This is a genomic window from Bifidobacterium choerinum, assembly GCF_000741135.1.
Lineage (GTDB): Bacteria > Actinomycetota > Actinomycetes > Actinomycetales > Bifidobacteriaceae > Bifidobacterium > Bifidobacterium choerinum.
Map to the genome: position 1 here is coordinate 173,014 of NZ_JGYU01000002.1, position 230,686 is coordinate 403,699.

Below are 230,686 nucleotides of genomic sequence, written 5' to 3' on the forward strand. Positions count from 1 at the left end.
ACGAGCATACGCTCACTGCCACCTGAAGACAGCGCGTCTACCATTCCGCCACGCTCGCAGACAAACATCGAATTTACACCATGCGTCGCATGTGTGCAACTCGGCGTGTTGCGAGTGCGGTGTAGCGTCGCGCGCCGTTCTAATCCTTGCGGGTCAGCGTATCGAGACGGTCATTGAGCTGGGCGAGCGTCGTCTGTCCCAGCTGTGCTTCGAGCGCGTGCTGTGCGGCGTCGAGTTCGCCGTCGAGCAATGTGTGGATGTTGCGTCCCACCGGGCATTGCGGGTTGGGATTGTCATGGAAGCCGAACAGCTTCCGATCCGATCCCTCAATTGCGCGGTAGACGTCCAGCAATGTGATCGACGTCAGCGGCCGTGCGATGTGTGCGCCGCCGACGCCGGCGTCGACGGTGGCAAGGCCGGCGTCCTTGAGCTTGCCGATGATCTGACGGATGATCACCGGGTTGACGTTGACGCTGTCGGCGATGAACGACGACGTCACCTTGTTCGTGGCGCCGAAATGCGCGATGCACAGCATGACGTGCACGGCGATCGGGAATCGTGACGATATGCGCATACCGTTTCCCTTTCCCTTCATGGCGGCTTCCTTTCTTTGTGTCCTTCGTGTCCTGAACCACGGCTGCCGGTGGGCGAGGGCGGGCGCATGCGCCACGGTTGCGTCCACCGTACGCGACGTCAACCGCTCTCCGGCAACCGTTGCGGCGCTTGGCGACGCGCCGACGGTTGTTGTAACAGTTGACATTACATCACAACGGTGCTTTACTGTCAATCAACAGGTTGTAACAAACAAAATTACAACCAGAAACGCAGACGCAGCAATGCAGGAAGGACATCATCATGGCACAGAAGATTGCGGTCATCGCGGCGAACGGCAGGGAAGGACGTCTGATCGTCGAGGAGGCCGTCAACCGCGGTCTCGACGTGACGGCCATCGTGCGCGGCGAGAACAAGACGGTTGCGCCGCACGCCATCATCAAGGACGCCTTTGATCTGACGAAGGACGATCCCAAGGGATTCGACGTCGTCGTCAACGCCTTCGGCACATGGACGCCGGAGACCTTCGACGAACTGCCGCGTGAGGTCGCGCATGTCGCCGATCTGCTCGCCGGCACCGATACGCGCTTCATCGTCGTCGGCGGCGCAGGCAGCCTGCTCGTCGAATCCGACGGCAAGAAGATCGCGCTCGAGGACACGCCGGACTTCCCGGATGCGTTCAAGGGCGTCTCCGCCGCGCATGGCAAGGCGCTCGCCGATTTGCGTACACGCGACGACGTCGAGTGGACCTATGTGAGCCCGGCCGCCAACTTCGTCGCCGACGGTCCGCGCACCGGTGAATACCAGCTCGCCGGCGACGACCTCACGCTGAACTCCAACGGTGAGAGCGAGATCAGCTACGCCGACTATGCGATCGGCATCGTCGACGAAATCGTCACCGACCATCCGCACATCCGCGAGCGCATCTCCCTCGTGAGCAAGTAACGAACAATGGGCGGCGGGATTATTGCCGCCAGCAATGCGCTGCCGCGCGTCCCGTTCCATCGACGATGTCGATGAGTCGGGACGCGCGGCAGCGCTTTTGCATCCCGTTTCGTCGGTCGGGTCGATGACTTGTCTCGCAAGGGGGCCGGTTTGCGTCCCGTTTCGTCGGTCGGTTCGATGACTTGTCTCGCAAGGGGGCCGGTTTGCGTCCCGTTTCGTCGGTCGGGTCGATGACTTGTCTCGCAAGGGGGCCGGTTTGCGTCCCGTTTCGTCGGTCGGGTCGATGACTTGTCCCGCAAAGGGGCGGGGCGTGCGTTCCCGTCTGTCGCTCGGTCGCTTATGGGCGTGCCGCTCCCGTTATCCGCGCGATCCGTTCGCGTAGAAGCGGGCGAGCGTCTCGTCGCGGAACTCGTCGAAGTATCCGCCGTCGATCGACGCGCGGATGTCGTCGAGCAGATGCACGAAGAAGTATTCGTTGTGGATCGTCGCGAGCGTGAAGCCGTTCATCTCGTGCGCGCGCAGCAGGTGGTCGACGTAGGCGCGCGAGTAGTGGGTGCATGTGTAGCAGCCGCAGCCCTCCTCGAGCGGGCCGAAGTCGTGCTTGTACTGTGCGCGCTTGATGTTGTAGCGGCCGTCGCGCGTGAAGATCGCGCCGTTGCGGCCGCAGCGCGCCGGCGCGACGCAGTCGAAGGTGTCGCCGCCGTTCTCGACGCATGCGAAGATGTCGTCCACCGCGGCGATGCCGAGCACGTGGCGCGGACGGCTTTCCGGCATCTCATCGCAGATCCACGCGCAGATGTTGCCGATGATGCGCTTCTCCATCGCGCCGCCGATGCCGACGCCGTCGAAGTCGAGCGACGCGATCTGCTGCGCCGCGTGACGCCGCAGATCCTCGTAGTTTGCGCCCTGCACGACGCCGTAGAGCGCCTGATACGGCTTGCCGACGCGCTCCGCCGTGAGCCGTTCGTGCTCGGCGACGCAGCGCTGCGCCCAACGGTAGGTACGTTCGACCGAATTCTCCTGATAGCGGCGTGTGTTCATCAGCGTCGTCAGCTCGTCGAACGCGAACATGATGTCGGCGCCGATCTTGTGCTGGATGTTCATCGATATCTCCGCCGAGAAGCGGTGCAGTGAACCGTTGAGCGGCGATTTGAAGGTCACGCCGTCCTCGTCGACGAAGGCCATGCGTTCCTTGCCTTCGGCGATGACGTCGTCCGATTTCATGCCTTTCACGTCCATCGCGAGCGTCTTCTTGAATCCGGCGCCGAGCGAGAGCACCTGGAAGCCGCCGGAATCGGTGAAGGTGGGGCCGTTCCAGTTCATGAACTTCGCAAGTCCCCCCGCCTCGTCGAGCACGTCCTCGCCGGGGCGCTCATACAGATGGAACGCGTTCGACAGCAGGCACTGCGCGCCGAGCTGCACCATCGATTCGGGAAGCACGGCCTTCATCGCGCCCTGCGTGGCGACCGGCACGAAGGCCGGCGTCCTGATGTCGCCGTGCGGTGTGTGCAGGATGCCAGTGCGTCCGTAGCGTGCGCCGCCCTTGCCTTTGCCGTCCGAGCTGTCCGGCAGCCGTGTGATCTGCTCGAAGTGGAAGGCGCTGCGGTCGCCCGGCTTGCCCGCCTCGGCGCCGCGCGGATGCTCGACGAGCTGCGGTGCCGGCGCGCTTGTGATGGTCGTGTCTGATGGAATGCTCGTGCTGGTCATGTGTGCAATTCTAGGGCCTGCGGTTGTCCATCGGCATGGGTCGTGCGCTTGCCGCTGTCTCGGTTCGTCATCCGCCATGCCGTCGCTCCGCCTTGGGGATTGTGTGATGAACCGCATTGCTGTCATTGGCGGAGGCTCATGGCCGGCGGCCATCTGCTTGGTCTGGCCTCGCCCCAATGTCGCCGATGACGTCGCGTATCGCCCCACATCGTCGATTTCGTCTGCATCATCGCTGCTGCCGTTCGATGGTGATGTGCCGTACGGAACCCTGACGGTGTTGGGCTGCGGCATGGACGCTTCTCGGATTTTCGTGAGTCTGAGTTGAGCAAGGGCGGGACGAGCGCATTCATTGATTACCGATGATTACCGATTGTCATCGCTCATCACTCGCCCTTCCTGAACTCCGTTGGTGATTTCCCGGTCCACATCGTGAATGCGCGGATGAAACTGTTCACTTCCGCATATCCGAGCATGAACGCGATGGAGTCCAGCGTCATCGAGCTCGACGAGAGATACTGCTCAGACAGCAGCAGTCGCACATGGTTGAGCTGTTTGCGGAACGTCATGCCCTCATCGGCGAGCTGCCGCTGCAGTGTGCGCGGGCTTGTGTGCAGTTCGGCGGCGACGTCATCCACGCCGCTGCGTCCCGACGGTAGCAGCGTCACCAACGCCGCGCGTACTTTCGCGGATGCGGATTCGTCGATTTCCAGCTGTTCCATGCGGCGTTTGAGCTCAGGTTCGAAATACCGCCACATCGCATCGTTCGCGTTCTTGAACGGCAACTGCAGATCCGCGGTCCGCAGACCGAGCGCGTTCGCGCCGGACTCGGTCACCGGTCCGCGTGCGAACTCCGCGAATGTCGCGCTGAGCGGGACGGTGGTCTCCACCATCGTTGGAGTGATGTCCTCCCCGGTGGCTTTGCGTAGGATATTCAGGATGAATGCGAACTCACCGCTCGCAGCGGATGCTCGATACGATCGCGTCGATGAGCGCGTGAGCGCGGCGGCGGGGCGCCGTGCGCGGGCGTCCCGTCGGCATCCGCCTCCCAAGGAACTTGCCATCAAACATGGTTTCGACTCTCAACAAACATTCAGGAAACGTCAAGTAGCCGCGCCTTAACTATGGGGATAGAGATTCCTCTACCGGTGACGAACAGTGCCGCGCGCGCCGCGCCGACGCACTACGATGACCGGTGACGAACACAGACAGACAGTGCATCGAGTGACGAATGGAGAGAACAGATGAGTGACGAGAACCGTTACCCGTGGGAGACCGACGACTCCCATCCGGCGCAACCCCAGCTGCAGGAACCGCAGACCATGTCCGCACAGCAGACGCCGTCCGACGAATCGGACGCGAATGCGCAGCAGCCGGCCGCCGACCAGACGCCGACGCAGCCGCAGCAGCCGGTGGCGCAGGGATACCGTCCGGCGCCGATGTACGGCGCGTATGCGCCGACGACGCCGAACCAGCCGCAGCAGCCGGCCCATTCGCAGGCGCAGCCGACGTCGCCGTTCGCGCTGCCGTTCCAGAACCAGAACATGCCCGGTGCGAACCATGACGGCCCGCAGCAGCCGCACGCCGGCCGCTCCCCGTATGTCCCCTTCGGCGCCGTGAACAACGACGGCAACAACGGCGGCAACGGCAATCCCGGTGCGCCGACGATGCCGGGCGCACCGCTCGGCGGCAACGACCCGCACAACCCCTACGCCGACATCGGCCGTGAGGAGACGAAGTCGCACGGCGTGCTCATCGGCGTCGTCTCCGCCGTCGTGACGGCGATCCTGTGCCTCGGCATCGGCTGGACGGCGCTCACCTACGGCTGGGTGAAGGTGCCGACGACGACGTCGATGTCGTCGGTCTCCTCGTCGAACCAGAGCGGCTCCGAAGGCAGCGCCGTTGTCGAAGGCGGCGCGGCGCCGGATTGGACGGCCGTCTCGTCGAAGGTCTCGAACGCCGTCGTCTCGATCTCGACGACCGTCGCCGAGGGCGAAGCGAAGGGCTCCGGCGCGATCATCGACAAGGAGGGCCACATCGTCACGAACAACCACGTCGTCTCCGGCGCGAAGAGCATCGTCGTGACGCTGAGCAACGGCGACCTGTACGAGGCCGACGTCGTCGGCACCGATTCGACGACCGATCTGGCCGTCATCCAGCTCAAGAACCCGCCGTCCAACCTGACGGCCGTCGAATTCGCCGATTCCGCGAAGGTGGCCGTCGGCGAGCCGATCATGGCGATCGGCAACCCGCTCGGCTACGACGACACGGCGACGACCGGCATCGTCTCTGCGCTCAACCGCCCGGTCTCGGTGATGGACGAGGACAACCAGACGATCGTGACGAACGCGATCCAGATCGACGCGGCCGTCAACCCGGGCAACTCGGGCGGTCCGACCTTCAACGCGGCCGGCCAGGTCATCGGCATCAACTCGTCGATCGCGTCGACGGCGAGCAGCGAGGAGAACGTCGGGTCGATCGGCATCGGCTTCGCGATCCCGTCGAACCTCGTCAAGCGCGTCGCGAACGAGATCATCAAGAACGGCAAGGTCGAGCATGTCGCGCTCGGCGTCACGATCAAGAACACGACGGTGACGGCGGACGGCGTGACGCGCGCCGGCACCGAAGTGCAGTCGCTCGTCACCGGCGGACCTGCCGAGAAGGCCGGCATCGTCAAGGGCGACGTCATCGTCGCCTACGACGGCCTCGCCGTGACGAACAACTATTCGCTGCTCGGCTTCGTGCGCGCGGCGGCGATGGGGTCGACGGCGAAGCTGACCATCGTGCGCGACGGCAAGGTCATGGACGTCAATGTCACGCTCGACAAGGCCGAGGCGGACGTCAACGGCTCGTCGCGCAGCGAGAACGACCAGCAGGAGCAGCGCCGCCAGCAGCAGGAGCAGCAGGACAACCGCGACCGTAACGACGGAGGGCTCTTCGACCCCTTCGGCCTGTGGTAAACACGCCCCGCCGTGAGGCCTCCGGCTGAAGCGATTCAGCCGGAGGCCTCACGGCGCCCCGGCGATGTCGCGGTGAGGACGCCGAATAGCGTAATTCGCGCTATTCGGCGTTTTTTGTTACAGTGAAACACGTTCGCATCACGGACATCCATGTTCGTGGGCCGATAACTGAAGATGAATCTAGCAATCTTTTTACGCCGTGTGTCGTAAGCGCGCCAAGCCGGGCGCCGTGTTCGATGGGCTAACAAGGCGTGAAGCTGACATTTCCGGACCCGCCGGATCGCGCACCCGTTGCGCGGCCGTGCGCGGGATGGGAAGACGATACCGACCGTAAGGAGATGCGATGAGGAAAATCATCGATCTTTGCAAGGAAGTCCCGCTGCTTCCGCTCACATTGCTCGCGGCGATCCCGCTGGCGCTGATACCGCAGTGGCGCCCATGGGGCCACATCCACCCCGCATTCGATCCCGGCGTCGGCGAATGGATCATCATCCTGTTCGTCGTCTGGACGATCTACACGAGCGTCCGCGAGATGATCGAAAGCATCAAGCACGGCCATGCGGGCGTCGACCTGCTCGCAATCGTCGCGCTCGTCTCCACGGTCTGCGTGCAGCAGTACTGGGCGTCATGGGCCGTCGTGCTGATGGTCGCCTCCGGCGAGGCGATCGAATCGTATGCGCAGAACAAGGCGAAGGGCAACCTCACCGCGCTGATCAAGGCCGCGCCGCAGCAGGCGCATGTCGTCACGCTGCCGGGCACCGAGGCCGGCGCCGAGCCGGACATGACCGACGAGGGCTTCCGCAAGGTGCAGCAGGCCGTCGAGGACGCCCAGCGCGAAGGCAGGCAGCTCAACGCCGGCAACGGCCACTTCGAGACGGTGCCGGTCAACGACGTCAAGCTCGGTTCGGTGCTGCTCGTGCTTCCCGGCGAGATCGTGCCGGTCGACGGCATGCTGCTGAGCGGCACCGCGAGCGTCGACCTGAGCAACATCAACGGCGAGCCGGTGCCGCGCACGATCTTCGCCGGTGCGAAGGTGCTTTCCGGCTCGATCAACGGCTCGACGACGATGATGATCCGCACGACCTCGCTCGCCGCCGACTCCCAGTACCAGCAGATCCTCAAGCTCGTCGCCTCCGCCGAGGAGTCGCGCGCGGCCGTCGTGCGCACGGCGGACATGCTCGCCGTGCCGTTCACGATCGTCTCCTTCGCGATCGCGATTGTCGCATGGGTCATCTCCGGCACCGGTCTGCGCTTCGCGCAGGTGCTCGTGCTCGCGACGCCGTGCCCGCTGCTGATCGCCGCGCCGGTCGCCTACGTCGCCGGCACCGCGCGCCTCGCCAAGCAGAAGATCCTCGTCAAATCGCAGGACGTGCTCGAGAACCTCGGCCGCGTCACGCACGTCTTCTTCGACAAGACCGGCACGCTCACCGTCAAGCAGCCGCAGGTCGTGCGCGTCGAGAAGGCCAACGGCATGCCCGCGGACGTCTCCGAGGACGAGATCCTGATGATGGCCGGCGTCGTCGAAAGCTTCTCCGTGCATGTGCTCGCCAAGGGCATCGTCGAAGCCGGGCGTAAGGCGATGGAGCGGCTCGGCCGCCTGCCGAGCTCGAGCGGCAAGACGGCTGCCGAGGGCCATGTGGACGCCTCCCACCGCGCATTGCCGAACCCGAACGAGAACTACCCGGTCGTCGGCAACGTCTGTGAGACCCCCGGCAAAGGCGTGCGCGGCACCGTCGACGGCCACAAGGTGGAGGTCGGCCGCTACGCCTTTGTGACCGAGCAGGACATCGCCAGCCAGGAGGTGCACAATGCCGCCGAGGAGGAGCGCAACGAGAAGGCGATGGAGGCCGCCGACCGCGCGGCCGTCAAACTGTGGCCGGATACGTTGGAGCCCGACGAGATGGCCACCTACATCGCCATCGACGGCCATCTCGCGGCGCGCATCGTGCTGCGTGACATCCCGCGCCACAACGCGAAGCAGTCGATCCAGGAGCTGCGTGAACTCGGTGTCAAGGAGGAGACGATGCTCACCGGCGACAAGAAGTCGTCGGCGATGATCATCGCGAACGAGGTCGGCATCACCGACGTGCGCTACGAACTGCTGCCGCAGGACAAGGTGGAAGCCGTGCGCCAGGCCTCGCAGCAGGAGAAGGGCGGTACCGAGATATGGTGGGAGCGCGCCGCCGCGAAGCTGCTCGGCGAGCCGATCCACCGCGACGTGACGATGATGGTCGGCGACGGCGTCAACGATTCGCCGGTGCTCGCCGTCGCCGACATCGGCATGGCGATGACCGACGGCACGTCGACGGCGGCCTCCGAGTCGGCCGAGGTCGTCATCATGAACGACGACATCGGCGCCGTGCCGAAGGGCGTCAGGATCGCACGGCAGACGAAGCAGCGCATGCTGCAGGCCGTGCTCGTCGGCATCGCGCTCGCGATCGTCGGCATGGTGTGCGCGGCGTTCAACCTCATCCCGGTCGTCGCCGGCGCGTTCCTGCAGGAGGCGATCGACGTCGTCTCGATCCTGTGGGCGCTGACGGCGCTGCTCGACCGCAAGTAGCGCGCGGGTCGGGTCGCGCGTGTGCTGCGCGGCCCGACGCGAATCGTTCCGGGGCCGTTTTCGGCGGACGTCATCGTCCGCCGAAAACGGCCCCGTTCGTGTATGTCGTATATGTCGCTATGCGCTGCAATCGTCTGCGCGTCGCATCCGCACGGATCTCACGATGCGCGGTGCAGGTCGGCGATGACGTCGTCGACGACGGTCGCCAGTTCGCTCAGCAGATCGTTGCGTCCGCACGCGTCGGACAGGATCGCGAGCACATAGCCCTGCGGATGCGCCTGCAGGTCGTGCGCGCCGGCCGGCAATACGATGCCGGCGTCGTTGAGCGCGTAGAAGTCGCCTTCGCCGTAGATCCATCCGGCCTTCGTATACACTTCCTCGGATTCGGCATGTGCCATCTGGATCGACGAGTTGAGCGAGCCGCGCATCTGCTGCGCGAGCCACGCGCGCGCCTCCTTCGACGCGGCCGGCGTGCCGTCCGCCTTCGCCGGCGCCGCGTCCGAGAACAGATACTGGTATCCGAGCACCCACAGCCGTGCCAGGTCGCTCGCCGTCAGGAACTCGTAGTAGCCGGTGAGTGGCGCGTCGAAGGTGTAGCCGGCCGTCCATGCCGCGAACGGCGGCGTGCCGTAGCGCCGGTACAGCGATTCGTAGGCGTCGTTGTCGGAGACGGTGAGCGTCGCCGTGATCAGGCGGTTGAGATAGGCCGCGTCGGCGTCGACGCTCGTCGAGACCGAATCGAGGTCGAGCGCGCCCGTCTGCGCGAGCGACATGATGTACGGGGCCTTGATCGACGACGCCGAATACCGAGGCACGTTCGCGAAGGACGTGATGACGGCGCCGGTGCGCATGTCGACGACGGCGAAGGAGACCTCGAATCCCTGCTCGTGGTAGGCGCTGACCGCGTGCTGCAGCTGCGCGGATTCGGCGTCGGTCAATGTGACGCCGGCGGCCGACACGGCGGCGGCGCCGTCGGTCGCGCGCAGGTTCGCGAACGCGTCCGCCGCGACTTCGCTGAGGTTCGGCGTGACGACCGTCTTCTCGATGCCGCCCGACTGCGGCGTCGAGAAGACGGTCGGCGACTGCGGCGGCATCGGCATCGTCTGCGTGGCGGCGGCGGTGGGGTGGGCGGCGTTCGCGAGTCCGTCGCCGAAGACGCCGACGGCGCCGACGCTGAGCATGCCGGCGGCTGCGACGATCGTCGACGCGACGGCGATGCCCTTCCATTTGGCGATCGATTTGCGATGGCGGGCGATGGAGACGTCGAGCTGGGCGTCGGTCAGCGGCACGTCACGCCATTTGGGAATCGTGCCGCGTTTCGTCTTCTTCTGCATCCCTGCGCACCCGTTTCTCACGTATGCCCACGCTCTTCCACAGCAAAACTATAGGGGCACCCTTCGGCATCGACGGGGCGTGGCGGCCACGGCGGACGCTGCGACGACGAGGGCGGGCGGCTCGTCGCCGCCCGCCCTCGTCGTCGCGGATTTCGTCGGATTGCGTCCGCGTCACTCGCCGTGGGCGAGACGACGGAACTCGTCGGGGTCGATGACCTTCTTGTGCTCGCGGCCTTCCTTCGCGCCTTCGGCGCGTTCGAAGGCGTCGACGCGCTTCCAGCCGGCGAAGTCGATCGGGTTGACGCCGCGCTCGGCGAGCAGACGGTCGATCGATTCGGGGTCGCGGTCCGGCGCCAGACGCGCGTTCTCCTTGTTCTTCGCGAGATCCTCGAGCATCGCCGTGACGATCATCAGCGCGTCCGACTTCGTCGAACCGATCAGGCCGACCGGCCCGCGTTTCGCCCAGCCGGTCGCATACAGACGGTCGCGCACCTCGCCGTTGACGGCGTCGACGGTGATGCGGCCGTCGCCGTTCGCGTTCGCCAGATGCGCGCCCTGCTCGTCATAGGCGATGCCCGGCACGGACTCCGGCTTGTAGCCGATCGCATGGTAGACGGCCTGCACCGGATAGTCGGTGAACTCGCCGGTGCGCGTCATCCTGCCGTCCGCCGAGGTCTCGGTGCGCTCGACGCGGATGCCGCAGACCTTGCCGTCCTCGCCGAGGATCTCGGTCGGCGCGGAGTTGAAGTGGATGTAGTACTTGCGGTCCGCCGGATTGCCTTCGAAGTCGACGTCGCCGTCGTCCTCCATGTCCTCGGCCATCTCGCGGATCGCGAACAGCTCCTCGACCATCTGGCGGGTCAGCTTGTCCTTACCGGCCTCCTCGATCGTGTCGTCGTCGAGCTCGAAGTCGTCCTCGTCGATGATCAGCTGGACGCCGGGCAGCTTCTCCATCTCGCGCAGCTCCTGAACGGAGAACTTCGCCTGCGCGACGCCGCGGCGGATGAACAGATGCAGCGTCTTCGCCTTGTTGCGCAGGATGCCCTCGTACACGTTGTCCGGAATGTCGGTGCGCGCGCGCAGGTCGTCGGCGTTGCGCATCAGCTCGCGGGCGACGTCCATCGCCACGTTGCCGCCGCCGATGACGGCGACCTCCTCGGCCTGCAGCGGCCACTCGCGCACGCCGGTCGGATAGCCGTCGTACCATTCGACGAACTTCGCCGCGCCGTAGACGCCGTCGTAGTCGGCGCCCGGCAGATTGAGCGGCTTGTCCTTGATCGCGCCGGTCGCGAAGAGCACGGCGTCGTAGCGCTCGAGCAGGTCGTCGAGCGTCACGTCCTTGCCGAACTCCACGTCGCAGTACAGATGGATGTTCGGATTGTCGAGCGTCTTCTCGAGCGCGGACGCGATGAACTTGATCGACGGATGGTCGGGCGCGACGCCGTAGCGCACGAGGCCGAAGGGCACCGGCAGCTTCTCGAACAGGTCGATGCGCGCATCCGTGCCCAGACCCAGCTCGTCGCCGAGCTTGGCGAGCTGACGCAGGAAGATGTCGGAGGAATACACGCCGGCCGGGCCGGCGCCGATGACGGCAATACGAAGTTCAGAATCATTAGTCACGGCATACTAGCGTAGCCGATAAGCGCGAACGGGGGAAGGGGGTCAGATGGGACGGAACGGGGAGGCGAGCGCGGCCATCGGTACACTGGTGCCTATGAACGGCAGACTACGGATGCACAACCACTACAACGGGTTGAAAACGGCGATACTGTTCGCGATCATGTGGGCGATCATCATGGTCATCTGGTGGGCGACGGGCGCGTATGTGGACACGCTCGTCTACTACGTCGCGGTCGGCCTGGGCATGTCCTTCGTCTCGTACTGGTTCTCCGACAGGCTCGCGCTCGCGTCGATGCATGCGCAGCCGGTCAGCGAGCAGGAGGCGCCGCAGCTGTATGCGATCGTGCGCGAACTGTCGCAGACGGCCGGCAAGCCGATGCCGCGCATCTACATCGCGCCGACCGAGACGCCGAACGCCTTCGCGACCGGACGCAACGAACGCCACGCGGCCGTGTGCTGCACGCAGGGCATCATGCGCATCCTCGACTACCGCGAGATGCGCGGCGTGCTCGGCCACGAGCTGATGCACGTGTACAACCGCGACATCCGCACGTCGGCGATCGCCGGTGCAATGGCCACCGTCATCACCTACCTCGGCTATTCGCTGATGTACTTCGGCAACTCCACGCGCAACGACCGCGACTCCGACAACGGCGCCGGCGCGCTCGGCGCACTCGGCGCACTGCTCAGTATGATCCTCGCGCCGATCGCCGCGTCGCTGATTCAGATGGCGATCTCGCGCACACGCGAATACGACGCCGACGAGGACGGCAGCGTCCTGACCGGCGACCCGGACGCGCTCGCAAGCGCGCTGTACAAGATCCAGTACGGTATCGTGCAAAACCCGATGCCGGCGACGGCGACCGACCAGTCGACGGCGGCGATGATGATCGAGTCGCCGTTTTCGGCGAAGGGCTTCTCGCGGCTGTTCTCGACGCATCCGCCGACCGAGGACCGCATCGCCCGTCTGCAGCAGATGGCGGCCGACATGGGTGCGCCGGGCATCGACATGGGAGCAGCGCCCGGCGCGGTCGGCTCGCATCGGTACTGAAACCAACGCCGAACCTGTTCGTTCGGCAGTGCGTATCATCTGAAGATCCATATCGGCGCGCTCCGCGAGGGGCGCGCCGATGTTCGTCTGCGCCGGTCGGCGCACGGATGAGGTTCCGCCGCGGGAATAGTCGCATGTCCTCGCTGTTGTAGTAGTGTTGTTGTAATAACGATTGTTACAACAGTGGAAGCGGATTGGGAAAGGCGGCGGCGATGACACGTCTGGAGACGATCGATCGGCTGATCGACATGCTCGTCGAGGAGATGCCCGAGTATGCGCAGGAGGCGGCCGCGGTGCCGCGGTCCGAGGACGAACGGCGCGCGCTGCTGCGTGCGCTGATGAACGTGCGGCCGCCGATGCCGGCGTCGGAGCGTTTCCTCGCGTTGCAGGACGGGCTGCTGTGCGACGAGGTGGAACGGCGCGGCATCGTCGACGTGTCCTCGATCAAGCCGAGCGCGCTCGATCCGCGGTTGGCGGTGTGGCGCGGCGATATCACGCGGCTCAGGGTCGGCGCGATCGTCAACGCGGCCAATGCGGCGATGCTCGGCTGTTTCGTGCCGCTGCACCGCTGCATCGACAACGCGATTCATTCCGCTGCGGGCGTGCAGCTGCGTCTGGCGTGCGCGGAGCTCATGCAGGGCCGCGAGGAGCCGACCGGCGAGGCGCGGATCACGCCCGCCTTCGACCTTCCCGCCGATTATGTGGCGCACACGGTCGGTCCGATCGTCGCCGGCGCGCTCACCGCGCGCGACTGCGAGCTGCTCGCCTCATGCTACCGCTCGTGCCTCGACGCCGCCGCGGCGGCGGGATGCGCGTCCATCGCGTCCTGCTGCATCTCGACCGGCGAATTCGGCTTCCCGCACGAACCTGCGGCGGCCATCGCCGTGTGGACCGTGCGCGCGTGGCTCGACGCGCACGAGGGAAGCGGACGGCCGATCGACCATGTGATCTTCGATGTGTTTTCCGAACAGGACGAGCGACTCTACCGGAATCTGCTCGACGGATATGACGACAAGGAGGAATGATGACGATGGAACGGCGGCAGCATGAGGAGGTCGAACGCGCACGTGACGTGCTCGCCGGCGCGCGGCGTGTGCTCATCGGCGCGGGCAGCGGCCTGTCGACGGCCGCCGGCCTGTGTTACGGCGGCGAACGCTTCCGGCGGCACATGGCGTCGTTCATCGAGCGCTACGGCATCACCGACATGTATTCGGCGGCATTCTACCCGTTCAAGGACGAGGCCGACAAGTGGGCATACTGGGCGCATCATGCGTCGGTGAACAATCTGGAGCAGCCGGCGCTGCCGCTGTACGAAGAACTGTATGACTGGGCGAAGGAACGCGACTATTTCGTGATGACGACGAACGCCGACAGCCAGTTCGCCAAGGCCGGCTTCGACCCCGCGCGCATCTTCACGCCGCAGGGCGATTATGCGCACATCCAGTGCGCGCGCGGCTGCGACGGCACCGTGTACGACGCGCGTGAGATCTTCGCTGTGATCGAACGTGACACGAACCCCGGCGAACGCACGCGCATCAGCGATCCGTCGCTGATTCCGCACTGCCCGACCTGCGGCGGCCCGATGGCGATGCATCTGCGCATGGACGAATCGTTCGTGCAGGACGCGCAGTGGTATGCGCAGCAACGGCGGTACGTCGACTTCGTGCAGTGCGGCGCCGAACAGCCGACGGTGCTGCTGGAGCTCGGCGTCGGCTGGAACACGCCGACGTGGATCCGCCTGCCGTTCGAACGGCTCGCCCAGACGACCGGCATGCCGCTGGTCCGCATGAACCGTGACGATACCGCCATCGACCCGTCGGTGACTAACGGCATCGCGCTGGAGGGCGACATCGCGCAGCTGCTGCCTGCAGTGCTCGCATAGCGTGCACGCCCGCCCCTGTGGGCGACGGCTGTGGTAAGGTGGCTGATGCGGTCGAACGCCACGACCGCATGCGGATGTAGTTCATCGGTAGAACGAAAGCTTCCCAAGCTTTAAAGGCGGGTTCGACTCCCGTCATCCGCTCTCTGAAATCGTTGGAAAATGGCCGTTTCTGGACCTCGAGACCCTATCGATCTGTACTATTTGCACGCTCTTCGCGCATCGATGTGCGCCAATGACGAGCCGGCGGCGGGCGACCTCGTTTGCGAACATCGGAGGGGAGTCGCGCGCCGGCCATGTTCGCAGACGGTGTCCGTTGCAAACACAACGGGGGCGAACCGCACCCATCGTGCTCGCGGAGGGCATCCATTGCGATCATCAGGTGTGTGCTACGTGTCGGACACGTTCGCATCGGCATATGCGCGGGCGGCGACGCTGTCGGGGGACAGCGGCGTCGCGCACGCTCGTTGTGATGTACGGTGAAGGCATGTGCGCGCATTATCTGGGATTGTCGGATGAGGAAGTCGATCGGCTCGTCGAACGGCTGAGCGGAGAACGACCCGAACGGCCGCCGGAGGAGCCCGAGTCGCGCCCCGCGGAGACCGCCGCGCCGCAGTATGAGCAGCGTGAGCTCGACTATCCGCAGTCGTCGCAGTCGTCGGAACGACCGCGCGGGGAGCGCCAACTGATCGACGTGTATCCGAAGGCGGTGTCGCCGGTCATCGTGCCGACCTTCGACACGGCGGTCGGCGTCACGGCGCTGGCGCCCGGCGCGTTGGAACGCGCGGATCTGGCGTGGGGATACGGTACGCAGTGGAATCCGCAGCCGATCTTCAACACGCGCATCGAAAGCGCGGACAAGCCGATCTGGCGCGCGTCGATGGAACATGACCGCTGCGTCATCGCCTGCCGTCGTTTCTACGAGTCGAGCGGTACCGAGACGCGTGTCAGCGAACGCACCGGCCGTGTCATCAAACAGCAGTATCTGTTCGCGATTCCGGACATGCCGATCATGTTCATCGGCGGCATCCGGCGCGGCGATGAGTATTCGATGGTCACGACGCGCGCGAACGCCGCGATGGCTCCGGTGCATCCACGGATGCCGCTCATCCTGCATCCGACCGAGCTGACGACGTGGCTCGGGCCGGCGTACATGCGTCTCGCCGACCGTTCCGCCGTGCCGCTCGTCGCATGCAAGGCGGGGTAGCAGCCGACGGGTGCCGCGGCGTCTGCGGCGCGCGGTCAGGGACTCCGTTATGCTGTTAGGCGTTTCATGTGAAACATTCGCAATCGATAACGATATAAGCAACGATATAAGCGCGGTGCACAGGCGAGGTGGGAAGATGGCGAACGCGATAGTCAATTCATCGAACGGATCGAAGGCGGACGGCGGCGGCCACGGTCTCGGCCTGTTCGCGCTCGCCGCCGGCGCCTTCGTGTTCGGCGCGGCTGAGTTCGTCATGATGGGCATCCTGCCGCAGGTCGCACAGGCGCTGCAGGTGAGCATCCCCTTCGCCGGCAACTTCATCTCGGCGTACGCGATCGGCGTGTGCGTGGGCACATTGCTGCTGATCTTCGGGCGCAGGATCCCGCCGCGCTCGCTCATCATCCTGTTCATGGCGATCGCCTTCATCGGCAACGCGCTGAGCGCGGTCGCCGTCAACGCGCCGATGATGATCGTCGCGCGTTTCATCGCCGGCTTCCCGCACGGCGCGTTCTTCGGCACGGCGACGCTCATCGCGAAGCTGCTCGCGCGGCGGGGCAGGGAGGCGCAGGCTGTGGCGTCGATGGTCACCGGGCAGACGGTGGCGAACATGCTCGGCGTGCCGGCCGGAACGTTGCTCGCCGAACATCTGTCCTGGCATCTCGCGTTCGCCTCGCTCGCCGTCTGCGCCGTCGTCACCGGCGTGCTCGTGCGCGTGTGGGTGCCGTTCATCGCGCCCGCCGACGACGCCGGTCTCGGCGGCCAGTTCGCGTTCCTGCGCAAACCCGGGCCGTGGATGGTGCTCGTCGCCGTCTTCGTCGGCAACGTGGGCATCTTCTGCTGGTGGAGCTACGTCAGCCCGTGGCTGCAGCATGTGGGCGGATGGCCGGATACGACGGTCTCCGCACTGATGATGCTCGCCGGCTTCGGCATGGTCGTCGGCGGCCTGATCGGCGGCCGCGTCTGCGACCGCTGGAATCCGGGCGCCACGTCGGCGCTCGGCCAGCTCGTCGCCTGCGTGGGGCTGCTCGCCGTCTTCCTGATCCCCGGCTCGCGCGTGAGCACGGCGATCCTCACCTTTGTGATCTCCTTCGGCCTGTTCTTCGTCTCCGCGCCGCAGCAGCTCATCATGGCCGAATGCGGGGGGCTTATCGGCGGCGCCGCCGTGCAGATCGCGTTCAACTTCGGCAACGCCGTCGGCTCGATGGTGGGCGGCTCCGTGCTCGACGCATCGCATATGAACTACCACTATCCGGCGCTGAGCGGCGTGCCCTTCGCCGCGCTCGCCGTCGTGCTGCTCGCGCTGTACAGCCGCATGGAGCGCGCGAAGATCGAGGTGGGTGAATGAGCGCCGCCGTCCTCGACAAGCCGAACATCTACGGCAAGATCATCATGATGTCCAACGGCGCCCCCATCGCCGAAGCCGTGGCCTCGATCTGATCTTCATCGTCGTCAGAGCAGGTTTTTCATCAGATCTTCGGAACTGGTGAAAGACCGTCCTTCATATGCATCCACCTGACGGTGTGCCTCGATGCTTTCCGCGGGCTCGCGGGTGATCTTGAACGGCATGCCGTTGTCGCGGATGGATTGGCGAAGGAACAGGTCGCATGTGGGCGATGTGCGCTGACCTTGTGCCTTATCTGTTACGATGCCGGCATGGGCTTGGGACGTATGAGCCTTGGTGGTCCATGCAATCGACATGACGAACACAAGGAAGTGATGTGCAATGCCGGATCGGTCTTGGTTGAACCGATACGAGGCCATTCGGCGTCAACTGGATGCCGTCACTGATTTCGCGCGGTATTTCACCGAACCCACCATCGGTGCGGTGTCGGTGGATGTGTTGTCGTTGGGGGACTTGCATCTTCCCACCGGCCGAATCATCGCCTGTGATCCGATGACGGAGTTGGAGGATGCGCAGCCCTATATGCGGACGGTGCCGCCCGGTGTCTATCCGGTGCAGGCATGATCGTCAGTCGGCTTCTACCGCGCGCATCTCCATCAGCAGCAGCGCGCGCTTCATCTCCACGCCGTAGGCGTAGCCGACGAGGTTGCCGTTGGCGCCGACGACGCGGTGGCACGGCACGATGAACGGCAGCGGATTGCGGTTGTTCGCGGAGCCCACCGCGCGCACAGCCTTCGGACGTCCCACGGCCTGCGCGATCTGCGCGTAGGTGCGCGTCTGGCCGTACGGGATCTGCCGCAGCGCATGCCATACGGCGCGCTGGAACGGCGTGCCGAAGGTGAACGCGATCGGCACGGTGAACTCACGCAGCTCGCCGGCGAAGTATCGTTCGAGTTCGTCGAAGGTCCTGTCGGTGAGCGTCGTGGGCTCGCCGTCGCCGTCGTGTTCGTGGTCTTCATGGGTGACGATGTGCAGTCCGGTGACCGCATCATCCTGCCAATCGATCCTCACGGGGCCGTAGGTGCCCATATACGTCGCAAATCCCTGCATGACGTCCTCCTCGTTGACGGTGCGTATGTTGCCCTGATTATAGAAGGCGGTCTGCTGATGCTCGCCGTCGCGACGCGAACGCTCACTGATTCTGCGTAATCGGGGACGCCGATTCAGGCGGAACGCAGCGTCTTGTCGGCCTCGTCGACGATACGCAGCGTGTTGAGGGTACGCGGATAGCCGATGTACGGCAGGCACTGTAGCGTGACCTTGCGCAGGAAGTCGGCGTCGTTTCCCAGGCCGATGTTCGCCTTCGCGTGGGCGAATAGCTGCGGCTCGACGCCGCCTTGGGCGGACAGATAGCAGAACGTGACCATCTCGCGCTGGGCGTTCGTCAGGCCGGTGCGCGTATAGTAGTCGCCGAAGCAGTTGTCGGCGAGCCAATAGTTGACCTTGCTGCGTTCGTAGCTCTTGTCCATGCCGGTGCCGAAGAGCTCCACCTGCTTCGCGTTGCCGGCCTCGAGGCGGTCGTCCATCGTCGTCGTGGTCTGGTCGGGCAGCGGCAGGCTCACGCCGCGCGCCTCGAGCACATCGTTCGTGATGCCGAGGAACGGGCGCACGCGTCCCAGGCCAAGGTAGTCGACGGCTTGATAGACGACCTCCTTCGCCTCGACCGGCGAGAGGCCGGCGTCGAGCGCGCGCGTCAGCTGGATGCGGAACTCGTCGGTGCCCTGGCAGCCGAGCAGTGTCGCGAGGATCGCGAGATACCGCGTCTCGGGATCGAGCCTCGTGTCCGGATCTTGCGCGACCTCCTCGTCGGCGAAATGCAGCAGGCGGTCGACGAAGTGCGGGTCGGTGCGGATGAGTTCGTCGTTCGGATTGTGGTCGGGATCGGTGGTGTGCTGCGTCATGATGACCTGGTTTCTTGAAGAATCGGATGGCAACGAAAATAGGTAAACGTAGGGGAAAGGCGGCTCGCGTTGGAGGTCGCGAGCCGCCGGATGGGGGAATTATTCAGGGGTAGGTCTTATTGCGCCGGCTTAGGCGAGCTTGTTGTACTCGTCCTCGTCGACCGGCTCGAGCCACTCGTTGCTCTTGCCCTCACCGGGCACGTCGATGGCGATGTGCGAGAACCAGCTGCCCGGTGCGGCGCCGTGCCAGTGCTTCGTGTTCGCCGGGATGTGCACGACGGTGCCCGGCGTCATCGCGATCGGCTCCTGGCCTTCGATCTGCGCGTAGCCGCGTCCGCCGACGCAGATGAGCATCTGGCCGCCGCCCTTCGTGGCGTGGTGGATGTGCCAATGGTTGATGCAGCCGGGGTCGAAGGTGACGTTGGCCATGCGCACCTGTTCACCGGAGATCGGTGCGAGCCAGCTCCTGCCGGTGAAGTACTGCGCATAGGCGTCGTTCGGTGCGCCCACCGGGAGCATCAGCGACTGTGCGTATGCGGTCGGCACGCCGACCGGAACCGGATAGTTGTTCATGATTGTGCCTCCATGGTTGCCATTGCGCGGCGGCCGGCGCTGTTTTGCGTCGTCGCGTCCGTGCGTTGCTAGGGCATAGTATGGGACTGATTTTCATATGCAGCAAATCGTAAAACTGCATACGATGCATGATTGTTGTGCATATGTTCGGCTGTGCGGATGCAGATGCATGCCATCACGTCCGAGGGCGTCCGATCACAGGTTGCGGTCGAAGAACTGCCCGATCGCGTTGAACGGAATTGCGTTGAGATTGTCATACAGATCGGTGTGGTTCGCGCCCGGAATGATCAGCAGCTTCTTGTTCGCCGGGTTCACGCCATGCTCGAGCTTGTCATAGGCGGTTTTTGAGAAGTACGGCGAATGGGCCTTCTCGCCGTGGGCGAGCAGCACCGGGTTCTCGATCTCGTCGATGTAGCTCAGCGGCGGCATGTTCATGAACGACAGCGCGGAGGTCATGTCCCAGCCGGCGTTCGAGTTCACCGAACGAGCGTGGTAGCCGCGCGGCGTCTTGTAGTAGGCGTGGTAGTCCCTGACGAACTGCGGTGCGTCGTCGGGCAGCGGGTCGACGACGCCGCCGGCGCGCGCATAGTCGCCGTTCGCGTAGTCCTCGGTGCGCTGCTTGGCCAGCTGCGCGCGCGTCGCGTTGCGCTTGGGCGGCGAATCGTCGGCGTCGAAGTAACCGTTCGCGGTGACGCGGCTCATGTCGTACATCGTGCTTGCCACGGTCGCCTTGATGCGCGGATCGTTCGCGCCCGCGTTGAGCGCCATGCCGCCGAAGCCGCAGATGCCGAGGATGCCGATGCCCTCTGGGTCGACGTCGCGACGGTTCGCGAGATAGTCAACGGCGGCCGAGAAGTCCTCGGTGTTGATGCCCGGCGAGGCGACGGCGCGCGGCGAGCCGTCCGATTCGCCGGTGAACGACGGGTCGAACGCGATCGTGAGGAAGCCGCGTTCGGCGAGCGTCTGCGCGTACAGGCCGCTGGCTTGCTCCTTGACGGCGCCGAAGGGGCCGCAGACGGCGATCGTCTTGAACTTGCCGTTCGCCGGTGTGCGCTCCGGCTCGTAGACATCGGCGGCCAGTTCGATGCCGTAGCGGTTGTGGAACGTGATCTTGCTGTGCTCGACCTTGTCGCTCTGCGGGAATACCTTGTCCCAGACCGGCGTCAGCTCCAGTGTCGTCATCGGTGATCTCCTTCGTGAAGGGCCGCGCGTCATGTGCGATGGCGTGTGGCTTGCGCGTCATGGTGATGTCTTGTGATTGTCAGTATCGGCAGCATCGCGTTATAACGCAAATGGTTATTTGCTATAATCATTATTTAATTAAAGAATAACGTTGCGAAGGGAAGCCGATGGAGATTCGAGCATTGCGCGCATTCCTCGAGGTTTCGCGCGAAGAGAACATGACGCGCGCCGCGGCCAACCTGCACATGTCGCAGCCGTCGCTGTCGAAGCTCATCCGGTCGCTCGAGCATGAGCTCGGCACGAAGCTGTTCGTGCGCCGCAGCTTCGGGCTGACGTTGACGAAGGAAGGGCAGGTGCTGCGCGAACGCGCGCGCGACCTCGTCGGCATGGCGGACCGCATCGAGGACGAGTTCGCGTCGCTCGGCAACGTCACCGGCGGCACACTGTATTTCGGACTCGCGGAGTCGTATCAGATCCGGTATCTCGCACAGCAGATCAAACGGCTGCGCGAACGGTGCATCAATCTGCGCTACCACGTCGAAAGCGGCGTCTCCGCGCAAGTGCTCGAGCACCTCGACCAGGGTACGCTCGATTTCGCGGTGCTCGCGCAGGACCCCGACCGCACGAAGTGCGACGCATTGGCGTTCCCGGACGTCGATCGCTGGGGCGTCATCGTCCCGGACGGCCATCGATTGGCGGCACGCGAGAGCATCGGCATCGACGATCTCGTCGGTGAGCCGCTGTTCTGCTCGCAGCAGGGATGGAAGCACGATATCGCGCGCTGGGCCGGGTCGCGCATGCCCGATCTGCGGCTCGAGGCGACCTTCGGCCTTGCCTACAACGCGGCCGTCTTCGCGCGCGAAGGCCTTGGCGTGCTGCTCACCTTCGACCGGATCGTCGATACCAGCGAGGGGTCGGGACTCGTGTTCCGCCCGTTGCGGCCGGAGCTCGACACGAAACTGTATCTGACCTGGCGGCGCAACCGGCCGCTCAGCCCGATCGCCGAGCGTTTCCTGCGGCAGTTGCGCGAGACCTCGCCCGCGCCGCCGTCCGAGGCATATACGGCTCAGCCGCGCGCGTTGTAGTCCTCGCACATCATGTTCGTGGCCTTGAGCAGCTTGTACAGATAGATGAACGGGCCGACGATGATCAGCGAGCCAAGGATGCACCACAGCCAGAAATCGGCCATGCTCACTTCACGAGGCATGCCGCGGCGCTGCAGCTCGTTGCCGATGCGATCCGACAGGTTGCTGTACCAGACGAGCCACGCGATGCCGAGCGACAACCATCCGAACAGGAAGAACATCAATAGGTAGTTCATCGATTTGCGGCCGTCATGTGGTGTGGCGACCATGTTCGTCGCTTCGGTCACGTCGTACATGACGACGATGTCGTAGATGCCGAACGTGATGAGGCCGAGCAGGATGTACTTGAGCAGGCTGCGGTTCGTCTTGAGCTTGTATGCCGGCACCTGTTGGACGACGGTCACCGGAATCGGCTGCTGCGGTCCGTATCCGTTCGGCATCGGCGCGCCGCCGGCCGGCGTCGATGGCGGGATGTTTGCATCGGCATAGTGCGTCGCCGGCGTCGCATTGTTCGCCGGTTCCGCATAAGGCTGTGATGACGGCGACGGCTGCGATGGATAGGTCGGATAGGTCTGCTGCGGCTGCGGCGCCCCGCTGGACATGCCCGGGTAGGTCGGCGCAGGCGTCGCGCCGGACGTGCCCGGACGCGGCGGCAGCGCCGGGGTCGGGATCTGCGGATGCATGTTGCTGTCGGTCATGACGGGTCCTCTTCCTCAATACTGCCCATGCGGCAGTACATGGGTCCGCTTTGAGTGTAGGCGCCGATGCCGCCTGTACGCAAACGGGGCGCAGACGGCGGATGTCATCCCAGATGCAGCAGGCACAGCATCGGCAGCGAGAAACAGACGCAGAAACCACATAACCCGGTCACGACCGTCACGACCGGTCGGATGAGCGATCTCCATCCGGCCATCCGACCTTGTGGACGGTATCGCTTTTCGAGGGCGGCGGCGCCGATCCAGCAGCCGAGACCAATGATCGTGACCGCGACGAGCAGCCACACGTTCATCGTCGATCGGTCGAGCCATGCGCCGATCATGTCGTTCGGCGCGCCGTCGAAGGACGACAGCAGCACCGGCATGACAAGGATGTAGCCGATGACGACGAGCGCGGCGATGGCGGCCAATGCCGCCTTCGGGCGCATGTTCCTGATCCGTCCTTCGTCGTCGTGCCGATCCGTCCCCGTCATCCGTCGTCTCCGTTCTGCGTCATGGTCGTCTGGTCATCGTCGTGTCCGTCCCATACTACGCGCCGCGATCGCATGCGGAGTCTGATGTGCTGCCGCTGGAACGCGACGATGTCGGGATTGCGCAGTGCTGCGAGATGCAGACGATGTCCGCGACGCTCACATGCCGAGCGACTGCGCCCAGACGCGCAGTTCGTCCTCGCTTGCGTCCACGTCGAATCGGCGGCCGTCGATCCACTGCGCGTCGGGCGCCGAATCGTGCAGCTGTTCGCCGAGCGCGCCGCGTGTGCTCGACGACGACGTCGCGAAGGTCGTGAGCTTCTTGCCGGCGAAGTCATGCGCCTCGAGCCATGTGCGCACCTCGCGCGGCGCCGTGTCCCACCACAGCGGGTAGCCGAGGAAGATCTCGTCGTAGCCGTCGATCGACGGATCTTCGGCGAGGGCGGGGCGCATTGAACGGTCCGCATGCTGCTTCGAGCTGCGGCTGTTCGGGTTCGTCCAGTCCAGGTCGGCGTCGGTGAACGGCTGATCGGGGACGATCTCGCGCAGGTCCGCGCCGATCGCGTCGGCGAGATGCTCGGCGACGCGGCGCGTGTTGCCGGTTCCGGTGATGTAGACAACCAGTTTGTTCGTCATGTCAATTCCTTTCTGAAGATGTCTTGATGATGCGATGATGATGTTCGTCCGCGTTCAGTGCCGTGCGTGCGCCGTCGTTTCGGCTGCATGCGCCATCGCCTCGACGTGTTCGAGCTCCTCGCGGACGCGTTTCGGCTGCGCGTGCAGCGGGAAGTTGTCCGGATCGTCGTAGCCGTCGAGCGAACCGTCCTGCGGATCGGCTTCGAGCGCCGCGAACATCGGGACGAGTTCGGCGTCGCTTTGCGGCTGGCCGAGTTCGTCGACGAGGTTGAAGGTCTTCCGGTTCGCTTCCTCGCATCCGAGCGCGGCGACGAGCGTCTGCGCGATCTGACGGCGCGCGATCGCGCTGTCGTCCGGCCCCGTGCAGACATGCCGCTGGTCCTGCTGGAAGCGGATATGGTGCTCGTCGTCGCCCTCCATGTCGAACCAGCCGGGGCGCACGATCGTGTATTCGTTGCCGGAGGCGCGCACGAGGCGCTCGCTGCGGCGCTTCCAGTCGTGGGCCTGCGTCGTGCGGTTGTATTCGGTGTCCATGTCCGCCGCGAGTCCGATCGCCGTCATCAGCGCGATGCGCGCCCTGCATCCGTCGAGCGCGTCGAGCGCGTTCTTCACGGCGCCGTGGTCGACGTCCTCGTTCAGTGTCGGGCCGCCGTTCGCGCCCATCGTGAACACGATGCCGTCGATGCCGTCGAGCGCGCGACGCATATCGCCGGCGTTTTTGAGATCGCCTTCGCAGATCTCGACGTTCGGTCCGAAGCACTCGTGCGACTTGTCGCGCACGAGTGCGCGCACCCGATATCCCTGCGTGACGCCTTCGCGCACCGCGTAGCGCCCGACGCTGCCGCTCGCGCCGACGAACAGCACATGGGTCGGTCTCATATGATCGCCAATCCTTTCGTCCCTTGTCGTCCTGCCGCCGCCGTGAACACGGTCGTCCGCGCTCACGCCTCGGCGATGTCGATCATCGACTTGATCGCGCGGCGTTCGTCCATCGCCTTGTAGGCATCCTGCACATGGTCGAGGTCGAAGCGCGCCGTGAAGACCTTGCCCGGGTCGATGCGGCCGTCGAGCACGGCCTTGAGCAGCGTCGACTTGTCATGCGTCGCGACCGACGCGATGCCGCCGGTGAGCGTGACGTTGCGCCAGAACGGCGCATTGACGTCGATGTTGCTCGTATGCGGCATGCCGACGCGGCTCACATAGGCGCCCGGGCGTCCGCTGCGCAGCGCCGATTCGATGCTCTGCTCGGAGCCGACGCATTCGAGGACGCGGTCGGCGCCGGCGCCGTTCGTCATCTCCATGATACGTGCGACCGCCTCGTCGCCGCGCTCGGGCACGATGTCGGTCGCGCCGAACTCGCGGGCGAGCTTCGCGCGGTCCTCGTGGCGGCTCATCGCGATGATGCGTCCTGCGCTGAGCAGCTTCGCGCCGATGACGGCGCACAGGCCGACCGCGCCGGCGCCGTAGACGACGACGGTGTCGCCGGGCTCGATGCGCGCGCTCCATGCGGCGTGGTAGCCGGTCGCCATCACGTCGGAAAGCGCCAGCAGCGACGCGATCCGCTCGTCGCTGTAATCGGCGGGCGATCCTGGGATTTTGACGAGCGCCGTGTCCGCCCACGTCGCGCGCAGATACTCGGCCTGATAGCCGGCGTTGCCGCCGGGCTCCATGTTGGAGCAGTTGCCGTCGTAGCCCTTCTCACAGGCGACGCAGTGGCTGCAGGCGTGTGTGAAGGGGACGATGACGAAGTCGCCGGGCTTCATGTCGTGCACGCCGGAGCCGACCTCGTCGACGATGCCGATCGCCTCATGGCCGACGAGCGAGCCGTGCTCGCGTTCGTTGATGCCGCGGAACCACCACAGGTCGGATCCGCACACACAGGCCTTGAGGACGCGCACGATCGCGTCGGTCGGCTTTTCGATCTTCGGCCGTGGCACATCGCGCACCTCCATATGCTCGGGCTCCACGAACACGGCCGCTTTCATCGTCGCCGTCGTATCGCTGTTCGTATCGGTCGTAGTGGTCATCTGCGCCTCCATCGTCGTCGCTTCGGTCGGCCCGGCGCCCGCAATCGGCATCGAACCGGTTTGTTGCCATCCACGGTAGAGGAACATGAAATCTATTACAAATACAGAACTCAGATATAATTATATGCAGGAAAAGAATATAAGACGATTGGAGGCACGACCATGGATATTCGTCTGCTGCGGCATTTCGTCGCCGTCGTACAGGAGGAGGGCATCTCCGCGGCCGCCGACGCGCTGCGCATGAGCCAGCCGGCGCTGTCGCGGCAAATGAAGGAGCTCGAAGGCGATCTCGGCGTGCGCCTGTTCGAACGCGGCAACCGCGGCCGCACGATCACGCTGACGAAGGAAGGACGGGTGTTCTACCGGCGCGCGCGGCAGATCATCGAACTCGCCGACCGTGCCCGCGCCGAAGTGCATATGCACGACGAGGTCGACGGCATCGTGCACATCACGGCCGCGCAGACTTCGGCGATGGACTACGTCGGGCGCGCCGCCGCGCAGACGCGGCTGCTGTATCCGCATGTGAGCTTCGATCTGCACGACGACAACGGACCGAACAACGTCGAACGGCTCAACAACGGCCTCGCCGACTTCGCCGTCGTCGTCCAGCCGACCGACATGACGCGCTTCGACCATCTCGCGCTGCCCGGGCAGGATCGGCTCGGCGTCGGCATGCGCGCCGACGATCCGCTTGCCGATTGCGACGGCGTCACGAACGAACTGCTCAAGGATATGCCGCTCATCGTCTCCTCCGGCACGTTCGAACGGCGCGACCTGTCCGGATGGTACGCGTCGCCGACGCCGCTCAACATCGTCGGTACGATGAACCTGCCGTTCAACGCGTCCTGCTTCGTGCGTGAGGGCTTCGGCTACATCCTGACGCTCGATCATCTCATCGGGGAGGGCGACGACTCGCGGCTCGTCTGGAAACCGCTTGAGCCGGAGCTGCGCATCCATGTGAGCATCGTCTGGCGCAAGGACCGCGAACTGTCGCGCGCCTCGCAGGCCTTCCTGCGTCAGCTGCGCGCGATCGTGCTGTGAGATCTACTCCTTGCCCTGCGCCGGCTTCGGCACGCCGCCCATCTCGCACAGCTCGTCGATCGTGACGAAGGAGTAGCCCTGCTTCTTGAGGTCGTCGATGATGCCGGGGAGCGCCTCGATGTCCTGCGTGCGGTCGCCACCGCCATCGTGCATCAGCGCGATCGCGCCGTTGTACGCGTTCTTGAGCACCTCGTCGTGGATCGCCTTCTTGCCGGGGCGCTTCCAGTCGAGCGTGTCGATGCTCCACAGCACGTTCATGTCGACGATGTCCGCCGTGTCCTTCCACTGCTGCACGCCGAAGGCGCCGTAGGGCGCGCGCAGCACGCGCGTCTTCGTGCCGCTCGCCTGCTCGAGATCGGCGAAACTCGTGAGGATCTCCTTGCGCAGGTCGTCGCGCGACATGTCCGGCATGTACGGATGGCTGACGCTGTGCGACGCCACCTGATGGCCTTCGTTGACCATCCGCTGTTCGAGTTTCGGATAGGTGAGCGCGTCCTCGCCGAGGTCGAAGAACGTGGCCTTCACCTTCTTCTGCTTGAGGATGTCGAGGATCGGCCCGGTGTACTGGCTCGGACCGTCGTCGAAGGTGAGCGCGATGACCTTTTTGCCGGCCGGCTGCGGCGCGAAGGACTGCACGGTGAGCTTCTTCGCCGGCTTGATCTCCTTGTGGACGACCTCCTCCTTCGAGCGCTTGCCGATCCAGACCTCCTCCCGGCCGTCCTCGCCCTGCTGCGTGACGACCTGGATCGGGCCGTTGTTGAGATTGATGTCGGTGCCGTATCGCTTTGTGCGCGTCTCGCTCGTATGCGCCTCGGTGACGTCCTTGCCGGGCGTGACCGTCATCGTCTCGGCGTCGGCGATCGTCGCCGTGCCGTAGTCGGCGACCGGCACGGGAGCGCCGTTGATGCTGACGGCGACCGGCTCGCCGCCGTCCTTGTCGAGCACCTTGCCCTTGAGCGACAGCAGTCGGCCGCGCGTGCGTCCGAAGTCGTCATGGTCGGCGAGCAGATGCGCGATCGTCGTATCGGCGCGCGCCGACACCGTCTCGCCGTCGACGCTCACGTCGACGGTGCGCCAATGATGCCGCCACATCCACCAGCCGCCGACACCGAGCGCGACGACGACGAGCGCGACGAGCACGGTGACGACGGCGGCCGCCGCCGCGCCCATCGTCCCGCGCGCCCGCCTCGGCGGCTTCGCGCTGCCATGGAAATCGATTTCCTCGACGTCGTCGTCGATGTCCAACGACTGCAGATCCTCGTCGTATCCGTCTCCGCCGATGTTCCCGTTCGTGTCTTGCGCCACCGTATACCACCTTCCCCGTGCACCGCCGATCGCGGCCGCTCGGGCCGCCCTGTGCTGCAGCCCAGCTTAGCATCGGACGTTTCGCGGACGGCTGTGGCATCGCGCGCGCCCGCACGCCATAAGATGGAGGACATGACTATCGCAACTCCGGAACGTTACGCGCAGATGCTCGACGCCGCGCGGCAGGGTGGCTACGCGTACCCTGCGATCAATGTCACCAGCTCGCAGACGCTCAACGCCGCGCTGCAGGGGCTCGCCGAAGCGGAATCGGACGGCATCATCCAGGTGTCGGTGGGCGGCGCCGCCTATTTCTCCGGCCAGCGCGTGCTCGACCGCGTCACCGGTTCGCTCGCCTTCGCCGCCTTCGCGCACGAGGTCGCGAGGAAGTACCCGAACATCACCGTCGCGCTGCACACCGACCACTGCGCCAAACAGTATCTCGACGAATGGGTGCGTCCGCTGCTCGACATCGAGATCGACGAGGTCGCGCACGGCCGTGAACCGATGTTCCAATCGCATATGTGGGACGGGTCGACGGTGCCGCTCGCCGAGAACCTCGAGATCGCGCGCGAGCTGCTTGACAAGTCGGTGCGTGCGCACACGGTGCTCGAGATCGAGATCGGCGCCGTCGGCGGTGAGGAGGACGGCCACCGCGCCGAGATCAACGAGAAGCTGTATTCGAGCGTCGAGGACGGCGTCGCCGTCGCGCGTGCGCTCGGCTTGGGTGACCGCGGCCGCTACATGGCCGCCTTCACCTTCGGCAACGTGCACGGCGCATACAAACCGGGCGTCGTCAAGCTGCGCCCGGAACTGCTGCAGCAGATCCAGCACGGCGTGTGGGAGCGCGCGACGAACGGCGAGCTCGGCGTGCCGCTCGACGCGAACGTCGCCGACGGCAAGCCCTTCGCGCTCGTGTTCCACGGCGGCTCCGGCTCGACGCCGCAGGAGATCGCCGAAGCCGTTTCGTACGGCGTCGTCAAGATGAACATCGACACCGATACGCAATACGCGTTCACGCGCGCAATCGCCGACCACATGTTCCGGCATTACGACGAAGTGCTCAAAGTGGACGGCGAGGTCGGCAACAAGAAGATGTACGACCCGCGGTCGTGGGGCAAGGAGGCCGAGGCGTCGATGGCGGCGCGCGTCGTCGAGGCGTGCCGGCAGCTCGGCTCGGCCGGGCGCGCGCTCAAGTAGCGCGGCGCCGGCGCGACCGCCGGGGAACCCGTGTTGAGGGAGTTCCTCTACGTGGGCTGCGAGGCCCGCGTAGAGGGGCTACTGTAATCTGTCCTCGGCGGATCCGGAGAACCAGCGGAGGTGGAGCATGCCAGGAATCGTCTTGATCGGAGCCCAGTGGGGCGACGAAGGAAAAGGCAAGGCGACCGATCTGATCGGAACGAAGGTCGATTACGTAGCGCGTTTCAACGGCGGCAACAACGCGGGCCACACCGTCGTCGTTGGGGATGAATCGTATGCGCTGCACCTGCTGCCGTCCGGCATCATCAGCCCGAAGACGACGCCGGTCATCGGCAATGGCGTCGTCGTCGATCCGGAGGTGCTGTTCGAGGAGATCGACGGCCTCAAGAGCCGCGGCATCGACTGCTCGCGCCTGCTCGTGAGCGAATCGGCGAACGTCATCGCCCCGTACCACCGCATGATCGACAAGGTCACCGAACGTTTCGCCGGCAAGAAGAAGATCGGCACGACCGGCCGCGGCATCGGCCCGGCGTATGCGGACAAGATCAATCGCATCGGCATCCGCGTGGCCGACCTCTTCAGCGAGGAGCATCTGCGCGACAAGGTCGAGAACGCGCTGCGCCAGAAGAACCAGATGCTCGTCAAACTGTACAACCGCCGCCCGGTGGATGTCGACGCGACCGTCGAGGAGCTGCTCAAGCTCGGCGAACGACTCAAGCCGTACGTGGCGAACACGTCGCTCGTGCTCAACCAGGCGCTCGATGACGGCAAGACCGTATTGTTCGAAGGCGGACAGGCGACGATGCTCGACATCGACCACGGCACCTATCCCTTCGTCACATCATCGAATCCGACGGCGGGCGGCGCGTGCACCGGCACCGGCGTCGGCCCGACGAAGATCGATCGCGTCATCGGCGTTTCGAAGGCGTATGTGACGCGCGTCGGCGAAGGTCCGTTCCCGACCGAACTGTTCGACGAATGGGGCGATTGGCTGCGCGCCCAGGGCCATGAGTACGGCGTGACGACCGGACGTCCGCGCCGCTGCGGCTGGTTCGACGCCGTCGTCAACCGCTATGCGACGCAGGTGAACGGCCTGACCGACATCGTGCTGACGAAGCTCGATGTGCTCACCGGTCTCAAGGAGATCCCGATCTGCGTCGCCTACGACGTGGACGGTGTGCGCTATGACGACATGCCGGCCGATCAGGTCGCGTTCGCCGCCGCGAAGCCGATCTACGAGACGATGCCGGGCTGGACCGAGGACATTGCGCAGGTGCACCGCTTCGAGGACCTGCCCGCGAACTGCCAGGCCTATGTGAAGCGGCTCGAAGAGCTGTCCAACTGCCGCATCTCGGTGATCGGCACCGGGCCGCAGCGCGACCACATCATCCAGATCCATTCGCTCATCGACTGAAGCGGCCGGGTGCATCGATTCCGAACATCGATGCCATCGGCCGACGGGCGCCGGGTCGTCCATCACGAGGACCGACCCGGCGCCTTTCCATGTTTCACGGGTTATCATGTCAGCACACGCCGAAACCCAAAGCCGTATTGAGGCGGTGATTTTCGTATGAACACGCTACACGACACACGACACGACCAATCAGGACGGCGGCCGGCGTCGGATGGCGCAGAGCCGGGCGCCGTGTCCGACGACACCGGCGACCTTCGCAAGGAGCTGATGCAACCGCATCCGACCGGGGCCGCCGCCGCACGCAAGCCACCGAGCGTCCCGTTGGCGCCGATGAAGCGCATGCAGGCGCGATTCAACCCGCTTGCCGACGGCATGATCTATCTCGTCGTGTTCCTCGGCGGCTGCGTCGGCACGGCGCTGCGGTACGGGCTGTGGCTCGCGCTGCCGTATCCGGGTTCCGATTCCCCGCTATGGATGGCCTTCCATCCGGCCACCTTCATCGCGAACATGATCGCCTGCTTCCTTTTCGCGCTGCTCACGTCCTATATGTCGCAGGCGATCTGGTTGCGCAAACGTGTGCGGCAGCTCGCAAGCCGTGGCGTCGGCATGGGCATGTGCGGCGGTTTCTCGACGTTGTCGGCGATGATGGTCGAGGACATCACGGCGTTGCACAACAGCGGCTATCTGAGCTTCATCCTGTACACGGTGATCACATTCCTCGCCGGCATCGTCGTCGCCTGGTTCGGCTCGTGGCTCGGTCTCAGGCTCACTTCGGTGCGGGCGGCGAGCCTCGCCGTGGCCGATGCGCTGCGCCGTCAGGAACAGCCGAAGCCGGCGATCGGCGTGCGCGTGCCCACCGAGGACGTGCCGGTCGATGCGATGCCGTATGACGATCCCAATCCGAAGACCGACGAGATTCCGGTCGTCCATGCCGATCCGCTGACCGGGGAGGTGAAGTGATGGGGGAGTTCCTGCTCGTCTGCGTCTGCGGCGGCCTTGGCGCCGTCGCCCGTTTCGTGCTCAATACGTCGATCCAGCGCTGGTGGAACCGCATCTTCCCGCTGTCCACGTTCATCATCAATATCGCGGCGGCCTTCTTCGCCGGCATCGCCGCGGCTGCCTACCACTACCAGACCGTCAACTACTTCACGTATCTGCTGTTCGTCGCCGGTTTCCTCGGCGGTTTCTCGACATTCTCGACCGCGATCAACGAGATGGTCTCGCTTGCGAAGACGCGGCGCATCGCGATGGCGCTCGGCTACTTCGTCATCACCGTCGTCGTTCCGTTCCTGATGGTCGTCCTCGGCTGGTGGGTCGGCGTGATGGGGCGTTGACCGTTACCTGTTCCGCCGATTGTTCCGGACGTGATACCCTCCGTCCGCATATGGTCCTTGCGCGCGTGATACCACGGCTTGTTTTCTTCATGTGAACCACCTCGCTCCTATGGTTACCGACCAGAAATGCGTCGGTAATGTCCGTATGTCGTCAGCGGCGCTACGTTCATGGGCATCACGAGAGAGGGGGTGCGCATGGCATCCATATATCGATTCATTCCTGAGCGGAGGCGCCGATGGACGAGATGGCGGCATGTCCTGTGTGTCGTGGCAGTCGTCGCCGTCGCCTGTCTCTGGTGTTGCATGTGCGCGCCGCGGGCCGTGGCGGCCGGAGCGGTCGGCAGCTGTGTTCCGACCGCCGAATTCGGCTGTGTCAACGGCATCCTGCAGAGCGCGGATAAAGAGCCGATCGCCGGCGTCAAGGTGATGCTCAGCGGCGCCGAGACCGGGGAGACGACGACGGCGGATGACGGTACATGGGCGTTCAAGGTCGCCGATGACGGCAAATACGTCGTCACGATTCCGCAGGACGTCGCGAAACGGTACGGATTCGCGGCTGACCACGCAAGCGTCGAGATCGTCAAGAAATCATTTTCGCAGCAGCGCGGCGTCGTTCGTTTCGACAAGGCGCCGGCGTCGGGCAACGCGTCCAAACCGAGCGGCACGGCGTCGGATGCGAAGAGGACGATGCCCGCAGGCGCCAACGCCGCGGCCTACGAACCCTCGAGGTCATCGGTCACCTGGACGCGATTCTGCCAGCAGCTGTACTCGGGCATCATCTTCGGACTGCTGCTCGGCCTCATGTCGGTCGGCATGAACCTCGTCTACGGCACGACTGGCCTGAGCTCCTTCTCCCACGGTGAGCAGGTGACGCTCGGAGGCCTGATGGCGTACGTCGGCACGCAGATGCTGCATATGGCGATTGTGCCCTCGGCCATCTTCGCCGTCCTCATCGGCGCGCTCACCGGACTGGTGCAGGACCGGCTCATCTGGGGGCCGCTCAGGCATAAACGAGTCGGCACGATGCAGCAGATGATCGTCACCATCGGCCTGTCGATGGCGCTGCAGTACCTGTTCCAGTTCTTCTTCGGCGGTGACATCAAGAGCATCGTCAAATCGGTGCCGGAAGGCATCCAGCTCGGTCCGGTCTCGACAAGCGCGCCGGCGCTCATCTGCGCGGGCATCGCATTGGTGACGATCGTCGGCGTGACCGTTTTCCTCTACTGCACGCGGCTGGGCCGCGCGACGCGCGCCGTCTCCGACAACGCGGCGCTCGCGGCGGCATCCGGCATCAACGTCGATTCCGTCGTGCGCATCGTCTGGACGCTTTCCTGCGCGCTCGCGGCGCTTTCCGGCGTGTTGCTTGGCATCTACCTCAACGGCATCGCGTGGAACACCGGCGTCACATTGCTGATGCTGATGTTCGCCGCGGTGACGCTCGGCGGCCTCGGCACGGCGAACGGCGCGCTCGTCGGCGCGCTCGTCATCGGCATCGTAGCGGATCTGAGCACGCTCGTCATCCCGAGCGATATGCGCTACGCGAGCGCGCTCGCGATCCTCATCCTCGTCCTGCTCGTGCGACCGCAGGGCATCTTCGGCAAGCGCAATAGGATTGGGTGATTATTCATGGATACGATGACTATCATTGCGAACATTCTTGGCGAATTATTTGCCCCCACTACAGCGGCCTATGCGCTTGCCGCGATCGGCCTGAACATCCATTTCGGCATGACCGGTCTGATGAACATGGGACAGGCGGGATTCATGCTGCTCGGCGCCTACGGTTTCGCGATCACGCAGATGCATGGCGCGAATCTGTTCTCGTCGGTGCTGTTCGCGTTGCTGCTCGCGACGGTCTATGCGCTGCTGCTTGGCATCCCGACGCTCAAGCTCGGCCCCGATTATCTGGCGATGGTCACGCTCGCCGCGGCGGAGATCGTGCGTATTGTCGGCAGATCGACGTCGATGACGAGTGTCACCGGCGGATCGGCCGGCATCGCTCCGCAGGACTTCACGACGCAGTTCGAGAATCTCTCCCCGCTGCCCGACGGCACGTCGACATTCCTCATCTGGACCTACAACAATAACATCGCGAACTCGTGGTGGCTGCGCATCGTAGCCTGGGTGCTCGTCGCCTTGTGCGCGTTCCTATGCTGGCGTTGGTTCCGTTCTCCCTGGGGCCGTGTGCTCAAGGGCATCCGCGAGGACGAGAACGCAATCCGCTCGTTGGGCAAGTCGGTCACGAAGTACAAGATGCAGGCGCTCATCGTCGGCGGTCTCTTCGGTGCGCTCGCCGGCATCGTCTTCATCCTGCCGCGTTCGCTCAACCCTGATTCGCTCGGCCGCACCGTCACGTTCTATACGTGGACGATCCTGTTGCTCGGTGGCGCCGCGACGATCATGGGGCCGATTCTCGGCTCGTGTGTGTTGTGGGTGCTGCTGACGGCCGTCAAGGAGACGATGCGCGTTTCGATTCCCCCGACTGTCATCTCGTCGAACCAGATCGAGGCGCTTGGCTGGGTCATCGTGGGCGTCGCGCTCATGCTGCTCGTGATCTTCCGGCCGCAAGGCGTCCTCGGCAACAGGAAGGAGTTGGCGTTCAATGGCTGACAACAACAAGCCGCCGGTCGATGCGGCGCAGAAGCAGAAGCAGGATCAACAGAAGAGGGCAGTGCCGACCGCGACCGTCAGGGAGCCGTTCTACGACATCGCCCGGTGGGGTACGAAGCCGCCGCCGGGCGAGGATCTCATATCGACGGCGTACGGTGACCGGGTTGCGCGCGACCTCGCGTTCGTCGAGAACGAGCCGGGCGTACACAAGCCCGATCCAATCCTCGTCGCGGATAACGTCGTGCGTCGTTTCGGCGGCATGACCGCCGTGGACGTCGGCCATTTCGAAATCGAACGGCATGGCATCACGGCGCTCATCGGTCCCAACGGTGCGGGCAAGACGACGTTCTTCAATCTGATGACCGGTTTCGATGTGCCGAATTCCGGCAGCTGGCGTTTCGACGGCCGGGACATGCAGCACGTCAATCCCGAGCAGGTGGCCCGTGACGGCATGGTGCGCACGTTCCAGCTGACGAAGGTCATGAGCCGTCTGTCGGTGCTCGACAACATGCTGCTCGGCGCGCCCGACCGACCAGGGGAGAGCATGGTGCGCTCGCTGTTCCCCGGTACGTGGCGGAAAAAGGAACAGGAGAACCGGCAGAAGGCGGAGGCGTTGCTCGAACGCTTCCTGCTCATCAAGAAGAAGGACGACTTCGCGGGTTCTCTTTCCGGCGGTCAGCGCAAACTCCTCGAGATGGCGCGCGCGTTGATGTGCGACCCGAAGCTCATCATGCTTGATGAGCCGATGGCCGGCGTCAATCCGGCGCTCAAGCAGTCGCTGCTCGACCACATTGTCAGTCTGCGCGAGGACGGCACGACGGTGCTGTTCGTCGAACATGACATCAACATGGTGCGTCATATCGCCGATTGGGTGACCGTCATGGCGGAAGGCAGGATCGTCGCCGAGGGGCAGCCGAGGACCGTCATGGATGATCCGGCCGTCGTCGACGCCTATCTCGGCGCGCATGCCGACGTCGATCTCGGCGACGATTCGGTGCTCGAAGGTTTGGAGGGACGCGTATGAACATCACAACATCGGCGGCCGCAAGGACGGTCGGGAGCCGCCGTGGAAACGCGGCGCATGACACGGCGGGCGGCGTCGACGGTACGGCGGACGTCTCCCGCACGATGAGCCGCGCCGAGATCCATGTCGGCGAGCCTGAAGGCGAGCCGTTGCTCGACGCGGCCAACCTCGTCGCCGGCTACCTGCCGGGCGTCAACATCCTCAACGGCGCCTCGCTCACGCTGCATGACGGAGAGATCGTCGGCATCATCGGACCGAACGGCGCCGGCAAGTCGACGCTCCTCAAGTCATTGTTCGGACTCGTGCGCATCCATTCGGGCACGCTTTCGCTGCGCGGACGTGATATCACGAATCTGCGCGCCGACAAGCTTGTGTCGTTGGGGGTCGGTTTCGTACCGCAGACCGAGAATGTGTTCCCGAGCCTGACGATCGCTGAGAACATGCATATGGGCGCATATCAGGCGTCGCAGAAGTTCGACGAACGCTTCGAGTACGTCTGTTCGATCTTCCCGAAGCTCGGCGAACGGCGCAATCAGCTCGCGGGCCAGCTCTCCGGTGGTGAACGGCAGATGGTCGCGATGGGTCGCGCGTTGATGATGCAGCCGTCGGTGCTGCTGCTCGACGAGCCGAGCGCCGGCCTGTCGCCGATGATGCAGGACGAGACCTTCATCCGCGTGCGTCAGGTCAACCGGGCCGGCGTCTCCGTCGTCATCGTCGAGCAGAATGCGCGCCGCTGCCTGCAGATCTGCGACCGCGGCTACGTGCTCGATCAGGGGCGCAATGCCTATTCCGGGCGTGGTCGCGACCTGATGAACGACCCGAAGGTCGTCAGTCTGTATCTCGGCAATCTCGAGGAGGAGGTCGAGAAGGCCGGCCAGTGACTGCGGCCTGGCGGAATGGGTGAAATAATGATTGATTCGTTGACAATCGATTCGTGACAGAAGGGATGAAATATTTAAGTAACATGATCGTCAACAAATACTAATAATTAACGATAATATAATATAGAATAATTGAATACTTGATGATAAGAACAACGATGCAACAAATGCAACAACAATGACGGTCGACGCGCGATGGCGGTCGTTCGTCTGATAACGAGGAAGAGAAGTGATTCGTATGCGACTGCACAACATACGCAAGCAGGCAATGGTGATGACGGCGTTCGTCGCGGCGGCGACGCTCGCATTGTCCGGATGCGGCGGCTCGTCGGGCGCCTCCGACGCGAGCGCGGCGGCCGCCGGGAACGGCATGGTCGTCGGCGCGCTGCTGCCGCTCACCGGAACGATCGCCTATCTGGCGCCCCCGGAGGTGGCCGCGATCAAACTCGCCGTGAACGACATCAACGCGGCCGGCGGCGTCCTCGGCAAGGATGTGACCGAGGTCGAGGCCGACACCTCGGACGGGGAGCACGCCGACCAGAACACGTCGGCCGCGCAATCGGTGCTCGCGAAGCATCCGTCGGTCGTCATCGGACCGGCCGCGTCGGGCGTCGTCAAGAACGTCTACAAGAGCATCGTCTCCGAGAAGATCCCGGTCATCTCGATGGCGTCCACGTCGATGACGCTCTCCGGCATGGATCCGTACTTCTTCCGCACCGTCGCGCCGGACGCGGTGCAGGGCGCCGTCATGGGCGACCTCATCGCAGGCGATGGCGTCAAGAAGCTCGCGATCGCATGCTTCAACGACGAATATGGCACCGGCATGCGCGACATCATCCTTGAAAGGCTCAACGGTGCCGGCGTCGACGTCGTCTACGGCGAACAGGACGCTTTCGATCCCGCGGAGACGAACTACTCATCCATCGCGTCGGCGATCAAGGACTCCGACGCCGACGCGACGCTCATCATCTCGTACGACCAGGCGACGCCGCTCATCAAGTCGTTGGCGTCGGCCGGCGTGGACACGCACAGGCTCTACCTCGTCGACGGCAACACCGTCGACTATTCGAAGACCTACGACGCCGGGCTGCTCAAGGGGTCGAAGGGCACCATCCCCGGCGCCCATGTCGACGACGCGTTCCTCGCGGCGCTCAAGGGCACCGGCACCGAGGTCTCCGACACGACGTACGCGGCGGAGACGTACGACGCGGTGATCCTCTCGGCGCTCGCCGCGGAACAGGGCGGCAGCGCAAGCGGGGAGACGATCCAGAAGAACCTCGCGTCGGTCTCCGGCGCGGACGGCGGCGAGAAGTGCGACAGCTTCAAGGCGTGCAAGGCGCTCATCAAGGACAAGAAGAAGATCCAGTACTCGGGCAAGACCGGCATCGGCGCGTTCAACAAGAACAACGATCCGAGCTCCGCGAACATCGGCGTCTACGAATACGACGACAAGAACGTCAATGTATTCCAGGCGATGCAGAGCGGCGACGTACCGAGCGAATGACACCATACGTGGATTCGGCGCACGTCGAATCCGCCGCTTGTCAGAGCGACTCTCGGCAGCGGGCCATCCATTGCGGGTGGCCCGCTGTTTTTTCCCGTGGCGTCCGATGGCGGTCAGCGCGTCGTGGAACGTCGTGCAAGCGTGACCGGGACGATGGTCGTGCGCGCCTTCGGCGATCCCCCGGATTGTGTGCTGTGTGTGGCGTCGTCGATCTGCTCTTCGACGTCGTCGGCGATCGTACGCGCGATCGCGGCGAAATCCTGCCGGATCACGGTCAACGGCAGTCCTGCGCAGTCGGCGATCGTCGTCCCGTCGTACGCGACGACCTGCAGGCGCTCGGGGACGGCGATGCCGCGCATCCGCGCCTCCTGCACGGCGAAGGCGGCGGCGACGTCGGCGGCGACGAGGGCGTCCATCCGCGGATATGCGTCGAAGGCCTCGCGTACAGCGCGCCGCATGCCGTCGATGTCGAAGACCTCGCCCGATTCGATGTAGCGATGCCGGACGCCGGCGTCGTCAAGCCGTTCCTCGAGCGTCTGCATGTAGCGTACCGTCGGAAACGTCGACTGCGCGGCGCCGAGGTCGGTGAACTGCGCGCGCGGGCCGCCGACGATGACGACGTCTCGCGCATCGGTGCGCGTCAGCAGGTCGGCGATGAGCACGCCGCCGTGCACATGGTCGGAGCTCACCTGGGCGATGCCGTCGCCGAGGTTGCGGTCGAAGGCGACGACGGGGCGGCCGATCGTGCGCCAGTAGTCGGGGGCGTGCGTCGTATGCGCGGCGACGACGAGCGCGTCGAGCGAACGGCGGCGCAGCATGTCGACGTACTGCGCCTCGCCGTCGGCGGAGTCGACGGTCGAGCACAGCATCGTCTGCAGGCCGCGTGCCGAGAACTCGTGCTGCAGCTGCGACGTGAGCGTCGCGAAGAACGGATGGCGGATCGTCGGGACGATGACGCCGACGATGCCGGTCCTGCCGTGGTAGAAGTGGCGGGCGAGCTCGTTGGGGACGTAGTTGAGTTCGCGCATCGCCTGCTCGACCTTCGCGCGCATGTCCTGCGACACGTATCCGGTGCCGTTGATGACGAGCGAGACGCTGCTCACTGAGACTCCCGCGCGTTTTGCGACGTCGCGCATGCCGACCATCTGTGCCTCCTGCCGTTGTATGCCATGGCGCCGTTGATGCATGTCCATGTATCGATTGACCGCCGGTGTCGAACCGGTTGGACAACTCCATTGTAGATACGGTGCGCGTGTGTGTCGATCATGGCGCGACCGATGGGCTTCGGTGGGGCCTCGGCGAGGGCGTCATCAGTTGTCGAAACGGTTTGACACGCCGAAGGCGCAGTCGTGTTGCGCAGAGGTTCCGTCAGTGTCATAATCGTCGGTATCGAACCGGTTCGATGCAACACCAGCGATTCGGTTCCGGGGCTTCGGCTCAACTGATTGATCCCAACGGTGTGATTGACCGACGGCAACTGACTCGACGAGGAGGAACTCGTGAAGAACAAAGTACAGCTCATCACCTACGCGGATCGTCTCGGCGACGGCAACCTCGCCTCGCTGACCGACATCCTGCGCACCCGTTTCGACGGTGTCTACGAAGGCGTGCACATCCTGCCGTTCTTCACGCCCTTCGACGGCGCCGACGCCGGCTTCGACCCGATCGACCACACGAAGGTCGATCCGCGGCTCGGCGACTGGGACGACGTCGCCGAACTCGCCAAGACGCATGACATCATGGTCGACGCGATCGTCAACCACATGAGCTGGCAGTCGCGCCAGTTCCAGGACGTGCTCAAGCGCGGCGAGGGATCCGAGTACTATCCGATGTTCCTGACGATGAGCTCGGTGTTCCCGGACGGTGCGACCGAGGAGGAGCTCGCCGGCATCTACCGCCCGCGTCCGGGCCTGCCGTTCACGCACTACAGCTTCGCCGGCAAGACGCGCCTCGTCTGGGTCACGTTCACGCCGCAGCAGGTGGACATCGACACCGACTCCGCCAAGGGCTGGGAATACCTGATGTCGATCTTCGACCAGATGAGCAAGTCGCATGTCAAGTACATCCGCCTCGACGCCGTCGGCTACGGCGCGAAGGAGTCCGGCACGAGCTGCTTCATGACGCCGAAGACCTTCCGGCTGATCTCCCGCCTGCGCGAAGAGGCGTCCAAGCGCGGCCTCGAGATCCTCATCGAAGTCCACTCGTACTACAAGAAGCAGGTGGAGATCGCGTCGAAGGTGGACCGCGTCTACGACTTCGCGCTGCCGCCGCTGCTGCTCCACTCGCTGTTCACCGGCGACGTGGACGCGCTCGCGCACTGGACCGAGATCCGCCCGAACAACGCCGTCACCGTCCTCGACACGCACGACGGCATCGGCGTCATCGACATCGGCTCCGACCAGCTCGACCGTTCGCTCAAGGGACTCGTCCCCGACGAGGACGTCGACGCGATGGTCGAGACGATCGCGAGGAACACGCACGGCGAATCGAAGGAGGCGACCGGCGCCGCCGCGTCGAACCTCGACCTCTACCAGGTGAACTCCACCTACTATTCGGCGCTCGGCTGCAACGACCAGCACTACATCGCCGCGCGCGCCGTGCAGTTCTTCCTGCCCGGCGTGCCGCAGGTCTACTACGTCGGCGCGCTCGCCGGAGCCAACGACATGGCGCTGCTCAAGCGCACGAACGTCGGACGCGACATCAACCGCCACTACTACACGACCGCCGAAATCGATGAGAACCTCGAACGCCCGGTCGTGCGGGCGCTCAACGCGCTCGCGCGCTTCCGCAACGAACTGTCGGCCTTCGACGGCGACTTCAGCTACGCGACGAGCGACGACGGCAAGACGATCAGTTTCACGTGGAACGATGACGACACGTCGGCGACGCTGACCTTCACGCCGTCGAAGGGCATCGGCGTCGACAACACGCAGTCGGTGGCGACGCTCGCATGGCAGGACGCCGACGGCGACCACGTCAGCGACGACCTGATCGCGAACCCGCCGGTCGCGCGCAAGCACTGAGCGCAGCCGGACGCAACGGACGACGAAACGGAAAAGAGGAGATCATGGTGGACGAACAGGGAGCCGGCGGCAAGCCGGCCGGCAACGGCTACATCCGACCGGGCATCGACGACCGACCCGACTTGGACAAGGCACTGAGCGCCGAAGACAAGGAGAACATCGCGCGTCTGGCCGCGCCGATGCCGAAGAAACGCGCCGCCGAAAGCAGCGTCGACGACGAGCAGACGCAGAGCGTCAAGCTCGCCACCGATTCGCAGGTCCCCGGCTCCGGCATGGCCGCGCTCGCCGCCGTCGACACGGCGGTGCCGGACGAGGACTCGGCGTTCATGGACATGCGCGACCCGATGGTGTCGGCCGACGGCCACCGCCCGACGAAGACGGAGATCGTGCGGCTCGGCGTCGGTTTCACGGTGTCCGCAATCGCCTGCGCAATCCCGTGGGTCGCGCTGAGCACCGTCATCCTGCCGCGCGTGTTCGAGCAGATCGACGCCGGCAGCAAGGTGTTCATGCTCGGCCTCGTCAACTCGATCGGCGCGTTCGTCGCCCTCGTCGCGAACATCGTCTTCGGCACGCTCTCCGACCAGACGCGTTCGCGCTTCGGCAAGCGTACGCCGTGGATCGTGATCGGAGGCCTCATCACCGGCCTGAGCATCGGCGCGGTCGCATTCACGCGCTCCGAAGCGCTCATCGTGACGCTGTGGTGCGTCGCGCAGATGGGTTACAACATGATGCTCGCGCCGTACGTCGCCGTCATGTCCGACCGCGTCCCCGACAAGGTGCGCGGCACGATCTCCGGATTCTACGGCGCCGGCATCGCCGTCGGACAGACGCTCGGCTCGGTCGTCGGCGCCGCGTTCCTCACGCGCGGCGATGCAGGCATTTTCCAGGCATGGATGATGGGTCTCGGCGTCTTCTCGCTCGTCGGCATCTTCGTCGTTGTCGTATGGCCGCGCGAGAAGTCGAGCAAATTCGAAGCCGACGGCGAGAAGCTGAGTGCGAAGGCGATTCTGCGCAACTTCCGCCCGCCGCGCCACGCGCCCGACTTCTACTACGCGCTCGTCGGCCGCACATTGATGATGGGCGGCTACTGGATGATCACGACCTACCAGCTGTACATCGCACAGGACTACATCTACGCCGGCGACCCGCACGCCACCGACAAGGCCGCCGCGATCATCGCGACGATGGGCGTCATCACGCTCGTCGTGTCGCTGATCGCCGCTGTCACGGCCGGTCCGATCACCGACCGCATCGGCCGCCGCAAGCTGCCGGTCGCGCTCGCGAGCTGCCTGTTCGCCGTTGGCGCCGCGATGCCGCTGCTGTTCCGCTCGCCGATGGGCATGTATCTGTTCGCCGCGATCGCCGGCCTCGGCTACGGCGTCTACAACGCGATCGACCAGGCGCTCAACGTGGCTGTGCTGCCGAATCCGAAGGAGGCGGGCAAGGATCTGGGCATCCTCAACCTCGCGAACACGCTTTCGACGGTCATCGGCACGATGATGACGTCGATCGTCGTCTCGATTGCGAAGTCGGCGATGCACGCGTCCGATACGCCGGCGGCCGCCTATGCGTGGTGTTCGTCGTCGCGATCGTCATCGTGCTCATCGCGGCCGCGCTCGTCATGCGCATCCGCAACGTCAAGTGACGCTTTCCCTTCATCGTCACATTGCCAAGCCGGCGACGTTCATGTCGCCGGCCTTTTCTCGTATGCCGATCGCGAGATGCCGCCGCCGTCGCATGGTGTCGCGTCGGCGATGCGTACGCATGACGTCGCCTATGATGGACGTGGGTATCCGGCGGAACGATATGTGGTCTGGCGTTCCGTCTCACGCATGGTGAGGGAGACGTGATGGGCGGCGATGCGATCAACGTGGAGGTCTGCAGCATTCGCGAACTACTGCGCTGCCCGTTGCAGGTGCCTCCCTATCAGCGCCCCTACGTCTGGCAGGCGTCCAACGTGCTCCAGCTGATCGAGGATATCGAGCACTCGGCGCAGGCCGATCCCGCGACGGATGAATCCCGATATCGCATCGGCACCGTCATCGTCTATCGGAACGAAGACGGGACGTCGCTCGACATCGTCGACGGGCAGCAGCGGGTGATCACGTTGCATCTGATTCTGGCCGTGCTGGGGGAGCGTAAGGATGGTATGCGGCTGGATATGCGCGATGACGAGCAGACTCGCCGGCATCTGTACGAGAACGATCATGCGATACGGCAATTAATGGATTCGTGGGAGGGCGATCGGCGCTCGCAATTTGCGGGTCGCCTGCTCGATGGCTGCGAGGTACTGAAGGTTAGGTCAGACCATCTGTCCGAAGCATTCCAGATGTTCGATTCGCAGAATGCGCGCGGCAAGGAACTCGACCCCACCGATCTGCTCAAGGCGTTCCATCTTCGCCGCATGGATGCCGACGGCGTGGATGAAAGCCGCAAACAACAGCTGGTGCGGCGGTGGGAGCTGCATCAGGATGAGATCCAGCCGCTCTTCGGTGCATATCTCTATCGCATCGCATGCTGGGGTCGAAGAGAGAAGGCGAAGCCCGGAGGTCTGGATTCGGATTCCATCGCCATGTTCAAAGGCATCGATCTGCCGGGCCGCGGCAACGAGCGGCAATGCGCGCCGTGGCAGCGCAATTATGTCACGGCCTGGTATGCGAGCAAGGAGCGCGCCGATGACGGGGCGGAGACGTCATATGCGTTCCAGATCGATCAGCCGGTGATCAACGGCGAGGCGTTTTTCTGCTTCGCGGAGCATTATCGGACGCTGCTCCGGCAGCAGCTCATGCATGATGAGGATCCGTGGAAGGAAGCCTGCGCCGATGTCGTGCCCTTTGTGGACGAGTGGCGGTACCGTTACATGACCGAACTCTTCCATACCATCCTGCTGTATTACCGGGATCGATTCGGCGATGGCGACGCCGTCGAAGCCGCCAGAATGGCGTTCCTGCATGCCGCGTATATGAGACTCGCCATGCGCTCGTTGCGGTTTGCCACCGTCAACAACTATGCGCTGGGCGCCGATCGATGGTGGCGGAACGCCCGCATATTCGAGATGATCCGCGATGCTGACCGCGGGCGTGATGTGTTGTCCCATATGGCGCGCATTGCTCGGGAGCCTCTTGATGAAGATTCAGACAACGTGAAGCGGCGCTATCAGGAACTGTGGAGCCGCTATATGCGACGCGATTCCAAGTCTCGGGCCGGTGATGGAGGCATGGAAGAAGAGGGGAACATGAAGCGTGGGGAGGAGACCCGATGACGGGCAAGCCGGCGGTACTGAACATCGCTGAACTCTTCGACGAGGGATGCATATATCGGGTTCCGATCTATCAGCGCGCATATGCGTGGGGCGCTGATGAAATCAAGACGCTGCTCGACGACGTCAGGCGTGCCGACGGCCAGTACTATCTGGGCTCGTTGGTCGTTGCGAGGTGCGGCAGTGAGCGGAACAGGACCGTGTACGAGGTCATCGACGGGCAGCAACGTCTGACCACGCTGTATCTGCTGATGGCGGCGCTCTGCCATGACGATGACGATCAAGCCGCCGCTGCGTTGGACGCATGGCATATGCGATTGGAATATGAATGCCGTGCCGAATCATATGGGGCGTTGCTGCAACAGCTGCGTAAGAGCGGCGCGCCCGATCAGCCGGAGGACGTCGGCGCGCAGGACGGACCTTCCGATCAGGAGACGATGTGCCGCCCATTGCTCGACGGATATCAGATCATCCGTCAGGACTTCGAAGATCCGGAGCGCCGGATAGACCTCGAAAAACTGCGTACCAATGTGAGCATCGTGCGTGACGAATTGCCTTCGGGAACCGACCTCAACCGCTATTTCGAAGTCATGAATACGCGCGGCGTGCAGCTCAGGCCGCAGGATGTCGTCAAGGCGCGCCTCATGAGCGCCGTATCCTCCCCGACCGATCGCGAAACCATCGGCCGCATCTGGGATGTCTGCTCGGATATGGATCACTACATGCAATGCCTCGCGACTCCCGATGAGCGGACGCGATGGTTCGGCGAGGGGTGGACGTCGGCGCCGCCTGCCGATTGGAACCGACTCGTCGGCGAGGCGGCTCCGGACAATGATGGCGGCGACGACGGCAGTGCCAAATTATCCAAGTCATTCGAGGATGTGCTGCAGGAAGCACTCAGCGAGGAACCGCTGCAAGTGGGACAGCAGACGCAATCGGGCGCCCATTCGGACGACGAAGCCGAACGATATCGCTCCGTCATCAGCTTCTCGGCATTCCTCATGCATGTGCTGCACATCTACAGTGGCGACGAGAACGATGCTTCTGGCGACGTCAAGCAAACCTCTCTTGATGATGCGGAATTGCTCAGAGTATTTGACGACAAGGTGGCCAAGATATTTCCGAAAACTTCAGAGAACTCGGAAGACTCAGGGGACTCAGACGACAGTGCATCCGCGGAGGACAACGCGAAACGATTCGCTGCGGCGCTGCTGCGATGCCGTTTCCTGTTCGACAACTACATCGTCAAAACGCATATGGATTCGGCCGTTTCATCCGATGCCACCGAATGGACGCTCAAATGCTGCAGAAAAAACAAGAGCAAGAAGGAGCGGTCATACTACCTTGCCAATGCGTTCTCGGATGAGGTCCAGCAGGAACTGATCATGATCCAGTCCATGTTCCAGGTGACCGAAACGGGCAACAACCACAAGAACGCATTGTATGCAATGCTGCAATGGTTGTGGGCAAAGGAAGCCGTCGATGGATCTGCGTTCCTGCAACACATTCGGGAGTATGCGCGCGGGAGCCTTGAGGAGAAGCTGAAGCTGAAGGGTACGCTGACGGAAAAGCGCCGGTCGCAGATTCGTGAAGCCGTCAATCAAGGCGTCGGCACCGAGCATTTCATCTTCAACTATCTGGATTATGCGCTGTGGGAGCTGCTCAATCATGCCGATGATTCGCCGCAGGGACAGGACATGTCTGCAGCCGGCATCTTCGGAACCGATGAGCTGCCGGCGGTAGCGTCGGAAGTGCGTACGCGGTGGAATGAATACGCCGAGCAGGCCGAACATTCCGGCGAAGGCGCGCAGACTCTTGATTGCAGGCGGTTCCGTTTCCGCTACCGCAATTCCGTGGAACATTTCTCGCCGCAGCATCCTTTAAGCGGTGGCGATGCGCCGCCCAATGTAAACGATTTCGGCAATCTATGTCTGCTGACGGTTCGGGAGAACTCCCGCCGCAACAACCTCGACGCAATGGAGAAGATCAGGCATTTCAATGTGGCCCAGCAAAGCCTGAAATTCCAGTTCATGGTCGGACAGGCGCAGAAGGAGACCACATGGGGCGAGCAGCAGATAAAGGACCAGACCGAGCTGTGGATCCGATTGTTGGACGCGCTGAGCGACGCATCTCATGTCCGGTGAACGATGATCCGTTCTACGCCCCCGAGAACATGCGTCATCTGGAGCGGTCGATTCGCCAGTTGGAGCATGGTGACGTGTCCGAGCGCGAACTTCGGGAGTCGTGACGAATGCGCCGTCGCATATGCGCTCCCGGTGTGTGAATTCGTCTGCGCGCACGGCGGTAACGGGGCCACCGCCGTGCGGCTGCGGTTATCGTTGTGCGTATGAACGATCAGTCACAGTCACATGATGCGAACGACGCCGAGCGCCCCGCGCCGCGTCCGTTCCCGAATTCCGATTACATCCGCCCGGGCATCGACGACCGCCCGGACCTCGACAAGGCGCTATCCGACGAGGACAAGGCGGCCGTCGCGCGCCTCGCCGTGCGCCAGAAGCCGAAGACGCCGCCGGCCGCGGCCGACCAGCCGGAGGTGCAGGCCGCCGCGATGGGCGCGAACGCTCCCGTCGGGGGTGCCGACGAACCGGTACCCGACCTGGAATCCGCATTCCTCGACATGCGCGACCCGATGGTGGACGCGAACGGCTACCGTCCGACGAAGGGGGAGGTGCTGCGCATGAAGGTCGGTTTCATGGGCACGGCGTTCTTCCTCGCGTTCGCGCTCGCCGCGCTCAACATCACGCTCGTGCCGCAGGAACTCGATGCGTTGAGCGGTCCGATAGGTGGTGCCGTCGCGTTGTCGCGAGTGCTCGGCGTCGGCATCCTGTGTTCGCTTGTCGCGACCGTTTTCTTCCTGCCGCTGTCCGATCACACGCGCACACCCTTCGGACGCCGCGCGCCGTGGTTCGCCGCAGGCACGATCGTCGCCGTAGTCTTCGCGTTCTCGCTGAGCGCGTGCCATACGCCGGCCGCCGTCGGCGTCGTCTGGGCGCTGCTGCAGATCGGTCTGGCGGCGATGCTGTGCGCGTTACACGCGTCGATCGGCGAACGTGTACCGGACAAGTTCCGCGACGCCGTCGGCACATGGCGCACTGTCGGTCTGCTCGTCGGCCTGGTATTCGGCATCTGGTTCGGTGTACTGATGGCCTCCGCCCCCGCCGTCGGCATGGACCTGTGCGCCATCGCTCTGCTCGCCGCCGGCATCGTCGGTTTGCTCGTCATCCCGCGCGAGTCGTCGACCGTCTATTCGCGCGCGAAGCCGATGAAGACCGCCGACCTGCTGGTCACATTGCGCGTCACCCATCCGACGGCCGCATGGCGCACGATCTGCCTGACGCGGCTGTTCGCATCCGCCGGTGTCATGCTCACGATCGCCTACATCTGGTTTGTCGTGCGCTATCGGCGTGGCGCCGATGCGGGGCTCGACGTGCGCGCGACGATGACGATGGCCGCCCTCATGGGACTGCTGGCGTGCGCGATGGCGCTGCTGAGTGAAGGCGTCACCGATCTGCTGCGCGCGTCGCTCGACAACGATCGGCTTGTGCTGATGGTCGGCGTCGCGTTGGCGATCGTGGCAGCCATCGTGCCGCTCGTCAGCTATACGCCGGTCGGATTGTATGTGTTCGCCGGCATCGGCGGATTCGCGATCCATATGATCGACGACGCGCTGCAGTCGCTCGCCGTGGCTTCGGTGCCGCAGATCGACCGCGCCGCCGAATATCTCGCCGTGTTCAACACGAGCGCGACGGTGGGCCGTCTGCTCGGCGTCATCGTCGGCGGATTCGTCTTCGCCTACGCGGCCGTCTTCTCGTCCGTCTTCCTGTGGGCGGCGATCATGTTCGCGTTCGCCGGCGCGAGCGGCGCCGCGGCGATTGCATATGCCGCCAAACGCTGATGCTCGTTCCGGAGCGACGCATGTCCTCATCCGTCATGATGAGACGGCTATGCGTCGCTTTGTTGTATCTACGACGCTGTGCCTGCGCGCTGGCGAAACGTCTGTGCTGATCGCATTGTGGTGCAATGACATTGACTGCGGTGTCCGGCGTCGATATGCGCAACGTATTGTCTCACAATGTGGACATATGTCCGGAGTGTCTGCGTTCCCGGGGTACCTTCAATGTCAACGCGGCGCTGCTTCGCAGATGCGCCGTACAAGACGATGACGGATACACGGAAAGGAGGCTCGCGATGGATGAGGCCATGGTCGCACGACTGCAGATTGTACGAATTATTATCTCGCCATCGGCGAGCTGATTCGTATATCTGGAATCCAGCCCCGCCGATGGTGGCGGGGACGGGTCGTGAACTACCTCGGACCCCGCCATATGTGCGGGGTTTTTGCGTTCGTACCCCAAGCCATGAACGCAGGCAAACTATCAGGAGGTTTTCATGACCGCAGCCGAAACAGAGGCGGAATCCGCCGCAGTCACTCTCGCCCGACCGGCGTCGCGCACAGCGCGCTCGTCGGTCGGCACGATCATCGCCGCATCCATGGTGGGTACGACGATTGAATTCTACGATTTCTACGCGTATGGCACGGCCGCCGCGAACTACTTTCCGCGCGTGTTCTTCTCCGACCGGACGAACCCGACCGTCGCGCTGCTGCTCTCGCTGGTCACCTTCGCCGTCGCGTTCCTCGCACGCCCGGTCGGTTCGTTGATCTTCGGGCATTTCGGCGACTCGATCGGGCGCAAGGCGACGCTCGTCGTCTCGCTGATGACGATGGGCGTGGCCACGTTCCTCATCGGCTGCCTGCCCGGATATGACGTGTGGGGTGTGTGGGCCGTGATCATGCTGTGCGTGTGCCGTTTTGTGCAGGGCATCGGCCTCGGCGGTGAATGGTCCGGCGCCGCGCTCGTGGCCACCGAGAACGCGCCTGCCGACAAGCGCGCACTCTATGGTTCGTTCCCCGAACTCGGCGCGCCGATCGGCTTCTTCCTGTGCAACGGCACCTACGTGGTGCTTGAGATGTTCAACGATGACGCGGCGATGCTCGCGTGGGGATGGCGCGTGCCGTTCCTGCTGTCGTCGCTGTTGGTGGTCGTGGGGCTGCTCGTGCGCGTCCATATGGAGGAGACGCCGGCATTCCGCGCCGCACAGCGGAGCCAGCGCGTTGTCAAGGCCCCGGCGGTCGAGGTGTTCCGTACGAGCTGGAGGCAGGTGCTGCAGGCGACGTTCCTCGTCGCCGTCACCTATACGCTGTTCTATACGCTCGCCACATGGTCGCTCGCGTGGGCTACGAAGACGGATGCGCAGGGAGGCGGCGGCCTTGGCTTCTCGACGAAGGAATATATGACGATGCTGATGATCTCAGTATGCGTGTTCGCCGTGTTCATCGTCCTCTCGTGCGTGTTTGCGGATCGGCTCGGTCGTCGTCACGTGATCATCGGGTCGTCGGTCGCACTGCTCGTGTTCGCGGCGGTGTTCCCGTTGCTGATGAACCGTGCCGTCGTCGGTGTGCACAACACGGCCGCGGCGATGCTGTTCCTGTGCCTCGGCTTCGCGCTGATGGGTGTCGCGTTCGGACCGATTGGCGCATTGCTGCCCGAACTGTTCAGCGTCAACGTGCGCTACACCGGATCCGGCATCGGCTACAATCTCGCGGCGATCGTCGGTGCGGCATTCGTGCCGTCGGTGGCTACATGGCTTTCGTCGCATTGGGGCGTGGGCTCGGTTGGTCTGTATCTGGGCGTCATGGCGCTGGGTTGCCTTGTGGCGATACTGACCTGCCATGAGACCAAGGATGTGGATTACATGCGGTGACCCGCGGATGGTTCATGCATGATCGACGCGTCAGGTAAGGAGGCTGCACGGCGGCGGCGCGGGTCGCGCACAGCATAGCAAGAAGTCCACAATGTGGACAAAACATCATGCCGATGCAAGACGGAAGCTGGTGATGATGCGCTGTTTTCCAAAAGAAATCACGCATATCCCAAAACGGGGCGTCGATGGTATCCAAAAGATGGACTCGGCGTCGAGGCGCTTGCGGATTTCGGTAAGATGAGGACTCAGTTTTGGAGACAAAATCTCCGACACGGCGGGAAGCCTGCATACACGGATCGGTCGTCCCATACCATGGGGCGTGCGGTGCATGGGGCAGGTGCAAGAACAAACACAGGCATCGCGAACGGCACAATGTTCGGTGATGCAAACAATGAAGGAGTATGCCAATATGGCAGCACAGATCTGGTACGAAGACGACGGCGATCTCTCGGTTCTCGACGGCAAGAAGGTCGCGATCATCGGTTACGGCTCGCAGGGCCACGCTCACGCGCTCAACCTGCGTGATTCCGGTGTGGACGTCGTCGTCGGCCTGCGCCCGAACTCGAAGTCGGTCCAGTTTGCGAAGGATCAGGGCCTTGAGGTCAAGAGCGTTCCGGAAGCTGCTGCAGAAGCCGACGTCATCATGATCCTGGCTCCTGATCAGTATCAGAAGGGCATCTGGGACAACGACATCGAGCCGAACATCAAGCCGGGCGCCGCTCTGGCCTTCGCGCACGGCTTCAACATCCACTATGGCTACATCAAGCCGTCCGAGGACCATCCGGTCTTCATGGTCGCCCCGAAGGGGCCAGGCCACATCGTGCGTCGTGAGTACGCCGCCGGCCGTGGCGTCCCGGTCGTGACCGCCGTCGAGCAGGATCCGCGCGGCGACGGCTGGGATCTCGCCCTCGCCTACGCCAAGGCCCTCGGCGCGCTGCGCGCCGGCGCCATCAAGACGACCTTCAAGGAAGAGACCGAGACCGATCTCTTCGGTGAGCAGAACGTGCTCCTCGGCGGCGTCAACAAGCTCGTCGAGATGGGCTTCGAGGTCCTCACCGACGCCGGCTACCAGCCGGAGATCGCCTACTTCGAGGTCTGCCACGAGCTCAAGATGATCGTCGACCTGATGAACGAAGGCGGCCTGAACAAGGATCGTTGGTCCTGCTCCGACACCGCCCAGTACGGCGACTACGTCAACACCGTGATCGACGAGCACGTTCGTGAGCGCATGCAGTACCACCTCAAGCGCATCCAGGACGGCTCCTTCGCCCAGGAGTTCATGGACGACCAGGCCGCTGGCGCCCCGAAGTTCAAGCAGCTCCAGGAGGAGTACTCGAACGTCCGCATCGAGGAGGTTGGCCCGAAGCTCCGCGCGATGTTCTCCTGGAACAACGAGGCCGCGAAGGACGCCGACGAGGCCAACTCCTTCACCGGCAAGATCGCACGCGCCCAGGTTCAGGACGCCGAGTGATCGCAGCCCGGCCCCAGCAGGCCGGATAGTCTAACCTAGGTTTCAAGGTGGGGTGCACAACAACCGTTGTGCACCCCACCTTTGCATTGAGGGGACGCGCCATCCGTACGATTTTGATTGTACGGTAAATTACCGTACAATAGTGGCATGGCAACGATTACACGAACAGCTCGCATTGACATGCGGCTTACCGAACAGGAAAAACAGCTCATCGAACGGGCGAGCGCCGCGACTGGATCGCGCCTCACCACATGGTGCATCAACAACCTTCTCGCCGATGCCAAGCGCGATCTGCATGCCAACAACATCATCCAACTGTCGGATGAGGCTTTCGAAGAGTTTGTTGAGCATCTGGATGAGCCGCTGACCGACGCACAGAAACAGTTCCTTGCCTACCAACCGGAATGGGCGTGATGCCGATGCCGTTCACCCGCCCTGAGCGTGCTCGCCAAACCGTGGATTTCGGCGTATTCGATTGTGGGGCGCCGCAGATCGACGATTGGCTGAGGTGCCATGCCAATGTGTCCAATAGGAATGGGAGTGCTGCGCTGTATCTGTCCCACTGTGCGCAGAATGGCGAACTTGCGGGGGTGTATACGTTGAGCTCCACAACGGTCGTACGCAGTGAGACGCATGCGCCATGGATGCGGCGCAATGCGCCCATACTGATCCCTACTGTGCTCCTTGGGCAGCTTGCGGTTGCACGGCAGTTCCAGCATCAGGGATTGGCCAAGGCGCTTGTGCGCGATGCGGTGGACCGGACGCTCCGGCTCGCGTTGTCGGTCGGCGTGCGCGCGCTGGTCGTGGACCCGCTGAACGATGCTCTCACATCGTTCTATGAGTCGCTTGGATTCGAAGGGTTCGTGGCTGATTCACACATGTACTTCCGCATGCCCAAGTACCCACGGCCTGATTGAGCACTGGAATGTGAAGTCGCTTATCTATATCGAGATCCGCAGCGTTGCGGCACAAAAGTTATAACAAATATAACAAGTATAAAAAAGTATAACAGCTCCACTTGTTTGACGGATTCCGCAAGGCACTGCTACATTGGTGCTTTATGTGTGGAAGAGCCATGATGGCGAAGGTTGCGCGGGCGTCCCCTGCGCGCATTGATGCGCATCCTCTGCCTTCCGTGATCCGGTGATCCGGATGCATCCAACCAAATGAATCATATGCGGCGCAGCCGGTCGGCTGGCGTCTGCCGCAGCATGCCACCAATCGATGTTCAGGAAACGCCCGTGATCACGGGCCTTGCCTCGCATGCGCGCAGACCGCCGCTTCATCGAGGAAATGAACCATCATGACCACAACACATCTGCAATCATGGCGCACCCGGGTCGCGTTGTTGCTTGCCGGGCAGACGCTTTCGCTCATCGGGTCGAGCGTCGTGCAATACGCGATTGTCTGGCATCTCGCCATGCGCACCGATTCCGGCGCCGTCATGACCGTGACGACACTGTGCGCCGCCCTGCCGCAGGCGATTGTCTCCCTGTTCGGCGGCGTGTGGGCCGACCGTTGGAACCGCAAGGCGCTCATCATGCTGCCCGACGCGCTCATCGCCCTGGCGACCGTCGCGTTGGCGCTGTCCATCGCCAACGGCGGCGAGGCGCTTGCTCTGTTCTTCGTCATCCTCTTGATCCGCTCGGCCGGCGGGGGCGTGCAGACGCCCGCCGTGCAGTCGCTCATCCCCGACATCACGCCCGAGGAGAAACTGCTGCGTGTCAACTCGATCAACGGCACGATCCAGTCGGTCAACATGATCGCCGCGCCCGCGATCGCGGCCGTGCTCATCAACATCATGCCGCTGTGGGCGATCCTGTACGTCGACGTGACGACCGCCGTCATCGGCATTGCGTTCGTCGCGCTGATCCGTGTGCAGAGCGCGGCGCGCACGCGGTCGAATGAAGCACCATCGGTCCTCACCGAGATGCGCGCGGGGCTGCGCTACGCGTGGCGCTACCCGCGGATCCGCAGCGTGCTCATCTCGTACGCGCTCGTGTGCTTCGTCAACATCGCGCCGATGAACCTCACCCTGCTGCTCATGAACCGCGGTTTCCAGGGGCAAACCCTCGACCTAAGATTCACCGTGCTCGAAACCGCCGCCGACAAGCTCGCCGCGAACGAGATGGCATGGAGCGTGGGCATGGTGGTCGGCGGCGCGCTGCTGGCGACGGTCGGCGCGAAACTATTCCATGACAACATGGCGCTGCTCGCCGCCGCGTTCTTCGGCATGGGCATAGGCACGGTCGCACTCGGACTGGCACCGACGCTGCTCCTCTATCTTTTCGTCGATTTCCTCATCGGCGTAAGCACGGCGATCGGCACATCGCCCACATACACGCTGCTGCAGCAGGAGACCGAATCCGACATGCAGGGACGCGTCTTCGGGCTGCTCACCACGTTCTCCGGATTCGGCACACCGCTCGGCATGCTCGTGTTCGGTCCGCTCGCCGATGTGGTGGACGTGCGTGTGATCTTCGTCGTGGGTGGTGTGCTGACAATCCCGTTCGGTGTGTGGCTGCTGCGGGTGGATAAACGGTGGGCGCGCAAAGTGAGATAGCCGTCTTGGCGCGCCCTTTCGTTTTCCGCTATGGGTAGTGTTTCTTCCGCTACGGGTAGTGCGTATTTATCGGAAAACAATATGATATGACCCGTTTTGCACTACCCGTAGCAGCAAGAGCCACTACCCATAACGAAGAGGGGTTGGCGTGGCGTGACCACCACGGCCACCGCGCCGAGCACTACCCCGCATACGGCAGCGCCGGCAGGTTGGCGCCATTGAACAGCGGCGCCGGGCCCCAGCTCTTCCACGCATACCGCGCGGCAGTGGGGGAGTCGATCTGCGATGCCTCGACGCGCACGGTCACGCGTTCGCCGTCGCCGGGCAGGATCCGCGCGCCCGCGTCCACATATGCACCATCCGCGCCGGCGATTTCGAACCCCGATTCACCGGCCGCGCGCGCCGCTCTCATGGGCCGCCGTGCGCATCGTGTCAGGCGTCGTGCCGCGCCAATGCAGTCCGCGCGCGTGGTGAAGGTCACGTCGAGCGCGCCGCCTTCCGCCGGCGCCACGCTCGTCACGCGCGGGCTTTCCGCCTCAATGTCCGCGCGCCCGTACACCCCACGCAACGCCATGTCCGCGATGCGCGTGCCGACGGTCGCCTTGTCGAGCGGGTGGATGTTGTCGAACTCGCCGCAGTCCATCGTGCACACGAGCAGCACGTCGTCGAGCGTCTCGCTCGCATCGAGCTGCGCCGCGCGGATGACGGGCCAGTGCCGCGGGTCTTCGCCGCGTGCGGCCACCTGCCCGTCGATCCACTGCGGCAGCTGCACCACGATGAACGGCAGTGCGCGTGCGTCCGCATCGGCCTGGTATCCGACCTCCGGTTCCTCATACCCGGCGAGATTCCACAAGGTGCGCCATTCCTCGATGAGCAGGCCGAGCAGCTCGCGGTACGACTCGCACTGCGCCTCGTCCTCCTCGCCCTGGTACCAGAGGAATCCGCGCAGCGTGTACGGCGCCACACGCCGCACCATCGCCTCATACGGCGCGCTCACGCGGCGTTCGGAGAACGGCGTGACCGGCGGCGGCCACGGGCAGGGGCCGATCTCCGCGTCGATCTGCGGCTGGGTGATGCCGGGGTGGGCCTCTTTCATCGCCGCGACGTCGTTGTTCCACTGGTCGAACACCGTCTGCCAGTGGTCGGCCTCCGCGCGCATCTGTTCCTCGGTTTTGCCTGCGATCGCCGCTTCGTACCGCTCCACGTAGGGGCGGCCAGCGTCGGAGCCGACGAGCGTGGCGCGGCTCATCCAGCTGGTGATCGACGTGCCGCCGATGTAGCAGTCGATGATACCAACGGCCACATCCGCGCCGAACTGCGCGCGCAGGCGGGCGCCGAAATGGTAGGCGACCGCCGACATGCCGGCGACTTGCGGCGCCACCGCCGGCTTCCAGCCGGAAGCGGACTCCGCGGCCTCGTCGATGCGGCCGGCCTTGGGCGTGTTATAGAAGCGCAGCAGTGGATCGGATGCCGCGGTGATCGCCTCGGCGCCATGTTCGCTCGTGTGCAGTTCGAGCTCCATGTTGCTTTGCCCGCCGGCGAGCCAGACTTCGCCGATCATCACATCGGTGAAATCCAAACGGTCTGTTTCATGTGAAACACGCATGGTATACGGTCCGCTTGCCGGCAGGGATGGCAGGATCGCGAGCCACGGAGCCTCGGTCTCATGCTCACCGCCTGTCTGGGCCGTGGCCATCGTCTGCGCGACGGTCACACCCTGCGCGTCCGTCAGGTCGATCACGACGCGCTCGCCGGCCGGCGCCGTGCCGAACACGGCGATTGGCGTCTCGCGCTGCAGCACCATATGGTCACTGAACACAGCGGCCACGTGCAGCAAGCCATTGTGCGTGCGGTCCGCCGCCCCGGCGAGCGGGCCGCCGCCCGTGACCCCGCTCGCTCCCGGCGCGCTCACTGCTCCCACAGTTCTTCGCCGAACGACTCGAGATACGCGCACAGCTCACGCGCCATCTCCTCGTCCTCGGCGATGCGCGGGTGGCCGGGCGTGCCGGTGCCCGCGCGCGAATACGCGAAATGTGTGACCTGCGGGTCGTTGCACTCCGCCACCACTGCGTCGATCGCGCGGTCCCAGTTCGCGTCATGCTCAAGCACCGTCGTCGTGCACACGATGTGCGCGTCGGGGTATTGCGCACGCAGCGCGCGGATGAAGTCGGCGTACCGCGCGCGCCAATGCGCCGCGGTCTCGCCGGTGTAGTCGCGCGCCATGAAATCGCTGGGGTGTGAATCGTTCTGCCCGAGCGCGATGACGACGACGTGCGGCTCATACTCGCGGAAATCCCACATGACCGGCTCGCCGAGCGCGGGATTGTACGCCGCGCGGTTCCAGATGCTCTCCATACCGATGTAGTTGGGCGCATTGAACCAGCCGATGCCGTCGAGCAGCGGCACGCCGCCCTGCGCGATGATGCGCAGGTCCGCGCCGAGCTTGCGGGCGGCGATCGCGCCGTACGAATACCACGAGTTGCTGTAGCTCGACAGATCCACGTCCGGGTCGGCCTTGCCCGTGTACAGCACCGCCTCGTTGCGTTCGCCGCAGCTCACCGAATCGCCGTAGATCTCGATGCGGCGCTCGCTCGGTGGCTGTGCGGGCCCGGCGACGCGCGTGTCGTCGTCGACGAGCACGCCGGCGAACTCAAGATAATGCATGCCGCCGTCCTGACGTTTGAACACGACCGCCTCATGCTCGACCGGGGGCAGGTGGTCGGCGATCGTGAGCGTGAGCATATCGGTCTCCGCGTCTTCGGCGCAGCCCGCGGGCATGCCCGGCTCGGCGGGGCTGGGGATGCGCACGCTGTACTGCGTGTTGTCAATGATCGCGCCGAGGCGGATGTCGCCGTAATTCCAATGGTTGCGCAGGCGTACGGCGAGCGTGCGGCCGGTGAAGCGGAAGCGCACCTGCGTGTACGGGTAGACCCACAGCTGGCCGCCGTCCGCGGTGGCGGTGATGCGGCCTTCGGTGCGCAATGACTCGTCTGAGGCGGAGATGAACTGCTGGCACTCCTTTGTGTGTGGCTGTGTGCGCGGGTTTTACGTGCGCCGGGCACTGTCGATTATCGGCGATAACCCTATGTGTGTCCACCGGTATCGATGATAGCGAAGCCGTCCGGCGCGACATGCTGAAGCGCTACAGTATTTGGAATAGTTATGGTTTGTTGATAATCTATTCAACAAGGCAAGCGCAGGCAATGGTTGCCGGGCTATCGCACACTCACCCCAGCTGCACGGGCATAACAGCATGCGGCGCCAACTAGAAAGGAATCACCGATGACGATGATCTTCCCCAAGGGATTCATGTTCGGCACGGCCACCGCGGCGTATCAGATCGAAGGCGCGGTTGCCGAAGGCGGCCGTACGCCGTCGATCTGGGACACGTTCTCGCACACAGGCCACACGCTCAACGGCGACACCGGCGATGTGGCCGATGATTTCTACCACCGTTGGGAAGACGACCTCAAGCTGCTGCGCGACCTGGGGGTGAACGCCTACCGCTTCTCGATCGGCATCCCGCGCGTCATCCCCACGCCGGATGGCAAGCCGAACCAGGAAGGCCTTGATTTCTACAGCAGGATCGTCGACCGCCTGCTCGAATACGGCATCGCGCCTATCGTGACGCTCTACCACTGGGACCTGCCGCAGTACATGGCGTCTGGAGACGGCCGTGAGGGCGGCTGGCTCGAGCGCGAGACGGCGTACAGGATCGCCGATTACGCCGGCATCGTGGCCAAGTGCCTGGGGGACCGCGTGCACACGTACACGACGCTCAACGAACCCTGGTGCTCGGCCCATCTGAGCTATGGCGGCACCGAGCATGCGCCGGGCCTCGGCGCGGGGCCGCTTGCGTTCCGCGCGGCGCACCACCTCAACCTCGCCCATGGCCTCATGTGCGAAGCCGTGCGCGCCGAAGCCGGGGCGAAGCCGGGGCTGTCCGTGACGCTCAACCTGCAGATTTGCCGCGGAGACGCCGACGCGGTGCACCGCGTGGACCTCATCGGCAACCGCGTGTTCCTTGATCCGATGCTGCGCGGGCGCTACCCTGACGAGCTGTTCTCGATCACGAAGGGCATCTGCGACTGGGGGTTCGTGTGCGACGGCGACCTCGACCTCATCCGCCAGCCGATCGACGTGCTCGGCCTCAACTATTACTCCACGAATCTGGTGAAGATGAGCGACCGCCCGCAGTTCCCGCAGAGCACGGAAGCGTCCACGGCGCCCGGTGCGAGCGATGTCGACTGGCTGCCGACAGCCGGTCCGCACACCGAGATGGGGTGGAACATCGACCCGGATGCGCTGTACGAGACGCTTGTGCGGCTCAACGACAACTATCCGGGCATGCCGCTTGTGGTGACCGAAAACGGCATGGCGTGCCCCGACAAGGTGGAAGTGGGCACCGACGGTGTGAAGATGGTGCACGACAACGACCGCATCGACTACCTGCGCCGACACCTTGAAGCGGTGTACCGCGCGATCGAGGAGGGCACCGATGTGCGCGGATACTTCGCGTGGTCACTGATGGACAACTTCGAGTGGGCCTTCGGCTATAGCAAGCGCTTCGGCCTGACCTACGTGGACTACGAGTCGCAGGAGCGCATCAAGAAAGACAGCTTCGACTGGTACCGCCGCTTCATCGCCGACCATAGCGCGCGCTGATGGCATCCGCAGCTCCCTACAACGGCTGCTTCCGGCTTTTTCGCCGGAAGCAGCCGTTGTTGTGTCTGGGGCATCTTCGAGCATAGAGGAGCTAAAACGTGTTGTTCATCCTGTCGGCAACACGTTGTGGCGGTGGGCGACGAGCCTCTGAGCACCCCTGACGAAAGTCATATCCGAGGCCGCTGAGGATGACAACCGTCTGTACCTGTCCGAAAAAACGGAACGGCACCGATTTTTGAGACAGATACGCCTCATAACTGTCTGAAAAAACGGAAGGGTACCGATATTTCAGACAGATATGCCTCGCCAAGGAAAAGCGCGCATATCAATGGGCGCCCCCAATGCAGACAGGCCGGTGCGCTTGCTGTCACAACATGGTGCCGACAGGATAGACAACACGCTCGGTTCCTATACGCTCATCTTCGTGGTCCTATATATGAAGTGAGCAGGTGCGCTGTACATCGGCGGCACATTGAGACTCGCCGAATTCGTGAAGCGCTTAATGCTTTTTTGACTACAACGTGAAAATGGAGTTGACGGCAAGGGAAGGCAGTCGATGCGGTGTTTGCAGGCGATAATTGTTGAAAACATTGGGAAAATGGTTGTATTAATGATAACGATTGCATGGCATTTGAGCTGTGCTGAGCACGCGTAGGTATGACGGAACTACTTAAGCGCTTGACAAGCTGTAAGAAGTCGGATATATTGATTCCATCGTTCGCCTCAGGCAGAGAAGCCCAGAGGTGATCACAGCTCACAGTTGAGCGGGGATTCGGCGACGAAGCCCGGAAGATAAGGAAGGAAAACAGAATGAACGTCAAGAAGATTGCGGCGGCAGGCATTGCGGCGGCGTGTCTGATCAGCGTGGCGGCATGCGGAGGCAATGGCTCCGCGGACTCCAACAACAAGTCCGGCGTCACCTACCCGGAGATCAAGCTCGGCGAGACCGGCAAGGACCTCAAGGCCGAGATCACGTTCTTCAACGGCCGCACCGACATGGGTCTGGCCTCGTACCCGGGCAAGAACTGGGAGTCCTACATGAAGGACTTCAACGAGATGTACCCGGGCATCAAGGTCAAGGTGCAGACCGATTCGAACTACGCCGATTCCGCGCTCACCCGCCTGCAGGCGAACAATGATTCGTGGGATGTCATGATGATTCCGGCGGTCGACCGTTCCGAGTTCTCAAACTACTTCGTCTCCTATGGCGCCACCGAAGACATGGACAAGGAGATCAAGCTCGCCAACGAGAAGGCCTATGACGGCCAGACTTACGGCATCGCCACTGATGGCCAGACCTCCGGCGTCGTCTACAACGCCAAGGTGTTCAAGGACGCGGGCGTCACCGAGCTGCCGAAGACCCCCGAGGAGTTCCAGGCCGCGCTCAAGAAGATCAAGGAGAACACCAAGGCGATCCCGCTGTACACCAACTTCGCTGAGGCTTGGGCCATGGCGCCTGGGACGCCTACATCGGCGGCAACGCGACCGGCGACCCGAAGTTCATGAACCAGTCATGCCGCACGACAAGACCCCGTTCAAGAAGGACGACAAGGCTCGGACACCCACCCGTACGCCGTCTACAAGACGCTGTACGACGCGGTTGCGAATGGCTACACCGAAGAGGATTACTCCACGACCGATTGGGAGTCGTCGAAGGGCCGCATCAACAACGGCGAGATCGCGACGATGGTGCTCGGCGCCTGGGCTGTGCCGCAGATGAAGCAGGCCGGTGACCACCCGGACGACGTGCAGTACATGCCGTTCCCGATCACCGTTGACGGCAAGCAGTACGCCACGCTCGCCGGCAACTACTCGATGGGCATCAACAAGAACTCCGACAAGGACCGTCAGGAAGCCGCGATGATCTTCGTCAAGTGGATGACCGAGAAGTCGGGTTATGCGCAGAACGAAGGCGGCATCCCGATTGTCAAGAGCGACGACAGCCTGCCGGAGACCTACGAGCACTTCAAGGACGTTGAGCTGATCGTCGACGACCCGGCGAAGGAAGGCGAAGAGGACCTCTTCGCCGACATCAACTCCGATTCCGAGCTCGGCATCAACAACGGCAACGGCAAGAAGATTCAGGACATCGTGACCGACGCCGCCAACAAGACCAAGACCATCGACCAAATCATGGGCGAATGGGACGAGAAGTGGGGTGCGGCTGTCGAGTCCGAGAGCTGACTCACCCCGCGCGGCCGTAGGCCGGCGCGCATATAGACCAACTCCTCTTTTCCCTTCCCTCCAGAACGGTGGCGGCCCCTCATCATGAGGGGCCGCCACCGTTCTGGCATGCGTGCGAGCGGGCGCCAGGCTGTGGAGCGACGGGATGAGGCGGCTATATATTATGCGCTTAAGTATTGTGACATACGATTGAGAAGGGCTTGAGCGCGCGAAAAACGAGAGAAATCAGCCATTTTTCAAGTATTCTTGAGGCGGTGAGGGGAATGTGTGTGAAGTGCGTGTACAGAACGCCGCGCACCAAGTCGCCGCAATTAAGTTGACTACAGCGTGTTGGGTTGGATCGAGGAAGTGCAAGAATTGTTGGAATGACGTGCTTTTCGAGCGTGACACGGCGTAACTTAAGCGCTTGACAAACTGAAATCACAGCGATATATTATGTGGCATCGCTTATCACAGGCAGGCAGAGAAGCCTGAGGTGGATACCCGGGCGGGATTCATGGCTGAATCCCCAACGGGGCCGCGAACCTACAGCATTCGTGGTTGGATAAGGAAGGAACAGAGACCATCATGACTACCTCACAACCGGCTGTGGCACCGCCGAGGCGGTTCCGTTCAACAAGCAGCCCCGCGACTGGAAGAAGATCGGCATCATCGTCCTCTTCTGCGCGCTCCCCATTGCATTGCTCGTTGTGTTCACCTATCTGCCGTTCTTCCAGATGTGCGGATACAGCTTCTACAAGATGAAGTACATCGGCACCCCCAAGTTCATCGGCCTGAAGAACTACACCGACATCTTCACCCGCCCGGACCTGCTCGCCACGCTCAAGCTTTCGCTGTACTAATGGTCGGCGCGCTGATCCAGGTCGCCCTCGCCCTCTACCTGGCCACCGTGCTCGCCTTCAAGGTCAAGGGCGGCAGCTTCTTCAAGGGCGCCATGTTCTTCCCCTACCTGATCAACGGCATCGCCATCGGCTTCATCTTCAAGTTCTTCTACACCCGCGGCTACGTGCTCGACTCGGTGCTCCAGTGGTGCGGGTTCAGCCTCGACAACCTGCCGTACTGGCTGCGTGACCAGAAGGTGAACAACTGGTCGCTCGTGGCCTCCTCAGTGTGGAGGTACCTGGGCCAGACGATGATTCTCTTCATCGGCGCGATCATGTCGATCGACGGCTCGCTTTACGAGGCCGCGGAGATCGATGGCGCCAACAAGTGGCAGCAGTTCAAGCACATCATCCTGCCGGGCATCCAGACGATCCTCGTGCTCAACATCATCCTCTCGATCACCGGCTCGCTTTCCGCATTCGAGGCGCCGTACGTCATCACCTCGGGCGCCAACGGCACCGGCACCTTCTTTGTGCAGATGGACAAGATCGCGCACTCCGACCAGAAGGTCGGCCTCGCCTCCGCGATGGCCGTGGTGCTGCTCATCATCATCATGATCTGCGCGCTGCTGCAGAAGATCGTCATGGGCTGGCTGTTCCGTGACGCCGACGACGGCACCGCCAAGGCCCGCAAGCATGCGCAGAAGGTCGAGAAGCAGCGCAAGAAGGCGCTGCACCAGGCCAACAAGGTCAAGGCCGGCAACGCCCCGCTCTTCAGGAACGGAGCCAAGAAGGAAGCCGAGGCGTGAGCACGATGTCAAGCGAAACGATCACCCCGGACATGCAAACGAACTCGCAGAAAGGAAAGGCCATGGAAGCCTCCGTCGAAAAGGTGAGCGTCTGGTATCACGTGCGCCGTTGGATACTCTCCTTCCTCAAGTACTTCAGCCTCGTCTTCATCACGTTCTGCGTCCTGCTGCCGCTCGCCTCCTGCGTGTGGACGGCCGCGAAGACCGATGCGGAATACAAGACCGGCAACGTCATGGCGATGCCCCACAACTGGTTCAACTTCCAGAACTACGCGGACGCGTTCAAGCTGTCGAACATGGCCGTCGCCTTCCGCAACTCCTTCATCGTCCTCGTGTGCGTCTGCTTCATGACGACGATCATCGGCACCCAGCTCGCCTACGTCCTGAGCCGCTTCCAGTTCCCGGGCAACGCGTTCATCCGCGGCGCCTTCACGATCGCGGCGCTGCTGCCGGGCATCGCGATGCAAGTCGCGGTCTACAAGATCATGGGCAGCCTCGGCATGATCAACTCCCTGTGGGGCTACATCATCATGTCGATGGGCACCGATGTCATCTCGATCTACATCTTCATCCAATACTTCGAGAACCTGCCGATCTCGCTTGACGAGGCGGCGATGATCGACGGCGCGAGCTACTTCACAATCTACGGCCGCATCCTGCTGCCGCTGCTCAAGCCGGCCATCGTCACGGCCCTCATCCTCAAGGGCGTCGGCATCTACAACGAGTACTACGCAGCCAACCTCTACCTGCAGGACAAGCAGAAGCTCGGCACCGTGGCCATCTCGCTGTACGCCTTCACCGGCCCGCAGGGCTCGAAGTACAACCTGATCTGCGCAGGCGTCATCGTGACGCTGCTGCCCGCCCTGATCCTGTTCCTGATCTTCCAGAAGCAGATCTACAACGGCGTCGCAGCCGGCGCAGTCAAGGAGTGATCTAAGACTTACCCTTCCCCCTTTCCTCACCATCATGGAGCCGTGCCGAGCGAGTTGCGTGCGGCGCGGCTCCCTTCTCTTCTTCCTCTTCTTCAGCGGCTGATTCCGGTCGCCCCCGACATCCTCAGTTCCCTTCCGTGCGCGGCACAAGCCGGCGCCAACCACCAGGAGCACATATCATGACCAACACCCCATCCACCTTCGCACCGCTGTCGAGCGGCTGGACCGTCACCGCGATGAACCCGGAGGTCGTGCCCGCCGACCTGCGCGAGACGCTGACCGCCGGCATCCCGGCGGCCGTCCCCGGCGAGGCGACGCTCGACCTGCTCAACGCCGGTCTCATCCCCGACCCCTTCGACGGCGACAACGAGAACAAGCTGCCGTGGACCGGCGACGTCGACTGGCGCTTCACCTGCACCTTCGAATGGCATGACGACGGCAACACGCGCCACGACCTCGTCGCCTACGGCCTCGACACCGTCGCGACGATCGAGCTCAACGGCGACCCGGTCGCGCAGACCGAGAACTGCCACCGCTCCTACCGCTGGGACATCCGTGAGCTGCTGCAGGACGGCGAGAACGTGCTGACCGTCACCTTCATGTCCCCGGTGCGCTACTCCGACGCCGAGGAGCAGCGCCGCGGCTACTATCCGCACACCGAGCACCACGCCTTCAACCAGATCCGCAAGCCGAGCTACTCCTTCGGCTGGGACTGGGGCATCGACGTGGCCAACGCCGGCATCTGGCGCGAGATCGGCATCGACTCGTGGAGCGGCGTGCGCCTCGCCGAGGTCCGCCCGCTCGTCGACGTCGCCTCCGACGGCACCGGCATCCTCAACGTGCACGTCAAGGTCGAGCGCGAAGGCCACGGCCGCATCATGAACCCGATGGACGCACACAGGTTCCAGACGCCGGTGCCGGTCCATGTGACACTCGAAGGCTATGGCACGATGCTCGAGGCCGATGGATCGGTCGATCAGGGTCGCGACGAGACGACGATCACGATCGCCGTGCCGGACGCGAAGCTGTGGTGGCCGCTCGGCTACGGCGACCAGCCGCTCTACGCCGTCGACGTCAAGGCCGGTGCCGACCTGCAGGCCGAATGGAAGGGCCGCATCGGCTTCCGCACGACATATGTGGACACGCGCGCCGACGACCTCGGCCGCCCGTTCCAGATCTACGTCAACGACGTGCCGGTGCACGCGCACGGCTACAACTGGATCCCCGACGACGCGTTCATCGCGCGCGTGACGAAGAAGGACTACGAGCGCGGCATCCGCGACCTCGTCGAATCGAACTCGAACATGGTCCGCGTCTGGGGCGGCGGCATCTACGAGGCCGACGAATTCTACGATCTGTGCGACGAATACGGCGTCATGGTCTGGCAGGACTTCATGCTCGCCTGCGCCGCCTACCCGGAGGACGCCGAGACGAAGGAGGAGGTCGAGGCCGAGGCGCGCGAGGCGATCATCCGCCTGTCGAGCCATCCGAGCCTCATCGTCTGGAACGGCTCGAACGAGAACTACGTGGCCTACGCCGAATGGGGCGGCTACAAGCAGGCCGTGCGCGACGACGACCTGCCGGCGAACGAATACGGCTACGGCGAGAAGGGCTGGGGCGACTACTACTACTCGGAGCTCTTCCCGCAGCTGCTCGCCGAGCTCGACCCGACGCATGTGTACCTGCCGAGCTCGCCGATGAGCTTCACGAAGTTCACGAACGCGAACTGGGACACCGACGGCACGATGCACATCTGGGACGCGTGGAACCGCAAGGACTACCGCATCTACGCCGAATACACGCCGCGCTTCGCCGACGAGTTCGGCTATCAGGCGCCGCCGGCATGGAGCACGCTCGTCGGCGCCGTGCACGACGAGAAGCTAGAGCCCTTCGGCAAGCAGATGCTCGTGCACCAGAAGGCGATGGGCGGCAACTACAAGCTCGCCCGCGGCATGCGCTCGCATCTGACGCCCGGCCATCTCGACGACGTGAGCTTCGGCGGCGTCGTCAACGGCAAGCCGAGCGACGGCGCGCACAGCTGGCTCATCCCGACCGATAACTGGGACGACATCCAGGACTGGCACTGGGCGTGCCAGCTGCAGCAGGCGCATGCGATGAAGTTCGGCGTCGAGCATATGCGTTCGCTCGCGCCGGTCAACGCGGGCGCGCTCATCTGGCAGCTCAACGACGACTGGCCGGTCGTCTCGTGGGCGGCCGTCGACTTCAACGGCCACCGCAAGCCGGTGTGGTACGCGTCGCGCGACTTCTTCGCGCCGCGCCTGGCGACGATCCAGCCGCGCACGTCGGAGGAGTACCGCGAGACGCACAGCTGGGAAGGCGTCAAGGTCGGCACCGACCACTTCGAACTCATCGTCCTCAACGACACCCGCGAACCGGTCAAGGACACATGGACGGTGCAGCGCGTGACGCTCGGCGGCGACGTGCTCGCGACGCAGACGATCGACGTCGACCTCGACGCGACGTCGCACAAGGGATACACGCTCGACGACGCCATCGTCGACTACGACGACCCGAACGCCGAACTCATCGTCGCGACGCCGTCCGACGACTCCTTCGCGCGCGTCGTCTACAATCCGGCGGAAGTCGTCGACCAGTCGCTCGCCGCGCCGGGCGAGGCCTTCAGCGCGGACGCGAAGCAGGTCGACGGCGGTGTCGAGCTGACGGTGACGGCGAAGGACTACGTGCGCGACCTGTTCGTCATGGTCGACAAGGTCGATCCGAAGGCCACCGTCGACGAAGGCCTCGTCTCGCTGCTGCCGGGCGAGTCGGTCACGTTCCACATCACGACGGGCGCGGACGATCCGCAGGCCTTCGCGGCCGCGAACGTGCTGCGCAGCGCGAACGACCTCAAGCGCGAAGCGAAGTGAGCGGATTAAGCGACCATCAGTGCCATGGCAACTGATGGTCGCTTAACCGTTGTCGGAGCCCTTCGGACGGTTCGGACGACGGCAGAGGCATAATAGGCAGAAACACAAGGGAAAAATCGACCGGAGGAATGCGCCGGCCGACGTTTCCCTATACAATGGTTCTGAAGCGATTCAGCGCCGACGGCCCCATCACGGGGCGCCGCACAGATCGCGGGGTACCAACGACACAACGCACGCCGTCCGCGCCAACGGACGGCAACCACGGAGCGCAGCGGCACAGCGGCGCGCATGCGGCGTGACGGGACGGGAGAACACGACATGGCGGCACAGAAGACGAAGGTCACGATCTTCGACGTGGCGAAGGCATCGGGGGTGTCGAGCAGCGCCGTGTCCTACGCCCTGAACGGAAAGCCGGGCGTCTCCGACACGACGCGCGCGAAGGTGCTGCAGGTCGCCAGGGAGCTCGGCTGGAAGCCGAACGGCGCCGCGCAGTCGCTCGCGCAGGCGAAGACGAGGCGCATCGGCCTGATCCTCAGCTACGACCCGCAGCTGCTCGCCGTCGAACCGTACATGATGAGCCTGATTTCCGGCCTCGGCGCCGAACTCGAGGAGAAGGACTACTCGCTGCTCGTGCGGATGTCGATGGACAGCGACGACGAGGACTCAATCATCGAGGACTGGGTCGCGACGAGCAACGTCGACGCGATGCTGCTGCTCAATCTGGAGATCGGCGACCCGCGCATCGAACTGATGAAGCAGAACCCGCAGATGCCGGTGCTCGCCGTCGCCGACGCGTCGCTCACCGCCGGTCTGCCGACGCTCGCGAGCGACGACGCCGCCGCCGTCGGCCTCGCCGTGCGCCACCTGTACGATCTGGGACACCGCAACATCGCGCGCGTCGCCGGCCCCGAGGAACTCGGACACTCGTACATCCGCGACGCCGCGTTCTCCGAAGTGACGGCCGAACTCGGCGTACGCTACCGCTGCCTGCACACCGACTACACGCCGACGGCCGGCGCCGACGCGACGAAGCGGCTGCTCAGCGTCAACCCGGCGCCGACGGCGATCATCTACGACAACGACGTGATGGCGCTCGCCGCGGAAGGCGTCGCGGCGACGCTCGGCGTCAAGGTGCCGGAAGATCTGTCGATCATGAGCTGGGACGATTCGTTCATGTGCGAGGCGGCGCACCCCGGCATCACGGCGCTCAACCGCGACATCGTCGAAGCCGGGCGCATCGCCGCGTCGCTGATGCTCAAGCTCATCGACGGCGACGACGTGGACGTCGTCGAGGAGCCGCCGTACGAGCTGCGTGTGCGTGACTCGACGGGTCCGGCTCCGGAACGCTGAGATGTGCGGCGCGCAGACGCCGCATGGGAGAAGAAAGACGGCAGCGGCCCCGCCTGATCGCACAGGCGGGGCCGCTGCCGTCTGTACAGGGTCCATACGCGAACGGAATGGCCGCGATGCGCACCGGTGACGGTCGCGAAGGGAGCCGTCAGCGAATGCTTCGGGCGCGCAATGCATCGGTGACAATCGCGGGAGGGGTTGTCAGCGAACACTTCGGGTGCAACGTGCGGCGATCGCGTTCATGTGGAGGGGGGAGTTGCGAACGTCTTGGGTGCAGGATGCGGCGGTCGCGTTCGCCTATCGGGAAGAGAGCGGCCGCCGAGCGCGGTCCATCAGGCGTCGTGGTCGGCGGGCGTGTCGCGCGGCTTGAGCTGGAAGGCCCTGCAGGTCCAGGTCATGATCGCCCACATCGAGACACCGGCGCCGAGGACGCACCACAGAATCGGCACCCAGACGACGGCGCCGGGCACGAACCACATCAGCACGAAGGGCAGCGCGATGAGCGCGACGTTGCCGAGCGCCAGCAGCGGCTTCATCAGCGACAGTCGTACCGACTGGCGGATCTGCTCCCACCAGGACAGCTTGCTGCGACCGGACAACGGCAGCACGAAGGACAGCATCATCGCGACGATGACGAGCGCGCCGAGCGTCACGCCGTAGAAGACCGACGCGGAATCGCCGGTCTGCCGGGAGATGTACCACAGGTCGACGGCGCCGATCGCGAACAGGACGATGAACAGCAGCGAGAACAGCATGTTCACACCGAAACGGCGCTTGATCGCGCGCCAGAACGTGCGGAAGACGCCCTCGTCGGTGTCCTCGACGATCTCGCGCGCGACCTCGCACGCGGCGGAGGTGGCCGGACCGATCGTCACGATCGGGATCGAACAGACGAACCATGCGACGGACAGCATCGCGAGGTCGCCGATGCGTCCCATGACGACGTTGAACGGATTGTCCTGACGGAACAGGCTGGAACTCATGGCGGTGTCTCCTCTTGTTGTCGTTGCCTCGTTGGAATGCGGATTGTGCGGTGTCACGGATTGTGCGGCGCGCCGCCGTCGGAATCAACGGTACAGGTACTCGATGAAGCGCTGCGCGTTGTCGGTCTGTTTCGTGTTCGCGACGACGCCGATGAGCGCGGCGTCGTCGGTCGCGAAGTCGTGCAAGCGTTTCGCGTCGTCGAGTCTGAGGCCGTACGGCTCCGCCTTGCCTTTGCCGGTGCCGGAATCGTAGACATCGTCGCTGAGCGCGGAGTCGTCGAATCCGTGGAAGTCCTCGACGTAGGCGTGCAGGTCGCCGTATTCGTCGGCGGGCAGCGTCGATTTGAGATTCGTGAAGTAGCCGTAGCCGGCGAGTTCGCGGAAGACCTGCGGCGGCGCGATGACGACGTCGATCTGCTCGCTCGAGATCATCGTCTGCAGTTTGGAAAGGCCGTCCTTCTTCGTATCGAAGTAGTCGTCGATGACGACGTCCTTCCCGAGCGTCTTCGTGTACTGCTCTTGCAGTTTCGTCGATTCGCCGAGCGGCAGCGTGCTGTCGACGACGGCCGCATACAGCGCCGGGCGCTCGCGCGGCGAGACGAAACGGACGATGACGAAGGTGCACAGCGCGATGACGATGACGGCGGCGATGCAGGGGATCAGGAAATGCTCGCGGAAATAGGTGGCCTTCTGGCGCATCGGCAGTTTCGCGAACACATACAGCTTCGATCTGCCGGCGTACTGCGGCGCCTGCGTGAGCGAATCCACGGCCGCGCGCTGGGATTCGGTGAGACGGTCGTCCGGCGAATGCTTGTCCGCTGCCATGGCATCCTTCCTCTCGTCGTACGTTCCGGCGGCGTCGCCGGCGGCTGCGGCACTGCGATGACAAGCGCGGCGGCCGTCTCTGCGGCGGCGCCCGGGCGGCACGTCGGCGTGTCGAAGTGAACCTCAGCCATGTTCTGTTTGCGTTACTTAACCGCTTAATTTATACTGATTGAACGAAAAAGTCAACCCCTTGTCATGCGCCGACGGCGGAGCTTACGGGGGAACTGAATACGCGGTGGCGACGGCCGCGGATGCGCGAAGGAGACAACGATGTTCGACAACGGAAACCATGTGGTGCTGCGACGCGACGACGTGTGCGTCGTGCTCAAGACGCCGGACGGCGAGATGCCGCAGGTCGAGTACTGGGGACGTGATTTCGGCATGCCGACCGCCGAGGACATGCTGGCGATGCTCGACGTGATGACGCTCAAGGTGACGCCGCCGGACGAGAAGCCGGACGCGGCGCTGCGCCCGTCGCTGCTGCCGCAGGGCGCCGAGGCCTTCTCGGGACGTCCGGGACTCGAGGCGTACCGCGGCGAGGCGCCGGTGTTCGTACGCTGGACGTCGGTGACGACGGCGGTCGGCGCGCACGACGGCGCGCAGGAAGGCGCATCCGACGTCCTCGACGTGCACGCCGAGGACGCCGTCAACGCCGTCGCGCTCGACATGCGTCTCGAACTGGCCGAAGGCGGCCTGCTGCTCGCGAAGGCCACCGTGAAGAACATCAGCGACGACGCCGAGCCGCTCGCCGTCAACTGGCTCGACCTGACGATGCCGATCCCGCGCCGCGCCGACCATCTGACGCAGTTCACCGGACGCTGGCCGCTCGAGAAGCAGCCGGCGACGACGGCGCTGCCGGTCGGTTCGGTGACGCGCAACTGCCGCCACGGCAAGACGAGCCACGAAAGCCCGTGGATGTTCATCGCCTCCGACGGCGAGCCGAAGTTCGCCGCCGGCGAGGTGTGGACGTGCCATCTCGCCTGGAGCGGCAACCAGACCTACCGGATTGACAGCCTGCCGCAGCACGAGGCGCTGCTCGGCGCCGGCGAACTGCTCGGCCCTGGAGAGATGCGCCTCGCCGCCGGCGCGACCTATACGACGCCGCTCGTGTGCTTCTCCTACTCCGATCAGGGCCTCGACGGCGCCGCAAGCCGCTTCCACCGCTGGCTGCGCGCGCTGCCGCAGCATGTGCGCACCGACCGTCCGGTGACGCTCAACACCTGGGAGGCCGTCTACTTCGACCATGACGAGGCGACATTGATCCGGCTCGCCGACCTCGCCGCGAGGGTGGGCGTCGAACGCTTCGTGCTCGACGACGGCTGGTTCCATCTGCGCCGCGACGACACGAAGGGCCTCGGCGACTGGATCGTCGACCCGGCGGTATGGCCGAACGGTCTCGACGCGCTCGCGAAGCATGTGCACGACCTCGGGATGCAGTTCGGCCTGTGGTTCGAGCCGGAGATGATCAACCTCGACTCCGACTGCGCGCGCGAGCACCCCGATTGGATCCTTGCGGCGCCCGAGGCGGTGCCGTGCCGCGCCGACGTCTCGTACCGCACGCAGTACGTGCTCGATCTGGCCAATCCGGACGCCTACCGACATGTGCACGACCAGATGGCCGACCTCATCCGCAAGCTCGGCATCGACTACATCAAGTGGGACCACAACCGCGACGTGGCCGAGCCGGTGCACGCCGGCCACTACGGGCTGCACGCGCAGACCGAGGCCTGCTACCGCCTGTTCGACGAACTCAAGCATGAGTTCCCCGGCCTGGAGATCGAAAGCTGCGCGTCGGGCGGCGGCCGCACCGACGCGGGCATGCTGCAGCACGCCGACCGCATCTGGGCCTCCGATTCGAACGATCCGCGCGACCGCGTGGACATCCAGCGCTACACCGAACTCATCGTGCCTCCGGAGATGATCGGCGCGCACATCGGACCGAGCCCGGCGCACTCCACATGGCGTGCGACCGACCTGTCCTACCGCGCGGCGATGTCGCTCGAAGGCTGCTCCGGATTCGAATGGAACATCCTCGAATGCACGCCCGAGGAGCTCAAGCAGATCACCGGATTCGTCGCGCTCGTCAAGGAACTGCGCGGCATCCTGCACTCCGGATCGGTGCACCACGCCGACTTCCATGACCCGGCGCTGCGTGCGCGCGGCGTCGTCAGCGACGACGCGACGCGTGCGATCTGGGTCGTCGCGACCGTCACGAATCTGCGCGACGTCGTCACCGAGCGGCTGCGTCTGCACGAGGTGCGCGACGACCGCGTCTACTGCGTGCGCATGCGTCAGGAGATCGGCGAATCGCGTTGGGGATGGAACACACCCGAATGGATGCGCGACGCGCGCACCGAGGACGGCTTCGTCGTCGGCGGCGCGCTGCTGAGGAACGTCGGTCTGCAGATCCCTCCGCTGTGGCCGATGCAGGCGATTGTGCTCGACATTCGGGAAGTGCGGTGAAACTTGCCACTTAAGCGCTTCAGTGATACGCTCGGTATCGAACGCATCACTGAAGCGCGCATGGCCGCCACGGTCAGGCAACGTCAACGAAGACAACGGATGACAATCGGAAGGAAGACGATGACCACCACCAATGCGAAGTATCAGATCGGGACGCCGGAGAACAAGAAGTTCCTCGACATCTCCCGCGACAACCTCATCGCGTTCGGACGCCACTTCCCGGCCGTCGACGGCAGCTCGTACTGGCTCGGCGACGACGGCACGCCGTGGAAGGACCGCAACCGCGCGACCTGGATCACATGCCGCATGACGCACGTCTACTCGCTCGCGACGCTGCTCGGCGTCGACGGTGCCGCCGAACTCGTCGACGACGGCATCCGCGGCCTGCGCGGTGTGCTGCACGACGAGGAGAACGACGGCTGGTACGCCGAGATCACGCCGGGCATCTGCCATATGCCGACGAAGCAGGCCTACGCGCACGCCTTCGTGCTGCTGGCGGCGTCGTCGGCGCTGCTCGTCGGCCGTCCCGGCGCGAAGGAACTGCTCGAGCAGGCCGAGCACGTCTATCTGACGAAGTTCTGGGACGACGAGATCGGACTGAGCGTCGACACATGGAACACCGAGTTCACCGAACTCGACAGCTACCGCGGTCTCAACGCGAACATGCATTCGGTCGAGGCATGCCTCGCCGTCGCCGACGTCACCGGCGACGAAAGCTGGCGTGAGCGTGCCGGCCGCATCATCGGCCACGTGCTCGTCTGGGCCGAGGAGAACGACTGGCGCATCCCGGAGCACTTCGACTCCGACTGGAAGCCGCAGCTCGAGTTCAACGCGGATAAGCCGGACGACCAGTTCAAGCCCTACGGCGCGACGCCGGGCCACGGCATCGAATGGGCGCGCCTGATCGCGCAGTACGCGCTGTCCGTCTACGGCAAGGACGGCGTGCTGGACGGCGAGGGACGCAAGTATCTCGACGCGGCCGAGCATCTGTTCAACCGCGCCGTCGAGGACGCCTGGGGCGCCGACGGCGCGCCGGGCATCGTCTACACGACCGACTGGGAAGGCAAGCCGGTCGTGCATGACCGCATGCACTGGACGCTCGCCGAAGGCGTGAACACGGCCGCGACGCTCTACCACGTCACCGGCAAGCAGGAATACGCCGACTGGTACGCGACGTTCCTCGAGTACATCGACACCTATCTGATGGACCACAAGCACGGCTCGTGGTTCCATCAGCTCAACCGCAGGAACGAGGTCATCGACACGGTCTGGCCGGGCAAGTCCGACCTGTACCATGCGACGCAGGCGATGATGATTCCGCTGCGCGACCCGGCGCTCTCGATCGCCCCGGCGACGAAGAAGGGCGTCGAGGCGGGGCTCGACTGAAGGTCTGACGGGGGACGGTCCTGAATATGCGTTCGGCCGCCGTGGCAGCCACGGCGGCCGGGTCTGCAGAGTCTCGTAGGCTACCGCGCCTTGACGTAGCTGCGCTCGTCTTTCGGCTCGGACTGGATGTGTGTGGTGTGTGCTCCGCGCGCCTCGTGTCCATGCCGATTGTGTCCTTGCACGGCGCACCGTAACAACGCGTCCGTAGAATGGAATCAGCCGTCCACGCATTGCGCGTGGCGCGGCCTTCTTCCATGCCGTGGACGCCCGTCCCCGGCATCGCGATACAAAGGACGATCATGGCCTCCACATCCGAAGTGAGTGAGCAGCCGCAACAGCTGCGCAAATCATTGAAGAACAGGCACATCCAGCTCATCGCGCTCGGCGGCGCGATCGGCACCGGCCTGTTCTACGGCTCGAGCGAATCAATTGCGCTCGCCGGCCCATCCATTCTGCTCGCCTACATCATCGGCGGCGCCGCGATCTTCATGATCGTGCGCGCGTTGAGCGAGATGAGCGTCGAGGATCCGAAGGCGGGCGCGTTCAGCTACTACGCGTCGCGCTACTGGTCGAAGCGCGCGGGGTTCGTCTCCGGATGGAACTACTGGTTCAACTATGTGCTCGTCTCGATGGTCGAGCTCGCCGTCGTCGGCTCCTTCGTCAACTACTGGTTCCCGAACATTCCGCAGTGGGCGTCGGCTGCGTTCTTCCTTGTGCTCATCACGATCCTCAATCTCTTCGGCGTCAGCGAATTCGGCGAGTTCGAGTTCTGGTTCGCGTTGATCAAAATCATCGCCGTCATCGCGATGATCGCCGGCGGTCTCGCCGTCATCGTCATGAATCTGCCGACCGACTCCGGTGTGCGCGCATCGTTCGCGAACTGGTTCACGGTCGGCGGTGGATTCTTCCCGAACGGCGTGATGTCGCACACCGCCGACGGCCACTGGACGGGTCTGCTGATGGCGCTCGTCGTCGTCATGTTCAGCTTCGGCGGCACCGAGCTCATCGGTGTCACGGCGGGTGAGGTCGAAGATCCGCGCAAGACGATCCCGAAGGCGACGAACGGCATCATCTGGCGCATCCTCGTCTTCTATGTGGCTGCGCTCGGCGTCATCATGGCGGTCGTGCCGTGGAATCGCATTGATGGCAGCATGAGCCCCTTCGTGCAGATCTTCGACTCGGTCGGCGTGCCGGTGGCCGCCGGCATCCTCAACTTCGTGTGCCTGACGGCCGTCATGAGCGTCTACAATTCCGCGCTGTACTCGAACTCGCGCATGCTGTATTCGCTCGCACGCCAAGGCAACGCGCCGGCATATCTCGGTCGCGTGAACAAGCGCGGCGTGCCGGTGGCGGCCGTGCTCACGAGCGCCGCCGTCACCATCGTCGCCGTCGTCGTCGTGTTCCTATGGCCGCAGTTCGCGTTCAATTATCTGATGTCGATCGCGACGATCGCCGCGATCATCAACTGGACGATGATCATGATCACCGAGATGCTGTTCCGCCGCCACGTGGCCGCCGGCGACGGTCCGGGCCGGCTGCATGGATTGCATGGTGAGGAGGCGCTCGGCAAGATCCAGTTCAAGCTGCCGGGATGGCGGTGGACGCCGTATCTGATTATCGCGTTCCTGGCGATGGTGGCGGTGCTGATGTGCTTCTCGCCGAGCTACCGCATCGCGTTGGTCGCCGGTGTGATCTGGCTCGCCGTGCTGTTCGCCGCCTACGCGCTCACGTCGAAGGCCGGTGAGCGGCATCGGGAGACGAAGGGGCGCTGAGCGTGTCTGTCATCTGCCCATCCGCGCGGCGGCCACCATCGCACGGATGGGCAGATGGCGGCGTGTAATCGGGAAGGCTGGTCGATTGAAGCTTAAGGCGACCGCTATTGCATAACTCGCGTTTTCGGCGATGTCGTCGAGTGATGCGTCGCGTGCGGCGGCAGGATGGTTAGTGTGTTCGGGGAAACGCACAAATGCGCACATGGTGGTTGACCATACGCACATATCCGTTTGAAATCAATCGGAATCGCTCGGTTGGATCGCCCATGACGAGGAGAACATCGGGGCGTCCGCCGCATATCTCGTGATAGTCGAGGAAATATCGAGATATGCGGCGGACGTTCCGGTGATATGCGCGCAAGTCGGGTGGTTGGCGATGCGTATGGCGATTCACGCACCATGCCGGAGCTGGCCGCGTGCGGCGTAGTCAGCGCGTCGGCTCGTCGTTCTTCTTGCCGCGCAGGCGCGGCTTCGCCTTCGCGATCTGCTGCATGCTGCCGGAGGCGTACAGCGCGCCAAGCGCCAGCATGCCGGCGACGAAACCGAGGCACGCCTCCGCCACATGGGACCACGGCGCCGTGTCGGCCAAGCCGTTCGCCTCGATGATGCAGTACGTCGCGAACATCACGAATGCGAGCGAGAACAGCACCGTCATGCGATGGTTCCGCCTTTCGTTGATCTGCGCGTTGTAGTCCGCCACTTTGCCCATCGTCGTGTTGTCGATCATTTCGTCACCTTTCCCTTCGCCGTCGAGGATTTCGTCGACGCTGATTCCATAGATCTCTGAAAGCAGCACGAGCAGCGAAAGGTCGGGCATCGTCGATCTGGTCTCCCAACGGGACACGCTCCGGTTGGAGACGCCGATCTGATCCGCGAGCTGCTGCTGCGTCCGGCTGTGCTCAAGCCGAAGCTCCCTGAGGAACGTACCGATATGCTTCTGGTTCATCGTGCCTTTCCTTCCGTCGGTCGTGGAGTGCTTTCGAGCATCAGCATGGCACTGCGTTGGCGGCGACACGTACATCTTCGCCGGACATAGGCCGAGAACTCGGGCGCTGACCGGTAGATGGACATAGGACACCATTGCCCAATGGCGGAATTCCAACGAAAATCGCTGATAACGGCGGCTAGTGCGCCGATGTGTCCGACGCGGTCTCGTGAGGCATGCCCATGCTGATGATGGTCTGGGCGATCTCCTCCGGGGTGGCCTGCAGATCGGTCTCCAGCCAGTACTGGATGAGGCCGAGGCTGCCGTGGATGGCGAACTGCGTGCGCATGACGTCCTCGAGGGCGCTTTGCGAGTCGGGGAGCGTCACGGCGATGCGGTCGTAGCGCTCGTAGATCAGGCCGATGAGGCGTCGCTGGAAGTCGACGTCGGCGCGGGGGCTCAGCAGGACCTGCAGATGGCGTTTGTTCTGCGCGATGTACCGGCAGACCTGCACGATCGCGTTGTCGAGTTCGGCGCCGATGGCGTGCTGCCGCTCGGCCTGCTCGAGCATGTCGTCGAAGGTGGCGGACAGCCAGGAGAAGGTCTCGTTCTCGATTGTGCCCAGCAGATCCGGCAGATCGTCGTAGTGGGCGTAGAACGTAGAGCGGTTGACGTCCGCCTTGGCGCACACTTCGCTCACGGTGATGGCGCTCAGGGGTTTCTCGCGCAGCAGTTCGATGAGCGAATCCTCGATGACCGTGCGCGTGTATCGTGTGCGACGGCTTTCCGTCAGCGCCTTTGCCATGATGCCCTCGTCCTCCTTCGCGTCCGCCGTCACGGCGACACACTATCCAACTGGTAGTTGCGAAAACAACACTGTGTTGATTTACTAGTGTACAACACGATGTCACGGAAGGCGTGCGGCGGTTCGGCGCCGGATGCCGGAGCGATGGAACTCGGCGCGAGGCCGCACCGGAGCGGAAGGAGCAAGCGATGGCGTACATCGAATTCGATGATGTGGTCAAGGAGTACCCGGCGGGGGACACCACGATCCGCGCGCTCGACGATGCGAGCTTCACGGCCGACCGCGGCGAACTGAGCGTCATCCTCGGGCAGTCCGGAGCCGGCAAGACTACGGCGCTCAACATCCTCGGTGGCATGGACACGGCCACGTCGGGCAGAGTCGTCGTCGGCGGCCGCGACGTCACCGACCTCAACCACCACGACCTGATCACCTACCGACGCAACGACATCGGCTTCGTCTTCCAGTTCTACAACCTGATCCCCAACCTCACGGCGCTGGAGAACGTGGAACTGGCCTCGCAGATCTGCACCGACCATTTCGATCCGGCGCAGACGCTGGAGAAGGTCGGTCTGGGCGACCGACTCGACAACTTCCCGGCGCAGCTGTCCGGAGGCGAGCAGCAGCGCGTCTCGATCGCGCGCGCCGTCGCGAAGAAGCCGAAGCTGCTGCTGTGCGACGAACCGACCGGCGCGCTCGACTACGAGACCGGCAAGGAGGTGCTGCAGCTGCTGCAGGACATCTGCCACGACGAGCACATGACGGTGCTCATCGTCACGCACAACTCGGCGCTCGCGCCGATGGCGCACAAGGTCATCCGTTTCCGTTCCGGCAAGGTCGTCAGCCAGGAGACCAACGACCATTCGACGCCGATCAGCGAGATCGAATGGTGAGGTGACGATGATGGCTGGACGTGACGCACGCGAGCGCGGCGGCGCGAAACCGCTCGGCTCGGCCTTCCTGTTGGATACATGGCGTTCATGGCTGCATGCATGGAAGCCGTTCCTCTCGATTCTGATCATTTCGATGCTCGGCGTGGCCGTGCTCACCGGCATCTACGCGGGCTGCCGCGACACCTTCATCGCGGCGAACCGCTTCTACGAGCAGCAGGGGCTGCACGACGTCCAGGTCGTCTCGACGATGGGGCTGACCGATGAGGACATGGATGCGTTGCGGCAGGTCGACGGCGTCGGCGATGCCGTCGGCGTGCGCATGGAACGAGTGACCGTCGACGGCGACGCGGGCCGCCGGTTCAACGCGACGATGCGCGAACCATCGGACGGCGCGGCGACGGTCGATGCGCCGTATGTGCGCGAGGGACGGCTGCCGAAGTCCGCCGATGAAGTGGCCGTCACCGGGCAGTTCACGCACGATACGCACCATAAGCTCGGCGACGTCATCGACGTGACTGCCTCCGACGCGACTGATGCAGCAGGCGAAGACGGCAAAGCCGATGAAGATAACACAGCCGACAAAGCCGACGCCGTGCACAAATTGAAGATTGTCGGTGTCGTCACCGACCCGTCGGACCTGTCGGACCCGGACGGGTATTCAGGATCCGCGTTCCGCACGGCGGTCGCGAACGACTACACCTTCTACGTGGCGCCGGGGTCGCTTGAGCGGATCTTCGACGCCGATCCGCAGGTCTATGGCGCCGTCGTCATGCGGCTGACCGACGCCGAGAACAAGGATGCGTTCACCGACGACTACGATGCGCTCGTGTCCTCGACGATGTCGACGATCGAGCGCACCGTGCAGCCCAGGCGCGAGGAGGTGAGGCGCGAGGCGCTGCAGCGCAGCGCGCAGGACGAGCTCGACAAGGCGAAGGCGCAGGCGTACGCGCAGATCGACAAGGCGCAGGCGCAGCTCGATGCGCAGCGCACGCAGCTCGACGACCAACTCAAACTGCTCGATGCGCAGGCCGCGCAGGTGCCGGTGGGCATGCCGATGCCGGCGCAGCTCGCCGACGCGCAGCGGCAGTGGGCGCAGGGGGATGCGCAGCTCAAGGAGGCGCAGCAGAAGATCAATACGCAGCGCAACGACGCCGGCGATCGCTTCACCGCGGAGCAGCAGCAGATCGACGACATCGCGCCGCGCTGGTATGTGCAGTCGCGAACCGCGCTGAGCGGCTTCAGCTCGCTCAAATCGGACATCAGCTCGATCCGGTCGCTCGGCAACGCGTTCCCGATCGTGTTCCTCATCGTGGCCGTCATGATGAGCCTGACGACGATGAGCCGACTCGTCGAGGAGGACCGCGGTCTCATCGGCACCTATCTGGGACTCGGCTATGGACGCGTGACGATCACGCTGCGCTATGCGCTGTTCGCGTTGCTGGCCTGCCTGCTCGGCGGCGGGCTGGGGCTGCTCATCGGCTTCCTTGGCATTCCGGCCTTCCTGCTCGTCGTCATCCACGGGCTGTATGCGATTCCCGATCTGCGGCTCGAATACGACTGGCTGTACGGCTCGATGGGCATCCTGCTCTTCGTCGTCGGCGTGCTCGGCGCGGCGCTGTTCGCGTCGATCCGTGACATGCGGCAGATGCCGGCCACGTTGATGCGTCCGAAGGCGCCTAAGGCTGGCTCGCGCATCCTGCTCGAGCATATCCGTCCGCTATGGAGGCATATGAGCTTCCTCAACAAGGTGACGGCGCGCAACATCTTCCGCTTCAAGTCGCGTCTCGTCATGACGGTCGGCGGCGTGGCCGGATGCGCCGCATTGATCCTGTGTGGCCTGGCGATCAACGACACGGTCGCAGCGCTCGGCCCCAACCAGTACCGGGGCATCGACCAGTACGACATGTTCGTGATGGCCAACGACGGCGACGAGAAGACGCTGCACGACAAGCTCGTCCAGGACGGCAAGACGACGGCCATCATGCAAACGCGCGTTGAAAACGGCGAGATCACGAACGGCGACGGCAGTAGCACGTCGGTGCAGCTGACGATCGTCCCGCAGAAGCAGATCGGCGAACTCAACACGATGTTCAGGCTCGAACCGGCGCGCAGCGAATCGATCTTCGGCTGGATGCGCGGCGGCGGCCAGTCGGCCAAGCTCGGCGATGACGGCGTCATCGTCGCGCAGTCGGCCGCACAGTCGCTCGGCGTGAAGGCCGGCGACGAGATCATGCTGCGCGCGGACGGCGGCTCGCAGCCGCACCGCGTCAAGGTGAGCGCCGTCACGCGCAGCCTCATCGGCGCCGAGACCTTCGTTTCGGAGGATCTGTACCACAGGATGTTCCCGGCGTCCACAGCCGGGGACGGCTCGGACGAGCAGCCGGCGATCACCTGGAACAGCGTCTACGCCAAGCTCAAAGGCGACGACGACGCGCAGATCAAGTACGCGCAGCAGCTCGAGAACGAAGCCATCGTGCTGAGTGCAAGCTCGACGGCACTGCAGGCGAAGGACTTCAAGTTCGATCTGATGGGCGCGGTCGTCGGACTGATTGTCGCGCTCGCGGGCAGCCTCGCGCTCGTCGTGCTGTTCACGCTCGCGCATACGAACGTGTCGGAACGCATGCGCGAGATGGCCACGCTCAAGGTGCTCGGCTTCTACGACAAGGAAGTGCACCACTACGTCAACCGCGAGATGATGGTGCTGACGGTCATGGGCATCATCATCGGCCTGCCGCTCGGACGGTGGGTCGCCGGCCTGCTCACCGGCGCGCTCAACATGCCGGGGCTGTATTTCGAAGTGCACATCTTCTGGTGGAGCTACGTCATCACCGTTGTGGCGACGCTCGCCTTCGCGTTGCTCGTGCAGTTGTTCGTCGACCCCGTCCTCGACCGCATCGATCCGGTCAGTTCGCTGAAGTCGGTCGAATAGGCTGCGTGGCCGTGCGAGTCATGTGGGCTGTGCGGACTGCGCGACCGCATGCTCGCAGTATCCGCGCGCCTGCGCCTGCCGTTGACCGAGCCGGTCGTGGTCGACGTCGATGGCAGTGTTCGCGCTGCCCGCATGCTATACGCCCGCCGCGAGTATGCGCAGTGCGAACGGCATGCAACAGACGGCGGCTACAGTCGAACGTATTATGTCGAATATCCAACAACCTGCGGCATCCTCCGGCCTCGACCGCGAGGAGGCCGTGAACGATTCGCTCGGGACCGTCGACCGAGACAACGAGATGGAGCGCGGACTGACGAACCGTCATGTGCAGTTCATCGCGATCGGCGGCGCGATCGGCACCGGCCTGTTCCTCGGATCGGGAAAGTCGATCGCGCTCGACGGGCCGAGCATCGTGCTTGTCTACATTCTCGTCGGCGGCGTCATGTTCCTGATGATGCGTGCAATCGGCGAACTGATGTACCGTGACCCGAGCCAGCACACCTTCATCAACTTCATCCGCATGTATCTGGGCAACGGCACCGGCAAATTCGCGTTGTGGACGTACTGGCTCGTATTGATCCTGACCGGCATGACCGAGCTTTCGGCGGTGGGGCAGTACTGTGTGACGTTCTTCCATACGATTGGCTTCGAACTCAAATCATGGCAGTGGCTCATCGAACTGCTGTTCCTCGCTGCGTTGGTGGGCGTGAATCTGATCGCCGTCAAGCTGTTCGGCGAGACCGAGTTCTGGTTCTCGATGATCAAGATCTTCCTGATCCTCGCGCTCATCGTCACGTCGATCATCATGGTCATCGCCGGCTACCGGTACGGCACGACGACGCTGCCCGGCTCCAATCAGACGTATCCGGCCGGTCAGGCATCGCTCACGAATATCGTTGACGGCTTCTCGCTTACGCCGAATGGTTGGACGCAGATGCTGATGAGCTTCCAGATGGTCTTCTTCTCCTACACGATGATCGAATTCGTCGGCGTGACCGTCTCCGAGACGAAGAACCCGCGCAAGGTGCTGCCGAAGGCGATCAACGGCATCATCCTGCGTGTGCTCGTGTTCTACGTCGGCGCGTTGCTTGCGATCATGGCGATTGTGCCGTGGCGTAACTTCATGACAAACGACAACGGCAACCAGTTCTCGTCCCCGTTCATCATGGTGTTCGAATTCGCCGGCCTGCACTGGGCCGCGGCCGCCGTGTTCTTCGTCGTATTGACCGCCGCCGCGTCGTCGCTCAACTCATTGCTGTATTCGGCGGGACGCCACCTGTTCCAGATCGGCGAGGAATCCAATTCGCCGACGCTGGGCAAGCTCGGCACCGTCTCGAAGACGAAGGTGCCGGCGCGCGCGATCATCGTCTCCGGCGCGCTGATCCTGCTGTCTCCGGCGCTGTCGGCGATGCCCGGCGTCTCCGGCGCCTTCGTGCTGTTCTCGTCGGCCGCCTCCGCCGTGTTCATCTTCATCTACATCCTGACGATGGTCGCGCATTACCGCTATCGCAATTCGCCGCAGTTCATGGCCGACGGATTCCTGATGCCCGCCTACCGTGTGTTCGATCCGTTGACGATCTGCTTCTTCGTGTTCATCTATGCGACGCTGTTCATCGGCGCCGACACGCGTGGCCCTGCGATCGCCGCCCTCGTGTGGCTCGTCGTCTTCGGCGGCTACTGCCTGCTGCATGACCGCTACTCCAGTCGCGGCCTGCGCGAAGCGTTGAAGCACTGAAGTACTGAGACGCTGGTCTCCAACGGCAGTTTGTGAGTGTATCTACTCACAGACTGCCGTTTTTCCTACCGTCGGCGGCCGTTTATGGGTGAGTTCACCTGCAAACGACCGTTTGCGGCACTGTCGACGGCATTCTGCGGGTGTGCTTACGTATGGACGACCGTTGTTGGTGCTGCTGGCGGCATTCTGTTGGTGAGCTCACCCGTAGGCGACCGCTGTTGGCGGAGACAATGGCAATCTGTAGGCGAGCGCACCCAGAGACGGCCACCGTTGATGCTGCCGCTGGCATTCTGTTGGTGCGCTCACGCATGGACGACCGTTGCTGGTGCTGTTGGCGGCCTTTTGTAGGTGGGCGCACCTGCAAAACATCTGCCTATCCACCCATCCCTCACTTACTCTCACTTATCCACCCGCCTCCGTTGTCTTACAGTGTAAGTAACTTACAGTGCAAGATAAATTGACCGCCAGCGATTACGGAGGTGATGATGGACTACACGTTGGAAGCCGTGCATGAGGTGATGTTCACGATGTGGGCGTCGCGCTCGCGGGCGACGCGTGCCTTCGAGCGTGGCGCGCAAGGCGAGATGTTCGTGCTGCGCGAGCTGCTGTTCCGGGGAGCGCGCACGCCGACGCAGCTCGCGGAGGCGATGGGGGCGACGTCGGGACGCATCTCGTCGATTCTGTCCAGCCTGGGCAAAAAAGGATGGATCGTGCGCACCGGGGATCCGGAGGACCGGCGCAGCGTCGTCGTCGAACTGTCCGACGAGGGCCGCCATATGGTCAAAGCCCATGGCGACGCACTCGTCAAAAGGCTTGAATGGGTGTTCTCGCAGATGGGCGAGCGGCGTACACGCGATTTCGTCGGTCTGCTCGGCGAATTCATGACCTATCTGTCGATCTGCGACCCGCAGGAGGAGCGGCCGACGGCCGAGCAGGTGCAGGTGGCCTTCGAGCGCAATCGGCGTCTGCATGATCGGATGGTCGAGATGGCGCGCGCCGGCGGTCATGACTGCATGCCGGGTGGTCCGCCCCATTGCTGGTTCGCGCAGGGAGCGACCGCTGAAACCGAACAGGACGGCTCCTCCGCGCGCTGACGCAACACATCCATCCCGTCCATCCGCATCCCGCGCCGCGACCCCGCCGTCATATGCGCAGGAACACGGCGCCACTATCGGCGCGAAAACCTTACAGTATAAGGAAAACCAATGCTACGAATCATGAAATACCTCTCCAAGACGGAGATCGGCCAGCTGCTGTTGTCGTTCGTCACGATCGTCGGTCAGGTGTACTTCGACCTCGAGCTACCGAGCTACATGGCGGAGATCACCCGACTCGTCGAGACGCCGGGCAGCCAGATGCATGACATCTGGGTCGCCGGCGGCAAGATGCTGCTCGTCTCCTTCGGCTCGCTCGTCTGCGCCGTCATCACCGGATACTTCGCCGCGCGCGTCGCCGCGTCCTTCGGGCAGCGGCTGCGTTCGCTCGAGTTCCGCAAGGTCGAGTCCTTCGGCCCCTCCGAGATGCACCGTTTCTCGACGGCGAGCCTCATCACGCGCTCGACGAACGACGTCACGCAGATCCAGATGTTCATCACGATGGGCCTGCAGATGCTCATCAAAGCGCCGATCATGGCCGTCTGGGCCGTCTGCAAGATCGCCGGCGACGGCTTCGAATGGACGCTCGCGACCGGCATCGCCGTCGCCGTGCTGCTCGCCGCCGTGGCGCTGCTCATGGCCTTCGTCATGTCGAAGTTCAAGGCGATGCAGCGGCTGACCGACGACATCAACCTCGTCGCGCGCGAGAACCTCACCGGCATGCGCGTCGTGCGCGCCTACAACGCCGAGGATTACCAGGAGGAGAAGTTCGAGGATGCGAACGCGGCGCTGACGAACACGCAGCTATTCACGAACCGTGCGATGAGCGTCATGATGCCGCTGATGAGCACGATCATGAACGGCCTGTCGCTCGCGATCTACTGGATCGGCGCCTATCTGATCCAGGACGCCGGCGCCACCGAGAAGCTCACGCTGTTCTCGAACATGATCGTCTTCTCGAGCTACGCGATCCAGGTCATCATGAGCTTCCTGCTGATGAGCATGGTCTTCGTGCTGTGGCCGCGCGCCGACGTCTCCGCGCACCGCGTCATGGAGGTCATCGACACCGAGCCGCTCGTCACGTCCGGCACGCGCGACCGTGGCCTGACCGTGGCCGAGGCGAGGGAGGCCGGCGTCATCGATGATTCCGACGACGCCGACTACCGCGACGATCTCGAGGTCGCCGGCATGGTCGAGTTCCGCGACGTGAGCTTCGCCTATCCCGATTCGCGCGAGGCGATGCTCGAAGGCATCAGTTTCACGGCGAATCAGGGCGACACCATCGCGATCATCGGTGCGACCGGCTCCGGCAAATCGTCGTTGATCAATCTTGTGCCGCGATTCTACGACGCGACCGACGGTGCAGTGCTCGTCGACGGCGTCGACGTGCGCGACTACGACCTGCGAACGTTGCGTGACAAGATCGGCTATGTGCCGCAGCAGTCGTTCCTGTTCAAGGGCACCGTCGCGTCGAACGTCAGCTACGGCGACCGTCCCGGCGAATCCGAGGATGTGCCGATGCTCGACGCGTCGCGCGCGAGCGGCCGCAAGGCGGAACGTGCGATGCTCAAGGCCGACGAGGAGCGTGCGCTCAGCGCGCAGGAGGAGAACCGCGTCGAGCAGGCGTGCGACGTCGCGCAGGCGACCGAATTCGTCGAGAAGATGCAGGGCGCTTTCGACGCGGCGATCGCGCAGGGCGGCACGAACGTGTCCGGCGGTCAACGTCAGCGTCTGTCGATCGCGCGCGCCGTCTACCGCAATCCGGAGATCATGATCTTCGACGATTCGTTCTCGGCGCTCGATTTCAAGACCGATCGCGTTGTGCGCGACGCGCTCAAGGCGTATGCGAAGGACGCGACGAAGATCATCGTCGCGCAGCGCGTCGGCACGATCATGGATGCCGACTGCATCCTTGTGCTCGACGACGGCAAGCTCGTCGGCAAGGGCACGCACCGCGAACTGCTCGAGACCTGCGAGGTCTACCAGCAGATCGCGCATTCGCAGCTGAGCGACGAGGAGCTCGGCGCCTGAACCTGCCACAACCGCAGGTTTCATGTGAAACAGTCGTTTGAACGGAAGGAACACACAACCATGCCCATGGGTCCTCACGGTCCGCGCGGTGGCGCCCCCACCGAGAAAGCGGACGACTTCGGCGGCGCGCTCAAGGAGCTGATGCGCTTCAGTCGCCGGTACATCCCGGCGATCATCGTCGCATTGATCCTCGGCATCGCCGGCACCATCTGCCAGATCATCGGCCCGGATTATCTGGGTGACATGACCGACGAGATCACGAAGGGGCTGCCGGCGCTCATCAACGGCAAGCCGGTGCTCGGATCAATCGACATGAACGCCGTCACGCGCATCGCATGGACGCTCGTCGCGCTGTATGTCGCATACGCGCTGTGCTCGTACGTGCAGAGCTGGATGATGGCGACGGTCACGCAGCGCACGGCGCAGCGTCTGCGTGCGGCGATCGACGTCAAGATGAACAAGCTGCCGCTCAAGTATTTCGACGAGCACAGCAACGGCGACGTGATGAGCCGCATCACGAACGACGTCGACGCCGTCGGGCAGACGCTCGGACAGTCGCTCGGCTCGCTGATCACGTCGGTCACGTTGTTCTTCGGCGCGCTCGTCATGATGTTCGCGAACAACTGGCTGCTCGCGCTGTGCGCGATCGCGGCGAGCATCGTCGGCATGGCGCTCATGCTTGCCGTCATGCGGTGTTCCCAGCGGTACTTCGCCCGGCAGCAGGCTGCGCTCGGCGACGTCAACGGCCACGTCGAGGAGATGTACAGCGGCCACGTCGTCGTCAAGGCGTTCGGCGGCGAGGCCGACGCGATCCGCCGCTTCGAACGCTACAACAACGACCTCTACGAGTCGGGATGGAAGAGCCAGTTCCTGTCCGGCCTGATGATGCCGATGATGAACCTCGTCGGCAACCTCGGCTACGTCGTCGTCTGCGTCGTCGGCGCATGGCTCGCGATGAGCGGACGCATTGAATTCGGCGTCATCGTCGCGTTCATGATGTACATCCGATTCTTCACGCAGCCGCTGTCGCAGTTCGCGCAGGCCTTCCAGAACCTGCAGCGCTGCGCCGCCGGCGCCGAACGGGTGTTCACGTTCCTCGACGAGCCCGAACTCGCCGACGAAAGCGGCAAGCAGCCGCTGCTCGGCATGGGCTCCGACGGCGAGATCACGCCGGTCGAGGGCCGTGTGCGCTTCGAGCACGTCAGGTTCGGCTATGACCCCGACCGACTGATCATCCACGACTTCTCCGCCGACGTCGAACCGGGGCACAAGGTGGCGATCGTCGGGCCGACCGGCGCCGGCAAGACGACGATGGTCAACCTGCTGATGCGTTTCTACGAGATCAGCGGCGGCAGGATCACGATCGACGGCATCGACACGAAGGACGTGCCGCGCTGGAACGTGCACGACCAGTTCTCGATGGTGCTGCAGGACACGTGGGTGTTCCGCGGCACCGTGCGCGAGAACATCGTGTACGCGAAGGAGGGCGTCAGCGACGAGCAGGTCGTCGCCGCCTGCAAGGCCGTCGGTCTGCATCGGTACATCATGTCGCTGCCGGACGGCTACGACACCGTGCTCGACGAGTCGGCGACGTTGTCGCAGGGGCAGAAGCAGCTGCTGACGATCGCGCGCGCGATGGTGCAGGATTCGCCGATCCTGATCCTCGACGAGGCGACGAGCTCGGTCGACACGCGCACCGAGGAGCTCATTCAGACGGCGATGGACAAGCTCACCGAAGGGCGCACGAGCTTCGTCATCGCGCACCGCCTGTCCACGATCCGCGACGCCGACATGATCCTCGTCATGAAGGACGGCGACATCGTCGAACGCGGCACGCACGACGAGCTGCTCGCGCGCAGCGGCTTCTACGCCGACATCTACAACGCGCAGTTCTCGCTCGCGCAGTAGCGCAGTGCGCCGCGGCCGCCTGGATTCGGCGGCCGCGGCGCACTATATTGAGGAAGTGTGCTGAGCAGGCAGGCCGTCAGCGGGTGGGCTTGTTGCCGTTCTGCGGCAGGCTGTCCTGCGCCGTGTCGCCGCGCGCATAGAACACGGTGCCCGGGTCGAGCTCGTCGGTGAGCAGCTGGGAGACGGTGACCAGATGGAAGCCGCGCTCGCGCAGGCCGCTGACGATCTGCGGGATCGACTCGACGGTGCGTTCGTTGCCGTCATGCAATGCGATGATCGCGCCGGCGGACGCACTGTTGAGCACATTGTTCGCGATGTCGTCGGCGCTCGTCTTCGCGTCCCAGTCGCGCGCGTCGACGTTCCACAGGATTACCGACTGGCCGTCGGCGCGGGCGGTGTCGACGACGTCCTCGCTCCATGCGCCGTCCGGCGGCCGGAACAACGTCGGCTTGGCGACGCCGGCGTCCTCGATGACCTCGTCGGTGTCGTGGAACCATCTGCCGAGTTCGTCGGCGGACAACGTGTGCAGCTGCCTATGCCTCCAGCTCATCGAACCGATCTCATGGCCCTGTGCGGCCATCGTCGCGAGCAGCTGCTTGTTGCTGCCCGAAACGAACTGTCCCTGCACGAAGAACGTGGCCGGGGCGTCCGCTGCGTGCAGCGCGTCGAGCAGCCGTGGCGTCACCTGCTTGTTCGGGCCGTCGTCGAAGGTGAGCGCGACGCATGCGGTCAGTTCGCAGTCGAGCGGCATCGCGGCGACGACGGCGTCGGTGGCCTTCGTCAACGCGGCGAGCGCATCGTTGATCTGTGCGTTCGTCGCCGTGGCGGTCGGTTCGAGCATTGCCTTCGCCTGCTCGATCTGCGCCTGCAGCGCCGTGCGCAGATCGACGGGCGCGTGGTTCTCGGAGCGCGCATAGACGGTGTTTGCGAATGTGAGCTCCTTCTGCAGCTCGCCGCGGCGGTCGGCGTTGCGCGCGCCTTCGACGAGCTGCTTCAATGTGTCGGCGTCGGTCTGCACGTCGCGCATGCGGTTCACCATGCTCGTGTTCGCGATCGTGAACCTGCCGGCGAGGTCGGTGAGCGCGGCGGTGCTCATATCCGCTGCGCAGTTCGCCGTGGTCAGCGAGGAGACGGTGTGGGTGTCGTCGATGTGGTCGATCTTGCTCGTGAGCGCCGTGGCATGCTCCTCGCTGACCGTCTTCGCCTCGTCGCCGCGCGCGAGCTTGCCCGCGGACGAGATCGTCGTCGTGTAGGTGGTGTTGAGTGTGGCGAACTCGCGTTGCGCGGCTGTGCAGTCGGTGAGGGCGGTCGCGTGCGCCTGCTGCTGACGGCGGTGGGAGGCGCCGATGATCGGGATGATGATCGCCGCGAGCACGCCGGCGACGACGACGAACGCCGCGTCGAAGAAATCGGCGTCTGCAACGGGTCGGTCGAGTTGGTCGAGTTGGTCGTTGCGGTGGTCGGAAGAATCGTCGCTCATAGTGCCCCCTCAGTACCCCATTGTTGCGATTGCATTGTTGGGTGCCAGTATAAACCCATCGTGCGCGAAATCGATGCAAGGTTTCGGATGATATAAACAGCAGATATGGATAGTTGGTGCGGCGGTATTGTGGCTAGTCGCTCCTGTGCATAACTCGGTTGTTCGGGCGAATTGTCGCGTGATGCGCGCGCTGTGTTGGCCGGGTGGGATGACGCCGGGGGTATGGGGTGGAGATGGTACAAAAGCACACAGAGAATCAGGAATTGGGCACATAATCAATCATGGATGATCGCAATTGCACATGAGAGGAGTGCGTGGCTATGGTCGCCGCCGCATTACCCGATAGTTCGCAGCGACTATCGAGTAATGCGACGGCTGCGGCGGTTGCGGCGGCGAGGGGCATATGTGTGGCGCAGACCGTCGGCTGCCGATTTGCATGGATGTGCCGCCCCCGGCCGATGCACGTCATGCACGTTAGGCCGGCTCCGGCGGCAGGGACCTGAAATACTGGTGGCGTACGGCGAGGTAGGCGGGGAAACAGGCGAGCGCGAGCGCGGCGGCGACGTAGGTGGTGATGAAGTCGTTGTGCTGCACCCAGGGGCCGAGGGTGCGGTACGTAATCGTCAAGATTGCCGCCATGCCCGCGACGCACAGTGCGGCCGCTATCAGACGTTCGTTGCATGTGCAGCGCGCGTCAAGGCACGCGAGCAGCAGTCGGTAGATCAGATAGACGGCCGCGAGCCAGAACACGACCGACCAGCACATGATCGCCAGATCGCGGCTGTTCTGCTCGGGCGTCGCCGGGCAATGGTCGGGGTCGCAATCGGGCGGCCGGTCGGAGACATGGTTCTCGGCGGCGATGACCACGAAAAACGCGGTGACGAGCAGCGGAAGGATGTCGAGCATCGCGACGAGGCCGAGCGCCCACGAAATCCATGCGGGCGGCCTGTGGAAACGCCTGTCCATCAGCGATCCCCGGAATCCGCGGGCAGCAATGTGAGCTCCATGATCGGGATCGACAGCAGCGTCAGATAGGCGATCGAATACAGGCAGCCGGCGAGCACATCGCTCGCGTAGTGCACGCCCAGATAGACGCGCGTGGCCATGACGATCGGCGGGATGAGCGCGAGCAGCACGATCGCGACCCATTTGACCGCGCGCCGCCAATAGCGGTAGACGAGGTAGATGAGGAAACCGTAGAACGCCGTCGACGCCATCGCGTGGCCGGAGGGGAAGCTGAAGCCCTGCTCGGCGATCAGTCGATGATCGAGCGGCGGACGCGGGCGCGCGACGATACGTTTGAAGATCTCGTTGAGCGTCGCCTCGACGGCGAGATTGACGGCCACGGCGACGCCGATGCGCCAACGCCGCAGCGCGCAGGCGGCACCGAGGATGACGACGGTGAGCCCGATGAGCGTCGCGACGCCGGACATCTGCGTGAACACGATGACGGCGGGCGTCAATGACGGCGAGATGACATGCGCGGACAGCCATGCGTAGACCGCCGTGTCCATCGGCAGCGGCCCGTCATGCGCGAGCAGCACGGCGACGCCCAAGGCCGTCGCGCCGCAGACGGCGAGCACGCCGACGATCTGCCAGCCGTAGCGGCGCGGGGAGGAGACATGGGTCTCCGGCTTCTGGGATTCGAGGATTGCGGAATCGGAACTGTGCATGGCACAAGGGTACGGCGCAGGCACGGACGGGGATTTGCGCTTGGATGACACGGTGGGCATAATGAGGAGGACGTCGAACAGATGTTCGGGCGAAGGAAAGCGAGGAACGGGCGTGAGTGCGTGGCGCAGCGTGCGGAGATTCTACCGGCGGCATCGAACGGCGGTCACGTCGGCGGCCGTGTTCGCGGCGTCGATGGCGCTCGTCGGGCGCGTTCCGCTGATGCCCGACGCGGACGCGCTGTACACGCCGTTGAGCGGCGTGAGCTCGTTCATCCTCTCGCCGGCGGCGGGCGGCGCACTGCTGTACCGGCAGCGTTCGCGGCGTGCGATGTGGTGGTACGCGCTCGCGATGGTAGCGGGGACGACGGCGCCGATGCTGTACGGATACTTCCACAACATCGTCAATGACGGGACGCTCGATGGCATCGTCGGCAACGTGACCGGACAGATTTCGAGCGGCGCCAGCGGCGTGCTCGCGACGTTCGCGTCGATGGCGCCGGTGCTGCTGTTCATCGGCGGCGCATTGGGCGGCTATTGGCTCGCGCGGCGATTCGGCAGGCGTCGGCGTCGATAGACGATACTGCGCGGTGCGTCACGGGCAAAGAAAAGAGGCCCGGCCGAAGGGAAGAAGCCGGGCCTCCGAGAGAGGGGAAAGGGAAGGAAGAAAGTTTTTCGATTATGTCAACCTTGCGGCTGATGTCTTCAATATAACCACCGGTATCTTGAAGCAAGTCTGGAACATGCTGTGAAGTTGCTGAAAATCAGGCGACGTCAGGTCGGTCAGGCGCGGACCGTCGGCCACAGCAGCGCGGCCATATGCGAGGCCCAGGCGTCGTGCGAGCCGTCGCCGGGTGCGCCGAGCGCCTTGCAGGCGAGCATCGAGCCGAGCGTCATGCGGAACAGGAACGGCGCATCCAGTCCCTTGCGGTAGACGCCGCGTTCGGCGCCGCGCGCGAGGAACGCGGCGAAATGCCTGCAGACCGGGCGGATGACGTTGTCGGCGACCTCGCGCAGCCGGTCGTTGCTCGACGACAATACGATGCCGACTGCCGTGAGCCCGATGTTCTCGTCGAAACGGTCGACGAGGCGCCGCAGCGCCGCTTCGAGCCCGTCGCGGTCCGGTTCGATGCCGTCGAAGTCGATCGGAAGCTCGAGCGTGTGCGTCAGATGCCGGATGAGGTCGTCGCTGTTCGCGAAGCGCCGGTAGATCGTCGTCTTCGCGACGCCGGACTTGCGCGCGACCGACTCGATCGTGACGGCGCCGATGCCCTGCGCGATGAGGATCTCCAACGTCGCGCGCATGATCTTGTCGTCGGTCTGCTCGCGGCGCTGCTCGTGCCGTTCCGTATGCCGCGCCGCGGCGGCCGTATGGCCGCCGTTAGACGGCTGTGCTGATGCGTTCATGACCTTCTTCTTGCTTCTTGATCTTCTCTGGCCCGGGAAAACGGATGTGGCCGGGCGCAGGTCAACTGATGAGCTTCGTGCTTTCGACCTTGCGCTCATACCACAGATTGAAGCGGATCAGGCCACGGCGCAGGCCGAAGCCGATGATGAGCAGCGGCACGAGGAACAGCGCGAGCTTGCCCATCGCGATCCAGTAGTCGTTCTGGTAGATGCCGGCGATCGCGCTGCGCAGCGCGGCCGTCGAATAGGTGACCGGCAGCCACGGGCTGACGTCGCTGAGGAAGTGCGGCAGGATCGCCAACGGATACGCGGCGTCCGAGCCGGAGATCTGCATGACGAGGAACAGCACGGCGATCGCCTTGCCGACGTTGCCGAAGCTCGCGATGAGCGTATATGTGAAGAACGAGTAGACGATCGCGCTGAACCAGCCGTCGAGCATGAACAGCCACGGATGCACGGCCTGCACGCGCAGGAACAGCAATGTGCCGGCGAGCGAGAACGTCGCCTGCAGCAGCACGATGATGCCGAACACGAAGTAGTGGCCGAGGAACTGCTGCCACGGCTTCGGATCGCCGAGTTCGAGCTGCCGCTTCTTCGACAGGTTCACCTTGAGCGTCACCGCCGTCAGGATCGCGCCGACCCACAGCGGCAAGAACGTGTAGAACGGCGTCAGCGACGTGCCGAAGTTCTCGACCGGGAACAATGCCTTCGTCTTGAGCTCGACCGGCGCCGACAACGTACTCGACAGCTTCGACGAGTTGCCGGCGAGCACCTGCTTGACGACGCCCATGTCGCCGGTGTTGAGCGCCTTCGTCAGCTGCCCGCTGAAGTCGGCGAGCTTCGTGCTCGCCGTGTCGAGGTCGCCGGCGGCATCGTCGAGCGTCTTGCGCACCTTCGTGATCTGCTCGTCGGCCGCCGCCGTCGAGGAGTCGAGGTCGCCGAGCGCGCCTTTGAGCGTCGTCACGCTCGTCGTCAGCTGTCCGGAGGCGTCCGCGAAGGACGCGCTCATCTTGTCGAGGTCCGGTTTGATCGATGCGTCAAAATCGGAGGAGATGCCGGAGACCGACGATTTCGCCTGCGCGACGAGGTCCTTGATCGACTCGCGCGTCTCGCCGTTGACCTGCACATGGTTCGTGATGTCGGCGGCGGCCGCGTCGAGGCGCGACGACAGCTGCGACAGCGTCGTCGAGGCCGCGTCGAGACGGTCGATGAGCGATTGGATGCGCGCGCGCACGGCACCGTGCTGCGGCAGCGACGACTTGTCGAGCAGGTCCTGCAGCCGGTCACGCGTCGTCGCATAGTCCTTCGCCTCGCCGGCGACGTTCTTCGAGATATTCGTGATCGCGGCCGCCGCCGCATTCGCTTGGCCGTCGACGCTGCCGAACAATGTGTCGATGCTGCCGGCGAGCGATTCCATGCTCGCCGAGCTCGCGTCGAGCGCCTGCTGCAGCGCGTTCGTCGACGTGCCGAGCGCGCCGGTCAGGTCGGTGACCGACTGCTTCGCGCCGGACAGGTCGCCGACGGCGTCGTCGACGCCCGACTTCGTCTGCGCGACGAGGCTCTTCGAACTCGACATCAGCGTCTGCGCGGAGCCGGTGAGCTGGCTGTACGAGCGCAGCGTCGTCGCGCTGTCGGAGAGCGTCGTGGACAGGTCGCCGATCCTGGAGTTGAAATCGTTCAGACGGTTCTTCGCCTCGGGCTTGTCGAGCATGTCGACCATCGCCGAAGCGACGTTGAGCGCCGTGTCGGTGATCGTCTTCGCGAACATCTCATTGATCGATGCGGCGATCGTGTCCGCGCCCTGCCCGGTGACCTTCGGCGCGAGCGCGTTGAGTTTCTCGTTGTTGTAGTAGCCGAGGACAGCGTGGTCGGCGTCGGTCGAGAAGAACGTCAGCATCGTCTTGCTGAAGTCCTTCGGGATGATGACGGCGGCGTAGTACTTGCCGGATTTCGTGCCGTCGATCGCCTCCTGCTTCGTCTTCGTGAAGTTCCAGTCGAGCTGCGTGTTCGCACGCAGCGTGTTGACGACCTCGTCGCCGATGTTGATGCGCATCGGCAGCAGATCGCCCTTGTATCCCTCGTCCTCGTTCGCGATCGCGAACTGCAGGTTCTTCGTGTTCGCGAAGGGGTCCCAGCAGGCGGCCACGTTGAACCATGTGAACAGGCCGGGGATGACGGTCAGTCCGATGACGATGATGATCGACGCGATGTTGCTCGTCAGCCGCCTGACGTCATCGACGAAGATCCTGCCTACCATCTTCATGCCGAATGCCTCCCCTCATGCTGTCCGTGGTGCGGCCGCAGGCCGTGCACGCTCCTCTCGAGCCGTTCGCGCAGCTCGTGCAGATCGAGGTCGAGCGTGTCCTCGAGGTCGCTCATGTCGTCCTCTTCCTCTTCCTCTTCTTCCTCGTCATCGTCGTCGGCGATCGTCTTGGCGGCCTTCGCGTAGCTCTTCGCGAATCTCGGCTTCGACGGCAACGTGATGATGCCGTGGTTGAGCACGAGCTCGCGCAGCGCGTCCTTGTCGAGCGTGCCGAGTTCGGCCGCCCGGCGCAGGCTGTTGCGGATCGATTCGACGACCATCAGGAAGATGATGATGCACAGGATCCATACGATCCACGTCGCCAATGCGATGAGCTTCGTGCCGTTCGTGAACGAGAACGTGATGAACAATACGACCGGCACGATGAAGCCGGCGACGAGCGCGCCGCGCATCAGCTTCGGATAGAGTCGCGCGAACCTCGTGGCGCGCGCCTGCACCTGCTTGCGGTAGTCCTCCTGGTTCGACAGCACGGCGACGGCCTGCCTGATGCTGAACTTGTGCGTCGGCGTGTAGACGTGTTCGCTGTAGACCATGTCCGCCTCGTTGAGCTCGCGCGAGAACAGGTGGTTGAGGTTCGACATGAGCGGGCGCAGCCCCAGGCCGATCGCGAAGGCGATCGCCATGAACAGCACGAGCATCAGCATGTCCTTCGCCCAGTGGCCGTCGTAGAAGCCGCCGATCGTCTCGCGGAACGCGCCGATCGAATAGGTGAAGGGGAACATCGGGTAGAGCGCACGGTAGAAGCCCGGCATCATCTCGATCGGGTACAGGCCGGAGGCGCCGGGGATCTGCACCATGATGAGCGCGACGACGAGCGCCTTGCCGACGTGCATGAAGGTCGCCGACAATGCGTACGCGATCGAGACGTAGACGATCGACGTGAACCATGCGGTGAAGATGAACAGCGCCGCGTTCTTCATCTGCACATGGACGACGATGTCGCCGATCGCGCAGACGATGCCCTGCATGCCGGCGATCAGTGCGAGCAGCAGGAAGCGTGCGAGGTAGGTCTGCCACATCTTCGGGTCGCGTCCTTCGAGGCCCTCGTGGTCGACCTCGAGGCGGATGAGCACCATCAGCATGAACGCGCCGACCCACAGCGCGAGGCTCGTGAACAGCGGCGCCATCGCCGAGCCGTAGGTGTCCACCGGGTAGAGCGTGTGCGTCTTGAGCACCGTCGGCGACAGCATGAAGTTCGCGATGCGCGAGACGTCGACGTCGCCGTCGGTGCCGGTGAACTGCGCGAGCAGGTCGGTGTTCGCAAGCGAGCGCAGATCGGTCGACGTCGTGTCGAGACGGTCGGTGAAGGTCTTGAGCAGGCTGTCGGTGCTCTTGAGCGACGCGTCGGCGTCGTCGCTGATCGAGTCGATCTGGTCGAGCACGAGCTTCGCCTGCGCCGACAGCGACGCCTGCCCGTTGAGCGAGCCGGCGAGCGCGCCGCTCGTGCCGGCGAGCGAGCTCAGGCCGGCGTTGAGCTGCGGCAGCGCCGACGTGTTGATCGTCGTGCGCGCGCCGGCGAGCGAGTCGATCGTCGACGTCGACGTCGTCGAGAACTGGTTGATCGTGGCGAGCGAGTCCGTCGCGGCTTGCTGCGTCGATTTGTTCAGTTCGGTGAGCGAGGCGAGCGTCTGCGCGGATTTGCGGTTCTCCTGCTCGAGCAGCGTCACGATCTCGTTGATCTGCTCGGACAATGGGTTGTCCGGCAGGTTTTTCAGGTCGTCGAGGATCCGCGCCGTGTCCTCGTTCACCGTCGTCATGTTGCCAAGGGCGGCGCTGGTCGCGCCGCTCGCCGCGAGGACGCCGTTCGCGACGCGCGTCGCGTCGGTCGACGCGCGGCCGGTTGCCTGCAGCATCAGGTTGCCGCCCTTGTCCAGCTGGTTCGACGCGTCCGCGGCGAAGGTGTTGATCGAGCCCTGCGACTTTGTCAGCAGGTCGCCCGCCGTCGTCAGGCCGTCGCTTGCGCTCGTCGATGCCGCCGTGACGGCGTCGAGCGCCTCGCGCGCCGCCGCCGTCTTCGATTTCGTCTTGCCGAGCGTCTCGCGCAGCTGCGCGATCATCGCGCGCGCGTCGTCGAGGTTGGATTTCGTCTTGTCCAGCTGTGCCGTCATCTTCGCGACCGTCGCATTGGAGTCGTCCTTGATCTTCGTGTTCGTCTTGTTGACGATGTCGCCGAGGACGCCGCTGACGGTGGAGACGAAGGTGCTGTTGATCTGGCGGTCGACGGTCGTCGCGCCGACGCCGGTGATTTTCGGTGCGACCGGGTTCGCCTTTTCGTTGACGTAGTAGTCGATCTGCGGGCGGTTCGCGGTGTCGGTGAGCACGTCGGCGATGCGCTCGCTGAAATCGGACGGGATGACGATCGCCGCGTAGCATCGTGCGGATTCGACGCATTCCATCGCCTCGGCGCGGCTCATGAAGTCCCAGCCGAGCTGATGGTTCTTTTTGAGCGTGTCCTCAATCTGGTCGCCAAGCTTGAGCTTGCCCATAAGGTCGCTGTTCGCGCCGCGGTCGTCGTTCGCGACGGCGACGCGGATGCCGCTTGTGCTGCCGTAGGGGTTCCAGAAGCCGACAATGTTGAACCACGCGTACAGCGGGGGGATGAAGGTCAGGCCGAAGATGATGACCCAGGCGGTGGGGACGCGCAGCAGACGCTTGAGGTCTCTGCCGAGAATGAACCATATGTTGCGCATGGTGCCTCTGCTCCTCGTGTTCCTCGGTGCTCTGATGGTGCGGGTCGCGACGGCAGCGCGTCGGCGGCCGTCATACGGACAGCAACCTTATACGCTACGGTGTACGTAGCGCTACGGATGCTGTAGCGTTTGCGTGTCGATGCCGTGGCTGCGGCTGCTTCCTACCATTGTGCGACGCCGCTTCGGCGGACGCTTTTGCTGAAGAAGAACACGGGGAGGGGAGGCTGAACGGTGGGGTGTGTGGCGGCCGCGGCAGTCAGTGGTTGAGCTCAATCGCGTACTGCCGCCGGAGGGTTGATCGGTGGCAGTCTGTAGTTGACTTCAATCACGGACTGCCGTATTGGGCGAACTGGGGGCGGTGGGGGTGGGGATGGGAACGCCGCGCGGGCGGGGCGCGGCGTTGGGGCGGTTTGCAGTGTGGTGAGTTTTTGCAGTGCGGTGCGATTTACAGGTTGAGGAGGTCACCGTACCACACGTAGCTGCTCTCCTTTTCGGAGTTGGAATCGGAATCGCTGGAGTCGTCCGAGCCGTTGCGGTCGGACTTGTCGGAATCGCGCGAATCCGATCCGTCACGGCCCTCGAGACGTTGACGGTTGCCGCGCATGCCGCGGCCGCCTTCAAAGCCCCGCATATCCATGCCGCCCATGTCGCCGCCTTCGCCGTCTTCGGGCATCAGTTGCTCGAGCTGCTCGTCGGTGCTGTGCGCGAACGGTGCCATATGGCGCCCGGACTGGCCGGAATCGTGCAGCGCGTTCGTGATCGCGCTGCCAGCGACGCCGGCGCCGAGACCGCAGGCGAGGCTGATGCCGACGATGAACGCCGTCATCTTGCCACTCAGCTTGTCATGGATGCGCGTGGTCGCGCCGTTCTGCGGCGGCGTCGGACTCGCCGTGTACATCGGTGTGGCCGGACGCTGCGTGAAATCGTAGTTGTATGCCTTCGTCGAATCGACCGGCTGCTGCGCGACCGTCGGCGTCTCGTCCGCGTTCGTCGCGGTGTTCTGGATGTCGTGATCGTGATTCGTCATGATGGTCCTTCATGTGATTCGATGCGCGTGCACATGCAACGCGCGTTTGCTGACGGAACCATCTCAGTCGATAATTATTGGACATCGCTTGACGCCGGATTGCAAACGGCTTCGGAATCGCTGAAAGCCCACTGAAAACACGGATTCTTCACATTGTTCCACGCTGCGCATGCGCGCGGACGCCCACCTTAGGCGGCGAGAAAATCGGCGATTGTCGCACCGTCCGCAAGTCCCATCCGGTAGAGACGCCCGATCGCGTCGGCGTCGCGGGTGAGCGTGCTCATGCCGTCGATCGACTGCGGCGCGACGATGCAGGCTTTGCCGGCGCGCGCGAGCCGCTCGACGAGGTCGAGCTCCTCGTTGTAGGACGGCGCGCGGTGGGCGAGTGCGCGCGCCGCCTTCGGGTAGCGCAGCCGCAGCAGCGTCGAGCTGCCGGCGTCGTGCGAGGCCTTGCGCCGGAAGTCGCGTGGCCGCGTGAGGATGACGACGACTTTGTCGCAGCCGTCGGCGAAGGCCTGCCGCACCGGAATCGGATCGCTGATTGTGCCGTCGAAATACGGGACGCCGTCGATGACGTACGGGCGGTCGATGACGGGCAGGCACGCGGTGGCCTTGAGCGCGTCGTAATCATCCTGCCGCATATGCTCCGGGCCGAAATACTCGGGGGTGCCGCTGAGCGCGTTCGTCACGGTGATGCGATACGGCACCCCGCCGCACGTCAACGCGTCGTAATCGAGCGGATCCTCGCCGCTGGCGTTCATCAACGTGCCGTAGATGTAGTCGAGGCCGAGAAACGAGCCGGTGCGCAGCAGATTGCCGACGCCCATGTATGCGGGGCGCGACGAGTAGTCCGCGTAGAAACGGAAGGCGCGCCCGCGCTGCCCGGCGAGATACGACGTGACGTTGGCGGCGCCGGCGGAGACGCCGAGCCCGTAGTCGAAACGCACATCGTGGTCGAGGCACCAGTCGAGCACGCCGGCGCCGTACGCGCTGCGCAGGCCGCCGCCGACGTCGATGACGCCGATTTTCGGACGCGCGGCGGTGATGGCGGCGGACGACGAACTCGACATGGGCACCCTTTCGACGAACTGCGGGCCGCATACGACCCAAGTGACTACCCATTCAAATGCGTCGACGGCGCGTTCAGACGAGGGGAGGGCTGCAAAAACGACGAAAGTGTCCACCGTCGTCGTCTATGCTGACGGCGATGACGGAAACGAATCCGTATGCGGATGTGCTCGAGCTGACCCATCCGCCGACGCAGACGCCGGCGCGGCGGCAGATCGAACGCGCGCTCGTCGACTGGATGCACGACACCGGCAAAGGTGCCGCCGAAATCACCGTCTGCGCGCTCGCGAAACGCGCGTTCGTCGCGCGCAGCACGTTCTACAAGAACTACGCGCACGCCGATGCCGTGCTCGACGTCATCGAACAGCGCATCCTCGCCGAGCTGTGCGACGCCGGCGACGCGATGCGGGCGCTCGCGCGCGGCGGCGCGTCGGCGACCGAATCCTATGACGCCTTCGTGCGTGTGCTGCACCGGCATGAGGATGAATTTCGACTGCTGCTCGTCGAGTTGCCGTCGGCGCGTTTTGTCGATCGATGGAAGCGCATGCTCGGCTACCACTTCTGGGAGCGGCTGTTCACCGACGGCGCCCGCGAGCAGCGGCTGCGGCCGTCGACCGTCAACCGCGCGCTTGTGCTTGAGATGATCGCGAGTGCGTTCATCTCGGGCGTGCGTTTCTGGCTGATGACGCCGGAACGCGTGGAGATCCCCGAAATCAAGGCGTTGATTCTGCGGCTGATTCGCGACATTGACGAGGTGTGGTGAGTGCACGGGTGTGCGCGTGCGGTCGCCTGCTGTGCGCATATCTCAATAGTTTCCGGGAAGTGTCGAGATATGCGCGGACGTCCGGCTTCGAATGGGGCATGATGTGCGTTGGTGTGCGGTTCGTGTGCAAAAGCGTGCTGTTGGACTGGGGTCATGGTTGATGTTGTGCAGTTGCGCCGATAGGCGTCATGGGGCTGCCGGCGTCGGATTGCAGCTTGGGCGCATAACTCGATAGTTTGAGGGAAACCTCGAGCTATGCGGCGCCGGGGCTGGGACAGGTGGCGAGATGATGATGGGTGAGCATGAGCGGGGCCGATGGGGCGCTGGCGCCGTCGATGGGTGAGACGCGATGGATGTTTGGGGCGGGTTGGCTGGGCTGTAGGGGTTTTATCGCTGAATGTGCACCCAAAGTGCACTCAAACAAGGGTGCGGACTGCCGGCGCACGGATATGGTGAAGGCTCTGAATCGTTGGGATTCCAATGGTTCAGAGCCTTGCTCGGTACCCCCCGTGGGATTCGAACCCACAACCCACGACTTAAATTAGGGCGGTTAGAGGCGGTTAGCGGGCTTTATCTCTAGTGTGCTTAACCCCTTGAAATTGCTGGAATCTTTTAGCGGTAGTGGGAAAGCTTTTATCGCTGAATCAGTCCCTATACAGTCCCTTTTCTGCATGGGAGCACGCCATGTCCTTGCCGGTGTGCGTCGGCGTATGGTTCCGTCTCCGCTTGTTACCGTCCTGAAAACGCGTTACCCGCGTTACCCGCGTTACTGCAACGTTTTCGGCCGTTACTGTGCTGTTACTTTCTGTTACGTTCGGAAATGTTCGCTTTGTGGATAGGTGGTGCGACACGCCGAAACAACTGTGAAATTTGCAGATATCACGTTAGCGTCGTATATCTGTAGATGTGATAAATGCAAGATTCGCACTAAGGAGGTTGGGATGCAGTACATCAGCATCGACGAGCTTGGGAGCCTGATGGGCCTTTCTCGCCATTCGATCTACCGCCGGCGGACGTATATGCCGGAAACTGTGCCGCCGGCAATAAAGATCGGTGGGCGGCTTCGGTGGAATGCCGACACTGTCGATGAATGGCTGAAAGCCCACGAAGAAAAGGAGGAGACGAGATGACTAGGAAGAAGCCACTCGAGGCGGAGATGACGCTGATCGACGAGCTGGTCGTCGTCCTCGCCACGCTCGCCGCGCAGATGTCGGCCGCCGTGGCGGAAATCAACGACGCGAACGTCGGCGCCGTCGTATCCATCCGCCACATTGCAAGGCTGATTACCTACATATCGAACTCTGTCGCGGTGGCGAAAGCATCGAACGACACGCCGCCCGAACGGGCGCGAATCGTGTCGTCTCTGCTCTCGACACTTCGGCAGTTGGAATCGGACGAGCGGATGCAACTGGACACCCGCCGCGCCGTGTCTGCGCAGCATGAGCTTTCCATTACGACGGCGACGATCGCGCAGGTCTTGGCAGTCGTCGGCGACGAGGAGGTGGCCGCATGAGCATGATGGCCCCGTCCTTGGCTGAATCGCCGCTGGTGCGGTTCACGATTCCGGAGCGCGAATACGTCGGCGACGGCATCCCACGTGCATTCAACGGTAAACCGTTGCCGTGGGTGGCGGAACTCGAAAAAGATGCAGCTGAGGGGAGAGACGACTATGGGCGCGAAGATCGCAGCTGATAAGAAGACGGCGGCGACGGCGGAGATGCTGTTGGAGCACGTCAACCGTGTCGCGGCGGCAACAGAGGAGGCAATTACGGCGCAGAAAAACGAAACATTCGTGGAACCCGAGGAAGCCACGATGCCGGTGCCTGACGGGGCCCGACTGCTCAACGACGTCGCAGATTGGATCGCCGGATACGTCGCGTTCCCGAGCCCGGTGTGGGCGCGTATCTGTGCGTTGTGGGTGGGGCACGCCTGGCTCATTGAAGGCTTTTACACGACACCGCGATTGCTGTTCGTCAGCCCGGAGAAGCGTTCTGGGAAGACGCGCGCCCAAGAAGTCGTGTCGGCGCTGTGCCCGAACCCGGTCAACGCTATCAACGTATCCGCAGCATACCTGTTCAGGAAACTCGAAGCGGAGGAGGGCGAACGCATTCCGACGATCTTCATCGATGAAACGGATGCGCTGTTCATAGGCAAGACAGAGAACGCCGAAGCTGTCCGAGCCATCGTGAACGGAGGTTATCGGCGCGGCGCGGTCGTTGGGCGCGTGGAAATCAAGAACAAAGACGTGCAGCCGCGCGACTTTCCGGTGTTCTCGGCAACGTGTCTCGCCGGTATCGGGAACCTGCCTGACACCATCGAAGACCGGGCGATTATTTGCCATATGAAGCGTCGGCTGGCGACGGAGCAGATCCGCCCGTACCGCGAACGTCTGGTGGACAAGGAAAGCGCAAAGCTTCGCGACCAGCTGGAAGCCTGGAGCGCCGACAAGATCGGCATACTCGAAGAATATGGCGAAGACGACTACCCGACGCTGCCGCCGGCAGTCCATGATCGCGTGGCCGATGTGTGGGAACCGCTCTTCGTTGTCGCGCAGCTTGCGGGCGGGAATTGGCCCGAATGGTTGGCCTCTGTGGCTCCGGGAATCATCGAGGAACAGCAGAGCGAACCGCAGTCGTTGGGCGAGATGCTGCTCGCAGACATTCGCGTCGTGTTCGATACGATGCAGGTTGAGCGCGTGCAGGCGAAGGAGCTCGCCACAGAGCTCAACAAGATGGACGAGCGGCCGTGGGCGACGATGGGCCCTGATGGCGGAGGCGTCACGCCGGCGTTCATCGCGAAGACACTCAAGAACTTCGGTGTCCGATCGTCGCATACCGTCAATTTCGGCGGCGTCAGGGCTCGAGGGTTCATGCGTGACGACTTCGTTGACGCCTGGACGAGATACGTACCTGAACAAGATCCAAAGGAAGGAAAAACCGATGACTGAGATCTATCGACGCCGTACTGTGCGGCCCTTGCAGAAGGTTATCCATCTGAAACTAACCGACACCGGTCAGCGTCTCTGCGGCCTCGAGTATGAGGCGGCGAAGCCGATGGCGACGGTGTTCCATGCGGGCGATCCCAAGGTGGATGCGGTGAAGGTGTCGTGCCCGGTGTGCGAAGCCCTTGCCGTTCTTCTCACCGAGGCGCACGCCCTTGCTGCCGAGGAACAGTTCGGCATAGCCAACAATGACCGCAAACAAACCGCATGAATTGAAAGGAAAATAAAATGAGCTATTTTGAAGAGTTGCGACAGCTCTGGCTTGCGCACGGTGGTGCTCCGGACGAGACCCGCGACCCCGAGGCCCATGGGCGTTACATGGCCGCGCGTATGGCGGAGGCACGCCGACCGGATTCCCGCCTTTCGGAGTTCGATGAATGGGCGCGCAGGGAACGCCAGGAACAGGAGGCGGCAGACGATCTGCACGGCGTTCGCGTCGCACTCGAACGTATCGCCACGTCTCTCGAAGCAGGGCATAATGAGCCACAAGCGGCGACGCTGATGCGTGGTGTCGGCCTCGACCCCGACGAGGCTGTAGACGGCGCATATGTGCGTAAACCCTCAATTGAGCTGCATCGAGGCCTCTACGGCTTCGGCGGCGTGTGGCGTGACGAACGCGGCGCGAGCTGGTTCGCCATGGAGCTCGACCCAGAGTTTCGCGCGGATTCACCCGACGACTTGCGAGACGTCGCGGCCTTGTTCAGGGACGACTACGCGGACGCGCTGGAGTGGATCGCGGACGAGTGGCAGGAACAGCTTGACGCGGGCGAAGTGAGCCTACTGCAACCGGAGATCGTGAACGACGATATTGCAGACGACGACCCGGAGGTCGCCTGATGTGGGATCACGTGCCCGGTATGGAAGTCAGGCGATACCACGAGGGCGGCCATAATCGCATCGCCTACTTCGCCGACGGTGAGCGCGTGAGCGAAGGCAATTGGAAACGAAAATACGTGACAGCGCTCGAGACCGAACTCGACGAGCTGCACGCGAAACTCGCTGCAATATATGAATTGATCTGACGAAAAGGAGAAACACATGACCGATAACGAGAACATCAGCCTGGCCGACGCGCAGGCGCAGGACTTGCACGCCGCCGGCGACCACAAGTTGGCGGCTGAGGCGGCACGGCGGCGCGTGCAGGCTCGTGAGGCGGCTGAGCGTGCGGATGCGGCCGAACAGGAAGCCGCCCAGCTTCGAGCACAGATCGCTGAGTTGCGGCTTTCGCAGGCCCGGCAGGCGGTCACAGCGGCGCACCCGGAACTGACCGGCGAGTTGATCGAGAAGTTCGCGCCGGAGGGCATCGACGCGGACGGCCTCGCCGCTTGGGCTGACAAGGCTATCGGCCTCGTGGTTGCCCTGCGTGGCGAGGCCCCGGTGGACGCTGACGACCTGACCGACACAGAGAAGGAGCTCGCGGCCGCGCAGATGGAGCTCGCCCGGCAGAAGGCGGTCAGCGAGCACCCCCACGTTAGTGAAGACGTGCTCGACGCCCTGTGCGGAGCGGACACGCCGGACGGCCTCGCAGAGTGGGCGGCGACGTTCGAGCAGGTCGCGGCTGAAATCGCGAACGCGAAGGCTGAGAGCTTTGTGGTGCGTCAGCGTTTCCTTGCTGGCATTCAAGCGAACAAGGTCGGTGGCGGCAAGCTGAAGGATGCGTCCGGTCACGGTATGGAGAGCGTAGCTCAAAAGCTCACGAAACGTTGAAATAAAGCGGGTTCTGAGGTATAATCGAAGCTAGGTGCAGGGCACCGAAACCGTTGCGCAGGGCGCGCGGATGATGATTCAAGTATCGTCGCCGCGCGCCCGTTTTTCGTTTCTGGGGGTGGGGCGACACGGAAAAAAGGAATTCTGATGCCAGTTTTTAAAACAACAATCACAAAAGCCGCGTTCGCGGACACCAACTTGCTGCCGCCCGACGAGGTTATCAAGGAGGCGGTGGCCCTGAACACGAACTGTGCGACGCCGACGGTAACGATTCAGGGTGACGCGCCGCGCGTGCGGATTCCGTACGTGGAAACCGACCCAACGGCGGGCGTTGTCGCGGAGGGCGCCGAAATCACCCAGACCTCGGCCGCGCTCAATGAAATCGAGATCGCGACACACAAAGTAGCGCTCACCATTCCGATCACGAACGAGGCTTTGACGTATACGGATGCGACGAAACTCGTGTCCACGAGCGCGGCGAACGCCGTCACGAACAAGGTAGACGCGATGTTCCTGTCGGCGGCGGCGGATTCGGCGGCGGGCGCACCGGCTGGCCTGGCGAAACTCGACGGCCTGACCACGGAGACCGTCACCGAACTGAAGGACTTGAGCCCGATCCTGAACGTGCTCAGCGCCATCACCGACCACGGTGCGGAACCCTCGGCCTTGGTCATGCGGTATTCCGTCTGGGCGCGGCTCATGGCGCTCACCGCCAAGGACGGACGCCCGTTGATCGCGCCCGATGTCACCTCCAGCGCCGAACCCCGCCTGTTCAACGTGCCCGTGTTCTTCAACTCGTACGCTGCGGCTGACACGGTGTTGGCGTTGAGCGCGAAGGACGTGTTCGTTTCCGTCTCGCAGGTGGAAGCGGCTGTGAGCAAGGACGCGTTGTTCACCTACGATTCCAGTGTGATGCGCTTGGTCATGCGCTTCGGGTACGGGCTCGCCCACCCCGAACGCCTCGGCAAGGTTGTGCTGCCGGCTGCGTGACGGCCGCAAGTCGGTGATTGGGCCCCGCCATTCAGCGAGGCCCTTTTCCATGCGCTTTGCAAAACCCGCCTCAGCCCTACTGCCGACTGGCTTTCGGTGGAGGTGTTACACCTATTCCAAATAGTCTCAGGGGGCATTCGGTGTCAGAACCAGAACCCCCAGCGGCCTCGGTCAGATTGGCGGGGGTACCCTTCCCCGCCCCGGGTGTGTCCAGACGTTGCGGAACGGTGTGCGTGTGGCGCGTGTGGCGCGTGCAGTGCGTGGGTGTATGGTTTGTCGTGTATGGTATGAGAGCGCGTTAGATGGGCGTTTAGGGGCTTCTATGCTGCTGATGGTCGGTGGACGTCCCAAAACTGCCGGATTGACAGTGTTGCGCCTGATGCTCGTGGATCGCGACCCCCTTTGCCACCATGACATGCGCGTGCCTACTGAATAACCGCGCGTCATCGGGTTGTGGCCCGTGGGGTGGTGGATCGCCACTGCATCTCGTGTGTTCCTGGCTGGTCTGTGGTTGGTAACGCGGGGTAACAGCATGGTAACGGCTGGAACCGTTGAAGTAACAAGGTAACGTCGGTAACGCGTTTTCGGGACGGGGTAGGGGGTTGGTAACGCGTGGTAACAGAGCGGTAACGGCTGAAATCGGCTAAGTAACGCGGGTAACGCGGGTAACGGCTTTTCAGGGAGTGGTAGGGGCTGTGGGTTAAAGGGTCGGGTATCCTGTGGGTATGCCCGAGCAAGAACATGAACCAGTGCGCCTACCTGAACCGTGGAAAGAGAGCCTATTTTTTGACGAGAAAAAATGGGCTAAAGTAATTATGCTTGAAGAAGATAGAGATGAAGTAAAGTCTCTTGGTACAAAGCAGGCCTTTCAAGCTTTTGAGAAAATGATCAACACGGCAGCAAACCATCTGCATTGCCTTGAAAATCTTGATACTGGCGCGCGAATAATTCTGCAACTATCGCGCGTGCCTTGTAATGGGGTGCGTTCGCTGCCGAGTATGTCTATAGAATACTCGATTAAGAATATGGTTATCCTAAGTGGATGGGATGGTGAGATACGCGGCGGTGATTTGCGCGACATACCCATTAGGGCGATTTTGGCTGCATATGCACAGCATGATGCAGAGAAAAATATTTCGTTCAATCGAGCTTTTTTGTTGGATTTTCCTGAACGAAAAGGTATTCCGAAGAAGTATTGGGTTGAAGATAGCGATAGCGAAGGAGATACCGTCTATTCTCCGGCGAACATTCTTGATCCGTTGCCGGCGAAGTACTCTAAGCGTCCTTGGTTCTATGCCTTGGTTGCTGAACAGTATGACGCTTTGGCACGTGAGCATCCGGACGCTAACGTCGCGAACCTGATGGTTGAGCTTAATTCAGATGTTGCTCCGGGCAGTGTGCGCAGGTGGATTACCCGTGCGCGCAAGGAAGGTTTGTTGCCGCCGGCTGATTGGAAGCGTGGTTAGTTATGCCGCGTGAGCGTATCCCGTTGGGGCAGCATGGTGAAATCTGGTATGAGCCGGTAGGCGATCGTTGGCGGGCCGTGTGTCGTTATCGCGGCATGGATGGCAAGTTGCATAAGCTGCCGCGCATGGGTGATTCCAGGGAGCGTGCGAGGCGTAATGTCGAGCAGGCGTTTTCCGGGTTGAATCTTCATGTGGGCGGTGATGTGGATGATCGTATGCTGTTGCGTCGGTTGACGGAACTGTTCATGGAAGACAAGGCCGGGAAGCTGAGCGACGGTAGTCTTGCGGCGTATCGTTCCAGTGTGGCTACGATTTATACCGCTATCGGCGGTTTGCAGATTCGTGAGGCGACGCCGATGGTGCTGCAACGGTTCATCGATGACGTCGTGTCGGAACATGGGCATGGGGCGGCGAAGACGTGCAAGACGGTGTTGAGCGGCATGTTCAAGATTGCTGTGAAGAACGGTGCGATCAACCATAATCCGGTGTTGGAACTGGATAGGGTGAAGCGTCCCGACGACGCGGAGGAACGCGCGGCCGATTCGATCCCGTTGGACGGGTTGAGCGCGGTGTTCAAGGCCATTGAGTGCATTCCAGCACTGGTGCGTAACGATGAAGTGGACTTGTGCCGGTTCATGGTCGGCACCGGGTTGCGCGTGGGCGAGGCGTGCGGACTGCAATGGGACTGTGTGGATCTTGATACTGGTGAGATTCGTGTGGAACGGCAGGCGAAGCGTATCGCCCATGAGGGTATGCGCGTGGTTCCAAGGGTGAAGTCACCGGCATCCAAGCGTCGTATCCACGTGCCCGCGGCCGTGGTGGACCTGTTGAAGGCGCGTAAAGAGCGGCAGCAGGCGGACGGATTGCCTAACCCGCATGACCTTGTGTTCCCATTGCCTACGGGCAATATCCGTGAGGGGAATCTGCTGGATAGGCATCTTCGGGATAACCGTGCGGCGCTTGGCTATCCTGATCTGAATCTCACGTCGCATTCGTTCCGGAAGACATGCGCGTCGATCCTGGAGGCGCAGGGGGCTTCGACGTTGGCGATTCGTGACTACTTGGGCCATGAGGATGCTGTGCTTACTGAGAAAGTGTACATAGCGAGGAATCTGCACACGGTGCAGACGGCGAAGACGTTGGATGCGTGGGGAGGGTTGGAGGGCCTATAGGGCTTTTATCGCTGAATCAGTCCCTATGCAGTCCCTTTTCCGGTTCCGTTGGTGGATGTGCTGGATATGAGTGAGGCCCCAAACCGCTGTGATTGCAACGGTTCGGGGCCTTCGGTGGTGCCCCCCCAGGGATTCGAACCCTGAACCCACGACTTAAAAGGACGCTGCTCTAACCGTTGAGCTAGAGGGGCAACAACCTGCAATTATACATTGCCGGATTGATTTCGCAAATCGCCGGTTCGACTAGCATGGGCATCATGTCTTGCACCACACTGTTAGTCGGAAAATCAGCCAGCATCGACGGATCCACGATCATCGCGCGCAACGACGACTCGGGCAGCGGCACCTACGACCCGAAGCGCTTCATCGTCGTGGCCCCCGAGGACCAGCCGCGGGATTACTCGAACGTGGCCGGAACCTTCCGCATCGAACTGCCCGACGACCCGTGCCGCTACAGCATCGTGCCGAATGTGCGCAACAACCGCGGCATCCTCGCCGAGGCGGGCGTCAATGAGCACAATGTGGCGATGAGCGCGACGGAGACGATCAGCGTCAATCCGCGCGTCCTCGCCGCCGACCCGTATGTCAAGGCAGACAAGGACGCCGGCGGCGAACAGATCAGCGGCTTTGGCGAGGAGGACGTCATCACACTCGTGTTGCCGTACGTCACGACGGCGCGCGAGGGCGTCGAACGCCTCGGCTCACTGCTCGAGCAGTACGGCACCTACGAGTCGAACGGCATCATCATCAGCGACGTGGACGAGATCTGGTACGTCGAGACGATCGGCGGCCACCATTGGATCGCGCGCCGCGTGCCCGACGACTGCTACGCGGCGGTGCCGAACCAGCTCGGCATCGACGTCCTCGACTTCGACGACGCGCTGAGCGAACGCCGCAACAACATGTGCAGCGACGACTTGCGCGAATTCATCGACGAGCATCATCTCAACCGTGCGATGACGTCCGAGAACAACAGCCCCTCGCATTTCGACACGCGCGGCGCCTTCGGCACGGCGACGCCGAAGGACGCGATCTACAACACGCCGCGCGCATGGTACATGCAGCGCTATCTGAACCCGTCGCATGACTGGGACGGCCCGGACGCCCGGTACCGCCCGGATTCGCAGGATCTGCCGTGGTGCCGCGAACCGGAACGCAAGGTGAGCGTCGAGGACGTCGCCTTCCTGATGGGCTCGCATTTCGAAGGCACGCCCTACGATCCCTACGGCACGACCGGCACGGCCGAAAGCCGCCACCGCTACCGCCCGATCGGCATCAACCGCACCGGCCACATGGTGTGCATGCAGATCCGCCCGTACATGCCCGAGGCGAACCGTGCGCTCATGTGGATCTCCTACGGCTGCGGCGCGTTCACTGCGCCGGCGCCGTTCTACGCGAACGTGCTCGATACGCCGGCGTTCCTGCGCGACACCGAGCCGGTGCACGCGTCGACCGATTCGCTGTACTGGATGAACCGCATCATCGCCGTCATCGCCGACGCCCACTGGTTCGACACGAACGGCGAGATCGAACAGTACATCGAGGACGTGCTCTCCTACGGGCTCAACCTCGTCGAGCACACCGACAAATCGATCGCCGAGGACACGGACGCGCTCGCCGACGACGCCGACGACGACCGCCGCGCGGCGGTGCGGCTCGCGCTCTCCGACGCGAACGAGACGATGGCGACGTGGCTGCGCGCACGCACGCAGACGTTGCTCGACCAGGTGCTCTACACGTCAAGCAACCTGATGCACAACGCGTTCAGGATGTCGGATCACTGGATGCGGTGACGTCGTCGCCGCCGTCGGCATCCTCATGGTCTTCGGATGATGCGGATTCGACGGACGGCGGCGCCGACTGCGAGTCCTTTGCCGCGCGCTCGCGTTCCTTGTGCGCCTTCTCGCCTTCGAAGCGCAGCTCCGGCTTCGCCTGCATGCGCGACAGGCCGTTCCATGCGAGGTTCACGATGAGCGCGGCGAGCTGCTCCTTGCTGAGCTTGCGCTGATCGGCCCAGTACTGGCCGGTGTACACGGTCATGCCCACGAGCATCTGCGCATAGTACGGCGCATGCTTCGCCGGCAGCTTCTGCCGCTTGAACCACTCCTCGAGGATCTCGCCGACGCGCGTGGAGACGTCGCCGAGCAGCGACGAGAACGAGCTCGTCGGATCGGTCGTCGGCGAATCACGCACGAGCACCTGGAAGCCCTCGGCGTTCTCCTCGATGTAGGTGAGCAGCGCGAGCGTCGTGCGTTCGACGATCTGGCGCGGGTGGACGTTCTCGCCGGACAACGCCTGGAACAGCGCGTCGTTGAGCGCGCGCATCTCGCGGTCGACGACGACCGCGTACAGACCCTCCTTGCCGCCGAAATGCTCATAGACGATCGGTTTGCTGACCTTGGCGGTCGCGGCGATCTCCTCGACGCTGACCGCTTCGAAACCCTTGGACGCGAACAGCGAACGGCCGATGCGGATGAGCTGTTCGCGACGCTGATAAGACGACATTCTGAAAGCGTTTGCCATACCGCGTATTCTTTCACGGCCTCTTGATTGGCCGTGTCCGTTGAGTTTTTTAGGCTGAGGCTATGGATACGAACACCGTGTACGGCATCATCGCCGTCGTGGTCATCGCCGTGCTGTTCATCGTGGGCGGCATCTGGGCCGATCGGTCACGCAAGAAGAGAATCAACAAGGTGCAGGAGGAAGCCAGGGCGAAGGCCGACGCACGCCTCGCCGCCGAACGCGAGCAGCAGCAGCGCGCGGCCGCCGCCAAGGCGCCGGTCAAGCCGGCCGCAAAACCCGAACATCCGCAGCCGAAGAAGGCGCCCGAGCCTGAGGAATCCAGTGAGGAAGCCACTGCGGAATCCGCTGAAAAGCCCGCTGGGGCAGCCGAGGCGCCGGTCGTCGAGGAGACGGTCGAAGAGACCACTGCGGCAGCCGCTGAGGAAACCGCTGCGGAGACGTCGGCTGCTGAGGAGCCATCCGCCGAGGAGACGGTCGTCGAAACGCCGGAGGCCGAACAGCAGGTCGCCGAAGAGGAGGCCGAGCCGGCCGTCGTCGACGAGACGATCGTCGAGGAGGTGCCTGCACCGGTCGAGGAGAAGCCCGAGAAGCCGGTCGGCAAGAAGGGCCGTCTGCAGCGCCTGCGCGAACGGCTCTCCAAGTCGAGCAACCCCTTTGGCAAGGCGCTGTTCAACATCCTCGCGAAGGACCAGCTGTCCGAAGCCGATTGGGAGGACGTCGAGGACACGTTGCTGCTCGCCGACGTCGGCGCCGAGGCGAGCGAGGAACTCGTCGAGCAGCTGCGCCGCGACGCGCGCGTGACCGGCGAGACCGACCCGAAGCAGCTGCATGAGGCGCTGCGCGCCGAACTGCTCAACCTCGTCGGCACCGACATGGACCGCCGTCTCGAAGCGGAGAAGCCGGTCGCGAGCACGCCGAGCGTCATCATCATGGTCGGAGTCAACGGCACCGGCAAAACGACGACGACCGGCAAGCTCGCGCGCCTGTTCGTCTCCGAGGACAAGAAGGTCATGCTCGGCGCGGCGGACACGTTCCGCGCGGCCGCCGCCGACCAGCTCGAGACCTGGGGCGCGAAGGTCGGCGTCCCGGTCGTGCGTTCGGACAAGGACGGCGCCGACCCGGCGTCGGTCGCCTTCGAAGCCTCGGCGAAGGCGAAGGAGACCGGCATGGACGTGCTCATCATCGACACGGCCGGACGTCTGCAGAACAAGGCGAACCTGATGGACGAGCTCGGCAAGATCCGCCGCGTCACCGAGAAGAACCTGCCGGTGGCCGAGGTGCTGCTCGTGCTCGACGCGACGACCGGACAGAACGGCATGACGCAGGCGAAGGTGTTCGCCGAGGCGATCGGCATCACCGGCGTCGTGCTGACGAAGCTCGACGGCTCGGCGAAGGGCGGCATCGTCATCTCGGTGCAGAAGGCGCTCGGCGTGCCGGTCAAGCTCGTCGGCGTCGGCGAGGGACCGGACGACCTCGCGCCGTTCGACCCGGAATCCTTCGTCGACGGCATCCTCGGCGACTAGCCGGGAACGGTCGCGAAGCGCCGGAATTGAGCGGGAAACGGGGGCATGGGCCATATGGTCCATGCCCCGTTTCGCCGTATTGCGGCGTTTTACACTTTCGTAACGCGGCGAAACATGCTCAACATCCGCGGGGCGTTCCATATGGCTTGTGAGTTCCGCAAGGGACTGCAAATCAAGAGAGTCGCCCGCCGTCTCCTTCGGCGGACAAGGCAAGACAAGAACATATGAGAGGGAGGTGGCCGTATGGGACAGCTTGATTCCGGTAATGCCGCGTGGATATTGACGAGCGCGTGCTTGGTGTTCCTTATGACACCCGGTGTTGCATTCTTCTACGGCGGCATGGTCCGTGCCAAGGCCGTGCTCAACATGATGATGATGGAGGCGGCGGCCCTGTCCGTCACGATCATCATCTGGGGTCTGTGGGGTTGGTCGATCGCCTACGCAGGCCATTCGATCGGCGGCGTCTTCGGCGATCCGGCGACCGGTTTCCTGCTGCGCGACACGATGGTCGCGCAGGACGGCGTCTTCACATCGGCGAGCATGAACGGCAACAACTATCCGGCTTCGGTCGATGTCGGCTTCCAGGCCGCCTTCGCGATGATCACCGTCGCGCTCATCTGCGGCGCGATCGCCGAGCGCGTCAAGTACAGCACGTGGATGATCTTCGTCGCGCTGTGGATCACCTTCGACTACGCGCCGATGGCGCATATGGTCTGGAACGGCGGCCTGCTGTCCGCCGACGGTCCGATCTCGCAGGCGATCGGCGCGGCCGCGCACGACTTCGCAGGCGGCACCGTCGTCCATATCAACGCAGCCGTCGCGGCATTGATCATCGTGCTGATCATCGGCAAGCGCAAGGGCTTCGGCACCGAGCCGATGCGCCCGCACAACGTCCCCTTCGTCATGCTCGGCGCGTTCCTGCTGTGGTTCGGCTGGTTCGGTTTCAACGCCGGCTCCGCCTTCGCCGCGAACGGCGCCGCAGGCTACGCCTGGGTCTCCACGTCGCTCGCCGCAGGCGCCGCGATGCTGGGCTGGGGCTTCACCGAGAAGATCCGCACCGGCCACTACACGGCTATCGGCGCCGCCTCGGGCATCGTCGCCGGCCTCGTCGCGATCACGCCGGCCGCGGACGTCGTCTCCCCGATCTGGTCGATCGTGCTCGGCGCGATCGCCGGCATCGTGACCTGCTTCGCCTGCTCGCTCAAGTACAAGCTCGGCTATGACGATTCGCTCGACGTCGTCGGCGTCCATGGCGTCGGCGGCCTCATCGGCACCGTCGCGCTCGGCTTCTTCATGCAGGACACCGGTCTGTTCTGCGGTGGCGACTGGCGTCAGCTCGTCGTGCAGATCGTCATCGCTCTCGTCGCGATGGCCTTCTCCGCAGTCATCACCACGATCATCGCCTTCGGTCTCGAGAAGACCGTCGGCTGGCGCGTGACCCAGGCCCAGGAGATCGGCGGCATCGATCTGGCCGATCAGGGCGAACGCGCATACGATTTCGCTGGCACCGCCAGCTCCGTCATCAAGGAGATGTGAGTCATGAAGCTCATCACCGCAATCATCCAGCCGTTCAAGCTCGACGACGTCAAGGAGGCCCTCGCGGCCGCCGGCGTCCACGGCCTCACCGTCTCCGAGGCGAACGGCTACGGCCGTCAGCGCGGACATACCGAGATCTACCGCGGCGCCGAATACACGGTCGACCTGATCCCGAAGGTCCGTGTCGAGGTCCTGTGCGACGACGCCGACGCCGAAACGCTCGTCGACGTCATCATCAAGTCCGCCGGCTCCGGCACGATCGGCGACGGCAAGGTCTGGGTCGCCCCGCTCGACATGGTCGCCCGCGTGCGCACCGGCGAAACGGGATCCGCGGCCATCTGACCCGAACGAACCATGTGACACCCTGAGACGGCCTCCGCTGCACGACGTGCACGGAGGCCGTCATTACATATACGTATACGCGGCGGCTGCGCAAGCCGAGACTGCACAGCGGAGACTCGCACATCGCAGTCAGGAGGAACCGACGATGACGACGGCGGTCGACGATCTCAGACAACGTCTGCTCGCACTGAGCGAACCCGATATGGACGGCGTATTGCGCGACGGCGCGGCGAAACGCGCGGCGCGCACGGCGCTCACGATGGACGCGCTCGCGCGGCTGTGGGACGAGGCGTGCGCGGCCGTGCCCTTCGACGTGCCGCGCGACGGCATCGGGCTCGCGGCGGTCGGCTCGCTCGCGCGCGGCCAGCTCGGACCGAGCTCCGACCTCGATCTCGTGCTCATCCACGACGGCAGGGCATTGAGCGGCGCGCAGCTCAACGAATTCGCGAACAGGCTGTGGTATCCGCTGTGGGACGGCGGCATCGACCTCGACCATTCGGTGCGCACACGCGCGCAATGCGAATCGGTGACCGACGCCGACCTGCCGGCGGCAATGGGATGGCTCGACGTGCGGCCGGTCGCCGGCGACGCGGCGCTCGTCACCGCCGCCGCCGTCTCGATCCTCGAACGGTGGCGCAAGGCCGCGCGCAAACGGCTGCCGGAGCTGCTCGACTCGGCGAAGCGGCGCCTCGAGCGCTTCGGCCGCATGCCCTACGTCAACCAGCCCGACATCAAGGAGTCGCGCGGCGGCCTGCGCGACGTCGTATTGACGGCGGCGCTGTCCGCGTCGTGGCTCGCCGATCGTCCGCACGGCCGCTACGATGCCGCCGTCGAGCGGCTGCTCGACGTGCGCGACTGCATCCATCTGGCCGCGCACCGCGACACGAATCTGCTGCTCGCGCCGTATCAGGCGACGGTCGCGGCGATGCTCGGCCTCGCCGATCCGACATTGCCCGGCGACGAACGTGCGGCGACGTCGATCGACGACCTGCTCACCCTGCTCGCCCGCCTCGGCCGCACGATCGCATTCTCGCTCGACGCGACGGCCGCGCGCGCCGAACATACGCTCGTCCACGAGCAGCCGCGTTTCTCGTTCTTCCAGATCATGCATCCGCGCGCCGGCGGCAGGCGCGAGGCGCCGAAGTTCGACCTGCTCGCGCCCGGCGTCGCGCTGCACGAGCAGGAGGTCGTGCTCGCTCCCGGCGTCGACGCGTCGCAGGACGCCGATCTGCCGCTGCGCGTGGCCGCGGCCGCCGCCGGACGGGGGCTGCCGATCAACACGTCGACGCTTGCGAACCTCGCGACGTCGCCGATCCACTACGCCGACTGGGACGACGCGTCGCGCGCCGACTTCATCCGGCTGCTCGCGAGCGGCGAACGGCTGCTCGACGTCTGGGAGGAGCTCGACTTCGTCGACATCCCGAGCCGCTGGATGCCCGAATGGGCGGCGATCCGCAACCGGCCGAGCGCGTCGGCGGCGCATCGCTACACGATCGACCGTCATATGATCGCCGTGACGTCGCGGCTCGCGCGCGGCGGGTATGACGACGAGCATTACGCGGCGCTGCTGCTCGCCGGACTGCTGCACGACATCGGCAAGCGGCCGCGCGTCACCGACCATGCGCGCGAAGGCGAGCGGCATGCGCGCGCCGTGCTCGAGCGGATGGGCTTCGATGCGTCGATCGTGCGGATGGCTACGCTGCTTGTGCGCGAGCATCTGACGTTGTCCGAGTTCTCGACGTCGCGCAATCCCAACGATCCGCAGGTCGGCGAGGAGCTCGCCGCGCATGTCGGGCACGATCCGGTGCTGCTCGACATGCTGTTCGATCTGACGAAGGCGGACATGTCGTCGCTCGGCGCGACCGCCGGCGAGCAGATCTCCGGGCAGGTCGGCTGGAGCCGGTGGAGCGCGCAGCTCGTCACGGCGATGGCCGCGAACGCGCATGCAGCGATCGCCGGACGATGATGCGACGCGGCGCGCGTTCGGCGGGCGCCGCGGACGATGATGCATGCGGGCGCCGGCGTGGGTGCTGCATAGAGATATGACCGGGATATGACCGGCGTCGTATAGCACAATTCGGCGGCGTCCGCAAATCGGAGTGCCTCAGATTGGACTGTTTTCCGTGCTGTATCCCCAAGTTATCCACAGGCTTATCCACCGGATGTGGATAACCCGGACGGTAATCCACCGCAATCCACATGGTTATCCCCAGAATGTGGATAAGTGGGGGTGCAGTGTGAAGAAGTTGTCCACAATTCCTCCCCGCGCATGTCGTTCCACCTTCCGCTGAACGTCGATGGCGACGGATAAAGGCGGCGAAAAGTGCGAACGGCGTCGTTCCAAGGCTCGGACGATGTGGACGAATCACCAGATGGCGGACGGTCCGTCATGGGGAGATGGCGGACGGTCCGTCATGGGGATGGCCGCGCGACGCCGATAGGGGGGGCTGGGACGGCGGACGGCGATGATGGCTGCGCTGCGGGCGCAACCGGTTATCCACATCGCCGCCAAATCGGTGGGACATGCGCGGACCATCCACATTTCCACAAAGTTTTGCCGGCAGCTGGCGCGAGGCGGCGGCAATACGGCACAGTGGCTGCAACACCGGTGCGGACCAACGAGATTCCACGGACAAGGAGGACGCATGTCCACAACAGCAGATCCGGGCGCCAACGGCGCGATGCTTGCACTCGATTCGCGAGGGTTCCTCGAGAAACTCGTCGAACTGCGCACACTGTTCGACGACCACATCGTCAACGCCGAACGCATCGTCGTCGATGAACAGGACACTCCGCAAGGCCATATGCTGAGCACGATCATGCCGCCGGCTCCGGAACGGCTGCTCGGTCTCGGCGAGGACCTCTTCGGCGCATCCTGCTGGCCGGTCGAACTGTGCGCGGCGGCCGAGATGGGCAGCAGCGTCTTCATCGACCACTGCAGGGCGTTCCTGACGCATTGCGAATACGTCGTGCGCCGCCACGGCCTCGGCTACTGGCTGTACGAGCGCATGGACAAGGCGCGCACAGCCTTCGCCGCCGACCGTCCGGCCGACGAACTGCCGCTATGCATCCGCGTGATCGACGACAAAAGCCTGGACAAACGCTTCGGCGGCCGCGACAAGCGCCGCTTCGGCACGAAACGGCAGCGCTGCGAGGACGGCTTCGAGTACTACCGCATGACGCGTTCGATGGCCGCTCGCAGCGTCATCCGCTGGGGCGAGCCGGGCATGCTCGCCGCGCGCGTCGCCTACACGTTGCTCACCGACGGCACCGTCGGCGGCGACCTGCTGCTGCAGGCCACGACGCCGGACCACCGCTTCCGCAACGAAGGGGAGCGCCGCGCGCACGAGGGGTCGCTCGAGATCCTCCACACGATCGACGGGCTGCGGCTGCAGGCCGACGCCGAATACGAGCAGGCGCTCGCCCGCGGCGACGTGCACGTCTCGATGCCGAGCCGTACGACCGACGACGATGACCTCATGTGCACGTCCTACCAGTACTTCTCCTACCATGTCGGCGTCGCCGAGGCGCTCGACCGCGCCCGCGCCGGCGAAGGCTGGAACGAGGAGGACATCGCGCACTACGTCAAGGCCAAGCCATGTGTCTCGGCGCTTGAACGGCGCATCGATCAGCGCTTCCTCTATGACGTGCAGCAGCTGCGGCAGGCCGTCGAGGCGCTGTGGGACGGCAAGCCGAAGCTCGTCGAGGAGCTCTTCGAATCGCCGCAGGCACGCGAGGAGGAGATGCGCAAGCCGCTGTGGCGCAACATGCTCTACCTCAACGACGTCGCCGGCTCGATCCTCGGCGCGATGATGCGCAACCAGCTGATGGGGGCGCTCGCGACGCACGACGACGACCTGCTGCAGGCGTCGTTCAGGAGCCTCGACTCGATCTGCACGATGGTGCGCGACATCGGCACGCTAGCGATGCCGATGCTGCTCATCGACGAGAACGAGATCGACTACAGCCGGGTGGACGACATGTCCTTGCAGGAGCGGACGCAGGTGTTGCGCCACTACTGCTCGATCCGCGACGCGGCCGTGGCCATATGGCTCGCGCGCATGCCGTGGAAGGATGAGCCGACATTGCGCGATGCGACTGTCGAACTGTTCGGCCCGTCGACGCTCGCCTTCTCGCGCACCGTATTGCCGCGACTCGAACGGGAGCTCAGGCTGCCCGGCACCGTCGACGAGGCCTGCTGAGGCCGGCGCATCCGGCGGCCGCGGGGACCCCGACCGGCCGCGACACTCCGTGCGGAGGCCCGACACGCGTGCGTGCGCGGCCCTCGCACGGCCTTCGCATGCGCAGGTCTTCTTTTTGCGTTCGCCTTTCATATAATCGACTGTTATGGCTGAAGGATTCGATAGGAACGACAAGAACGACATGGCGTTGTTCGACCGCGTGCCGCCACACGACGACGACGCCGAAATGGCGACGCTCGGCGGCATGCTGATGGCGAAGGACGCGATCGGCGAGGTGACGCAGACGCTCGAGGAGTCCGACTTCTATCAGCCGAAGCACCAGACGATCTACAAGGCGATCATCGACCTGTTCTCGGCCGGCGACCCGGCCGACGTCGTGACCGTCGCGAACCGGCTCGACGACGCCGGCGACCTTGAGAAGGTGGGCAGCGTCGACTACCTGCACGACCTCATCGGCTCGGTGCCGACGGCCGCGAACGCCGTGTACTACGCGACGATCGTGCACCAGCGCGCGATCCTGCGCAACGTCATCGCCGCCGGCACGAAGATCACGCAGCTCGGCTACAATGCCGAAGGCTCGCAGGCGCAGGAGGTCGTCAACCTCGCCCAGGCCGAGATCTACGAGATGAGCATGGGCAAGGTGCATCAGGACTACACGCCGATCGCCACGGCCGTCGAGGCGACGCTCAAGCAGATCGACCGCATACAGAAAGGCGAGATCGAATCCGGCATCCTCACCGGCTTCCGCGACATCGACTCGGTGACGAAGGGCCTGCAGCCCGGCCAGATGATCGTCGTCGCCGGACGTCCGGCGATGGGCAAGTCGACGCTCGGCGTCGACTTCGCGCGCGCCGCCGCGCTCCATCAGGGCCTGACGACCGTCATCTTCAGCCTCGAGATGAGCCAGATCGAACTGTCGCAGCGCATCATCTCGGCCGAGACGAACATCCCGCTCTCGGCGATGCGCAACGCCGACGACATCGACCCCGGCCGCTGGAACGTGCTCAACAACTTCTTCGTCAAGCTCAAGGACGCGCCGCTGTACATCGACGACTCGCCGAACATGAGCCTGATGGAGATCCGCGCGAAATGCCGCCAGCTCAAGCAGAGCGACGACCTCAAACTCGTCGTCATCGACTATCTGCAGCTGATGAGCTCCGGCAAGCAGGTCGAAAGTCGCCAGCAGGAGGTCTCCGAGTTCTCGCGTGCGCTCAAGCTGCTCGCGAAGGAGCTCGAAGTGCCGGTCGTCGCCCTCTCGCAGCTCAACCGAGGTCCCGAGATGCGCAACGACAAGAAGCCGCAGCTGTCCGACCTGCGCGAATCCGGCTCGATCGAGCAGGACGCCGACGTCGTCTTCCTCGTGCACCGCCCCGACGCCTACGACAAGGAGGACCGTCCCGGCGAGGCCGACATCATCATGGCGAAGCACCGCAACGGACCGACGGCGACCTTCAACCTCGCGTTCCGCGGACAGTATTCGAAGTTCCAGGACATGCCCCAGGACTATCAGCAGGGAGTCTGAGATGGCGAACACGGCAATAGACAAGACGGCGGTCGGCCGCGGACCATGGTACGGCTTCGCGACGCCGCTGCTCGGCAAGACGGTGCGCTGGGCGTCGCGCGTCACCCGGCATGGCGGCAGCGCGTTCCCCGGCAAGGTCGTCGAGCGCGTCGACCCGACGTTCCTGCGGCGCACGCTCGCGCAGCTGCCGCTCGGCGTCATCCTCGTCTCCGGCACGAACGGCAAGACGACGACGACGCGCATGGTCGCGATGATGCTCGAATCGCTCGGACTGCGCGTCTTCACGAACCCGACCGGCTCCAACTTCACGCGCGGCGTCGTCTCCGCGCTGCTCAACGAGGTCACGATGGGCGGGCGCATCGACGCCGACATCGCCGTCCTCGAACTCGACGAGGCCTACGCCGTGCAGTTCGTCGCGCAGGTCAGGCCGCAGTACGCGCTGCTGCTCAACGTCATGCGCGACCAGCTCGACCGCTTCGGCGAGATCGACAACACGGCGCGGCTGCTCGGCCGCGTCGCCGAGGCGACGACGCGCGCTGTCGTCCTCAACCGCGAGGACCCGCGCATCGCCGCGCTCGCCGAACTCGCGCCGGTCGACACGCGCGCGTCATACTTCGGCCTGTCGCGCGCGTTGCGCCGCTACTTCCCGACCGACGACGACATGGCGACGACGGTCGCGCTCGCCGCCGCCGCGCCGGCGCCGCAGCAGACACCGGCCGCGCACGTCACGCCGGCCGACGTCATGCTCACGGCGGTCGGCGACCACCGCGCGCAGATGATCATCGACGGCCAGGAATACGAATCGGAGGTCAAGCTCGAAGGCGTCTACAACCTCTACAACGCGGCGGCCGCGCTCGCCGTCGTGCGCGCCGTGCAGCAGGACCTGCGCAGCCCCGACATGATCGGACGGGCCGCGTCGACGCTGCCGACCTCGCGCCGCGACGGATTCGTCATGCGCGCGCAGCACTTCGCCGGCGCCGGCACAGCGCAGCTGCTCGACGCGCTCGCGCAGGTGACGCCCGCCTTCGGACGCGGCGAGGTCATCGATGTGCACGGCTCGCCGACGGAGCTGCTGCTCGTCAAGAACCCGATGGGATTCCGTCTCGCGCTCGCGTCGTTCCCGCCGGACGACGCCGACACGATGATCTGCATCAACGACGAATACGCGGACGGCCGCGACATGAGCTGGCTGTGGGACGTCGACTTCACGAGCCTGAAGGCCGGCGGCGTCGCGGCCGTCTCCGGCGTGCGCGCGTGGGACATGGCGCTGCGCCTCGCCTACGACGAGGTCGGCGTCGACGACGTCGACACCGACCTCGGGCGGGCCGTCGCCGTCTTCGTGGCGCGCAACCCCGGCCGGCGCAAGCACATCTACTGCACGTACACGGCGATGCTCGCCGTGCGTGCGTATCTGGCGAAGATCGCCGACGTCGCCGACGCCGGCGTGGGCAAGTGAAGGAGCGACGCATGGGCAGAGCGATCGACATCGTCTCGCTGTATCCGAAGGACATGAACATCTACGGCGATTCCGGCAACGTGCTGACGATCGAACGCCGGCTCGCGCTCTACGGCTATGAGCCGCGTATCCACGCCGTCAACCAGCATGACCCGTGGCCCGGGCACGCCGACGTCATCCTCGGCGGCGGCGGTCAGGACACCGGCCAGAAGAAGATCATCGACGACCTCTACGCGCGCGCCGACACGTTGCGCGCGCTCGCCGAGGACGGCGTGCCGATGCTGATGATCTGCGGCCTGTACCAGCTGTTCGGCGACTACTTCGAAACGGTCGACGGCGCGCGGCTCGATGGCATCTCGATCATCGGCGCGCACACCGTCGGCCGCGACGTGCGCATGATCGGCAACCTCGTCGAGCACAGCGACGACTTCGGCGACGTCATCGGATACGAGAACCATTCCGGACAGACCTTCCTCGACGACGGCGTGCGTCCGCTTGGCGCCGTCGACGGCGACGGCATGGGCAACAACGGCGAGGACCACACCGAAGGCGCGCGTGTGCACAACGTCATCGGCACCTACATGCACGGCTCGCTGTTGCCGAAGAACCCGGCGATCAGCGATTTCCTGATCCGTGCCGCCGCCGAACGCCGCTACGGCGCGTTCCGCCCCGAATCCACGCCGGCGGCGCGCGACGAGCTCGCGCGCATCGACCGCATCGCGCAGCGGGCGCGCGAGGCCGCGCAGCTACGCCCACGCTGAACGTCCGGCGCGGCGGAACGTGTAGAGTTGGCACTAACCGATACCAACACAGGTATGAGCAGGGAGGCATCATGACCGATTCGAACAACAACATCCCGGACTTCGGCGAAGGCCTGCGCAAGATCTTCCTCGCGGGCGTCGGCGCGATCGCCACGACCGCCGAAAAGGGCCAGGAGCTCGTCAACCGCCTCGTCGAGCGCGGCGAACTGACCGTCGAGCAGGGCAAGCAGCTCAACAGCGAGCTCGCGCACAAGGCCGGCGACAAGAAGGACTCGCTCAAGGAGCGTGCCGCGCAGGCCTCGCAGACGGTGCAGGACGCCGCCGCCGGACTGCGCAACCAGGCCGCTCAGGCCATCGACGACCTCAACGCGAAGGCCGACGCCTCCGAGGCGGATGACGCCGCCGACGAGAAGGCCGACGCCGACTCGGATAAGTGAGTCCCCGGACCATCAACCCCAGGCGCGCCTTGGCGCGCCATGATGCAACGCGTCGCCTGAGGCCACGGACCGCAGGCGACGCTTCGGTATGCCTATGAACCAGCATTCAGACCAGACCGGCCCCGCGCCCATATCCGACGGCGGCGTGACGCCGGACGAACTGCGCCGCTTCGCGAAGCAGGAGCGCCGCGACCTGCGCGACGAGGCCCATGAGGCGCGCCACGAGGAGCACGAGCAGGCGCGCGCCGCACGCGAACGACGCCACGAGGCGCGCGTCGACACGTCGAAGATCGTCGACCTCGACGCGAAGCTGCAGGACCAGGAGGCGCACGACGACGGCCCTGCCGCGAAGCATCCGCGGCAGGAACGGCTCCTCGACGCCGAGGAGACGCAGGAGGCCGCGCACATCATCGAACTGCGCGACGGGCTGCCGACGGCGTCGAAGGACCCCGAGACGATCGGGCTGTTCGGCGCGCACCGCCGCTCCTTCGCCGACCAGTACCATCTGACGCGCCGCAGCAAGCTCAAGCGGCTGCACCAGATCGGCAAGATCGCGATGCAGTTCGACGCGCTCAAGGGACTGACGCCGGTCAAGATGCGGCTGATGTTCGAGGCGCTCGGCCCGACCTTCGTCAAAGTCGGCCAGATCCTGTCGATGCGCTCCGAGATCCTGCCGCAGTCGTTCTGCGACGAACTGTCGAAGCTGCGCGCCGACGCCGACCCGATGCCGTATTCGATCGTGCTCGAAACGCTTGAATCCGAATACCACCGCCCGCTGAACGAGGTGTTCCGTACGATCGACCCGACGCCGCTCGGCTCGGCGTCGCTCGCGCAGGTGCACCGCGCCACGTTGCTCACCGGCGAGGATGTCGCCGTCAAGGTGCAGCGTCCCGGCGTGCGCGTGACGATGGCCGAGGATGTCTCGATCATGCGTTCGCTCGCGCGCGGCGCGACGAAGATCATGCACAACGCGCAGGTCGTCGACTTCCGGGGCGTCGTCGAGGAACTGTGGGACACCTTCGACGAGGAGACGAACTTCCTCAACGAGGCGCGCAACCTGAGCGCCTTCAAACGCTTCTGCGACGACTTCGCGTACATGGACTGCCCGACGCCGTACGTCGACCTGTGCACCGAGCACGTGCTCGTCATGGAATACATCGAGGGCATCCCGATTGCGCACACGCGCGAACTGATCGCCGACGGCTACTCGCTCAAGGAGATCGGCACGAAGCTCGTCGACAACTACGCGTGCCAGATCCTCGACGCCGGCTTCTTCCACGCCGACCCGCATCCGGGCAACATCGAGATCCGCGACGGCAAGATCGTGCTGCTCGACCTCGGTATGACCGGACGGCTCAACGCGTCGACGCGCGCCGCGCTCAAGCAGATGCTCTTCGCCGTCGCCAAACAGGATTCGGCGCAGCTCGCCGACGCGCTGCTGCGCTTCGCCGGCACCGAGGCCGGCCATGCCGACTATCCGTCGCTGCTCGCCGACCTTGACGGCATCATCGAGGAATTCGGCACCGTCAACCTGCAGGACCTCGACCTCGCGCAGTTCCTCACGTCGCTCACGCAGATGGCGCGCCGCCACGGCATCGAGATCCACAGCTCGATTACGACGGTCGGCCGCGCGCTTGTGACGCTCGAAGGGCTGCTCGACAAGTTCATCCCCGACGTCAACATGATCGAGATCATCTCCGAGCACATCGAGCATTCGAAGACGAAGACGCAGGCGCTCAAGGACGAGGCGGGCAAGCTCGCGCTCGAAGGCCACGCGGCGCTGCACGGCGCACTCAAATCGATGAGCGAAGCGAACGTCGCGCTCCACATGCTCACGCGCGGCGAACTGCGGACGAACTTCGAGCTCGTCGGCTCCGAGGAGCCGCTGCAGCAGCTGTCGGACATGGTCAACAGGCTCACGATGGCGCTCATCGTCGTCGGCCTGTTCATCGGATCGTCGATCGTCTACTACGCCGGCATGAAGCCGATCATCTTCGGCATCCCGCTCGTCGGCTTCCTCGGATACGTCGTCGCATTCGTATTGTCGTGTTGGATCGTCATCGACATCTATCTCAAGGGACACGAACGGCGGCACAGGAAACACAAGTAGGACGATGCGCGCGGCGGCCGTTCGCTGACAGCGCGCATGGCGCCGCCGCGGCGTGCACTAGGCTCGGAACAAGGAACGAACAAGGAGCAATCATGGCAAAGACGTTGAGGAACATCGTCATCGGCGCGGCGCTCACCGCTGGCGCCGCAGTGTGGACGACGGCGCCGCGCAGCTTCGGCAACCGCAGGAAGAACTATGTGTCGTCGCTGCCGGAGGTCATGTACGCGCACCGCGGTCTGCACGACGCCGGTTCGGGGCTGAGTCAGCAGTACGCGGGGGAGAGCGGCGAATACGTGGCGCTCGCGCGGCGCATGGCGATGCAGGCCGGCTACGGCACGCCGAACGAGGTCGGCCCGATCGCGCCGGAGAACTCGCTCGCGGCCTTCGCGGCGGCCGCCGAGGCCGGCTACGGCATCGAACTCGACGTGCAGCTCACGCTCGACAACAAAGTCGTCGTCGCGCACGACCCCGATCTGCTGCGCGTCGCCGGCGACCCGCGCCGCATAGCCGACCTCACCTACGACGAGCTGATGAGGATCGCGCTGTTCCCGACGGCCGCGCCGCGCGCCGAGACGTCGCCGCTGCTGCCGGGTGCGACCGCCGAGGATCCGGCGATCGTCAGGACGCCGGACGAGGCGCCGAAGGGCTACTACCAGCATGTGCCGCTGCTCGCCGACGTGCTGCGCGTCGTCGACGGACGCGTGCCGATCATCGTCGAATTCAAATTCGAGAACGTGCGCGACTGGGGCAGCCGCGACGACACGCTGATGCAGAAGGCCGCCGATCTGCTCGACGCATACAAGGGCGTCTATGCGGTGGAGTCGTTCAACCCGGCGGCGATGCACTGGTACAAGGAGAACCATCCGAACACGTCACGCGGACAGCTCGCCGAGGATGCGCCGTTCGGCGGCGCCGACCCGGTCGTGTGGGCGGCCGGCAAGCTCGCGTTCAACTGGATGAGCCGTCCCGACTTCATCGCCTACGACCACCGCAACGGCAACAGCAAGGCGCTCGCGTTCGCGCGGCGCATGGGCGCGCAGGCGGTCGCATGGACGGTGCGCAGTGAGCAGGAGCTCAACGCATGCCTGCCGTACTTCGACCGCTTCATCTTCGAAGCCTTCGTGCCGGGCGAGACCCCGGCGAGCGCGCTGCGGCTGTAAGCCGCGTCGCGGTGGTTGGGGGTGTGTGCGCGGCGCACGCCGCGCACACACCATTGATGATTTATCAGATTGCGCCGTAAAACCCCTGCCTTCAGGCATGGGGATATAAGGCGCACAGGATGAGCTTTAGAAATGATTGTGGTATAATTCTAAATATGAGCATCAGCGAGCAGGAGCGGGCGTACAGGTTCCGCTTCTATCCGACACCGGAGTAGGAGGGGCTGCTCCAGCGCACCATCGGCTGCTCGCGGCTCGTGCGCAACAAGGCGCTCGACTATCGCATATCGCACGAAAGCGTGGACGCAAGAGCATCGGCGGGTCTCCTATCTCGACACGAGCAAGCTGCTCACCGGTTGGAAGAAAGACCCGGAGCTGGCGTTCCTCAAAGAAGTGTCCTCGGTCGCCCTTCAGCAGTCGTTGCGCCACCTCGAGGCAGGGTTCGTCAACTTCTACAACAAGAGGGCCGGGTACCCCAAGTTCCATTCCAAGAAGAACGGCGGAAGCGCATCGTTCATGGGCACCGCCTTCCGGTGGGACGGGAAGAGCCTGAGACTGGCGAAGATGAGCGAGCCGCTCCATGTCGTGTGGAGCCGCACCCTGCCACGCAAGGCCCGCCCCAGCTCGGTGACCGTGACCCTCGACCCTGCGGGCCGATGGTTCGTGTCCATCCTCATGCGAGAAACCATCCCATGCCTGCCCGCATGCGACAAGACGGTGGGGATAGACCTCGGCGTCAAGGACTTCGCCATCCTCTCGGATGGCACCAAGATTCCAAACCAGCATTTCGCCGAAAGGAACCAGAAGCGCCTCAAACGGGCGCAGAAGGCCCTTTCCCGCAAACAGCCGGGCAGCCGGAACCGTCGCAAGGCGGCACTCCGTGTGGCCCGCATCAACGCGCAGACAAGAGACCGGCGGCGCGACTTCCTCCACAAGCTCTCGACCAGAATCATCCGCGAAAACCAAACGATCGTTCTGGAAGACCTGAGCGTGCGGGGAATCTCCCGTCGCGTCAGGGCCGTGGAAGCCCCTGACACCGGCCGCTATCTGTGCAACGGGCAGGCCCGCAAGCGCGGCCTCAATCGGTCGATTCTCGACCAAGGTTGGCGCGAACTGCGAGGCATGCTCGAGTACAAGGCCCGATGGTATGGGCGGGATGTGGTCGTCATCGACCGGTTCTACCCGTCCACGCAGCTTTGCTCTGCTTGCGGAGCGAAGACCGGGCCGAGGACGCTCGACGTCAGACGGTGGACGTGCCCCGAGTGCGGGATGCGCCATGACCGTGACGTGAACGCCGCACGCAATATTCTCGCCGCCGGGCTGGCGGTCAGAGCCTGTGGAGACAGCAGGACGCGGAAGACAGCCGAGCAGCTGGCTTCCGTGAGGCTGTCAGGGAAGCAGGAAACCCGTCCCGTGAGGAACGGAATCCTCCGGCTTTAGCCGAGGGGAGGAATGAAGTATCATGCCCGGAATATATCTATGCGAAAACCATGATAATACAGCGGTGATTGAGGTTGATCAGCCTCATGTGGTCAGAAGGATTGTGGTGCAAGGCGTGCCGGTGCCGACTTTGGGTGGGGTGGCGGTAGATGGGCTGCCGCAGCAGTACATCACGGCCGAATCACGGTGCGGCGCCTGATGCGTATGTCTGATGTGCCGCGGTTCATGGTCGGAATCGGCCATGAACCGCCGTTTTCGGCTTGGATGAGGCCGGAGATCGGCGATCGGCTTGCGTCTGCGGAGGACTCGGCGACGCGCCGGAGGCGAAACCGGCGAAACCATGTACAATGGAACCCGCGTCGGGCCGTGCATAGCCCCGGGCTCCATTTTTTGCCGCTGCGAGCGGCCTTTGCGCCGACATGGCGCTTTCGCGGTCCGGCGCATTCTCTTTTCACCTGTTTTCCTGACGCCAGGCTCATTGCCCTGTCCGGTCGCATTGCGCCGCGGCGGCGTGACGGAGCTTCCGGATGGTTCCCGACGGTGTTCCATGCCGTTCGAACGTGCCTCGCCGACGCCATCTGCGTTGAGGGGGAGCATCTTATGCGAAACGGCTAGGTATGAGGTTCGACGAGACGCGCAACGGCGCGGCTTTCGGCAGGACATACTTGGCGTATCCGTGAAAGAGGCCCTCCCTCAACGCGGATACGGTGTTCGGTCCCGGAAATCAGCGCGCTGAGAGGCGCCGAGCCGGAGGGACGCGCTCGGTCAGTGCGCCGGCTGCAGCTCCTGGGCGATCGGCGCCAGATGCAGGTCGATATACTGCGTGTACGGATGCGTGTTCACCTGATCGATGTGGGCACGGTACCAGTCGTAGGACTCGCGCAGCCCCTCGTCCAACGGCGTGACGTCGGGCATGAGCTCCTGCTGGGCGTGCACGTCGAGGCTGTATTCGTAATCGTGGAACGGGAAGAAATTGCGCTGCTCCACATCGTCGACGCTCGCATAGGTCGGCGTCTTGCCGACGGCGGCGTAGCACAGGCCGACCCATTCGCGCACGCTGACGCTGTCCGGGTTGCCGACGTTGAACACATGCTGCGCGGGCTGCTCGTCGATGATTCGCTCGAGGAAACGGCACAGGTCGCGGACATGGAAGAACTGCAGACGCATATCGCCGTCGTGCGGCAGATAGAAGCGGCGGTCCTCGCGCGCGCAGTCGAAGACGAAGGCCTCGCGGTACAGGTTGTTCATCGGCCCGTACAGATACGGCGGACGGATGATGTAGGCGCCGTCCACACACTGCAGCAGCGCGCGTTCGGCCTCGATCTTGCCGGTGCCATAGTCGCCCCAGAACGTGTTGCGGCCGAGCCGCACGCCTTCGGCGAAGGGCTGCAGATTCGTCTCGGGATAGACGGCGCTCGAACTGATCATGATCGTCGATCCGACGTGCGCATGTTCGAGCGCATGCGCGAGGTCGAGCACGTCGCGCGCGTCGTAGGCGGTCACATCGATGACGGCGTCGAAACGCTCGCCGTCGAACTGATGGTCCAGCTCGTGCCGGTCGGCGACGACCGTGCGCACGCCGGCGATCGGCGGGAGCGAACCCCGGTTGAGCACGGTGACGTCGTCCCCCATCTCCACGAAATATCTGGCGATGAAACGGCTCACGAAAATCGTCCCACCCGTGACGAGGATGCTGCGTGCCATACCTCGGCCCCTCCCTCCATGCTGTAGTTGTTCCGTGAGCGCCGCGTCACACCCACACGCGGGACACACGTTGCTACAGTATAGCGGCCGCGGGAAGGCAGAATGGCGGCGTATCCGCCTGCTGAGACGGGTGGCTGCGGCGTCGGTGCGGCGGCCGCATGGATACTCTGTGAGCATAATACGGGGGAGACGTACGGATGGGCGGCGTGGTGCGGCCGCGCGAAGGCGGTCGGGGACTATGCTGGGAGGTATGGAATTGCATGTACTGAATCATCCGCTCGTCGAGCACAAACTCACTGTGCTGCGCGACAAGAACACCCCCTCCTCCACGTTCCGTGAACTCGTCTCTGAACTCGTCTCGCTCGAGGCGTACGAGGCGACGCGCAACCTCGCCGTCGTGGACAAGCCGATCGAGACGCCGGTCGCGCCGATGGTCGGCAAGGCGCTCGCCAAGCCACGCCCGATCATCGTGCCGGTGCTGCGTGCGGGACTCGGCATGCTCGACGGCATGACGCGCATGCTGCCGAGCGCCGAAGTCGGCTTCCTCGGCATGAAGCGCGACGAAGAGCATCCGACGCAGCAGATCACCTACGCGAACCGTCTGCCCGACGACCTGTCGGGGCGTCAGTGCTTCCTCATCGACCCGATGCTCGCGACCGGCGGCACGCTTGTCGCCGCGACGCATTATCTCGCCGAGAAGGGCGCGAAGGACGTGACGGCGATCTGCATCATCGCGGCGCCGGAAGGCATCAAGTTCGTCGAGGACAACATCGATCCGAGCATCGACTTCCGCGTCGTCGTCTGCGGCGTCGATGAAGGTCTCAACGACCGTAGCTACATCGTGCCGGGCCTCGGTGACGCCGGCGACCGCCTCTATGGCGTCGTCGACTGATCGGCCGGCCGGATTCGAATCCGGCCGGTGAGCGCACCGGACACGGCGGACGGCTGAGTGCGGTGCGCCGGAATGCGTGCAGGCGGGCGTTCCCTATGCGGGAGCGCCCGCCTGCTTGTCTATGCGAGGCGACCGCGGCTGCCTGCGGGTGGGTTTGTCGGCGGGCTCGACGGATCGGGACGGAAATCGGCCTTTGCTGGGTGGGTTCGTCGGGTTGGTCGATGGGTCGGGACGGAGCGTCCGTTTTTATCGGGATGCTCGACGGATCGGGACGGAAATCGGCCTTTTGCGGGTGGGTTCGTCGGGTTGGTCGATGGGTCGGGACGGAGCGTCCGTTTTTATCGGGATGCTCGACGGATCGGGACGGAAATCGGCCCTTTCGCAGGTGGGTTCGTCGGGCTGGTCGACGAACCACCCGCGAAAGGGCCGGCGCGGCTACTCCAGGCGGTTGCGGCGCCACAGGTGGGCGCCGGTGCGCAGGTCGTCGGCGGTCGTATGCAGGTTCGCGGCCGTGTGCAGCAGCTGCGCGGCCTTCGTGTGCGCGGCGCGGATGTCCTCGGTCGTACCGACGGCGGACCTGTCCGGATCGGCCATCGCCTTCGCATGCGCGTTGAGCCGCTGCGCCTGCATGCGCAGACCGGCGACGACGACTTCGACGAAGGTCGCGGCGCGGTCGAGCGCGACGGCGAAGTTGCCGCGGAACGCGCCGGCGAGGATCGAGTCGGCGGTGCGCGCGATGTCCTCCTCGGTCGGCGCGGCGTCGACGCCGGCGATCGCCGACGCCGACGTGACAATCGGCTCGCCAAGTCGCCACAGCCGTGCGATCGCATCGCGGCGCCTGCGCATCCATGTGCGCAGCAGATACAGCCGCCACAGCACGCCCGGCAGCGAATCGGGCTCCGCATGGCTCCACAGTTCGGCGATGACGTCGACGCCCTCATGGTCGACGAGCGTGAGCACGCGCTCGACGACCTGCGGATCGTCGGTTCTGTGCACATGGCTGAGCAGCGCCCATGCCGTCGCGTGGCTGACCGCACTCAGCTGTTCGGGGTCGACGCCGCCGGCGATGTTCTCGGCGAGCGCCTGGTCGAGCTGGCCGGGCCGTGCGGGACGCGGCGAGCCGGTATGCGTGAAGGCGGAACGGCTCGCGATAATCGAACCGGAGCCGCTGCGATGCACGTTAGTAGACAATCGGGGCCACTTTCTGTATGTCGATGATGCGCAGGCCGTCGTCGGACGGCACGAGGAACATGGCGAGCGCGCTGCCGGTGGGCATGTACGGGGTCTTCGCGATGAGCTTCTTCGTCAGCGACTTGCTGGCGCACATCGGTCGCAGATGGTCGAACATGCCGCCGATGACCGGCCGATGCATGCAGATCGCCGTCGTCTGGCCGCCGTGCACGGTCCGTTCGAGCTGCGCGAGGAACGCCTTCCATGCGCCGTGCTCGTTGCGTGCGAACGCGTCCTCGGTCAGCTCGGGGATGGACTCGACCGGCAGGCCCGTCTGCCACGACAGCATCTGCATCGTCTGCTGGCAGCGCATCCACGGCGACGACATGAGCCGCGCCGGCGCATAGCAGGCGAGTTCGCGGTCGAGCGCGTACGCGGCCGCCGCGCCGAGCGGCGTGATCGGCCGCGCCGCGTCGGTGCCCTTCCACTGCTTGCGCGCCTCGGCCTTCGCGTGACGTACGAGCAGCACGGCGCGCGCGGCGTCGGCGTGCTCCTCGAGGCGGTCGACGAACAGCGCGAGGATGTCCTTGTCGGTCGAATGCGTCAGCGTCTTGCGCGCCTCGGGGACGGTCAGCCAGACGACATCGTTGATCTCGCCGACGTCCGCGCGGTGCACGGGGCCGAAGGCGGGCGCCATCTGATGCGCGAGCGGACGGTCGATGACGGTGGCCATCCAGTACAGCACATGTTTGCGCTGTCCGCTGTCCGAACCGTTGCGCTTGTTGCGCGACTTGCGTCCCTCCGCGGAGAGCGGATAGTCGACTTCGCCCAAGTACGGGCCGAGCGCGACGACCTGCCCGGTCTCCTCGCCGATTTCACGCACTGCCGCATGCCGATGCGATTCGTTGTTCTCGAGTTTGCCTTTCGGCCAGCTCCAGTCGTCGTATTTCGGACGGTGCACGAGGCAGACCTCGATCGGGCCCTCCGGCGCGCCGCCGCGACGGCGCCAGAGGACGCCGCCGGCCGCTTCGACCACATGCTTGCATTTGCTACTCATGCGTCCCATTGTAGGAGGGGCGCACGGTTTCACGGTCTGCGTGACATGGCGTTCGCGGTGGCGGATGCGTGCGGATACGGCGGGGCCGGCGCACGCTGCGTGCGTGCGCCGGCCCCGTTCAAGGTCGCGGCGGTTGCGTCCGCGATCAGTTGTGCGCGCTTGGGCGACGCTGATGCTTGCGGATCAGGTATTCCTGGCTGTCGACGAGCGGACGGCCGTCGGCGTCCTTCGAGTGACGCACGTAGGTGCCGTCGGGCTGCATGTGCCAGCTTGACGTCGAATCGGCCATCTGCAGATCGATGTACTTGATGAGTTCGTCGATCTGCTCGGGCACGGTGATGCGCACGAGCGCCTCGACGCGGCGGTCGAGGTTGCGGTGCATCAGGTCGGCGGAGCCGATCCACACCTCCGGGCCGGAGATCGGGCCTTCGCCGATCTGCGGCCCGTCGGAGTTCGCGAACGCGTAGATGCGGCTGTGCTCGAGGAAGCGGCCGAGGATCGAACGCACGCGGATGTTCTCGCTCAGTCCGGGCACGCCCGGCTTGAGCGAGCAGATGCCGCGTTCGACGATGTCGATCTTCACGCCCGCCTGGCTGGCGCGGTAGAGCGCGTCGATCGTCTTCTCGTCGACGATCGAGTTCACCTTGATCTTGATCCACGCCTCCTTGCCTGCGCGTGCGGCGTCCTCCTCGCGGCGGATGCGCTGGATGAGGCCGGAGCGTACGGTGCGCGGCGCGACGAGCAGACGGTGGAAGCTTGACTTCGGCGCGTAGCCGCTCAGCTGGTTGAACAGACGCGTCATGTCCTGGCCGACGACCGGGTCGCAGGTGAGCAGGCCGAGGTCGGTGTACTGGCGCGCCGTCTTCGGGTTGTAGTTGCCGGTGCCCACATGGCAGTAGCGCTTGAGGCCGTCCGCCTCCTGACGCACGACGAGCGACAGCTTGCAGTGCGTCTTCAATCCGACGATGCCGTAGACGACGTGCACGCCGGCGCGTTCGAGCTTGCGCGCCCATGCGATGTTCGCGTCCTCGTCGAAGCGCGCCTTGAGCTCGACGAGCGCGAGCACCTGCTTGCCGGCATGCGCGGCGTCGATGAGCGCGTCGATGATCGGCGAGTTGCTCGACGTGCGGTACAGCGTCTGCTTGATCGCGAGGACCTTCGGATCGGCGGCGGCCTGCGCGAGGAAGGCCTGCACCGACGTCGAGAACGAATCGTACGGGTGGTGCAGCAGGATGTCGCCTTCGCGGATCGCGGCGAAGATGTCCTGCGCGCGGCTCGATTCGACCTGCGCGATCTGGCGGTTCGTCGTCGGCACGAAGGGGCGGAACTTCAGGTCCGGACGGTCGATGCCGCCGAGCTCGAAGAGCACCGTCGCGTCGAGCGGCGCGGGCAGGCGGTACACCTCCTCCGGCGTGACGCCCATCTGGTCGGCGAGCAGCTGCGAGAGGAACGGGGAGGTCTCGTCGGAGATCTCGAGGCGGATCGGCGGTCCGAAACGACGGCGCAGCAGTTCCTTCTCGATCGCGTTGAGCAGGTTCTCGGCGTCGTCCTCCTCGACTTCGATGTCCTCGTTGCGCGTCACGCGGAACGAACGCGCCTCCTTGATGATCATGCCCGGGAACAGCGTCTCGAGATGCGCGATGATCAGGTTCTCCATCGTGATGAAGCCGTAGCGCACCTCGTCGGAATCGTCCTCGGTCATGTCGTCGACCGGGACGAGCCGGTTGATGTTGTCCGGAATCTTGACGCGCGCGAAGTGCGACTTGCCGGAGGCCGGGTTCTCGACGATGATCGCCAGATTGAGCGAGTTGCCGGAGATGTACGGGAACGGGTGCGCCGGGTCGACGGCGAGCGGCGTGAGCACCGGGAAGACCTGCTGGCGGAAGTAGCGCGACAGGCGCTCCTGCTCGCTGATCGTGAGCTTGTCCCAGCCCAGCAGCTTGATGTTCTCCTTCGCCAGGTCAGGCAGGATGTGGTCCACGACGTAGTGGGCGTGCTCGTCCTGCAGCTTGTGCGCCTGCTCGGAGATCGCGCGCATCTGCTGGCGCGGGCTCAGTCCGGAGGGGCTCGTCACGGCGATGCCGGTGTCGATGCGGCGCTTGAGGCCGGCGACGCGGACCATGAAGAACTCGTCGAGGTTGTTCGCGAAGATCGCCGCGAAGGTCGCGCGCTCGATGATCGGGATGTCCTCGTCCTGGGCGAGCTCGAGCACGCGCTTGTTGAACTTGAGCCAGCTGAGCTCGCGGTCGAAGAAGCGGTCCGGCGGCAACGGCTGCTCGCCGCTGAGCGTCTCGCGTTTGTCGGTCTTGTCCGTCTCTGCGATATGTTCGGCGATCTGGCTGCGCAGAATCGCCTTCGAAGGTGCGTCAAAAATCTGTGCCATGCTCACTACTCTAGGGGGTGATGGCCGAGAAATCACTGGGAACGGCGAAAAATTCCGTTATTTGTCGCACAAACTTTACCTGGGACGCGGCTTGGAGGGGCGATGGGGAGGGCGGCGGCGTGAATGGCCGGGTCGTCGCCGGATGTGCGCGGTGCACGACGTGGGGCATCGGCGTCCGACGGCGACACGGTCACGACACGCCGAGAGCGGTGTTCGAATGAACATACGGTCGTCCGTAACGGACAATATGGCTCGTTTTCATGTTGCGTCCGGGGGTGCGGCGCACAAAATGGAAAAAATGCGAACATCGCCCGATCGGCGGCCGCGTCGACTTGCGAAGACCGATGAATCGAGCATAATGTTCAAGTACAAGAACAACTGAATAGCAGACCCACAAAAAGTATATGATCAGCAAGATTATTACGTTGGGCGGGTATTGGAAAGACTTACCGTTGCAACGATGAGGTTGTGCAGAGATTCTGCGCAGTTGGACTTGTAAGGGACCCACTTCGGTGGGTCCCTTTTTCATGTTCCGGCGGCGGTGCGCGGGCATATAGGCCAAAAAGTTATTGCTTTAGCTTCTAGTCGGTGCCGTTTGGGTGGCGGGCGGGGCTATGGAATTCGTTCCGGTCGATGCCGCCGCCCATGCCCGGGACGTCGTTTTCGATGGCCGCGGCCGTGCCGCACCTATGCCGCTGCTCGACACGCCGTGGCGACGCAGACGACGGGAAAAGTGAGCGTTTTGTGCTGCTGCGCAGCGTGTGCGCGGATGGCTCCGGCCCTACTGCCGGGCCGGTGTTCACAGTGAGAGAACCAGACCGTTCACGGTCGGAGAAATGTGGATAACGGTACCGTCCGTACACATACCCCCGTCGGGATTGTGCCGGGCGCGGCGCGCGTCGTTCAATCGAGCCATGAACACATTGGCGATGATGCCTGCGTATGCAGATGGACGAGGGACGGTGGGCCGGCCGGTGGCCGCGTTCGGCATGTCCCGCAGCACGAACGAGCCGCAGCGGTACTACACGCCGCCGCGGGGAGACGCCGGCGCGCGGCCGTACCGGCCGCGTCCGCAGGAGACGATGCGCCGCACCGACGCGCGCCGCGAGCCGGTCGAACTGTCCGGCGGCAACGTCATCACCGTGTCGTCGGCGAGCGGCGGCGTCGGCACGTCGACGATCGCCGCGCTGCTCGCGCGTGCGCTCGCCGACCACCATGCGCCGGCGGCGCTCGTCGACGCCGACGTGCGCATGTGCGGCGGTGGACTCGACGTCTTGCTCGGCATCGAACACGAACACGGCTCGCGGTGGCACGACGTGCATGCGCCGCTCGGACAGCTGAGCGGCACCGCGCTGTACCGGCAGCTGCCGAAATGGGACAAGGTGAGGGTGCTCGCCTACAACCCGTGGAACGGCGAGGCGCCGAAGCCGTGGGAGGTCGACGCCGCCGTCCACGCGCTCGCCGCATGCGACGAGGTCGTCGTCGTGGACGCCGGCCCCGGCGAGACGATCGCCGAATCGCCGACGCTTATCGAGGCGTCGCATGTCGTCGTCGTCGAGCTGTCGGTGCTTGGTCTGGCGCGCGGGCGCGCCCATCTCGACTGGCTGGAGCGGCAAAGCCAGGAGAGCGTCGACCGCCGCACGATGCCGCCGGGGCCGGGGCAGCCGTCACGGCCGGTCGCGGAGCATCCGGGCGACGTCGTCGCCGTCGTCGTCGTGGAACCGCACGGGCCGGCGCGGCTGCGCGGCGTCGTCGACGTCGCCGAGGCGCGCTCCTATCTCGACCGGGACGTCATCGGCACGATTCACAACGACGCCAAACTGTGCGGGGACATCCTCGAAGGGCTCGGCGTACGCGCGGTGCCGAAACGCAACGCGCTCGTCATCGACAGGCTCGTGCGGCAGGTGGAGCACGCCTGCGAACTCCGCGGGACGCTGCGGTAGGAGGTCGCCATGAACACCGCTTCGTGCACGACGCTCGAACTGGGGCCGCTCGCCGCGCTCGGCGGCGACGCGCGCGTCACCGACATCGTCGTCACCTGCGACGGCACCGTCTGGTTCGACGGCGGCCACGGCATGCAGCTCGCGCATACGACGATTCCGCTCGACGATCCGGCGGTGCTGCGCGAGCTGGCCGTGCGATTGTGCGCGCAGCTGGGCGTACGGCTCGACGAGACGCAGCCGATCGCTGATGCGTCCGCCGACGACGGCACGCGTGTGCACGCCGTCATCGCGCCGATCGTGCCGCACGGCGCATCGATCTCCATCCGTTTCCCCGACCGTGCGCGCGCCGATCTGGAATCGCTCGCCGCGGTCGGCATGTTCCCGGCCCAATGGACGCCGATGCTGCGCATGCTCGTGCGTGCCAGGGCGAACATCCTCATCTCGGGCGCGACCGGCACCGGCAAGACGACGTTGCTCAAGGCGCTGCTCGCAAGCTGCGCGCCGAACGAGCGGATCGTGACGGTGGAGGAGGTGCGCGAACTCGCCGCCGTGCCGCATCCGCACGTCGTCTCGCTCGTCGCGCGCGACGCGAACGTCGAAGGCGCCGGGCAGGTCGGATTGCCCGAACTCGTCAAGGCGACGTTGCGCATGCGGCCCGACCGGATCGTCGTAGGCGAAGTGCGCGGCGAGGAGGTCGTCGATCTGCTCCGGGCGCTCAATTCCGGGCATCGCGGGTCGCTGAGCACAATCCATGCCGACGGCGTGGACCGTGTGCCGTCGCGTCTCGTCTCGCTCGGCATGCTCGCCGGCGTGGCGCCGGACGCGCTCGAACGGCTCGCCGACGGCGCCTTCGACGTGCTCATCCATCTTGAACGGCTCGGCGGCCGCCGTCATATCGCGCAGATCGGCATGCTCGACTGCCGCGACGGCAGGCTGCACGGTCGCCGCGTCGTCGCGAAGGACGGTTCCGGCGCGACGGTGACCGGCCCGGCCTGGCCCGATTTCCTCAGGAGGTGGTGCGATGACGTGGCCGATACTGGCGGCGCTGGGCGTGTTCCTCGCCGTGTGGCTTCACGAGGATGCTGAGACGCGCCTCGGCGCCCTTGCGTCGCATGATCGTCGTCGCGGCGCGGCGGCCGATCGCGGCGCGCGCGGCAAGCCGTGGCCTGTCGGGCATATGCGCATGGTGCACGACGCCGGCCATCGCGTCGGTGTCGGTGCCGAACTCGCCGCGCTCGCCGCGCAGCTGCGTGCGGGACGGGACGTGCATACGGCCTTCGACCGTTGCTTCGGAGCGCCGGCGCGTGGTGCAGACGGTTCGACGAATCCGCCGCGCTCCGGGCAGGGTGTGACGGCCGCCGGCGCGGTGATCGACTGCAACGGCGACATCGACGTCGATCTGCTCGCCGAGGCATTGCATGCGCGCGCGCTGCCGGGGGAGACGGACACGGAGATCCGGCACGCCTCCTGTGGCCTGCGCGCCGCCTGCAGGCTCGGCCTGCGGCTGGGCTGTCCGACGGCGCGCTGCGTCGAGGCGGTGCGTGCGGCGCATGCACGCATCCATATGCGCGAGGAGCTGCGGCGCAACGCCTTCGCCGTGCCGCAATCGACGGTGAAGATGCTGCTCGGGCTGCCGGTCGTCACCGTCGCCCTCGGCGAGGTGCTCGGCGCCGACCCGATCGGCGTGCTCTTCGGCTCCTGGCAGGGGCTGTGCTGTCTGGGGCTCGGCGTCGTCTGCTACGCCTTCGGCGCCGTGTGGATGCATCGGCTCATGCAGGCTCATGCGACGGACGGGGTGGGCGATGACTGACGGGAGCAGGGAATGGATGACGCGATCGGATGGGTCTGGTGTGCGGCCGTCTGCGCCGGATGCGCGGTGGCCGCGGCGCTCGCCGAAGCGGACGTCGGCGGCCGTCTGCGCGCATTGCCCGGCCGTATGCGCGAGGATTGGGTGCCGAGTGCGCCGCTCGTGCTGCAGCTGTTGGACGCCGCTCTGGCGAGCGGCGTATCGATTCCGCGTGCGCTGCGCGCGGTCGGCGTGTGCTGCGCTGGCCCGTGCGCCGAAGCGTTCGCCGCCGTATGCGACGAGCTGGCGGCCGGCGCGTCCTGGGACGACGCATGGAACTGCGCCGCCGATGATCCGCGGCTCGCCGGCATCGCCGCGACGGTGTGCGCGACGTTGCGCGAACCGTGGAACGACGGCGTCGCCGCTGGTGCGCAGATCGGCGCGACGATGGAGCAGCTCGAGACGACGGAGCGCATGGAGATCGAGCGGGCCTCCTCGCGGCTCTCGGTGCGGCTGCTGCTGCCGATGGGGCTGTGCTTCCTGCCGGCGTTCCTGTGCATCGCCGTCATCCCGACGATCATCTCCTTTGCGCGATGAGCGACGATATGCGGCCGACGTGTTTCATGATGTTTCACATGAAACGCGGTGTTTCATCTGAAACGCGTGGCGGTGTGGCGGTCATCCGTCGGCACAATCCGGCGCATGGGGCATCCGGTCGGCGCATCGGTCGACGTGACATGGCGGCCGACGCCGCCTATGTCAATCGACAACGCAATCGATATGACAACGCAGAATGGCAAACACATACAAACACATATAAAAACATACAACAAAGGAGTTGGCAATGCAGAACATGATCTCTCTCGACGACGGCGTCGGCATCGACACGATGGACGCCGGCCGGCCGTTGCATGATCTGGGCAGGCGCATGACGCGCGCCGCCGTCATGCTCGATTCGAGGATGCGCACGTTGACGGCACAGCCGGAGGAGGGCGCCGCGACCGCCGAATACGCGGTCGTGCTCGTCGCCGCCACCGGCTTCGCCGCCGTGCTCGTCGCGCTGCTCAAGTCGGACGCGATCAAGACGCTGCTGACGAACATCGTCAAGAAGGCGCTGAGCGTCTGAGCGGTGCGGCATGCGACGGCTGTGGGGACGACTGCGCGCATGGACGCGCGACGACGACGGGGCGGCGACCGCGGAGTTCGCCGTCGTACTCCCCGTCGTCGTCGTCGCGGCCGCGCTGCTGCTGTATCTCGCACGCGCGAGCGTCATGCAGATCTCGTGCCAGGACGCGGCGGCCGACGTCGCGCGCGCCGCGCTCGTCAGCGGCGACGGCGTGGCCGCGCCTGCCGGCGTGCAGGTGACGGTCGCCGAGAGTGGCGGCCACATCACCGTCACGACGACCTGCCATGTGCTCGCCGATCCGCTCGGCGTGCTGCCGACGACGGTGCACGGCCGCGCCGTCGTCGTGAAACAGGAATGAATCGGTGATGAGCCTAAATGAATGAATCGGAGCGGCGATCCGGCGCGACTGGGCGGAAGGTCGCGCTCGGCGCGATGGTCGATGAAGGAGGATGTCGATGACGGGAACGATGAAGAGGGTGTGGCGCTGTGTCCGGATGCGCGTCGCCGGCATCGCCGCGCGATTGCGTCGGCGCGGCGTGCGTCCGCATGGCGCAGACGGCGAGGACGAGGGGTCGGCGACGGTCGTCGGCGTCGCGCTCGTCGTCGCCGCGGCCGTGCTCGTCGGCGCATTGGCCGCCACCGGCAACATCGTGCTGCGGCAGTCGCAGGCGCGCACGGCGGCGGACGTGGCCGCGCTCGGCGCCGCGTCGGCGCTGTGGCGGGGCGACGGCACGCCGTGCGCGGTGGCGGCATGGCTGAGCGATGCGAACGCCGGAAATCTGGAACGCTGCGACGTCGACGGCGACGACATCAGCGTCAGCGTGCATGTACCGACCGACGTGCCCTTCGTCGACTATGTGACGGCGAGCGCGAGGGCGGGGCCACGCCCGTGCGGTGGCTGACGTCCCTATGATGAACGGACGGCGGTCGTGCCCGGCGCAGCCGCAACACGCGGCGCACGGGCGCGGGCATGCGTCGCGCGCCGGATGCGGCCGCCGTCTCGGGTGAGCAGGCTGTACCTTAGAAGCAGTGAACAGCGAGGCAATCGCGATGGAGAAACGGGAAGCAACATGGCATTAGCGCTTTATCGCCGGTATCGGCCGGACACGTTCGAAGGCGTCATCGGGCAGGACCAGGTGACGGTGCCGATCATGCGCGCGCTCGACGAGCACAAGCTCACGCACGCGTACCTGTTCTCGGGGCCGCGCGGATGCGGCAAGACGAGCTCGGCGCGCATCCTCGCCCGCTGCGTGAACTGCGTCAAGGGACCGACCTCGCATCCCTGCGGCGAATGCGACAGCTGTCGCGACCTCGCGACCGGCGGCCCCGGATCGATCGACGTCGTGGAGATCGACGCCGCGAGCCACAACGGCGTCGACGATGCGCGCGAACTGCGCGAACGCGCCGGTTTCGCACCCGCGCGCGATCGCTACAAGATCTTCATCCTCGACGAGGCGCACATGGTGACGCCGCAGGGCTTCAACGCGCTGCTCAAGATCGTCGAGGAGCCGCCGGAGCATGTCATGTTCATCTTCGCGACGACCGAACCGGAGAAGGTCATCGGCACGATCCGCTCGCGCACCCACCACTATCCGTTCCGCCTGGTGCCGCCGGAGACGATGGGGCCGTACCTCGAGCAGATCTGTGAGCAGGAGCACATCGAGACCGAACCCGGCGTGCTGCGGCTCGCGATGCGCGCCGGCGGCGGCTCGGTGCGCGATACATTGTCCGTGCTCGACCAGCTGATGGTCGGCGCCGTCGACGGCGACATCACCTATGATTCCGCCGTCGCATTGCTCGGCTTCACGCCCGACGTGCTTATCGGCGCCGCGATCGACGCCGTCATCGACCACGACGGCGCGAAGCTGTACGACGTCATCCAGAAGGTCATCGTCGGCGGCTACGACGCGCGCCGCTTCGTCGAGGACCTGCTCGCGCGCATCCGCGACCTGCTCGTGCTCACGCTCGGCGGCGACCATGCCGAACGCGTGCTTAGCGACGACGCGGCCGTCGAGGACCTCGACGACCTGCATCGGCAGGCGAAGGCGCTCGGCCTGGCGACGTTGACGGCGATGGCCGAGGAAACCGACGAGGCGCTGACGCATATGGCGGGGGCGACGTCGCCGCGCATGCGCCTCGAACTGCTCGCCGCGCGTCTGCTCGCCGGCCGGGAGACCGGATACGCGGCGCTCGGCGACCGTGAACCCGGTGCCTCCGCGCAGCCAGATCCGACGAAGCCGGCGGCCGTCGGCGGATTCATCGGCTCCGACGCGAACGCCGCCGCGGGTCACGGGCAGCCGTCCGCATCCCATATGCAGCCGGCGTCGCAGATGAACGCGACCGTCGCGCCGCAGAATGCGCCGACGGGCGCCCAGCCGTCCGTGCAGGCGGTGCAGGCGGCGCAACCCGCGCAGCCTGCCGTGCAGGGCGCGCCGCAGTCGCGCGAGCAGGCGCATCAATCGAAAGAACAGCATGCGATGGACGCCGCGGCGGCGGCGATGCACGCGGCCTCCCAGGCGCAGCGGCTCGCCGAAGCCGGCGCGCAGCCGCAGCCGGCGCCGCTGAACGGCACTCCGGACGAACTGTGGGACGCTCTGGTGGCGTCGCTGCCGGACGATGTGCGCGCCTACGTGGACCGCACGAAGGTGCCGCGCATCAAGTTCGCCCCCGACCGGCGCACCGGCGGCCGCAAGCTGATGATCAAGTTCGGCACGCCGATGGACAAATACGCGTTCGCGCTCGCAGTGAGCAAGGAAAGCGTCGACGGCAGCACCGAGGTCACCGACATCCTGCGCGCCGAGGTGCACCGCGTCTTCGGCCCCGACGTGCGGCTCGCGCCGACGCCGACGATGGAGGACGGGCAGACGGCGCCGCCGTTCAAGCATCTGCCGCCCGACCAGCAGCAGCGCATCAAGGCGCAGCTGGCGAAGGAGAACCTGCAGGCGACGCTCAGGACGCAGCTCGGCCGCGCCTCGGGCGAGCAGCCCGCGGCGGCTCCGTCCTCCGGCGACGACGCGCAGGCCGCCGACGACGCCGTCCACCGAGGCGGCTCCGCGCAGCCTCACGCCGCCGACTACGATCCGTGGGCGAATCCCAAGCCGGCGACCGAGCCGTTCTCGGCGCCTTCGGACATGTCGGCCGCATCGCGGACGTCGCAGTCGCAGACCGCGCCATCGACTCAGACGCCGGCGAACCGAGCCGCCGCCGCGCAGCCGATGATGCCGAACGCGTCGCAGACGCCGCCGGCGCAGGGCGCCGTCGCGCATCCGCCGCTGACGATGCCGTCGCCGAACGGAGCGGCCGCGTCGATGACCGAAGCCGGCATCGACCCGTGGGCCTACCGCGACGACGAACCGGCGCACATCGACTTCAACCGCGTCTCGTCGATCGAGCAGCAGGCCGCCCAGGACCGTCGCAATCAGCCGGCCGCGCCGGCCGACCCGTGGAGCCATCTCAACGATGCGCCGCAGGCGGCCGCCGAAACGGCGCCAGGCATGCAGCCCATGCAGCAGCAGCCCGCGCAGCCGCAGGTCGATCCGGAGGAGGACGAATACTCGATCAACGACGAATCGTTGGCCTCGTCGCAGACGATGAGCATCGATGAGGTCAAGGAATTATTCGATGTGAAGTCTGTTGAAGAATTCGCGGCGGACGATCCGAAGAACCCGCGCAACCAGCAGGCGCACTGAACGGACCGCCGGGGAAGGACAGCATGGCATTGGCATACGACGGCGCTATCCAGCGCCTCATCGACGCGTTCGCGAGCCTGCCCGGCATCGGGCCGAAGGGCGCGCAGCGCATCGCGTTCTACGTGCTCGGCGCACCGGACGAGGAGGCGCAGCGGCTCGTCGAATCGATCACCGAGGTCAAGCAGAAGGTGCGCTTCTGCGACGTGTGCGGCAACGTCTGCGAGACGAGCCCGTGCGCGATCTGCGCCGATCCGAGGCGCGACCGCAGCACGATCTGCGTCGTCGAGGAGCCGAAGGACGTCATGAGCATCGAGCGCACGCGCGAATACCGCGGCCTCTACCATGTGCTCGGCGGTGCGATCAACCCGATGGCCAACGTCGGCCCGAACGACCTCAACATCGCGCAGCTGCTCAACAGGCTGCAGACCGACGAGGTCAAGGAGATCATCGTCGCACTCAACCCGAACATCGAGGGCGAGGCGACGACGACGTACCTGAGCCGCCTGCTCACGCCGCTCGATGTGAAGGTGACGCGGCTGGCGAGCGGACTGCCCGTTGGCGGCGACCTCGAATACGCCGACGAGATCACATTGTCGCGCGCGCTCGAAGGGCGACGCGAGGTCTGAGCGCATCCCTCGGATGACCTCGGCCGACGCCGACGCGCCTGCGTCGCGCCGCAGGCGCCAACCCGGGCGTTTCGTATTCTGGGAAGGCGCCTCGGCGCGGCGCGGGCGCGCCCATATAATAATCGAGCTTCCTGCGTACACTGAGCACAGTCGCGGGTCCCATTAGCGTACACACAGACAAACGACAGAGAAGATTGGATAGTTGTGGCTCTTATCGTGCAGAAATACGGTGGTTCGTCCGTCGCCGACGCCGACTCGATCAAACGTGTGGCGCGACGCATCATCGAAACGAAGAAGGCCGGCAACGATGTGGCCGTTGTCGTCTCCGCCATGGGCGACACGACCGATGATCTCATCGACCAGGCGCTGAGCATCGACTCCGATCCGCCGGCCCGCGAAATGGACATGCTGATGACCGCCGGCGAGCGCATCTCGATGAGCCTGCTCGCGATGGCGATCCATGCGGCCGGCTCCCACGCCTATTCGTTCACCGGCTCGCAGGCCGGATTCATGACCGACGCCCAGTTCGGCGCCGCGCACATCCGCGCCGTCAAGCCGGACCGCGTGCGCCGCGCGCTCGACCTCGGCAGCGTCGCGATCGTCGCCGGCTTCCAGGGACGCAACGAACGCGGCGACGCGACGACGCTCGGCCGCGGCGGCTCCGACACGTCGGCCGTGGCGCTCGCCGTGGCGCTCGACGCCGACATCTGCGAGATCTACACCGACGTCGACGGCATCTTCACCGCCGACCCGCGCATCGTGCCGACCGCGCGCCGCATCCCGTCGATCGGCTACGACGAGATCCTCGAGATGTCCTCATGCGGCTCGAAGGTGCTCGCACTGCGCTGCGTCGAATACGCGCAGCGTTTCAAGATGCCGCTGCATGTGCGCAGCTCGTTCTCCCACCGCCCGGGCACGCTCGTCGTCCCCGGCGGCGTCGACCCGAACACGCTGCCGAACATCTGAGTCGGCGCGACGCAATCTGACCAATCCAACCACTTCCAACCACGCATAACCCACGGAGAGCAAAAGAACCATGAATGAGCACGAAGACAAGTCGATGGGCGATCTGTTTCCCGACCTTGGCCAGGAGACGCCGATCATCTCCGGCGTCGCACACGACAGCAGCGAATCGCTGGCGACCGTCCGCGGCGTCGCCGACGAACCAGGCATGGCGGCCCGCGTGTTCGAACGCCTCGCCGAAATCGGCGTGAACGTCGACATGATCGTGCAGGCCGGCGCATCGACCGGCACCGCCGACATCTCATTCACCGTGCCGGGCAAGGATGCGCAGCGCGTGCGTGAGGTGCTCATTCAGGAGCAGGACAACCTCGGCTATAACTCCTTCGACCTCAACCCGAACGTGGGCAAGGTCGCCGTCGTCGGCGTCGGCATGAAGACGCATTCCGGCCTCGCCGCGCGCTTCTTCAAGGCGCTCAGCGAGAAGGGCATCAACGTGCTGATGATCTCGACCTCCGAGATCCGCATCGCCGCGCTCGTTCCGCTCGACCAGCTCAACGAGGCCGTCAAGGCGCTGCACACGGCGTACGGACTGGACGCGCAGAAGGTGGAGGCCGTCGTCTACGGCGGCACCGGCCGCTGACGGCGTCGACGGTTGTAAGAGGCAAACCCAACGGCAGAACTGAACTAAGGAGCCGGCAAATGGTACAAATCAACGAACGTGGCGTCAGCGTGGCCGTTCTCGGCGCGACCGGACAGGTCGGCATGGTCATGCGCCGTGTGCTCGACGAACGCGACTTCCCGGTCAAGGACCTGCGTTTCCTCGCGTCCGCGCATTCGGCGGGACAGGTGCTCAACTGGCGTGGCCACGACATCGTCGTCGAGGATGTGGCGACCGCCGATCTGAGCGGCATCGACATCGCGATCTTCTCCGCGGGCGGCGGCACGTCGAAGGTGTGGGCGCCGAAGTTCGCCGAGGCCGGTGCGTACGTCATCGACAACTCGTCGCAGTGGCGCATGCATGACGACGTGCCGCTCGTCGTCGCCGAAGTCAACCCGGACGATCTCGACGAGATCCCGTCCGGCATCGTCGCGAACCCGAACTGCACGACGATGGCGATCATGCCGGTGCTCAAGCCGCTGTCCGACGCCTTCGGCCTCAAGCGCCTCATCGTGAGCTCCTATCAGGCCGTCTCCGGTGCGGGCCGCGCCGGCGTCGAGCAGCTGATGAACGAGGCGAAGGCCGCCGTCGAGCAGGGTGCGGACAAGCTCGTCTTCGGCGGCGATGCCATCGACTTCCCGGAACCGACGAAGGTCGTGCGCACGATCGCGTTCAACGAGGTCCCGTTCATCGGCGACATCGTCGACGACGGCTCCGAGGAGACCGACGAGGAGCAGAAGCTGCGCAACGAAAGCCGTAAGATCCTACATCTGCCCGACCTCAAGGCGTCGTGCACCTGCGTGCGCGTCGGCGTCTTCACGTCGCACGGCATGAGCGTCAACGCCGAATTCGAACAGGACGTCACGCCGGATCAGGCGCGTGAGGTGCTCGAGAAGGCGGACGCCGTCGAACTCGTCGACATCCCGACCGCGCAGCTCGCCGCCGGCAAGACGCCGAGCTTCGTCGGCCGCATCCGTCAGGACCAGGCCGTCGACGGCAACAAGGGCCTCGCGTTCTTCGTGACGAACGACAATCTGCGCAAGGGCGCGGCGCTCAACGCCGTCGAACTCGCCGAGATCGTCGCGAACAAGCATTTCGCCGACCAGCTCTGACAAGCGGCTGGGGAGAGGGGCGCACGTCAGATGACGTGGGCCCCTCTCGTCGTATCTGGGGGCGGTTGCGACCGTCGCCGGTGCCGTCTGCTGCGGGGATGTTCGCGGAGAGGGCCGTCTGCGATCGTTTCGGGTGCGTTCTGCGTCGGTGATGGTCGCTAAGGAAGGCGTTTGCGATCGTTTCGGGTGCACTTTGCGTCGGAGACGTTCGCGGAGCGGTCCGGTTGCGACCGTTCCGGGTGCATGGCGCGACCGTGCAGTTCACGGCGGTGGCCGTGGACGCGGCCGGCGCCGCCGCCTCGTGCCGTGCGCGAACAGGCGGCGGGCTATGCTGGGAAGCATGTCAAAGGCATCGATCACCGCGCAGCAACAGTTGGACCGCATCGTGGCGCTGGGATATCCGGACGTCGCCGATATGAGCGACGAATCGTTCCGCGCGCTCGCGCAGCCGCTCATCGCCGCACTCGAGGACAGCGACCTAGGCGAGGACATCCTGCTCGTGCCGACGCGCGAGCTCGTCTCGCCGGAATCGCTGATCGCGCGTACGAGCATCAACCGCATGGCCGGATTCACGACGATGCCGCCGCGCGACATCGCGAGCTTCCTGCCGACCGATGGCTTCGAGCCTCCCGAGGGGCCGTTCTATCTCGTCGTCGAGCCGCACACCGGCACCTGCTACGTCAACCGCGAACCCGATGTGGCGCGCAAGCTCATCGAATCGGACGAACGCATCCCGCTCACGCTCGAGGAGGGGCTCGCGATCGCGACGCAGCATCCGGAATGGCTGCTCGAGAAGAACGGCTTCAACCTGCTTGGCTCGCGCAGCGCCGACGGCCGTGTCCCGAGCATCTGGATGAGCCAGAGCGCGCCGCGCCTCGGCGCCGTCTGGCCGAACTCGCGGCACACGTGGCTCGGCAACGCCTACTGCATGGCGCGCCGCGGCGTCAATCTCATCGAGAACCATGCCGTCGCCGAACGCTAGATCGCATCGTTCGTTGCGGCACTGCTGAAGCGCATAGGGGAAAATATTGCCGTTATCGTCGGCAATGAGGAGTGATTTACGGCCTGTCACATACAATGTGAGCTGACAAATAGAGAAAAGATATAGGGGACAATGATGATTTGTCAGCATTGTGGATCGAACAATGATCCGAAATCGAAATTCTGCACGCGCTGCGGGAAGCCGCTGCAGCCGTCGCCGTCCACTCCGTCGGCCGCCGAAGCGCCGTCCGCGCCGGTTCCGCCGGCTCCGTCGCCCTCCGCAGGGACGCCGCCCGCGCCAATGCCGGGCGCGGCGGTGCCTCCGCCGGCGCCATCGGCTTCCTTCGGTACGCAGTCTTCGTCGGTGCCGCCGGCACCGACGGCTTCGGCCGCCGCCGCGCAGACGTCGGCTACCGATCGGACGCGTCGGTGGCTTGTATGGGCCATCGTCGCCGTCGCCATCGTCGTCGTCGCGGTCATCGCGGGATTGTTGACGTACAACGCGGAACTGTGGGGAGGCAAGACGCTGCCGCAGGCGCAGGCCGCGACCTTGACGTCGAAGGACGCCGTCAGCGCGGACACGGTGGCCGCGCAGCTGCGGAGCAAAGGTCTGCACGTCAAGAAGACGAAGGAGTTCTCGGGAGCGAAGAAGGGTGCATTCCTCGGCTACCGCGGCGCGGACGCGGGCGCTCGCGTCAAGGCGGGCAGCACGGTGGAGGTGCGTGAGTCCGCCGGCGCCGGCGTGCCGGACAGGACGGTCGGCAAGAAGGCGAAGGCCGTGACGAAGACCTTCGCGGACATGGGCGTGCCGGTGCACTACAAGAAGGTGCTCGTGTCCGATTCGAGCAAGACGGCCGAAGGCACCGTCGTGAGCACGTCGCCGGAACCGGGACAGGCCGTCAGCGAGCAGCAGCCCGAGATCTACATCGGCGTGGCCGACAAGCAGGGTTCGGGCATCCCGATGGACATCATGGGACGCGACGTGGATGACGTCGCATCCGAACTCGAGTCGAAGGGCTATGACGTCAGTGTGCGCAAGCGTCTGGCGTCCAAACAGTACATCGGCAAGGTGAGCGGATCGCAGCCGGCGCCGGGCAGCGTACTCGAATCGGGACAGAGCGTCACGTTGTTCCAGGGTGTCGACGCGCAGGGCGCCAAGGACACCTTCATCCAATCGGCGGATGACACGGGGGACACGGCTTCGATGGCCGCTGCCGGCGCGAGCACCGACGATGTGGCCTCGGGCCGCTGGTGCACCAAGGGCGGTGATTGCATCACGCTCGGCGACATGGATGGCGAGGAGGACGATCTGCAGGACTTCGGTGTTGTGGACGGCGCGAAGTCCGACGACTATGCGATGGCTGATTCGCCGCTCGTGGTCTGCGATGCGGTCCAGCAGGCGTTCTGCAGCCAAGGCTCAAAAGACTATCTGATCCAGGGCGACACCGGTGCGTTCGAACTCATGCCGCATAAGGCGTTCACCGGCTTCTGGTGCGGCGACACGTTCCTGAGCAGGACCAGCCCGGGAGCCACCCAGTACTGCAAGGCCGGCAAGGTCGCGACCACCGACAACCCATCCGATGTCGGCAAGGACACCGGCGGCAAGTACCGGATGAGCAATTTCTTCGTCGTCGCGCCCGTCGGCGCCGATCTGGACAAGCTCGAGGCCAGCGGCTACTTCGACAAGTCCGCGCTCGACGCGGTGGGCAAACAGCAGAAAGTGGACACGGACCGTCCGTTCCTGCTCTACCGTGACGTGAAGCAGTACGCCGACGACGAGCGCGAGGCCGACTACAGCAGCAAGAGTCTCAATCCGTTCCTGCCATACAACTCCCTGTGGGGAAAGGCGAATGGCGTCAAGGACGCCTCCGTGGCGATGCGTCCGGCGCCGAGCGACGCCACTGCGTATTATCTGTGCGAGACCTCCGATCTGGATTGGGACGCGCTCGAGGACGCCGATGTGGACGGCGCCGCGCAGCAGTCCGACAAGCAGTCCGACAAGGACAAGAAACAGTCGGACGAGCAATCGGATGATGAGCAGGACAAGCAGGACAAGCAGTCGACGATGCCGACGCCCAAGGAGCTGACGCCCCAGCAGATCCGCGCCAGCGTCGACGGCGGCGACATGAGCCCGATCGCCGGCAGGTACTGCCTGAAGGACGGCAGCACATGCCTGACGCTGGACGCGAAGGGCAACGTGACCGAATCCGGCAAGAACGCGATGCCGCTGAGCTCGGACGATCCGAACAGCGCCACCGTGAGCCCGGTCGCCGAAGGCGCGAGGCCCTCGTGGGATATCCCCGCATCCGTGGGCATCGAGTTCCGCGGCCCCGACAGCGACTACCGCTGCGGCTCCGAACGTGGCTATGCCGCCTGCTATGAATCCGGCACCTTCTACTCCGAAGCCGAGATCACGAAGCCGGTGAATTTCGTGTACATCTTCAAGGGGGCGGACAGCGAGCAGGTCAAGTCGATCGCGCAGTCCATGCCCGAGCCGGACTACGTGGCCCCCGATTCCACGAAGCCGTTCATCAAGCTTCTCGGCTACCACATGAACGTCTCGCCGAGCGACGGCAACGTCTTCTATCTGACCGAGTAGTCCGACCATCCGGTCGGGTGGTCGGCCGGATGGTCCGACGAAAGCGCGCCATTGTAGCCTCCGTTTGTAAAGCACCTGTACGGGTTGCCCAGCATGCGGACTGCATGGCGCGCTCTTTTTATTAGCGTGTATAAGTTGATGGATACGCGCGATGCGCGTATGCAATGAAACCCCAAAGATTATGCACTCATACGCAGAAGGAGGAGAGATGGGTCAGGATCATTCGTCCGTGTTTGATCTCGCCGCAGTGGCCGCGGCATCCAACGGAGGGAACAACGACCCGCTGCTGCCTCCGGCACGTTTTATCGGCGCTCCGCAGAAGCCCAGTGCGATGCCGTACACGAAGTACGTCGCGTACGACAAGCAGGTGCCGTTTGACTACCCGGAGCGCACGTGGCCGGGCAAGCGACTTACCCGTGCACCCCGCTGGTGCTCGGTCGACCTGCGCGACGGCAACCAGGCGCTCGTCAACCCGATGGACTCCGACCGCAAGCTGCGGTTCTGGAACATGCTCGTCGAGATGGGCTACAAGGAGATCGAGGTCGGCTTCCCGAGCGCGTCCGAGACCGACTACGACTTCATCCGCATGCTCATCGAACGTGAGCTCATCCCCGACGACGTGACGATCGTCGTGCTCACGCAGGCGCGCGAGCACCTGATCCGCAAGACCTACGAATGCCTCAAGGGCGTCAGGCGTGCGATCGTGCACTTCTACAACTCCGTTTCGGTGCTGCAGCGCGAAGTCGTCTTCCGCAAGGACAAGGACGCGATCAAGAAGCTCGCGACCGACGCGGCCGCGCTGTGCAAGGAGCTCGAGGCGGACGCCGAGGGCGTCGACCTCTACTACGAGTACTCGCCGGAGTCCTTCACCGGCACCGAGCCCGAGTACGCCGTCGAGGTGTGCAACGCCGTCATCGACGTCATCAAGCCGACCCCCGACCATCCGATGATCATCAACCTGCCGGCGACCGTCGAGATGACGACGCCGAACGTCTTCGCCGACGAGGTAGAGTACGTCTCCAACCATCTGCAGGACCGCGACGCGATCGTGCTGTCGCTGCATCCGCACAACGACGAGGGCATGGGCGTCGCCGCGGCAGAGCTTGGCATGCTCGCCGGCGCCGACCGCATCGAGGGCTGCCTGCTCGGCAACGGCGAGCGCACCGGCAACGTCGACCTCGTCACGCTCGGACTCAACCTGCTCACGCAGGGCATCGACCCGCAGATCGACCTGTCCGACATCCCGCAGATCCGCCGCACCGTCGAATACTGCAACCAGATCAAGATCTCCGAGCGTCACCCCTACGCCGGCAGCTTCGTGTTCACGGCGTTCTCCGGTTCGCATCAGGACGCGATCAAGAAGGGTCTCGAGGCCCGCGAGGTGGCCGCCGACATGGCGGGCGCCGAGTTGGACAACTTCGTGTGGCTCGTGCCGTATCTGCCGATCGACCCGAAGGACATCGGCCGTTCCTACGAGGCGATCATCCGCGTCAACTCGCAGTCCGGCAAGGGCGGCATGGCGTACCTGCTCAAGGCGAACCACAACCTCGACCTGCCGAAGAAGCTGCAGGTCGAGTTCGAGCGCATCGTGCAGCAGCATGCGGACGCGACGAAGAAGGAAGTCAAGGACGAGGACATCTGGCATCTGTTCAAGGACGAGTACCTGCCCGTCGAGGAGGCCGGCACGACCGAGGCCGGCGCCGTCGTCGGCGACCAGCAGGACATGTCGCTCGAGCAGTGGGGCCGTCTCAAGCTGCTCAAGGTGAGCCTGTCCTCCGGCGAGGACGGTTCGGACACGACGCTCAACGCGACCGTGCTCGACCGCGGACTCAACGTCGGTACCGACCCGGAGGAGGTCCGCGAGATCTCCGGCGCCGGCAACGGCCCGATCGACGCGTTCCTCGACGCCGTCAAGGTGCTCGGCGTCGATGCAAGCGTGCTCGACTACGCCGAGCACACGCTGTCGGTCGGCACCGACGCGCGCGCCGCCTCCTACGTGGAGTGCGAGATCGCGCTCGAGGACGGCGAGACGAGCATCGTCTGGGGCGTCGGCATCGATTCGTCGATTGTGACGAGCTCGCTCAAGGCGATCATCTCCGCCGTCAACCGCTCCGCGCGCTGAACGGCGTCGCGGGCGTCGTGATCGTCCGCGATGTACGATGCCAATTACAAGGCGCGGCGCACACCGGATTCGTTCCGGTGGGCGCCGCGCCTTCGTGTTGGTGACGTGCGGGGAACGTATCCCCGCACAACCGCCGTGCCGCTACTGTCCTGCCGGCTGCTGCGGCTCACCCGTCGGCTGCGTGGCCGGTTCGGTCGGCTCGGCCGGCGTGTTCGGCTGCGTCGGCTGTGTCGGCTGCGGCTGCGGCTGCGTCGTCTGCTCCGGCTGCTGCGGCTTGCTCGTCGGCTTGTCGTTCGGCGTCGCCGACGACGATGCGTTCGGCGACGGCGATTCGCTTGCCGATGCCGATTCGCTCGGCGACGCGCTCGGCGTGAGCGTGTTCTGTCCCTGGTTCGTCGCCGGCGCGCGCGATCCGCCCAGACCCCAGTCGCCGTTCGGGCCGCCGATCACGCCGTCGTCGACGGCGGCCGGGAACTGCTCGACCGGCATGTCGGCGACGGCCGTCGACATGAACTCGGCGAACAGATGCGCCGGATAGCCGGTCGACGAGACGCCGTAGCCGGCGAAGGACGGCACGACGAGGTTCTCGCCGTTCTCGCCCGGATTCCAGATCGCCCAGACGTTCATCAGCTGCGGCGTGTAGCCGACGAAGCTCGCCGCCGTCTCGTCGTTCGCGGTGCCGGATTTGCCGGCGACCGGGCGGCCGAGCTGCGAGGAGACGCCGGCGGCGGTGCCGTAGGTCGTCGTGCCGAGCATCGCGTGCTGCGTGAGCGCGCAGTCGTTCTCGTCGAAGACCTTCTTCGGCGCCGGATTCGCCTTGTACATGTCCTTGTCGGCCTTCGTGACGCGGTCGACGATGTGCAGCGTGTTCTTCGTGCCGTTGTTCGCGATCGTCGAGTGGCCCTGTGCAAGGTCCCAGACGGTCAGCGAGTTGATGCCGAGGATGTTGTAGAGCGTGTCCTCCTGGATGTCGCCGGTGATGCCGGCGTCATGCGCGATCTGCGCGTAGCGTTTCGGCGTCAGATGTTCGTTGACGTTCATGAACACGGTGTTCACCGAGTTCGCCGTCGCCTGGTTGAGGTTGATCGTGCCCCAGCTGATGCCGAGCGCGTTCGGCACCTCCGCGAAGGTGCCCGGCGTCGTCTCGAAGCGTTCCGGCGAGTTGCCGTTGAACAGCGTCGAGAAGCTCACGTCGTCCTGCGCTGCGCCGATGAGTCCGAAGGGCTTCATCGTCGATCCCGGTTGGAACGTCGACTGCGTCGCGTTGTTGAGCTGCTGCTTGAGATAGTCCTGCCCCGCGTACATCGCACGCACCGATCCGCTGCTCTGGTCGACGGCGAGGCCGCCCACCTGCAATGTCTCCGGCATGCCTTCGGGCCGTTCGTCGCCGACCTGCTGGATGCGGTCCTGCATCGCCTTGTCGAGCGTCGTGACGACCTTGTAGCCGCCGGTCTCCAATTCGTCCTTCGTGAACGCCTTGTTGCTCGTCAGCTCCGTCTCGACCGTCGACAGGATGTAGCCGGTCGATCCCGCGTAGTCGTTGCTCGGGATGTACTCCTTGACTTCGGGGAACTTCGCGTCGGCGGCCTGCTGGGCGGTCAGGTAGCCGTCCTCCTGCATGATGCCGACGACGCGCTCGAAGCGCTTCTCCGCCTGCTTCGGGTTGACGGCCGGATCCCAGGTGCTCGGTGCCGGGATGATGCCGGCGATCATCGCGGCTTCGGAGGGCGTGAGGTCCTTCGCGTCCTTGCCGAAGTACGCCTGGGCGGCGGCCTGGATGCCGTAGGCGCCGCGGCCCAGATAGATCGTGTTCATGTAGTTGCACAGCACCTCGGACTTGTCCTGCGAGTTCGCGATCTTCATCGCGAGGATCGCCTCGCGGATCTTGCCGGCGTAGGACGTCGTCTCGCCCAGATAATAGCGCTCCGCATACTGCTGCGTGATCGTCGAGCCGCCCTGGCGTGTGCCCTTCGTCAGGTTGTTGTACAGCGCGCGCGCCATGCCGGTGATGTCGATGCCCTTGTTCGTCCAGAACGAACGGTCCTCGGAGGCGACGATCGCGTTGCCGACGTAGTCGGGCAGCGTCGAGCAGTTGACGATCTCGCGGTTCTGCTCGGAGAACGAGCCGATCGGCGTCGTGCCGTCGTTGTAGTAGACGGTCGTCTTCTCGGCGAGCGCGACCTTCTCCGGCTGCGGGATGTCGGTCGTCGCGTACAGGTAGGCGAACAGGCCGATGCCGAGGACGAGGATGCCGCCGATGACGCCGAGCAGGATCTTCCACCACAGTCCCTTGTGTTTCTTCTGCGGGTCCTTCTTGTTCTTCGGCGCGCGATGGTTCCTGCGTGCGCCGGCGCTGCCCGCCGATGTCTTTCTTGCGTCCGCGGCGCCGTGCGACGCCCTGTGCGCGCCGCCCGACGCGCCCGAACGTACGGTACGTGTCTGTGAAGCCATGACGTCCACGGTAATCGGCGTACCTGAAAAACCGCCGACGCTTCGCCGAGGGGCGCATCGGCCGCCGTGACTACGCCGGCGTAGGTTTTCCTGCATACACGGTAACGTTAGTGTCTTGAAGTTCCTTTGGCAGGCCGCCGCGGGCAATGCGCGGTATGCTGAAAGGCGAACAACGCACGCAACTAGAGGAGTCATTTTTCATGAGCATTCGCGTGGCTATCGCCGGTGTGGGCAATTGCGCCTCGTCACTGGTGCAGGGTGTCGAGTACTACAAGGACACCAAGGATGAGGACAAGATCCCTGGACTGATGCACAACAACTTCGGCGGCTACCGCGTGCGCGACATCGAGTTCGTCACCGCGTTCGACGTCGACGCCGACAAGGTCGGCAAGGACCTGTCCGAGGCGATCTTCTCGTCGCAGAACAACACGATCAAGTTCTCCGACGTCCCGAACCTGGGCGTCGAGGTGCTGCGCGGACCGACGCTCGACGGTCTGGGCGAGTACTACCGCGAGATGATCGAGGAGTCGGACAAGGAGCCGGTCGACGTCGCCCAGGTGCTGCGCGACAACAAGGTCGACGTCCTCGTTTCCTACCTGCCGGTCGGCTCCGAAGAGGCCGACAAGGCGTATGCGCAGGCCGCGATGGACGCCGGCTGCGCGTTCGTCAACTGCCTGCCGGTGTTCATCGCCTCCGACCCGGAGTGGGCGCAGAAGTTCCGTGACGCCGGCGTCCCGATCATCGGTGACGACATCAAGAGCCAGGTCGGCGCGACGATCACGCACCGTGTGCTCGCACGTCTGTTCGAGGACCGCGGCGTGCATCTCGACCGCACCTACCAGCTCAACGTCGGCGGCAACATGGACTTCATGAACATGCTGCAGCGTTCGCGCCTCGAGTCGAAGAAGATCTCGAAGACGCGCGCCGTCACGTCGATCGTCCCCCACGAGATGGATCCGTACAACGTCCATATCGGCCCGTCCGACTACGTCGCATGGCTCGACGACCGCAAGTTCGCGTTTGTCCGCCTCGAGGGCACGACCTTCGGCGACGTCCCGCTGAACCTCGAGTACAAGCTCGAGGTGTGGGATTCGCCGAACTCGGCCGGCATCGTCATCGACGCCGTGCGCGCCGCGAAGATCGCGCTCGACCGCGGCCTCGCCGGCCCGGTGCTCGCGCCGTCCTCCTACTTCATGAAGTCCCCGGCCGTCCAGCATGAGGACAACGAGGCCCGCCGCCTCGTCGAGGAGTTCATCGCCGGCAAGGTCGAGGCCAACGAGGCCGAGCTCGACGCCGACGTCGCCAAGGCGAAGGCCGACGGCAAGGACGTCTGGAAGGCCTGAGCCTCCACGACGCCGCCGTCCGGCATGACGAAGGCCGCCCGTGTCCCCCGTGACATGGGCGGCCTTCGTCATACCGGCGCCATGCCGTGTGTTGCGGTGTCGGGGCATGGTGTACACTGATGAATGCCTCCGCGTGGCACTACGTCACCCAATCCCCCCAGGGCAGGAATGCAGCAAGGGTAAGTGGCCTCTGGTGGGTGCGTGGAGGTTTTTCCATACCCGCCGACGTTCTTCCGTACTTGCGTTACAGTCGGTAGCATGACCGAGCACACACACGACACCCCATCCACGCGTCCCGACGACGCCGCGCAGCCGTCCGCCGACGCGACGCACTGGTCCGCGCTCGAGAAGACGGAACGTCCCGCGCCGCAGCCGGTGCCGCAGGACGGCCCGGGGAAGCCGCACGAGGAGGACGTCCTCGCGCGCGACATGCGCTCCAAGCTCGCGCAGCTCGACCCGCTCACATTGCGTCCGCGCACGTCGAGCGTCGTGCTGTGCATCGTCTTCGGCGTCGTCTTCCTCATGATCGCGGCCGCCGTCTACTGGCTCGGGGTGCGCACCGTCGCCGGGCAGACCTTCGAGGACCTCGTGATCGTCAACTACGCGTCGATGATGCCGTCGTGGCTCAGCCTCGGCCATCTGCAGTCGCCGATCATCATCGGCGTCGCGCTCGCCTTCGGCGTCGCGGCCTTCGTCGTCGCCGCGCTGCGCCGCCGCTGGTGGCTCATCGGGCAGCTCGCCGCCTACAGCGCCGTCTGCTTCGCCGCCGCGAAGCTGCTCAAGCCGTATCTGCCGCGGCCGTTCCTCGTCTACATCGAATCGTCGGCGAACAATTCGGCGCCGTCGGGGCACACGATGCTCGCGGCGGCCGCCGGACTCGTGCTGCTGTGCGCGGTGCCGCACGCATGGCGCGCCGTATGCGCCGTGCTGTCGACGATCTGCACGATCGCCGTCGGCGTGTCGGTCGTCTTCGACCAGTGGCACCGGCCGAGCGACGTATTGATGGCGATGTTCGTCGCCGGCGGCCTGATGATGCTCATGTTGGCGTGCACGCGCGCGTCGGGCATGGACCGGCCGGGCGACCGCGTCTCGTCGCCGTCGATCCAGCTCGTCGCGACCGCGTTGATCACGCTCGGGCTGTGCGCGGCCGCCTACGGCGCCTACGTCATCTGGCAGGTGCAGCCGGGACTCGAATCCTCGGCCGGCTGGGCGGCGTCGGGATCGTGCGCGGCGACGACGGCGCTCGTCTTCGGCTGCGCCGCCCTCGTCAACGGCATGGTGCTGATGATGCGCCAGCTGACGGCCGCGCCGCTGACGAAGCTCGGGCTCATCGGCGCGCCGCCGTTGCCGCCCAAGGCGAAATGAGCGCCGCCGAAACGCCCGGCGCGTTGCCGTCAGCGCCGCCCGGGCGTACATGATTGAGCAGCCCGTGAGTAATATGGCGTGCGAATACCGCATGTAAGGAGAAATCATGACTGCAGGCAGCAAGCTCGTGATCGTCGAGTCCCCGGCGAAGGCGAAGAAGATCGGCGGCTACCTCGGGGATGGATACACCGTGCTCGCTTCGGTGGGCCATATCCGCGACCTTGCCCAGCCGAGTCAGGTTCCCGCCGACCAGAAGGCGCGCTTCGGCAAGTTCGGCGTCGATGTGGACGACGGCTTCAAGCCGTACTACGTCGTCGGCGCCGACAAGAAGAAGACGGTCGCCGAATTGCGCGCCGCGCTCAAGGACGCCGACGAGCTCTTCCTCGCGACCGATGAGGACCGCGAAGGCGAGGCGATCGCCTGGCATCTCGTGCAGACGCTCAAGCCGAAGGTGCCGGTCAAGCGTATGGTGTTCCACGAGATCACGCCCGAGGCGATCCGCGCATCGCTCGAACATACGCGCGAGGTCGACGGCCACATGGTCGACGCGCAGGAGACGCGCCGTGTCCTCGACCGCCTCTACGGCTATGAACTGTCGCCGGTGCTGTGGCGCAAGGTCGGCCCGGGACTGTCCGCAGGCCGCGTGCAGTCGGTCGCCACACGTCTGATCGTCGAACGCGAACGCGAACGCATGGCCTTCGTGCGCGCGCCGTACTGGGACGTCGTCGCGCAGCTGCAGGCGCCGGACGCGCTCGGCGCCGACGTCGCCTTCGACGCGCGCCTGACCGCCGTCGACGGCCATCGCGTCGCCGGATCGAAGGACTTCACGTCGCGCGGCGAACTCACCGAGGCCGCGCGCAGGGACGGCGTGCGGCAGCTGGGCCAGGCCGATGCCGACGCGATCGCCGCCGCGCTCGCGTCCGCTCCGTTCCGCGTCGCCGACGTCGAGGAGAAGCCGTACCGCCGCCGTCCACAGCCGCCGTTCACGACGTCGACGATGCAGCAGGCCGCCGGCAACCGTCTCGGCATGTCGTCGAGGCAGACGATGCGCGCCGCGCAGACGCTGTACGAGAACGGCTACATCACCTATATGCGTACCGATTCGGTCACGCTCAGCCAGGAGGCGATCCACGCCGCGCGCGAATCGGTCGCGCGCGAGTTCGGCGAGCGGTATCTGTCCGACGGCCCCAAGCAGTACGCGACGAAGACGGCCGGCGCGCAGGAGGCGCACGAATGCATCCGACCCGCCGGCTCGCACTTCCGCGACCCGGCGCAACTCGCCGGTTCGCTGCCGCCGGATCAGCTCAGGCTGTACACGCTCATCTGGCAGCGCACGCTCGCCTCGCAGATGGCCGACGCAACCGGTTCGACGGCCACGGCGCGCTTCGTCGCCGACGCCGGCGACCGCGGCGAGACGACGTTCCAGGCCTCCGGCACCGTCATCGAGTTCCCCGGCTTCCTGCGCGTGCTCGGCGAGCACCGCAAGGGCGCGAAGGACGACGAGACGTCGCTGCCGCCGATGGCCGCCGGCGACGTGCTGCAGGCGCGCGACGTGAAGGCGGACGGCCATGAGACGCAGCCGCCGGCGCGCTACACCGAGGCGTCGCTCGTCAAGACGCTCGAGGCGAAGGAGATCGGACGACCCTCCACCTATGCGAGCATCATCTCGACGATCATCGACAGGAAATACGTGTACGAGCGCGGCCGCGCGCTCATCCCGTCGTGGCTCGCGTTCGCCGTGACGAAGCTGCTCGAGACGAAGTTCCCCAAGTACGTCGACTATCAGTTCACGGCGGACATGGAGAACGGCCTCGATGAGATCGCGCACGGCAGGGACACCGGCCGTGACTGGCTCACCGCCTTCTACTTCGGCACCGGCAAGGACGCGGCGAAGAACGCCGACGAAGTGCACGAAGGCCTGCAGCAGCAGGTCGCGCAGCTCGGCGAGATCGACGCGCGTGCGATCAACACGATCGAGATCGGCGACGGCATCAACGTGCGCGTCGGCCGCTACGGCCCGTATCTCGAGGACACGAAACACCTCGACGACAAGGGCAACCCGAAGCATGCGTCGATCCCGGATACGCTCGCGCCGGACGAGCTCACCGTCGCCGAGGCGCACCGGCTCATCGACGAGAACGCCGGCGGCCCGCGCGTGCTCGGCACCGACCCGGCGACCGGCGGCACCGTCGAACTGCGCAACGGCCGCTTCGGCCCGTACATCGCACTCGTCGAGCCGGGCTCGGACGCGCGTCCGAAGATGGCGTCGCTGTTCAAGTCGATGACGCCGGAGACGATTACGCTCGCCGACGCGCTCAGGCTGCTGAGCCTGCCACGCCTCGTCGCGTCCTATGACGAGACCGACGATAAGACCGGCGAGACCGGCACGACGAAGATCCTCGCGAACAACGGCCGCTACGGCCCGTATCTGACGCGCGAACGCGCCGACGGCTTGAGCGAGACGCGTTCGCTCGAGAACGAGGACATGATCTTCACGGTGACCGAACAGCAGGCGCGCGACTTGTTCGCGCAGCCGAAGTACGGCCGCGGCAGGCGTGCTGCGAAGCCGCCGCTGCGCGAGCTCGGCAACGACCCGACGACGAACAAGCCGGTGACGATCAAGGAAGGCTTCTACGGCGCCTACATCACCGACGGCGAGACGAACCGTTCGCTGCCCAAGCAGTACGACCCGAAGACGATCTCTGCCGAGGACGCGTTCCGTCTGCTCGCCGAGAAGCGTGCGGCCGGCCCGGCCAAGCGCCGCGGCCGCAAGACGAAGACGGCGAAGGCCGCGAAACCGGCGAAGACGGTGAGCCCCGCGCAGGCCGCCCGCGAGGAGCGCCGCAGGAAGGTACGCGAATTCGCCGATCTGGGGTGGCCGAACGCGCGCATCGCACGCGAGATCGGTTCGACGCCCGCGACGATCAAGTCGGACCTCGACTATCTGACCGAACACGAAGGCTATGTGCGTCCGGCGGTCGTGCCGAGGACGAAGCGCTGAACGGCAGGACGACGATGACAGGGCAGGGATTGTTCGTCTCCTTCGAGGGCGTCGACGGCGCCGGCAAGACGACGCAGGCCAACCGTCTCGCCGACTATTGGCGCGCGCGGGGCAGGGAGGCGGTCGTCACGCGTGAGCCGGGCGGCACGTCGCTCGGCGTCGAGATCCGCCGGCTGCTGCTGCACGGCGACGAGCCGATCGCGGCGCGCGCCGAGGCGCTGCTGTTCGCCGCCGACCGCGCGCAGCACGTCGCCGAGATGATCCGTCCGGCGCTCGAGCGCGGCGCGATCGTCATCACCGACCGCTATCTCGATTCGTCGCTTGCCTATCAGGCGGGCGGTCGTGAACTGACGTCCGACGAGATCCGCGGACTGAGCATGTGGGCGACCGGCGGCCTGCTGCCGCGGCGCACCTATCTGCTCGACATCGATCCGGCGTGCGCGCACCGGCGGCTCACGCACGCCGAGGACCGCATCGAATCGGCCGGCGACGACTTCCAGCGGCGCACCAGGCGCGCGTTCCTCGACCTCGCCGAGCGCGACCCCGAACGATTCCTCGTGCTCGACGCGTCGGCGCCGGCCGACGACATCGCGCAGACGATTTGCCAAGACAGCGCGAATCTGGTTGGGTGAGACGTCATGAGCGTATGGGACACCCTCGTGGGGCAGGACCGCGTCGTCGAACAGCTGCGCGCGGCCAGCTGCGGCGACCCGAAGATGCTGGCGCAGTCATGGCTGATCTGCGGACCTCCCGGCTCGGGCCGCTCCAACATGGCGCGCGCCTTCGCGGCCGCGTTGGAGAGTCCCGACCACGGCCTGAACGATGAGCCGACGAAGGCCGTGCGCGAGGTGCTCGCCGGCACGCATCCGGATGTGACGACGTTGGCTACCGACAAGGTGACGATCGGCATCGACGAGGTGCGCGACCTCGTGACGACGGCCGAGCAGATGCCGCGCAGCGGCCCGTGGCGCATCATCATCATCGAGGACGTCGACCGCATGCTCGAACGCACGACGAACGTGCTGCTCAAGGAGATCGAGGAGCCCAGCCCGCACACGATCTGGCTGCTGTGCGCGCCGAGCGCGCAGGACGTGCTGCCGACGATCCGCTCGCGCACCCGCATCGTCAACCTCGGCGTGCCCTCCGACGCGCAGGTCGCGCAGTACCTCGAGCAGCGGCACGACGTCGGCCACAACCTCGCGATGCGCGCCGCGCGCCTCGCCGAAGGGCATATCGGCGTCGCGACGCTGTACGCGACCGATTCGCAGGTGCTCGCCGACCGCGACGAACTCGTCGTCGGCGTCCTCGGGCTGCGCCGCACGTCGCAGGCGATACTGCTCGCCGGCTCCCTGCTCGACAGCGCGAAAGCGCAGGCCGCCGCCGACGTGGCGAAACGCGGCGACAAAGCGCGCGCCGAATTCCTCCGCCTCAACGGCCTGCAGGAGGGAGACCGCGTGCCGCCGTCGCTGCGCCCCGCGTACAACGCGCTGACGAAGGCCGACGACGTCAAACGGCAGACGACGCGCCGCACGCGCGACGTGCTCGACCGCGCGCTCAACTCGGTCGCGAGCATCTACCGCGACGTCGCCGTCCTGCAGAACGACGCCGAGGAATCGGTCGGTCTCGTCAACGTCGAGAACCGCCGCGCGATCGCCGACCTGAGCGCGCGGCTGCGCCGGGAGCGCACGATTCGCTGTCTCGACGAGATCAACGTCGCGCGCCGCCGCCTGTTCGGCAACGGCAACGCGCTGCTCGTCTTCGAGGCGCTGTTCTGCGCGCTCGCCGAGGCCTGAGCGGCCGCGCAGCCGCCGGAGAGTATTCGCGACGCGCGATATATCCGGTCATGCGCCGGCATGCGCGCCGCCGATGCGCGATACTAAAGACATGCTAGTTTCCGCAGATTTCACCACCGTGCCGGACCTCTACGCCAAGAAGGCGCCCGATGACGCCCGCGTGGACGGTGTGCCGTGCATCTCCTTCCCCTTCTACATCGACCATCTCAATCCGGCCGTCAAGTACCTGCACTGGGAGTTCAGCGACCCCGATTCGATTCCGGTGTGCGGATTCGAATGGATCCACTGGACGATGGCGAACCTGCCGGTCGACGCGATCATGTTCGACCCGTCCGACGCGCATGCGCTGCAGATTCCCGCCGATTTCTCACGCAAGGTCAACGCGATGATCCCGGAGGCGGCGCAGGGACGCAATTCGCAGGCTTCGCCGCTCTACGGCCAGGACCAGCAGAACCTGCAGCTCGTCGCGCACTACACCGGTCCGCAGCCGCCGGACCAGGACCATCGCTACGTGCTGCAGCTATGGGGCACGACCGAGCCGATCGCGGGACTCGAGCAGGGCTTCTGGCTCAACGCGATGCTGCACGGCCTCGAACATGCGCAGGTCGTCGACGGCGGCGGCATCACACTCGTCGGCAGTTGCTGACGGCTTCACGATGACGGCCGGCGGAGCGATCCGCCGGCCGTCATCGTGATACCCGCGGCAGGGCCACTGTTCGCGTCCGGCGTATCCATATCCCGGCTGGGCCGGGGCAGCGCGCCGCACGGGCCCCTACAATGACCGCATCGGAACATGTCCGCCGCCACCGAAGGCGCAGGCGGACGAAGCAGACACAACCAACAGGAGACATGGGAACAATATGAGCTGTACAACGCTGCTTGTCGGCAAGGACGCAAGCTACGACGGATCGACGATCATCGCGCGCAACGAGGACAGCTGCAACGGGGAGTTCGACCCGAAGCAGTTCGTCATCGTCAGGCCGGAGGACCAGCCGCGCCACTACAAGTCGGTGCTCTCGCACGTCGAGATCGATCTGCCCGACGACCCGCTGCAGTATTCGAGCGTGCCGAACGCGATCCGCAAGAGCGGCATCTGGGGCGAGGCCGGCGTCAACGAGGCGAACGTCGCGATGAGCGCCACCGAGACGCTGACGACGAACGAACGCGTGCTCGGCGCCGACCCGCTCGTCGAGTTCGCGCCGGCGATCGGCAAGCCGGGCGACGACGACTACGAGCCCGAGGTCGCCGGCGGCATCGGCGAGGAGGACTTCGTCACGATCGTGCTGCCGTACATCAAGACGGCGCGCGAGGGCGTCGCGCGCCTCGGCGCGCTGCTCGAGCAGTACGGCACCTACGAGATGAACGGCGTCGCGTTCAGCGACGTCAACGAGATCTGGTGGCTCGAGACGGTCGGCGGCCATCATTGGATCGCGCGCCGTGTGCCCGACGACTGCTATGTGACGATGCCGAACCAGCTGGGCATCGACGAATTCGATCTCGACGACGCGCTCGGCAAGCAATGCGATTACATGTGCTCCGCCGACCTCGACGACTTCATCGAAGGCAACCATTTGAGCCTCGCCGTCGAAGGCGCGTCGCCGTTCTCGCCGCGTGACGCCTTCGGCTCGCATTCCGACTCCGACCACGTCTACAACACGCCGCGTGCATGGTACATGCAGCGCTACTTCAATCCGCTCGACGAGGTCTGGGACGGCCCGGACGCCGACCACAAGCCGGACGCCGACGACATCCCGTGGTGCCGCCAGCCGGACCGCAAGATCACGATGGAGGACGTCAAGTACATCCTGAGCTCGCACTACCAGGAGACGCCCTTCGACCCGTACGGCACGGGCGGCGACGACATGTCGCGCACGCGCTTCCGCCCGATCGGCATCAACCGCACGAACCATCTCGCCGCGATGCAGATCCGTCCATACCGCCCGCAGGTCAACCGCGCCGTGCAGTGGATCGCCTACGGCTCGAACCCCTTCAACGCGATGGTCCCGTTCTTCCCGAACGTCGACGACACGCCCGCCTATCTGCGCGACACGACGGCGCGCGTGACGTCGGAGAACTTCTACTGGGCGAACCGCATCATCGGCGTGCTGTGCGACGCGCAGCACGCGCAGACGATGTCCGCCGTCGAGAACTACCAGCTGAAGGTCGGCGCGCTTGGCCACGCGATGCTGCGCGCGGCCGACGAGCAGGTGAACCGTCTCGGCGGCGACGCCGTGCTCGAGGCGTCCGCCCGCGAACACGAATACGACGACGAATTCGTCGAGGACGAACTCGTCGAGGACGTGCAGCCGATGGAGCCGGACGAGATCATCGAGGCCGTGCGCAACCCCGAGGTGCGCGACGTGCTCGCGACGGCGAACGAGGACCTCGCACGCCAGCTCAAGAAGGAGACCGAGAAGCTGCTCGACACGGCGCTGTACACGTCGAGCCTCGCGATGAAGAACCACTTCGCGATGTCCGACAACTGATCCGTCTGATTCGCCGCGCCCATCGCGCTATGACCCGAAGCCGGCGCGCAGGCCCCCCGCCTGCGCGCCGGCTTTCGTCGTTCGCATCGTGATGGGGGATGTCTCGCGGCCATAGCGTGCTGATATGTTGGAACAGGCAGCTCAAACACCGGAAAGGAACGTGTAGTGTCGCTCATCGAGAATTTCACCAAGCCTTACGGACTGGTCGACAAGATCGACGCATTCGGCTATCTCGACTCCCTTAAGAACAACCCCGACGCGCCGCGCAAGCACGGCAAGGTCGTCCTCGTCACCGCGGACACACCGCTCAAGGCGTCGCGCGGCGAAGGCAAGACGACGACGACGATCGCGCTCATCGACGCGCTCAACGCGCGCGGCATCGACGCGGCCGCCGTGCTGCGCCAGCCGAGCATGGGCATCACGGCCGCCGGTTCGAAGGGCGGCGCCTCCGGTGGCGGCAAGGCGTCGCTGACGCATCCCGAACTCATCGACTGGGGTCTGTGCGGCGAGATGGGTGCGATCGAGGCCGCGCAGAACCTGCTCGCGTCGTTCGCCGAGAAGGCCGTCGACGACGGTCTGCTCGACACGGTGATCGTTCCGCGCGTCTCCGAAGTGCCGTCGCGTTCGCTGCGCAGCGTCGTCGTCGACGCCGGCAAGAACGATGTGCACGAGAAGACCGTGCTCACGCCGACCTGCGAGCTGATGCAGATCGTCGTGCTGTCGCGCTCGATGGACGAGATCGCCGAGCGCGTCGCGAAGATGATCGCCGGCACGAAGGACGGCAAGGCCGTGACCTTCGGCGAGTTCATCGACCTGTGGCGCATCACGAACATCCTCGCCGACGCCGTCAAGCCGGCGAAGACCGAGACGAAGAACGGCTCGCCGGTGTACGTGCACGGCGGCCCCTTCGCGAACGTCTCGATCGGCATCCCGTCGCTCGTGTCCGTCGAGATGGCGTGCGCGCTGCACGACGTCGTCATCGTCGAAGCCGGCTACGGCGCCGACGCCGGCGCGCAGAAGTGGCTCGACATCGCCTGCCGCGAATACGGCGCGCAGTGGCCGAGCGCGGCCGTCGTCGTGACGCGCGCCTCCACCTGGCGCGACGACCCGGCGCTGCAGTGGCGTTACCCCTTCCACGTCGAGCGTCTCGAAGGCCTCGGCATCCCGACCTTCCCGCTGATCAACCTGTGGGACGGCGAGGACGACCAGGTGCCGGCGCTGCGTCAGACGGCCGCCGACCTCGGCTTCCGCGCGCCGATCGTCGGCAATCTGTACCGTGACGGCGGCGACGCGCTCGTGCCGCAGCTCGACGCCTTCACCGAAGCCGTGAGCGCCGAGGATGCGCCCGAGACGCCGGCGAGCCACAAGGGCATGCCGCTCGTCGAGAACGTCAAGTGGGTGTGCGAGCACGCCTACGGCGTCCCGTCCGACCGCGTCGTCATGAAGCCCGGCTTCGAGGAGTCGCTCGAGGCCGCGCGGGCGCTCGCCGAGGACGCCGGCGTCGCCTTCGACGATCTCGCGCTCGTCGCCGTGAAGTCGCCGGCGACGATGACCGACAACGACGCCGCGCCGGCCGACGAACGCACGGTGACGCTCAAGAAGGTCGACGTCCACTCCGGCGCCGGCCTCGTCCACGTCAACCTGACGACATCGCTGACGACGCCGATGCCGAAGATCGTCTAAGGTCATTCGACTCGGCCAGTCGCGCTGAACGCCCCGCGCCATCGGACGCGGGGCGTTCCCATAGGGCGCATGGGTCATCGGCAACGCAAAGGAGGAGGATCCCGGCGTCGAGCTGCCTTCGGCGGGCGGCATCGGGACGCATTGCGCGGCCCTCGGATTCGCGTTCATCGCGGCGGGCATGTGCCTGGCTGTGGTCGTGCAGAAGAACCGCAAACCCGGTGCGCACGCCGTCGTGCGTAGTCGCTGAGTCGGGCGAACGATAAGTCTATTGCACTAGACATAATATGTCTAGTGCAATAGACTTACATGATGACGAAACGCAGAGAGCTTCTGAGGAAAATTCGGCGTGAGGCCCGAAGGCAGGGCCTCTCGTTCGAACGTGACGCGCGCAAAGGCGGCAATCATGAGATATGGAAACTGGACGGGATGGCCATCCCGGTACCGAGGCATCATGAGATTGGTGATATCACCGCTATGGGCATCTACAAGGAAGCAGCTGAAAAGCTGGGAAAAGGGTGGTGGCAATGATCTATCAAGTGGATATCGAGCCGGACGGCAAGTACTGGAATATCTCGGTGCCGCAGATCAACCGCGTGACCCAAGCTCGCACTCTGGGCGAGGTGGAATCGATGGCGAAGGATCTCATCTCGATCATGACCGAGGAACGCGATCCGCAAATCGAAGTGCAGATGCATCTGCCAAGCCTCGTGGAGGAGGCGCTGCGGCTGAAGGTGGAAGCGAAGGAGGCGGAGCGGCGCGCGCGCAAATCAATGGCCGGCGCCGTCCATCTACTGCACGATGAGGGAGTGCCGTATCGGGAGATCGGTCAGATTCTGGGCATCAGCCATCAGAGGGCGCAGCAGTTGGCGTCGGCATGACATATGGATAATCGGAGACGCCGCCGAATCGATGGGATTCGGCAGCGTCTCTCGTATGCGCTGAGCGTTCGCCGCACGGTGGATGGCGGCGGCGAAGTTCAGATCAGAAGTTGGAGCCGTTCCAACCCCAGTCGGGGGTTGCGGTGTAGCGGATGTAGGTGCGGTCGGCGGGGATCTCGAGCGTGTCCTGCAGCGCATCCATGATCTGCGGCGTGAGCTTCTTCCATGCGCTCGTCGGCACGTTCGAACCGAAGACGTTCACCTCGACGTAGGCGACCGGCGCGGCATCGTCGCCGCCGAAGTACATCGGCACATTGTCCTCGAACATGCACATGAGCCAGCCCTCGGACTTGCCGGGGACGGCGGTGATCGCCTGGCCGAAGATGCGCTTGAGCGTATCGCGCTGCTCCTTCGTCGTCGGGACGGAGACATGGGTGTGAATGACTGGCATAGGGCCTCCTTGATGGGAATCGGCGATCGACTCGGCGGTCGCCGGTCAACGGTGTTCAGTCAGTACCCAGTCTAGGGCAGCTTTGCCGCGTCGTATTCGACTTGCGTCCGGTGGCTGAGCGGTTGAATGGAGGTTTGTGGTTGCGGTCAATCACAAACCTCCGCCGGGAGGGATGCGAATGGCAGTCTGTAATTGGGTTCAACCACCAACCGCCGCCGAAGGGCGTCACTTCCAGCCTTTCGGCGTGTGCCTGATCGACCACATGCCCAGACGGTGCGAGAAGCTCTGCTCCCACTTCGCCTCGAGCTCCTCCTCGGACAGGACGTGGTCGCCGCGGCGTAGGCGGTTCATCGCGTTTGTGTGCGTGTCGTCGAGCAGCCATTTGCGGATGATGAAGTTCCAGATCGCGACGACGACCGTCGAGATCAGCTTGCCGATGTTCGTGCGCAGCAGATACATCGCGTGCTGGCTGATGTAGGCGTCCTTGTTCATGCCGTAGGTGGACAGCCAGATGATGACCATGTTGATGAACAGACCGACGACCGCCGAGAACAGGAAGATCGCCATTTCCATCCACCGTGCCATGTCCGGACGGTGCTTGAAGACGTATTTCATGCTCGCGAAGTAGTTGAAGACGAGCGAAATGAGGAACGAGATCGTCGCCGCGATGACGTTGTGCATATGGAACACGCCGACGAGGAGGTTGAGGATGCCCCAGTCGATCAGGAACGCGATGATGCCGACGACGCCGAATTTCAGGATCTGCTCAATGAGTTTGCGCACACGAACAGTGTACAAGGGGCACGCCCGAAGCAGCCGTGCGGCTGCGGACGCCCGCTCCGCACGGCGTACGCAGCGCGTACTGCCCATGTACTGTCAGCCGTCGTGCGCGCTCGCCCATCATCTGCATCAGTCATGCATATCTCGATAATTTGGGAGAAACTTTGAGTTATGCGTCGTGCACTGCGCAGGCAGACGCCCGGCATGTGCGATGGTGCGCGTTTGGGTGAGCAGATGTGCGATTGGAGAGTCGGCGTGAGCGATATTGTGCGGTTTCGGCATCGTCGGCTGTTACAGTGCCATGGCTGCCGGTTGCGCGGGCGCATATCTCGATAGTTTGCCCGAGATATCGAGTTATGCGCCCGTGCTCGTGCCCGCACGGGCGGGAGCGCACAAAGCCATGGCGATCAATGACAGGTCCCGCACGTGCTTGTGCGGGTGGGGGATGAGGTCGCCGTCGACGAGGAGGGTGCCCCTGGTCGAGCCGACGAAGATTAACCTATGCGCGCGTCTACAGCTCGACTTCCGGTTTGGACGGGTCGTCCTTGACGTGGGCGAACTTCGCGGCGAGCGCCTCCTTGTTCTTGCGTTCGTCCTCCTGACGCGCGCGTTCCTTCGCCTCCTTGGGGTCCCACAGGATGTCCCCGCGGTGCCTGCGCCACTCGGCGCAGGCGATCGGGGCGAGCGCCTGCGCGAGCACCGTTGCCGCGTCGACGGCGTCGTCGTCGCCGTTCGGCGTCGCGTAGGAGGCGACGACGCCGTGGAACTGCTCGGCCGTCAGGCAGATCTGCGGCAGCTGCAGCGTCGCCGCGAAATCGTTGATGAACAGGAAGAACGGCAGTGCGAGCCGTTCGAGGCCGCGCACGCGCTGTTCGGGCGCACCGCCGGCCGTCGGCTCCTCGTCGCCGAGCGCACCGGCGAGCTGCGTCGTCGCGACGCGCATCAGTTCGTTGAGCAGCACGACGACGACGGCGTAGCGCCATGCGATCGATTCGACCTTCGTCTCGGTGCGCGCGGCGACGAAATCCTCGGCGTTGCCGACGGCGGTCGTGACGGCGGTGGAGGTCGCGCCGGACCAGCCGGCGTCGAGCGTGTCGGCGGCGTCGAGCAGTTCGTGCACGTCGTGCGACGACGCGAATCCGGCGAGCGTCTCGATCGCGTCGTTCGCGGCGTTCAACGCGTCCACCGTTTCCTGCGGGCGGCCGGGAATAGAGTCGGCGCCCTCGTAGACGAATTCGGCGTCGGCCATCGGAATTCGCTCGCCGGACATGACCTGCGCGGCGAGACGGCTCAGACGCACTTGCAGGTTCTCGCAGTAGCGCGCGTCGTTGTCCATGTGCAGCGCCGACGTCAGCGGCCACAGCTCGGTCAGATCGGCGGCCGCCTGCGCGGCCTGACGGACGTTCGGCAGCGCGGCGATGCGCTCGACGACCTGGTCGATATCTCCATTCATCGTGACTCCTTCGCGGTTGCGGCCACCGGTGTGGCGGCCAAAGCGGATGCAGGCTACTCGATGCCCTTCGCCGGGTCGGCGTAGGTGATTGACAGCACGTCGTGCGTCGCGTTGTCGTAGGTGATCGACGTCACTGATGCGAGCGCCGTCTTGCGCAGCAGCATGTTGTGCTCGGGGCGTCCTGTTTCGAGCATGTGGCGATACGACCAGATCGGCGATTCGTGCGTGACGACGACGATCTGCTCGCCAGGATGTTCGTCGACTTTTTCCAGAGCGAAATTCTGCACACGGTTCGCGATCGAACGGTAGCTTTCGCCCCAGCTCGGACGCCACAGGTTGCGCACGAGCCTGAGGTTCTCGGGGCGCCACAGCGCGCCGTCGCCGTGGCCGATGCGTTTGCCGCGGAACTCGTTGCGCGCCTCGATGAGACGCGGGTCGGTGAGCAGCTCCAGCTGCTGCTGGCCGCGTTCGGCGCGCAAGCGGTTGAGTTCGAGCAGGATTGCGTCGGCCGTCTCACGAGTGCGGTCGAGCGGTGACGAGTAGACGGCGGCGGTCGTGTTCGTCTGCGGGTTGGCGGCCAGATAGCGGCCGGTCGCCTGCGCCATGCGGCGCCCCGACTCGGACAGATGGAAGCCGGGAAGCCGTTCGTAGAGCAGATGGTCCGGGTTGTAGACCTTGCCGTGCCGCACGAAGTTGATGGTGGTGGCCGTCATGACGCTCCCTTTCGAATCGATGTGAACATTTCACGATAATCGCTTCCACCTCAATAATGTACCGCGTGTCGCGCCGGCGGGTGCGACTAATGTGGCCGTGTTCGCGAACGCGTGACATGCGCGTCGCGCGGACGATTCGCCGGCCATCGACGACGACGTCGCCGAATCGCCAAGCAACAATCCCTAACCAATGCAACAAACCCAACCAACCGCAGGCGGCGAGAATCAAGCCGTGACGCCAAACGGCGCGACGGCCGCATGCGGGACACATCCGTGAGCAGAAAGGAGCGGCACATGGCACAGCACAGGGAGCACGTAGTGACGAAGGGAATCAGGGACGTCAACAGACGGTTGTTCGGCGGCTACGCGCAGCTGCTGAAGATCCCGCACACGGCCAGGTTCACAGTCGGCTCGGTCATCGCGTGCATGCCGTTCCCGATGGTCGGCATGACGATGACGATCATGACGCAGCAGTACTACGGCAACTATTCGCTCGCCGGCGCGCTCACCGCCGTGCAGGCGATCGCCGGCGCCGCCGTCGGCCCGCTGTTTGGCACGCTCGTCGACCGCTACGGGCAGAGGCAGGTCTCGGTGCCGATCATCGCCGTGTGGATGGTCGCGGCGACGGCCTTCGTCTCGTGCGTGCTCGCGCATGTGCAGCCGTGGATCCTGTTCTGCATCGTGCCGTTCCTCGCCGCCGTGCCGCCGTGGGGTGCGATGAGCCGCGCGCGGTGGACGAATCTGCTCAAGCACGACCGCGTCGGCGTCAACCGCGCGTTGTCGCTGTGCGGCGTCTTCGACGAGGCGATGTGGGTCATCGGCAATCCGCTCGCCTCGACGTTGGCCGTCATCTCCGGCGTGCTCACGTTCAGCTTCACCGGCGCTTGCGTGCTCATCGGCGCATTGATGTTCCTCACCGAACTGACGACGGAGCCGGCGAGCCAGACGCAGCTCGCGCGCGCCGAAGGACTGACGCGCCGCGAGTTCCGTGCGCGCGAGGACGCGAAGGCGCGGCTGCTGCGCGCGCAGACGGCGGAACGTGACGCCCGCGCGCAGGCGAAGTCGGAGGGCCTGGGCGCGGCCGAGGTGGACGCGGCCGGCAAGGCGGCGTACGAGAAGTCGATGAGCGGCAAGAAGGACTCGATCTGGGGGCCCGGCCTCATCGCCGTGTGCGTCACATGGTTCGGCCTCGGCGCGTTCCAGTCGGCCGCCGGCATCTCGATCGTCTCCTTCGCGACTGAATCGAACATGAAGCAGTACACCGGATTCGTGTTCGCATGCTTCTCGATCAGCTCGCTGCTCGGCGCGCTCGTCTACGGCGCGAAGAACTGGACGATTCCGCTGTGGAAGCGCTTCTACGTGTGCCTCGCCGTGCTCAATCTCGGCATCGGCTCGTTCCTGTTCGCCAAGCAGCTGTGGGTCATCGCCGTCATCTACCTGTTCATCGGCGTCTGCCAGTCGCCTACGTGGATCAACGGCAACCAGCTGATGCTGCACCTTGTGCCGCAGACGCGCTTCACCGAAGGCATGGCGTGGATGGGGGCGATGAACGCGATCGGCGGCTCGGCCGGTTCGGCGATCGCCGGCGTTGCGATCGACCATGCCGGCTCGCACGGCGGATTCGCCGTCGTCACGGCGCTCGCGCTCGTCTCGCTCGCGATTGCGCTGTGTGGCTTCAAGCAGATCAAGGAGAGCACGGAGACGCCGGTGCTCACCGAGGTCGACAGCGCGGGCGCCGCCGGCGACGGCGACGAGACGGCCGCGCAGATCGACGACGTCGCGCGTATCGCGGCCGAGGACGCCGACGCCGCAGCGCGCGGCTGAGCGGGGCCGTGTGCGGCCGGCCGCACGTCGGCCGCGCGCGCCACAATAGACGGCATGACTGATGCTGCAATCGTACAACCAGAAGACTCCGTCGAAGACATGAAGGAACGCGAGCACGTCAAGCCGGAACTGCCGGCGAACGTGCGTGTGCGCTTCTGCCCGTCACCCACCGGCATCCCGCATGTGGGCATGGTGCGAACCGCCCTGTTCAACTGGGCCGAGGCGCGCCACACGGGCGGCACCTTCGTGTTCCGCATCGAGGACACCGACGCCCAGCGCGACTCCGAGGAGAGCTTCAACCAGATCATCGAGGCCCTCGACTGGCTCGGCATCGACTGGGATGAGGGCATCCGCGTCGGCGGTCCGGACGGCCCGTACCGCCAGAGCGAGCGCGGACCGATCTACCATGACGTCGCGCAGAAGCTGCTCGACGCCGGCTACGCCTATGAATCGTTCTCGACGCCCGAGGAGATCGAGGCGCGTAACATCGCCGCCGGCCGTCCCAAGGAGTTCGGCTACGACGGCTACGACCGCCACCTGACCGACGAGCAGAAGGCCGCGTTCCGCGCCGAAGGCCGCCAGCCGGCGCTGCGCATCAAGATGCCCGACGAGGACATCACGTTCAACGACCTGATTCGCGGCGAGATCACGTTCAAGGCCGGCTCGGTGCCGGACTACGTGATCGTGCGCCCGAACGGCGACCCGCTGTACACGCTGACGAACCCGGTCGACGACGCGCTGATGCGCATCAACGTCGTGCTGCGCGGCGAGGACCTGCTCAGCTCGACGCCACGCCAGATCGTGCTGTACCGCTATCTGATCGAACTGGGCATCGCCAAGGAGATGCCGCTGTTCGGCCACATGCCCTACGTCATGGGCCAGGGCAACAAGAAGCTCTCCAAGCGCGACCCGGAGTCGAACCTGTTCCTGCACCGCGAGCACGGCTTCATCAAGGAGGGCCTGCTCAACTACCTCGCGCTGCTCGGCTGGTCGATCGGCCCGGACCGCGACATCTTCACGATGGACGAGATGATCAAGGCCTTCGACGTGCGCGACGTCAAGGCGAACCCGGCGCGCTTCGACCTGGACAAGGCGACGGCGATCAACGCCGAGCACATCCGCATGCTCGAGCCGCAGGACTTCCTCGACCGTTCGGTGCCGTACCTGTTCCGCGCCGGCGTCGTCTCCGCTGATTCGTGGGGCGCGCTGAGCGACCGCGAGCGCGAGGTGCTCACCGCCGCCGCGCCGCTCGTGCAGACGCGCGTGCGCCTGCTCGGCGAGGTCGCCGGCATGGTCGGCTCGCTGCTGTCCGACGACGCGTACATCCCGCCGGAGGACGACGCGAAGAAGCAGCTCAAGGCGACGGCCGGCGAAGTGCTCGACGCGGCGATCGCCGCGCTCGAGGCGGTGCCCCAGGACGGATGGAAGACCGACAACCTCCATGAGACGCTCAACAAGGCGCTCATCGAGGAGGGCGGCTACAAGCCTCGCGTCGCCTTCGGTCCGGTGCGCGTCGCGATGAGCGGTCGCCGCGTCTCGCCGCCGCTGTTCGAGTCGATGGAGATCGTCGGCAAGCCGTTGACGATGCAGCGTCTCGAAGGCCTGCGCGCGCATCTCGCTGAGATCCAGGGCTGAACGCCGCGGGTGCGCGTCCGCAGCGCATACGTGGTCTGAAGGAAGCGGGGAACATCGTGCCGATGTTCCCCGCTTCCGTATGCGAGGACGATGCACGGAGGTGTCGCGAAAACGTTGGAATCATGAGCGACACGCCGTGATTTGCGCAAGTGTGGAATCCCTAGTATATTTTCTTTCTGTTGCTTCACGGAGCAGCGAGATGATGCCCCCATCGTCTAGCGGTCTAGGACTACGCCCTCTCACGGCGCCAACACCGGTTCAAATCCGGTTGGGGGTACGAAGTTCACCACCACGGTGATGAACATGCCAATTGGGATGTGGTGTAATTGGCAACACAGCTGATTCTGGTTCAGCCATTCTTGGTTCGAGTCCAGGCATCCCAGCCAATCGAAACCCTCGCTTCGGCGAGGGTTTTGTGTTTTCCTCGCAGCGGTTGCCTTCGCCGCGGGTTTTGCGCAGAGACTGCGGGAATCTGCACGGCGCGCGTCCACGTCGCGCGCGAAGTGCATTACTGTTGGAAGTATGAGCGAACGAACAACGAACAAGCAGACTGCGGCCGTGGACGAACCGCTGTCGGTGTCGCAGCGCCTCGGCCGGCTGCAGTTCCATCGTTCGGGCAAGTTCCGCATCCTGCAGCTCGCCGACATCCAGGACGGGCCGAAGGTCTCGCCGGACACGATCAGCCTCATCGAAGCCGCGTTGACGAGCGCGCGTCCCGACCTCGTCGTCTTCTCCGGCAACCAGATCGCCGGATACGATCCCGCCTACGTCGCCACCTTCTGCAAACGCCATTGGAAGAAGCCGGCGCCGACCGCGCGTCGTGAGGCGGAGCTCGAGCAGACGCGCGAGCGGGTGCGCGCGTCGATCCGCCAGTTCGTCACGCCGATGGTGAACGCCGGCGTCCCATGGGCCGTCACCTACGGCAACCACGATTTCCAGTGCGGACTGAGCAACGCGCAGCTCGACGCGATCTACCACGAGTTCAAAGGCTGCCTCAACCCCGTCATCACCGCGCATATGAAGCAGCAGATGCACCTCGACGACCTGTTCCCGCCGCTCGACGCGGACGACGTGTGCGTGCGCACGACGGCGCCGGCGCTCGCCGACGAGGTCGCCTATGCGTGCGAGTCGGGCACCTTCGCATTGCCGGTCGCGAACGAGCATGGCGAGACGATCCTCGGCGTCGTGCTCGTCGATTCCGGCGACTACGCGCCGACAGGCGGCTACGGCGCGCCGGCACCGCGCGCGTTGGCGTTCCTGCGCGCGGTGCCGGCGGCGCTGGGGACGCAGGCGAAATCGATCGTCTTCCAGCATACGGCGGTGCCGCAGTATTATCAGCTGCTCAAGCCGGTGGCGGCGACGGCCGCGCACGCCGTCGAAGGGTACCGGATGTTCTCCGGACAGTACTACACGCTCGACGACGCGAAGACGGCGCCCGGCGGCTACATCGGCGAGGGCATCAGCTGCCCCGACGACGACAGCGGCGAATTCGCGATCCTGCGGGACACGCATGCGTATTTCGCGATCTCGGCCGGGCATGACCATCGCAACGCCTTCGACGGCGTCGCCGACGGCATACGCATGATCGCGTCGCCGACCTGCGGATTCGGCTCCTACGGGCCGGTGCCGGAACGGCGCGCGGCTCGGCTGTTCGAATTCGACATCCGTCATCCCTACGAGCCGCGCACGCAGCTGCTCGCGTTCGGCGACCTCGTCGGCAAGCCCAGCTCGAAGAAGGCCTACGTGTACGGAATGACCGCCGAATCGAAGCCGAAGAGCGAAGGCGTCAACCTGCTGCACAAGCCGACGATGCTCAGCCGCATCCTCCACTCGATCGCGAAGAACCTGTTCGGCCGTTAGGGGCCGTGCGGCAGCATGTAGGTGGGTTTACGCGCAGAATGCCATTTGTGGTTGCTGCGATGGTATTCTATAGGTGAGACTACGTGCAGAATGCCGTTGGAAGGGTGCTCGGTGGCATTCTATGGGTGGATATGCGTAAGGGGACCGGTGATGCGGTCCCCTTGATGGCCCTTGAAGGGCATGGCTTTGACGCTGTCCGTGGTGCACGGCCTGTGGCCGGCGGAAGCGTCAGCGGCTGATGCTCGCCTTGATCAGCGCGTCGGTCAGATACTTGCCGGCGCCCATGACGAGCGGGGCGAAGCGGTGGCCCGGGTTCGATCCCATGCGGCCGCTCGGGCCGGAAATCGAGATCGCGGCGATGACCTGACCGGAGGCGTTGCGGATCGGCGCCGAGATCGAGCAGACGCCCTCATCGCGTTCGTTGATCGACTCGGCCCAGCCGCGCTTGCGGACGGCGGCGAGCTTCGCCGCCGAGAAGCGGGCGTGTCGCAGGCCCTGACGCAGGCAGTCGGAATCCTCCCAGGCGAGCAGGATCTGCGCGGCGGAGCCCGCCTCCATCGACAGCATCGCGCCGACCGGGATCGAATCACGCAGTCCGCTCGCACGTTCGACGGCGGCGATGCAGACGCGCTGTTCGCCCTGACGGCGGTAAATCTGCGCCGATTCGCCGGTGCGGTCGAGCAGCGTCTGCAGGATCGGTCCGGCGGCCGTGAGCAGACGGTCCTCGCCGGCGGCGGCGGCGAGCTCGGCGAAGCGCGAGCCGAGCACGAAGCGGCCGTGCTGGTCGCGCAGCACGAAGTGGTGCCGTTCGAGCGCGATCGCCAGACGGTGCGCGGTCGGACGCGCAAGCTTCGTCTGGCTGACGAGCTGTCCGAGCGTGGCGGGGCCGGACTCGAGCGCATCGAGGATCTTGACGGTCTTGTCGAGCACGCCGACGCCGGAATGGATCTCATGGTCCTGCGCGATCGGACCGTTCGTCATCGACATGTGCAGGTCGTGGTGCGGCGCCTCGGCCGCAGCGGCATCGGAGGCGGTCGCCCCGGTTTCGGATGTGGGCATGGCGGCGTCGACGGATTCTGTCGCGGCCTCATCGAGCTGCTGCTCGGGTTTTGCGGATAGCGTATTTGAAGTCATGCCGACATTATGCCATCTCACATAATGAAACGCAAAATCGAGGGGTGGAGCCTTTCGCGCAGCGGGCGGACGCCGGTGCGAAATGCTCGCAGAATGCTGGAATTGCAACGATTCTCGCCGTCTTAATCTGTTTACCAAACCTCCCTATCTCATATAGTGACGTGCGCACGATGTCTTGAAAGATGAACTCATAAGCTGAACGGACATGTGAACCGCGCTGCTGGACGGATTGACAGACGCGACCATTTTTTGTAGGAGGAAGACCGAGCATGGGAATGACACTGGCCGAAAAGGTCTGGGCTGATCATTTGGTACGCAAGGGCGACGACGGCGCCCCCGACCTGCTGTACATCGACCTGATGCTCATGCACGAGGTGACGAGCCCGCAGGCCTTCGAGGGGCTGCGCCTCGCCGGCCGCACCCCGCGCCACGTCGACCAGCTCATCGCGACCGAGGATCACAACACGCCCACCGTCGACATCGACCGGCCGAACCCGGACGAGACGAGCGCGACGCAGCTGACGACGCTCGAGAAGAACTGCAAGGAGTTCGGCGTACGTCTGCACCCGCTCGGCGACGCCGACCAGGGCATCGTCCACGCGTTCGCGCCGATGCTCGGCCTGACGCAGCCGGGCATGACGATCGTGTGCGGCGACTCGCACACCTCGACGCACGGCGCGTTCGGCGCGCTCGCCTTCGGCATCGGCACCTCCGAGGTCGAGCATGTGATGGCGACGCAGACACTCAGCCTCAAGCCGTTCAAGACGATGGCGATCAACATCGACGGCGATCTGCCGGCGGACGTCAGCGCGAAGGACATCATCCTCGCGATCATCGCGAAGATCGGCACCGGCGGCGGCCAGGGTTACGTGCTCGAATACCGCGGCAAGGCCATCGAGAACCTGTCGATGGACGCGCGCATGACGATCTGCAACATGAGCATCGAGGCGGGCGCGCGTGCCGGCATGATCGCCCCCGACGAGACGACCTTCGCGTATCTCAAGGACCGTCCGCACGCGCCGAAGGGCGAGCTGTGGGACCAGGCGGTCGAGTACTGGAAGACGCTGAAGACCGACGACGACGCGCAGTTCGACGCCGAGGTCACGCTGCGCGCCGAGGACCTCGAGCCCTTCGTCACCTGGGGCACGAACCCCGGCCAGGGCGTGCCGATCTCCGGCAGCGTCCCGGCGCCCGAGGACTTCGCCGACGCGACCGAACGCGCCGCCGCCGAGCGCGCGCTCGACTACATGGGCCTCGAGGCGGGCACGCCGATCCGCGACATCCCGGTGGACACGGTGTTCATCGGCTCGTGCACGAACGGCCGCATCGAGGACCTGCGCATCGCCGCCGAGATCATGAAGGGCCACAAGAAGGCCGATTCGATCCACCGCGTGCTCGTCGTGCCGGCGTCCTCGCGCATCCGCCTGCAGGCGGAGGAGGAGGGCCTCGACCAGATCTTCAAGGGCTTCGGCGCCGAATGGCGCAACGCCGGCTGCTCGATGTGCCTCGGCATGAACCCGGACAAGCTCGTCGTCGGCGAACGTTCGATCTCCACGTCCAACCGCAACTTCGAGGGCCGTCAGGGCAAGGGCTCGCGCACGCATCTCGCGTCGCCGGCCGTGGCCGCCGCGACGGCGATCCGCGGCACGATCTCGACGCCCGCCGACCTGTAAAGCATTCCAGAAAAGGACGTTAACGATGGAAAAACTCACGACATTGACCGGAACCGGCGTCCCGCTGCGCCGTTCGAACGTCGACACCGACCAGATCATCCCGGCCGTATTCCTCAAGCGCGTGACGCGCACCGGATTCGACGACGCGCTGTTCTACGCGTGGCGCCGCGACCCCGACTTCGTGCTCAACAAGCCGGAATACGCCGACGGCCAGATCCTCGTGGCGGGCCCCGACTTCGGCATCGGCTCGTCGCGCGAGCACGCCGTCTGGGCGCTGCATGACTACGGATTCCGCGTCGTCATCGCGTCGCGCTTCGCCGACATCTTCTACGGCAACACGGCGAAGAACGGCGTCCTCGCGGCGATCATGCCGCAGGAGAGCGTCGAGCTGCTGTGGAAGCTGCTCGAGGAGGAGCCAGGCCGTCAGATGACCGTCGACCTCGAGACGCGCACCGTGACCTGCGGCGACGTCGTGCTGCCCTTCGAGGTCAGCGACTACGTGCGCTGGCGTCTGATGAACGGCTACGACGACATCGACCTGACGCTGCAGCACGAGAACGACATCGCCGCCTACGAGGCGATGCGCGCCGAGCGCTTCCCGTTCAAGCCGAAGACGATCCCGGCGCTGCACGAGCCGGAGCAGCCGATCGAATCGGCGCGCGAGCCGCAGACCGACGATTGGGACGGCCCGATCGGCGTACGCTGAGACGAACGTATAATGGGCGCGGCGGGCAGCGCTGGCCGCGCCCGCGAACGAAGTCGTCACCAAGTGAAGGAGCAGCGATGGCGGATGCGATTGTGTTGATCACGACGGACAGCGATATGGTCGGCGATGCCGCGAAGCGCATCGTCGAACTCGACGGTGTGCGCGACGTCTACTCGGTGGCCGGCGATGTCGACCTCGTGGCCGTCGTCTCCGCCGACCGTTTCGAGAACCTCGCGCAGATCATCCCCGAAGGCATCGCGAAGGTGGACGGCGTCGCCGCCACGCAGACGCTGATGGCCTTCCGCACGTATTCGAAGGAGGACGAGGAGGCCGCCTTCGACCTCGGCGGCGACTGACCGCCCGTACATGACTCGTCGGATATGCGAAGCCGGCGGCCGTGTCCCGTGCATCCGCACGACGGATACGGCCGCCGGCTTCGCATATCCGACGACGATGGCGCCCGTCAGTCGTCCTGCTCGGCGACGGCCTTCGCCGCGATGGCGCCGACGTAGTAGATCGGCTGGTCGAAGTTCGGCTGGAACAGGAAGTCGACGTTGGCGAGCATGTCGATCGTGAACCTCGCCTGGATCGCCACCGACACGGCGTTCGCGGCGCCGGAGACGTCGACCGACGAGCAGAACTGCGCGCCCTTGACGAGCCGCGTGCTCGGATCCCAGGTCAGGATCGACGTGACCGGAGCCGTCGTCGTCATGAAGGCGGGGCGGTAGTCCTCGACGAGTTCTGTCGAACGGATGTCCATGCCGCGGCGGTCGGCGTCGCCCTGCGTCAGGCCGGACGCGGAGAGCGACAGGTCGTAGAGCTGCACGGCGCTCGTCGCCTGCGTGCCCATGTACTTGCGCGTCGGCCGTTCGATGTTCGCGCCGACGAGCATGCCCTGGCGCACGGCGTTCGTCGCGAGCGGGATGTAGTCGTGCGCACCGGTCGGGTTGTACAGGATGGTCGCGCTGTCGCCGGCCGCATACACGTAGGGCGTCGACGTCTGCATGTATTCGTTCGTGATGATCGCGCCGTTGTCCATCATGTCGAGCTGTCCGCGCACGAGGTCGGTGTTCGGCAGGAACCCGACCGCGAGCACGGCGAACTGCGCCGTGTATTCGCCCTGGTCGGTGACGACGGTGACCGTGTCGTCCTCGTCGTCGCGGAAGGCGACGACCTTCTCGCCGAGCGCGAGCGTCACGCCGTGCGCACGGTAGCGTTCCTCCACCTGATCGGTGATCGGCTTGTCGAAGTTGTTGGCGAGCACGCGGTCGGCGGCGTCGACGAGCGTCGTCTCGACGCCGACGTCGCTGAACTGCTCGGCGAGTTCGGCGCCGATGTAGCCGGCGCCGACGACGACGACCGATTTCGCGTCCGTCGAACGCTCCTTGAGCTCGACCGCGTCGTCCCAGTTCTTGCACAGCTGCACGCGCTTCGAATCGATGCCCGGGATCGACGGCACGACCGGGCGCGAGCCGGTCGTCACGACGAGCTTGTCGAACGGCAGCGTCGCCGTGTCGCCGGTCTCGAGATCGCGGTACTCGAGCGTCTTCTCGGCGACGTGCACGTCGGTGACGTCGGTGCGCATGTGCATCGTCGCGCCGGCCGCCTCGAGCTGCGCGGGCGACGAGTAGAACATCTTCTTCGGATCGGACACATGGTCGCCGACCCACAGCGCGATGCCGCACGAGAGGAACGACACGGTGGCGTTGCGTTCGAAGACCTGCACATCCCAGTCCGGGTGCGCGTGCAGGATCGACGTCGCGGCGAAGGTGCCCGCGTGCGTGCAGCCGATGATTGCGACAGTGGTCATGAAAGTCTCCTTCGATGGTCGTGACATGGCCGTCCGATGCGCCTCGCGTGGCGGGCGGCCGGTCGCTGTCTTCCGATGATAGGTGCGCCGCGACGGCCGCGACGCGGTTTTGCGCGCAACGCCGAGCGCGGGCGTCACGCGCGCCGCACGCGAGGCCCCGGCGACTTACATGCCTTATGGCACAATGAAAGGCTGATGGGTGACGGCGCGGACGGCCGCGGAAATAAAAACGGCGACGCGCAGGTAGATATACAGAAAGACGAATGAACTTACTCGGGAGACGCCGCGTTGCACCTCCCGCAGCAGCGACAAGACACGAAAGAGGTAGACGTGGCCGAACATACTGATGACGTGCTGCACGTCGTTGGCGGCAAACCGCTCAACGGAACGATCAAGGTCCGCGGAGCCAAGAACTTCGTCAGCAAGGCGATGGTCGCCGCGCTGCTCGCGCCGGGCACGAGCGTGCTCAAGAACGTGCCGGAGATCCGCGACGTGCACGTCGTCTCCGACCTGCTGCGCCTGCACGGCGTGAACGTGGACGTTGACGGATCCGAGGGCGTCGTGACGATCGACGCGACGAACGTGCAGCTCGCCGACGTCGCCGACGTCGACACGCTCTCCGGTTCGAGCCGCATCCCGATCCTGTTCTCCGGCCCGCTGCTGCACCGCCTCGGCGAGGCCTTCATCCCGGCGCTCGGCGGCTGCAACATCGGCGGACGCCCGATCGATTTCCATCTCGAGACGCTGCGCAAGCTCGGCGCCGACGTGGACAAGGAGCACAAGGACGGCATCCACATCACGGCGCCGAACGGCCTGCACGGCGCGAAGATCCATCTGCCGTACCCGTCGGTCGGCGCGACCGAGCAGACGCTGCTCGCCGCCGTGCTCGCGGACGGCAAGACCGAACTGTCCGGCGCGGCGACCGAGCCGGAGATCATGGATCTCGTGGCCGTGCTGCAGAAAATGGGCGCGATCATCTCAGTGGACGTCGACCGCACGTTCCGCATCGAAGGCGTCAAGGAGCTCAAGGGCTACACGCACACGGCGCTCACCGACCGCATCGAGGCGGCGAGCTGGGCCTCGGCGGCGCTCGCGACGCACGGCGACATCTTCGTCAAGGGCGCGACGCAGCCGGAGATGATGACCTTCCTCAACGTGTTCCGCAAGATCGGCGGCGAGTTCGACATCACCGACCGCGGCATCCGCTTCTGGCATCCGGGCGGCGACCTCAAGCCGGTCGCGATCGAGACCGACGTGCACCCGGGCTTCATGACCGATTGGCAGCAGCCGCTCGTCGTGGCGCTCACGCAGGCCAACGGCCTGAGCATCGTGCATGAGACCGTCTACGAGAACCGTTTCGGCTTCACGAAGCCGCTCGTGCAGATGGGCGCGACGATTCAGCTGTACCGTGAATGCCTCGGTTCGCTGCCGTGCCGGTTCCAGCAGCGCAACTACAAGCATTCGGCCGTCATCTTCGGGCCGACGCCGCTCGAGGGGCGCGACATCGACGTGCCGGATCTGCGCGGCGGATTCAGCCATCTGATCGCGGCGCTCACAGCGAAGGGCCCCTCCGACGTGCGCGGCATCAGCCTCATCGACCGTGGCTACGCGGACTTCCGCGGCAAGCTCACCGCGCTCGGCGCGCAGATCGACTGATCGCGAGGGCTTCGGCCCACGATCACATACTTGTACCGCATGCCGGCCGGCTAGTTTCGTCCCAGCCGGCCGGTTCTGCGTATGTGTGCGCTGTGCGGGACGCTGGGGGGCGGTTTGGTGACTCGGGGTGCGTATGTGTGCGCTGTGCGGGACGCTGGGAGAGCCGCGCCGGTTAAGTACGGTTCTCGGGGCACAATGGGGGCATGGCATCCAAAGGCAAACCTTCACCGCGCTCGGCCGTCGAACCGCTGAGCAACAAACAGGTCGCCCGACTCGCGGCCGAATACGATCTCGTCGATCCGACACGGCCGTTCCCGACCGGTCGCATCCGCCCGAACCAGAAGGAGATCGACGAACTCAACCCGAAGACCACGCACCGTCTCGTTGAAGGCGCGGCGAAGGTGCTGCGCGCGAGCTGCAAGGTGCGCGCATGGGGATTGGACAACGTGCCGGTCGAAGGCTCCTACATCACGGCAGCCACGCATGTGACGCAGTTCGACGTCTTCGTGCCGATGGTCGCGATGTTCCAGATGGGGCGGCGCCCCCGCTACATGGCGAAGGCCGAGATGGGCAAGTGGCCGATCATCGGCAAATGGTTCCGCGCCGTCGGCATGCAGCCGGTGCCGCGCCGCAGCGGCAAGGCGCGTCAGATCGAGGAGGAGTCGATCAACATCCTCACCTCCGGCCACGCGCTGACGATCTGGCCGGAGGGCACCGTCACGCGCGACCCGAAGAAATGGCCGATGAGCATGAAGAACGGCATCGGCTTCATCGCGCTCGAGGCCTCGCGCCGTGTCGGCCATCAGATCCCGCTGTTCTGCGCCGTGACCTGGGGTGCCGCGAGCATCAACCACTGGTGGCCGTGGCCGCGCAAGAACGTCGTCATGTGCTACGACACGCGCCTCGACTACGCCGACCTGCTCGCCCACGCCGACCAGTGGGGCGACGAGCCGCCGGCCGAACTCGCCAACGAGCTCGCGCGCCGCGTGCGCGTGCGCATGAAGGAGGTCATGGCGAACATCCGCGGCGTCGACGCGCCGGATGAGTTCTTCGACTACCGCATCATGAAGGAGGTGCCCGAAGTCGCTCCCTTCACCGATCCGCATCTCGTCGACGAGCGTGCGCTCGCCAAGGACGGCGACGCGCCGGCCGCCGAATAACGCGCCAAGAGCGAAATCGAACATGCCGGCGCGACAGCGGCAACAATAGAGAGCAGACGAATCCGCGGGGCCGTGCCATCGATGCCCGGCCCCGTCACCGATCACAGATGCCGGCGCGCATGCGCGGCGGAAGGAGCACGATATGGCGAACATCACGGTTCTGGGCGCGGGCGCCTGGGGAACGGCCTTCGGACAGGTCCTCGCGGACGCGGGCAACGACGTGACGATGTGGGCGATCGAACCGGAGATCGTCAAGGCGATCCGGACCGAGCGCCGCAACCCGGTGCGTCTGCCGAGCGTCGAGAAGCTGCCGGACAACATGACGGCGACCGGCGACCGCGCCGAAGCGGTCGCGCACGCCGACGTCGTCGTCGTCGCGATCGCCGCGCAGGTCGCACGCAAGGCGCTCGAGGAGTTCAAGGGACTGCTGCCGGACGAGGCGCTCGTCGTCTCGCTGATGAAGGGCATCGAGAAGGACACCGGCAAGCGCATGGACCAGGTCGTCGAAGAGGCGCTCGACCTGCCGGCCAACCGCTTCCTCGCCGTGTCCGGACCGAACCTGAGCAAGCAGGTCGCCGCACGCGAACCAGCCGCGACCGTCGTCGGCTGCACCGACATCGACAACGCGCGCGCGTTCGCGAAGATGTGCACGACCGACTACTTCAAGGCCTTCATCACGGCCGACGTCATCGGCCTCGAACTGTGCGGGTCGCTCAAGAACGTCGTCGCGCTCGCCGTCGGCATGTCGCACGGCGCCGGCTACGGCGAGAACACGGCCGCGATGATCGAGACGCGCGGCCTGACCGAGATCAAGGAGGTCGGCACCGAGGCGGGCGCGCTGCCGGAGACCTTCTACGGCCTCGCCGGCGTCGGCGACCTCATCGCTACCTGTGGCTCGCCGCTGTCGCGCAACTACACCTTCGGCTACAACCTCGGCAAGGGCATGAGCGTCGACGAGGCGACGAAGGCCAGCAACGGCGTCGCCGAAGGCGTCGCGACCGCGTCCGCCGTCGTCGCGCTCGGCGAGAAGTACCATGTGGAGACTCCGCTCGCGAAGGCCGTGACGCGTGTGCTCGACGACGGCATCTCCTTCAATCAGATGATCGCCGAGATGTTCCCGAAGGACATCACCGTCGAATGATCAGCTGATCGAGCGTAGACAACGCGGACAAAGCAGGAGGGCCGTGCGCAGCATCCGCTGTGCACGGCCCTCCGTTGTATTCGCGTGGCGACCGCGGGCGCCGTCAGCGGCCCAGTGCGCCTTCGATGAGCAATGTCACCATGTCCGGGAACGGGATGCCGGTGGCCTCCCACGCCTTCGGGAACAGCGAGATCGATGTGCAGCCGGGGAAGGTGTTGATCTCGTTGACGAGGACGTCGCCCTCGGCCGTCACGAAGGTGTCGACACGGCTCAGGCCGGTGCCGTCGACGGCGTTGAACGCGCGCACGGCGGTGTCGCGGACGCGTTCGATCAGCTCGTCGGACAGCTTCGGCGGGATCTCGGTGTGGCTCGCCTGTGCATCCATGTACTTGCTGTCGAAATCGTAGAACTGGTCGGCGCCGTCCTCGCGCTTGTCGAGCACGACCTCGCCGGGCAGGCTCGCGCGCGCCGCGTCGGTCGGCTTCGGGCGGATGACGCCGCATTCGATCTCGCGCGCGTCGATGCCCTGCTCGATGAGCACGCGCCAGTCGTGCAGGCTCGCCTCGTAGACGGCGGCGGCGAGCGCCTCCGGATCGTCGATGCGTTCGACCTTCGTGACACCGAAGCTCGAGCCGGCGCGCGACGGCTTGACGAACAGCGGCCAGGCGAGTCCGGCCTCGTGGACGAGGCCGAGGAAGGCCTCGCCGTCGGCGGCGAAACGGTCGGAGGCGTCGAAGTTCCGCGCGTCGATCGTGATGCCGGGGGCGACCGGGATGCCGGCGGCGTCCAGCAGCACCTTTGTGTAGTGCTTGTCCATGCACGCCGCCGAGGCGAGCACGCCGCAGCCGACGTAGGGGACGCCCATCATCTCGAAGAGCCCCTGGATCGTGCCGTCCTCGCCGTAGGGTCCGTGCAGCGCCGGGATGACGACGTCGATGTGGCCGAGCGAGACGAGCGTGCCGTCGGCGTCCTTCGCGCGGAAGCCGTCGGAGCCCTGGCCGATGTCGAGGACGACGTCGCGCGAGCCTTCGACGCGTTCGACCTGCGGCAGGCCGTGCGCGAGGTCCCAGTCGAGCGGGTCGGCGCCGTCGGTGATCCATGCGCCGTCCTTCGTGATGCCGATGAGGACCGGCTCGAACTTCGTCCGGTCGAGCGCGCGCAGGAACGTGGCGGCCGTGATGCAGGAGATCGAATGCTCGTCCGCCTTGCCGCCGTATATGACGGCGACGCGTGTGCGGTCGGTGGTTACGTGCTGGGGCGTCGGTTCGGACATGGTCACCTCTGTGCTGGAACGTCAGGATCTACAACGTCTTCAGCCTACTCGTACGCCGGTAACTGAAGACGCCCGCGAAGCGTCCTGCGGTCCACGGCGTACAGGCCGTGCACGTCCGGTCGGGCCGATGGGTGGACCGGCGATATCTCATAGGTCAGAACGGACGCCTGCGGCGCGTCGCGCTTCGATACACTGGTGCCATTCGCGCGCGTGAACGTAACGTGCTCGTCATGGCCATTGCCGAACGCCGCCGAACTACGACGTCGATGATGCCTGCCGCATCGCGACGGGACGGCCATGCCGCGTCATGCGACGCCGGCCGTCCGGCCGACCAGGAAAGGGAAGACACCATAATGAGCAACCCCAATGCGCCGTATGATCCGGCTGGGCAACCACAGGGCGAGGGCTATCCGCAGGCTCCCGGCTATCCCAACTACGAGGACACGCGTTCGGCGGGACCGGAGCCGACGCAGCCCTATGGCGCGCCGGCGGCCTATGGCGGCTATGACGAGACGCAGGCCTACACGCCGTCCACGCCGCAGATGAACCAGACGCAGCCGATGCCGTCCTATCAGGACCCGTACGGCGGTCCGCAGCAGCCGCGCACGACCGAGTTCGACGGCGCCGCGCAGGCGCAGCCGACGCAGGCCTTCGACTACGGCCAGATGCGGCAGACGCCATATGGCGGCGCGCAGCCGATGCGGCAGCCGGCCGCCGGCTATCCCGACGCCAACGGCTATGCGCCGGCGGGCGGCTACGGCTACGAGCAGCAGGCGCCCGCCACCTATGGCGGACCCGGCCAGATCCCGCCGGACGGCAATGCGCCGTTCAACGGCCAGCAGCCGCCGAAGAACAGCAAGACGCCGATCATCATCGTCAGCATCATCGCCGCGGTGCTGCTCATCGCCTGCATCGTCTTCGCCGTCTTCGCGCTCAACAAGAGCGACGGCAACAAGCCGGCGGAGTCGCCGAGCTCGAGCTCGACGCACAGCATGACGACGTCGCCGAAGTCGACCGACGATCCGGACGATCCCTTCGACGAGCCCACCGACGACCCGGACGAGCCGCTCGGCGGCAACAGCCTCGGCAGCGACGTCCTTGAGCAGGAGCTGCGCGACGGCAAGACGCTCGAGCAGGCCTTCCACAACCCGCAGGTCAAGAAGCAGCTCGAGCAGGCCATCGAGGAATCCTCCGGCGACACCGAAGGCATGAAGTTCGACGTGTCGGCGAAGGGCAACACGCTGATCTACCTGATCCGCATCACCGATTCGAGCTACGACGAGTATTCCAGCGTCTACACGACGATGCTGGACGGCATCATGTGCTCGCCGATGAGCGAGTTCGCCAAGCAGCTCGAGGACCAGTACGACCTGACGGACGCGAAGGTCGAGTTCGTCCTCGAGAACTCGAAGGGCAAGACGATCCTCGACGAGACCTATGATCCGCTGTCGGAATGCGACGTGACGAGCGACGGCTACGATTCGCTGCTCGACAACGACTGACGGACGACTGACAATCGACTGACGTCGACGGACATGAGAACGCCGCGTGCACCACGCGGCGTTCTCATCTAATGTAGAGACGATGCGTGGCGCCGCCCGAGCGCCGAGGACACGCGCGCACGCGCGGGAAAGAGGACATGATGAGCCAGAACAACCCATATGTGAACAATCCGTACGCCGGCGGCGGCGCGCCGCAGTACCCGAACTACCAGCCGCCACAGCCGCAGTACTATGCCGCGCCGTCGTCGAAATGGAACGCCATGTCGATCGCCGGCTTCGTCTGCTCGTTCTTCTTCTCGCTCATCGGCCTCATCCTGAGCATCATCGGCTATTCGCAGACGAAGAAGACCGGTGAACGCGGCGGCGACTTCGCGCTCGCCGGCATCATCATCTCGGCCGTCTCGCTCGTGATGAGCATCCTCGCGATCATCCTGCTCTTCGTGCTCTTCGGCACCGTCATCACGGCCGCCGTCGCGCTGTGAGGTCGCCGATGAGCGTTCCGACGATGCCGATGCCGCCGGCGCGGCAGCCGATGTACTATGCGCTGGGGCCGCAGCCGCGGATGGACGAACGCGTCACGAAGGCGCGCCGCGCCGCGTCGTCGATCGGCGCCGGATCCACGTTCATCATCGTCATCTGGTGCGCCATCTCGCTGCTGCTGCAGTCGGCCTTCATGTGGCTGCGCAGCAGCATGGCCGGCTGGATGGCGATCACGATCTCCGATTTCGCGCTGTGCGTGTGCGCGATCCCGATCGGCTACCAGCTGTTCCGTGGCACGCCGCTGCTCGTGCCGCGCCGTTTCGCGCTGCGCGTCTCGCAGTGGTTCGTCTATCTGCTGATGTGCCTGCCGATCATCTGGGTCGGCAACCTGCTCGGCACCGGCCTGTCCGCGCTGCTGTCGTCGGGGAAGGCCGACAACCGCATCAACGAGATGATGAGCGGATCGAACTGGTTCGTCATGGTGATCGCGACCGTCGTCGTCGCGCCGCTCGTCGAGGAATGGCTGTTCCGCAGGCAGATCATCGGCCGTCTGCGCCGCTACGGCGAAAAGCCGGCGATCGTGCTGTCCGCGCTGTTCTTCGGCCTGTTCCACCTCAACCTGTACCAGTTCTTCTACGCCTTCGGTCTGGGACTGCTGTTCGGCTACGTCTACACGCGCACGAGCCGGCTGCGCTACAGCGTCGCGCTGCACATGGTCATCAACGCGAACAGTGCGATCGTCGGCACGTCGATGCTGGACCGCTATGAGCGGATCATCACGAAGCCCGACCTGCTGAGCCATCCGCAGACCGGCGACGTCCTGTTCATCGTCGCGATGGCGCTCTACCTCGTGCTGATGTTCGCCGGCGTCATCGCCGGCTTCGTGCTGCTGATCCGCAGGCGCCGGCGCTTCCGTTTCTACGCGGCGCCCGACGAGCTGCCGCGCGGCGCCGTGATGCCGGCTTTCTTCGGCAACGCCGGCGTCATCGTCTTCCTCGCCGTCGGCGTCATCGGCACTTTCGCGATGACGCTGCTGTAGACGCGTGCGTCAGCGGGAGGCGGCGTCCTTCGCGGCGACCGAGCCGGAAGCGGCGAGGTCGGTGAACATCGGCGACGCGCTCACGTCACGCGCGATCGCGTCGGTCACGGCCGACAGGGCGACGCCCGGCTTCGCATAGGCGATGATGTTGCCGGTCGTGCCGGACGGCGAGAAGCCGGTGAAGCGGATCATCGGCTTGGGCTCGTCGCCGATCAGGTCGTGCGCCGATTCGTCGATCTTGCCGAGCAGCTCGTCGGTCAATGCGTCCATGTCGACGCCCGGCTTCGCCGTGAACGGGATCGTCACCTGCGATTCGTTCGTCGGCAGGTACTTCTCGAGCGCCGTCGTGTTGAGCACCGAGTTCGGAATCATCAACGTGTTGCCGTTGCGCTCGCGCACGACGGTCTGCCGCCAGGTGACGTCGGTGACGGTGCCGGTCACGCCGGAGATCGAGACGACGTCGCCCGGCTGCAGCACATGCGAGAACATCAGCTGGAAGCCGCCGATCGTGTTCGCGATCGAATCCTTGAGACCGAGCGAAATCGCGAAGCCGCCGATGCCGAGCGCCGTGAACAATGTGACCGGGTTGACGCCGAAGACCGGCTTGAGCACAATCGTGACGGCGAGCGTCCAGATGAGGATGCGCGCGAGGTTGATGAAGATCGACGCGTTCGGGATCTGCGAGCGGCGCAGCACCTTGTCGAGCACGCGCGACGCGACGCGCGCCGCGATCATCGCGACGACGGTCACGACGACGACGAGGATGATTTTGCCGCTGTTCGCACGCAGCCAGTTCAGCACGAAGTCCATGACGCTCCCGAAAAAGAAAAACGAATCGACGGCCGCCGGTCGGCGGCACCGCCATCATACCGGCGGCAAGGAACCGTGGAGGACGACGCGGCCCCCGATGGTCGTCGAACCATCGGGGGCCGCGGAACAGGTATGGGCGCCGTTCAGCGGTGGCGGTCGCCGGGGGCGATGAAGCTCGGCACATGGTTGTGCACGCGGTTGTAGCCGAGCACGATGCGACGCCAGTAGGACATCGGATCCTCGTCGGCCATCGTCAGGAACAGGCCCATCGCGAGGATTGCGACGTCGCTGTCGAGCATGTCGTCGGCGGAGATCTGGTTGCGCAGCTGCGGCCAGTTGTACAGCGACGATATGATACCGCCGACGCAGAAGTCGACGAGCATCTTCGTCTTCGGCTCGACCGTGACCATGTCGGAGCCGACGATCGTCAACAGCGTCATGCGCAGGAAGTCACGCAGCGATTCGACGAGCTCCTCGTTGCTGTGCGGACCGACGAGCAGCGACAGGCGGTTGAGATGCTGCAGCTGCTCGGGGTCGTTGAGCAGACGGACGCAGAAATGGCGCCATTCGACGTTCGGGTCGCTATCCGGACGCGTATAGATCGGCATCGGCAGCCGCTCGACCTCATGCAGGATCGATGAGTCGGCCAGCTCGGGCAGGCCGGAGTAATGGTAGTAGAAGGAGTTGCGGTTCACCTGCGCCGCGTGCACGACGTCGGTCACCGTGATCCTGTCGTAGTCGTGCTCCTCGAGCAGCGTCCAGAATGCATTCTCAAGCCGTTCCTTGGCCGGGAGAATCTCTGAATCACGACGAGGCCTAGACATGCGTTCCGCTCCTTCGGATTGGGTCGATTGTTGATGGCGGCACGGGTGCCGGATTCCCTTCGGACCATGCGCCACGCGCGAGAGAAGAGAGCGGGATGGAACCCTGCGCTCCTGCCGTTGTTCACCAGTGTATAGGCACTAGGATGCGCCGAGGCCGTTCGATGGCTGCTGGCGAAAACCGGGAGCGGGTCCCGGCATGGACGGGCCGGCTGCGCGGCGCCGGCGGATCAGTGGCGGAACGTGGCCGTCGCGAGCATCCACAACGCCTGGTTGATGTATTTGCGCTCCTCGCTCGTCAGGCCCACATACTGCCCGAGCATGCCCGGGATGACGCGCGGGCCGGCCTTCATCAGCTCGGTCGTGCTCTTGTAGCCGCTCGACATCAGCACGCGGAACAGCGCCTCGACGCCATGCTCGCGCTGCCGCTGCGTCATGCCGCCGAGCCAATCGTTGAGCGCGTCGTTGAAGGTCTTCGAACTGTCCGAGAGTCCTCCCGGCGCGATCTCGAAGTCGTCGCCGCGCATCTGCCAGCTGTAGCACGAATGCTGGCCGAGGCCGTCGGCGTCCGATTTGACGACGACGAGCCGTTCGCGCGGCGACTCGTTGAGCAGCATGCCGATGATCGACGAATCGGGCACGACCTTCGTGACGCGATCGACGATGGTGCCGTACTCGTAGCTGCGCACGACGTCCGGCGGGAAACCGGGGCCGTCGAAGGAGTAGATGTGGCGGATGCGGTCCTTGACGTCGTCGTGCGCGTTCATCGCCGCGTACACGGAGACGTTGCCGCCCTTCGAATGGCCGGTGAGGATGATGTCGCCGTCCCACAGCGCGGCCACCTGTTCGAGATAGTCGGCGGCGTGCTTCTGCGCCGGCACCGGATACCGGTAGGCCATGTTGAAGTCCTCCTTCCATCCGACGAGGGAATCGTCGGTGCCACGGAAGGCGATGACGAGCTCGCCGGTCGGCAGCCGGAACGTCAACGCGGCGAACTGCGTCTGTGCGGCCTCGTCGAAGCGTTCCTCGGCCGCCGAGACATGCACGACCGAGAACCGCGGATTCGCGGCGATCGAACGGTAGAACTCATGGGAGACGCGCGGATCGCCGAACCCCGAATGCTTCGCGATATAGGGATGGTCGACCTCGTAGGCGCCGAGCTCATGCTCGATCCGGCGCAGCGCCGGGCCGTCGAAGGGCGCACGGGCGAGCGCGCGGAACGAATGCGCGAGCCGATGCCAGTCGAAGGAGCGCACACGCCTGCCGAAGCTGCCGTAGCGCTGTTCGAGCGTCGCGAGCGTCGGCACGTCGTCGGGGATCTTGTCGTAGCTCAGCAGCGCGAACACGAGCGCGTCGGCCACATGGAACGGCCACTCGGAGAAATCCCGGGTCTCCGTATGCGCGTAGTCGAGAATGTTACCCATGCCGACCTTCCCGGAACGTGCCCGTGCGCGCCGATCCTGCGTCGGCGCCGCCTCGGCCGTCCCTGACCCATTGTACGGACGGACGGCCTCGCGCGGGGCCGACGATTGCGGCGGGCGGAAGTCAGCCGCCGTAGACCTCGGTCACGAACTCGCGCAGCCGTTCGGCGCCGCGGCGCACCTGGTCGGTCTCGAGGCAGTAGGAGATGCGCAGATAGCCGGGCATGCCGAAGGAGTCGGAGGGCACCATGTACAGGTCGTAGTCCATCGCCTTGCGCGCGAAGGCGTTCGCGTCCTCCTCGAGCGCCTTCGGGAAGATGTAGAATGTGCCGCCGGGACGCTGCACCGTGAAGCCGAGGTCGACGAGCGCGTCGTAGATGATGTTCATGTTCGTCTCGTAGATCGACAGGTCGCTCGTGTCGTCGAGCACGCGCGCGACGGCGAGCTGCATCGACGACGACGGGCAGTTGTGGCCGATCGTGCGGCTGATCTGCGCGAACATCGGCACGAGCAGATCGGCGTCGGTCGCGCGCGGATTGACGGCGACGTAGCCGATGCGCTCGCCCGGCAGCGACAGCGACTTCGAGAACGAATAGCAGGTGAGCGTGTTGTCGTAGAAGCGCGCCGGATACGGCTGCTCGGCGCCGTCGAAGACGATCTCGCGGTACGGCTCATCCGAGATCAGGAAGATGTCATGGCCGAACTCGCGCTGCTTGGCGCGCAGCATGTCGGCGAGCGCCTCGAGCGTCTCGGCCGAGTAGACGGTGCCCGATGGGTTGTTCGGCGTGTTGATGAGCACGGCCGCGACCTTCGGGTTGAGCGTGCGCTCGAACGCGTCGAAATCGATCTGGAAACGCTCGGTGTCCGGCGGCACGACGGTCAGCGTCGCGCCGGTGCCCTCCACATACGGCTGGTATTCGGGGAAGAACGGCGCGAAGGTGACGATCTCGTCGCCCGGCTTCGTCACGGCGCGGAACGCGTGCGCGAGCGCGCCGGTGGCGCCGGAGGTCGGGAACAGATGCATGGCCTCGTAGTCCATGCCGAAACGGCGGTTGAGCGAGTCGGCCATCGCCTGACGCACCGACAGGATGCCCGTCGACGGGCTGTAGCCGTGCAGCGCATGCGGCGGCTCGGTGGAGTAGAGGTCGAGCATCGCGTCGGTGAACTGCGACGGGCATGCGACGTTCGGGTTGCCGATCGAGAAGTCGAAGACGTGGTCCGCGCCGATCTCGCGCTTGCGTGCGCTCGCGCGTTCGCTGATCGAACGGATGACGGATTTCTCGTTGAGCATGTCCTTGAAACGGTCGTTGATCATGGGAGCCTTTCGGATCGACGGGACGGAGATGAGGCCAGCGTACGCCGAAGGGATGTCGCATGCGTTGCGGCCGCGGCGCTCGCGGACGGCTCAGTGCGACGTGTGCGGCGCGCGGCGCTCGCGGTACTTCGCGAACTGCGCGCGCACCTCCTTGAGCAGATGCGGGTCGTGCGTCGTGCGCATCTGCGGGTAGGCGTCGATGAGGCGGCGCTGCTGCAGGCTGAACAGGTCATGCACATGCGCCGAGAACTGGTCGCTCGCGTCCCTGACGCGTTCGCCGGCGTCGTGCACCTTCTCGCCGACACGCGTGCCGAGGCCGTCGGTGGCCGCGTTAAAGCGCGCGCCGGCGGCCTCGACGTGCGCGTCGGCCGCCGTGATGCCGACGTCGATGTGTGCGATGCCGCGCTGCTTGAGCGACTTGATGTCCGATTCGACGTGGCCGAGGCGGCTGTTCATGCTGATCAGGCTGCCGAAGGTGATGACGGCGTCGACGAGCGTGATGACGAGCAGCGTCGTCGAGACGGCGATCAGCGTCGTCGGGTCGATCGCGTCGCATAGTTCGGCGACGTGCGGCTGCACCCACAGTTTGATGACGGTGCAGCCGAGGCCGAAGAAGATGAAGCCGTTGAGGTAGACGCGGCCGTTGATGTTGAACGGCTTGTTCGTATAGTCCCACAGCCGCATGTGGAACAGCTTCTCGATGCCCCACGAGGTCAGGTATTCGAGCGTGCATGCGAGGACGCCGCTGCTGAGGAAGAGCGCGAGGAACGAATGCTCGCCGGGCAGCGCGTAGATCGCGAGCAGCGCGCCGAAGCCGTAGATCGGGCACAGCGGGCCGTTGAGGATGCCTCGGTCGACGAAGCGTTTCTTCATGACGATGTTGAGGCAGGTCTCCCACAGCCAGCCGATGAAGCTGTACAGCAGGAACCACAGGAGGATCTTGTCGAAGGCGAGGATCACATGCATGGACACCACGGTACCGCATCGGCTGCGCCCGCGCGCCCGCGCGCGGTTCTCACGTGCTGGGACGGCGGTGAAGGCGCGCGGCGACTGCGCTACACTGACGAAACCATGGAAAGGCGCGCCACAACGGTGGCGCAGGCGCAATGCCCTCCGAGGAAGGCTTGAGGCTGCGGGCGCCGAGGTCTCGCAGACGATCGGTCCGGTGACGGACATCGATATGCGCCGCAGACGCAGCAGACGACGACAGCCTGGCGGCGCCGTCGGGAAGGAGCATACGCGACGTGTTCGGATTCGGCAGGAAGAAGGACAAGGCACAGCGCGACGCCGAAGCTGCGGCGCAGCAGCGGCAATCAGCGCAGCCGCAGCAGCCAATGGAGCAGCAGCCGTCGGGCATGGCCGCCGCCGTGCCGCCGCCGGCGCCGGCGCGGCGGGCGGGCACACGAACGGCCCGGTGAGGCTCATCGACCCGGTGCCCGAACAGCCGCAGGACATGCGCGTCGGCGTCGTGCAGGCGCTCGAGCAGCCCGACGGCGGCCAGGGATACATCGTCGAACTGACACCGGCCGGCCAGATGAACATCCTCGCGTGGATCGCCGGCGACGACGCCGTGCATCCGACGTCGACGGTGCTCACCGAGGAGCCGTCGACGGCCGATGTCGAACTCAAGTTCGACGCATGGAACGCCGGCAACGACGTGATCGGCGGCATCTTCGTCTGGGACACCGTGCACGGTTTCCGCGGCGACGACCCCGACCTGCCGATCTGCATCGGCGAATACGCGGTCGGCCCCGACGGCGCCGTCCTCATCGCCCAGTGCTCGTTCGACGCCGGCGTCTACGGGCGCGCGCCGCATCCGCGCGCCGAGGCGATCGCCGCCTGCTGGCTGCTCGCATGCCGTCTGCCCGCCGTGCGCGGCGAACAGATCACGACGAGCTCGGGACGCTTCGCCGACTTCTTCGAACAGGTCGAGAAGATGCCGCTGCCCGACGCGATCGACATGGTCATCCACCGCGGCATGTCGAACGGCGGCCGCGTCACGCCGGTCGAACGCGCGCTCGCGCGGCAGCTCGTCGAGATCGGCGCGCCGCAGATCCGCGCGATCGCCGCGAACACCGACCTCGGCATGCATCGGCTCGACACGACCGGCCAGTTCTGGATCAACTTCGACGAGGAGGCCGTGCAGGGTCTGCAGCGCGACCTCGTCATCGCCGTCGAGGGCGCGTTCAACCGCGCCGTCGACGCGCGCAACGTCGCCGCGCGCCTCGACAACGACGTCGCATTGCTCGCGACGCTCGACGAACGGACGACCGGATTCGTGTTCCGCGACGCCTTCGGCCACTGGGGCGAGCATGCGCGCTTCGTGCGTGGCGAAATCGACGCGCGCAACCCGTTCATGGAGCTCTACGACGCGCGCGCCAGACGCGGCGGCGCATGGGAGTCGCTGACGCGCTTCGGCAACGTCGCCGAACAGCTGCGTCTGCCGTTGCGTCTGCAGTACGGCGTCGACGTCGACAACGCGTCCGGCACGATGGCGATCGCGTTCGGCGCGCCGACGGCGTTGGGATTCCCGGCCTCGCGCGTCGATGACGACGGCGTCTGGCGCGACGCGCGCGACACGCGCGGCGCGCAGGCCTCCGTCTACGCGCTGCGCCTCGCCGGCCTGCTCGCCTACATCGGCTTCTCGTCGAGCGTCGCGACGACGTCGGTGACGATTACGGCGCGCGCCGGCATGATCACCGGCACGCCGGTGCTGTCGATGCGTTTCGAACGCATGGCCTTCTACGGCGACGTGCTGCCGCGCTACCTCGGCGACGACATAGGCGACGCCGTTCTCGACTTCGATCCGGCCGCGCTGCTGCGGCTGCTCGCGCCGGCCGCGCAGGCCGTCGACCTCGGCGCCGACCTCGGCCTTCGCGGCGTCGCGCCGCTGCCGATGCCGCCGGCGATCAAGGCGCACCGCGTGCCGCTGTGGAAGGACATGCGCGAGCTGCCCGCCGACCTCGGCGAGCGTCTGCGCGCCGAACGCGCATGCGAACTCGATGTACTGCACGACGACGCGCCGATCTCGATCGCCGACGTCGAGAAAATCATCGAGGACAACGAGGAGTCGCCGGTGTCGGCCGCGATCGAACTCGAATCGGTCGTCATGGAGCTGTCGAAGTCGCTGCCGCAGGAGACGCCGTCGTTCCGACCGCTGTACTGCAACAACCAGGGCGAGCGCGAACTCGTCGCGCTCGCCGACGACAATCCGCAGGCGCATGCGGACGGCCAACCGCGCGTCGACCCGTCGACGATCCGCTATTTCAAGGTCCCGGACGCGCTGTTCCGCGCATTGATCGAGCTCGCGCGCATCAACATCGCCAACGGGCGGTTCGACAAGGCGCGCGAACTGCTCGCGCGCATCCACCACATCGGCAAACTGTCGATTCCGCCGTACATCAGCGAATCGGCGATGTATGTGGATGTCGAGGAGCCCGACTGGCAGAAGGACGCCGACGTGCTGACGAAGGCGCTGCCGTACGCCGTCGAGGCCAACGACGTCGCCATGCTCTACTACCGCCTCGCCTACGCGATGCGCAATCTCGGCAAGCTCGACCTGTCCGCCGCCTGCTACGCGATGACGTTGACGATGCCGGTGCGCTGGCTGCGCGACACGGCGCTCGAGGAGCTGAGCGAACTGCTCGACGGCGACCTGGGCCGCGCGCCGGCGATCGACGACGCCAAGCAGCTGCTGCGCGCGAACGGCATCCCGATCGTGCCGTCGCACGCCCTGATGCATCTGCTCGCGCGCAACACGATCGACCTCGTCGACGCCGGCTTCCCGAAGGCCGCCGCCATCGGCACGCGGCTGCTCGCGGCCGCCGAACGCGACGACACGCTCAACTGGCTCGGCGGCACATTGCTCTACGGCACCTACGGCGAGGACGAGCTCGGCGACGAGTGAGCACCGGAGTTCGGATGACGGACCGATGACGACCGCATGATGATCACGACAGACCACGACCAAAGGACGAAACGATGACGCAGACGAACGGCACAGACGGATTCATCGTGCCACCCATCCCGCCGGCGCCGGGATCCGGCGCCGCGACGCCGACGTCGCAGGCGACCGCGCAAACGACGGCACAGCAGCCGCCGACGACACAATCGACGCAGCCGTCGCGCGCGAGGCACGCGGCGCGGCCGATCCGTCAGCTCGACGAACGCGGGCGCACCGACCGGCTGCCGACGCTGCCCGGACTGCCGGCGGGCCACACCTACGCGGTGACGGATGCGCTGCCGCAGCCGGCGCACGGCCTCGGCTACGTCGTCGAGGAGGCCGGCGGCGGCGTGCATGTGCTCGCATGGATCCGCGATGATCTGAAGGTGTTCTCGGTCGCCAACGTCCTCGACGCCGCCGCCGCCGACGCGCTACACGGCAACCGCGCCGATGTGCACTTCGACGAATGGGACACGGACGGCGACGACCATACCGGCCCGATGCGCGTGCGCAGCGTCTTCGAACCCGGCCGCGGCGTCAGCTTCGGCGAATACCGCCGCAACGGCGACGAGACGACGATCCTCGCCGCAGCGATGGATCTCGGCCCCTACACGCGCGGCACCTATCCGACGGCGGCCGTGCTTGCGGCGAGCTGGCTGCTCGCGTATCATGTCCCGACGCTCGCCGGCCGCCGTCCCGGCGCCGGACTCGGCCGCATCTTCGACGAGTTCATGCGGGTGACGCGCGAACCGGTCGCCGACGCGGTCGACGCGATCGTCTGGAAGGGCGCCGTCAACGCGGCGACGGCGGCCCCGACCGACCGTTTCGCCGCACGTGAGCTCATCGAGGCCGGCGCGGCCGCGTTGCGCCCGGTCAGCGCGCGCGAATCGGTGCGCTTCATCATCGTCGAGGGCACGAACCTGTTCTGGGCCGTGTTCAATGGCGACCTGCCGACCGAGGACCGGCACGTCGTGCTCGCGATCGAATCGGCGCTCAACCGCATCGGCGCCGTGCGGCGCGTCGCCGACATGCGCGACAACGAGAACGGCTTCGTCACGACGCTCGACGAGGCCGCCTGCTACGACGCGGTGCACCGCCGCGACCACATCTGGTCGCAGCACGTCGACCATGTGCTCGACTACACGAACGTCAACAACCGCTTCGCGCGCATCAACGACGCGGCCGCCGCGCCGGGCGGCATGTGGGACACGTTGACGCGCTTCATCACGATCGGCGAGTCGCTGATCCTGCCGCACCGCTTCGAATACCGCGCCGACGTCAACGCGGCGACCGGCGAGATGGCGATCATCTTCTCGGCGCCCGACGAAACGCAGTTCCAGTCGAGCGACTGGCACGACGGCCACGTCGTCGACGTGCGCACGATGCGCGCCGCCCACGCCGCGACGTATTCACTCGAACTCGCCGGCCTGCTCGCGCAGATCGCGTTCACGGCCGGGCCGTCCGTCCACGCCGTCACCGTCACCGGCTACCGCGGCTCGCTGTACAAGACCGAGGATCCTGTGCTCTCGCTGCGCTTCGAGCGCGAACGCTTCACGACGAACGTGCTGCCGCGCTACCGCGACGGCGCCTTCGACGACGTGGCGCTCGACGACGATCCGGCGCGCGTCGTGCCGATGCTCGAACCGACGGACTTCGCGCTCGCCTTCAACGCGCGCCGCGGCCTCGACGTCATCACGCCGCTGCCGATCCCGCAGTCGCTGCTGGCGAACCGCACGCCGCTGTGGGCGGACGCGCGCCCGCTGCCGCCGCGGCTGGGCGCGCTGCTGCGCGCCGACCGCGCGCGGGATCTCGACATCCTGCACGACGACGCCTCGATCAAGGGATCGGAGGTCATGGACCTGCGCCGCGACAACGAGGAGGACACGCCGATCGGCACGTCGATTGAACTCGAATCGGTCATCATGCAGATCGAGATGAGCGACCAGGCGCCGGCGAACCAGCGGCCGCTATACTGCGAAAACCCGACGCAGCGCCTGCTCGTCTCCCTCGTCGACGACGGTCCGGACACGCGCTACTGGAAGGCGCCGGACGCGCTGTACAACGCGCGCGTGGGGCTGACGCACATCTACCGCGACGACGGCGACTACAAGGCCGCCGTCGCGCAGGCGCAGGCGATGGAGCGCATCGCGCCGACCTGCGCATCCGCGTATTTCGAGGAGGCGGTCGTGCACGCCGACAACGAACATTACGAGGATGCGGCGCGCGTGCTCAAGTTCGCGTTGACGATTGCCGTCGCACGCGACGACGTCGACTTCGTCTACTATCGCCTCGCCTACGCGCTGTGGAATAACGGCGACCGAGAATCGGCGGCCGCCTGCTATGCGATGCGCACGCTCGACAGCGCCTCCTACGCGCCGTCCGCGCGCCGCGAGGTCGCGCAGCTGCTCGCGCAGCTCGGCTGGGACGAGCTGCCCGACCATGACAGGGCCGTCGCCAGGCTGCGCGAGGTCGGCATTCCGGTCGCCCCGCAGGCGCGCGCTCTCGACGTGCTCGCCGAAGCCGCGATGGGACTCGTCGACGCCGGATTCCCGTGCGCGGCCGACGCGGCCGCCGACATCCTCGCGAACTCGATCGACGGCGACGTGCTGCGGCTGCTGCGGCAGTGCCTGCGCTACGGCGTGCTCAACGCCGACGATGTGCTCGCGGCCGAACGCGGGGAGTGAACGGCGGCGTCGCATATGCGGTGACCGATCGATGACGGCCCGCCTTCCGTTGCATGGGTGGATTTTCAGGGGAAGATCATTCGGCGAGGCGTTCCTTGATGAACGCGGTCGCCTCGTCGTAGGACGGGCAGACGGGCACGCCGTCGACATTGTGCGCAATCGACAGCGCGGCCGCCGCGTTCGCGATCTGCACGCTCGCCTCGAGGTCCCAGCCCTCGGCGAGCAGCGCGCACAGTGCGCCGGTGTGCACCGGGCCGGCCGAGCGGATATGCGTCGCCTTCGTCGGGAAGCCGTCGATGTGCATGACGCCCTCGCCGTGCTGGCGGATCCAGGCGCCGCGCGAGCCGGCGCGCAGCACGACCGGCGCGCGCAGCACCTCGCTGAGCGCCGTGCACAGTTCGTGCATCGACTCGTCGAAGCCGCCGGAGACGCGCAGCGTCGGCGTCTCGTCGATGCTGATCGACAGTCGTTCGGCGAGCGCATACGCCTGCTGGCGGTTCATCGACCAGACCGGGCGTGCGAGGATCAGCGTCTCGAGCAGCTGCGCGTTGACGAGACGCAACGCGCGCGTCGAATTGAGCACGATGCGGAACGTGCGCGTCTGCGGCTGGCATGCGGGATGCGACAGGAACTGGTGGACGGCGACGGCGCCGTCGTTCATCAGCGCGTTGCTGCCGATGTGGACGACATCGCCCTTCTTCGGGTGGATGTTCTTGAAGGCGTCGGCGTCGCCGCGCGACTCGGCGCCGTGGTGCGCGACATAGGATTTCACGTCACCGTCGGACAGGATGATGCGCATGCCGTTGTCCTGATTGGGCAACGTGCGGCCGGTGTGGACGATATGCGCCTGACGCAGCGCATGCGCGATGCAGTCGGCCCACGGGCCGGTGCCCATCATGCTCGCCAACTCGGTGCGCGCGCCCATGCGTTCCGCCGCCTCGAGCACCTGGAAGCTGCCGCCGATCGAACGGCTCACCGTGCTCGCTTCGACGAAACGGCCGGCCTGCGGCATTTCGGGCACGCGCATCAGCGTGTCCACCCAGGTCTGGCCGAGGGAGATCACGGTGGGTTCATGGTCGCGCTGCGCGCGGATCTTGTTGACGATGTCACTGAGCATGGTCGGTTCCTTTCTCACCGGAACCCGGCGCGATTGCCATCTGCCGATGCGCGCGAGGCTCCACTACCTCTTCCTTTACCCACTCCGGATATGGTCCGGCACTCCCCGGCACCGGTTGGCGGCCCCCAGAGAGAAGACGCTCTGGTTACGATTGTAGACGCTGTGTGCGGGAACGGGACACGAACCGGCCCGGTGGTGAGATAGACGGGTGGGCGTAGGGAGATGTGCGGGGATGCGGATGCCCGAATACTGCGGCGGCTTCGGGATAGGTGCGCGGGGCCTGAACCGTCACAGAGCGCTTTGGCGATGTGCCGGGGGTGCGAGCGACTGCGCCGCCGTGCGGGACGTCGGCGTGAGGCGGGCGGGGCGTACGGGGGTATGCGGCGGGTGGTAGGCATGCAGGGGCGAACGGTCGGCGAAATCGTGAGGGGGGCACGGGAAAGTGGCGTTGTCCGGCATCTGGATGTATCATTGGGAAGTTGTGTGTGACGGCGTACGTTCTTGTATGCACGCAGCCGCACGCAGACTTGCAAGTCAACAGTAATTTATAGGGAGTCCATTATGGCAGCTCGTTGTGCAGTGTGTGGCAAGGGCCCGCGTACGGGTTATTCCGTGTCGCACTCGCATATTCGTAACAAGCGCCGCTTCCTGCCGAACCTCCAGCCGGTTCGCACCACCGTGGACGGTCAGAACGTCCGCCTTCGCGTGTGCGCGAAATGCCTCAAGGCAGGCAAGGTTCAGCGTGTGAGCGCCAACTGATATGCATTGAACCATGCGAAACGCATGAAGCAACCCCGTCGGAGGAGTCCATCTCATCCGGCGGGGTTTTTCTGTTCTCCGCCCGGCGACGGCCGCGTTGAGACGGATCGCAGAAGATGCAGAGGACCAGTCTGCGGGCAGACCGCCGGAATCCATCCTGCGTCCGGTTTCGTCGACCGGCTCGACGGTTCGGGTCGCGGACAGCCCGTTTTGCGGTCGTGATCATCGATCGGGCCGATGGGTTGGGACGCTGCGGTCGGGTTCGTCGGGCGCGTCGATGGTTCGGGTCGCAAAGGTGCTGTTCTGCGGGTGGGTTTGTCGGTGGGACCGATGGGTTGGGACGCTGAGGGGCTGTTTTGCGGGTGGGGTCGTCGACCAGGTCGACGGTTTAGGACGCGGGGACTGGGCCGGACGGCCACCGTTGCGGGCCGTGCAGGCCGCACCGCAGCCGCCATCCGTGGCGCCTCGTCCGCGCACGTGGGACAATGGGGGACTATGAGTACCGTGACCGTGGAATCGCCGCTGGCGTCGTTGCTGACGAACAAGCGGCGCGTCAGCGCGCTCAAGGCGCTCGGCGTCACGACGGTCGGTGAGGCGCTCAGCTACTATCCATTCCGCGTGACCGAGCCGGTTCCGGTGCGCGCGCTCAGTGATGTGCGCTTCGGCGAGAAGATGGCCTGCCCGGTCGTAGTGCGCGGCGTACGCGTCGCGCCGATGAGCTCGCACGGCTCCTACCGCCTCGAAGTGCTCGTCGACGACGCCGACTACGCGCGCGAGCACCGGCTGCGTCCGGGCGCCGCGAAACTCGTCTTCTTCGCCCACCGCAAGTCGTACATCGACTGGATGGCGTCGCGGCTCGCCACCGGCATGCGCATCGTCATCGCCGGCGACCCGAGCGTCTTCAACGACCGTCTGCAGTTCACGCATCCCGAGATCCTGACCGTCACGCCCGCCGAGCCCACGCCGTCGCCGGCGCAGCTCGCCTTCGACGAGCCGTCCGCCGCGCGCGGTGGCGACCGGCCGCGCAACACGCCCGCCCGCAGATTGCGCTACGACGTCGACTCCGTGGCGCAGGGCCTCGCCCGTGTCTGCCGCCCACGCCCGGTCTACCATGCGAACTCGCGCATCTCGAGCGAACACATCCACGAGACGATTCTGATGCTGCTGCATATGCTCGCCGGCGACGACCCGCAGGCCGCTGCGACGTCCGACATGACCGCCGCCGACACGCCGACGCATTCGCTGTGGGACGACGGCGACGCCGTGCATGCCGCGCTCGAACAAGCGATTCCCGACGTGCTGCCGGAGCAGGTGCGCGCCGAACTCAATCTGATGCACCGCGCGCAGGCCTTCTGCGCGATCCACGACCCCGACACCGTCGCCGACTTCCGCCATGCGATCCAGACGATGCGCTACGAGGAGGCCTTCGTCTGCCAGTGCGCGCTGCTGATGGCGCGCGACGCGGCGAGTGCGAGCGAAGCCTTCCGCTGCGACGACGTCACGTTGCGCGACGACTACATCGCCACGCTGCCGTTCCCGCTGACCCACGGCCAGCGCGACGTCATCGACCGCATCGGCGAGGACATGCGCGCCGACCATCCGATGCAACGGCTGCTGCAGGGCGAGGTCGGCTCCGGCAAAACCGTCGTCGCCGTCGCCGCGATGCTGCAGGCCGTCGGCTCCGGCCATCAGGCCGTGCTCGTCGCGCCGACGCAGGTGCTCGCCGAACAGCATTACCAGTCGATCGCCGCATCGGTCGGCGCGCTGGACGCCGACGTGCCGGTGCTGCTGCTCACCGGCGGCATGAAGCTCGCCGCGCGCCGCCGCGTCCTCGCGAAGGCCGCGAGCGGCGAACCCTGCATCGTCGTCGCGACGCACGCAGCGTTCTCGAAGTCGTTCCAGGCGCCGAACCTCGCGCTCGCCGTCATCGACGAACAGCACCGCTTCGGCGTCGAGCAGCGCGAGACGCTGCGCGGCAAATCGGAACGCGACCCGCATCTGCTCGTCATGACGGCGACGCCGATTCCGCGCACGGCGGCGATGACATGGTTCGGCGACCTCGACATCTCGTGGCTGACCGAACTGCCGGGAGGTCGCCGCCCGATCCGCACGTTCATCGTGCCGGAGGACGACGGCAAGCTGATGTCGGACATGTTCTGGCATCTGCGTGCGCGCATCGACGCCGGCGAACGCGCGTACATCGTCTGCCCGTGCATCGACGTGCCCAAGGACGATGGCACGGATGCCGACGACGACATGCAGCTCGTCGAACTCGGCGACGACGCCGAGCATCCGCGTCCGCCGCTGCATGCGGTCGTCGAGATCCGCGAACGACTGCAGTCGCTGCCGCAGTTCCGCGGCGTCGCGATCTGCACGCTCACCGGCCGTGACGACGACGCGGCGAAGCAGCATGTCATGGAGGAGTTCGCGAGCGGCGTGACGCCGGTCATGGTCGCGACGACCGTCATCGAGGTCGGTGTCGACGTGCCGCAGGCGAGCTGCATCGTCATCTTCGACGCCGACCGCTATGGGCTCTCGCAGCTGCATCAGCTGCGTGGCCGCGTCGGCCGAGGCGGCACCGACGCGTGGGCGTTCCTCGTCTCGCGCGCCGAGCCGGCGTCGATCGCCGAGGAGCGGCTGCAGGTCATCGCCGATTCGCTCGACGGCGCCGACATCGCCGCCAAGGATCTCGAGTTGCGCGGCGCCGGCGACGTGCTCGGTGATGCGCAGTCGGGCGGCAAATCGAGTCTCAAGCTGCTGCGCGTCGTCAAGGACGCGCCGATGATCGCCGACGCGCGCGACCGTGCGCAGGCCGTGCTCGACGCCGACCCGGGGCTTGCGGGACATGTGCAGCTCGCCGGCGCCGTGCTTGATTTCACGCGCGGCAACGAGAAGTTCCTGACGAGCAACTGAGCCGGGCACGGCGCCTGCGGCGGCGACACGCCGAACAACCGATGGAATCGCGCGCGGCGCGTGTGCGCTTTCCGTGGAATCCGCCATGGTCCGTGAGGGAACGACGCCGAAACCGCGAACATGGACGGTTGTGGACGCACATATGAGACGCCGTCGACGTATGAAGATTATGCTGATAGCATGTATGCTAAAAGACAAAAAACTGGGACATCGCCGGTAGGGATTGCATCCGCAGCCTTTCATGCCCTGATTTCCTGCGGGTGGGGTACGCATCGGCGCGTTTGTCCACAGTGAACAATCTAGATGCAAAGGCACTGTGATGAACGGACAGCAGGTGCTGGAGTGGGGGAAACGATTCCTCGGTCCAGTCGGTACACAGACGAGGAGGATCGTCGCGGCCGTGATCGGCATGACGATGATCGCGACGATGGCGATCGCCGTGGCGCCGACGCGCGCGGAGGCGGCCGACTCCGCACGCGTCGCCGATCCGACGACCTTCACGCAATGGGAGCAAGGCATCGGCAAACCGACCGATCCGCAATCGACCGGCCGCGTCTGGACCGACAAATCGGTGTCGACGGACGCGGTGACGCTCACGACCTACAAGGGTGACACGGTGGAGGTGGCGCCGAAGCATACCGACAAGGACGCGTTCCTTGTCGGGCTTTCGGCGATGTCAAGCGCGCAGAGGATCACCGGCGTCGTGAACGTGACGAAGCCGCTCGACATCGTCCTCGTGCTCGACACGTCTGGTTCGATGAAGAATGCGATGGATGGCGGCACCGCTTCGGACACCTATACGCAGGTATATTCCGGCGATCTCGACAGGACGCAGACCTACTACATTAAAGGTTGGTGGTCGTATCGAGAGGTGACTTGGGACGAAAACAGCAAATCTTGGGGGTATAGCGGAAATCAGGGCTCCTGGAATTCGGTGACGCCCAAGACGAGCGCCAATGATTCTGCTGATGGGCATACGCAGTTCTACGAGTACTCCTCTGATTCTCGCATGTTCGCGCTCCAGCAGGCGGTGAACGGCTTCATCGACCAGACGGCCACAGCGAACGCCTCCGTGAGCGATCCGAACAAGAAGAACCGCATCGGTCTGGTCACCTACGCCTGCAAGACCGTGGATGGCCAATGCAAACAGGGTTCCTCGGTTCGCAGCGGCCTGACCGCCGACTTCACCGCGTTGCAGACGACGGTCAGCGGTTTGTACGGCGAAGGTGCGACCTATGCCGATGAAGGTCTCCGCCTGGCCAACAACGTACTGAAGAATGCCCGCGCCGACGCGAAGAAAGTCGTCATCTTCTTCACCGACGGTGAGCCGGGATACAGCGGATTCGACGGCACTGTGGCCAATGCCGCCATCGCGCAGGCGAAGCAGATGAAGGAAGCGGATGCGAGCGTATACTCGATCGGCGTCTTCGCAGGCGCCGATCCCAGCGCCAACATGGGGAACGTGACCAATTCGAGCGACTCGACGCAGAAGGCGAACGCCTTCATGCAGGGCGTCTCAAGCAACTATCCGAAGGCCACCGGCTTCATGACGGTGCAACTCGGTCAGAAAGCGAGCGGCAAGCACTATCTCGCGGCCTCCGACGCCAACAAGCTCAATCTCGTCTTCGAGACGATTTGGGACGAGGTGTCGAGCGCGCCTACCTCGCCGATCCAGTCGAGTACGCCCGGTTCCTCACATGGCGTCGTGCGTTTCACCGACCAGCTCGGTGACTACATGCATGTGCTCGACATGAACAGCATCGTCTGCGCCGGCAAGCAGTTCACACAGTTCTCGAAGACCACATCGGGCAATACGACGACCTACGTCTTTGAAGGCACTGTCGAAGCGAATGAGATCTACAAAGCCGCCGATCTGAGCACGATGACGATCACCGTGCAGAGCTTCGACGATGGCGCCACGCCGGCGCGTCGGGGCGACCTCGTGACCGTCGACGTGCCCGAGGAACTGCTGCCGCTGCGCCTGTATTCGGCGAAGGTCAACGCCGACGGCAGCGTCAAGACGCAGATCAACCGCACCCATCCGATGCGCCTGTTCTACGAGGTCGGGCTCAAGGACGGCGTCAAGGAGCTCGTCTCGAAGCCGGACGCCGACATGACCCAGTACATCGCCGCGAATAAGGACGCCGACGGCACGATCCGCTTCTTGACGAACCGTTACGACGGCCAGCCGAACGAAGGTTACGGCGACACGACCGCCGTGTTCACGCCGGCGACGACGAACGACTTCTACTATTTCACGCAGGACACGCCGCTGTACAACTCGCAGAGCCTCGACGACCCGGCGACGGAGATCAAATACGCCGGCACCTACTACTACCAGCGCGTGTTCTACGCCGACGACGCGCGCCATGAACAGTGGATCGCCGTGCCCGGCGAGGCGGCGGTCCGCGCCGCCGCCCAGAACCCGACGACCAGTCAGTGGTATGTGACGGCCGGCACGCCGCGCACGGCGCTCGCGAACCAGTACACGCGTGAGAAATCGGAGAATCCGACCGATACGGCGAAATATGCGTCGTCGCCGCAATGGGTCGACACGCAGGTCGATGTGCGTCTCGGCAACAACGGCGTGCAGCGGCTCAAAATCCCCGGCGCGCTCACGGTGACCGAGACGGTCGTCTGGCCGCAAGGCGTCACGCCCGATCCGGACAAGTCCTTCCCGTTCACGTTGACGCTGAAGAACGCGGACGGCACCGACTTCACCGGCACCGTGCGCGGCGAGAAAAGCGACGGCACGACCGTCAAGATCGGCAACGGCTCGACGTTCTCGCTCAAGGACGGCGAATCAATCAGCGTCTACGACATCCCGGCTGGCGTCACGGCGACCTGTATGCAGACGGATGCCGGTGGTCCCGGCTGGAGCGTCGATGATGGTCCGACGCGTGCGGGAACGGTGACTTCCGGCGGCATGCTGACGATGCCGTATGTGAACCGCTACACGCTCGAGCCGGTCACGCTCGAGGAGCCGTCGGTCAGCGGCGTCAAGGTGCTTGAAGGTCGAGACTGGAACACCGACAACGACCGTTTCACGTTCACGATCAGCGCCGGTGATGCGAATCCGGCCGACGCGATGCCCGAACAGACGAGCGTCACGTTGAGCGGCGCGCATGACGAGGACGAGCGGGTGCCGTTCACCTTCGGATCGATCGTCTACACGATGCCGGGCACCTACCAGTACGTCATCAGGGAGTCCGACAACGCCGACACCGGCGACGCGCAGCCCAATATGCGCTATTCGGCGGCGCGGTATGTGCTCACCGTCGTCGTCAAGGACGATGGCGAGGGCAGGTTGACGATCGCCAGCCGACAGCTGACGAACACCTTCGCCGATGACGGTTCCCATCTCGACGGCGAACCGGCCGTCGAGGCCGCCGTGTTCAAGAACCGGTTCCTCGGCGTGGACGAGGCGATGGCCGACATCCACGGCATCAAGCATTACGAGGACGTCACCGGCACGAACCCGAACGACACGGTCGGCAAGTTCAAGGTGCGCGTCACCGCCGATCCGGCCAATCCCGAAGGCGGCCCCGTGCTGCCCGACGACGGCGCGATCGTCAACGTCAGCCTCGACGGCAGCTGGCGGCAGGTCCTCCAATTCACCGGCAGCGCGCTCGGCCACGATACCGAGGCGAAGCGGTTCACCTACCATGTGCGCGAAGTCGTCCCCGAAGACGTGACCGCCGCGAATCCGACGAAGGACGGCATGACCTACGACCTGAACGACTACACGGTCGTCGTGACAGTGAGCCGCGACGCGCAGGCTAACCTCGTCACGTCGGTCGAATATCCCGAAGGCGGCACGCAGGTCGAGCTGCGCAACCGCTACGAGGCGACGCCGGTCGATGTCCAGCTGGACGTGCGGAAGAAGGTCACCGGCGGCGCCGCCGCGGAAGGCAAGTTCACGTTCGAAGCCTCGCTCGCCGGCGAAGCGGCGAACGTGATGGTGAACGATGCTCCATGGGCCGGTACGCTGACGGCCATGACGCCGGCGATCGCCGAGGACGCCACCGGCGATGTGACGTTCCCGAAGCTGACCTTCACGAAGCCGGGCACCTACACGTTCACGATCAACGAGCAGCTGCCGGAGACGGTGCTGCCGGACACATTGCAGCCGACGGCCGAAGGATGGACCTACGACACGCATCGGCACACGGTGACCGTCGTCGTCACGGATGAGCACGGCAAGCTGCAGGCGGTGCTGAGCTCTGATGAATCGACGAAGCTGTTCACGAACACCTATGCCGTCGAATCGCTCAACTACGGCGACGTCGGCGCGCTGCGCATCAGCAAGACGCTCACCGGACGCACGATGCGCGCAGGCGAATTCTCGTTCCGCATCGTCGCGCTCAACGACGCGCCGCTGCCCGACGGCGCCGGCGAGACGGCCAATCCCTATGCGGCGGCGGACGGTCAGGCGCTCGTCTGGCCGGTCAACGGCACATTGCTCGGCGGACTGACCTTCACGAAGGACGACATCGGCAAGACCTACTGCTACGACATCTCCGAAATCATCCCGGCGGCCGCCAACGGCGTGACCTACGACACCGCCAGGCACCGGGCGTGCATCGCCGTCAAGGACACCGGCAAAGGCACGCTCGAGGCGACGACGACGGTGGATGGTGCGGATACAACGGTCGCGGAGTTCACGAACCATTATGCGATCAAGCCGACGAAGCAGTCCGTCACGTTCATGAAGGCGCTGCAGGGCCGTGACTGGAAGAACGGTGAGTCCTTCACGTTCACGCTCGCCGCCGACGAGCAATCCTCCTCCGTGGACGGCGAGGCACTCGACGCGGCGATGCCGCAGACCCGTGAGGTGACGGTGACCCACGAGAACGCCAACGGCTTCGGATTCGGCGACTTCACGTTCAGCCAGCCGGGCACCTACGTCTACACGGTCACCGAGGCCAACGCCGGCAAGACGATCGACGGTCTGCACTATGCGCAGCCGGCGCGCGTCTCCTTCAGCGTCATCGACAACGGCCTCGGCGCGTACAGTGTCGGATGGACGGTCACCGGCATCAACGGCACGACCTTCATCAACGTGTACGAGCCGACTCCGGTGCAGGTGACGACCCCGGCCGAACTCAAGAAGGAGCTGCGCGCGCCGTCGTGGGACGACGATTGGCGGTTCCGTTTCACATTGCAGGACGTGACCGAATACGCGCCCGACGACCCGCAGCCGACATTGCCACAGTGGAAGGTCGGACAGGCCGATGGCGGCGCGACGACCGCAGATGGCGCCGCCGAAACGCCGCAGAGCCCGGTCAGCTGCGACGTCGAGAAACGCACATGCACGGTGGGCGTCGGCAAGCCGGAAAGCGGCTTCGTCACGCCGATCAGCTTCGGCACCTTCACGTTCATCCACGCCGGCACCTACGTCTACCATGTCAGCGAGATCGACGACACCGCGACGCAGGGCGGCATCTACTACGACACGCATACGGCGACGTTGACGATCACGGTGACCGATGACGGCGACGGCAAGCTGACGGCGACGACGACCGTCGACGACGGCACCTTCGTCAACACGGCCGGCGTCGAACTGCCGTCGACCGGCGGCAGACGCGAACAGGGCATGATTACATTGGCGCTCGCGATCGTGTTCCTGCTCGGCGCGGCCGGCTGTGCGCTGCGCCTGAACCGCGTCACGATGGGCGGGTGAGGCGCTAGGCTCTGAAGGTATGCATGTCATCACCGGCAGATTCAAAGGCGCGCCGCTCGCGACGCCGCGTTCCGTGACGCGACCGACGACCGACCGGACGAAGGAGGCGCTGTTCTCGCGCCTTGAATCGCACGGCCTGCTGCAGGACGCGCGGGTGCTCGACCTCTTCGGCGGCACCGGCGCGCTCGGCATCGAGGCGCTGAGCCGCGGCGCGCGTGAACTCGTCGTCGTCGAGGCGAACGCGCAGGCGGCGAAACTGATCGCCGGCACATTGACGGCGATCAAACGGCACGCCGGCTGGGAGGAAGGCATGGATGCGCATGTCGTGCGCGCGAAGGCCGAACGCTACGCGGCGAAGGCGAAGGTCGACGCGCCGTTCGACCTTGTGCTCATCGACCCGCCGTACATATTCGCGACCGACGACTGCGCGCGGCTGCTCGACGACCTCGTCACGCGCGGACTGGTGGGGGAACACGGCGCGATCGTCCTCGAACGCTCGAAGCGCACGAAGCCGCCGGCGCCGCCTGCGGGATGGATCGAGGACGACCGCCGCGACTACGGCGAGACGACCGTCTACACCTACCGTTCGGACGCCTACGAACGGTAGGTGTAGACGCGCAGTGCGGCGACTGAGATAGCAGAACACTGAAACGCTTCAGCACTGCACCATCTCAGCCGAGCCGGCGCGGATGCGAGCCGGAGACCTCCCAGCCGAGCGCCATCAGCGTCTTGCGGTCGGCCTTGTCGAGCGCCGCGCAATCGAGACGTTCGATCAGGTCGGGACGGATCCTCGACGTCTTCTCGAGCGCCTCGTCGCGCCGGAATCGGTCGACCTTGCCGTGGTCGCCGGAGATCAGCACCGGCGGCACCGCCATGCCGCGCCATGTGGCCGGCTTCGTGTACTGGCTGTGCTCGAGCAATGCGTTCGCGCCGGTATATGATTCCTCGACGATCGACTCGGCGTTGCCCATGAAGCCGGGCAGCAGCCTGGTGATCGCCTCGAGCATCACCGAGACGGCGACCTCGCCGCCGTTGAGCACGTAATCGCCGATCGAGTACTCGCGCACGTCGATGCCGCGCTCGCGGTAGTACTGCGGGATGCGCGCGTCGTAGCCCTCGTAGCGGCCGCAGCCGAAGACGAGATGCCCGGCGTGCGATAATGCCGTCGCGTCCTGCTGCGTGAACAGCGGCGCCGACGGATTCGGGAAGATCAGGATCGGGGAGTCGGAGGAGGGCGTCGCATCGGCGTCCGCCGGGGCGTCCGCCGGGACGTCGAGCAGCTCGTCGAGGCATTCGGCCCACACCTCGGGCTTCATCACCATGCCGGCGCCGCCGCCGACCGGCGTATCGTCGACCGACTGGTGCACGTCATGCGTCCAGTCGCGCAGATTGTGCGCGCGGACCGTGACGAGCCCACGTTCCATCGCCTTGCCGAACAGGCTGAGGTTGAGCACGTCGAAGTACTCCGGGAACACGGAGACGATGTCGATGTCCATGAGGACTCCTTGCAGTGTTGATGAAGTAGTGGCGTTGATGGCAACGCGGTGTCGATGACGACACAGTGTCACCGTCGATGCAGCCGAATGCCCCGGCCACGTGGCGCGGCCGAGGCATTCGGGAAAACGGTCGGATGATGGTCGGCGGCGGCCGTCAGATGCCAGGGATCAGGCCGCCGGGAGGATCGATCGTCAGATAACCCTCCTCGAGGTCCACGTCGGGCACGAGGTCGATGACGAAGGGCACGAGCGCGGTCTTCTCGTCGCCGACCGGCTCGGCCAGGCGGATCTTGAGCAGCCACTGCGCGCCCTCGATCATGTCGACGACGTTGCCGAGGACACGGCCGTCCGACTTGAGCCGCGCCTCGAGGCCGACGATGTCCTTCGGATAGAACTCGTCCTCCTCGAGCTCCCACGGCTCGCCGTAGAGGACCGTGCCGCCCAGCGCCTCGGCCGCGTTGCGGTCGTCGACGCCTTCAAGCTTGATGTACCAGCGGTTCTTGAACGTGCGCGCGCCCTCGACGACGTATTCGTCGGCGGCGCCCTTCGTGAACAGCGGCGAGCCGGGGGCGAAACGCTCCTCGGGTTCGTCGGTGAACAGCTGCACGCTCACTTCGCCTTTGAGTCCCTGCGCGCGTCCGATACGACAGACCCTCAGCAGCTCGGGCTGTTGAGGGTCCATCGGTGAAGATTCATGATTCACTTGCGCACATCCATGATGTCGACGCGCACCTTGTGGTCGGCCATCGCCTGCACCACGGTGCGGATCGCGTTGGCGGTGCGGCCGTTGCGGCCGATCACACGTCCGATGTCCTCAGGATTGACGCGCACGCGAATCAGCTCACCACGCGTGTTCTCATGGGACTTGACCGAAACGTCGTCAGGGAAATCGACGATGTTCTTAATCAGATGTTCCACGACTTGAGCAAGCATGATCAGACGGCTTCCGGCGCGGACTCTTCAGGATCGGCGAACTCGACCTTCTCGTCGGCCTTCTGCTCGGCAGCGGCGTCGGCGTCGGTGGCGGCCTCGTTGGCCTTGAGCTCGGCTTCGGCCTTCGCGGCCTTGAGCTTCTGCGCCTTCGTGTCGGCCTCTTCGATGAGCGTGGCCGCATCCGGCTTCGCGGCGACGGTCTTCAGCGTGCCCTCGGCACCTTTGAGGCCCTTGAACTTCTGCCAGTCGCCGGTGATCTTGAGGAGGTTGCGGACCTGGTCGGTCGGCTGGGCGCCGACGCCGAGCCAGTACTGCGCGCGATCGGAATCGATCTCGATCGTCGAAGGCTGCGTGTTCGGGTTGTACAGACCGATCTCCTCGATGGCCTGGCCGTCACGCTTGTTGCGCGAATCCATGACGACGACGCGGTACACGGCATAGAACTTCTTGCCCATGCGCTTGAGACGAATCTTGGTTGCCAAAACGGCTCTCCTTGTAACTAGGGTTGCGCGCCGCGCTTCGCCGTGTGGGGCACGGCTCGACCGGCACGCGCGTTCCTTGGCGCCTACGGGTGATGAGAGGGTCCCGCATCGCCAAATAACCAAGTCAGGATACATCAACCCGTGGTCATCGCCGCCGTCCGCGGCCGCCGACGGCGTAACGGCGCCGCAAGGCCCGGCAACGTGGGCGGATTATAGTGTGAGATGGAACCGCCGCGCCGCCGTATGCGCGGCCGATGCCGACGCGCCCCACGCCGCCACTCCACCGCCGTCAACCGCCGTCAACGAGGATCGATCACAAGGAGGCCTGCGATGTTCATTCCGCGCTACTACGAGGACCTGTCCACGTTGCATGTGGGTTGCGAGCCGAACCGCGCGTATTTCATCCCGGCGAGCGAGGCGGTTGACACGAGCTTCGACCGGCGCGTGCATTCCGATCGGTTCCAGCTGCTCGACGGCGACTGGGCATTCCGCTACTACGCGAGCATCCACGACCTCGACGCCGAGGTCGCCGCCGCGGCCGCCGCCTACGACCCGATCTTCACCGACGTCGCCTTCAACCCCGGCGACGACTACACGCAGATCCCGGTGCCGTCGGTCTGGCAGATGCACGGCTTCGACCACAACCAGTACACGAACATCCGCTATCCGTTCCCCTTCGACCCGCCCTTCGTGCCGCAGGACGACCCCTGCGCCGTCTACCGCACGACCTTCGACTACGCGCGCGACGAGGCGGCGCCGCGCGCGTACCTCAACTTCGAGGGCGTCGACAGCTGCTTCTATCTGTGGCTCAACGGCGTCTTCGTCGGCTATTCGCAGGTTTCGCACGCGACGAGCGAATTCGACGTGACCGACCTGATCGAGGACGGCGAGAACACGCTCGCCGTGCTCGTGCTCAAATGGTGCGACGGCAGCTACCTCGAGGACCAGGACAAGCTGCGCATGAGCGGCATCTTCCGCGACGTCTACCTGCTCAAGCGGCCGACGCGGATGATCCGCGACTACTTCGTGCACACGGCGATCGACTTCGACGACGGCCGGCGCACGACGGTGACCGTCGACTTCGACGCCGGCGCCGCCGGGCTGCCCGAGCATGTCGACGTCGCGATCCTCGCCGCCGACGGCGAAGCCGTCGACACCGTCCGCGCGCAGGCCATCGCCGACAGCGACGACGTCAACGTCGACGACACGGTGTTCGATGTCCGCGCCCGCGCGACGCTGACGATTCCCGACGCGCAGCTGTGGAATCCCGAGGAACCCTACTGCTACCGTCTCGTCATCGTCACCGACGACGAGACGATCACGTCGCTGCTGAGCGTGTGCGAGGTGCGCGCCGCGCTCGGCGACGACGGCGTGCACGAGCGGATCGAACTCAACCGCCGTCCGATTACGATCCACGGCATGAACCGCCACGACGCCGACCCGGTCACCGGCGCCGCCGTCACGCCGCAGCGCTTCCGGGAGGATCTGCTGCTGATGAAGCAGCACAACGTCAACGGCGTGCGCACGAGCCACTACCCGAGCGCGCCGTACTGCTACGACCTGTACGCCGAACTCGGTTTCCTCGTCGTCGACGAGGCCGACATCGAGGCGCACGGCGCCTACATGCTGCAGTACGAGCACGACGGCGGCGTCGACGACACGGCCGCGCTCGAAGGATGGAACACGCACATCGCCGACAGCGAGGACTTCGCGCCGGCCATCCTCGACCGCGTGCGCCGCTGCGTCGAACGCGACAAGAACCATGGCTGCGTGCTGTTCTGGTCACTCGGCAACGAATCGGCGTACGGCCGCGGCTTCGAACGCGCCGTCGCATGGATCAAACAGTACGACACGTCGCGGCTGACGCATTACGAAAGCGCGCGCTATGTCGAACACGGCGGCCACGACGCCCACGACTACGACGCGGTCGACGTGCACAGCCGCATGTATCCGTCGATCGCCGAGATCGACGCCTACTTCGCCGCCGACGGACCGCACGGCGACGGCGCGAACGGCGAGGACGGCAGCAGCCCCGGCGGCACCGTCAAACCGTATCTGATGTGCGAGTTCTGCCATGCGATGGGCAACGGCCCGGGCGACCTCGAGGACTACTTCCAGGCGATCGAACGGCATCCGGGACTCGCCGGCGGCTACGTCTGGGAGTGGTGCGACCACGCCGTCGACGCCGGCCGCACGCCGCAGGGACGCCGCGAATACCTGTACGGCGGCGACTTCGGCGAGCGCATCAACGACGGCAACTTCTGCGTCGACGGCATGGTCTCGCCCGACCGCACGCCGCACTCCGGCCTCGATGAATTCAAGAACGTGTTCCGCCCGGCGCGCGTCGTCACATGCGCCGTCGACGGCGCCGACGTGCAGGTGACGCTGCACAACCATCTCGACTTCACGACGTTGTCCGACCGGGTGCAGCTCATGTGGGAGCTGTACGTCGACGGCGTCATGCAGGGCTACGCGCTGTGCGACGACGAGGCGAGCGCCGCCGCGATGGCGATCGCGCCCGGCGACGAGGGCGTCGTGGACCTGCCCGGCATGCCCGATCTGCGCGACGTCGACGGCAGCGTCACGATCGTGCTGCGGTATCTGACGAAGGAGCCGATGTGGGGGATGGCGCCGCTGTTCGAACTCGGCTTCGACGAGGTCGCCGTCACCGTGGCCGGCGCCGACGGCCGCAACCAGTGGGTCGTGCGCCAACATGAGGAGATGCATGCCGGCGACGAGCGTGGCGCGACGATCCAGCTGCGCCGCGCCGGCACGTCGATCGTGCTCGAAGGCGCCGACTGGCGTTACGAACTCGATGCCCGCACCGGTCTGTTCGCGCGGATGAGCTACCGCAACCGCGCGCTGCTCATGCGGCCGATGCAGATCTACGTCTGGCGTGCGCCGACCGACAACGACCAGTACATCCGCCGCGACTGGGAGCGCGCGCAGTACGACCATGCGAGCGCACGCGCCTACGACGTCGCCGTGCGCACCGTCGCGTCGAGCGGCATCGCACAGCCCGAGGAAGGCCGCGCGATCGCGAACGAGGTCGACCCCGACGACGCGTGCCTCGCGCCGAACGCCGTCGAACTGCGCGTCTCGATGGGCGTCGTCGCGCCGAGCGTGCAGCCGATCGCGCACGTCGACGCCGTCTGGACCGTGCACGCCGACGGCTCGGTCGCGTTGGCGATGGACGTCGCGCGCGACACGGCGTTCCCGTTCCTGCCGCGCTTCGGCATCCGCATGATGCTGCCCAGGACGATGAGGAACGTCGTCTACTGCGGCTACGGGCCGAACGAAAGCTACGTCGACAAGCATCGCTCATGTTGGCACGGCATCTTCGAGGGGACGCCGACGACGTTGGCCGAACACGAGATCAGGCCGCAGGAGAACGGCAACCACCATGACTGCGACTGGGCGAGCGTCGGCGGCGACGGCGTCGCATTGGTCGTGCTGCGCGGCGACGGCGCCGACGACGCGCGCGCCTTCGACTTCCAGACGCTCGAATACACGGCCGAGGAGATGACATGCGCGCGGCACGACTTCGAACTCGACCGCGCCGACATGACCGTCGTCTGCGTCGACTACATGCAGTCGGGCATCGGCTCGAACAGCTGCGGACCCGAGCTGCTGCCGCAGTACCGGCTCGACGACGCGCGCTTCCGCTTCGTCGTCACGTTGCGGCCGCAGACGGCTTGAGCGACGTCAGTCGGCGTCCGATCCGTCCTGCTGCGCGGCGCGGATATGGTCGCGGGCGCGCTCGCGGGCGAGCGGCGGCAGCGAATCCGGCCACGTCTCGCCGGCGCCGGCGTTGAGCGGCGTCGGATGGTCGATGATCGTCAACGTCGCGGCGAGCGCGAGATGGTCGGTGCCATGCACCTCGATCGCGCGTACGTCGGAGGCGGTCAGATAGTCGGTGAACAGCACATGGTCGAGCACGATGCGCGGCCACTTGAGCCAGCGTGGATAGGTCGGGTGCAGGCCGCGCGCGTCGGTGAGCGCCGCGTCGTGGAAGCCGGCGGCGAGCAACTTGCGGAAGCTCGGATGGGCGATGCTCGCGTTGAAGTCGCCCATGACGACGTTGATCGTCTCATGTTCGGGCGTCTGCGCGGCGGCCGCGGCGGCTGTGTCTGCTGCGTTGGCTGTGTCGACCGCGTCGCCCGCGTGGCCCGCGTGGCCGGCGTGGCCGGCGTGGCCGGCGTGGCCGTGGCGCGCGGCGCGGTCGGCCGTCGCGGAGCGCGCGGAGATTCCGGCCTGCGTGAACGAATCGTCATGGGAGTCGTCCTTGGTTGCGGCGGTCGCGGCTGCGCGGTTCGCCGCGTCGATCGCCGCGAGCGTCGGGTATTTCTCGCGCGGCTCGTCCTTCGGATGGCGGATCAGTGCGCGCAGGCCGATGATGCCCGCCGACCAGTCGCGGCAGCCGCGCATCGGCGACTTCGGATGGGCGGCTGCGAAGGTGATGTCGCGCGTCGACGAGAACGGGATCGTCATCGTCGGCACGTCGGCGGCCGGAATCGGCACGCCGGTCGGTGTGCTCGCCGACGGTTCGACGCGCATCCAGACGCCGTTGAAGCCGCCGTTGTCGGTCGGCAGCGCCTCGCCGAGCTCATGGTAGGGCAGCAGCGCGTCGAGCCCGGCGGCCTTGAGACGCGCGACGAGGTCCCCACTGAGCTCCTGCAGCGCGAGGACGGCGACGTCCTCGTCGCGCACGAGGGCGATGATCTGCTCGGCGTCGGCGCGGCCGTAACGGCAGTTGAGCGTCAGCACGCGGAACTGGCCGCGGTCGGGATGCGATTTGCGCGGGCGGGAGGCAGCGTCCGTCTTGCCGGCCGCGCGCGCCTTGCGGGCGGCAAGACGGCGCGCGAGCGCGGCCGCCGTGTTCGGCGCCTTGATGTCGTTGAGCCAATAGGCGGACTGCCGCATCAGCGACGCGATGAGCATGACGGCGGCACAGATCGTGAACGGCCAGTCATGCAGGCAGACGCCGACGATCGCGAGCGCGGTGAAGGGGATCCACAGGAACGGCGTCAGCGCGATCAGATAGGGCAGCGGCCGGTGGCCATCCCAGCCGGCGGGCAGCTCGGTGAGCGCAAGCCACGCGACCAGCACGATCAGCACGATCCACATCGCGACGAGCATCGGGAAACCTTTCTGTAGAGCGCGCTGAGTTCGGCGCACGGTCAAATCAAACGGTCAATCAAACAGAGGGCGACTGCTGTCGGCAGTCGCCCTCGCATCGGGAACGGACGGATCAGTTGCCGCCGAGCAGGCCGCCGAGGCCGCCGCCGAGATTCGGCGGAAGGTCGGCGCCGCCGAGCATCCCCTGCAGCTCGTCGGGCAGCTGCGGCGTCTTCGGCTTCTTGACGAAGGCGGAACCGGAGGCGCTCGGCTTGCCGGACAGACGTGCGCGCAGCGCCTGCTCCTCGGCCTCGCGCTTCATCGGGTTGCCGGACTTCGACCCGCCCTTCTTGCCTTTCTTGCCCTTCTTGGCGTTCTTGCGGCTCGAGCCGCCGCCGAAGCCGCCCATCGCGCCGAAACCGGCTTTGTTGCTCATGCGCTTCATCATCTTCGACGCCTGTTCGAAGCGCTGCAGCAGCGCGTTGACGGCGGAGACGGTCACGCCCGAGCCGTAGGCGATGCGCGCACGACGCGACCCGTCGATGATCTTCGGGTTGCGGCGCTCCTCGGGCGTCATCGAACGGATGATCGCCTCGGTGCGGTCGATCTCGCGCTCGTCGAACTGCTCAAGCTCCTTGCGATGCTGCGCCATGCCCGGAATCATGCCGAGCAGCGACTTCATCGAGCCGAGCTTACGCACCTGCTGCAGCTGCGCGAGGAAGTCATCGAGGCCGAAATCACCTTCGGCCATCTTCTCGGCGGCCTTGCGCGTCTGCTCCTCGTCGAATTCGCGCTGCGCCTGCTCGATGAGCGTCAGGATGTCGCCCATGTCGAGGATGCGCGACGCCATACGATCAGGATGGAAGACCTCGAAGTCCTTGAGGCCCTCGCCGTTCGACGCGAACAGGATCGGCTTGCCGGTCACCGACGCGACCGACAGCGCGGCGCCGCCACGCGCGTCGCCGTCGAGCTTCGAGAGCACGACGCCGGTGAAGTCGACGCCCTCGTCGAAGGCCTGCGCGGTGCGCACCGCGTCCTGGCCGATCATCGCGTCGATGACGAAAAGAATCTCGTTCGGCTGCACGGCATCGCGGATGTCGCGCGCCTGCTTCATCAGCGTCTCGTCGACGCCGAGACGACCCGCCGTATCGATGATGACGGTGTCGTAGAGCTTCTGGCGCGCGTATTCGATCGAATCACGCGCGACCTTGACCGGATCGCCATGCGTCTCGCCGGGGGCGGAAACCGCTTCGCCGCCCGCGGACTGCACGCCCTTCTCGGGTGCGTACACCGGCACGCCGGCGCGCTCGCCGACGACCTCAAGCTGCGTCACCGCGTTCGGACGCTGCAGATCGGCCGCGACGAGCAGCGGCGTGTGGCCCGACTCCTTGAGCCAGTAGCCGAGCTTGCCGGCGAGCGTCGTCTTGCCGGCGCCCTGCAGGCCCGCGAGCATGATGATCGTCGGCGGCGTCTTCGCAAAATTCAGCGGACGATCGACGCCCTGACCGAGGATGTCGGTGAGCTCGCCGTTGACGATCTTGACGACCTGCTGCGCCGGGTTGAGCGCCTCGGAGACCTCGGCGCCGAGCGCGCGTTCGCGCACACGCGCCGTGAACGAACGCACGACGTCGAGCGAGACGTCCGCGTCGAGCAGCGCGCGGCGGATCTCGCGGATCGTGCCGTCGATGTCCGCTTCGGAAAGCTTGCCTTTGCTCTTGAGATGCTTGAACGCGTTCGAGAGCCTGTCTGTAAGAGAACTGAATGCTGCCATAGTGGGTACGATTCTAGCGTGTTGAGGGGAAATCGTGCAGCTTGCGCACCGGAACTCCACGACGATGCGCGCGTTCACTACACTGGTGGGAGTGCGCCGACGGAGCGCACGGAGCAGTGCGCGGATGAGGCGCACCGATGGCGGGAGGATCCGCACGCGACGCCGGCGCGGCGTCATGCGGGCACGGACGCGGTCGTACGGACAACATCGGGCGGATGGATGGCGCGTGGGAAGCGCACGGGCGCACAGGCACACAAGCGCACACAGGTACACAAGGAGGCGGCATGCATCAGAAGAGAATCGAACAGCAGGCGTTGAAGGTCGGCATCATCGTCAACATCGTCATGGTCGTCGCCGGATTCTTCGTGTTTTTCGTCACCGGACTCAAATCGATGTTCCTCGACGCGTCGTTCACCGTCATCTCGGTCATCTCGGGCGGCGTCGCGGCGTATCTGTCGAAGAAGACGGTTCGCGTGAGCGAACGGTTCCCGAACGGCATGTTCGCGCTCGAGCCGATCTACGCGATCTGCAAGTCGATCTTCACGATCTGCCTGCTGCTGTTCTCGTTCCTCGACGTGCTTCGCGTCGCGATCGACTACTTCGCATACGGCGAGGGCGAGCGGCTGAGCTTCGGGCCGGTCATCATCTACCAGATCGCCGCCGTCAGCGTATGCCTCGTGCTCGTGTGGTACTACCGTGCGCGCAACCGCTCGATCGGCAACGCGAGCCTGATGCTCAAGGCGGAGGCGAACGGCACATGGATCGACGGCATGATCTCGCTCGGCATCGGCGTCGTCGCCGTGCTGCTGTACTTCCTTCCGGACGGGACGCCGTTCGACTTCCTGCACTACACCGGCGACTTCTTCATCACGACGATCATCGTCGCATTGACGATCAAGGAGCCGGTCGTCGTGCTGCGCGACGCCTTCGTCGAACTCGTCGGCGGCACGCACGACGACGAGGAGATCTCCGCGTTCGTCACGCGCGAGGTCGAGGCGCATCTGCCGGAGCAGATTGTCATGGAGAAGCTCCACGTGTTCAAGACCGGCATGAACTTCGACGTCGACATCTTCATCGGCAGCACGCAGGGCAGTGTGCGGATGGAGGAACTCGTCGGCGCGCGGCAGACGATCGAGCAGGCGCTCGAGCCGAAACTGCACATCGTCAACGTCGACTTCGTCTTCGAGTAAGGCCGTCTGCAGGTGGGCTTGCGCACAGACGACCGTTTGGGGTGTCGGGAATGGTCGTCTGCGCGCAAGGGCGGACGAGATCCGCCGGGGATGGGCGAACGGTGTCAGAGGACGACGGGGCGCGTGCGGCGATGCGATGGCCGCGCGATCATCAGTTGAGCGTCCACGAGGAGCCGGCCGGTCCGTCCTCGATCATGATGCCGAGCTTGGCGAGGCCGTCGCGGATCTTGTCGGCCGTCGCGAAGTCCTTCGCCTTGCGGGCGGCGGCGCGCGCCTCGAGCTGCGCGTCGATCAGTGCGCCGAGCGTCGCGCGAGCCTTGTCTTCGCCGCCTTTCGCATCGCCGCCGTCGATCCACGGTTCGGCGAGCGGGTCGAGGCCGAGCGTGTCGAGCATCGCGCGGACGTTGACGAGTGCCGTGCGCAGCGCGGCGTGCTTACGGCCGTCCGCGTCGTCGTCGAGGTCGGCGATCAACGTGTTGCCGGCGCGCAGCTGCGTGAAGATGGCGGCGGTTGCACGTGAAACATTGATGTCGTCGTTCATCGCGGCGACGAAGTCCACCGGCAGCTCGTCGGCGGTCACGGCGGTGATCTCGTCACGCGACGGCTGTTCGCCGAGCGCGTCGCCGGCATGTTCGATGTAGTTCATGACGCGGTCGTAGGCGGCCTGCGCCTCGGCGAGCGTCTGGTCGGACCATTCGAGCATCGAACGGTACTGCACTGCGCCGAGCGCGTAACGCACGACCCATGCGGAGTGCTTGGCGAGCACGACCGGCACCGCGAGGCCGTTGCCGAGCGACTTGCTCATCTTCTCGCCCTTCGCCGTCACCCACGCCGAATGCATCCAGCGGTTGGCCGTGCGGTAGCCGGCCGCGCGCGTCTGCGCCATCTCGTTCTCGTGGTGCGGGAAACGCAGGTCGAGGCCGCCGCCGTGGATGTCGAACATGCCGTCAAGGTAGCGGTAGCTCATCGCCGAGCATTCGATGTGCCAGCCGGGGCGGCCGGTGCCGAACGGCGTCTTCCAGCGCGCGTCGGCCGGATCGGTTGGCTTCGGGCGCTTCCACAGCGCGAAGTCGCGCGGGTCGCGCTTGTCTTCGGACAGGTCGGCCGGGTCGGTCGGGTTGTACTTGTCCTCGCCGGTCATGTCGACCGACGGTCCCATGCGGTCGGCGACGGCGGCCGCCTCGTCGACCTCGGTCGTCTGCTTCTGATGCGTCAGCTCGCCGTAGTGCGGCCATGACGTGACGTCGAAGTAGACGTCGCCGGTCAGTTCGCCGTGCTCGTCGCGGATGACGTAGGCGTGGCCGTTGTCGATGATGCGCTCGATCAGATGGATCATGTCCATGATGTGGCCGGTCGCTCGCGGTTCGTAGGTCGGCGGCAGCACGCCGAGCCTGTCGTACGCGTCGGTGAACTCCTGCTCGTAGTGGTAGGCGCGTGCCCACCAGCGCTGGCCGGCCGCGGCCGCCTTGTCGAGAATCTTGTCGTCGATGTCGGTGACGTTGCGGATGAACGTGACATGGTAGCCGAGCTTGAGGAACCAGCGGCGGATGATGTCGAAGGCGACGCCGGCGCGGATGTGGCCGATATGCGGCGAGCTCTGCACCGTTGCGCCGCACACGTAGATGCCCACGTTGCCAGGCTTGATCGGCTCGAAACGGCTGATCGCATGCGTCGCCGTGTCATAGAGTTTCAGGTCGACGGCCGCGTTCGCGACGCCGCCGTCGCCGGCCATCAGCGTCTCGGCGAACTGCTTGTCCGTGGAGACGCCGGAAGTGTTGGCATTGCTTGCTTCGTGGGAATGCTCGGTCATGGTTCGAGCGTATTGCGTTTTGTAGACAAGCGGCATGCGGATATGGACGGGCATCAGACGGGTGCGAACGGGCATGGGCGGGCGTCAGACAGCCTGCGGCGAAGGTATCTCGGCTGGGAAGGAGCATTTTCTTCGTTATGGGCAGGTATACCGACCGAACAGGGCCGGCCGCCGGCAGGTATACCCGGTGCCGCCGGAGAAAATGCTCCTCCTAAGCCGAGATACCCTCGGACGGCGCCCGAAAGAGCGTTCGTGCGGCATCTTGGGACGCCCGGACGCGCTCGATGGGACGCCCGAGACGCTCGAAGACGCTCAACATGTGCTCAACGGACCGCCGTCACTGGCCCATCTGCTCGGACAGGTCGAGCCATTCGGCCTCGAGGCCGTCCGATTCGGCCGTCAATACCTGCAGCTGCCGGTTGAGTTCGTTGAGGCCGGCGTAGTCGCTCGGATCGTGCGCTGCCATCCGCTCCTCGAGTTCGTCCTTCTGCGTCGCGAGCTTCTCGAGCTTGCGTTCGATCGCCGAGACGCGCCGCGATGCGTCCGCATATGCCTTGCCGCTGAGCTTCGGCACGGCCGCCTCGGCAGGCGAGCCGTCAGCCAGACCGGCCGCCGCTTCCTCGGCCTTGACGGTGTCCGCGTCGACGGCCGAATCGGCCGCGCCTCCGGCCTTGTTCATGCCGAGCGGATCCTCGCCGCGGCGCAGCGCGTCGACGATGTCCAGATAATCCTGCACGCCGCCGGGCAGATGCCGGATCTTGCCGCCGATCAATGCGAACTGCTCGTCGGTGACGCGTTCGAGCAGATAGCGGTCGTGGCTGACGACGACCAGCGTGCCCGGCCAGGTGTCGAGCAGGTCCTCCATGACGGCGAGCATGTCGGTGTCCAGATCGTTGCCCGGCTCATCCATGATGAGCACGTTCGGCTCGTCGAGCAGGATCAGCAGCAACTGCATGCGGCGCTTCTGGCCGCCGGACAGGTCGCGGATCGGCGTCATCAGCTGCGCCGCCTCGAATCCGAGCCGCTCCATCAGCTGCCCCGGCGTGACCTCCTTGCCGTCGACGATGTAGCTCGGCTTGTAGCGGCTGAGCACTTCCTTGACCTTGTATTTGCCGAGCTTCTCGAGCTCGTCGAGCCGTTGCGAGAGCACCGCGAACTTCACCGTCTTGCCGATGTTCACATGCCCGGCCGTCGGCGTCAGCGTGCCGTCGAGGATCTTGAGCAGCGTCGATTTGCCGGCGCCGTTCGCGCCGACGATGCCGAAACGGTCACCCGGCCCGATCAGCCATGTCACGTCGTCGAGGATTTCGCGGCCGCGCACCGTCAGTTCGACGGCCGCCGACGTCTCGTCCGACGCCGTCTCGCCATCCTCCTCGCCGCGCGTGCCGCGCAGCGCGTTGATCTCGCCGGCCGGCTCGCGGTGCGTGAGCCCATGCGCGGCGGCGACCTCTTCTGCGCGCGAGCCGAACGCCGATTTCAGCCGCGGATCGTCGGCGTCGTCGACGGCGATCGTCACTTCACCGAAGGCCTGCGGCTCGGACACCATCGGCTCGACGATGTCGACCGTAGACGCCGACTTCGCGTTCGCCGCGAGCGCGGCCGCGTCCGGGTCGATGTCCGCATACGAGCCCTGTTCGCGGTCGAAGATCTGCGTGACGTCGACGAGGTCGACGACCTGTTTGCCGAGCCGCGACGTCGCCATCTGCTTGAGCTCGAGCGTGTTACGCATCGGCGGCACGTCGGCGATGAGTTCGCGCGCGGCCTTCACATGGAACTTCTGCTTCGTCGAGCGTGCGCGTGCGCCGCGCAACAGCCATGCGAGCTCCTTGCGCGCGAGGTTGCGTCGCTTCGTCTCGCGCACGTCGGCCTGGCGGTCGCGTTCGACGCGCTGCAGCATGTAGGCGCTGTAGCCGCCTTCGAAGGGTTCGATCTCGCCGTCGTGCACCTCCCACATCGATTCGCAGACCTCGTCGAGGAACCAGCGGTCGTGCGTGACGAGCAGCAGCGCGCCGGTGCCTTTCGGCCAGCGGTTCTTGAGATGTTCGGCGAGCCAGTGGATCGTCACGACGTCGAGGTGGTTCGTCGGCTCGTCGAGCGCGAGGATGTCCCAGTCCTTGAGCAGCAGCCGTGCGAGGTCGGCGCGGCGGCGCTGGCCGCCGGAGAGCGTGCCGATCTTCGAGTCGAGGTTGAGGCCGCCGAGCAGCGCCTCGACGATTTCGCGCRACACTGCGAAACCATGTGATCACGCCGTTATCGGCAAACACAGCCGCCGCCTTACGCGATGATTCGCATAATCCAACCAATGGATATACACAACTATGCCAAAACATTATCAAACAGCAGCATAGACTCGAAACTGCTCATTTCAAAGGATCCATTATTTGCACCAGCAATCCCGAATCTCAATTGGCAAACGTCGTCAATTCAATGCGCACTGAACTGTGTAACAACATAATGAAGCATGGAAGTGACTCATACATGGTGCAGATCACCTTTACGACCGCCATCGCGGTGAGAATCGTCACCATCAACGATATGCGCATCGAAGAACACGACGAGCCTCAGTGCTCGAACCATGGCTTGACGATGCTACAAAATCGCGTGGAATCACTCGGTGGCGCTGTTGCCATGGTAGACGAGGACAACATCTGGATAACGACCATCGCCATCCCGGCTAGTATTTTGCCACACAACCATTCAAGAAACGGCGGACAGGGAACGATATACGCAATGACGCCGTCAATGTGTTCCATATCTACCTGTAGAGCCTCGCTGACAGCATATGGGACCGGACCAACAATAAGCACAATGGATAATAAAATGGAAAGAATCGATTTCATCAGCACACCCACCTCAATAGAAGATTGAAAACCATAAATCAAAAGAATTATTACAGATAATCAGAAATGATAGGATATGCAGTCCATTCACCTCAGTAACCGACCGCATATCCTGTCAAACGGTAAAACCAAACCGCAACATGGGTTCAAGCACGCGCAGTTCTACATACCTCAATTATGATTGCAACAAGGTTGATCAGTAGGCATTTTAGCATGTTTTTTCACGCTATTGACCACATTACACAGTGCGACAACATCGTATCGCAAGTAATCAAACTCATGTCCATTAACACCCAACTGAACCCACTTCGTCGTATTGGAATTATTCTTCCAACTCCAACTTGCACTTCCATAAACGGTATGACTACCATCAAGGGAAGCATGCACATTGGCGTTGGCAAAAGGCCAAGAACTCAGCATCGACGCCGCCGCTGACGCTCGCCGCCACAGTGGTGGATTCACTAGCCTGTCCTGTAAAGACTATCCCGGGAGCCACCCAATGTTTAGGCGCACTGCCCGTCATGAAAAAAGTGGTGTGATTTGTGACGTTTTGATGATGCCCGACTTCCGGACAGGCCATCGGCATAATACCATCGTCCTCATCGGCAAATGCCGTCGCCGGGAATAGCACCAGCATCGAGGCGACGATGACGCATGTCACTTTCTGCAGCGTTTTCATTTCAGTTCTCCTGATCATCTTTGATTTCGTAGACGACTACAAGCACACGTCCACGCCCTGCATCGACCGTGACGCCAGTGGCTCCAGAAAGCTGGCTCTCGGCCATTGAAACCGTTCCTGAATCCCCCAACTTCGGACAGCCTTCCACATGCACCATCTGCCGATACCGCCTCCCCTGCTGCATACCGATGTCAAACGGCACGTCGTGCGCAGGATCGCAATAATAGGTGATAGCGTACGCGGTGGCTGGAGCACCATCGACTTCAGCAATGGGAACGGTCTTGCGACCCTCCACCACGGCGGAACCAAGGAATCTTCCAGCTTCGTCACCATATACATACTCGACGTATGCACGGAGCGCCTTGGGCGTGAACTCGGTACGCACTGAGTTCATCAAGGAACCCTCCTGCGTATCCACACCAACCGAAGTCGTCGACGCCGGCGAATCCGTCGAGCGCTGCGCGCATCCAGCGAACGACATCGCCACCAGAACCGCCAACACACCGACACAAATTCTGTTTGCATATCGCATATGACGTATGGCAGCCTCTTTCGAGATCTGTGTTTTATTCCGTTCTTATGAACGGAATAATTCCATTTCAGAACCAATGAATTACGCATTCAACCCATCGTTGTCCCCCAAATAGTCAATTTTCGCTAACCACCCATAGGATCGCCTGCTCATTCCATTGGACGACGGTAAAGCTGGCCCCACCGCACGGCGCTGTACGGACATATATCGACGAGGGCGAATGGACGACCTATGTCACGTTGCCCGTCAATTCCACTGCATGTTCGGATTAGCCGCGAACACCGTCGGGTAGAGCTCCTTGCGATTACCCAGCAGATCATTGAGCGCGCCTTGGGCGGCAATCGTATGCACGAGTTCCCAATGGGACTTGCGGTGGACATAGATCTTCGCATCGTCGTTCGAGCCTCCCTCCGGCATGAAGACCATATATGCGAAATCACCGGCGCCCACGATGCCATACTGCCCCTTCCCCACGTCGAACGTCACGTCGAACGTCTGCGGCGGCTCTGCGGAATCGGTGATCCGGGCCGTGCGCATATCGATGATCTCGACATCGCCTCCCATGCTCATCGCGATCATCTCATGCGTGTCCTCCGATCGCCACGTCAGCTGCTCCCCGTACACGAAGCTCTCCTCGCCGACGTACCGCTGCGCCTCGCCGCTCGCCGTAGTCACCGTGTTCTGTGTCAACTCCTGCGTTTTCACATTCCGTGTGAGCAGTGCGAGCGTCTGCGAACCGTAGCCGTTGCCTTTGGCTTCGTCGTCCATGTCGCCGAACAGCGTGATCCCGTCGTCCGCACAGGGGACCAAGCCGGAAGCGAACGCCGGCGTGAACCGGGAATCCACAGATTTTGTGACCAGTTTCCTCATCCCCTTCGATTCACTCACCGAATACAGTGTGTAGTCGTTGCCGGCGCCGCCCACCGCATACACACCACTCGCACGGTGCGCCACGGCGACCGGTGTCTCGGCGGGGCTCGTCACCGGTTGTTGCGGCTGCGGCGTGAACCACTGGGTCTGCACCGTACCGCTCTGCTGCGCTTGCGAATACGCGCTTTGGTACATGGCCATCACCGTGTGGTCGTCGATTGCGACCATCTGCAATCCCGGAACATCCGGCTGCTCGCGCCTGCTCACATACCCGCGCCCGGGGGGTGTTCGCAATATGGAAATCGCTGCGCTTATCGTCGAAGAACAGCCCGGATTCATTCCACGCCATGTTCTGCGGGGTTGTCGTTGCCGTGTCGATGAACTGCGCGGTGCCGTCCTTGCGCACGAGCGCCACCATGCCGCGCTCGTTCGTCGTGAATTTCTGCGCGGGCGGATTGAGACCGACCGCCATCACCACCTGACTCAGATCCACCTGGCTCGGCTCGATTTTCTGTACACCGCACGCCCGACGAGCAGGCATGCCCATGCGACCACCATCGCCAAGGACCCGCGGATACCCCTTCTTGTGTTCATGTCGACCCCCTCCCGAGCACCACGCTGTGCATCGATTATAGATTGCGCGGAATCATGAATCCATCCCCGGATGTCTCCCGACGGTCGGCCTGCGAACGGATTCGCGACCAGACGACGATGCCGTCGCCGAGTCTGGTCGATTACCGCACAATACATGCAAGGCACGGCCAAAGTCAGCAGATGCCAATCATCATGGCACACCGCATGACCGTGCGTTTCCATCGGCCGTCATCAGTCCGCATGGAATGCAGATCACGAGCAACGCCCGCGTCGCGGCACGACAGTATGCACGAAATCGTATTGGCAGCCATTGCGCCATGCCGGAAATCAGATGCAATCTGCACGCAGGAGCAAGTACGGACCGACGGATACCGTCGGCTCCGGGTGCAGAGGAGGCACGAATCTCCGCTACCGAAACAAGGCACCATTATTGGCGAATGGCATGGCTCACTCCATCACCCAGTAGTCGTAGTAGTGCGTGCCGTCGTGGCCGATCAGCGGCCGGCGTGTCGCGACGTATCCGGCGTCCGCGAGCGCGGCGCGGCGCTCGACCGCGTACAGCGGCGCCTTCGTCGCGATCCTCGCGCAGCCGAACAGCGTCATGAACGGCGCGGAGACGAGTTCGAGGATGTCTTCGATGACGTCCTCGCGCTCATAGTCGACCGCGAGGTCGATGCGCAGGATGCCGCAGTCGTCATAGTAGTCGTCGGCTTCGCGGCGGAACATCTCCAAGGTGCCGATCACGGCCCCCGTTTCCAATGATTCCACGGCGAAGCGCACAAATGCACGATGCTCGTGGTATTCGGCGAGCCAGTACCTGATGCTCTCCTCGACGTCGCGCACGTCACGGCAATAGAAGTTCGCTCCGTGGCAGTTGTCGGAGTTGAGGAACGGCAGCGCAAGCCTGTCGCCGTACACGGCGAGCAGGTCCTCGGCGTCGTCGGGTTCGATCAGCCGGATGCGGTACAGATCGTCGCACAGTTCCGGGCAGCTGTCATAGATGGTCATGGTTCCATTGTAGGCGGCCGTTTTCACGCACGGACCGGCTGGTGTTTCCCCGGAGACGCGCACGCCGACATCCTCGCGGCAATGCGCGCGTCCGCATAACCGCATCCGACGCCGCTTCTTTCGACATATGCGCGGCGCTCCCACGGAATCCTTTCCGCCTTCCCACACCAACGAACAGATACGCACATGAAATCGACTCATACGCACATCATCGCGCATCATCATTCAATATCGACCATCGAATCGCCGACGACGCACGGCCGAACGGAACGCGCCCCGCATAACCCGCCCGCACGGACGAACTATCGACCTATGCGGCAGCACGCTCCCGCTGCCATACGCGACGCACGTCCGCCGCGCCGGACCGGCCGGCCGCGCCGCGCGTCGTTCCTCCGTCCGACGAAACAGGTTTCC

The 230,686-nt window shown here is 65.1% G+C and carries 180 protein-coding genes, 5 tRNA genes, 1 other RNA gene and 4 pseudogenes (1 of these 190 cut by a window edge); 124 read left to right on the plus strand and 66 right to left on the minus strand.

Annotated features, from left to right (window positions below; translation table 11 throughout):
- Together BCHO_RS01745 and BCHO_RS01750 are read right to left on the minus strand one after the other, a co-directional pair.
- A tRNA-Leu gene (locus tag BCHO_RS01745) sits at nucleotides 1-58 on the minus strand (it extends 25 nt beyond the left edge of the window).
- A gap of 81 nt (nucleotides 59-139) precedes the next feature.
- The gene (locus tag BCHO_RS01750) at nucleotides 140-595 is read right to left on the minus strand and encodes an Rrf2 family transcriptional regulator (RefSeq protein ID WP_237743010.1); all 456 of its coding nucleotides are present in this window, start codon (nucleotides 593-595) and stop codon (nucleotides 140-142) included.
- Between the two features lie 260 nt (nucleotides 596-855).
- Here BCHO_RS01750 and BCHO_RS01755 point away from each other — a divergent pair, with 260 nt between their 5' ends.
- Nucleotides 856-1,497 (plus strand): NAD(P)-dependent oxidoreductase, encoded by a 642-nt coding sequence (locus BCHO_RS01755; protein WP_024540472.1) that lies wholly within the window; start codon nucleotides 856-858, stop codon nucleotides 1,495-1,497.
- Between the two features lie 357 nt (nucleotides 1,498-1,854).
- Here the strand turns inward: BCHO_RS01755 and tgt are convergent, their stop codons facing one another.
- Together tgt and BCHO_RS01765 are read right to left on the minus strand one after the other, a co-directional pair.
- Nucleotides 1,855-3,204 (minus strand): tRNA guanosine(34) transglycosylase Tgt, encoded by a 1,350-nt coding sequence (gene tgt / locus BCHO_RS01760; protein ID WP_024541510.1) that lies wholly within the window; start codon nucleotides 3,202-3,204, stop codon nucleotides 1,855-1,857.
- A gap of 383 nt (nucleotides 3,205-3,587) precedes the next feature.
- Nucleotides 3,588-4,094 (minus strand): helix-turn-helix domain-containing protein, encoded by a 507-nt coding sequence (locus BCHO_RS01765; RefSeq protein WP_051354936.1) that lies wholly within the window; start codon nucleotides 4,092-4,094, stop codon nucleotides 3,588-3,590.
- Between the two features lie 429 nt (nucleotides 4,095-4,523).
- Between BCHO_RS01765 and BCHO_RS01770 the strand changes: the two genes are divergently transcribed.
- Together BCHO_RS01770 and BCHO_RS01775 are read left to right on the plus strand one after the other, a co-directional pair.
- Nucleotides 4,524-6,161: a S1C family serine protease gene (locus tag BCHO_RS01770; protein WP_081708003.1), complete on the plus strand. Its 1,638-nt coding sequence runs from the start codon at nucleotides 4,524-4,526 to the stop codon at nucleotides 6,159-6,161.
- A gap of 343 nt (nucleotides 6,162-6,504) precedes the next feature.
- Nucleotides 6,505-8,721: a heavy metal translocating P-type ATPase gene (locus BCHO_RS01775; RefSeq protein WP_024541507.1), complete on the plus strand. Its 2,217-nt coding sequence runs from the start codon at nucleotides 6,505-6,507 to the stop codon at nucleotides 8,719-8,721.
- Nucleotides 8,722-8,879: 158 nt separating this feature from the next.
- Here the strand turns inward: BCHO_RS01775 and BCHO_RS01780 are convergent, their stop codons facing one another.
- Together BCHO_RS01780 and BCHO_RS01785 are read right to left on the minus strand one after the other, a co-directional pair.
- The gene (locus BCHO_RS01780) at nucleotides 8,880-10,055 is read right to left on the minus strand and encodes a serine hydrolase (protein WP_024541506.1); all 1,176 of its coding nucleotides are present in this window, start codon (nucleotides 10,053-10,055) and stop codon (nucleotides 8,880-8,882) included.
- 171 nt (nucleotides 10,056-10,226) lie between these two features.
- Nucleotides 10,227-11,675 (minus strand): FAD-dependent oxidoreductase, encoded by a 1,449-nt coding sequence (locus BCHO_RS01785; RefSeq protein WP_024541505.1) that lies wholly within the window; start codon nucleotides 11,673-11,675, stop codon nucleotides 10,227-10,229.
- A gap of 94 nt (nucleotides 11,676-11,769) precedes the next feature.
- Here BCHO_RS01785 and htpX point away from each other — a divergent pair, with 94 nt between their 5' ends.
- The 6 genes from htpX (at nucleotide 11,770) to BCHO_RS01815 (ending at nucleotide 17,157) form a co-directional block, all read left to right on the plus strand.
- The gene (gene htpX / locus BCHO_RS01790; RefSeq protein WP_024541504.1) at nucleotides 11,770-12,726 is read left to right on the plus strand and encodes a zinc metalloprotease HtpX; all 957 of its coding nucleotides are present in this window, start codon (nucleotides 11,770-11,772) and stop codon (nucleotides 12,724-12,726) included.
- Between the two features lie 212 nt (nucleotides 12,727-12,938).
- Nucleotides 12,939-13,751 carry a protein-ADP-ribose hydrolase gene (locus BCHO_RS01795; RefSeq protein ID WP_024541503.1) on the plus strand — a complete coding sequence of 271 codons (813 nt, stop codon included), beginning with the start codon at nucleotides 12,939-12,941 and terminating at the stop codon, nucleotides 13,749-13,751.
- Entirely contained in the window at nucleotides 13,751-14,608 is an 858-nt protein-coding gene (locus tag BCHO_RS01800) for an SIR2 family NAD-dependent protein deacylase (RefSeq protein ID WP_024541502.1), read from the plus strand. Before BCHO_RS01795 ends, BCHO_RS01800 begins: the two co-directional genes overlap by 1 nt.
- A 70-nt stretch (nucleotides 14,609-14,678) precedes the next feature.
- Nucleotides 14,679-14,749 (plus strand) — tRNA-Gly (locus BCHO_RS01805).
- Between the two features lie 328 nt (nucleotides 14,750-15,077).
- On the plus strand, nucleotides 15,078-15,812 hold the full coding sequence (locus BCHO_RS01810; RefSeq protein WP_237743011.1) for an SOS response-associated peptidase family protein: 735 nt from the start codon (nucleotides 15,078-15,080) through the stop codon (nucleotides 15,810-15,812).
- Between the two features lie 136 nt (nucleotides 15,813-15,948).
- Nucleotides 15,949-17,157 carry an MFS transporter gene (locus tag BCHO_RS01815; RefSeq protein ID WP_024541500.1) on the plus strand — a complete coding sequence of 403 codons (1,209 nt, stop codon included), beginning with the start codon at nucleotides 15,949-15,951 and terminating at the stop codon, nucleotides 17,155-17,157.
- A 104-nt stretch (nucleotides 17,158-17,261) separates the two neighbouring features.
- On the opposite strand, the gene BCHO_RS09490 is transcribed toward BCHO_RS01815, so the two are convergent.
- The gene (locus BCHO_RS09490) at nucleotides 17,262-17,510 is read right to left on the minus strand and encodes a type II toxin-antitoxin system antitoxin, RelB/DinJ family (protein ID WP_237743023.1); all 249 of its coding nucleotides are present in this window, start codon (nucleotides 17,508-17,510) and stop codon (nucleotides 17,262-17,264) included.
- Between the two features lie 25 nt (nucleotides 17,511-17,535).
- On the opposite strand from BCHO_RS09490, the gene BCHO_RS01820 reads away from it, so the two are divergent.
- Nucleotides 17,536-17,778, plus strand: coding sequence for a DUF4241 domain-containing protein (locus BCHO_RS01820; protein ID WP_024541498.1), 243 nt, complete (start codon nucleotides 17,536-17,538; stop codon nucleotides 17,776-17,778).
- A 3-nt stretch (nucleotides 17,779-17,781) separates the two neighbouring features.
- Here BCHO_RS01820 and BCHO_RS01825 read toward each other — a convergent pair whose 3' ends face one another.
- The 4 genes from BCHO_RS01825 to BCHO_RS01840 all read right to left on the minus strand — a co-directional run bounded on the left by BCHO_RS01825 (nucleotide 17,782) and on the right by BCHO_RS01840 (nucleotide 20,870).
- A complete protein-coding gene (locus tag BCHO_RS01825) occupies nucleotides 17,782-18,264 on the minus strand; it encodes a methylated-DNA--[protein]-cysteine S-methyltransferase (RefSeq protein WP_024541497.1) in 483 nt (160 codons plus the stop codon).
- A gap of 113 nt (nucleotides 18,265-18,377) precedes the next feature.
- A complete protein-coding gene (locus BCHO_RS01830; RefSeq protein ID WP_024541496.1) occupies nucleotides 18,378-19,115 on the minus strand; it encodes a carboxymuconolactone decarboxylase family protein in 738 nt (245 codons plus the stop codon).
- Nucleotides 19,116-19,244: 129 nt separating this feature from the next.
- Nucleotides 19,245-19,688 carry a cupin domain-containing protein gene (locus BCHO_RS01835; protein WP_024541495.1) on the minus strand — a complete coding sequence of 148 codons (444 nt, stop codon included), beginning with the start codon at nucleotides 19,686-19,688 and terminating at the stop codon, nucleotides 19,245-19,247.
- Nucleotides 19,689-19,883: 195 nt separating this feature from the next.
- Entirely contained in the window at nucleotides 19,884-20,870 is a 987-nt protein-coding gene (locus BCHO_RS01840) for an alpha/beta hydrolase (protein ID WP_024541494.1), read from the minus strand.
- Between the two features lie 167 nt (nucleotides 20,871-21,037).
- On the opposite strand from BCHO_RS01840, the gene BCHO_RS01845 reads away from it, so the two are divergent.
- Nucleotides 21,038-21,955 carry a LysR family transcriptional regulator gene (locus tag BCHO_RS01845; RefSeq protein ID WP_024541493.1) on the plus strand — a complete coding sequence of 306 codons (918 nt, stop codon included), beginning with the start codon at nucleotides 21,038-21,040 and terminating at the stop codon, nucleotides 21,953-21,955.
- Here BCHO_RS01845 and BCHO_RS09495 read toward each other — a convergent pair.
- The 5 genes from BCHO_RS09495 to BCHO_RS01870 all read right to left on the minus strand — a co-directional run bounded on the left by BCHO_RS09495 (nucleotide 21,937) and on the right by BCHO_RS01870 (nucleotide 25,762).
- A complete protein-coding gene (locus BCHO_RS09495; RefSeq protein ID WP_237743012.1) occupies nucleotides 21,937-22,653 on the minus strand; it encodes a DUF4234 domain-containing protein in 717 nt (238 codons plus the stop codon). The two genes, BCHO_RS01845 and BCHO_RS09495, sit on opposite strands and share 19 nt — an antisense overlap.
- Before the next feature lie 104 nt (nucleotides 22,654-22,757).
- Entirely contained in the window at nucleotides 22,758-23,144 is a 387-nt protein-coding gene (locus BCHO_RS01855) for a hypothetical protein (protein WP_024541491.1), read from the minus strand.
- Nucleotides 23,145-23,300: 156 nt separating this feature from the next.
- Nucleotides 23,301-23,777 (minus strand): flavodoxin, encoded by a 477-nt coding sequence (locus tag BCHO_RS01860; RefSeq protein ID WP_024541490.1) that lies wholly within the window; start codon nucleotides 23,775-23,777, stop codon nucleotides 23,301-23,303.
- A gap of 54 nt (nucleotides 23,778-23,831) precedes the next feature.
- On the minus strand, nucleotides 23,832-24,656 hold the full coding sequence (locus BCHO_RS01865; RefSeq protein ID WP_024541489.1) for an SDR family oxidoreductase: 825 nt from the start codon (nucleotides 24,654-24,656) through the stop codon (nucleotides 23,832-23,834).
- Nucleotides 24,657-24,718: 62 nt separating this feature from the next.
- A complete protein-coding gene (locus BCHO_RS01870) occupies nucleotides 24,719-25,762 on the minus strand; it encodes a zinc-dependent alcohol dehydrogenase family protein (protein ID WP_024541488.1) in 1,044 nt (347 codons plus the stop codon).
- A gap of 204 nt (nucleotides 25,763-25,966) precedes the next feature.
- Here BCHO_RS01870 and BCHO_RS01875 point away from each other — a divergent pair, with 204 nt between their 5' ends.
- Entirely contained in the window at nucleotides 25,967-26,845 is an 879-nt protein-coding gene (locus tag BCHO_RS01875; protein ID WP_024541487.1) for a LysR family transcriptional regulator, read from the plus strand.
- A 3-nt stretch (nucleotides 26,846-26,848) separates the two neighbouring features.
- Here the strand turns inward: BCHO_RS01875 and BCHO_RS01880 are convergent, their stop codons facing one another.
- A complete protein-coding gene (locus BCHO_RS01880; protein WP_232513869.1) occupies nucleotides 26,849-28,150 on the minus strand; it encodes a polysaccharide deacetylase family protein in 1,302 nt (433 codons plus the stop codon).
- 132 nt (nucleotides 28,151-28,282) lie between these two features.
- On the opposite strand from BCHO_RS01880, the gene fbaA reads away from it, so the two are divergent.
- From fbaA to BCHO_RS01925, 9 genes are all read left to right on the plus strand, one after another.
- Nucleotides 28,283-29,347: a class II fructose-bisphosphate aldolase gene (fbaA, locus tag BCHO_RS01885; protein WP_024541485.1), complete on the plus strand. Its 1,065-nt coding sequence runs from the start codon at nucleotides 28,283-28,285 to the stop codon at nucleotides 29,345-29,347.
- A 127-nt stretch (nucleotides 29,348-29,474) separates the two neighbouring features.
- Nucleotides 29,475-30,761 carry an adenylosuccinate synthase gene (locus BCHO_RS01890; RefSeq protein WP_024541484.1) on the plus strand — a complete coding sequence of 429 codons (1,287 nt, stop codon included), beginning with the start codon at nucleotides 29,475-29,477 and terminating at the stop codon, nucleotides 30,759-30,761.
- 156 nt (nucleotides 30,762-30,917) lie between these two features.
- A complete protein-coding gene (locus BCHO_RS01895; RefSeq protein ID WP_081708001.1) occupies nucleotides 30,918-31,721 on the plus strand; it encodes a fluoride efflux transporter FluC in 804 nt (267 codons plus the stop codon).
- A complete protein-coding gene (locus BCHO_RS01900) occupies nucleotides 31,721-32,095 on the plus strand; it encodes a fluoride efflux transporter FluC (protein ID WP_024541482.1) in 375 nt (124 codons plus the stop codon). The genes BCHO_RS01895 and BCHO_RS01900 overlap by 1 nt, the downstream gene beginning before the upstream one ends.
- A 195-nt stretch (nucleotides 32,096-32,290) precedes the next feature.
- Nucleotides 32,291-33,715: a branched-chain amino acid ABC transporter permease gene (locus tag BCHO_RS01905; RefSeq protein WP_024541481.1), complete on the plus strand. Its 1,425-nt coding sequence runs from the start codon at nucleotides 32,291-32,293 to the stop codon at nucleotides 33,713-33,715.
- A gap of 6 nt (nucleotides 33,716-33,721) precedes the next feature.
- A complete protein-coding gene (locus tag BCHO_RS01910; protein WP_024541480.1) occupies nucleotides 33,722-34,705 on the plus strand; it encodes an ABC transporter permease subunit in 984 nt (327 codons plus the stop codon).
- Entirely contained in the window at nucleotides 34,698-35,729 is a 1,032-nt protein-coding gene (locus tag BCHO_RS01915; RefSeq protein ID WP_024541479.1) for an ABC transporter ATP-binding protein, read from the plus strand. The genes BCHO_RS01910 and BCHO_RS01915 overlap by 8 nt, the downstream gene beginning before the upstream one ends.
- A gap of 104 nt (nucleotides 35,730-35,833) precedes the next feature.
- Nucleotides 35,834-36,610 carry an ABC transporter ATP-binding protein gene (locus BCHO_RS01920; RefSeq protein ID WP_029675686.1) on the plus strand — a complete coding sequence of 259 codons (777 nt, stop codon included), beginning with the start codon at nucleotides 35,834-35,836 and terminating at the stop codon, nucleotides 36,608-36,610.
- Between the two features lie 238 nt (nucleotides 36,611-36,848).
- Nucleotides 36,849-38,114 (plus strand): ABC transporter substrate-binding protein, encoded by a 1,266-nt coding sequence (locus tag BCHO_RS01925; protein ID WP_024541477.1) that lies wholly within the window; start codon nucleotides 36,849-36,851, stop codon nucleotides 38,112-38,114.
- A gap of 113 nt (nucleotides 38,115-38,227) precedes the next feature.
- Here BCHO_RS01925 and BCHO_RS01930 read toward each other — a convergent pair whose 3' ends face one another.
- Complete coding sequence (locus BCHO_RS01930; RefSeq protein WP_024541476.1) at nucleotides 38,228-39,259, minus strand: LacI family DNA-binding transcriptional regulator; 1,032 nt, start codon at nucleotides 39,257-39,259, stop codon at nucleotides 38,228-38,230.
- Nucleotides 39,260-39,613: 354 nt separating this feature from the next.
- Here BCHO_RS01930 and gtfA point away from each other — a divergent pair, with 354 nt between their 5' ends.
- The 10 genes and pseudogenes from gtfA to BCHO_RS01980 all read left to right on the plus strand — a co-directional run bounded on the left by gtfA (nucleotide 39,614) and on the right by BCHO_RS01980 (nucleotide 54,214).
- On the plus strand, nucleotides 39,614-41,137 hold the full coding sequence (gene gtfA / locus BCHO_RS01935) for a sucrose phosphorylase (protein WP_024541475.1): 1,524 nt from the start codon (nucleotides 39,614-39,616) through the stop codon (nucleotides 41,135-41,137).
- A 44-nt stretch (nucleotides 41,138-41,181) separates the two neighbouring features.
- A pseudogene (locus BCHO_RS01940) lies at nucleotides 41,182-42,782 on the plus strand (MFS transporter).
- 204 nt (nucleotides 42,783-42,986) lie between these two features.
- On the plus strand, nucleotides 42,987-44,399 hold the full coding sequence (locus tag BCHO_RS01945; RefSeq protein ID WP_024541473.1) for a DUF262 domain-containing protein: 1,413 nt from the start codon (nucleotides 42,987-42,989) through the stop codon (nucleotides 44,397-44,399).
- Nucleotides 44,396-46,540 (plus strand): GmrSD restriction endonuclease domain-containing protein, encoded by a 2,145-nt coding sequence (locus BCHO_RS01950; RefSeq protein ID WP_024541472.1) that lies wholly within the window; start codon nucleotides 44,396-44,398, stop codon nucleotides 46,538-46,540. The genes BCHO_RS01945 and BCHO_RS01950 overlap by 4 nt, the downstream gene beginning before the upstream one ends.
- Nucleotides 46,541-46,743: 203 nt before the next feature.
- Nucleotides 46,744-48,312 (plus strand): MFS transporter, encoded by a 1,569-nt coding sequence (locus BCHO_RS01955; protein WP_024541471.1) that lies wholly within the window; start codon nucleotides 46,744-46,746, stop codon nucleotides 48,310-48,312.
- A 494-nt stretch (nucleotides 48,313-48,806) separates the two neighbouring features.
- Nucleotides 48,807-50,180: an MFS transporter gene (locus BCHO_RS01960; protein WP_024541470.1), complete on the plus strand. Its 1,374-nt coding sequence runs from the start codon at nucleotides 48,807-48,809 to the stop codon at nucleotides 50,178-50,180.
- Between the two features lie 409 nt (nucleotides 50,181-50,589).
- Nucleotides 50,590-51,651 (plus strand): ketol-acid reductoisomerase, encoded by a 1,062-nt coding sequence (ilvC, locus tag BCHO_RS01965; protein ID WP_024541469.1) that lies wholly within the window; start codon nucleotides 50,590-50,592, stop codon nucleotides 51,649-51,651.
- A 147-nt stretch (nucleotides 51,652-51,798) separates the two neighbouring features.
- Nucleotides 51,799-52,065, plus strand: coding sequence for a type II toxin-antitoxin system TacA family antitoxin (locus BCHO_RS01970; protein WP_029675684.1), 267 nt, complete (start codon nucleotides 51,799-51,801; stop codon nucleotides 52,063-52,065).
- On the plus strand, nucleotides 52,065-52,568 hold the full coding sequence (locus BCHO_RS01975; RefSeq protein WP_237743015.1) for a GNAT family N-acetyltransferase: 504 nt from the start codon (nucleotides 52,065-52,067) through the stop codon (nucleotides 52,566-52,568). The genes BCHO_RS01970 and BCHO_RS01975 overlap by 1 nt, the downstream gene beginning before the upstream one ends.
- Before the next feature lie 386 nt (nucleotides 52,569-52,954).
- Entirely contained in the window at nucleotides 52,955-54,214 is a 1,260-nt protein-coding gene (locus tag BCHO_RS01980) for an MFS transporter (RefSeq protein ID WP_051354934.1), read from the plus strand.
- Between the two features lie 181 nt (nucleotides 54,215-54,395).
- On the opposite strand, the gene BCHO_RS01985 is transcribed toward BCHO_RS01980, so the two are convergent.
- Both BCHO_RS01985 and BCHO_RS01990 read right to left on the minus strand, forming a co-directional pair.
- Nucleotides 54,396-56,042, minus strand: a complete 1,647-nt coding sequence (locus tag BCHO_RS01985; RefSeq protein ID WP_237743016.1) for a sialate O-acetylesterase — start codon at nucleotides 56,040-56,042, stop codon at nucleotides 54,396-54,398.
- 80 nt (nucleotides 56,043-56,122) lie between these two features.
- Nucleotides 56,123-57,196 (minus strand): GDSL-type esterase/lipase family protein, encoded by a 1,074-nt coding sequence (locus BCHO_RS01990; protein WP_024541466.1) that lies wholly within the window; start codon nucleotides 57,194-57,196, stop codon nucleotides 56,123-56,125.
- Nucleotides 57,197-57,496: 300 nt separating this feature from the next.
- On the opposite strand from BCHO_RS01990, the gene BCHO_RS01995 reads away from it, so the two are divergent.
- From BCHO_RS01995 to BCHO_RS02020, 7 genes and pseudogenes are all read left to right on the plus strand, one after another.
- Nucleotides 57,497-58,879 (plus strand): GH1 family beta-glucosidase, encoded by a 1,383-nt coding sequence (locus tag BCHO_RS01995; RefSeq protein ID WP_024541465.1) that lies wholly within the window; start codon nucleotides 57,497-57,499, stop codon nucleotides 58,877-58,879.
- A gap of 996 nt (nucleotides 58,880-59,875) precedes the next feature.
- Nucleotides 59,876-61,063: pseudogene (locus BCHO_RS02000) on the plus strand (ABC transporter substrate-binding protein).
- A 689-nt stretch (nucleotides 61,064-61,752) separates the two neighbouring features.
- A complete protein-coding gene (locus BCHO_RS09500; RefSeq protein WP_237743017.1) occupies nucleotides 61,753-61,905 on the plus strand; it encodes a hypothetical protein in 153 nt (50 codons plus the stop codon).
- A complete protein-coding gene (locus tag BCHO_RS02005) occupies nucleotides 61,905-62,693 on the plus strand; it encodes a carbohydrate ABC transporter permease (RefSeq protein ID WP_237743018.1) in 789 nt (262 codons plus the stop codon). The genes BCHO_RS09500 and BCHO_RS02005 overlap by 1 nt, the downstream gene beginning before the upstream one ends.
- 62 nt (nucleotides 62,694-62,755) lie before the next feature.
- Nucleotides 62,756-63,625 (plus strand): carbohydrate ABC transporter permease, encoded by an 870-nt coding sequence (locus BCHO_RS02010; protein ID WP_029675681.1) that lies wholly within the window; start codon nucleotides 62,756-62,758, stop codon nucleotides 63,623-63,625.
- A gap of 179 nt (nucleotides 63,626-63,804) precedes the next feature.
- Nucleotides 63,805-66,513 (plus strand): glycoside hydrolase family 2 protein, encoded by a 2,709-nt coding sequence (locus BCHO_RS02015; protein ID WP_024541463.1) that lies wholly within the window; start codon nucleotides 63,805-63,807, stop codon nucleotides 66,511-66,513.
- 318 nt (nucleotides 66,514-66,831) lie between these two features.
- Complete coding sequence (locus tag BCHO_RS02020; RefSeq protein ID WP_024541462.1) at nucleotides 66,832-67,863, plus strand: LacI family DNA-binding transcriptional regulator; 1,032 nt, start codon at nucleotides 66,832-66,834, stop codon at nucleotides 67,861-67,863.
- Nucleotides 67,864-68,195: 332 nt separating this feature from the next.
- Here BCHO_RS02020 and BCHO_RS02025 read toward each other — a convergent pair whose 3' ends face one another.
- On the minus strand, nucleotides 68,196-68,846 hold the full coding sequence (locus BCHO_RS02025) for a YesL family protein (protein ID WP_024541461.1): 651 nt from the start codon (nucleotides 68,844-68,846) through the stop codon (nucleotides 68,196-68,198).
- 84 nt (nucleotides 68,847-68,930) lie between these two features.
- Nucleotides 68,931-69,671 (minus strand): hypothetical protein, encoded by a 741-nt coding sequence (locus BCHO_RS02030; RefSeq protein WP_024541460.1) that lies wholly within the window; start codon nucleotides 69,669-69,671, stop codon nucleotides 68,931-68,933.
- Nucleotides 69,672-69,941: 270 nt separating this feature from the next.
- On the opposite strand from BCHO_RS02030, the gene BCHO_RS02035 reads away from it, so the two are divergent.
- The 3 genes from BCHO_RS02035 to BCHO_RS02045 all read left to right on the plus strand — a co-directional run bounded on the left by BCHO_RS02035 (nucleotide 69,942) and on the right by BCHO_RS02045 (nucleotide 75,292).
- The gene (locus BCHO_RS02035) at nucleotides 69,942-72,134 is read left to right on the plus strand and encodes an alpha-galactosidase (RefSeq protein ID WP_024541459.1); all 2,193 of its coding nucleotides are present in this window, start codon (nucleotides 69,942-69,944) and stop codon (nucleotides 72,132-72,134) included.
- A 120-nt stretch (nucleotides 72,135-72,254) separates the two neighbouring features.
- Nucleotides 72,255-73,520, plus strand: coding sequence for an AGE family epimerase/isomerase (locus tag BCHO_RS02040; protein WP_024541458.1), 1,266 nt, complete (start codon nucleotides 72,255-72,257; stop codon nucleotides 73,518-73,520).
- A 299-nt stretch (nucleotides 73,521-73,819) separates the two neighbouring features.
- A complete protein-coding gene (locus BCHO_RS02045; protein WP_024541457.1) occupies nucleotides 73,820-75,292 on the plus strand; it encodes an amino acid permease in 1,473 nt (490 codons plus the stop codon).
- Between the two features lie 9 nt (nucleotides 75,293-75,301).
- Here BCHO_RS02045 and BCHO_RS09160 read toward each other — a convergent pair whose 3' ends face one another.
- The 3 genes from BCHO_RS09160 to BCHO_RS02055 form a co-directional block, all read right to left on the minus strand.
- Nucleotides 75,302-75,496, minus strand: coding sequence for a hypothetical protein (locus tag BCHO_RS09160; protein WP_152595878.1), 195 nt, complete (start codon nucleotides 75,494-75,496; stop codon nucleotides 75,302-75,304).
- Nucleotides 75,497-75,719: 223 nt separating this feature from the next.
- On the minus strand, nucleotides 75,720-76,238 hold the full coding sequence (locus tag BCHO_RS08695) for a helix-turn-helix transcriptional regulator (protein WP_024541456.1): 519 nt from the start codon (nucleotides 76,236-76,238) through the stop codon (nucleotides 75,720-75,722).
- 178 nt (nucleotides 76,239-76,416) lie between these two features.
- Nucleotides 76,417-77,055, minus strand: coding sequence for a TetR/AcrR family transcriptional regulator (locus BCHO_RS02055; RefSeq protein ID WP_232513872.1), 639 nt, complete (start codon nucleotides 77,053-77,055; stop codon nucleotides 76,417-76,419).
- 155 nt (nucleotides 77,056-77,210) lie between these two features.
- Between BCHO_RS02055 and BCHO_RS02060 the strand changes: the two genes are divergently transcribed.
- The 6 genes from BCHO_RS02060 to BCHO_RS02085 all read left to right on the plus strand — a co-directional run bounded on the left by BCHO_RS02060 (nucleotide 77,211) and on the right by BCHO_RS02085 (nucleotide 87,609).
- Nucleotides 77,211-77,912 (plus strand): ABC transporter ATP-binding protein, encoded by a 702-nt coding sequence (locus tag BCHO_RS02060; RefSeq protein WP_024541454.1) that lies wholly within the window; start codon nucleotides 77,211-77,213, stop codon nucleotides 77,910-77,912.
- 10 nt (nucleotides 77,913-77,922) lie between these two features.
- Nucleotides 77,923-80,841 (plus strand): ABC transporter permease, encoded by a 2,919-nt coding sequence (locus tag BCHO_RS02065; protein ID WP_160271591.1) that lies wholly within the window; start codon nucleotides 77,923-77,925, stop codon nucleotides 80,839-80,841.
- 205 nt (nucleotides 80,842-81,046) lie between these two features.
- The gene (locus BCHO_RS02070) at nucleotides 81,047-82,576 is read left to right on the plus strand and encodes an amino acid permease (RefSeq protein WP_024541452.1); all 1,530 of its coding nucleotides are present in this window, start codon (nucleotides 81,047-81,049) and stop codon (nucleotides 82,574-82,576) included.
- Between the two features lie 485 nt (nucleotides 82,577-83,061).
- The gene (locus BCHO_RS02075; RefSeq protein WP_024541451.1) at nucleotides 83,062-83,670 is read left to right on the plus strand and encodes a MarR family winged helix-turn-helix transcriptional regulator; all 609 of its coding nucleotides are present in this window, start codon (nucleotides 83,062-83,064) and stop codon (nucleotides 83,668-83,670) included.
- A 111-nt stretch (nucleotides 83,671-83,781) separates the two neighbouring features.
- Nucleotides 83,782-85,701 (plus strand): ABC transporter ATP-binding protein, encoded by a 1,920-nt coding sequence (locus tag BCHO_RS02080; RefSeq protein WP_024541450.1) that lies wholly within the window; start codon nucleotides 83,782-83,784, stop codon nucleotides 85,699-85,701.
- A 60-nt stretch (nucleotides 85,702-85,761) separates the two neighbouring features.
- A complete protein-coding gene (locus BCHO_RS02085; protein ID WP_099721045.1) occupies nucleotides 85,762-87,609 on the plus strand; it encodes an ABC transporter ATP-binding protein in 1,848 nt (615 codons plus the stop codon).
- A 76-nt stretch (nucleotides 87,610-87,685) separates the two neighbouring features.
- On the opposite strand, the gene BCHO_RS02090 is transcribed toward BCHO_RS02085, so the two are convergent.
- The 3 genes from BCHO_RS02090 to BCHO_RS02100 form a co-directional block, all read right to left on the minus strand.
- Nucleotides 87,686-89,089, minus strand: a complete 1,404-nt coding sequence (locus tag BCHO_RS02090; RefSeq protein WP_024541448.1) for a polysaccharide deacetylase family protein — start codon at nucleotides 89,087-89,089, stop codon at nucleotides 87,686-87,688.
- Nucleotides 89,090-89,563: 474 nt separating this feature from the next.
- Nucleotides 89,564-90,055, minus strand: a complete 492-nt coding sequence (locus BCHO_RS02095; protein ID WP_024541447.1) for a hypothetical protein — start codon at nucleotides 90,053-90,055, stop codon at nucleotides 89,564-89,566.
- The gene (locus BCHO_RS02100; RefSeq protein ID WP_024541446.1) at nucleotides 90,055-90,762 is read right to left on the minus strand and encodes a phosphatase PAP2 family protein; all 708 of its coding nucleotides are present in this window, start codon (nucleotides 90,760-90,762) and stop codon (nucleotides 90,055-90,057) included. The genes BCHO_RS02095 and BCHO_RS02100 overlap by 1 nt, the downstream gene beginning before the upstream one ends.
- A 112-nt stretch (nucleotides 90,763-90,874) precedes the next feature.
- On the opposite strand from BCHO_RS02100, the gene BCHO_RS02105 reads away from it, so the two are divergent.
- On the plus strand, nucleotides 90,875-91,336 hold the full coding sequence (locus BCHO_RS02105) for a hypothetical protein (protein ID WP_024541445.1): 462 nt from the start codon (nucleotides 90,875-90,877) through the stop codon (nucleotides 91,334-91,336).
- 206 nt (nucleotides 91,337-91,542) lie between these two features.
- Here the strand turns inward: BCHO_RS02105 and BCHO_RS02110 are convergent, their stop codons facing one another.
- From BCHO_RS02110 to BCHO_RS02130, 5 genes are all read right to left on the minus strand, one after another.
- On the minus strand, nucleotides 91,543-92,166 hold the full coding sequence (locus BCHO_RS02110; RefSeq protein WP_024541444.1) for a TetR/AcrR family transcriptional regulator: 624 nt from the start codon (nucleotides 92,164-92,166) through the stop codon (nucleotides 91,543-91,545).
- Nucleotides 92,167-92,227: 61 nt separating this feature from the next.
- Complete coding sequence (locus BCHO_RS02115; RefSeq protein WP_024541443.1) at nucleotides 92,228-94,429, minus strand: YhgE/Pip domain-containing protein; 2,202 nt, start codon at nucleotides 94,427-94,429, stop codon at nucleotides 92,228-92,230.
- Complete coding sequence (locus BCHO_RS02120; protein WP_024541442.1) at nucleotides 94,426-97,179, minus strand: YhgE/Pip domain-containing protein; 2,754 nt, start codon at nucleotides 97,177-97,179, stop codon at nucleotides 94,426-94,428. The genes BCHO_RS02115 and BCHO_RS02120 overlap by 4 nt, the downstream gene beginning before the upstream one ends.
- Nucleotides 97,180-97,624: 445 nt before the next feature.
- The gene (locus BCHO_RS02125; RefSeq protein ID WP_024541441.1) at nucleotides 97,625-98,206 is read right to left on the minus strand and encodes a hypothetical protein; all 582 of its coding nucleotides are present in this window, start codon (nucleotides 98,204-98,206) and stop codon (nucleotides 97,625-97,627) included.
- Nucleotides 98,207-98,394: 188 nt separating this feature from the next.
- Complete coding sequence (locus BCHO_RS02130; RefSeq protein ID WP_051354933.1) at nucleotides 98,395-99,276, minus strand: patatin-like phospholipase family protein; 882 nt, start codon at nucleotides 99,274-99,276, stop codon at nucleotides 98,395-98,397.
- 137 nt (nucleotides 99,277-99,413) lie between these two features.
- Here BCHO_RS02130 and BCHO_RS02135 point away from each other — a divergent pair, with 137 nt between their 5' ends.
- The 12 genes from BCHO_RS02135 to BCHO_RS02180 all read left to right on the plus strand — a co-directional run bounded on the left by BCHO_RS02135 (nucleotide 99,414) and on the right by BCHO_RS02180 (nucleotide 108,373).
- Nucleotides 99,414-100,037, plus strand: coding sequence for a TetR/AcrR family transcriptional regulator (locus tag BCHO_RS02135; protein WP_231371397.1), 624 nt, complete (start codon nucleotides 99,414-99,416; stop codon nucleotides 100,035-100,037).
- 941 nt (nucleotides 100,038-100,978) lie between these two features.
- Complete coding sequence (locus BCHO_RS02140; RefSeq protein WP_024541438.1) at nucleotides 100,979-101,167, plus strand: helix-turn-helix transcriptional regulator; 189 nt, start codon at nucleotides 100,979-100,981, stop codon at nucleotides 101,165-101,167.
- Nucleotides 101,164-101,550: a hypothetical protein gene (locus tag BCHO_RS02145; RefSeq protein ID WP_024541437.1), complete on the plus strand. Its 387-nt coding sequence runs from the start codon at nucleotides 101,164-101,166 to the stop codon at nucleotides 101,548-101,550. The genes BCHO_RS02140 and BCHO_RS02145 overlap by 4 nt, the downstream gene beginning before the upstream one ends.
- Nucleotides 101,547-101,729: a hypothetical protein gene (locus BCHO_RS08950; RefSeq protein ID WP_034247930.1), complete on the plus strand. Its 183-nt coding sequence runs from the start codon at nucleotides 101,547-101,549 to the stop codon at nucleotides 101,727-101,729. The genes BCHO_RS02145 and BCHO_RS08950 overlap by 4 nt, the downstream gene beginning before the upstream one ends.
- Entirely contained in the window at nucleotides 101,707-102,984 is a 1,278-nt protein-coding gene (locus BCHO_RS02150) for a DUF3631 domain-containing protein (RefSeq protein WP_051354932.1), read from the plus strand. The genes BCHO_RS08950 and BCHO_RS02150 overlap by 23 nt, the downstream gene beginning before the upstream one ends.
- Entirely contained in the window at nucleotides 102,977-103,249 is a 273-nt protein-coding gene (locus BCHO_RS02155) for a hypothetical protein (RefSeq protein WP_024541435.1), read from the plus strand. Before BCHO_RS02150 ends, BCHO_RS02155 begins: the two co-directional genes overlap by 8 nt.
- 17 nt (nucleotides 103,250-103,266) lie before the next feature.
- Nucleotides 103,267-103,875 carry a hypothetical protein gene (locus BCHO_RS02160; protein WP_024541434.1) on the plus strand — a complete coding sequence of 203 codons (609 nt, stop codon included), beginning with the start codon at nucleotides 103,267-103,269 and terminating at the stop codon, nucleotides 103,873-103,875.
- Between the two features lie 20 nt (nucleotides 103,876-103,895).
- Nucleotides 103,896-104,060, plus strand: a complete 165-nt coding sequence (locus BCHO_RS02165; protein ID WP_155803921.1) for a hypothetical protein — start codon at nucleotides 103,896-103,898, stop codon at nucleotides 104,058-104,060.
- Nucleotides 104,061-104,076: 16 nt separating this feature from the next.
- Complete coding sequence (locus BCHO_RS02170; RefSeq protein WP_024541432.1) at nucleotides 104,077-104,745, plus strand: hypothetical protein; 669 nt, start codon at nucleotides 104,077-104,079, stop codon at nucleotides 104,743-104,745.
- A gap of 147 nt (nucleotides 104,746-104,892) precedes the next feature.
- The gene (locus BCHO_RS02175) at nucleotides 104,893-105,735 is read left to right on the plus strand and encodes a phage major capsid protein (protein ID WP_024541431.1); all 843 of its coding nucleotides are present in this window, start codon (nucleotides 104,893-104,895) and stop codon (nucleotides 105,733-105,735) included.
- A gap of 725 nt (nucleotides 105,736-106,460) precedes the next feature.
- Nucleotides 106,461-107,201, plus strand: coding sequence for a hypothetical protein (locus tag BCHO_RS09165; RefSeq protein ID WP_152595877.1), 741 nt, complete (start codon nucleotides 106,461-106,463; stop codon nucleotides 107,199-107,201).
- Between the two features lie 125 nt (nucleotides 107,202-107,326).
- Nucleotides 107,327-108,373, plus strand: coding sequence for a tyrosine-type recombinase/integrase (locus BCHO_RS02180; RefSeq protein WP_051354931.1), 1,047 nt, complete (start codon nucleotides 107,327-107,329; stop codon nucleotides 108,371-108,373).
- 115 nt (nucleotides 108,374-108,488) lie between these two features.
- Here the strand turns inward: BCHO_RS02180 and BCHO_RS02185 are convergent.
- Nucleotides 108,489-108,564: transfer RNA gene (locus BCHO_RS02185), tRNA-Lys, on the minus strand.
- A gap of 66 nt (nucleotides 108,565-108,630) precedes the next feature.
- Here BCHO_RS02185 and BCHO_RS02190 point away from each other — a divergent pair.
- Nucleotides 108,631-110,166 (plus strand): C69 family dipeptidase, encoded by a 1,536-nt coding sequence (locus BCHO_RS02190; protein ID WP_024541429.1) that lies wholly within the window; start codon nucleotides 108,631-108,633, stop codon nucleotides 110,164-110,166.
- Here BCHO_RS02190 and BCHO_RS02195 read toward each other — a convergent pair.
- Nucleotides 110,138-110,896 (minus strand): TetR/AcrR family transcriptional regulator, encoded by a 759-nt coding sequence (locus BCHO_RS02195; protein ID WP_024541428.1) that lies wholly within the window; start codon nucleotides 110,894-110,896, stop codon nucleotides 110,138-110,140. The two genes, BCHO_RS02190 and BCHO_RS02195, sit on opposite strands and share 29 nt — an antisense overlap.
- Nucleotides 110,897-110,958: 62 nt before the next feature.
- Here BCHO_RS02195 and ftsY point away from each other — a divergent pair, with 62 nt between their 5' ends.
- The 12 genes from ftsY to BCHO_RS02255 all read left to right on the plus strand — a co-directional run bounded on the left by ftsY (nucleotide 110,959) and on the right by BCHO_RS02255 (nucleotide 127,382).
- Nucleotides 110,959-112,419, plus strand: a complete 1,461-nt coding sequence (gene ftsY / locus BCHO_RS02200; RefSeq protein WP_024541427.1) for a signal recognition particle-docking protein FtsY — start codon at nucleotides 110,959-110,961, stop codon at nucleotides 112,417-112,419.
- Nucleotides 112,420-112,662: 243 nt separating this feature from the next.
- Nucleotides 112,663-113,955: an ammonium transporter gene (locus BCHO_RS02205; protein WP_024541426.1), complete on the plus strand. Its 1,293-nt coding sequence runs from the start codon at nucleotides 112,663-112,665 to the stop codon at nucleotides 113,953-113,955.
- A 3-nt stretch (nucleotides 113,956-113,958) separates the two neighbouring features.
- Nucleotides 113,959-114,297: a P-II family nitrogen regulator gene (locus BCHO_RS02210; protein ID WP_024541425.1), complete on the plus strand. Its 339-nt coding sequence runs from the start codon at nucleotides 113,959-113,961 to the stop codon at nucleotides 114,295-114,297.
- 145 nt (nucleotides 114,298-114,442) lie between these two features.
- On the plus strand, nucleotides 114,443-116,263 hold the full coding sequence (locus BCHO_RS02215) for a [protein-PII] uridylyltransferase family protein (protein ID WP_024541424.1): 1,821 nt from the start codon (nucleotides 114,443-114,445) through the stop codon (nucleotides 116,261-116,263).
- A 679-nt stretch (nucleotides 116,264-116,942) separates the two neighbouring features.
- Nucleotides 116,943-118,499: a hypothetical protein gene (locus tag BCHO_RS02220; RefSeq protein ID WP_024541423.1), complete on the plus strand. Its 1,557-nt coding sequence runs from the start codon at nucleotides 116,943-116,945 to the stop codon at nucleotides 118,497-118,499.
- Nucleotides 118,500-118,644: 145 nt separating this feature from the next.
- Nucleotides 118,645-120,021: a replicative DNA helicase gene (gene dnaB, locus BCHO_RS02225; RefSeq protein WP_024541422.1), complete on the plus strand. Its 1,377-nt coding sequence runs from the start codon at nucleotides 118,645-118,647 to the stop codon at nucleotides 120,019-120,021.
- Nucleotide 120,022: 1 nt separating this feature from the next.
- On the plus strand, nucleotides 120,023-121,477 hold the full coding sequence (locus BCHO_RS02230; protein ID WP_024541421.1) for a Mur ligase family protein: 1,455 nt from the start codon (nucleotides 120,023-120,025) through the stop codon (nucleotides 121,475-121,477).
- An 11-nt stretch (nucleotides 121,478-121,488) separates the two neighbouring features.
- Nucleotides 121,489-122,238, plus strand: coding sequence for a type 1 glutamine amidotransferase (locus tag BCHO_RS02235; RefSeq protein WP_024541420.1), 750 nt, complete (start codon nucleotides 121,489-121,491; stop codon nucleotides 122,236-122,238).
- A gap of 71 nt (nucleotides 122,239-122,309) precedes the next feature.
- A complete protein-coding gene (locus BCHO_RS02240) occupies nucleotides 122,310-122,675 on the plus strand; it encodes a phasin family protein (RefSeq protein ID WP_024541419.1) in 366 nt (121 codons plus the stop codon).
- 94 nt (nucleotides 122,676-122,769) lie between these two features.
- Complete coding sequence (locus BCHO_RS02245; RefSeq protein WP_081930112.1) at nucleotides 122,770-124,785, plus strand: ABC1 kinase family protein; 2,016 nt, start codon at nucleotides 122,770-122,772, stop codon at nucleotides 124,783-124,785.
- A 92-nt stretch (nucleotides 124,786-124,877) separates the two neighbouring features.
- Entirely contained in the window at nucleotides 124,878-125,945 is a 1,068-nt protein-coding gene (locus BCHO_RS02250; protein WP_024541417.1) for a glycerophosphodiester phosphodiesterase family protein, read from the plus strand.
- Nucleotides 125,946-126,221: 276 nt separating this feature from the next.
- Nucleotides 126,222-127,382 (plus strand): RNA-guided endonuclease InsQ/TnpB family protein, encoded by a 1,161-nt coding sequence (locus BCHO_RS02255; protein WP_237743024.1) that lies wholly within the window; start codon nucleotides 126,222-126,224, stop codon nucleotides 127,380-127,382.
- 765 nt (nucleotides 127,383-128,147) lie between these two features.
- Here the strand turns inward: BCHO_RS02255 and BCHO_RS02260 are convergent.
- Nucleotides 128,148-129,086, minus strand: a complete 939-nt coding sequence (locus BCHO_RS02260) for an NAD-dependent epimerase/dehydratase family protein (protein WP_024541416.1) — start codon at nucleotides 129,084-129,086, stop codon at nucleotides 128,148-128,150.
- Between the two features lie 250 nt (nucleotides 129,087-129,336).
- Between BCHO_RS02260 and upp the strand changes: the two genes are divergently transcribed.
- Nucleotides 129,337-129,978 (plus strand): uracil phosphoribosyltransferase, encoded by a 642-nt coding sequence (gene upp, locus BCHO_RS02265; protein WP_024541415.1) that lies wholly within the window; start codon nucleotides 129,337-129,339, stop codon nucleotides 129,976-129,978.
- Between the two features lie 435 nt (nucleotides 129,979-130,413).
- Here the strand turns inward: upp and BCHO_RS02270 are convergent, their stop codons facing one another.
- The 3 genes from BCHO_RS02270 to BCHO_RS02280 form a co-directional block, all read right to left on the minus strand.
- Nucleotides 130,414-131,169, minus strand: a complete 756-nt coding sequence (locus tag BCHO_RS02270) for a hypothetical protein (protein WP_024541671.1) — start codon at nucleotides 131,167-131,169, stop codon at nucleotides 130,414-130,416.
- Nucleotides 131,159-132,214: an NUDIX hydrolase gene (locus tag BCHO_RS02275; RefSeq protein WP_420306330.1), complete on the minus strand. Its 1,056-nt coding sequence runs from the start codon at nucleotides 132,212-132,214 to the stop codon at nucleotides 131,159-131,161. Before BCHO_RS02275 ends, BCHO_RS02270 begins: the two co-directional genes overlap by 11 nt.
- A gap of 136 nt (nucleotides 132,215-132,350) precedes the next feature.
- Nucleotides 132,351-134,588 (minus strand): RNA degradosome polyphosphate kinase, encoded by a 2,238-nt coding sequence (locus BCHO_RS02280; protein WP_024541669.1) that lies wholly within the window; start codon nucleotides 134,586-134,588, stop codon nucleotides 132,351-132,353.
- Nucleotides 134,589-135,577: 989 nt separating this feature from the next.
- Here BCHO_RS02280 and BCHO_RS02285 point away from each other — a divergent pair.
- The 15 genes from BCHO_RS02285 to leuA all read left to right on the plus strand — a co-directional run bounded on the left by BCHO_RS02285 (nucleotide 135,578) and on the right by leuA (nucleotide 152,193).
- Nucleotides 135,578-136,531, plus strand: a complete 954-nt coding sequence (locus tag BCHO_RS02285; RefSeq protein ID WP_232513874.1) for a P-loop NTPase — start codon at nucleotides 135,578-135,580, stop codon at nucleotides 136,529-136,531.
- Nucleotides 136,532-136,540: 9 nt separating this feature from the next.
- Nucleotides 136,541-137,617 (plus strand): TadA family conjugal transfer-associated ATPase, encoded by a 1,077-nt coding sequence (locus BCHO_RS02290; RefSeq protein WP_024541667.1) that lies wholly within the window; start codon nucleotides 136,541-136,543, stop codon nucleotides 137,615-137,617.
- Complete coding sequence (locus BCHO_RS08700) at nucleotides 137,553-138,341, plus strand: type II secretion system F family protein (RefSeq protein ID WP_051911594.1); 789 nt, start codon at nucleotides 137,553-137,555, stop codon at nucleotides 138,339-138,341. Before BCHO_RS02290 ends, BCHO_RS08700 begins: the two co-directional genes overlap by 65 nt.
- Before the next feature lie 12 nt (nucleotides 138,342-138,353).
- Complete coding sequence (locus BCHO_RS02300) at nucleotides 138,354-138,914, plus strand: type II secretion system F family protein (protein ID WP_024541665.1); 561 nt, start codon at nucleotides 138,354-138,356, stop codon at nucleotides 138,912-138,914.
- 292 nt (nucleotides 138,915-139,206) lie between these two features.
- Nucleotides 139,207-139,443: a DUF4244 domain-containing protein gene (locus BCHO_RS02305; protein WP_232513905.1), complete on the plus strand. Its 237-nt coding sequence runs from the start codon at nucleotides 139,207-139,209 to the stop codon at nucleotides 139,441-139,443.
- A gap of 10 nt (nucleotides 139,444-139,453) precedes the next feature.
- Nucleotides 139,454-139,801, plus strand: a complete 348-nt coding sequence (locus BCHO_RS02310; protein WP_024541663.1) for a TadE/TadG family type IV pilus assembly protein — start codon at nucleotides 139,454-139,456, stop codon at nucleotides 139,799-139,801.
- Nucleotides 139,802-139,898: 97 nt separating this feature from the next.
- Entirely contained in the window at nucleotides 139,899-140,345 is a 447-nt protein-coding gene (locus BCHO_RS02315; protein WP_157775065.1) for an Rv3654c family TadE-like protein, read from the plus strand.
- 168 nt (nucleotides 140,346-140,513) lie between these two features.
- The gene (dnaX, locus tag BCHO_RS02320) at nucleotides 140,514-143,132 is read left to right on the plus strand and encodes a DNA polymerase III subunit gamma/tau (protein ID WP_024541661.1); all 2,619 of its coding nucleotides are present in this window, start codon (nucleotides 140,514-140,516) and stop codon (nucleotides 143,130-143,132) included.
- Between the two features lie 23 nt (nucleotides 143,133-143,155).
- Nucleotides 143,156-143,758, plus strand: coding sequence for a recombination mediator RecR (recR, locus tag BCHO_RS02325; RefSeq protein ID WP_024541660.1), 603 nt, complete (start codon nucleotides 143,156-143,158; stop codon nucleotides 143,756-143,758).
- Between the two features lie 204 nt (nucleotides 143,759-143,962).
- Nucleotides 143,963-144,724: an aspartate kinase gene (locus BCHO_RS02330; RefSeq protein ID WP_081708009.1), complete on the plus strand. Its 762-nt coding sequence runs from the start codon at nucleotides 143,963-143,965 to the stop codon at nucleotides 144,722-144,724.
- A 70-nt stretch (nucleotides 144,725-144,794) separates the two neighbouring features.
- A complete protein-coding gene (locus tag BCHO_RS02335) occupies nucleotides 144,795-145,361 on the plus strand; it encodes an ACT domain-containing protein (protein ID WP_024541658.1) in 567 nt (188 codons plus the stop codon).
- 59 nt (nucleotides 145,362-145,420) lie between these two features.
- A complete protein-coding gene (locus BCHO_RS02340; RefSeq protein ID WP_024541657.1) occupies nucleotides 145,421-146,491 on the plus strand; it encodes an aspartate-semialdehyde dehydrogenase in 1,071 nt (356 codons plus the stop codon).
- Between the two features lie 340 nt (nucleotides 146,492-146,831).
- Complete coding sequence (locus BCHO_RS02345) at nucleotides 146,832-147,473, plus strand: DUF5701 family protein (RefSeq protein ID WP_024541656.1); 642 nt, start codon at nucleotides 146,832-146,834, stop codon at nucleotides 147,471-147,473.
- Nucleotides 147,474-147,962: 489 nt separating this feature from the next.
- Nucleotides 147,963-150,071 (plus strand): PASTA domain-containing protein, encoded by a 2,109-nt coding sequence (locus BCHO_RS02350; RefSeq protein WP_051354954.1) that lies wholly within the window; start codon nucleotides 147,963-147,965, stop codon nucleotides 150,069-150,071.
- 208 nt (nucleotides 150,072-150,279) lie between these two features.
- Nucleotides 150,280-152,193 carry a 2-isopropylmalate synthase gene (leuA, locus tag BCHO_RS02355; RefSeq protein ID WP_024541654.1) on the plus strand — a complete coding sequence of 638 codons (1,914 nt, stop codon included), beginning with the start codon at nucleotides 150,280-150,282 and terminating at the stop codon, nucleotides 152,191-152,193.
- A gap of 141 nt (nucleotides 152,194-152,334) precedes the next feature.
- On the opposite strand, the gene BCHO_RS02360 is transcribed toward leuA, so the two are convergent.
- Entirely contained in the window at nucleotides 152,335-154,644 is a 2,310-nt protein-coding gene (locus tag BCHO_RS02360) for a transglycosylase domain-containing protein (protein ID WP_024541653.1), read from the minus strand.
- A 200-nt stretch (nucleotides 154,645-154,844) separates the two neighbouring features.
- Between BCHO_RS02360 and BCHO_RS02365 the strand changes: the two genes are divergently transcribed.
- The 11 genes from BCHO_RS02365 (at nucleotide 154,845) to BCHO_RS02410 (ending at nucleotide 167,193) form a co-directional block, all read left to right on the plus strand.
- Nucleotides 154,845-155,987 (plus strand): inositol-3-phosphate synthase, encoded by a 1,143-nt coding sequence (locus BCHO_RS02365; RefSeq protein ID WP_024541652.1) that lies wholly within the window; start codon nucleotides 154,845-154,847, stop codon nucleotides 155,985-155,987.
- 120 nt (nucleotides 155,988-156,107) lie between these two features.
- Nucleotides 156,108-156,204, plus strand: an RNA gene (ffs, locus tag BCHO_RS08960) — signal recognition particle sRNA small type.
- 41 nt (nucleotides 156,205-156,245) lie between these two features.
- Nucleotides 156,246-157,352, plus strand: coding sequence for a phosphatase PAP2 family protein (locus BCHO_RS02370; protein ID WP_024541651.1), 1,107 nt, complete (start codon nucleotides 156,246-156,248; stop codon nucleotides 157,350-157,352).
- Between the two features lie 106 nt (nucleotides 157,353-157,458).
- Complete coding sequence (gene topA / locus BCHO_RS02375; RefSeq protein WP_024541650.1) at nucleotides 157,459-160,353, plus strand: type I DNA topoisomerase; 2,895 nt, start codon at nucleotides 157,459-157,461, stop codon at nucleotides 160,351-160,353.
- 14 nt (nucleotides 160,354-160,367) lie between these two features.
- Nucleotides 160,368-160,985 (plus strand): dTMP kinase, encoded by a 618-nt coding sequence (gene tmk, locus BCHO_RS02380; protein ID WP_024541649.1) that lies wholly within the window; start codon nucleotides 160,368-160,370, stop codon nucleotides 160,983-160,985.
- Between the two features lie 6 nt (nucleotides 160,986-160,991).
- The gene (locus BCHO_RS02385) at nucleotides 160,992-162,146 is read left to right on the plus strand and encodes a DNA polymerase III subunit delta' (protein ID WP_024541648.1); all 1,155 of its coding nucleotides are present in this window, start codon (nucleotides 160,992-160,994) and stop codon (nucleotides 162,144-162,146) included.
- A gap of 91 nt (nucleotides 162,147-162,237) precedes the next feature.
- Nucleotides 162,238-162,792, plus strand: coding sequence for a YbhB/YbcL family Raf kinase inhibitor-like protein (locus BCHO_RS02390; protein WP_024541647.1), 555 nt, complete (start codon nucleotides 162,238-162,240; stop codon nucleotides 162,790-162,792).
- A 214-nt stretch (nucleotides 162,793-163,006) separates the two neighbouring features.
- Nucleotides 163,007-164,632: a C69 family dipeptidase gene (locus BCHO_RS02395; RefSeq protein WP_024541646.1), complete on the plus strand. Its 1,626-nt coding sequence runs from the start codon at nucleotides 163,007-163,009 to the stop codon at nucleotides 164,630-164,632.
- 165 nt (nucleotides 164,633-164,797) lie between these two features.
- On the plus strand, nucleotides 164,798-166,315 hold the full coding sequence (locus tag BCHO_RS02400; protein WP_024541645.1) for a formate--tetrahydrofolate ligase: 1,518 nt from the start codon (nucleotides 164,798-164,800) through the stop codon (nucleotides 166,313-166,315).
- Nucleotides 166,316-166,621: 306 nt separating this feature from the next.
- The gene (locus tag BCHO_RS08965) at nucleotides 166,622-166,843 is read left to right on the plus strand and encodes a hypothetical protein (protein ID WP_202805362.1); all 222 of its coding nucleotides are present in this window, start codon (nucleotides 166,622-166,624) and stop codon (nucleotides 166,841-166,843) included.
- Nucleotides 166,840-167,193, plus strand: a complete 354-nt coding sequence (locus tag BCHO_RS02410) for a hypothetical protein (protein ID WP_029675766.1) — start codon at nucleotides 166,840-166,842, stop codon at nucleotides 167,191-167,193. Before BCHO_RS08965 ends, BCHO_RS02410 begins: the two co-directional genes overlap by 4 nt.
- 103 nt (nucleotides 167,194-167,296) lie before the next feature.
- Here the strand turns inward: BCHO_RS02410 and BCHO_RS02415 are convergent, their stop codons facing one another.
- From BCHO_RS02415 to BCHO_RS02430, 4 genes are all read right to left on the minus strand, one after another.
- The gene (locus BCHO_RS02415; protein WP_024541642.1) at nucleotides 167,297-167,644 is read right to left on the minus strand and encodes a phenylpyruvate tautomerase MIF-related protein; all 348 of its coding nucleotides are present in this window, start codon (nucleotides 167,642-167,644) and stop codon (nucleotides 167,297-167,299) included.
- A 225-nt stretch (nucleotides 167,645-167,869) separates the two neighbouring features.
- Nucleotides 167,870-168,427 (minus strand): GtrA family protein, encoded by a 558-nt coding sequence (locus BCHO_RS02420; RefSeq protein WP_024541641.1) that lies wholly within the window; start codon nucleotides 168,425-168,427, stop codon nucleotides 167,870-167,872.
- A 508-nt stretch (nucleotides 168,428-168,935) separates the two neighbouring features.
- Entirely contained in the window at nucleotides 168,936-169,877 is a 942-nt protein-coding gene (locus BCHO_RS02425) for a hypothetical protein (protein WP_024541640.1), read from the minus strand.
- Nucleotides 169,878-169,930: 53 nt separating this feature from the next.
- Nucleotides 169,931-170,590: a histidine phosphatase family protein gene (locus tag BCHO_RS02430; RefSeq protein ID WP_024541639.1), complete on the minus strand. Its 660-nt coding sequence runs from the start codon at nucleotides 170,588-170,590 to the stop codon at nucleotides 169,931-169,933.
- 294 nt (nucleotides 170,591-170,884) lie between these two features.
- Here BCHO_RS02430 and BCHO_RS02435 point away from each other — a divergent pair, with 294 nt between their 5' ends.
- From BCHO_RS02435 to BCHO_RS02455, 5 genes are all read left to right on the plus strand, one after another.
- Nucleotides 170,885-172,414, plus strand: a complete 1,530-nt coding sequence (locus BCHO_RS02435; RefSeq protein ID WP_081708007.1) for an MFS transporter — start codon at nucleotides 170,885-170,887, stop codon at nucleotides 172,412-172,414.
- Between the two features lie 99 nt (nucleotides 172,415-172,513).
- Nucleotides 172,514-174,049, plus strand: a complete 1,536-nt coding sequence (gltX, locus tag BCHO_RS02440) for a glutamate--tRNA ligase (protein WP_024541637.1) — start codon at nucleotides 172,514-172,516, stop codon at nucleotides 174,047-174,049.
- Nucleotides 174,050-174,253: 204 nt separating this feature from the next.
- Nucleotides 174,254-174,326 (plus strand) — tRNA-Glu (locus tag BCHO_RS02445).
- A gap of 34 nt (nucleotides 174,327-174,360) precedes the next feature.
- Nucleotides 174,361-174,435, plus strand: a tRNA-Gln gene (locus BCHO_RS02450).
- A gap of 136 nt (nucleotides 174,436-174,571) precedes the next feature.
- A complete protein-coding gene (locus BCHO_RS02455; RefSeq protein ID WP_024541636.1) occupies nucleotides 174,572-175,909 on the plus strand; it encodes a metallophosphoesterase in 1,338 nt (445 codons plus the stop codon).
- A 228-nt stretch (nucleotides 175,910-176,137) separates the two neighbouring features.
- Here BCHO_RS02455 and BCHO_RS02460 read toward each other — a convergent pair whose 3' ends face one another.
- Nucleotides 176,138-176,896: an IclR family transcriptional regulator gene (locus BCHO_RS02460; RefSeq protein WP_152595876.1), complete on the minus strand. Its 759-nt coding sequence runs from the start codon at nucleotides 176,894-176,896 to the stop codon at nucleotides 176,138-176,140.
- 416 nt (nucleotides 176,897-177,312) lie between these two features.
- Between BCHO_RS02460 and leuC the strand changes: the two genes are divergently transcribed.
- The 3 genes from leuC (at nucleotide 177,313) to BCHO_RS02475 (ending at nucleotide 179,778) form a co-directional block, all read left to right on the plus strand.
- Nucleotides 177,313-178,716 carry a 3-isopropylmalate dehydratase large subunit gene (gene leuC / locus BCHO_RS02465; RefSeq protein ID WP_024541634.1) on the plus strand — a complete coding sequence of 468 codons (1,404 nt, stop codon included), beginning with the start codon at nucleotides 177,313-177,315 and terminating at the stop codon, nucleotides 178,714-178,716.
- A 25-nt stretch (nucleotides 178,717-178,741) separates the two neighbouring features.
- Nucleotides 178,742-179,422: a 3-isopropylmalate dehydratase small subunit gene (gene leuD, locus BCHO_RS02470; RefSeq protein WP_024541633.1), complete on the plus strand. Its 681-nt coding sequence runs from the start codon at nucleotides 178,742-178,744 to the stop codon at nucleotides 179,420-179,422.
- 77 nt (nucleotides 179,423-179,499) lie between these two features.
- Nucleotides 179,500-179,778, plus strand: a complete 279-nt coding sequence (locus tag BCHO_RS02475) for an Lrp/AsnC ligand binding domain-containing protein (RefSeq protein WP_024541632.1) — start codon at nucleotides 179,500-179,502, stop codon at nucleotides 179,776-179,778.
- Between the two features lie 107 nt (nucleotides 179,779-179,885).
- Here BCHO_RS02475 and BCHO_RS02480 read toward each other — a convergent pair whose 3' ends face one another.
- Nucleotides 179,886-181,232, minus strand: coding sequence for an NAD(P)/FAD-dependent oxidoreductase (locus BCHO_RS02480; protein WP_024541631.1), 1,347 nt, complete (start codon nucleotides 181,230-181,232; stop codon nucleotides 179,886-179,888).
- Nucleotides 181,233-181,562: 330 nt separating this feature from the next.
- Between BCHO_RS02480 and murA the strand changes: the two genes are divergently transcribed.
- From murA to BCHO_RS02495, 3 genes are all read left to right on the plus strand, one after another.
- Nucleotides 181,563-182,888: a UDP-N-acetylglucosamine 1-carboxyvinyltransferase gene (murA, locus tag BCHO_RS02485; RefSeq protein WP_024541630.1), complete on the plus strand. Its 1,326-nt coding sequence runs from the start codon at nucleotides 181,563-181,565 to the stop codon at nucleotides 182,886-182,888.
- Between the two features lie 203 nt (nucleotides 182,889-183,091).
- The gene (locus BCHO_RS02490) at nucleotides 183,092-184,048 is read left to right on the plus strand and encodes a lysophospholipid acyltransferase family protein (RefSeq protein ID WP_024541629.1); all 957 of its coding nucleotides are present in this window, start codon (nucleotides 183,092-183,094) and stop codon (nucleotides 184,046-184,048) included.
- Between the two features lie 142 nt (nucleotides 184,049-184,190).
- The gene (locus tag BCHO_RS02495) at nucleotides 184,191-185,189 is read left to right on the plus strand and encodes an NAD(P)H-dependent glycerol-3-phosphate dehydrogenase (protein ID WP_024541628.1); all 999 of its coding nucleotides are present in this window, start codon (nucleotides 184,191-184,193) and stop codon (nucleotides 185,187-185,189) included.
- 103 nt (nucleotides 185,190-185,292) lie between these two features.
- Here the strand turns inward: BCHO_RS02495 and BCHO_RS02500 are convergent, their stop codons facing one another.
- On the minus strand, nucleotides 185,293-186,462 hold the full coding sequence (locus tag BCHO_RS02500) for a D-alanine--D-alanine ligase family protein (protein ID WP_024541627.1): 1,170 nt from the start codon (nucleotides 186,460-186,462) through the stop codon (nucleotides 185,293-185,295).
- 353 nt (nucleotides 186,463-186,815) lie between these two features.
- Here BCHO_RS02500 and BCHO_RS02505 point away from each other — a divergent pair, with 353 nt between their 5' ends.
- The 3 genes from BCHO_RS02505 to BCHO_RS02515 all read left to right on the plus strand — a co-directional run bounded on the left by BCHO_RS02505 (nucleotide 186,816) and on the right by BCHO_RS02515 (nucleotide 189,483).
- Nucleotides 186,816-187,964, plus strand: coding sequence for a DUF4854 domain-containing protein (locus BCHO_RS02505; RefSeq protein ID WP_024541626.1), 1,149 nt, complete (start codon nucleotides 186,816-186,818; stop codon nucleotides 187,962-187,964).
- Nucleotides 187,965-188,104: 140 nt separating this feature from the next.
- The gene (locus BCHO_RS08710; protein ID WP_157775071.1) at nucleotides 188,105-188,446 is read left to right on the plus strand and encodes a DUF4190 domain-containing protein; all 342 of its coding nucleotides are present in this window, start codon (nucleotides 188,105-188,107) and stop codon (nucleotides 188,444-188,446) included.
- Between the two features lie 8 nt (nucleotides 188,447-188,454).
- Nucleotides 188,455-189,483 (plus strand): CPBP family intramembrane glutamic endopeptidase, encoded by a 1,029-nt coding sequence (locus BCHO_RS02515; protein ID WP_051354952.1) that lies wholly within the window; start codon nucleotides 188,455-188,457, stop codon nucleotides 189,481-189,483.
- A gap of 9 nt (nucleotides 189,484-189,492) precedes the next feature.
- Here the strand turns inward: BCHO_RS02515 and BCHO_RS02520 are convergent, their stop codons facing one another.
- The 5 genes from BCHO_RS02520 to BCHO_RS02540 form a co-directional block, all read right to left on the minus strand.
- Nucleotides 189,493-190,293 (minus strand): mechanosensitive ion channel family protein, encoded by an 801-nt coding sequence (locus tag BCHO_RS02520; RefSeq protein ID WP_024541625.1) that lies wholly within the window; start codon nucleotides 190,291-190,293, stop codon nucleotides 189,493-189,495.
- Nucleotides 190,294-190,436: 143 nt separating this feature from the next.
- Nucleotides 190,437-191,117 (minus strand): TetR/AcrR family transcriptional regulator, encoded by a 681-nt coding sequence (locus tag BCHO_RS02525; protein ID WP_024541624.1) that lies wholly within the window; start codon nucleotides 191,115-191,117, stop codon nucleotides 190,437-190,439.
- Between the two features lie 227 nt (nucleotides 191,118-191,344).
- On the minus strand, nucleotides 191,345-192,538 hold the full coding sequence (locus BCHO_RS02530) for a DUF2974 domain-containing protein (protein ID WP_024541623.1): 1,194 nt from the start codon (nucleotides 192,536-192,538) through the stop codon (nucleotides 191,345-191,347).
- 121 nt (nucleotides 192,539-192,659) lie between these two features.
- A complete protein-coding gene (locus BCHO_RS02535; protein ID WP_024541622.1) occupies nucleotides 192,660-193,850 on the minus strand; it encodes a pyridoxal phosphate-dependent aminotransferase in 1,191 nt (396 codons plus the stop codon).
- Nucleotides 193,851-193,940: 90 nt separating this feature from the next.
- On the minus strand, nucleotides 193,941-194,816 hold the full coding sequence (locus BCHO_RS02540) for a putative ABC transporter permease (protein ID WP_024541621.1): 876 nt from the start codon (nucleotides 194,814-194,816) through the stop codon (nucleotides 193,941-193,943).
- Nucleotides 194,817-195,094: 278 nt separating this feature from the next.
- Here BCHO_RS02540 and BCHO_RS09170 point away from each other — a divergent pair, with 278 nt between their 5' ends.
- From BCHO_RS09170 to BCHO_RS02550, 3 genes are all read left to right on the plus strand, one after another.
- Entirely contained in the window at nucleotides 195,095-195,268 is a 174-nt protein-coding gene (locus BCHO_RS09170; RefSeq protein WP_156097566.1) for a hypothetical protein, read from the plus strand.
- Nucleotides 195,265-197,757, plus strand: coding sequence for a tetratricopeptide repeat protein (locus BCHO_RS02545; protein ID WP_051911595.1), 2,493 nt, complete (start codon nucleotides 195,265-195,267; stop codon nucleotides 197,755-197,757). Before BCHO_RS09170 ends, BCHO_RS02545 begins: the two co-directional genes overlap by 4 nt.
- Nucleotides 197,758-197,831: 74 nt before the next feature.
- On the plus strand, nucleotides 197,832-200,477 hold the full coding sequence (locus BCHO_RS02550; RefSeq protein WP_024541619.1) for a tetratricopeptide repeat protein: 2,646 nt from the start codon (nucleotides 197,832-197,834) through the stop codon (nucleotides 200,475-200,477).
- Between the two features lie 76 nt (nucleotides 200,478-200,553).
- Here the strand turns inward: BCHO_RS02550 and BCHO_RS02555 are convergent, their stop codons facing one another.
- Nucleotides 200,554-201,594, minus strand: a complete 1,041-nt coding sequence (locus tag BCHO_RS02555; protein ID WP_024541618.1) for a PfkB family carbohydrate kinase — start codon at nucleotides 201,592-201,594, stop codon at nucleotides 200,554-200,556.
- A gap of 561 nt (nucleotides 201,595-202,155) precedes the next feature.
- Between BCHO_RS02555 and rpmB the strand changes: the two genes are divergently transcribed.
- The 4 genes from rpmB (at nucleotide 202,156) to rsmD (ending at nucleotide 211,556) form a co-directional block, all read left to right on the plus strand.
- The gene (gene rpmB / locus BCHO_RS08970; protein ID WP_081663964.1) at nucleotides 202,156-202,353 is read left to right on the plus strand and encodes a 50S ribosomal protein L28; all 198 of its coding nucleotides are present in this window, start codon (nucleotides 202,156-202,158) and stop codon (nucleotides 202,351-202,353) included.
- 495 nt (nucleotides 202,354-202,848) lie between these two features.
- Nucleotides 202,849-205,266: an ATP-dependent DNA helicase RecG gene (locus tag BCHO_RS02560; RefSeq protein WP_029675751.1), complete on the plus strand. Its 2,418-nt coding sequence runs from the start codon at nucleotides 202,849-202,851 to the stop codon at nucleotides 205,264-205,266.
- 319 nt (nucleotides 205,267-205,585) lie between these two features.
- Nucleotides 205,586-210,949: a Spy0128 family protein gene (locus BCHO_RS02565; protein WP_024541616.1), complete on the plus strand. Its 5,364-nt coding sequence runs from the start codon at nucleotides 205,586-205,588 to the stop codon at nucleotides 210,947-210,949.
- Between the two features lie 19 nt (nucleotides 210,950-210,968).
- Nucleotides 210,969-211,556, plus strand: a complete 588-nt coding sequence (gene rsmD, locus BCHO_RS02570) for a 16S rRNA (guanine(966)-N(2))-methyltransferase RsmD (RefSeq protein WP_024541615.1) — start codon at nucleotides 210,969-210,971, stop codon at nucleotides 211,554-211,556.
- Between the two features lie 64 nt (nucleotides 211,557-211,620).
- Here rsmD and trmD read toward each other — a convergent pair whose 3' ends face one another.
- From trmD to rpsP, 4 genes are all read right to left on the minus strand, one after another.
- Nucleotides 211,621-212,445, minus strand: a complete 825-nt coding sequence (trmD, locus tag BCHO_RS02575) for a tRNA (guanosine(37)-N1)-methyltransferase TrmD (RefSeq protein WP_024541614.1) — start codon at nucleotides 212,443-212,445, stop codon at nucleotides 211,621-211,623.
- Between the two features lie 154 nt (nucleotides 212,446-212,599).
- Entirely contained in the window at nucleotides 212,600-213,127 is a 528-nt protein-coding gene (gene rimM, locus BCHO_RS02580; RefSeq protein WP_029675748.1) for a ribosome maturation factor RimM, read from the minus strand.
- Nucleotides 213,128-213,144: 17 nt separating this feature from the next.
- Nucleotides 213,145-213,378, minus strand: coding sequence for an RNA-binding protein (locus BCHO_RS02585; protein ID WP_024541612.1), 234 nt, complete (start codon nucleotides 213,376-213,378; stop codon nucleotides 213,145-213,147).
- A gap of 2 nt (nucleotides 213,379-213,380) precedes the next feature.
- Complete coding sequence (rpsP, locus tag BCHO_RS02590) at nucleotides 213,381-213,860, minus strand: 30S ribosomal protein S16 (protein ID WP_024541611.1); 480 nt, start codon at nucleotides 213,858-213,860, stop codon at nucleotides 213,381-213,383.
- Between the two features lie 330 nt (nucleotides 213,861-214,190).
- Here rpsP and BCHO_RS02595 point away from each other — a divergent pair, with 330 nt between their 5' ends.
- Nucleotides 214,191-217,559: a glycoside hydrolase family 2 TIM barrel-domain containing protein gene (locus tag BCHO_RS02595; protein ID WP_024541610.1), complete on the plus strand. Its 3,369-nt coding sequence runs from the start codon at nucleotides 214,191-214,193 to the stop codon at nucleotides 217,557-217,559.
- A 6-nt stretch (nucleotides 217,560-217,565) separates the two neighbouring features.
- Here the strand turns inward: BCHO_RS02595 and BCHO_RS08715 are convergent, their stop codons facing one another.
- Both BCHO_RS08715 and ffh read right to left on the minus strand, forming a co-directional pair.
- Nucleotides 217,566-218,999: an endonuclease/exonuclease/phosphatase family protein gene (locus tag BCHO_RS08715; protein WP_024541609.1), complete on the minus strand. Its 1,434-nt coding sequence runs from the start codon at nucleotides 218,997-218,999 to the stop codon at nucleotides 217,566-217,568.
- Nucleotides 219,000-219,111: 112 nt separating this feature from the next.
- Nucleotides 219,112-220,749 (minus strand): signal recognition particle protein, encoded by a 1,638-nt coding sequence (ffh, locus tag BCHO_RS02605; RefSeq protein ID WP_024541608.1) that lies wholly within the window; start codon nucleotides 220,747-220,749, stop codon nucleotides 219,112-219,114.
- Nucleotides 220,750-221,033: 284 nt separating this feature from the next.
- Between ffh and BCHO_RS02610 the strand changes: the two genes are divergently transcribed.
- Nucleotides 221,034-221,939, plus strand: a complete 906-nt coding sequence (locus BCHO_RS02610) for a cation transporter (RefSeq protein ID WP_024541607.1) — start codon at nucleotides 221,034-221,036, stop codon at nucleotides 221,937-221,939.
- A gap of 151 nt (nucleotides 221,940-222,090) precedes the next feature.
- Here the strand turns inward: BCHO_RS02610 and cysS are convergent, their stop codons facing one another.
- The 3 genes and pseudogenes from cysS to BCHO_RS09670 all read right to left on the minus strand — a co-directional run.
- A complete protein-coding gene (gene cysS, locus BCHO_RS02615) occupies nucleotides 222,091-223,671 on the minus strand; it encodes a cysteine--tRNA ligase (protein ID WP_418215011.1) in 1,581 nt (526 codons plus the stop codon).
- 415 nt (nucleotides 223,672-224,086) lie between these two features.
- A pseudogene (locus BCHO_RS09720) lies at nucleotides 224,087-224,317 on the minus strand (ABC transporter C-terminal domain-containing protein); the annotation flags it as partial.
- Between the two features lie 137 nt (nucleotides 224,318-224,454).
- Nucleotides 224,455-225,970: pseudogene (locus BCHO_RS09670) on the minus strand (ABC-F family ATP-binding cassette domain-containing protein); the annotation flags it as partial.
- 257 nt (nucleotides 225,971-226,227) lie between these two features.
- Between BCHO_RS09670 and BCHO_RS02625 the strand changes: the two are divergent.
- Nucleotides 226,228-226,617, plus strand: coding sequence for a hypothetical protein (locus tag BCHO_RS02625; RefSeq protein ID WP_024540602.1), 390 nt, complete (start codon nucleotides 226,228-226,230; stop codon nucleotides 226,615-226,617).
- 342 nt (nucleotides 226,618-226,959) lie between these two features.
- Here the strand turns inward: BCHO_RS02625 and BCHO_RS02630 are convergent, their stop codons facing one another.
- From BCHO_RS02630 to BCHO_RS02645, 4 genes are all read right to left on the minus strand, one after another.
- Entirely contained in the window at nucleotides 226,960-227,268 is a 309-nt protein-coding gene (locus tag BCHO_RS02630; RefSeq protein ID WP_024540603.1) for a hypothetical protein, read from the minus strand.
- 1 nt (nucleotide 227,269) lies between these two features.
- On the minus strand, nucleotides 227,270-227,800 hold the full coding sequence (locus BCHO_RS02635) for a hypothetical protein (protein ID WP_152595887.1): 531 nt from the start codon (nucleotides 227,798-227,800) through the stop codon (nucleotides 227,270-227,272).
- A gap of 246 nt (nucleotides 227,801-228,046) precedes the next feature.
- The gene (locus BCHO_RS02640) at nucleotides 228,047-229,009 is read right to left on the minus strand and encodes a hypothetical protein (protein WP_034247812.1); all 963 of its coding nucleotides are present in this window, start codon (nucleotides 229,007-229,009) and stop codon (nucleotides 228,047-228,049) included.
- A 702-nt stretch (nucleotides 229,010-229,711) separates the two neighbouring features.
- Complete coding sequence (locus tag BCHO_RS02645; RefSeq protein WP_024540606.1) at nucleotides 229,712-230,272, minus strand: GNAT family N-acetyltransferase; 561 nt, start codon at nucleotides 230,270-230,272, stop codon at nucleotides 229,712-229,714.
- Nucleotides 230,273-230,686 lie beyond the last annotated feature (414 nt).

Coding starts and splice junctions, on each gene's coding strand:
- BCHO_RS01750 (WP_237743010.1), bottom strand. CDS start 595: ATGAAGGGAAAGGGAAACGGTATGCGCATATCGTCACGATTCCCGATC.
- BCHO_RS01755 (WP_024540472.1), top strand. CDS start 856: ATGGCACAGAAGATTGCGGTCATCGCGGCGAACGGCAGGGAAGGACGT.
- tgt (WP_024541510.1), bottom strand. CDS start 3,204: ATGACCAGCACGAGCATTCCATCAGACACGACCATCACAAGCGCGCCG.
- BCHO_RS01765 (WP_051354936.1), bottom strand. CDS start 4,094: ATGGTGGAGACCACCGTCCCGCTCAGCGCGACATTCGCGGAGTTCGCA.
- BCHO_RS01770 (WP_081708003.1), top strand. CDS start 4,524: ATGTCCGCACAGCAGACGCCGTCCGACGAATCGGACGCGAATGCGCAG.
- BCHO_RS01775 (WP_024541507.1), top strand. CDS start 6,505: ATGAGGAAAATCATCGATCTTTGCAAGGAAGTCCCGCTGCTTCCGCTC.
- BCHO_RS01780 (WP_024541506.1), bottom strand. CDS start 10,055: ATGCAGAAGAAGACGAAACGCGGCACGATTCCCAAATGGCGTGACGTG.
- htpX (WP_024541504.1), top strand. CDS start 11,770: ATGAACGGCAGACTACGGATGCACAACCACTACAACGGGTTGAAAACG.
- BCHO_RS01795 (WP_024541503.1), top strand. CDS start 12,939: ATGACACGTCTGGAGACGATCGATCGGCTGATCGACATGCTCGTCGAG.
- BCHO_RS01800 (WP_024541502.1), top strand. CDS start 13,751: ATGACGATGGAACGGCGGCAGCATGAGGAGGTCGAACGCGCACGTGAC.
- BCHO_RS01810 (WP_237743011.1), top strand. CDS start 15,078: ATGTACGGTGAAGGCATGTGCGCGCATTATCTGGGATTGTCGGATGAG.
- BCHO_RS01815 (WP_024541500.1), top strand. CDS start 15,949: ATGGCGAACGCGATAGTCAATTCATCGAACGGATCGAAGGCGGACGGC.
- BCHO_RS09490 (WP_237743023.1), bottom strand. CDS start 17,510: ATGTCGATTGCATGGACCACCAAGGCTCATACGTCCCAAGCCCATGCC.
- BCHO_RS01820 (WP_024541498.1), top strand. CDS start 17,536: ATGCCGGATCGGTCTTGGTTGAACCGATACGAGGCCATTCGGCGTCAA.
- BCHO_RS01825 (WP_024541497.1), bottom strand. CDS start 18,264: ATGCAGGGATTTGCGACGTATATGGGCACCTACGGCCCCGTGAGGATC.
- BCHO_RS01830 (WP_024541496.1), bottom strand. CDS start 19,115: ATGACGCAGCACACCACCGATCCCGACCACAATCCGAACGACGAACTC.
- BCHO_RS01835 (WP_024541495.1), bottom strand. CDS start 19,688: ATGAACAACTATCCGGTTCCGGTCGGCGTGCCGACCGCATACGCACAG.
- BCHO_RS01840 (WP_024541494.1), bottom strand. CDS start 20,870: ATGACGACACTGGAGCTGACGCCGGTCTGGGACAAGGTATTCCCGCAG.
- BCHO_RS01845 (WP_024541493.1), top strand. CDS start 21,038: ATGGAGATTCGAGCATTGCGCGCATTCCTCGAGGTTTCGCGCGAAGAG.
- BCHO_RS09495 (WP_237743012.1), bottom strand. CDS start 22,653: ATGACCGACAGCAACATGCATCCGCAGATCCCGACCCCGGCGCTGCCG.
- BCHO_RS01855 (WP_024541491.1), bottom strand. CDS start 23,144: ATGACGGGGACGGATCGGCACGACGACGAAGGACGGATCAGGAACATG.
- BCHO_RS01860 (WP_024541490.1), bottom strand. CDS start 23,777: ATGACGAACAAACTGGTTGTCTACATCACCGGAACCGGCAACACGCGC.
- BCHO_RS01865 (WP_024541489.1), bottom strand. CDS start 24,656: ATGAGACCGACCCATGTGCTGTTCGTCGGCGCGAGCGGCAGCGTCGGG.
- BCHO_RS01870 (WP_024541488.1), bottom strand. CDS start 25,762: ATGAAAGCGGCCGTGTTCGTGGAGCCCGAGCATATGGAGGTGCGCGAT.
- BCHO_RS01875 (WP_024541487.1), top strand. CDS start 25,967: ATGGATATTCGTCTGCTGCGGCATTTCGTCGCCGTCGTACAGGAGGAG.
- fbaA (WP_024541485.1), top strand. CDS start 28,283: ATGACTATCGCAACTCCGGAACGTTACGCGCAGATGCTCGACGCCGCG.
- BCHO_RS01890 (WP_024541484.1), top strand. CDS start 29,475: ATGCCAGGAATCGTCTTGATCGGAGCCCAGTGGGGCGACGAAGGAAAA.
- BCHO_RS01895 (WP_081708001.1), top strand. CDS start 30,918: ATGAACACGCTACACGACACACGACACGACCAATCAGGACGGCGGCCG.
- BCHO_RS01900 (WP_024541482.1), top strand. CDS start 31,721: ATGGGGGAGTTCCTGCTCGTCTGCGTCTGCGGCGGCCTTGGCGCCGTC.
- BCHO_RS01905 (WP_024541481.1), top strand. CDS start 32,291: ATGGCATCCATATATCGATTCATTCCTGAGCGGAGGCGCCGATGGACG.
- BCHO_RS01910 (WP_024541480.1), top strand. CDS start 33,722: ATGGATACGATGACTATCATTGCGAACATTCTTGGCGAATTATTTGCC.
- BCHO_RS01915 (WP_024541479.1), top strand. CDS start 34,698: ATGGCTGACAACAACAAGCCGCCGGTCGATGCGGCGCAGAAGCAGAAG.
- BCHO_RS01920 (WP_029675686.1), top strand. CDS start 35,834: ATGAGCCGCGCCGAGATCCATGTCGGCGAGCCTGAAGGCGAGCCGTTG.
- BCHO_RS01925 (WP_024541477.1), top strand. CDS start 36,849: ATGCGACTGCACAACATACGCAAGCAGGCAATGGTGATGACGGCGTTC.
- BCHO_RS01930 (WP_024541476.1), bottom strand. CDS start 39,259: ATGGTCGGCATGCGCGACGTCGCAAAACGCGCGGGAGTCTCAGTGAGC.
- BCHO_RS01945 (WP_024541473.1), top strand. CDS start 42,987: ATGGGCGGCGATGCGATCAACGTGGAGGTCTGCAGCATTCGCGAACTA.
- BCHO_RS01950 (WP_024541472.1), top strand. CDS start 44,396: ATGACGGGCAAGCCGGCGGTACTGAACATCGCTGAACTCTTCGACGAG.
- BCHO_RS01955 (WP_024541471.1), top strand. CDS start 46,744: ATGAACGATCAGTCACAGTCACATGATGCGAACGACGCCGAGCGCCCC.
- BCHO_RS01960 (WP_024541470.1), top strand. CDS start 48,807: ATGACCGCAGCCGAAACAGAGGCGGAATCCGCCGCAGTCACTCTCGCC.
- ilvC (WP_024541469.1), top strand. CDS start 50,590: ATGGCAGCACAGATCTGGTACGAAGACGACGGCGATCTCTCGGTTCTC.
- BCHO_RS01970 (WP_029675684.1), top strand. CDS start 51,799: ATGGCAACGATTACACGAACAGCTCGCATTGACATGCGGCTTACCGAA.
- BCHO_RS01975 (WP_237743015.1), top strand. CDS start 52,065: ATGCCGATGCCGTTCACCCGCCCTGAGCGTGCTCGCCAAACCGTGGAT.
- BCHO_RS01980 (WP_051354934.1), top strand. CDS start 52,955: ATGACCACAACACATCTGCAATCATGGCGCACCCGGGTCGCGTTGTTG.
- BCHO_RS01995 (WP_024541465.1), top strand. CDS start 57,497: ATGACGATGATCTTCCCCAAGGGATTCATGTTCGGCACGGCCACCGCG.
- BCHO_RS02005 (WP_237743018.1), top strand. CDS start 61,905: ATGGTCGGCGCGCTGATCCAGGTCGCCCTCGCCCTCTACCTGGCCACC.
- BCHO_RS02010 (WP_029675681.1), top strand. CDS start 62,756: ATGGAAGCCTCCGTCGAAAAGGTGAGCGTCTGGTATCACGTGCGCCGT.
- BCHO_RS02015 (WP_024541463.1), top strand. CDS start 63,805: ATGACCAACACCCCATCCACCTTCGCACCGCTGTCGAGCGGCTGGACC.
- BCHO_RS02020 (WP_024541462.1), top strand. CDS start 66,832: ATGGCGGCACAGAAGACGAAGGTCACGATCTTCGACGTGGCGAAGGCA.
- BCHO_RS02025 (WP_024541461.1), bottom strand. CDS start 68,846: ATGAGTTCCAGCCTGTTCCGTCAGGACAATCCGTTCAACGTCGTCATG.
- BCHO_RS02030 (WP_024541460.1), bottom strand. CDS start 69,671: ATGGCAGCGGACAAGCATTCGCCGGACGACCGTCTCACCGAATCCCAG.
- BCHO_RS02035 (WP_024541459.1), top strand. CDS start 69,942: ATGTTCGACAACGGAAACCATGTGGTGCTGCGACGCGACGACGTGTGC.
- BCHO_RS02040 (WP_024541458.1), top strand. CDS start 72,255: ATGACCACCACCAATGCGAAGTATCAGATCGGGACGCCGGAGAACAAG.
- BCHO_RS02045 (WP_024541457.1), top strand. CDS start 73,820: ATGGCCTCCACATCCGAAGTGAGTGAGCAGCCGCAACAGCTGCGCAAA.
- BCHO_RS09160 (WP_152595878.1), bottom strand. CDS start 75,496: ATGTGCGCATTTGTGCGTTTCCCCGAACACACTAACCATCCTGCCGCC.
- BCHO_RS08695 (WP_024541456.1), bottom strand. CDS start 76,238: ATGAACCAGAAGCATATCGGTACGTTCCTCAGGGAGCTTCGGCTTGAG.
- BCHO_RS02060 (WP_024541454.1), top strand. CDS start 77,211: ATGGCGTACATCGAATTCGATGATGTGGTCAAGGAGTACCCGGCGGGG.
- BCHO_RS02065 (WP_160271591.1), top strand. CDS start 77,923: ATGGCTGGACGTGACGCACGCGAGCGCGGCGGCGCGAAACCGCTCGGC.
- BCHO_RS02070 (WP_024541452.1), top strand. CDS start 81,047: ATGTCGAATATCCAACAACCTGCGGCATCCTCCGGCCTCGACCGCGAG.
- BCHO_RS02075 (WP_024541451.1), top strand. CDS start 83,062: ATGGACTACACGTTGGAAGCCGTGCATGAGGTGATGTTCACGATGTGG.
- BCHO_RS02080 (WP_024541450.1), top strand. CDS start 83,782: ATGCTACGAATCATGAAATACCTCTCCAAGACGGAGATCGGCCAGCTG.
- BCHO_RS02085 (WP_099721045.1), top strand. CDS start 85,762: ATGCCCATGGGTCCTCACGGTCCGCGCGGTGGCGCCCCCACCGAGAAA.
- BCHO_RS02090 (WP_024541448.1), bottom strand. CDS start 89,089: ATGAGCGACGATTCTTCCGACCACCGCAACGACCAACTCGACCAACTC.
- BCHO_RS02095 (WP_024541447.1), bottom strand. CDS start 90,055: ATGGACAGGCGTTTCCACAGGCCGCCCGCATGGATTTCGTGGGCGCTC.
- BCHO_RS02100 (WP_024541446.1), bottom strand. CDS start 90,762: ATGCACAGTTCCGATTCCGCAATCCTCGAATCCCAGAAGCCGGAGACC.
- BCHO_RS02110 (WP_024541444.1), bottom strand. CDS start 92,166: ATGAACGCATCAGCACAGCCGTCTAACGGCGGCCATACGGCCGCCGCG.
- BCHO_RS02115 (WP_024541443.1), bottom strand. CDS start 94,429: ATGAAGATGGTAGGCAGGATCTTCGTCGATGACGTCAGGCGGCTGACG.
- BCHO_RS02120 (WP_024541442.1), bottom strand. CDS start 97,179: ATGCGCAACATATGGTTCATTCTCGGCAGAGACCTCAAGCGTCTGCTG.
- BCHO_RS02125 (WP_024541441.1), bottom strand. CDS start 98,206: ATGACGAATCACGATCACGACATCCAGAACACCGCGACGAACGCGGAC.
- BCHO_RS02130 (WP_051354933.1), bottom strand. CDS start 99,276: ATGTCGAGTTCGTCGTCCGCCGCCATCACCGCCGCGCGTCCGAAAATC.
- BCHO_RS02135 (WP_231371397.1), top strand. CDS start 99,414: ATGACGGAAACGAATCCGTATGCGGATGTGCTCGAGCTGACCCATCCG.
- BCHO_RS02140 (WP_024541438.1), top strand. CDS start 100,979: ATGCAGTACATCAGCATCGACGAGCTTGGGAGCCTGATGGGCCTTTCT.
- BCHO_RS02145 (WP_024541437.1), top strand. CDS start 101,164: ATGACTAGGAAGAAGCCACTCGAGGCGGAGATGACGCTGATCGACGAG.
- BCHO_RS08950 (WP_034247930.1), top strand. CDS start 101,547: ATGAGCATGATGGCCCCGTCCTTGGCTGAATCGCCGCTGGTGCGGTTC.
- BCHO_RS02150 (WP_051354932.1), top strand. CDS start 101,707: ATGGGCGCGAAGATCGCAGCTGATAAGAAGACGGCGGCGACGGCGGAG.
- BCHO_RS02155 (WP_024541435.1), top strand. CDS start 102,977: ATGACTGAGATCTATCGACGCCGTACTGTGCGGCCCTTGCAGAAGGTT.
- BCHO_RS02160 (WP_024541434.1), top strand. CDS start 103,267: ATGAGCTATTTTGAAGAGTTGCGACAGCTCTGGCTTGCGCACGGTGGT.
- BCHO_RS02165 (WP_155803921.1), top strand. CDS start 103,896: ATGGAAGTCAGGCGATACCACGAGGGCGGCCATAATCGCATCGCCTAC.
- BCHO_RS02170 (WP_024541432.1), top strand. CDS start 104,077: ATGACCGATAACGAGAACATCAGCCTGGCCGACGCGCAGGCGCAGGAC.
- BCHO_RS02175 (WP_024541431.1), top strand. CDS start 104,893: ATGCCAGTTTTTAAAACAACAATCACAAAAGCCGCGTTCGCGGACACC.
- BCHO_RS09165 (WP_152595877.1), top strand. CDS start 106,461: ATGCCCGAGCAAGAACATGAACCAGTGCGCCTACCTGAACCGTGGAAA.
- BCHO_RS02180 (WP_051354931.1), top strand. CDS start 107,327: ATGGGTGATTCCAGGGAGCGTGCGAGGCGTAATGTCGAGCAGGCGTTT.
- BCHO_RS02190 (WP_024541429.1), top strand. CDS start 108,631: ATGTCTTGCACCACACTGTTAGTCGGAAAATCAGCCAGCATCGACGGA.
- BCHO_RS02195 (WP_024541428.1), bottom strand. CDS start 110,896: ATGGCAAACGCTTTCAGAATGTCGTCTTATCAGCGTCGCGAACAGCTC.
- ftsY (WP_024541427.1), top strand. CDS start 110,959: ATGGATACGAACACCGTGTACGGCATCATCGCCGTCGTGGTCATCGCC.
- BCHO_RS02205 (WP_024541426.1), top strand. CDS start 112,663: ATGGGACAGCTTGATTCCGGTAATGCCGCGTGGATATTGACGAGCGCG.
- BCHO_RS02210 (WP_024541425.1), top strand. CDS start 113,959: ATGAAGCTCATCACCGCAATCATCCAGCCGTTCAAGCTCGACGACGTC.
- BCHO_RS02215 (WP_024541424.1), top strand. CDS start 114,443: ATGACGACGGCGGTCGACGATCTCAGACAACGTCTGCTCGCACTGAGC.
- BCHO_RS02220 (WP_024541423.1), top strand. CDS start 116,943: ATGTCCACAACAGCAGATCCGGGCGCCAACGGCGCGATGCTTGCACTC.
- dnaB (WP_024541422.1), top strand. CDS start 118,645: ATGGCTGAAGGATTCGATAGGAACGACAAGAACGACATGGCGTTGTTC.
- BCHO_RS02230 (WP_024541421.1), top strand. CDS start 120,023: ATGGCGAACACGGCAATAGACAAGACGGCGGTCGGCCGCGGACCATGG.
- BCHO_RS02235 (WP_024541420.1), top strand. CDS start 121,489: ATGGGCAGAGCGATCGACATCGTCTCGCTGTATCCGAAGGACATGAAC.
- BCHO_RS02240 (WP_024541419.1), top strand. CDS start 122,310: ATGACCGATTCGAACAACAACATCCCGGACTTCGGCGAAGGCCTGCGC.
- BCHO_RS02245 (WP_081930112.1), top strand. CDS start 122,770: ATGAACCAGCATTCAGACCAGACCGGCCCCGCGCCCATATCCGACGGC.
- BCHO_RS02250 (WP_024541417.1), top strand. CDS start 124,878: ATGGCAAAGACGTTGAGGAACATCGTCATCGGCGCGGCGCTCACCGCT.
- BCHO_RS02260 (WP_024541416.1), bottom strand. CDS start 129,086: ATGGCACGCAGCATCCTCGTCACGGGTGGGACGATTTTCGTGAGCCGT.
- upp (WP_024541415.1), top strand. CDS start 129,337: ATGGAATTGCATGTACTGAATCATCCGCTCGTCGAGCACAAACTCACT.
- BCHO_RS02275 (WP_420306330.1), bottom strand. CDS start 132,214: ATGGGACGCATGAGTAGCAAATGCAAGCATGTGGTCGAAGCGGCCGGC.
- BCHO_RS02280 (WP_024541669.1), bottom strand. CDS start 134,588: ATGGCACAGATTTTTGACGCACCTTCGAAGGCGATTCTGCGCAGCCAG.
- BCHO_RS02285 (WP_232513874.1), top strand. CDS start 135,578: ATGTCCCGCAGCACGAACGAGCCGCAGCGGTACTACACGCCGCCGCGG.
- BCHO_RS02290 (WP_024541667.1), top strand. CDS start 136,541: ATGAACACCGCTTCGTGCACGACGCTCGAACTGGGGCCGCTCGCCGCG.
- BCHO_RS08700 (WP_051911594.1), top strand. CDS start 137,553: ATGACGTGGCCGATACTGGCGGCGCTGGGCGTGTTCCTCGCCGTGTGG.
- BCHO_RS02300 (WP_024541665.1), top strand. CDS start 138,354: ATGGATGACGCGATCGGATGGGTCTGGTGTGCGGCCGTCTGCGCCGGA.
- BCHO_RS02305 (WP_232513905.1), top strand. CDS start 139,207: ATGGACGCCGGCCGGCCGTTGCATGATCTGGGCAGGCGCATGACGCGC.
- BCHO_RS02310 (WP_024541663.1), top strand. CDS start 139,454: ATGCGACGGCTGTGGGGACGACTGCGCGCATGGACGCGCGACGACGAC.
- BCHO_RS02315 (WP_157775065.1), top strand. CDS start 139,899: ATGACGGGAACGATGAAGAGGGTGTGGCGCTGTGTCCGGATGCGCGTC.
- dnaX (WP_024541661.1), top strand. CDS start 140,514: ATGGCATTAGCGCTTTATCGCCGGTATCGGCCGGACACGTTCGAAGGC.
- recR (WP_024541660.1), top strand. CDS start 143,156: ATGGCATTGGCATACGACGGCGCTATCCAGCGCCTCATCGACGCGTTC.
- BCHO_RS02335 (WP_024541658.1), top strand. CDS start 144,795: ATGAATGAGCACGAAGACAAGTCGATGGGCGATCTGTTTCCCGACCTT.
- BCHO_RS02340 (WP_024541657.1), top strand. CDS start 145,421: ATGGTACAAATCAACGAACGTGGCGTCAGCGTGGCCGTTCTCGGCGCG.
- BCHO_RS02345 (WP_024541656.1), top strand. CDS start 146,832: ATGTCAAAGGCATCGATCACCGCGCAGCAACAGTTGGACCGCATCGTG.
- leuA (WP_024541654.1), top strand. CDS start 150,280: ATGGGTCAGGATCATTCGTCCGTGTTTGATCTCGCCGCAGTGGCCGCG.
- BCHO_RS02360 (WP_024541653.1), bottom strand. CDS start 154,644: ATGGCTTCACAGACACGTACCGTACGTTCGGGCGCGTCGGGCGGCGCG.
- BCHO_RS02365 (WP_024541652.1), top strand. CDS start 154,845: ATGAGCATTCGCGTGGCTATCGCCGGTGTGGGCAATTGCGCCTCGTCA.
- BCHO_RS02370 (WP_024541651.1), top strand. CDS start 156,246: ATGACCGAGCACACACACGACACCCCATCCACGCGTCCCGACGACGCC.
- topA (WP_024541650.1), top strand. CDS start 157,459: ATGACTGCAGGCAGCAAGCTCGTGATCGTCGAGTCCCCGGCGAAGGCG.
- tmk (WP_024541649.1), top strand. CDS start 160,368: ATGACAGGGCAGGGATTGTTCGTCTCCTTCGAGGGCGTCGACGGCGCC.
- BCHO_RS02385 (WP_024541648.1), top strand. CDS start 160,992: ATGAGCGTATGGGACACCCTCGTGGGGCAGGACCGCGTCGTCGAACAG.
- BCHO_RS02390 (WP_024541647.1), top strand. CDS start 162,238: ATGCTAGTTTCCGCAGATTTCACCACCGTGCCGGACCTCTACGCCAAG.
- BCHO_RS02395 (WP_024541646.1), top strand. CDS start 163,007: ATGAGCTGTACAACGCTGCTTGTCGGCAAGGACGCAAGCTACGACGGA.
- BCHO_RS08965 (WP_202805362.1), top strand. CDS start 166,622: ATGATGACGAAACGCAGAGAGCTTCTGAGGAAAATTCGGCGTGAGGCC.
- BCHO_RS02410 (WP_029675766.1), top strand. CDS start 166,840: ATGATCTATCAAGTGGATATCGAGCCGGACGGCAAGTACTGGAATATC.
- BCHO_RS02415 (WP_024541642.1), bottom strand. CDS start 167,644: ATGCCAGTCATTCACACCCATGTCTCCGTCCCGACGACGAAGGAGCAG.
- BCHO_RS02425 (WP_024541640.1), bottom strand. CDS start 169,877: ATGAATGGAGATATCGACCAGGTCGTCGAGCGCATCGCCGCGCTGCCG.
- BCHO_RS02430 (WP_024541639.1), bottom strand. CDS start 170,590: ATGACGGCCACCACCATCAACTTCGTGCGGCACGGCAAGGTCTACAAC.
- BCHO_RS02435 (WP_081708007.1), top strand. CDS start 170,885: ATGGCACAGCACAGGGAGCACGTAGTGACGAAGGGAATCAGGGACGTC.
- gltX (WP_024541637.1), top strand. CDS start 172,514: ATGAAGGAACGCGAGCACGTCAAGCCGGAACTGCCGGCGAACGTGCGT.
- BCHO_RS02455 (WP_024541636.1), top strand. CDS start 174,572: ATGAGCGAACGAACAACGAACAAGCAGACTGCGGCCGTGGACGAACCG.
- BCHO_RS02460 (WP_152595876.1), bottom strand. CDS start 176,896: ATGTCGATGACGAACGGTCCGATCGCGCAGGACCATGAGATCCATTCC.
- leuC (WP_024541634.1), top strand. CDS start 177,313: ATGGGAATGACACTGGCCGAAAAGGTCTGGGCTGATCATTTGGTACGC.
- leuD (WP_024541633.1), top strand. CDS start 178,742: ATGGAAAAACTCACGACATTGACCGGAACCGGCGTCCCGCTGCGCCGT.
- BCHO_RS02475 (WP_024541632.1), top strand. CDS start 179,500: ATGGCGGATGCGATTGTGTTGATCACGACGGACAGCGATATGGTCGGC.
- BCHO_RS02480 (WP_024541631.1), bottom strand. CDS start 181,232: ATGACCACTGTCGCAATCATCGGCTGCACGCACGCGGGCACCTTCGCC.
- BCHO_RS02490 (WP_024541629.1), top strand. CDS start 183,092: ATGGCATCCAAAGGCAAACCTTCACCGCGCTCGGCCGTCGAACCGCTG.
- BCHO_RS02495 (WP_024541628.1), top strand. CDS start 184,191: ATGGCGAACATCACGGTTCTGGGCGCGGGCGCCTGGGGAACGGCCTTC.
- BCHO_RS02500 (WP_024541627.1), bottom strand. CDS start 186,462: ATGTCCGAACCGACGCCCCAGCACGTAACCACCGACCGCACACGCGTC.
- BCHO_RS02505 (WP_024541626.1), top strand. CDS start 186,816: ATGAGCAACCCCAATGCGCCGTATGATCCGGCTGGGCAACCACAGGGC.
- BCHO_RS08710 (WP_157775071.1), top strand. CDS start 188,105: ATGAGCCAGAACAACCCATATGTGAACAATCCGTACGCCGGCGGCGGC.
- BCHO_RS02515 (WP_051354952.1), top strand. CDS start 188,455: ATGAGCGTTCCGACGATGCCGATGCCGCCGGCGCGGCAGCCGATGTAC.
- BCHO_RS02520 (WP_024541625.1), bottom strand. CDS start 190,293: ATGGACTTCGTGCTGAACTGGCTGCGTGCGAACAGCGGCAAAATCATC.
- BCHO_RS02525 (WP_024541624.1), bottom strand. CDS start 191,117: ATGTCTAGGCCTCGTCGTGATTCAGAGATTCTCCCGGCCAAGGAACGG.
- BCHO_RS02530 (WP_024541623.1), bottom strand. CDS start 192,538: ATGGGTAACATTCTCGACTACGCGCATACGGAGACCCGGGATTTCTCC.
- BCHO_RS02535 (WP_024541622.1), bottom strand. CDS start 193,850: ATGATCAACGACCGTTTCAAGGACATGCTCAACGAGAAATCCGTCATC.
- BCHO_RS02540 (WP_024541621.1), bottom strand. CDS start 194,816: ATGCATGTGATCCTCGCCTTCGACAAGATCCTCCTGTGGTTCCTGCTG.
- BCHO_RS02550 (WP_024541619.1), top strand. CDS start 197,832: ATGACGCAGACGAACGGCACAGACGGATTCATCGTGCCACCCATCCCG.
- BCHO_RS02555 (WP_024541618.1), bottom strand. CDS start 201,594: ATGCTCAGTGACATCGTCAACAAGATCCGCGCGCAGCGCGACCATGAA.
- rpmB (WP_081663964.1), top strand. CDS start 202,156: ATGGCAGCTCGTTGTGCAGTGTGTGGCAAGGGCCCGCGTACGGGTTAT.
- BCHO_RS02560 (WP_029675751.1), top strand. CDS start 202,849: ATGAGTACCGTGACCGTGGAATCGCCGCTGGCGTCGTTGCTGACGAAC.
- BCHO_RS02565 (WP_024541616.1), top strand. CDS start 205,586: ATGAACGGACAGCAGGTGCTGGAGTGGGGGAAACGATTCCTCGGTCCA.
- rsmD (WP_024541615.1), top strand. CDS start 210,969: ATGCATGTCATCACCGGCAGATTCAAAGGCGCGCCGCTCGCGACGCCG.
- trmD (WP_024541614.1), bottom strand. CDS start 212,445: ATGGACATCGACATCGTCTCCGTGTTCCCGGAGTACTTCGACGTGCTC.
- rimM (WP_029675748.1), bottom strand. CDS start 213,127: ATGGACCCTCAACAGCCCGAGCTGCTGAGGGTCTGTCGTATCGGACGC.
- BCHO_RS02585 (WP_024541612.1), bottom strand. CDS start 213,378: ATGCTTGCTCAAGTCGTGGAACATCTGATTAAGAACATCGTCGATTTC.
- BCHO_RS02595 (WP_024541610.1), top strand. CDS start 214,191: ATGTTCATTCCGCGCTACTACGAGGACCTGTCCACGTTGCATGTGGGT.
- BCHO_RS08715 (WP_024541609.1), bottom strand. CDS start 218,999: ATGCTCGTCGCGATGTGGATCGTGCTGATCGTGCTGGTCGCGTGGCTT.
- ffh (WP_024541608.1), bottom strand. CDS start 220,749: ATGGCAGCATTCAGTTCTCTTACAGACAGGCTCTCGAACGCGTTCAAG.
- BCHO_RS02610 (WP_024541607.1), top strand. CDS start 221,034: ATGCATCAGAAGAGAATCGAACAGCAGGCGTTGAAGGTCGGCATCATC.
- cysS (WP_418215011.1), bottom strand. CDS start 223,671: ATGGCCGGCGACGGCGGCGTCGCGAACGCGGCCGTCGACCTGAAACTC.
- BCHO_RS02625 (WP_024540602.1), top strand. CDS start 226,228: ATGGTGCAGATCACCTTTACGACCGCCATCGCGGTGAGAATCGTCACC.
- BCHO_RS02630 (WP_024540603.1), bottom strand. CDS start 227,268: ATGAAAACGCTGCAGAAAGTGACATGCGTCATCGTCGCCTCGATGCTG.
- BCHO_RS02635 (WP_152595887.1), bottom strand. CDS start 227,800: ATGCGATATGCAAACAGAATTTGTGTCGGTGTGTTGGCGGTTCTGGTG.
- BCHO_RS02640 (WP_034247812.1), bottom strand. CDS start 229,009: ATGAATCCGGGCTGTTCTTCGACGATAAGCGCAGCGATTTCCATATTG.
- BCHO_RS02645 (WP_024540606.1), bottom strand. CDS start 230,272: ATGACCATCTATGACAGCTGCCCGGAACTGTGCGACGATCTGTACCGC.